Below are 227,362 nucleotides of genomic sequence, written 5' to 3' on the forward strand. Positions count from 1 at the left end.
CCGAAGTTTTCCGGATTGGCCCAGAACCGTGAGTTGAGCCAGTCGGGGACTTGTTTGTATTCAAGCAGATCATAGGTGAACAGGGTCAGCACTTGATCGTCGCGTTGAAAACATTCACTGGCTTGCAGCGCCAGTGAATAGAAGTCGGTTTCCTGCCAGCCGCTGGCCGCCAGATCCGCCAGCACGGCGATGCGGCTGGCGTTGAGATTGCGAATCCCGCCCAACAGGTTCAGGCCATCGCGTTTGGGCAAATGTTCCAGGCAATCGACCACCAGCGCCAGATCGAAACGCTGTGCCGCCAGTTCGGCGGGCAATGCGCCCGGCGCCGCATGGGCGACGACGGTGTCTGGATGTGCCTCTTTAAAGGCGCTCAGGGCTGGAAATTCGCTGGCGCCGATCAGCAACAGCCGCGCCGGGGCGTAGCGATCCAGCAAAGCGGCTAACGCCTGTTGCGGCGTGCGGGAAGAAATGGCGACGTTCATCGAAGCTCCTCAATCAGACCGCCAAGACTAGCCTGCCTGACGGTGGCGGCAAAGCGCCCTGTTCCGCCCGTTTCGGGTAAATGTGCCGAAGTCCTGTGAACAGGCTCGCAAACAGCGGTGGCCTATTGCTGGCGGAGATTAAAACTCCGGTCTTTACTCCCTGAATCGGTTCTAAGCCGATCCCTCAGGAGAAAACCAGATGAGCATAGTTCGGACAGCATTACCTTTGATTCTGCTAACCAGTGTGTTGACTGGTTGCGCAGGTTTGCAGAAAACCGACTGGCCGACCTGTGCGGCGGTCGGTGGTGTCGTCGGTGCCGGTCTCGGCGCAACCGAAAGTTCGGCATGGGCCGGCTACGGTGCGTTGCTGGTCGGTGGCACGGCAGCGGCCTATTGCTGGGTTCACGGCGATGGCGACGAAGACGGCGATGGCGTGCCGGACAGTCGCGACAAGTGCCCGGGCACGCCTAAAGGCGTACAGGTCGATGCTGACGGTTGCCCTCCACCAGCGCCTGCACCCGTGGTCGAAGAAGCTGTAGTGGTCAAGGAAGAAACCATTGTTATCCGTGATGTGCACTTCCAGTTCGACAAAGCCACGCTGACCGGCCCTGACAAGCAAGTGCTCGACAAGGTCGCCACCCGCCTGAAACAGGAATCCTCGACGGCGCAACTGACTGTGACCGGTCACACCGACAGTGTGGGCAGCGATGCCTACAACAAGAAACTGTCGGATCGTCGTGCGCACTCGGTGGTGGAGTACCTGATCCAGCAGGGTGTGCCACGCGCCAGCTTCGTTTCGGTGTCCGGCATGGGTGAAAGCCAGCCAGTGGCCGATAACAAAACCGCTGACGGTCGCGCACAAAACCGTCGTACCGAAATCAAAATCCAGCGTTAAGCCCCTCTCGCATCCGCGGCTTGTGCAGTCGCGGATGCGGGTCTTTACTCCTGTGTAACCGGTATGGGCCGGTGACACAGGAGCTTTCACAATGACTGTTTTCTCAAGGTCCGTCTTGCCGGTGCTGCTGCTAGGCAGCTTGCTCACCGGTTGCGCCACCCACAGCGATGGCACTGCACCCCTCAATCAACGTACGTGGCCGATCTGCAGCCTTATCGGCGGGCTGGTCGGTGGCGGTCTCGGCGCCATTGAAAGTGGCGGCTGGGCCGGCGGCGGCGCAGCGCTGGGGATTCTTACCGGCGGACTGATCTGTTACGCCCAGGACGGCGATGAAGACGGCGACGGTGTATTCGACCGCCGCGACCGTTGCCCGGACACCCCGGAAAATACCCCGGTCGATCACCGTGGTTGCCCGTTGCCGCAATACCCGGTCACGGAAAAAGTGCCGGAGCCTGCACCGCAAACTGAAGTCATCACCCTCAGCGATGCCGGCAACGTGCTGTTCGATTTCGACAAATCCGACCTGACCCCGGCGGCGAAATCCCAGCTCGATACGCTGATGGACAAACTGCGCAATGCCGACGTGGTGAGCATCAAGGTCATTGGTCACACCGACAGCAAAGGTTCGGATGCGTACAACCAGGCCTTGTCGGAAAGGCGTGCAAGCAGTGTCGCCACGTATCTGCTGAGCCAAGGGCTGGCGCCCAACAAACTCACCAGTGAGGGGCGCGGTGAAAGCGAGCCGGTTGCCGATAACGCCACCGATGAAGGTCGTGCGCAGAATCGGCGTGTGGAGTTGCACATCAATCGTTAGGACGCGTCTGTAGGGCGCAGGCTAGAGCTGCCGGGCGACGATCAGCGTCGTTTCGGCAGCCATTTGGCAGACGATCGAAGTTTTTTCATTTTCCCCTCTGGCTTATCCCCCGCAGAAGCCGTTACTGTGCGCCCAAAGAATAATTCGCAACACGGGGGAGCGTATGAAAGTGTTCTGGGGGCTGGGGCGATTGTTGACCCTGCTGTTCTGCTGCGTGGTACTGGCCAATCAGTTGGTGCCGTTCGTACATCCGTTGCATCTGCTGGTCAATCTGGCCGGCGGTCTGTTGTTGCTGATTCATCTATTCGAAGTGCTGCTGTGCAATCGCAGCCTCCAAGGTCGCCCGCACCCTTGGCGTGACCGTGGCCGCATCCTGCTGTTCGGCGTATTCCACCTGCAAACCATCCCGGCCCCGGCCGCTCCGGAGGCTTCTTCCCATGCGTAAACTCTGCTTGCTCGCTGCATTCATCAGCCCATTGGCCTGTGCCCAGGTGGTCAGCGTTGAAACCAATTCGCTGATGCGTTTGCCCAATACCGCCAGCACCTTGCAGCTGGAAAAACTCGAAGTGGCCGATTACGGCACGCTGTTGATTCCGGCGAACGTGACCGAGTTGAGTGTCGGTGAACTACGTCTTGGCCATGAAGCACGCATCGCGATCGTTCCGGGCGAGAACGCTTTGGACATGAAGGTCGTTCGCGCAGAGCTGAGCGATGGCAGCCAGATCACCGCGCGCGGGGCGCCGGGGACGTATGAAAAAGCTGCCCGTGCCGGACGTAATCTGAATCTGCAATTCAAGGCGTTGAGCGCGCCGCAGCTGTTGGTCGATGCCCGTGGCGGCACCGGTGCGCCGGGCTTTGTCGGCCTTGACGGCGGTAACGGCGAAGACCCGGGCTGCACTTATGGTTCGGCCGGGCATGGTTTTGATGGCAGCAACGGCAGTGATGGCCAACCGGGCGCTCCGGGTGCGCTGGTGCGGCTGGAAGTGCCGCGCGAGTTTCCGGCTGAGCTGATCAAGGTCAATGTCGCGGGCGGTGCGGGCGGACCAGCCGGTGTTGGCGGCAAGGCAGGCAAGGGCGGCAAGTCCAAGGGCTGCCTTGTGTATCGCGCCGATGGTGGCAAGAACGGCAAGGCCGGGGCGGATGGCCAGCCTGGGCCGGTGGGGGCGGCGGGTGCTGTGACCGTGCAGCGCCTGTAAAGGCAGACCCTCACCCCAGCCCTCCCGAAACGTCGGACCGCCCGTAGGGAGAGGGGGCCGACCGAGGTGACTCAGGCTATCCATCGACCTGAAAAACCGTGTCGATTATGGATTCAAAGCTAATCCTTCAGGTCGGCGTAACTCTTCAATATCCCCCATTCAGTCCCCTCTCCCTACGGGCGGTCCGACGTTTCGGGAGGGTTAGGGTGAGGGGCTTTTGATCTCAGTCCCCAATTTCAGAATATCGGCCGAGCCGCGGCAATCGCCACCAGCACCAGCCCGACAATCAGATTAAGCCCCACCACCCGGCGAATTCGCCCCAGCACCGCCGCACCCGCCGGCCAGTCCTTCGCCTCCACCACCGTACGCAGTTCAGGCAACATCAACCCCTGAATGCGGATAAACAGCGCCGTCATCACCACATACAAGCCCATCATCACCTGCACATACTTCGGCGCGGTCTCAAACCCGACCTGCTGCAAATGCAACATGCCCACGCCGCTGATGGGCAAAAGAATCACCGCGACCCAGACCCACCGAAAAAAACCTTGAAACACTTCCACCCACAAGGTGAGGCGGGCTGGGCCGTCGAGGGCCTTCACAGCCGCGGGGCGCAGGACCATCCAGGCGAAAAACATGCCGCCGACCCACACCAGGGCGGACAGCACATGCAGGGGGTAAACGAGGCTAAAAGGTGTCATTGGGGCACTCCGTTCTGCGCGGGATTAATTAGCGGGGTATGATAGCCGCCATCCGAAACCACTGAAAATTTATCCAGCGTTTTTTGCGCCCGACAATCCATGATCAGTACTGAACTCAAAACCACGATCCAGGGCGCCTATTCGCGTTTTCTAGAGGCCAAGAGCCTCAAACCGCGTTACGGCCAGCGCCTGATGATCGCTGAAATCGCCAAAGTCCTCGGGGATATCGACACCGACGACGAAGGCCGGCGCAGTGGCGACCCCGCGATTGTCGCGGTGGAAGCCGGCACCGGTACCGGCAAGACAGTGGCCTACAGCCTGGCCGCGATCCCCACCGCCAAACTGGCCGGCAAACGCTTGGTCATCGCCACTGCGACCGTGGCCCTGCAAGAGCAGATCGTCTACAAGGACTTGCCCGACCTGATGCGCAACAGCGGGCTGAACTTCAGCTTCGCTCTGGCCAAGGGCCGTGGCCGCTACATGTGCCTGTCCAAGCTCGACATGCTCTTGCAGGAAGGCCACGCGCAAACCGCCACCGCGCAGCTGTTCGAAGAAGAAGGCTTCAAGATCGAGGTTGATGAGGCCAGTCAAAAGCTGTTCACCAGCATGATCGAAAAGCTCGCCGGCAATAAGTGGGACGGCGACCGCGATAGCTGGCCGAATGCGCTGGAAGATGCCGATTGGGCGCGCCTGACCACCGATCACAGCCAGTGCACCAACCGCCATTGCCCGAACTTCGGCCAGTGCGCCTTCTACAAGGCCCGCGAAGGCATGGGCAAGGTCGACGTGATCGTCACCAACCACGACATGGTCCTGGCTGACTTGGCTCTGGGCGGCGGCGCGGTGTTGCCGGATCCGCGCGACACCATTTACGTGTTTGATGAAGGCCATCACCTGCCGGACAAGGCAATCGGCCACTTCGCCCATTACACGCGCCTGCGTTCCACCGCCGACTGGCTGGAAACCACCGCGAAGAACCTGACCAAACTGCTGGCCCAGCATCCGCTGCCGGGCGATCTTGGCAAATTGATCGAACAAGTGCCGGAACTGGCGCGTGAGATCAAGGCTCAGCAACAGTTCATGTTCAGCGCCTGTGAGCAGGTCGCCGATTTCAAACCCGGCGAAGACGTCGAGGGTCGCGAGCGGCCACGGCATCGCTTCGTCGCCGGGGTGATTCCCGAGCACATGCGCGAAATGGGCATCGAGCTGAAAAAAGGCTTTGCCCGTCTCAACGATCTGTTCACCCGTCTGACCGACCTGCTTAAGGAAGGCATGGACGGCGAGGTCAACATCGGCATCGCCAGCAATCAGGCTGAGGAATGGTATCCGCTGTTCGGCAGCCTGTTGTCGCGAGCCTCCGGCAACTGGGAGCTGTGGACTGCGTTCACCGCCGAAGACCCGGAAGACAGCCCGCCGATGGCGCGTTGGCTGACCTTGGCCGAAAGCGGTTCGCTGTTCGATATCGAGGTCAATGCCAGCCCGATCCTGGCGGCGGAAACCTTGCGCCGCAGCTTGTGGAACGTGGCTTACGGCTGCCTGGTGACCTCGGCGACCCTCACGGCGCTGGGCACTTTCGACCGCTTCCGCATGCGCGCCGGTCTGCCGAAAAAGGCCGTCACTGCTGTGGTGCCGAGCCCGTTCCATCACGCCGACGCCGGTGTGTTGCGGGTGCCGGATCTGAAGGCCGATCCACGCGATGCCGCCGCACACACGGCAGCGATCATCCGTGAGTTGCCCGATCTGGTCGAAGGCTCGCGCGGCACCCTGGTGTTGTTCTCCTCGCGCAAACAGATGCAGGACGTGTTCGACGGTCTCGACCGCGACTGGCGCAAGCAAGTGTTCATTCAAGGCAACCTGTCGAAACAGGAAACCCTGAACAAGCACAAGGCACGGGTCGATGGCGGTGATTCCAGCGTGCTGTTCGGTCTGGCCAGTTTCGCCGAAGGTGTCGACTTGCCGGGTGCGTACTGTGAACACGTGGTAATCGCCAAGATCCCGTTCTCGGTCCCGGACGATCCGGTCGAAGCGGCGTTGTCGGAATGGATCGAGGCCCGTGGCGGCAATCCGTTCATGGAAATCTCCGTGCCCGACGCTTCGCTGAAGCTGGTTCAGGCTTGCGGGCGTCTGCTGCGCACCGAAGAAGACCGCGGCACCATCACCTTGCTCGATCGGCGCCTGGTCACCCAGCGCTATGGCAAGGCGATCCTCAATGCGTTGCCTCCTTTCCGTCGTGAAATATCCTGAGACAACGGTGGGCAGTTTTGCCCGCCGTGTTGTCTATCTCTCTGCCATCGCTTTTCCATTGGCCATTGTTGGTCGTTAGGGAGAACTCCGTTCTTATGATCCGCCGTTCGTTGCCTGCCGTATTTGCCTTGATCTTCGCTGCCCCGTTGCTGGCAGCGCCCGCCGGTCAGCAGACCCTGTTCAACTTTGTCCGTCCTGCCGACGTGGTGAAAATCGCCACTGAAAACGCTGATCTGCCGCAAGCCAACGCCGAGCAAACGCCTGAGGGCGAAGTGCTGCGCCGGGTGACGTTCAACCCGGTGGCGCGCCCGACCTTGCGGCTCACGCCGCAGACCGGCGCTTGGGACTGGTCGCAGTCGGGCATGATGACCCTGCGATTGCAGAGCGCAATGGACTGGGCGGTGACGGTCTACGTACAGATCCAGAGCAACGACGGCCGCACCCTGGTCAGCCGCGTCGACCTGCCGGCCGGGCCTGCGCAAACCCTGTTGGTGCCGCTGGTCGCGTCGACACCGCTGAGTCAAGGCATGAAAGCCGGGCCGCCGATGCCGATGACGGTCGATGGTCAACGGATACTGCTCGCCAGCAGCAGCGGTGAGATCGACCGCAGCCAAGTGGTCTCGGTGAGCCTGTCGATGGATCAGCCGAAAGTCGCGCAGAGTTTGCTGCTGGAGCGTTTCGGTGTGCAGGACGGCGAATCGGTCACCCAGGCCGTTTACGGCAATCTGGTCGACGCCTACGGGCAATCGACCCGCAGCAAGTGGCCGGAAAAGGTCAGCAACGATGAACAACTGAAATTCGCCGCCGCCAAGGAACAGCAACAACTGAAAACCTGGCTGGCCGAGCGTGAGAAGTCCTCGCTGGACAAATTTGGTGGCTGGAACAAAGGCCCGGCGTTCAAGGCCAGCGGTTTCTTCCGTACTGAAAAGCGTGATGGCCGCTGGTATCTGGTCACGCCTGAAGGTCATCCGTTTTACTCGCTGGGCGTGAACACCGTCAGCCCGCAGGTCAACCAGACCTACGTGGCCGGTCGTGAGTACATGTTTGAATCCCTGCCTAAACCTGATGAACCGTTGGCCAAGCATTTTGGCGAGGGTGACAACCGTGGCGGCAACGGTGTTGATCAGGGCCGGGGATACGGCAACGGGCGCTGGTACGACTTCTATGGCGCCAACCTGCAGCGCGTGTACGGTGAACCGTGCAAAGCCGACAGTGAGAGCAAGTCCGGAGTCGCCGAAGCGGCCAGGTCTGCCGCCGCTGAAACGGCCGCCGAGAAAGCCGCAGAACCTGTGTCTGTGGCTGCCGAGCCGAAGTCCGGCGTCGCTGAGGCAGCCAAAACTGAAACCGTACAAGCGACAGCGGAAAAGGCTGCTGAGCCGTGCAAGGCCACCATCGATGAGCAACAGTGGGCCAGCCACACGCTCGATCGCCTGCAAGCCTGGGGCTTCAACACGGTAGGTAACTGGAGTGCCGATTCGCTAAGTGATGCCGAGCGTGTGCCTTACACCTTGCCGCTGTCGATCGTCGGTGACTACACCAGCATCAGCACCGGCAGCGACTGGTGGGGTGGTATGCCGGATCCGTTTGATCCGCGTTTCGCCATGGCCACCGAGCGCGCCGTCGCCATCGCCGCCCGCGATCACCGCGACGATCCGTGGCTGATCGGCTACTACGCCGACAACGAACTGGCGTGGGCCGGTCCCGGCGATGATCCGAAATCCCGCTATGCGCTGGCTTATGGCACCCTGAAGATGACCACCGACGTACCGGCCAAACGTGCGTTCCTCAAGCAATTGCGCGACAAGTACCGCAATCAGGCGGGGCTGTCGAAGGCGTGGGGCATCGATCTGCCGGCGTGGGAATTGATGGAAGACCCGGGTTTCGTGCCACCGCTGCCGAATCCCGAGCATCCGGAAATCGAGGCGGACTTCAAATATTTCCAGAAAGTCTTCGCCGACACTTACTTCAAAACTATCTCCGACTCGCTGAAATGGCATGCGCCGAACCAGTTGCTGCTTGGCGGTCGCTTCGCCATCAGCACGCCGGAAGCCGTGGCGTCCTGCGCGCAGTATTGCGATGTACTGAGCTTCAACATGTACACGCTGAAACCGCAGGACGGTTATGACTTTGCCGCACTGGGCGCTTTGGACAAACCGGTAATGATCACCGAATTCAACTTTGGCTCAGCGGATCGTGGCCCGTTCTGGGGCGGCGTCACGCAACTGGCCAAGGAAGACGATCGCGGCCCGGCCTACGCCAACTTCCTCAAACAAGCGCTGAGTGAACCGTCGATTGTTGGCGTGCATTGGTTCCAGTATCTGGACCAACCGGTAACCGGCCGTCTGCTTGATGGTGAGAACGGCCACTTCGGTCTGGTGGGAGTGACTGATCTGCCGTATCAGGGTTTTGTCGAGTCAGTGCGCAAGAGCAATTTGCAGGCGATTGATCAGTTGGGCAAAGAGGCTGAGAAAGCGGCCGCCGCAGCGGGGCATGAGGCTGAGGGTGGCCGCAAAGGCGAGGCCGGTAAAGGGCCGGGAGCAGGGCATGCTGGTGGACATTCCGGCAATGGTCACTGAGTCCTGAGCCACCGCGTCATCGTTCTTCGTCGGAACGCCGCCCGGAGCAGGCTCGCTCCCACAGGAGATCTTCCGTGATACACAGATCCAGTGTGGGAGCGAGCCTGCTCGCGAAGGCGTCAGCCGCCTCAACAAAAATTCCGAAATAACCGTCTGGCCCGCAGCTGTTCCCAAATCCCTCGAGGGCTGGAACAATGCGGGCCACTTTGTAGAGCGTTTTCGCGGGGAGTTGCGGGTGCAGATTCAGGGACATTACGAGCTTCAATTCGAAGCGGTGCGCGAAGCTTTCGCCGCACTGTTCGACGATCCCCAGGAACGCGGCGCAGCCCTGTGCATCAAGGTCGGTGGAGAAACCGTTCTCGACCTCTGGTCCGGCACTGCCGACAAGGATGGCACTGAGGCCTGGCACAGCGACACCATCGCCAACCTGTTCTCCTGCACCAAAACCTTCACTGCCGTCACCGCGCTGCAACTGGTCGGCGAAGGCAAGTTGCAATTGGATGTTCCGGTCGCCCGCTACTGGCCGGAATTCGCCGCTGCCGGCAAAGAATCCATCACCCTGCGCCAATTGCTCTGCCACCAGGCCGGTCTGCCGGCCCTGCGCGAGCTGCTGGCGCCGGAAGCGCTCTACGACTGGCAAACCATGGTCGACGCCCTTGCGGCAGAAGCGCCATGGTGGACGCCGGGCACCGGTCACGGTTATGCCGCGATCACTTATGGCTGGCTGATCGGTGAATTGCTGCGCCGTGCTGACGGTCGTGGGCCGGGGGAATCGATCGTCGCTCGTGTCGCCAAACCGTTGGGTCTGGATTTTCACGTCGGTCTGGCTGACGAAGAATTCCACCGGGTGGCGCATATCGCTCGCGGCAAGGGCAATGCTGGTGATGCTGCCGCGCAACGTCTGCTGCAAGTGACCATGCGCGAACCGACTGCCATGACCACCCGTGCTTTTACCAATCCGCCGTCGGTGCTGACCAGCACCAACAAACCTGAGTGGCGACGCATGCAGCAACCGGCGGCCAATGGCCACGGGAATGCGCGCAGTCTGGCCGGTTTCTACGCTGGGTTGCTCGACGGCAGCCTGCTCGAAAGCGACATGCTCGAAGAGCTGACCCGCGAACACAGCCTCGGCGAAGACAAGACTTTGTTGACCCAGACCCGTTTCGGTCTGGGCTGCATGCTTGATCAACCGGATCTGCCCAACGCCACTTACGGCCTCGGCCCACGGGCGTTCGGCCATCCGGGCGCGGGCGGTTCCATCGGTTTTGCTGACCCCGAGCATGATGTCGCGTTTGGTTTTGTGACAAATACCCTTGGGCCGTACGTCTTGATGGATCCGCGCGCGCAAAAGCTCGCGCGGGTGCTTGCCACTTGTCTGTAAAGTTCCATTCGGGATTCCAGGGCCGGAACCTCGAACGTTTTTTCGTTTCAAAGCGACTGTTTATCCGGGCGAAAGTGCTCTGATTTTTCATTACTTCATTTTGTGGATTTTCAATGTCATCTAAAAAGACCCTCGCCCTGGCCCTGTGTGTAGCGATCACCGGTTGTGCACAGACCCCGAAAAACGATGCGGACGGCGGCAGTTGGTGGCCGTTCGGTTCTTCCGACAAGGTGGCGGCCAAAGAACCCGCGCCGGCGCCTTTGAAACCGGCTGCTACCGCACCGGTTGCCAAATCTGAAAGCAGCAGCCCATGGTACTGGCCGTTCGGTTCCGATGACGAAGCGGCCAAGGCCGACATGAAGGCTGAAGTCGCCCCCGAAGCAAAAAAACCGGTCACCGTGGCCAAAGCTGAAGCCGATGCAGGTGGCAAATGGTGGTGGCCGTTCGGCGGCAAGGATCAACCCACCACCAAAGCCGTGCCGATGCCGGATCCGAAAGTGACCCAAGCCTGGCTCGACGACTACGAGCCGCGCCTGCGTGAAGCGGTCAAGGACAGCAATCTGCAACTCGAACGCCGTGAAAACGTGCTGGTCGTGACCGCGCCGGTGGAAGGCTCGTTCAACCCGGATCGTCCAGCCATGTTGCTGCCGGTCACCCTCGGCCCGTTCACCCGCGTGGCGAAAATCCTCGAAGCCGACCCGAAAACCGCCGTGCTGGTCCTTGGACACAGCGATACCACTGGCGCAGCGCCAGCCAACATCAAGCTGAGCCAGGAACGTGCCCAGGCCGTTGCCGCGATCTTCCGCCTCAGCGGCCTGCAGCGTGATCGCCTGATGCTGCGTGGCATGGGTTCCGAAGCACCGCGTGCGGCCAACGACAGTGTTGAAGGTCGTGCGTTGAATCGTCGTGTTGAACTGCTGGTGACCCCGCAGAACACCATGGTTGCCTTGCTGAGCAAGTACAACATGCCGGCACCGAAGCCAGTGACCCTGGTCGCGGCACAGGACGTCAAGCCAGTCGCCAAACCGGTCACTCCGGCTCCTGCCGCGAAAAAAGCCGCTGTACCGGCAACCAAAAAGGCTCCGGTAAAAAAAGCGGCTGCCAAGGCACCGGCCAAAAAAGCCCCGGCCAAGGCCCCAGCGAAAAAGACTGCTCCAGCCAAAGCCGCCGCGACCGACAAGAAAGTCGCCGCGACCGATACCACCAAGAAGTGATCCGCTAACGAAAAGGAATGCGCCATGACCCAGGCTCTGGCAGATATGCGTCGTGATTACACCCGGGATGGGCTGACCGAGGCGCAAGCCCCGGCTGAGCCATTTGCGTTGTTTCACCAGTGGTTTGCCGACGCGGTGAAAACCGAACAGCCACCGGTGGAAGCCAACGCTATGACCCTGGCCACGGTCGACAAGGATGGGCGACCGCATTGCCGCATTCTGCTGCTCAAGGGCCTGGACGAGCAGGGCTTCACCTTCTTCACCAACTACGACAGTGCCAAGGGTCAGCATCTGGCGGCCAACCCGTTCGCCGCCATGACTTTCTTCTGGCCAACCCTCGAACGCCAGGTGCGCATCGAAGGGCGGGTGGTGAAGGTCACGCCTGCGGAGTCGGATGCGTATTATCAGGTGCGTCCGCTGGGCAGCCGTCTCGGTGCCTGGGCATCACCACAGAGCCGGGTGATCAACGGGCGCGGTGAACTGGAAGATTTGCTCAAGGCCACCGAGCAGCGTTTCTCCGACACGCAACCCGACTGCCCGGAACATTGGGGTGGTTACCGTTTGTTGCCTGAGCGCATCGAATTCTGGCAGGGCCGTCCGAGCCGTCTGCACGATCGCCTCAACTACCGTGTGCAGGGCGCCGACTGGATTCTTGAACGTCTGGCACCCTGAGCAGTCTACCGAGCGGGATAGCCTGCCGCAGCGGCCTCCAGCCACTTCGGCAGATCCCGGCGCTTGATCTTCTGCATCTGAGCATTCGCTAACTGTTCGAGCATGAAGGCGTGTTTGCCTTCATCCTTGCCCGCCAGTGACAGCGCCAGGTCGCGATCCATCCAGCGTTTGATCCGCACGTACAACCACCAATGGAAGTACAAACCGGCGGCAGTGGTGACGACGATGATGAAGTAATCCATGAAAATCCTTGGTGTCGGTGGCGCAGAATCGGTAATTTGGCGCTACTGTAGGCCTCATCAGGGGGAGCGTGCAGGTGTCTGTACCGCGCCTGAATGAAAGCCAATTTATCCGGGCGGTGTCGTGACAGGCGTCAAGCCACGGAGTTTAATGAATATATGTTTCTTTGGAGTTGATGCTATGCGTAAGTCTGTTCTGCTGGTTGCTTCCTTTTCCACGATGGCGATGTTGCTTACCGGCTGCCAATCGAGCCTGACCGGTGACTCCTACTCCCGTGACGAAGCGCGTCGGGTGCAGACGATTCGCATGGGCACCATCGAATCCCTGCGTCCGGTGAAAATCGAAGGCACCAAAACCCCAATCGGCGGCCTCGCTGGTGCAGCGGTCGGCGGCGTCGGCGGCAGCGCCATCGGCGGCGGCAAGGGCAGCATCGTTGCTGCGGTCATCGGTGCGGTGGCGGGCGGTCTGATCGGTTCGGCAACCGAAGAAGGTCTGACCCGTACCCAGGGTGTGGAAATCACCGTGCGTGAAGACGACGGCAGCATGCGTGCCTATGTGCAGCAGGTTCAGGAGAACGAAGTGTTCCGCGTTGGCGAGCGGGTACGGATTTCGACTGTTGGCGGGACCAGCCGCGTTTCGCACTAAGCGGGATGTAGGGTAAAGAAAACCCCGATCAGGTGATTGGTCGGGGTTTTTTAATGCGTTTCAACGTCCATTGCACGTCAGTTGGAAGGTGAACTTCGGATCGAAGACATTCCTTCCCAGCAGTTTCTCCAGCGCGGCTAGCTGATCATTTGAGAGATCGTAACCCTCCCAGCCTTCCTGCTTACAAGACCAATTCATGATGGCAGCCAAGTTCTCGTCGCATCCGCTAGGCAGGTCTTCTTCAAAAACGAGAAACTCTGTTTTCCTATCGAATGCTTCAATCCTATAAATCATAAGATACCGTCACCAGACATCGCTGTAGTCAAAAGAGATCTGATAATCGTAAGTTTTGAAGACGATGCCATGTTGAAAATACGGCTGAATGATTGGAACCCATTCTTCGAAAACATTGAAACCGCCATTGTTTATGTTGTTTTCCACCGGTATTCCCAAGGCATTCAAAACGCTCTCATCATCGCCTAAATCCTTGGAATACTCTTCGCCTTCGCACAGATCAGTTTGCTTGTCGTACCACTCTAGCCTCAGTTTTAATCCCATCATCAACCTCACAAATATTTTTTTCTGATGCTTCTTTCATCTTTCGCATCTTCGCGTCGCTCCCCTGTAAAAGGGTCAAACGCGCCTAGGTGAGTTCCGTCACTTGCTCGGTAAACCTCCAACTCTCCGTGCATCGTGTTTCGCGTTGGTGAGCACGTACGCTTTCCCGCCGTTGGCGGAACCAGCCGAATTTCGCACTAAGCGGGAACGAGCGATAAAAAATAACCCCGATCAAGTTACTGGTCGGGGTTGTCTTTTTTACTTCAAGTCAGTAATCAGCACATGTGCCCATAAAAAATTCTAAACCCTTCGGGAAGTTAACGTTTAGAAGGGTTTCCAGCGCAGCTACTTGATCTTTGCTCAATAACAACTCCCCAGGTTCCAGTTCGCTGAGGGGCTTGGACTCGATGAGCTGAGCGACTTTTTCATTTAACTCGCTTCCGGTGATATCCAGCTCGAACTGCAGAGAGTTATCTTGAGCGTCATCAGGGTAAAAACCGGTTATCGAAAGGTAGCGCATGTATCAATCCTTAATTTCTGGAGGTTTTTCTGTCCGGTACTGCAGGCCCGGTTTGTTCACCCGTCAGGTGATTGAATTCGCCCAAATGAGTTGTTCCCAATTTGTCGTATTTTTCCACAGCGTTACTTTTGTAATCCCATTCATAGATTCGACCTTTGCGATCTACCCACCGTGCTCGCTGCTTTCCACCACCTTTGACCGATGATTTCGACTTTACTCTAACCGCGTCAGGGAAGGCCGGTAGTGTCTTTGGGTGGCCGTAGTAAACATGATCGCGAGCCCGGCTTAAAACGATGTAAACTGGCCGAACCCCGGAGTTCGGGGGAAACACCAGTATGAAATCTTTGTACTCCGGCGGATAAACCGGATTCACCAGCATCCCATCCGCCGCTTTCGTCGGCGGATAAACCCAGATGTGCGGTGCCTGCGGTGCAGCCTCCAGCGCAGGAATGCCGAGGATGTCCGAGCCATCCACAGCAGGCGTCCAGATCAGCTCTACGCCTTCACCCAAGTCAGCAATGAACTGGCTGCCACGCAACTTGAACTGCACGACATCAACCATTTCCCAATCGCGATTCTTGCCGGTGTAGAAGCCATAGCCCTTCAGGCTGCCGTCGGCCTGCTGTTCGACCCTCAGCCGAACACGCGTTCGCGCCTGTTCAAGTCCACGCAGTTGCTCGTCGGTATAGAGTGCGCTGTCACCAAGGTTCGAGGGCATGAGCAGCGCTACCAGGGTCACCAATGGCGTGACCACTGCGGTGGATATAACTGTGGGCAGTGCTTTGAAAGCCGAACCCGTCAACGCAAAACTGCCGAAGCCTGCCGGGATGGCCGTTGCGCCGATTTTCTTGAGAGGCACTGCGCCGCTTTCATCGGCTTCACGCGCGCCCAGCAGAATCAGATCGCCGTAATCCTTCAGGCTGTCGGTCGGCACCATCCCCGAAGGACTGGAGTAATCGATAATCGCATCCGGCAATTTGCAGGACTTGGCAAATACGCAACCGGCACGCACGGGCTCGGCTTTCTTGACCGCCACCTCACGGCTGCGCTCGAAAGCCTCCTGCCGTGCCAGCATGGTGTCGTAAGCGTTTTGTCTGGCGTCGCGCTCGGCCAATTCCGTGGCCGTCATGTAGCGGTAGGTAACGTGATGCCCGTCGCCTTGCGGTGGGTTTTGAACCCGGGGGATGTCCTTGTTGCCAGCCACTGATCGTCCTTTCGTTCATCCGTCGACAGCCCTTCGCAAAGGGTTGCGCAACGTTAACGAAGCAGGAAAATGATGGCTGTAGGACGCGTCTCTAAAGACGTGGGATTGTTCCCTGTGTAACGGGAACGCAGGAAACTTGTGGCGAGGGAGCTTGCTCCCTCGCCAAAGAGGTTATATCGCTTGGGAGTTCTTGCGACTCGCCGCCGCCGTCACCGCATAACCAATCAACGCCGCCAGAATCGACCCGGTCAAAATTCCCATCCGGTCCATCCCGGCGTAATCACTCACACCCGGCTCAAACGCCAGTGAACCGACAAACAGGCTCATGGTGAAGCCGATGCCGCACAGGATCGCCACGCCCAGCACCTGACCCCAGTTGGCGCCTTGGGGCAGGGTGGCGATGCCAATCTTCACGGCCAGCCATGTCAGGCCGAATACACCGACGGTCTTGCCCAGCAGCAGGCCTACCGCAATGCCCATTGGCACGTGGTGAGTGAAGCTTTCGACGGTTACACCGCTCAGTGAAAGGCCGGCGTTGGCGAAGGCGAACAGCGGCAGGATGCCGTAGGCCACCCATGGGTGCAGCGCATGTTCGAGGGTCAGCAACGGCGACGGTTCGGCGTTTTTCGTGCGCAGCGGGATGCAGAAGGCCAGGGTTACGCCAGCCAGCGTTGCGTGGACACCACTCTTCAGTACGCAGACCCAGAGGATCAAACCGATGATCATGTACGGCCCAAGCTTGACCACCCCGAGCCGGTTCATCGCCACCAGCGCCGCGATGCACGCTGCTGCAAGACCCAGCGACAGGGTCGACAGTTCGCCTGAGTAGAAGATCGCGATGATCACGATGGCGCCGAGGTCATCGATGATCGCCAGGGTCATCAGGAACAGTTTCAGCGATACCGGCACACGCTTGCCGAGCAGCGCCAGTACGCCGAGGGCGAACGCAATGTCGGTGGCAGTGGGGATCGCCCAGCCGTCGAGGGCTGCCGGGTTGTCGCGATTGAGGAACCAGTAGATCAGCGCTGGCACCAGCATGCCACCGATCGCTGCGGCGCCGGGCAGGACGATCTGCGACGGTTTCGACAGCTGACCGTCGAGGACTTCGCGCTTCACTTCCAGGCCGATGAGCAGGAAGAACATCGCCATCAGACCGTCATTGATCCACAGCAGCAGGGGTTTAGCGATTTTCAACGCACCGATCTGCGCCACCACCGGGGTGTCGAGCAGGCCGGTGTACAGCCACGACAGCGGCGAGTTGTTGATAATCAGGGCCAGGATGGCCGCGGCGATCAATAACAGACCGCTGGCAGCTTCCAACTGAAAGAAACGCGTGAAAGTGCTACGCAGAGGCAAGGTCGCTCTCCATCGATAAAGTCAAAAGGTGGGACACCCTAACCCGTACTGTTAGTTGTTAAAACAAAAGTTATATTCTTTTTTGTTATATGTCGTTACAAGGTGTCTGGCTCAAGCCATGCTGAGCCTAGCAGTTGCCTGACATATTGAGACTCAGCTGTATCTGTGCGCGCTATAGGATTTTTCCTAAGCTGATGAGTGAGCCTTTCTAACAGCTTCATCTCCTGCCGATTCAACGAGAACCATCACCATGAGCGACAACCGACAGTGGGCCCGCGAAGCCATCCGCATCATCGAGGCGGATTTTCAGCGCAGCGCCGACACCCACCTGATCCCTTTGCCGCTGCCGGGTTTTGCAGGCATCGAGTTGTACTTCAAGGATGAGTCGAGCCATCCAACCGGCAGCCTCAAGCATCGGCTGGCTCGTTCGCTGTTTCTCTATGCATTGTGTAACGGCTGGCTGAAACCCGGCGCGCCGGTGATCGAGGCGTCCAGCGGTTCGACGGCGATTTCCGAAGCGTATTTCGCGCGGATGCTCGGATTGCCATTCATCGCAGTGATGCCGGCGACCACTTCCAAAGAGAAGATTGCGCAGATCGCTTTCTACGGTGGCCAGAGCCATCTGGTGAAAGATCCGACGCAGATCTACGCCGAATCCGAGCGCCTGGCCCGCGAACATGGCGGCCACTTCATCGACCAGTTCACCTACGCCGAACGTGCCACTGACTGGCGCGCGAACAACAACATTGCCGAATCGATCTTCCAGCAGATGCGCTATGAGAAGCACCCGGAACCGAGCTGGCTGATTTCCAGCCCCGGCACCGGCGGCACCACCGCGACCCTGGGGCGTTACGTGCGCTATCGCCAGCATTGCACTCGCGTGTTGTGCGCCGATGCCGAGCGTTCGGTGTTCTTCGATTACTACCAAACGGGCGATGCGAGTTTGCGCCTGGATTGCGGTTCGCGCATTGAAGGCATTGGCCGGCCGCGCGTTGAGGCGTCGTTCCTGCCGAAGGTGATCGATGCAATGGTCAAAGTGCCGGATGCCTTGTCGCTGGCGGCCATGCACTATCTGGCGCAGCGTCTGGGACGGCATGTTGGCGGTTCGAGCGGGACCAATCTGATCGGTGCGTTGATGGCGGCGCAGCAGATGAAAGCGGCGGGGGAGTCGGGTTCTATCGTGGCGATTCTGTGCGATGGCGGCGAGCGGTATGCCGACACCTATTACGATCAGGATTGGTTGAAGGCGCAGGGGTATGAACTGGCTGGGTTGATCGACGCAGTGGCGGCGAGTGCCGAGCGGGGTGAGGCGCTGCCGACTTCAGTACAGCGCGCCAATATCTAAAGAAACACAGAAACCAAATGTGGGAGCGAGCCTGCTCGCGAAGGCGTCATCTCATTCAACATCATCATTGACTGAAATAGCGTTTTCGCGAGCAGGCTCGCTCCCACAGGGTTTTGTGTTGAGTCAGCTAATGCTGATCAGGCTTCAAGGCCGAGGATGTCCCGCGCCACGGCTTCAGCAATGCGAATCCCGTCAACACCTGCCGACAGAATCCCGCCCGCATAACCCGCGCCTTCGCCCGCCGGGAACAAGCCCTTCACGTTCATGCTTTGCAGCGTTTCGTTACGGGTAATTCGCAGCGGCGAAGAGGTGCGCGTCTCGATCCCGGTCAACACCGCATCGTGCAGCGAGTAACCGCGAATCTGCTTCTCGAACGCCGGCAACGCTTCGCGGATCGCCTCAATGGCAAAATCCGGCAATGCCAAGGCCAGGTCACCCAGCGCCACGCCCGGTTTGTACGACGGCTCGACTTCGCCCAGTTCGGTCGAAGGAATGTCGTTGATGAAGTCGCCAACCAGTTGCGCCGGGGCTTTGTAATCGCTGCCGCCGAGAATAAAGGCGTGTGATTCCAGACGTTCCTGCAACTCGATCCCGGCCAGCGGGCCACCCGGGTAATCGACTTCCGGGGTGATGCCGACAACGATGCCGGAGTTGGCGTTGCGCTCGTTACGCGAATACTGGCTCATGCCGTTGGTGACCACGCGGTTCGGCTCGGAAGTCGCCGCGACCACGGTGCCGCCCGGGCACATGCAGAAGCTGTAGACCGAACGACCGTTCTTGGCGTGGTGCACCAGTTTGTAGTCGGCGGCCCCCAGTTTCGGGTGGCCGGCGTATTTGCCCAGACGTGCACGGTCGATCAGCGATTGCGGATGTTCGATACGGAAACCCACCGAAAACGGCTTGGCTTCCATGAACACACCACGGCTGTGGAGCATGCGGAAGGTGTCGCGGGCGCTATGGCCGAGGGCCAGAACCACGTGTTTCGAATGCAGGGTTTCGCCGCTGGCCAGTTGCACGCCGACCAGTTGGCCGTCTTCGATCAGGACGTCGCTGACGCGCTCCTGGAAACGCACTTCGCCGCCCAGTTCGCGGATCTGTTCGCGCATGTTTTCAACCATGCCGGTCAGACGGAACGTACCGATGTGCGGTTTGCTGACGTAGAGGATTTCCTCCGGCGCGCCGGCCTTGACGAATTCGTGCAGGACTTTGCGGCCAAGGAATTTCGGGTCCTTGATCTGGCTGTACAGCTTGCCGTCGGAGAATGTGCCCGCGCCGCCTTCGCCGAACTGCACGTTGGACTCGGGGTTGAGCACGCTTTTACGCCACAGGCCCCAAGTGTCCTTGGTACGCTGACGGACTTCGGTGCCGCGTTCGAGAATGATCGGCTTGAAGCCCATCTGTGCCAGCAGCAGGCCGGCGAAGATCCCGCACGGACCGAAACCGACGACGATCGGGCGCTGGCTCAGGTCTCTTGGCGCTTCGCCGACGAATTTGTAGCTGACATCCGGCGCCACGTTGACGTTACGGTCGTCGGCGAACTTGCCCAACACTTTGGCCTCGTCGCGCACTTCGAGATCGATGGTGTAGATGAAGCACAGTTCGGAGGACTTTTTGCGCGCATCGTAGCTGCGCTTGAACAAGGTGAAATCGAGCAGATCATCGCTGGCGATGCCCAGACGTTGCACGATGGCAACGCGCAGGTCTTCTTCGGGATGGTCGATTGGCAGCTTGAGTTCAGTGATTCGTAACATGGCGAGGATCCGGGTTCGCGGGGCGCACAACTGCGCCAGGGCGTTTGAAGGCCGCGATTATAAGCCGCAAAGGCCGGATCCGGTGAGGCTAAAACGCTCAGTCGTTGCGCGATCCGCCGAAATACCCGCAACCGCGCTGCACCTGGCCGTCGATGCGCAGTTCGGCGCTCATGTGCTGCACGCTGCCGGTGCTGCTGTCGACGCATCGCTGCGGCGCGACCCACAACTCGATGCGCTGGTTATTGGCTTCGCTGCTCAGATTGAAGCGGCCGTCGCCCAGTTGTTCTTCAACATAGGGCACCGCGAGTGGCGGCTGGCCTGCGCGGTCGATGACCATGCCTTTGCCGCTGACTTTGACGTTCCATTCCGGGCCATGGCCGGCCGCGCGCAGGATCAGTTGTTTGAAGTTGGGATCATCGCAAGCCGTGCCCGAGCGCTCGACGCGGTACAGCTGAGTCAGGTCGAGTCGATCGCCGGCAAATTTGCCGCGAACATCGGCAAACAGTTTGCCTTGCTCATCAGCCAGCGTTGCCGCTTCTTGCAGAATGCTGGTGCCACCAATGTCATTGACCACCAGTTGACGCTGCTCCTGGCACGGCTGGAACACCAGTTTGCCGTCGGCAGCGGTCAGTTGCCCCTGCATCCGCGTCTGCCCGACGTGCGAGGTACTTTCTCGCTGGCCATCGAGCAACTGGCAAGCGGCAAACAATGGCAGCAGGGCAATAACGACTAACGAACGGGCAACACGCATCTTCGGCTCTCCAGACAAGTGCCGCCACGTTACTGAGGCTGACTGCCGATCACAAGGTTTGTCTGGCCACTATTGAGTTGGGCATGGGGTCGCCGCATAGTCTGCGCTTGTCTGGTTTGATGGATCGAGGTGCGCTCAATGCAATGGAAGGTCGCGATACTGCTATTGGTAACGTCATGCGCTGGCACCAGCCAGGCTGCCGATCTTAATTTTTCCTCAGCGGCTGATTTCGCAAGGATGGAAATTCTGCTCAAGGATGATCAGGGCGCCCATCCGGACTTTGCTCAGCTTTCCGTTACCCTGACTCCCGAAGCGACCGCCCGGGCCAAGGCAATCAGTCGTGAGGCGCTGGGCCAGCCATTGAACCTGTCGATCAATGGCCAGCACATTTCAACAACTACAGTGCATTCGGAGCTTGGTGGGCTGCTCAGGATAGTGATGCCGCGGCCTGTTGCCAAAAGCCTGTTACCGACTTTGATCGAGTAAATGAAGCTCAGCCCACGTGAAATGTCTGACCTGTCTGCAGGCCTTCCACACTCTTCGCGTAGGCCAGCGCCACATCCGCCGCAGGAACCGGCTTGTAACCACGGAAATACGGGGCGTAGCTACCCATGGCTTCCAGCAGTACGGTCGGGCTGATCGAGTTCACTCGCAGGCCGCGTGGCAGTTCGATGGCGGCGGCGCGGACGAAGCTGTCCAGTGCACCGTTAACCAGCGCTGCCGAGGCGCCGCTGCGGATCGGATCATGGCTGAGCACGCCGGTGGTAAAGGTGAAAGAGCCGCCGTCATTGGCGAATTCGCGGCCGATCAGCAGCAGATTGACCTGGCCCATCAGTTTGTCTTTAAGCCCGAGGGCGAAGCTGTCTTCAGTCATCTCGTCCAATGGGGCGAAGGTCACGTTGCCGGCGGCGCACACCAGGGCATCGAACCTGCCAGTTTTTTCGAACAATTTGCGGATCGATGCGCTGTCGCTGATATCCACCTGCAAGTCACCGCTGGTGCGGCCAATGCGGATGACTTCGTGGCGTTGCGACAGTTCTTTGTCCACCGCCGAACCAATGGTGCCGCCAGCGCCTATCAACAGAATCTTCATCGTGCCGTACCTCAAGTGATTGAACGAGGTTTCAGTCTAGATTGGTTTTTTCTGTGGATAAGCGCGCTAATAGGCAACCTTTGGTTTTCAAATGGAAACAATCCATGAGCGAAATGGATGATCTGGCGGCGTTCGCAGTGTTGATCGAAGCGGGCAGTTTTACCCTGGCGGCGCAGCAGTTGGGCTGCAGCAAGGGTCAGTTGTCCAAACGCATCAGTCAGCTCGAAGCACAGTTTTCCGTGGTGCTGCTGCAACGCACCACCCGGCGCTTGAGCCTGACCGCCGCCGGCGCAGCATTGTTGCCGCAGGCCCAGGCGTTGGTCGTACAGGTGGAAAGGGCGCGTCAGGCCTTGGCGCGGTTGAAGGACGATATGGCCGGACCGGTGCGCATGACGGTGCCGGTGTCGCTGGGCGAAACCTTCTTCGATGGTCTGTTGTTGGAGTTCTCGCACACATACCCCGAGGTGCAGATCGAGCTGGAGTTGAATAACAGTTACCGCGATTTGTCTCGGGACGGCTTTGATCTGGCAATCCGCAGCGAAGTGGCCAACGACGAGCGACTCGTCGCCAAACCGTTACTGGCATGGCAGGAAATGACCTGCGCGAGCCCGGCTTACCTCGAGCGCTTCGGTGAACCGTTGACGCCGCAGGCACTGGCTGAGCATCGGTGCTTACTCAACAGCCACTACAGCGGGCGTGAGGAATGGCTTTATCACCAGCAGCATGAATTGCTGCGGGTGCGGGTGTCGGGGCCGTTCGCCAGCAACCATTACAGCTTGCTGAAGAAAGCCGCGCTTAGCGGCGCCGGTATCGCGCGACTGCCTTCCTACTTGCTGCAAGCGGAATTGGCTGACGGTCGATTGCGCTGGCTCCTGCGCGATTTTCAGACCCGGCGCATGCCGATGTACCTGGTGCATCCGTATCAGGGCGGACTGCCGAAGCGCACGCAAGTACTCGCTGACTATCTGATCGGCTGGTTCAAACGCAGCGGTGAGGCGCTGGATCGCCTTCAGCGCTGACTTCATTCTCCTGTGGGAGCGAGCCTGCTCGCGAAAGCGGTTCCACAGACACTTCATGTGTTGACTGAACTAACGCATTCGCGAGCAGGCTCGCTCTCACAAGGATTTTGTTTATTTTGCGAAATGGCGGGCGATCAGATGATCAATCGACAACTTGCCTGGCCCCGTCGCCATCAGGTACAGCAACACCGCCGCCCAGGTGCCGTGGGTCGGATAGGCATCGGGATACACAAACAGTTGAATGGTCAGGGTCATCCCCAACAGGGCCAACGCCGAAAAACGCGTAGCGAAGCCGATCAGAATCAGCAGCGGAAAAAAGTGCTCGGCGAACGCGGCCATGTGTGCGGCAATCTCTGGCGACAATAACGGCACGTGGTATTCGCTCTTGAACAACGGAATCGTCGAGTCGGCCAGACGTGGCCAGCCGAGTTGAAAAGTGCCGTCAATCAAATCAATGGCCAAACCTTCAACCTTGGTCTGTCCTGATTTCCAGAACACCGCGGCAATCGAGAAACGCGCAATGAACGCGATCAGGCTGTGGGGGATTTTTTCCAGCAGCGCAATGGCGCGGGTGATGAGCGTTTTCATGGCAGTTCCTTGTTATTCAAGTGGGTAATGGCGTTGTGCGCGATCAGCAAGCCGAGGGTTTGCGCGAGGTCGAACTCAGGGCTGTTTTCCGCCGCTTTCAGCAGTGGCTGGCCATCGATCAGGCTGCGGATAAACGTACTGGCGCCGGGGTCGAGGGCAAACACTTCGACGTCCAGGCCATTGCGCAATACCAGCGCGTGTTGCCTTTGGTTGATGTCGACGGCCTCCAGTGTCGCGTCGTGTTGATGTGCACCCCAGATCGCCACCACGGCATAGGTTGAGTCGAGCAGGTGCAGGGAGGGATGAAGGTCGAGGCGCAGCTCACTCAGCGTTTGCGCATCAGTCAGGGCTGCCGTGATTTCTTCTGGCCGGACGGGCAGGGCGTCGGCGGCGTGATAGGCGAGGGTGCGCAGGTGCTCAAGGCGCGCCACGTCGGCCAGATAAGGCACGCTGCCGGCCGGTTCAAACGCTGCAATGAAGTCCGCAAATTGTTCGCCGTAGCAGCTCATCAACCGACTTTGCGGCGGTTGCTGTTGTACGAAAACGGCCGCCATGGCGCGGAAGAATTCTTCGCCCACCAATTGCGCAACCACCGGATAGCTGTCGCCCAACGCATTGCTCAGCGAGCCCTGCACGTTGTTGCGATACACCGCGAAACGGCTCGCCGGATCAGCGCCGTTGGCACTGCACAGACCTTTGGGGCAGGGCAGCCGCGTGTCGATGAGCGCAGCCGCGAAAGCGCGTTGAGTGCTCATGTGCGGCCTCCGGCCTCGCGCAAAAGCGCATCAGCCTGTTGCACCTCGACCAGAAGCACTGCGAACGCCGGCACTTGATTGTCGCGTTCGATCAATGTCGCCACCGGGCCGGTGCGCTGCAGTACTTGCCGGTACAAATTCCAGACGGCTTGATCGATCGGCGCGCCGTGATCATCGATCAGCAAACGATCGCCGAGGCTGTCGCTATCTTCGGCAAACCCGGCCAGATGAATCTCGCCAACCCTGTGCAGGGGCAGGGCATCGAGATAGGCCAGCGGATCACGCTGATGGTTCACACAGGAAACGTAGACATTGTTGACGTCGAGCAACAGGCCACAGCCACTGCGGCGGATGACCTCTGCGATGAAGTCTGCCTCATCGATCGTCGAGCGCTCGAACGCCAGATAGGTTGCCGGATTCTCCAGCAGCATGGGTCGTTGCAGGGTGTTCTGCACCTGATCGATATGTTCGCAGACGCGGTTCAGCGTCGGCGTGTCATAGGCCAGTGGCAGCAGGTCATTGAGAAACACCGGGCCGTGGCTCGACCAGGCCAGATGTTCGGAAAAGGATTGCGGTTGATAGCGCCGAATCAGTTCGGCGAGGCGCTTGAGGTGCTGTTCATCCAGCGGCCCTTCAGCACCGATGGACAAGCCGACACCGTGTAGCGACAGCGGATACTGCTCGCGGATCAAACCGAGAAAATGATGAAACGGACCGCCGGCCACCATGTAGTTTTCAGCGTGGACTTCGAAGAAGCCGATGTCCGGTGATGAGCCGAGCACTTCACGAAAGTGCCCGGTCTTGAGTCCCAGCCCGGCACGGGGCGGGAGCCCGGTGAGGGCTGCCTGAGTGCGGGGTTGGGCATGGTCATTGAGGGTGAGCATGATCGTCACTCAGGCAGTTCGCGGATCAGGACTTGGCTTTGAACGCTTCCATCTGACCGAAACCGGTCGGCGAGGTCTTGCTCTCGGTGGTGGCGCAGGTGCCTTTCGGAACCAGTTTCCAGGCGTTGGCCTGGTAGTCCATTTTCGACGTGCCGGCACAAGTGGTGCCTGCGCCTGCGGCGCAATCGTTGTGACCTTTCATGGCCACGCCGAAGCATTTTTCCATGTCGGCGTCAGCGGCGTGGACGGTCGATACAGCAGCCATGCTCAGGGCAGAACCGAGGGCCAGAACCAGGGCAGTGGCGGACAGGGTGCGAGTGGTAGCAGTCATGATGTTTCTCCAGTCTTGTTCAGGGTTTTTACAAGCGGTTTGTGCTTGCTTACCCCACTAGAGAACGCTCACTGCGATGCGTTACAGCAACGCTCAAATCTTTTTCAAAAGAACACACGCACATCGCCGGTGGAAGCAGAGGTAACCCAAGGAATTGAATAATGGTTATCGTAAATGGTTATTAAAAACTGTCATTTCTGACAGTTGGCAGGGTTTTCCGACTGAGTATATTGGGCTTGTGGCGGTACACATCAGGGAGAAAGACCATGAATTTGTCCGAATTGAAAAAGCTCGTGCAAGCCAGGATCGACGAGAAGGCCAATATCATCCTGGATGAAAAGGTTGTTAATGACGGCGCTGCATTTGGTGAACTGCAGATCTATTTTTGCCTGCGTCGCATTCTGAATAAAAAAGCCACTCTTGAAGATTTTGGTGTCTTGCACGCGGTGAGTGATTTGCTGCAGGCGACGGGCGTTATTTCTGCGAATCAGACGCTGGGCTCAAGAGTTGCCCCCTGATTCGGGACATTTCCTCGCGGCAGGAACAGTCAATGAAAAGTGAGGTGTTGGAAATGAACGATTTAGAGCGTTTGAAAAAGATAGTCATACAGTTTGGAATCGATGAAAAAGAGATCAAAAACGAAAGCAGCTTTATCGGCGATCTCGGGATTGACGACCTGAAGAAGGTTGAGTTGGTGATGGCGATTGAGGAGGAGTTTGATATGGATATCCCGGACAATGCATCCGAGACCTTAATAACGGTGCAGGACGTGATCAATTATGTGAGTGATCACAATCATGTGTGATCATTCCCACACAGGCAACCTACTCTGCCCCGAAGCTGCCGAGGGCCGCTCCCAACAGGGGAATCCCAAGTACAAAAAAAACGACCCGAAGGCCGTTTTTTGTTGGCTGAAACACATCAACCGCCGAGGTACGCCTCGCGTACTTTCGGGTCGGTCAGCAGCGCTTCACCGGTGCCTTGCATGACCACACGGCCGTTCTCCAGAACGTAGGCGCGGTCAGCGATTTTCAGCGCCTGGTTGGCGTTCTGCTCGACCAGGAACACCGTCACACCATCCTTGCGCAGCATTTCGATGATGTCGAAAATCTGCTGGATGATGATCGGTGCCAGGCCCAGCGACGGCTCGTCAAGCAGCAGCAGTTTTGGCTTGCTCATCAGCGCACGGCCGATGGCGAGCATTTGCTGTTCGCCGCCGGACATGGTGCCGCCGCGCTGGTTGAAGCGTTCTTTCAGGCGCGGGAACAGGCCGAGGACCTTGTCCATTTGTTCCTGATAGTCGCCCTTGTCGGTGAAGAAGCCGCCCATGGAGAGGTTTTCTTCAACGGTCAGACGGGCGAATACCCGACGACCTTCCGGCACCACCGCGATGCTCTTGCGCATGATCTGCGACGAGTCCTGGCCGACCAGTTCCTCACCCATGTAGCGGATGCTGCCGCTATGCGCTTGCGGCGAACCGCAGAGCGTCATCAGCAGCGTGGACTTGCCGGCACCGTTGGCGCCGATCAGGGTCACGATCTCGCCCTGACGGATTTCGACGTTGACGCTGTGCAGGGCCTGGATCTTGCCGTAGAAGGTGGAAACGTTTTCGAACTGCAGCATTTACGCTTCCCCCAGGTAGGCTTTGATCACTTCAGGATTGTCGCGGATCTGTTCCGGTGTGCCGTCGGCCAGAGGCGTGCCTTGGTTGATCACGACGATGTGGTCGGAAATGCTCATGACCAGTTTCATGTCGTGTTCGATCAACAGCACGGTGACGTTGTGCTCTTCACGCAGCACGCCGATCAGCGCCTTGAGGTCTTCGGTTTCCTTCGGGTTCAGACCGGCCGCCGGTTCGTCGAGCATGAGGATCCGTGGACGGGTCATCATGCAGCGAGCGATTTCCAGACGCCGTTGCTGACCGTAGGCCAGGGTGCCGGCGGTACGGTTGGCGAACTCTTTGAGGTTGACCTTTTCCAGCCAGTACTCGGCAAATTCCATGGCCTCGCGCTCGCTTTTGCGAAACGCCGGGGTCTTGAACAGACCGGCCAGGAAGTTGGTGTTCAGGTGACGATGCTGAGCGATCAACAAGTTTTCGACCGCCGTCATGTCCTTGAACAAGCGCACGTTCTGGAAGGTGCGCACCACGCCTTTGAGGGCGATCTTGTGGCCCGGCAGGCCTTGGATCGGCTCGCCGTCCAGCAGGATGCTGCCGCCGGTGGGCTGATAGAAACCGGTCAGGCAGTTGAACACAGTGGTCTTGCCCGCGCCGTTCGGCCCGATCAATGCCACCACCTGTTTCTCTTTGACGGTCAGGGCCACACCGTTGACCGCCAGCAAGCCGCCGAAGCGCATGCTCAGGTTTTCGACTTTAAGAATCTCGCGGCTCATTTTCGCAACTCCATGTGTGGGCGTTGCATCGGCAGCAGACCTTGTGGACGCCAGATCATCATCAACACCATCAGGGCGCCGAACATCAACATCCGGTACTCGCTGAACTCACGCATCATTTCCGGCAACAGGATCATCACCACGGCCGCGAGAATCACGCCCAGTTGCGAGCCCATGCCACCCAGCACGACGATGGCGAGGATGATCGCCGACTCGATGAAGGTGAACGACTCCGGCGTCACCAGACCCTGACGTGCAGCGAAGAAGCTACCGGCGAAACCGGCGAACGCAGCGCCGAGGGTGAAGGCGGACAGCTTGATGATCGTCGGATTCAGCCCCAGCGCACGGCAAGCGATTTCGTCTTCACGCAGCGCTTCCCATGCACGGCCGATCGGCATGCGCAGCAGGCGGTTGATGACGAACAGCGCCGCCAGCGCCAGCAACAGGGCAACGAGGTAGAGGAAGATCACCTTGTTGATCGAGTTGTATTGCAGGCCGAAATACTCGTGGAAGGTTTGCATGCCTTCCGCAGCTTTGCGTTCGAAGGTCAGACCGAAGAACGTCGGTTTCTCGATGTTGCTGATGCCGTTCGGACCGCCAGTGATGTCGGTCAGGTTACGCAGGAACAGACGGATGATCTCGCCGAAGCCGAGGGTTACGATCGCCAGATAGTCACCGCGCAAACGCAACACCGGGAAGCCCAGCAGGAAACCGAACGTCGCCGCCATCAGGCCGGCAATCGGCAGGCAGATCCAGAAGCTCAGGCCGTAGTAGTGCGACAACAGCGCATAGCTGTAGGCGCCGACGGCGTAGAAGCCGACGTAACCGAGGTCAAGCAGACCGGCCAGACCGACGACGATGTTCAGGCCGAGGCCGAGCATCACGTAGATCAGGATCAGCGTCGCGATGTCCACCGCGCCACGCGAGCTGAAGAACGGCCACACCAGCGCCACCAGAATCAGCGCAATGATGAAATAGCGCTGGGTGGTCGGCAGAGTCAGGAAGTTGCTGGCCTTGGCCGGAATCAGCGGCAAGCCCGGCGAGGATCGCCAGGCCTTGCTGATCTGCTGATTGAACAGCACGCGCAGGAACATCAGTACCGAGCAGATGGCGATGGTCGCCAGCACGGCCGGGCTGGTGTTGTGCACTTCCAGGTTGATGCCGACGATGGTCAGTTTCAGACCGAGTACCGGGTAGGCCACGGCCCACACCAGCAAAGCGCTGAACAGCGCCTGTTTAAGATTCCTAGTCATACTTTCTCAACCTCCGGACGGCCCAGAATGCCGGTCGGACGGAACAACAGCACCAGAACCAACAAGCCGAAAGCCACGACGTCCTTGTACTGGTCGCCGAAGATATCGGCACCAAAGGCTTCCGCCACCCCAAGCACCAGCCCGCCGAGCATGGCGCCGGGGATGCTGCCGATACCGCCCAGTACCGCTGCGGTGAAGGCTTTGAGGCCGACGAGGAAACCGGCGTTCGGGTTGATTACGCCGTACTGCATGCTCAGCAGCACAGCCGCAACGGCCGCCAGCGCGGCACCGATGACGAAGGTCAGGGCAATGATGTTGTTGGTGTTGATGCCGAGCAGGTTGGCCATCTTGATGTCTTCGGCGCAGGCGCGGCAGGCGCGACCCAGGCGAGAGCGGGAGATGAACAGGGTCAGGCCGAGCATGGCGATCAGGGTCACCACGAACACCACGATCTGCATGTAGGAAATCAGCACTTCTTGTGCGCCACCTGGGCCGAAGGCAATGTTGCCCGGAATCAGGTTGGGGATAGCTTTGTCCTTGGAGTCTTGCGCCAGCAGAACGGTGTTCTGCAGGAAGATCGACATACCGATCGCGGAAATCAGCGGGATCAGACGGTTGCTGCCGCGCAACGGGCGGTAGGCAATGCGTTCGATGCTGTAACCGTAGGAACTGGTGACGACGATGCTGGCGATAAACGCTGCGGTCATCAACAGCGGGACACTGTCGAGTCCCATCATGGTCAGCCCGGCGATGGCGATGAACGCCACGTAGGAACCGATCATGTACACCTCGCCGTGGGCGAAGTTGATCATTCCAATGATGCCGTAAACCATCGTGTAGCCGATGGCGATCAGGGCATACATGCTGCCAACGTTCAGGCCGTTAACCAGCTGTTGGAAGAAGTGATAGATGTCAGGCATTACAGCGCTCCTAAAAACCTGATACGCATTTCACTGGTGGAGTCATTTTCCCGCCCGGCCCCGTGGATCTTTATCCACTTCGAATCCGGGTTTTGCCAGCGAACCGCTGATGACGGTTTTGAGATTTTCAGGTGGGGAGACTGGCGGATCACGCCAGCGCGGCCCAATACATTCGTAAAACAAAGCCCACGGCACGCCGTGGGCTTTATTGGCAGTCAGTCAGGCAGCGCCTTACTGAGGCGACACTTCGGTTTTCGGCTTGCCGTTGTGCCACTCGTAGACCACGAATTTGAAGTCTTTCAAGTCGCCCTTGGCGTCGAAGCTCAGCTCGCCAGTAGGCGTCTTGAAGGTGCCGGCGTGAATGGCTTCAGCCACTTTCGCCGCGTCTTCGGACTTGGCTGCCTTGATGCCTTCGGCAATCACTTCAACCGCCGAGTAGGAAGGGAACACGAACGGGCCGCTCGGGTCTTCTTTCTTCGCCTTGAAAGCATCGGCCAGGGCAATGTTGGCTGGATCCTGGTCGAAGGATTTCGGCAGGGTCACCAGCAGGCCTTCGGCCGCGTCTTTGGCGATCTGGGTGATCGAGTCGTTACCCACGCCTTCCGGACCCATGAACTTGGCTTTCAGGCCTTTTTCCTGGGCTTGACGCAGAATCAGACCCAGCTCCGGGTGGTAGCCGCCGTAGTAAACGAAGTCGACGTTGGCTTGTTTGAGTTTGGCGATGATCGCCGAGAAGTCTTTGTCGCCGGCGTTGACGCCTTCGAACACGGCAACCTTGGTGCCTTTCTTCTCGAGGGTCGATTTCACAGCGGTGGCGATGCCTTCACCGTACTGCTGTTTGTCGTGCAGCACGCCAACGATTTTCGGTTTGACGTGATCGGCAATGTAGTTACCGGCGGCAGGGCCCTGGGCGCTGTCGAGACCGATGGTGCGGAAGATCATTTTGTAACCACGGGCGGTGATGTCCGGGCTGGTGGCAGCCGGGGTGATCATGATCACGCCTTCGTCTTCGTAGATGTCCGAAGCCGGTTGAGTGGAGCTGGAGCACAGGTGACCAACCACGAACTTGACGCCGTCGTTGACGACCTTGTTCGCGACCGCTACCGCTTGTTTCGGATCGCAGGCATCGTCGTATTCAACGGCTTCGAGCTTCTTGCCGTCGACGCCGCCCTTGGCGTTGATTTGCTCGATGGCCATTTTCGCGCCACTGAACTGCATGTCGCCGTACTGGGCTACAGGACCGGTTTTAGGACCGGCGATACCGATTTTGATGGTGTCAGCTGCGAACGAATGGCTGGCAACCCCGGCCAGAACCATAGCGGCAAACAGTTTGGAAATCTGCTTAGTAGCCTTAGTCATAGTGCTCCACTCTTACTGTTGTAATTTTTTTGAGTTCTGGCGCCGTAGCAGCAGAACCGGGTCAGATATCTTTGCGATACCCTCCGGAAATGCCCCCGGCAACTGTACCGGTACAGTGTAGAGCGCCGGTTGTCAGCCTGGGAAGCGGGCGCCGAGGGGCAAAACTTCGGGGTGTCGCATTTTTGAATGAAAAAGACAGAATTGCGGCGGGGCGTTCGTGGGCATATATCCCAATCAGCAGCATTCCCTGGCGTTCCTGCTCTTTTCGTTCGGTGCAGCCATTTGCAACCGGGTTTTGCTGGCGGACCACCGACGTTATTATTCGCGTCGATTTCTTTTCCGGACAGCACCCATGAATCAAGAACCTAGCACCCTCTATGCCAAGCTGCTTGGTGAAACCGCATCTATTACCTGGAAAGAGTTGGAGCCGTTCTTCGCGAAGGGTGCCCTATTGTGGGTCGACCCTGCGCTGGATTTGATCGCCGCTGCCGAGGCCGTGGCGTCGGATGATGGCGAGAAAGTGGCTGCCTGGCTGGCCGAAGACAGACTCGCCAAGCTGTCTGAAACGCGGGCGCTGGATCTTTTCGAGCGCGATCCGTCGTTGTGGGCGGTGGTGGTTTCGCCGTGGATTATGATCCAGGAAAGGGCAGTCGCTGCTGACGTCGCACCGTGATAGTGCGACCAGCCATCAGCGAAAAGTGTGTAGCGGAGTAGCGTGATGGCACGTTGCCGTAGAGAAACACCACAAGCGCAGGCGGGCTCACGGTGACGTAAACGTAACGGGAACAGTTTAGTAAGCAGCCTAACGGCTGCTTAATTGTTTCTGGATATTGGAAAGGCCGAAATCTTCAGGGAATCGGCTGACCCCTTCGCGAGCAAGCTCGCTCCCACAGGGGAACGCATTCCAAATGTGGGAGCGAGCTTGCTCGCGAAGGGGGCGACTCGGTCGTGGATCAGACCGTGAATGATTTGCCGGTATGGTTATTGAGGGAAATAACCTTGGTCTTGCCAATCCGGTGACGGTAAATCTCGCGCAGGTACTTGATCGACTTCTTCACGCAATCACGCGACAAACGAATGTCGTTGATCGAGACAAACTTCTCTTTGTCGTTGATCAACTCGCGGTACTTCTTCTCGTACATCGGTTTTATTGCATACCAGTTAGTGTCGAGGATCTTCGCCGGGTTCTCGAATTCGTTGAGCAGGTCGTCGATGCGGTCTTCGTCGAACTCTTCGTTGATGATGAAATCGAGGATCGAGTTGTCCAGGGTCTCGTCGAAACGGTACGGGTTCTTCGCGAAGCAGCGCTTGATGAACGCCACGATCAAGGTCAGGAAGTCATCCGACAGGCACGGGCTCTTCGCGATCAGGGTGGTCAGCGAGAGGTTGGCCGAGGCGCCGATCACCAGCGCGTAACGCTTGAGCGTGGTATTCGGGAACAGGCTGTTGAGGTGAGTCTTCAACCGGTTCAGGTCCATGTACGACAGCTTGTAGTCTTTCGGCAACGAGACAATCGAGACCACCGACGAGCAGTTCTTGAAGAAGTGCAGGTCGTGCAGTGCGGCGGCGTCGTAGCCGGAATTCTTGTACTGCTCCAGCGAAGCGCGATAACGCTTGGATTCGATCGGCAACAGGCTGATGCCTTCAATCGCCTGCGTGACCTTGTTGAAGTGCGGCAGGTCGATCGAGCGGAAGAACAGGTCGTCGATGTTCAGACGCTGCGGCTCTTTGTCGAATACCTTGAATTTGTCGCTGCTCGGCGGCGGGGTTTCCGGCACCACCGATTCGGCGTAGGCAATTGCCACCGGGCCAGCCAGACTCATGAACAGGTCGTTGGCGTCGAGGCGAATGGTTTCGCCGATGTCGATGCCGGCGCGGCGGAAGTAGTTCTGGTCGTAGTCCGTGGTGACGGCCTGCGCTGTCAGAATGTTGAAGATCTGCTGCGAGATGTATTGATTGGCGTGCTTCTCCATCGCATTGACATCAATGTTCTGGATGTTGCCGTCATCGCTTTCTTCGGCGTAACGCATGATGTCGTTGGAGATCAGCATCATCGCGTTCCAAGGGCGGATACGTCCCATGACGCTGGCTTCGCTGCTGTCTTCATTGGCGAAGTTGTAGGAGAAATCCCATTCTTCCGAAAGGTATTTGCACAGCAGGCGCCCGGCGTTGATGTGCAGCGCCTCGGACATTTCGCTGCGGTGATCGGAAATGTTCGGCAGCACGCAGATGCCGCTGGTGAAGATCGGTTCGAACACGAACGAATGCCCGCTCTTGCCGTCATGCTCATCCATCGGCTTGGTGTCGAACGTCTTGTTCATGTACGAGTGCTGCTGCGCCAGGCCGAATTCCGAGGCCATGCCGGAACCGGTACCGCCGCCGGCACTGAAGATCGAGAAATACAGGCGCGACTGGTTGGCCTTGATGCCGCAGCTGTCGATCAGGTAAGAATGGATCATTTTCCAGTCAGGGCTGGAGAAACGCTGGGTGTCCTTGTTGAGGATGATCTTCGCCAGATACTGGCCGAGGATCGGCGCGTTACCGGCGCCACCGGCGTGGACTTCGGACAAGTCCATGATCTTCATTTTGCTGTAGTCGCGCAGGAAGCCGCTTTTCTCGCCCTTGCGCGAGAAACGGATGCGCCCGGCGATGTCCTTGTCGAGGTCGCCGAGCATCACCAGCGGTTCGACCAGGAACACCGGTTTGGTCGATTTGTTCGGGCCGATGCGCAGGTTGTTCTTGATCCACTGGGCCGGGCTGTAGCCCTTGTCGGCCAGACGCCGATCTGCCGCGCGGTCTTCGTTGTTGAATTCGTTGAGGTAGAACTTGCGCGCGTTGTACACCAGCTCCGCGACATCGAGCGCGATGTTGGAGCCGCAGCGACCGAGGCCGATCAGACACACCGACGGGAATTCCTGATCGTTGTGCTGTTCGTTATCGCCTTCCAGGTGCGGCGGGCGCGGGAACACCAGATCACGCAAACCGTCGAGATTGTCGAGGATGCGGTCGGTATTGGTTTCGGTGAAGTACAGGTATTGCTGAGTCGACAGCGGGCGCGACGGCAGCAATGGCTTCGACGGTGACGGGCTGTTGGCGGCGGGGCTCAAAGTCAGATCGGATACCGCAGTGGCGGGATTGTTTTTAGAAGTCATTGTGCGCCATATACCTGGACTGGGTTGGCTCGCGGGCTTTTGCCTGCGAACCTCACGGAATAAGATCTCGCGTCTTTGTGCGCGAATTGAGCCCGAGCATCAGGTTTTTGGCCTGACTGTCGCTGGGGGGAATCCTTTCCTGATCGTTGATGAATCGGCCATTATTCGGCGATCTTTAATCGAAAAGAGGCAAAATGATGTCAACGCTACCTTCGTTGGGGTTCGCCGGAATCGGTCTGATGGGCCTGCCCATGTGCCGGCGTCTGTTGGCGGCGGGTTATCCGCTGACCGTGTGGAACCGCAACCCGGCCAAGTGCGGGCCATTGGTCGAGGCCGGCGCGCGACAGGTAGCGAGCCCCGCTGAACTGTGCGAACACGCCGACGTGGTGATGCTGTGTCTGGCCGACACGGCGGTGGTTCGCCAGGTGGTTTTTGGTGCTGAAGGTATCGCCGAAGGCGCGAAAAACGGCCAGTTGCTGGTGGACTTTTCCAGCCTTGAGCCGACCGCCACGCGCGAGATGGCCACAGAACTGGCGGAGAAAACCGGCATGGCCTGGCTGGATTCACCGGTGTCCGGCGGCGTGGTCGGTGCCGAGGCGGGCAGTCTGGCAATCATGGTCGGTGGTGACGCTGCGGATCTTGAGCGGGTGCGCCCGGTGTTGCTCAATCTCGGTCAGCGCGTCACGCACATGGGCAGAATCGGCGCAGGGCAGGTGACCAAGGCCTGCAATCAGATGATCGTCGCCTGCAATGCTTTGGTCATCGCTGAAGTGGTGGCACTTGCCGAACAGGCTGGAGTCGACGCGAGCCTGATCGCTGAAGCGTTGGCCGGCGGTTTTGCCGATTCGAAACCGCTGCAGATCCTCGCCCCGCAAATGGCTGACAGCCGTTTCGAACCGATCAAATGGCACGTGCGCACATTGCTCAAGGATCTCGACACCGCCGTCAAATTCTCCCGCGAACAGGGTTCGGCGACGCCGATCAGCGGATTGGCCGCACAACTGATGCGCCTGCATGGGGCGCAAGGCTATTTGGCGCAGGATCCAGCGACACTGGTGCAAATGTACCGCGCGCCAGAATCAGCGGATTGACCGTGTGTGAATGCTTGCGCTGATTGATTTCTTCCAGCACCGGGCGCAACTCGTCCAGCGGCACGGGGCGACTGAGCAGGTAACCCTGGATGAAATCGCAGCCCGAGCGTTCAAGGAATTCGTACTGCTCCAGACTTTCGACGCCTTCGGTCACCACCTGCAAATGCAGGGTGTGCGCCATGACGATGATCGCCTGGACGATCTCCATGTCGGCGGTTGCCGTGGGAATGTCGAGGATAAACGAGCGGTCGATTTTCAGGGTGTTGAGCGGCAGGCGTTTGAGGTAGGCCAGCGAGGAATAACCGGTGCCGAAGTCGTCGATCGACAGTGAGACGCCAAGCGCGCGGATCTGTCTCAGCAATACCAGGGTGTTGGCAATGTTGCCCATCAACGCGTTTTCGGTGACTTCCAGTTCCAGCCGTCCCGGCGCCACCCCGGCGGTGCGTAATGCGCTTTCGATTTCCGTGGCCAGTTCTTCCCGGGCGAGGTTGAGTGGTGAGCAGTTCCAGGCAATTTTCAGTTCTTCGCAACCATGCCGCGAGAGTTCGCCCAGATCCTTGCAGGCCCGGCGCAGCACCCAATTATCCAGCTCGGCAATCAGACCGTTATTTTCAGCGATGGAGATAAAGCGATCCGGGGTCAGCAACCCGTGCAGTGGATGCTGCCAGCGGATCAGTGCTTCAAGCTTGGTGACGCGGCCGGTCTTCAGTTCGAAGATTGGTTGGTAATACAGCGTCAGGCCGTTTTCTTCGCGCAAGGCGTGGCGCAATTCTTCTTCCAGTTGCAGCTCGAAGCTGGCGCGGGTCTTGAGGTTGGAACTGAAAAAATGCAGGCCGTTGCGCCCTGCGCCTTTGGATTGATACAGCGCCAGATCCGCGTGTTTGAGCAATTCTTCGCAGGTGCTGCCATCCTCCGGAAACAGACTGATGCCGATGCTGGTGGTCATCACCATGCGGCGTCCGGCGAGTTCGATCGGCTCCTTCATCTTGAGCATGATGCGCTGGGCCATGTTGCGGGCTTCTTCGCGGTCACGCAGATTGATGAGGATGCAGAACTCGTCGCCGCCGAAACGCGCGACCACGTCTTCATGGCTGCGCACCGAGCCTTTGATGTGCTGGGCGATGACTTTGAGCAGTTCGTCACCGGCGTCATGGCCGAGGCTGTCGTTGATCCGCTTGAAGTGGTCGATGTCGAGAAACATCACCGCGAGCATGCCGCCTTCGCTGGTTTTCTGGCTGAGTTTCTCGGCGAAGATCTGGTTGAAACCGCGCCGGTTGATCAGGTTGGTCAGTGCGTCGTAGTTGGCCGCTTGTTGCAGCGACATGCGCGCCTGATCGAGCTGGCTGAGCAGGGCGTTGACGCGGCGCAGGTCCTCTTCTTTGTTCTGCAGTTTCTTGTCGGCCAGCGCCGCACTGATCGCACTGCCAAGGATCAGCAGGATGATCAGCGCCACGGTCAGGCCCAGTTGCAGATGCCCGTTATCGCCGCCGCTCGCTATCAGGCCTCCCTCGGGAAGAACCAGATCCAGCGCAGCCATGCCGGTGAAATGCATGCTGATGATGCCGGCGCCGAGAATCAGCGCAGCGCCGTACTTGAGCAAATGATGCGCCACGCCGCTGCCTTCGCTCAGATAGCGGGCCACCCACAGCGCGGCAAAACTGGCGCCGATGGCGATCGCCACAGACAGCGCGAACAGTCCTGGCTGATAGTAGGCGGTGGCGCTCGACTTCATCGCCGCCATGCCAACGTAATGCATGCCGGCGATGCCCAGGCCGATGACAAACGCGGTTTTCAAGCAATGCAACGCACTCGGCTGCGCTTCGCTCAAAGTTTGCATGGCCAGCCAAGAGGCGAGCAGGGCGATCAGCAACGAGAAAAGGGTGATACCAAGGTCGTACTGAATGTCGATCGGTGTCTGGAAAGCCAGCATGCCGATAAAATGCATGGCCCAGATGCCGCCAGCCAGGCAGGTCGCACCGATCCAGCGCCAGCTCCGCCGCGATCCCGGATCTTCGGCATTTACAACGCGCTCAGCCATATCCAGGGTGGCGAAACTGGCTGCGCAGGCGACCAGATACGCAACCATCACCAGGAGAGGGTTGTGACTGCAATCGAGGATGACCTGCCCGCTCTCCGGCAGCTCGGCAACAAACTGCAAACCAAGCCACTCCATAGCATGCCCCGTCTCTGAAGTCGTCCCGAGTGCGCGTTGAACGCAGTTGAATGTCAGGAGTATAGAGGCCGATTTCGGCGTGCAAGCGGTAGTGGCACATTGGCGCTAATGATTTTGGCATTAGCGTCATAGCGATTGGCGCTAAAAGCTTAAGCGATCTGTTCGAAAGGGATTTGCGCCCAATCGGGTTGCAGGGGCGGCAAGCCGAAACGCGCGCGGGCCTTATCGCAATCGACATTCTGCTCGCCGTTTTCCCATGACGACTCGAATTCGCGGCAGGGGCTGGAGCGCAGTTCATAAATCGAGCACTTCACCTCGCTGCCGACTTCACCGACCAACGCCGTGCAACGCGGCGATTTGCAGTCGGTGCCGTTCATCGCCACCCGGCTGGGGCTGATCTGTGTGACCAGTTCATCAGGCACCGTGCCGCCGGAAGATGCGCACTCACCCCAAAAGAAAGACACGCGAAAATGGGAACAGCAGGCACCGCAATTCAGACACGGACTGACTTCAGACATGGGCGAGGGTATCAAAGGGATTGATCGGGAGATCCGGACGGATCCGGCGGCCATTCTAGGCTTTGCCGCAGACTTGGGAAGGGGGGCAGGAAACTATTTTTTTGTGGCAAGGTTTTGCCGCAAAAGCCCCGGTTTTCGGGGGATTTCAGGCTTATCAAGGGCTTACGTTTCGTTACAGTGCCATGGGCCGATATCAGGCAGGCGAATGATCACAGACAGCCATTGCGCGGCTGACTAGATTGCAGGTTCCGGGCTCGGATGCGGTGGCAGTGAAGCCCTATAACAATAAAGAGACGGACCCATGCAGAACTCGACCCAAGCGGCGAATGCCTGGCGCATTCTGTTCCTGCTGTTCCTCGCCAACCTGTTCAACTTTTTCGACCGCACCATTCCGGCGATCATCATCGAGCCGATCCGCATGGAATGGCACCTCAGTGACTTTCAACTGGGCATCGTCGGAACCGCATTCACCATTGTTTACGCGATTGCCGGTCTGCCGCTGGGGCGGATGGCCGATACCGGTTCGCGCAGCAAGCTGATGGGCTGGGGCCTTGCGACGTGGAGTGCGCTGACGGCAGTCAATGGCCTGGTCGGCAGTTTCTGGAGCTTCCTGATCGTGCGCATGGGCATCGGCATCGGTGAAGCCAGTTATGCGCCGGCGGCCAATTCGCTGATCGGTGATTTGTTTCCGGCTCATCGTCGGGCGCGGGCGATGGGCATTTTCATGCTCGGTTTGCCGTTAGGGCTGTTGCTGGCGTTTTTCACCATCGGGGCGATGGTCAAGGCGTTCGACAGCTGGCGTGCGCCGTTCTTTATTGCCGCAGTACCAGGGCTGATCCTGGCGATTTTCATGTTCTTCATCAAAGAGCCGAAGCGCGGGGCGGCGGAAACCGTGCAGGTTTCGCAAGAAAAGGTCGACAAGCCGATCCGGCGGATTCTCGCAGTGCCGACCTTTCTCTGGCTGGTGATGGCCGGGTTGTGCTTCAACTTTGCGACGTATGCCTGTAACTCGTTTCTGGTGCCGATGCTGCAACGCTATTTCCTCATGCCGTTGCAGGAAGCGGCGGTGGCCACCGGAGTTATCGTTGGCGTGACCGGGCTGGTCGGCTTGACCCTGGGCGGCTGGATTGCCGACAAGATTCACCAGCGTGTGGCCAACGGGCGGCTGCTGTTTGCGGCGTTCAGTCTGATTATCTCGACCTTGTGCACGGCGTGGGCGCTGCATTCCGGGCGGATCGAGATTGGCGTGTTTGTCGCGGTGTTCAGTGTCGGCTGGCTGTTCGCCTACAACTTCTACACCTGCGTTTATACGGCGATTCAGGACGTGGTCGAACCGCGCCTGCGAGCGACGGCGATGGCGTTGTTCTTCGCCGGGTTGTATCTGCTGGGCGGCGGTCTTGGACCGGTGGTGGTAGGGGGCTTGTCGGATCATTTCGCGCATACCGCGATGCTGGCGGCTGGGGCGGAGCAGATGACCGAAGCGTTCAAGGCAGTCGGGCTGCATGATGCGATGTACCTGATTCCGGTGGCGCTGTTTTTGACCATGGTGTTTCTGTTTCTGGCGGCGCGGTGTTTTGTGCGCGATGCGCAGCGGATGAAGGAGGGGTTGGTTGCGGTGGTTGAGCCGCAAGTGGCTGCGGCGACTGCATAACCGCTATCGCGAGCAGGCTCACTCCTACAGGGGAACGCATTCCAACTGTAGGAGTGAGCCTGCTCGCGATAGAGCCATCAGCATCAACTAACAAATAACAGACAAACAATAAGGCCCGCATCACTGCGGGCCTTGTTGTTTTCAGCGCTGGAGCAGGGCGGTTTAGCCCGCCACCAACACCCGAATCGCTTCCAGGCGCAACGCCGCTTTATCCAGCATCGCCAGACCCTGCTCACGTTGCGTGCGCAACGCATCCAGTTCGCTGTCACGTACGGTCGGGTTGACCGCTTGCAACGCGGTCAGGCGCGCCAGTTCTTCGTCGGTGTCGGCGGCCAGACGGCGGCGGGCCTCGGCCACGCGCTCGGCGTGACGCGGCGCGATCTTGTCTTCACCGGCGTTGATCCGTGGCGTCAGTTGATCGCGCTGGGCCTGGATGAACTTGTTGGCGCTGGCACGCGGCACGCTTTCCAGCTGATCGTTCAGTGTTTCGAACGATACCCGTGGCGACAGGTCGTTGCCGTTGGCGTCGAGCAGGCAGCGCAGGGCGGCTGGCGGCAGGTAACGACCCAGTTGCAGCGAACGCGGCGCGACCACTTCGCTGACGTAGAGCAGTTCCAGCAGCACGGTGCCCGGTTTCAACGCCTTGTTCTTGATCAACGCGACAGCGGTGTTGCCCATCGAACCGGACAGCACCAGATCCATGCCGCCCTGCACCATCGGGTGTTCCCAGGTGATGAACTGCATGTCTTCGCGCGACAGCGCCTGGTTGCGGTCGTAGGTGATGGTCACGCCTTCGTCGTCGCCCAGCGGGAAACTGGCGTCGAGCATTTTTTCGCTCGGCTTGAGGATCAGGGCGTTTTCCGAATGGTCTTCGCTGTCGATGCCGAACGCGTCGAACAGGGTTTCCATGTAGATCGGCAGGGCGAACTGATCGTCTTGCTCAAGGATCGCCTCGACCAGCGCTTCACCTTCGCCGGCACCGCCGGAGTTCAGCTCCAGCAGACGGTCGCGACCGGTGTGCAGTTCGGCTTCGAGACGCTCGCGCTCGGTGCGTGCTTCGTCGATCAGGGCTTGCCACTCGCTGTCGTCGGCTTCTTCGAGCAGCGGCAGCAGGCGCGGGCCGAACTGGTGCTGCAAGGCGTTGCCAGTCGGGCAGGTGTTGAGGAACGCGTTGAGCGCTTCGTGGTACCACTGGAACAGGCGCTCTTGCGGGCTGGTTTCCAGGTACGGCACGTGCAGTTCGATGATGTGTTTCTGGCCGATCCGGTCGAGACGACCGATACGCTGCTCGAGCAGGTCCGGGTGCGACGGCAGATCGAACAGCACCAGGTGGTGCGCGAACTGAAAGTTACGACCTTCACTGCCGATTTCCGAGCAGATCAGCACTTGTGCGCCGAATTCTTCGTCGGCGAAGTAGGCGGCGGCGCGGTCACGCTCAAGGATGTTCATGCCTTCGTGGAACACCGTGGCCGGGATGCCGGAACGCACGCGCAAGGCGTCTTCCAGATCCATCGCGGTTTCGGCGTGGGCGCAGATCACCAGCACCTTGGTGCGCTTGAGCATTTTCAACTGATCGATCAGCCACTCGACACGCGGGTCGAATTTCCACCAGCGCTCTTCTTCGCTGGCGTCCGGCTGGGCCTGGAAGCTGACCTCCGGGTACAGCTCGGCGTGTTCGCCCAGCGGCAGTTCGAGGTATTCGTCCGGGCATGGCAGCGGGTACGGGTGCAGTTTGCGCTCCGGGAAACCCTGCACGGCGGCGCGGGTATTACGGAACAGCACGCGGCCGGTGCCGTGGCGATCGAGCAGTTCACGCACGAGGCGCGCGCTGGCTTCGCTGTCGCCATCGTTGACCGCAGTGAGCAAGGCTTCGCCTTCGTTGCCGAGGAAACCCTGAATGGTTTTGTGCGCTTTGGCCGAGAGACGGCCCTTGTCGAGCAGTTCCTGCACGGCTTCGGCCACCGGGCGATAGTTCTCGCTCTCGGCGCGGAAGGCCGCCAGGTCATGGAAACGGTTCGGGTCGAGCAGGCGCAGACGGGCGAAGTGGCTGTCCTGGCCGAGTTGTTCCGGGGTGGCGGTGAGCAGCAGCACGCCCGGAATGACTTCGGCGAGTTGCTCGACCAGCGAATATTCCGCGCTGGCTTTCTCTTCGTGCCAGACCAGGTGGTGGGCTTCGTCGACCACCAGCAAATCCCAACCGGCCGCGAACAGTGCGTCCTGGGCCTTCTCGTCGTCGACCAGCCACTCCAGCGCAACCAGCGCCAGTTGCGTGTCTTCGAACGGGTTGGCGGCATCGCTTTCGATGAAACGCTCTTCGTCGAACAGCGCAACTTGCAGGTTGAAGCGGCGGCGCATTTCAACCAGCCACTGGTGCTGGAGGTTTTCCGGGACGAGGATCAGCACGCGGTTGGCGCGGCCCGAGAGCAGTTGGCGATGGATCACCAGACCGGCTTCGATGGTTTTACCCAGACCCACTTCGTCCGCCAGCAATACGCGCGGCGCGATACGGTCGGCGACTTCGCGAGCAATGTGCAATTGGTGCGCGATTGGCTGAGCGCGAACGCCACCCAGGCCCCAAAGCGACGATTGCAGTTGGCGGCTGGTGTGTTCGAGGGTGTTGTAACGCAGCGAGAACCACGCCAGCGGATCGATCTGGCCGGCGAACAGACGGTCGCTGGCCAGACGGAACTGAATGAAGTTCGACAGCTGGGTTTCCGGCAGGGTGACGGCTTCGTTCTGCCCGTTGAGACCGTGATAGACCATCAGCCCGTCGACATCGTCGACTTGCTGCACGGTCATTTTCCAGCCTTCGAAGTGGGTGATGCTGTCACCCGGCGAGAACCGCACGCGGGTCAGGGGCGCATTCCGTAGCGCGTACTGGCGGGTTTCGCCAGTGGCCGGGTAAAGCACGGTCAACAAGCGGCCGTCCTGTGCCAGAACGGTGCCTAAACCAAGCTCTGCTTCGCTGTCACTGATCCAGCGTTGCCCCGGTTGATACTGCTGCGCCATGCTGCCTGACTCCCACCTTGAAAAAGCGGGCTATCTTAACGGAATGCAGGCTTCAGGGCCAAAGATTACTGGCGTAGGCGCTGGCGTAGGCTGCGATCTTTTGATCTTTGAGAACCCTTGAGGTTTGAGCTGTCTGATGAAGATCGCAGCCTTCGGCAGCTCCTGCACGTGCCAAGTGCGTCACAGATTTTCGACCAGTGGCTCAAGGCGCCTTTGCCGCAGCCGATAGCCTGCAGACAGGAGACCCTTTATATGTTGCCACCGATGCTCCCTCTGAGCGCTGTGCCGATCACTTCCCAGCAGGATCCGATCCGCCAGCGGCCGGACATTCCTCCGGTGGTGCCGGTGCAGGAAAGCTCCAACGAAAGCACGATCGATCTGCAAAAGCGCGATCCGGAAGAGGATCGCCTGCTGGCGCGTGAAGAACAACGCCGTCAGCAGGAGCGTGATCGTCGGCGCCGCGAGGCCGATGAGGACCCGGAAGAACACCTCGCCGTGCCCGGCACCGAGCTCAACGCCGACAACACCGTGCCGGTGGTGCCACTGATGGAAGATCAGCCGCGTCAGGGCTTGTGGGTCGATATCGAGATTTGAGTCGCTGTACCGCGTGGGGCGCGCCGGCTGGTCAGCGCGCGTCTGAGGCTGCATTATTGGCGCAGTCCTGCCGGTGATGTGGCAGTTGTGATTCTTTCAAGTGATGTACTGACGCCATGAGCCAAGACGACAAACTGATTGACCTCAGCACTGAGCGCGCCAAGCGTGTGCATGACATTAAAGAGAAGCGCCTGAACGAGGTGCGCCAAGCGTTCGAACAGGCTATGCCGCTGGGAAAAGCCAAGAAAAAGTCGAAAAACAAGCCGAAAAAGCGTTGATCTCCCCCTGCATCCGTTGATGCAGGTCAGTTATTTTCCCTCCTTTATCCCCCTTCGTTGCTGGTATTGATCCCGGTCAATTTGTGCGCCTGTGTGTTTGGTAACTTAGTCCCATCGCAGCAGAGCAGGGGCCAGGAGGCCAGTCATGTTTTTCGATAACGTGGTGTTTGCCGGGGTCCTGACTGTAGGGCTGATGGTTCTGTTTTTTGCAGGGTTTGGATTTTTTATCTGGAAGGATGCGAATAAGCGCAAGAAGTGATTCTTCTGGATTGATGAGCACGCAAGGCATTTTGGGGCGACTTCGGTTGCCCCTTTTTTTTGTGTCTTGGCGGCCTTTGGGCCGACCATGTTCTTGGGGTTTTGGGTGAATATCCGTTTTTGCGGGTGTTGCTGATTACGGTTCCGCCCTTACGGCGGGTCACCTTTTTCAAACGCCAAAAAGGTAACCCAAAAGGCTTGCTCCTGCGTTCGGCCCTCGCAGGCTCGGGTTCCTTCGCTCCGGGATCGATCCGGGCGCAGCGGCTCCGGTTTGCTTCGCTGCACCTCCTTCCGCTGTGTTTGGCTTCGCCAAACGGTCGCTGCGCTCCCACGCCCGGATCAATCCCTCCACTCAGCCTTCCGACGTCGCCTTACAGATCAAGATCAAGAGCAGCAGCCGAGCTAACGCTCATCCTGTTGAGTGGTGAAGAGCGGGTGTTCGGCTTTGGTTTTGTGTTGGATTCGCTCCTCACCCCCAGCTCTCTCCCGGTGGGAGAGGGGGCCGATTTGTGTGCTTTTCAAAGCCTGAGTTCGACGCGGTACCGCACGTCGGCGTACCTCCCCAAACACCTCGATCAGTCCCCTCTCCCTACGGGCGGTCCGACGTTTCGGGAGGGCCAGGGTGAGGGGCTTGTGATCTGGCTTGTGATCTAGCTTCGGCTCTTGATCTTTTGCCCCATCGGCAGGCCGAGCGTAGGTGTTCATCCGGGGGTAGGCGCGTAGCGCCGTGCGGCGTAGCCGCATACATCGAGAGGAGGTGCAGCGAAGCAAACCGTAGGCGATGCCCCCGGATGGACACCGTAGCGAGGGAACACTGAGCCTCAGCGAAGTGCCGTACGCCGGGGCAAAGCCTTTTGCTTACTTTTCGGCGTCTGGAAAAGTGAGTCGCTGTAAGAGCGAAACCGCCAGCGGCAGCATCCGCAGCAACGGATATGCCCCCAATCCCAAAACCCCAAACACAAAAAAAGGCGCGATCCTCTCGAATCGCGCCTTTCTCAAGTACCGCTATCTATCAACTACCCAGCGCCTTCGACGCCAGCCAGAACAACCCGGCCGACAGCGCAACCGTCGCCGGCAAGGTCAACACCCAAGCCAACAGAATGGTGCGAACCGTGCCACCCTGCAGGCCGCTCTTGTTGGCGACCATGGTGCCCGCCACGCCCGAAGACAGAACGTGAGTGGTCGACACCGGCAGGCTGAAAATATTGGCCATACCGATCAAGCTGGCAGTAGTGATCTGCGCCGACATGCCCTGGGAATAGGTCATGCCCTGCTTGCCGATCTTCTCACCGATGGTCAGCACCACGCGTTTCCAGCCAACCATGGTGCCCAGGCCCAGAGCCAGTGCGACCGCCAGAATCACCCAGAACGGGGCGTATTCGGTGGTGGTGGTCAGGTCTTTGCGCAGCTTGTCGAGGTCAGCCTTTTCACGGGCTTCCAGGCCTGGCAGCTTGCCAACCTTCTTCGCGGTGTCGTCCAGGCAGAGCAGGTAACGACGCACTTCGATGCGGCTGTCGGACGACAGTGAATGGTAGTCCGCTACGCCTTTAAGCGTGTGCAGCAGGGCGCTGATGGTCGGTTCGGTCTGCTGCGGGTTGCAGCGGAATTTCTCCGGCAGGTCGCCTTCCACGCTCTTGCCCAAGGCCAGGAATTCACCCAGCGAATCGGCGTTGCGCTGGTAGAACTGGCTCAGGTGCAGGGTCGCGTCGCGAGTGCGTTCGATCTGATAGGTGGTGCTGTTCAGGTCGAGAACGAACTGCGCAGGCACGATACCGATCAGCACCAGCATGATCAGGCCGATGCCTTTCTGGCCATCGTTGGAGCCGTGCACGAAGCTCACGGCCATCGCCGAGATCACCAGAACCAGACGGTTCCAGAACGGTGGATGCTTCTTGTCGTCGATCTTGCGGCGTTGTTCCGGTGTCTTGTGCATCTTCGACAGCGGACGCCACCACTTCAGGCCGATCAGGATCAGCGCGGCGATCAGGAAGCCGGCCATTGGCGAGAACACCAGCGAGGCGCCGATGTCGATCGCTTTTTGCCAGTTCACGCCGTCGGCCAACGGAATGTCGTTGATCAGGGCGTTGGCCAGGCCGACACCGAGGATCGAGCCGATCAGGGTGTGCGAGCTGGAAGCCGGGATACCGAAGTACCAGGTGCCCAGGTTCCAGGCGATTGCCGCGGCGAGCAACGAGAACACCATCGCCAGGCCATGGCCGGTGTTCACATTGATCAGCAGCTCAACCGGCAGCAAATGGACAATGGCATACGCCACGCCAACGCCGCCCAGCAGCACGCCGAGGAAATTGAACACACCGGAGAAGAAGACCGCCAGGTGGGGCGGCATGGCTTTGGTGTAGATAACAGTGGCTACCGCGTTAGCGGTGTCATGAAATCCATTGATGAACTCGAAGGCGAGGACAAACGTCAGGGCGAGCAAGAGGCTCACAAGCACCCAAGCATCCAGTCCGCTGAATAAATCGATCATGAAGGTTTTCTGACCCGGTCGTAAGGGGGCGCGATTATGCCAGAAAAGACTGGGAATCGATCCCCTCCCTGCTCATCGGTTACACACTTCTTCGATTTAATTTGTTGCAACGCATGAAAACCAAGCGTGCTGCAGGGTTTTTCAAGTGCTTGATTTACTTGATAAAAAGCTTGTTTTGCAAGCGAATTTACCGATGCGCAGACGTCTCAAACGCTTGTCTGAAATATCTCTGAAACCTGTAGGACGCCCGTTCTCAGTCAGTCAGACCGGATGATGGCCGCTGCCCGCGGGTAGCGGGCGCGCAAGGCATCGTCGTTCCACCGCGCTTGTAACCGGTGTGGACGCAAACCTTCAGACGATCCGAAAAACGTCGCTCAAGGCTCTTCGGCTTTGAGTTCCTTTTCGATCTTTTCGATTTCTTGCTTGAAGACCTGATCCTGAACGGTAGGGCGTTTACGCCATGCTTTGCGTTCCGGTTCGGGCTGAGCGGCGTAGGTTGTGACTTCCCCGCCGTAAACTTCCTTGTAACGTTGTTCCTGGCGCTCAAGTTCCGCGCGCAGTTCGTCTTTCGTCACAGTGCTACCTGTATGAGTTGAGTTAAGTGTCTGGTGAAACGCACTGCAACGAATCGGTTGAACGGAGCCACCGCGAGTTCAACGCCCGGACAGGCATTGGTGTAAACGGTGGGGCGATCAAGACTTCCGTGTTACAGGCGGCTACGGCACCAGATAAAAACTGACGCAGCATCAGTTTCCTGTTTCAGCGAGCGCAGGCGTTGCATGAGTGATTCGCGTCAGGCGCTGGCCGGGCTGTTGGCGATGGACATCGCCGCAGCGGGTGACGACCTCCGCGATTAAAAACGAGGTGCCACTGAGCTGCATTATAGCGGTCGATTCAGGAATGACTATCTTTGCCAAGTTAAAAACGGTTCCGGATGTGTGATTGTTTTGTGACTCGCAACTTTTGTTACTAGTTGAAGTGCGTGTTGGCCCTTATTGGGTGGGTGATCTGTTTTTGGCGCCATTTAGTCGGACAACTAAAGCTGTGATTCTGATAATCGCAAAGTTTGGCTTGCCCTATAAATAGCTAGACGCCATCCCAACAGCTGATTGCGATTATCGGTCGACGGTTCGATAATCGCCCAATCTTGCAGCCCGACGCTTGTGCATTTGTCGGCGAGCCGCTTGTATAGCCCATTGATCCGTGCCGGATAAAAGGACAAGAAATGAACGATCAAATGCGCAACTCCTTCACCTCTGTGGCGCCGCCGATCGTCGCCTCGCCGGCCAAACGTATCCAGGCGCTGACCGGTGATCCGGACTTCATGACTTCGCTGGCTCGTGGTCTGGCGGTGGTGCAGGCGTTTCAGGAGCGCAAGCGCCATCTGACTATCGCCCAGATCAGCCACCGCACGGAAATTCCCCGCGCCGCCGTGCGCCGTTGCCTGCATACGCTGATCAAACTCGGCTACGCCACCACGGACGGTCGCACCTATTCATTGCTGCCCAAAGTGCTGACCCTCGGCCACGCCTATCTGTCGTCGACGCCGTTGGCAGTGTCCGCTCAGCCGTACCTCGACCGCATGAGCGAACAACTGCACGAAGCCTGCAACATGGCCACGCTGGAGGGCGACGACATTCTCTACATCGCCCGCTCGGCGACCACTCAGCGGCTGATTTCGGTGGACCTGTCGGTGGGCGGTCGCCTGCCAGCGTATTGCACGTCGATGGGGCGGATTCTGCTGGCAGCACTTGATGACACCTCGCTGCGTGAATACCTCGATCACGCCGAATTGGTCGCCAAGACCAGCCGCACGATTCACACCCCCGACGCGTTGCTCGAATGCCTGCAGGAAGTGCGGCAGCAAGGCTGGTGCATCGTCGATCAGGAACTGGAACAAGGCCTGCGCTCGATTGCCGTGCCGGTCTACGACGCGTCTGGCCAAGTGGTGGCGGCCCTCAACGTCAGCACCCACGCCGGTCGCGTCAGTCGTACCGAGCTGGAGCAGCGCTTCCTGCCGGGCCTGCTCAGCGCCAGTCGCGACCTCAGTGCGCAGTTGTTTGCCTGATGAAGTGTTCGATAAACGCACAGTGTTGCGTTTATCGAATTGACGCTAAAACCCTCGGATCATTAATGTCGCGGCAGCGTCATCCGGCGCTGATGTGAATGAGCCCGCCGGACTGCCGACTCCCATAATAATGACAAGAGGCAACTCACCATGCGCATGCTCTCCGACTGTCTCCGCCCCATCCGCTGTTGCCGGGTTCACCGCAACGCCTGATCCAGACCTTCTATTCTTGTGACCGTGCCGCTCTCTGGCCGGCCGCCGTTCGACTGCGTTTTTTGCGTGGAATAAAAATAATGAACCAGCCTCAGTCCGCTGTGGGTAACTGCCTCGACGTGCAGACCTTCATCAATGCCCAACCGATCTCGCGCTATCAGTGGCGCGTGGTGATTCTGTGTTTCCTGATTGTCTTTCTCGATGGCCTCGACACCGCCGCGATGGGGTTTATTGCCCCGGCGCTGTCGCAGGATTGGGGCATCGACCGGGCCAGCCTTGGCCCGGTGATGAGTGCCGCGCTGATTGGCATGGTCTTCGGTGCACTCGGCTCTGGCCCTTTGGCTGACCGCTTCGGGCGCAAAGTCGTGCTCGTCGGCGCTGTGGTGCTGTTTGGCGCCTTCAGCCTGGCGTCGGCGTATAGCAGCAACGTTGAACAGCTGCTGGTGCTGCGCTTCCTGACCGGTCTGGGACTGGGGGCGGGGATGCCGAATGCCACCACGCTACTTTCCGAATACACCCCGGAGCGCAAGAAGTCGCTGCTGGTAACCAGCATGTTCTGCGGTTTCAACCTCGGTATGGCCGGTGGCGGGTTTATTTCCGCCAAGCTGATTCCGGCGTTCGGCTGGCACAGTCTGCTGCTGATCGGCGGGATCTTGCCGCTGATCCTCGCCGTGGTGCTGCTGTTCTGGTTGCCGGAGTCGGCGCGTTATCTGGTGGTGCGCAATCGTGGCACGGACAAAGTGCGCAAGACCCTGGCGCCGATCGACCCGGTCACCGTCGCTCAGGCCTCGAGCTTCAGCGTACCGGAACAGAAAACCGTCAAGGCGCGCAACGTGTTCGCGGTGATCTTCTCCGGCACTTACAGCACCGGCACCTTGCTGCTGTGGCTAACCTACTTCATGGGTCTGGTGATTGTTTATCTGCTGACCAGTTGGTTGCCGACGCTGATGCGTGACAGCGGTGCGAGCATGGAGCAAGCCGCATTTATTGGCGCGTTGTTCCAGTTCGGCGGGGTGTTGAGCGCGGTCGCTGTGGGATGGGCGATGGACCGCTTCAATCCGCACAAGGTCATCGGCATTTTCTACCTGTTGGCCGGGGTGTTTGCCTACGCGGTCGGGCAGAGCCTGGGCAACATTACCTTGCTGGCGACCTTGGTGCTGGTGGCGGGGATGTGCGTGAACGGCGCGCAATCGGCGATGCCGTCGCTGGCGGCGCGGTTTTATCCGACCCAAGGGCGGGCGACCGGGGTCTCGTGGATGCTGGGCATCGGCCGCTTTGGCGCGATTCTCGGGGCGTGGATGGGCGCAACGTTGCTGGGCTTGGGCTGGAATTTCGAGCAGGTGTTGACGGCGTTGGTGATTCCGGCGGCGTTGGCCACCACGGCGGTGGTGATCAAAGGCATGGTCAGTCATGCGGATGCGACCTGAGTTTCATGCGTAGGAATGTTCGTCGAATGTTCCGGCCCCTTCGCGAGCAGGCTCGCTCCCACATTTTGAAATGCATTCCAATGTGGGAGCGAGCCTGCTCGCGAATGAGGTGATAGTTAGGGGAGTAACAATCTGTTCGATAAACGAACACTCAGTCGATTATCGGATTGTTTGGCCATTTCCCCAGGCTTAATCTGCAGTGACTCCGGCGCTGAACCTCGCGCCTTTTTATCACTGGCGATTCATTACAAAAACAGGAGCCCGCTCCATGGCTGAGATCCTTTCGCTGCACGACGCGGTGAAGCAATTCGTCAACGACGGTGACACCGTCGCACTCGAAGGCTTCACTCACCTGATCCCTACGGCAGCGGGTCATGAAATCATTCGTCAGGGCAAGAAAGATCTGACGCTGGTGCGGATGACACCTGACCTGATCTACGACCAACTGATCGGCGCCGGTTGCGCACGCAAACTGATTTTCTCCTGGGGCGGCAACCCGGGCGTCGGTTCGCTGCACCGCCTGCGTGACGCGGTCGAGAAGCAATGGCCGCATGCTCTCGAAATCGAAGAGCACAGCCATGCCGACCTGGCCAATGCCTACGTCGCTGGCGCATCCGGCCTGCCGTTCGCGGTGCTGCGTGCCTATGCCGGTTCCGACCTGCCGAAGGTCAACCCGCTGATCAAAACCGTGACCTGCCCGTTCACCGGTGAAGTGCTGGCGGCGGTGCCGTCGGTGCGCCCGGACGTGACCGTGATCCACGCCCAGAAAGCCGACCGCCAGGGCAACGTGCTGCTGTGGGGCATCCTCGGTGTGCAGAAAGAAGCGGCACTGGCGGCTAAACGCTGCATCGTCACCGTGGAAGAGATTGTCGACAACCTCAACGCGCCAATGAATGCCTGCGTGCTGCCGACCTGGGCCTTGAGCGCAGTCTGCCACGTACCCGGCGGCGCACATCCGTCCTACGCCCACGGTTACACCGAGCGTGACAATCGTTTCTACCAGGCGTGGGATCCGATCGCCCGTGACCGTGAGACGTTTACCGCGTGGATCAACGAATACATCCATGGCTGCGCTGACTTCAGCGCGTTCCAGGCCAAGTTGGCCGCTGCTTCGGAGGCCAAGTAATGACTTACACCACCAATGAAATGATGACCGTCGCGGCGGCCCGTCGCCTGAAGAACGGCTCGGTGTGCTTCGTCGGTATCGGCCTGCCGTCGAAAGCCGCCAACCTCGCGCGCCTGACTTCTTCGCCGGACGTGGTGCTGATCTATGAATCGGGTCCGATTGGCGCCAAGCCGAGCGTGTTGCCGCTGTCCATTGGTGACGGCGAACTCGCTGAAACCGCTGACACCGTCGTACCGACCGGTGAGATTTTTCGCTATTGGTTGCAGGGCGGACGCATTGACGTTGGTTTCCTCGGTGCTGCGCAGGTCGACCGTTTCGGCAACATCAACACCACCGTGGTTGGCGATTACTTCTCGCCGAAAGTGCGTCTGCCGGGTGCCGGTGGCGCGCCGGAAATTGCCGGTTCGGCGAAAAGCGTATTGATCATCCTTAAACAGTCGGCGCGCTCGTTTGTCGACAAGCTCGACTTCATCACCTCGGTTGGTCACGGCGAAGGCGGCGACTCGCGCAAACGTCTGGGCCTGCCGGGCGCCGGGCCTGTCGGGATCATCACCGACCTGTGCATCATGGAGCCGGAAGAAGGCACCCACGAATTCGTGGTCACCGCGCTGCACCCGGGCGTGACCCGCGAGCAAGTGGTCGCGGCCACCGGTTGGGCGATTCGTTTTGCCGAGCATGTTGAAAACACTGCTGAACCGACTGAAGTCGAACTGACCGCGCTGCGCGATCTCGAAGCGCGTACTGCCGCCGCCCACGGCCAGGCACCGGGAGAAGCATGATGCGTGACGTTTATATCTGCGACGCGATTCGCACCCCGATCGGCCGTTTCGGCGGCGGTTTGTCCGCCGTCCGCGCCGATGACCTGGCCGCTGTGCCGATCAAGGCCCTGATGGAACGCAATCCATCGGTGGACTGGAATGCCATCGACGAAGTCTTCCTCGGTTGCGCCAACCAGGCCGGCGAAGACAACCGCAACGTTGCGCGTATGGCCCTGCTGCTGGCGGGCCTGCCGGAAAGCGTACCGGGCGTGACGCTCAATCGTCTTTGCGCTTCGGGCATGGACGCGATCGGCACCGCATTCCGCGCAATCGCCAGCGGCGAGATGGAGTTGGCAATTGCCGGCGGTGTCGAGTCGATGTCCCGCGCGCCGTTCGTGATGGGCAAGGCTGACGCAGGGTTTTCGCGCAACATGAAACTGGAAGACACCACCATCGGCTGGCGTTTCATCAATCCGTTGATGAAGGCGCAGTATGGCGTCGATGCGATGCCACAGACGGCTGACAACGTCGCCGACGACTATAAAGTGTCGCGCGCCGATCAGGACGCGTTTGCTCTACGCAGTCAGCAACGCACTGCTGCCGCGCAGGCTGCGGGCTACTTCGCCGAAGAAATCGTCGAAGTGCGGATCGCCCACAAGAAGGGCGAAACCGTGGTCAGCCAGGACGAACATCCGCGCGCTGACACCACGATTGAAGCGTTGACCAAATTGAAACCGGTCAACGGCCCAGACAAAACCGTCACCGCCGGCAATGCTTCTGGCGTCAACGACGGTGCTGCCGCACTGATTCTGGCTTCCGCCGACGCGGTAAAAAAACATGGCCTGACCGCCCGCGCCAAAGTGCTCGGCATGGCCAGCGCCGGTGTCGCACCTCGGGTGATGGGCATCGGCCCGGTGCCGGCGGTGCGCAAATTGATCGAGCGTCTCGGCGTCGCGGTCAGCGATTTCGACGTGATCGAACTCAACGAAGCATTTGCCAGCCAAGGCTTGGCGGTGCTGCGTGAACTGGGTCTGGCGGATGACGCCGCGCAGGTCAACCCGAACGGCGGGGCGATTGCCCTTGGTCACCCGTTGGGCATGAGCGGTGCGCGTCTGGTGCTGACCGCACTGCATCAGTTGGAAAAGACCGGTGGCAAGAAAGGTCTGGCGACCATGTGTGTCGGTGTCGGCCAAGGTCTGGCCCTGGCCATCGAACGCGTCTGACGCAAGCCGTGACGAAATAGAACAGAGGAAAGCGACATGTCTGACAAGCCTGGTTACCGTCGTCCGCAGGAAGGCACTCAGCCTGAGTACCTGCACCCGACGTATCAATCCACCAACCTGCGCTCGCCGTCCAAGCCATTGGTGTTTCTGCCGCACTCGCTGTCGGAAATCACCGGGCCGACCATCGGCGCCGAGCGCGTGGGCGACACCGATAACGACCTGACCGCCCAGCATGAAGGCGAGCCGCAGGGCGAACGCATCATCATTCACGGCCGCGTGCTCGACGAAAACGGTCTGCCGGTGCCGGGGATTCTGGTGGAGATCTGGCAGGCCAACGCCGCCGGCCGCTATAACCACAAGCGCGACCTGCACGACGCGCCGCTGGACCCGAACTTCACCGGTACTGGCCGCACCGTCACCGACGCCGATGGCTGGTATCAGTTCCAGACCATCAAGCCCGGCGCCTACCCTTGGGGTAACCATCACAACGCCTGGCGCCCGGCGCATATCCACTTCTCGCTGTTCGGGCCGAGCATCCTCACGCGTCTGGTCACGCAAATGTATTTCCCGGGCGATCCGCTGCTGGCCTACGACCCGATCTACAACTGCGTGCCGGACACCTCGGCCAAGGAACGCCTGATCGCCAGTTTCGATCTGGAAAAAACCATTCCGTCCTACGCCCTCGGTTATCGCTGGGACATCGTGCTGCGCGGGCGTGAAGCCACGCCGATGGAGAAATAAGATGACGCTGACTGCGACCACGTCCCACACCGTCGGGCCGTACTACCACATCGGCCTGACCTGGCTGAACCGTGAAGACCTCACCGTTGAGCAAACCCTCGGCGAGCGCGTGGCAATCACCGGGCAAGTGGTGGATGGCAACGGCGATGTCGTTAACGACGCCATGCTCGAAGTCTGGCAGGCCAACGCTGCCGGCAAATACGACCACCCGGAAGACGAGCAGGACAAACCGCTTGATCCGCACTTTGAAGGTTTTGGCCGGGTGCCGGTGGATGCTGAAGGGCGCTTCCGTTTCACCACCATCAAACCGGGCACGGTTGAGGGGCTGAAGGGCTCGACCCAGGCGCCGCATCTGGTGGTGCTGGTGTTTGCCCGTGGCTTGGTGAAGCACTTGCTGACGCGGATCTACTTTGAGGGCGAGCCGGCCAACGTTGATGATCCATTGCTGGAATGTGTGCCGGCTGAACGTCGTAGTACGTTGCTGGCCAAGCAGGACGCCTCGGGTGTTTACCAGTGGAATGTGATTCTGCAGGGCACTGATGCCGAGACGGTGTTCTTCGATTATTAAAAGAACACCACCAATTCCCTGTGGGAGCGAGCCTGCTCGCGAAAGCGGTGGGTCAGCCAACATAAATGTCGACTGACACTCCCTCTTCGCGAGCAGGCTCGCTCCCACAGGGGAGAACTGTGTTGCTGATGGAACTGTGGAACGGGACTGTTGCAAAGTATGTCTAGACTCTCACTGTCCCTATCGAGTGAAAAACAATGACAACGACCACCTCCCATTACACCGGTGAAGAGCGCAGCAAGCGCATCTTTGCCATTGTCGGCGCCTCGTCTGGCAACCTCGTCGAATGGTTCGACTTCTACGTCTACGCTTTCTGCGCGATCTATTTCGCCCCGGCGTTCTTCCCCTCCGACAACCCGACGGTGCAACTGGTCAATACCGCTGGCGTGTTCGCCGCCGGCTTCCTGATGCGTCCGATTGGTGGCTGGATTTTCGGCCGGGTCGCCGACAAGCACGGGCGCAAGAATTCGATGCTCATCTCGATTCTGATGATGTGCTTCGGCTCGTTGCTGATTGCCTGCCTGCCGACCTATAAGGACATCGGCGTCTGGGCACCGGTCCTGCTGTTGTTCGCACGCTTGCTGCAAGGCTTGTCGGTCGGCGGCGAGTACGGCACCACCGCGACCTATATGAGCGAAGTTGCCCTCAAGGGCCAGCGTGGATTTTTCGCCTCGTTCCAGTACGTGACCCTGATCGGCGGACAACTGCTGGCGGTGTCGCTGGTGGTGGTCCTGCAGCAATTCCTCACCGAAGAAGACCTGCGTGCCTACGGCTGGCGGATTCCGTTTGTGGTCGGTGCGGTGGCGGCGCTGATTTCGCTGTTCCTGCGTCGCAGCTTGAAAGAAACCACCAACAAGGAAACCCGCGCGCACAAAGACGCTGGCAGCATCAGCGCACTGTTCCGCGATCACAAAGCCGCGTTCATCACCGTGCTCGGTTACACCGCCGGTGGTTCGCTAATTTTCTACACCTTCACTACCTACATGCAGAAGTACCTGGTCAACACCGCCGGCATGCACGCCAAGACCGCGAGCTACATCATGACCGGTGCGCTGTTCCTGTATATGTGCATGCAGCCGCTGTTCGGCATGCTTGCCGACAAGATCGGCCGACGTAACTCGATGCTCTGGTTCGGCGCGCTCGGTACGCTGTTCACCGTGCCGATTCTGTTGAGCCTGAAAAGCGTCAGCAGTCCGTTCCTCGCGTTTGTATTGATCACCGTGGCGCTGGCGATTGTCAGTTTCTACACCTCGATCAGCGGCCTGGTAAAAGCCGAAATGTTCCCGCCGGAAGTCCGCGCCCTCGGCGTCGGTCTCGCCTATGCGGTGGCGAACGCGATCTTCGGCGGTTCGGCGGAATTCGTCGCCCTGAGCCTGAAGAACATCGGTATGGAAAACTCCTTCTACTGGTACGTTACGGCCATGATGGCGATCGCCTTCCTGTTCAGTCTGCGCTTGCCGAAACAGGCGGCGTATTTGCACCACGATCTCTAACCCGAAGCGCGCGGGCCGTGATGGCCCGCGCCGGCAAGGACTTTTATGACTCAGCGACCGGGCAATCAATTGTTCGATGCCTATTTCACTGCCCGCGATATGCGTGAGGTGTTCTGCGATCAGGGCCGCGTGCAGGCCATGCTCGACTTCGAAGCCGCGTTGGCCCGGGCCGAGGCGCGGGTCGGGTTGATTCCAGCTTCCGCTGTGGCACCGATTGCGGCGGCATGCAGCGCTGGTCTGTATGACTTCGCGGCGCTGGGCGAGGCGATCGCCACGGCCGGCAATTCGGCGATTCCGCTGGTCAAGGCATTGGGCAAGCAGATTGCTGCCCGCGACGCTGAAGCCGAACGTTATGTGCATTTGGGCGCGACCAGTCAGGACGTGATGGATTCCGGGCTGGTGTTGCAATTGCGTCAGGCGCTTGAGTTGATCGAGAACGATCTCGCGCAACTCGCTGATTCCCTCGCGATCCAGGCGCAACGTCATGCGGCGACGCCGTTGGCCGGGCGCACGTGGCTGCAACATGCGACACCGGTAACCCTCGGCATGAAAATCGCCGGATGGCTGGGCGCTGTGACTCGCAGCCGTCAGCGCTTGCGTGAACTCAAGCCGCGTTTGCTGGTGCTGCAATTCGGTGGCGCTTCCGGAACCCTCGCCGCGTTGGGCGAACAGGCCTTGCCGATTGCCGAAGCGCTGGCTGAAGAACTGCAACTGACCTTGCCGGAACAGCCGTGGCACACCCAGCGTGATCGCGTGGTCGAGTTCGGCGCGGTGCTGGGTTTGATCGCCGGCAGCCTGGGCAAATTCGGCCGCGACATCAGCCTGTTGATGCAGACTGAAGCGGCTGAGGTGTTCGAGCCATCGGCGCCGGGCAAGGGTGGTTCGTCAACCATGCCGCACAAGCGCAATCCGGTCGGCGCAGCGGTGTTGATCGGCGCAGCGACGCGGGTGCCGGGTCTGGTCTCGACGCTGTTCAGCGCCATGCCGCAGGAGCACGAACGCAGCCTCGGTCTGTGGCATGCCGAATGGGAAACGTTGCCGGAAATCTGCTGCCTCGTTTCCGGTTCGCTGCAACAGGCGCGATTGCTTGCCGACGGTCTGGAAGTCGACGCCGCACGCATGGCCCGCAACCTCGAATTGACTCAGGGGCTGGTGTTGGCCGAAGCCGTCAGCATCGTCCTTGCCCAGCGTGTCGGCCGCGACGACGCGCATCACCTGCTCGAACAATGCTGCAAACGCGCGGTGGCCGAGCAGCGCCATTTACGCGCCGTGCTCGGTGACGAACCGCAAGTCACCGCCGAGTTGAGCAGCGCTGAACTCGATCAACTTTCGAACCCCGCCCATTACCTCGGCCAGGCGAAAACCTGGGTCGAGCGCGCGGTGGCCGAACACAACGCATTGTCTGACTGAAAGGAGAGGGCTGTGGCTTTCGTTCAACTCGCCGATGGCGAACTGCATTATCAAATCGAGGGCCCGGTCGATGCGCCGGTGCTGGTGCTCTCCAACTCGCTAGGCACTGATCTGCACATGTGGGACGCGCAGATGCCGGCCTTCACCGAGCATTTTCGCGTGCTGCGTTTCGATACCCGTGGCCATGGCCAATCGCTGGTGACACCGGGGCCTTACAGCATTGAGCAACTCGGTCACGACGTGCTCGGCTTGCTGGATGCGCTGCACATCGAGCGTGCGCATTTCTGCGGGCTGTCGATGGGAGGCCTGATCGGCCAGTGGCTGGGGATCAATGCCGGGCATCGTCTGCACAAGCTGATCGTCTGCAACACCGCGGCAAAAATCGGTGATCCGTCGGTGTGGAATCCACGCATCGAAACCGTACTGCGTGACGGTGCGGCAGCGATGGTGGCCCTGCGTGATGCTTCGATTGCCCGCTGGTTTACCCCGGACTTTTCGGCGGCGCATCCGGCAGCGGCCAAGCAGATTACCGACATGCTCGCGGCGACGTCGCCGCAAGGTTATGCGGCTAACTGCGCAGCGGTGCGTGATGCCGATTTCCGTGAGCAACTGGCGTCGATCAACGTGCCGTTGCTGGTGATCGCCGGCACTGAAGATGCGGTGACGCCGCCGGCCGGTGGGCATTTCATTGAGGAGCATGTACGCGGCGCCGAATACGCCGAGTTCTATGCGGCGCATCTGTCAAACGTGCAGGCTGGCGCGGACTTCAGTGATCGTGTGTTAGCGTTTTTGCGGGCTAAGTGAGGAAGTTTTTGTGGACGAGAAACAACGTTACGACGACGGCATGCAAGTGCGTCGCGCGGTGCTGGGCGATGCTCATGTCGATCGCAGCCTGACCACGCTGACCGAGTTCAACTCGGAGTTTCAGGAAATGATCACCCGGCATGCGTGGGGCGATATCTGGACGCGTCCAGGCTTGCCACGGCACACGCGCAGCCTGATCACCATCGCCATGCTGATCGGCATGAACCGTGAAGGCGAGCTCAAACTGCACCTGCGCGCGGCGGCCAATAACGGCGTGAGCCGGGGCGAGATCAAGGAAGTGATCATGCAGAGTGCGATTTACTGCGGGATTCCGGCGGCGAATGCCACTTTCCATCTGGCGGAGTCGGTGTGGGACGAGCTGGGTGTTGAATCCAGGGATTGATGGTGCCAGAAATTACGCCTTCGCGAGCAAGCTCGGTCCCACATTTGGAATGCGTTCCCCTGTAGGAGTGAGCCTGCTCGCGATAGCGATAGTGGCCTCGACAAATCAGACGGTGGCAACAATAAATATCCGCTTGAACGCAAACAACGTATGCCCATCCCCCTCCTGCGGATAATGCTTATGCACCCGCATCAGGTAGTGATAGATAAACCGCGCCTGTTCCGCTGAATCCAGCGCCTGCATCACCGGCCGCAGCGCCGACACTTTTACCCAGTCATAAATTGGCGATTTGCCGTCAACCACCTGCAACTGCTCGGTCTCCCAGATATCCAGCGACGTGGTCATGGGCGCGAGCAAACGGTAGTAATCCTCCAGCGCCAACAACGGCCGCGCGGCCATGCGCTGGCGCAGTTCAGGTGTGCCCATTGGCGTGCCATCGGGGCCGCCATTTTCGAGAGTGTCGAGCATCAGCCGATACCACAGCGCATCGCGCCAGTCGGGCATGTGCGCCGCCAGACAGCCGCCCGGGTTGAGATAACCCAGCAGGTGCGGCAACAGCGTTTCATGGCCCTCGATAAAGTGCAGCACGGCGGCGGCGAGCAGTAGATCTGCCGGTTGCTCCGGTTGCCAATCGAGCAGATCGCAGTGTTTCCACGATGCCCTGAGCGGCAGACAGCGCGCTTCTGCGAGCATCTGTGCCGAGCTGTCGATCCCCTGCAACTGCGCGCGCGGCCAGCGTTTGGCCAACAACTGCGTGGCAATGCCGGTGCCGCAGCCCAGGTCGTAAATGCGTTGAGGATTTGGCAGGTCAACACGGTCGAGCAATTCATTGACCGGGCGTTGCCTGAGACGGGAAAACTGCTGGTACGCCTTGGCGTCCCAGTCGGGTGTTGCAAGACGAGAGATCATTGAGGTGGTCCTCCAGTGATCGATGGTGTCTTCCGATGACAACCTGGCTCCCAGCTTGAGGACCGACTACGACGACGGAAGCGGAAAGGTGAAGCACCTGACTCCTTCAGGTTTTGTCACTTTATCTGTCGGCCGGCAAAGTGCCACTTCTCCCGACAAGTGGCGCAGATTCAAATGTAGGAGTGAGCCTGCTCGCGATAGCAGTGTGTCAGTCACCTTAAATGTCACTGACACACCGCTATCGCGAGCAGGCTCACTCCTACAGTTTGAAAGCGGTGTTTAGAGGAGGCTGATCGGGTAGCTAACGATGAGGCGGTTCTCGTCGAACTCGTTATTGCTGAAGTCCCGGCGCATGGTCGAGTTGCGCCATCTGACGTTCAGATCCTTCAGCGCGCCGCTCTGCACGGTGTAGCCCAGTTCCGATTCGCGGCCCCATTCCTTGCCGTCGGTGATCGTCCCGGTGTGCACGTTGTCGCCGCTGATATAGCGGTTCATCAGGGTCAGGCCGGGGATGCCCAGCGCGACGAAGTTGTAGTCATGGCGTACTTGCCAGGAACGTTCCTGCGCGTTGTCGTAGCTGGCGTTGTAGCTGTCGTTGGCCAACGTGCCGCCGCTGGTGCCGTTGACGCGCATCCACGCGCTGTCGCCGGTGAGTTTCTGCAGGCCGACGTAGAAGGTGTTGCCGCCGTACTTCGCCGAGAACATCCCCGACCAGGTTTTGTTGTCGAGGTCGCCGGCGCGGGCGCTGCCATCGTCCTTGCCGTAGAAGAAGCCGAGGTTGGCGCCCAGCGTCCAGTCGCCCAGCGGCTGGCTGTGGATCAGATTGACGTATTGCTGGCTGTAGATGTCCTTGAGTTCGGCGTTCCACAGGCCGATCTGTGTGCGTTTTTCGTTGAAAACGTATTCACCGCCCTGAAAGTTGAAGCGATCAGAGGTGAACGCCGCTTTGCCGGTCATCGACATGTCGCTCATGCTGCTGTCATCGCGCGGGCTGTTGGCGCGGAACTGGCCGCCGTAGAGGGTCAGGCCGTCGATTTCTTTGGACGTGATCTGCCCGCCACGGAAGGTCTGTGGCAATGAGCGGCCATCGTCCGAACGCAGGATCGGCAGCACCGGCATCCACTCGCCGACCTTCACTTCGGTCTGCGAAAGCTTGGCTTTGAAAGCGACGTTGGTGCGGCCGAAGTTGTCCGCCGGACGACCGTCATGGTCCAGCGGCAGCAACTGGGTGCCGCCGGTGCCTTTACCGCCATCAAGCTTTACCGAATACAGGCCCAGCACGTCCATGCCGAAGCCGACGGTGCCTTGGGTGAAGCCGGACTTGGCGTCGAGGATGAAGCTCTGCGTCCACTCTTCAGCCTTGCCCTGAGCCTTGGTCGGGTTGGTGAAGTTACGGTTGATGTAGAAGTTGCGCAGGTTGAGGTTGACCTTGGCGCCCTCGATGAAACCGGCTTCTTCAGCCGCTGCGGGCAGCGCCGCGCCGGCCAGGGCCAGGGCGATCAGGCCGGGAATTGCGTAAGGCGCAGGGGAGGTTGTCATGGGCTCGGGTCTCTCTTGTTTTTTTAAGGCGAACAGGTGCGCTGACACCGGTTTTCGGGGTGCAGACATGAAAAGTGTTCAGAGGTGAAACGACGGCAATCAGCCGGACGGGGCAGGGCGCGGGAGCATGTTGTCGAACCTGTTGTTATTGGTTTTGTGGAGCGAATGGTGCGGGGCGCGGATGTTTTGATTCAATTGGTAAAAGCGGGTTTTGGGCGATTATCGAACGCAAGATTCAGTTGGGTTTTATGGTGTCTGTGAGGGCCTCTTCGCGAGCAAGCTCGCTCCCACATTTGGAATGCGTTCCCCTGTGGGAGCGAGCTTGCTCGCGAATGGGCCAGCCCAGACAACACACCTTTCTGCCAGGCAACAAAAAGCCCACCAATCGGTGGGCTCCTTGTATTCAGCCGATGATCAGAACAACTTCATCTTCGGTGCTTCTTCTTTCAGCGGTTCGTTCTGCGCGGTTTGCGCATTCCAGCCACCGCCCAAGGCCTTGTACAGGTTGACCGCACTGGTCAGCTGCGCGAGGCGGTCGGTGATCAGCGCTTGTTGCGCGCTGAACAGCTGACGCTGGGCATCGAGGAAGGTCAGGTTGCTGTCGACGCCGATGCGGTAGCGACGTTCGGCCAGGCGGTAGTAATCCTGGTTGGCCGCGACGAAGTCACGCTGCGCTTGCAGCTGCTCGGTGTAGGTCTGGCGGGCGGCGAGGCCGTCGGCGACTTCCTGGAAGGCCGTTTGAATGGACTTCTCGTAGTTCGCCACGCCAATGTCCTTCTGGATCTTGGCGTAGTCGAGGCTGGCGCGCAGGCTGCCGGCGTTGAAGATCGGCAGGTTGATCTGCGGCTGGAACAACCACGTCCCCGAACCACCCTTGAACAGGCCGGACAGGTCCGGGCTCAGGCTGCCCGCGTTGGCGGTCAGGCTGATGCTCGGGAAGAACGCGGCACGGGCTGCGCCAATGTTGGCGTTGGCCGCTTTCAGGTTGTACTCGGCTTGCAGAATGTCCGGACGACGTTGCAGCAGATCCGAAGGCAGACCGGCCGGGACGTCGCTGAGCAGGTCATCGGACAGCGGTTTGGCCGTTTGCAGATTGGCCGGGATACCAGTGCCGAGCAGCAGGGTCAGACTGTTTTCGTCCTGCGCGACCTGGCGGGTGTAACGCGCCAGTTGTGCCCGGGCGTTTTCGACCGAGGTGCGCGACTGCGCCAGGTCCAGTGCCGAAGCCACACCGACTTCGTTGCTGCGGCTGGTCAGCTTGTAGCTTTCTTCGAAGGCACCGAGGGTGTCCTGGGTCAGCTTGAGCAGTTCCTTGTCCGCTTGCCAGGTCAGGTAAGCATTGGCGACGCTGGCGACCAGACTGATCTGGGTGCTGCGGCGTGCTTCTTCGGTGGCGAAGTATTGTTGCAGCGCTTGTTCGCTCAGGCTGCGAACGCGACCGAACAGGTCGAGTTCGTAGGCGCTGATGCCGACAGTGGCGGAGTAGGAGCTGGTGATGCTCGACTCGCCGGTTTGCGAGGCACGGGCCGGAACACGCTGACGGCTGCCGCTGGCATTGGCCGATACCGCCGGGAACAGGTCGGCGCGCTGTATGCGGTATTGAGCCGCATAGGCGTCGATGTTCAGCGCCGCGACACGCAGGTCGCGGTTGTTTTCCAGGGAAACCTGGATCAGCTGTTGCAGCGCAGGGTCATGGAAAAACTGCTTCCAGCCCTGCTCGGCAGCGGCCTGCGCCGGTGCCTGGGCCGGCGAGTACGCCGGCCCCTGCGGGAACTGACCTGCGACCGGAGCCTCAGGCTGCTGATAGTCAGGTATCAGCGAGCAACCGCTCAGCACGAAGGCGGCGACTGCGATGGAGAGTAGCGACTTGCTCATTGGCCAGCCTCTTTAGGAGTTTCAGTCGTTTCATCCTCGTCAGCGATCTTACGCTGGCCGATGGACGAAACCGTAACGAAGAACAGTGGGACCCAGAAGATCGCCAGGATCGTGGCCGTGAGCATACCGCCAATCACGCCGGTACCGATCGCATGTTGACTGCCTGAACCTGCGCCAGTGGAAATCGCCAACGGTACAACACCGAGGACGAAGGCCAGCGAGGTCATGATGATCGGTCGCAGACGCATGCGGCAGGCCTCGATTGCCGCATCACGCAGGCTGCGTCCCTGTTCATGCAGTTCCTTGGCGAACTCGACGATCAGAATGGCGTTTTTAGCCGCCAGACCGATGGTCGTCAACAGCCCCACCTGGAAGTACACGTCGTTGGACAGCCCACGCAGGCTGGTGGCCAGCAGCGCACCGATGATCCCCAGCGGTACTACGAGCATAACCGCGATCGGAATCGACCAGCTCTCGTACAGCGCCGCCAGACACAGGAACACCATCAGCAGCGACAGGGCGTACAGCGCCGGTGCTTGCGAACCCGACAGACGTTCCTCATAGGACAGACCGGTCCAGGAGATACCGACACCGGCCGGCAGCTTCTTGGCAATCGCTTCGACTTCGGCCATCGCTTCACCGGTGGAATAACCCGGCGCCGGAGAGCCGAGCACTTCCATCGCTTCTACGCCGTTGTAACGGGCCAGCTTCGGCGAACCGTAGATCCACTCGCCTTTGGCGAAGGCGGAGAACGGCACCATGGTCCCGGCGTTGTTGCGCACGTACCATTTCTTCAGGTCTTCAGGGCTCATGCGAGCACCGGCCTGACCTTGTACGTAAACCTTCTTCACACGACCACGATCGATGAAGTCGTTGACGTAGCTACTACCGAAGGAGATCGACAGCGTGCTGTTGATGTCGGTGAGGCTCAAGCCAAGGGCCTGGGCTTTCTCGTCGTCGATTTCCAGATGGTATTGCGGTTCATCGTTGAGGCCGTTCGGACGCACCTGATAGAGCACCTTGCTCTGAGCGGCGAGGCCGAGGAACTGGTTACGCGCTTCCATCAGCTTGTCGTGACCGATACCGGCGCGGTCTTGCAGGAACACGTCGAAACCGGTGGCGTTACCCAACTCCAGTACCGCAGGCGGGGCGAAAGCGAACACCATGGCATCGCGGAAAGTGAAGAAGTGTTGCTGGGCACGTTGGGCCAGGGCAAACACGCTGTTGTCCGCGTTACGCTCATCCCACGGCTTGAGCATGATGAACGCCAGGCCAGAGCTCTGACCGCGACCGGCGAAGTTGAAGCCGTTTACGGTGAACACCGAGGACACTGCGCCTGCTTCTTTATCCAGCAGGTAGCTGCGCATTTCGTCGATCACCACCTGAGTACGCTCGGCACTCGAACCGGCCGGGGTCTGGACTTGGGCGAACAGTACGCCCTGGTCTTCTTCCGGCAGGAACGCGGTTGGAATGCGGGTGAACAGCCAGATCATGCCGACCACGATCAGCAGATAGGCCAGCAGGTACGGTGCTTTGCGCGACAGCATGTTGCCGACACCGCGCTCGTAGCTCTGCACACCGCGATCGAAATTGCGGTTGAACCAGCCAAAGAAACCTTTCTTCGGCGTGCCGTGCTCACCTTTCGGAATCGCCTTGAGCATGGTCGCGCAAAGGGCCGGGGTGAAGATCAGCGCCACCATCACCGACAGGGCCATGGCCGAGACGATGGTGATCGAGAACTGCTTGTAGATCACACCGGTGGAGCCGCTGAAGAACGCCATCGGCAGCAGTACCGCCGACAGCACCAGCGCAATACCGACCAGTGCGCCCTGGATCTGGCCCATGGATTTTTTGGTCGCTTCCTTCGGTGACAAGCCTTCTTCGCTCATCACCCGCTCGACGTTTTCCACCACGACGATGGCGTCGTCCACCAGCAAACCGATGGCCAGCACCATACCGAACATGGTCAGGGTGTTGATGCTGAAACCGAAGGCCGCGAGGATGCCGAACGTACCGAGCAATACCACCGGCACCGTCATCGTGGTGATGACCGTGGCGCGGAAGTTCTGCAGGAACAGGAACATCACCAGGAACACCAGCACGATCGCTTCGACCAGGGTTTCAACCACACCTTTGATCGACTCGGTCACCACCGGAGTGGTGTCGTACGGGAATACCACTTCCATGCCTTGCGGGAAGAACGGCTTGAGGTCGTCAATCGTCTTGCGCAGCGCCTTGGCGGTGTCGAGGGCGTTGGCACCGTTGGCCAGTTTTACCGCCAGACCAGAAGCCGGGCTGCCGTTGAACTGCGCAGAAATGCTGGAGTTTTCACCGCCCAGACCGACGTCAGCGACGTCGCCGACACGCACTTGCGAGCCGTCCTGGTTGACCTTCAGCAGAATCGCCTTGAACTGCTCGGCCGTCTGCAGACGCGTTTTGCCGATGATCGTGGCGTTCAGTTGCTGGCCTGGCAGCGCCGGCAAACCGCCGAGCTGACCGGAGGACACCTGGACGTTCTGCGCCGAGATCGCGGTGCTGACATCGCCCGGGGTCAGGTTGTACTTGTTCAACTTGGCCGGGTCGAGCCAGATGCGCATCGCGTACTGGGCACCGAAGACCTGGAAGTCACCGACACCGGCAGTCCGCGAGATCGGGTCCTGCATGTTCGACACGATGTAGTTGGACAAGTCGTCCTTGGTCATGCTGCCGTCACGCGAGACCACGCCGATGACCAAGAGGAAGTTTTTCACTGCCTTGGTCACGCGGATACCTTGTTGCTGCACTTCCTGCGGCAACAGCGGGGTGGCGAGGTTCAGCTTGTTCTGAACCTGTACCTGCGCGGTGTCGGAGTTGGTGCCTTGCTCGAAGGTCGCGGTGATGGTCATGCTGCCGTCGGAGTTACTTTCCGAGGACACATAACGCAGGTTGTCGATACCGTTGAGCTGCTGCTCGATCACCTGGACCACGGTGTCCTGCACGGTTTGCGCCGAAGCGCCCGGGTAGGTCACGGAGATCGCAATGGCCGGTGGCGCAATGCTCGGGTACTGGTTGATCGGCAATTTCAGGATCGAAAGTGCCCCGACCAACATGATCACCAGGGCAATTACCCAGGCGAAAATCGGACGGTCGATGAAGAATTTTGACATGGATTACTCCCCTTTGCCGCCGGCGGCTTTGTCAGCTGCCTGAGCGGGGGCCGGGTTCTTGTTGCCGACATTGGTGGCTTCGGTCGGGTTCACCTGAACACCCGGGCGCACGTATTGCAGGCCTTCGGTGATCAGACGGTCGCCCGCCTTCAAGCCGTCTTCAATCAGCCACTGGCTGCCGACGGTGCGGCTGGCCTTGAGCTGACGCAGCTCGACCTTGTTGTCGGCGCCGACGACCAGTGCGGTCGGGGTGCCTTTGAGGTCACGGGTCACGCCTTGTTGCGGCGCCAGAATGGCCGCAGCGTTGACACCGGCCTGCAACTGGGCGCGGACGAACATGCCCGGCAGCAGGGTGTGATCCGGGTTCGGGAACACCGCACGCAGAGTCACCGAACCGGTAGTCGGGTCGACCGTGACTTCGGAGAATTCCAGCTTACCGTCGAGCTTGTACTGGCTGCCGTCTTCCAGGGTCAGTTTGACCGCTGCCGAGTTTTCGCCGGACTTCTGCAGACGACCGCTTTCCAGCTCGCGGCGCAATTCCAGCAGTTCAACCGAGGACTGGGTGACGTCGACGTAGATCGGGTCCAGTTGCTGAATCGTCGCCATTGCGTCGGTCTGGCCATTGCTGACCAGTGCACCTTCGGTCACCGAAGAACGGCCGATACGACCGGAGATCGGCGCGTACACCTTGGTGTAACGCACGTTGATCTGCGCGCTCTGCAACGACGCTTCCGATTCCATGCGGTTGGACACGGCGGTGTCGTATTCCTGGCGGCTGACAGCCTGCTCATCGACCAGTTGCTTGTAACGGTCAGAGATCGACTTGGTCGAACGCAGGTTGGCTTCGGCGCTTTTCAGGGTCGCTTCATAGACCGATGGATCGATCTGATACAGCTGCTGGCCGGCTTTGACATCGCCGCCTTCCTTGAACAGACGCTTGAGAATGATGCCGTTGACCTGCGGTCGAACTTCCGCGATGCGGTACGCACTGGTGCGGCCCGGCAGTTCGGAGGTGAGGGTAAATGCTTGTGGTTGCAGGGTGACGACGCCGACCTGAGGCGGTGGAGCGGCCGGTGCCGCTTCTTCCTTTTTACATCCGCTGAGCAGCGATGCCAGGGCGACGGCAGTGACCAGAGCGGTAACAGCTGGCTTGAATTGCATGAAGATCCTCGGGTCAGGCGCGCGAAAAGCGCACAAGAAGTGTGGAAGGGTAAAAATTGGGTACCGGGTGGATAAGTAGCTTGCTAAGGAATATACTTACGTTCATGGTTGTTTGTAAACACCTTTGCCACGTACCCACCCTGTTACAAAACTCGTCGCAAGGTTTGAAATTGTAGGCCGGGGAGCAGATCCGTGAGAGATCGCCCCCTCTTTATTCAGCGGATATTCAGCCATCCCTGAAACATCCTGTTTGAGGTTTTACTGTCATGGTCCGTCGTACCAAAGAGGAAGCTCAAGAAACCCGTAGCCAGATCCTGGAAGCGGCGGAGAAAGCCTTTTATGAAAGGGGCGTCGCTCGTACGACGCTGGCCGATATCGCGACAATGGCCGGGGTCACACGTGGTGCTATTTACTGGCATTTCAGTAACAAGGCCGATCTGGTCCAGGCCATGCTGGATTCGCTGCGTGAGCCGCTGGATGAATTGGCCAGGGCCAGCGAAAGTGAAGATGAACTTGATCCGTTGGGCTGCATGCGCCAACTGCTGATTCATTTGTTTCATCAAGTTGCGCTGGACCCGAAAACCCGGCGGATCAACGAAATTCTGTTTCATAAGTGCGAGTTCACCGATGAAATGTGCGATTTGCGCCAGCAGCGCCGGGACGTCAGTCTCGATTGCAACGAGCGCATCGCTCTGACGTTGCGTAATGCGGTCAATCGCGGCCAGTTGCCGGAAGATCTCGACACCGCCCGCGCGGCCATCAGTATTCACAGCTATATCGATGGCCTTCTGTATGGATGGCTTCTGGCGCCGGACAGCTTTGAGTTGCATGCCGAGGCCGAGCGTTGGGTCGATACAGGGTTGGACATGCTGCGCCTGAGCCCCAGCCTGCGCAAATGAAACAAAATGCGTAATTGACACCGCTTATGTCAATTGGCCTGCCTTTATATAGCTTCGCAGCGGGGGGAGTTTAAACGTAGCGAGCTACGCATTTTGTAGGGAATTTGTGTCTTCTGTGTGAATGAGTGTGAGCCGCTTGCCCTCACCCTAACCCTCTCCCAGAGGTAGAGGGGACTGACTGAGGTGTTCTTTCGAGATACACCGACGTGCAAAATCCAGCCAAACTCCGAATTTGAAAACTACACAAATCGGCTCCCTCTCCCTCGGCAGAGGGCTGGGCGGGCGGCGTTCCGATGAGGGGCTACGTACTCAGCCGCGCAATCAATCTCCAGGCGAGCACAAAAAAGCCCCCGACTCTCACAAGTCGGGGGCTTTTGCGTTTCTGCGTGTTGCCTGTTACAGCGCTGGATAGTCGATATAACCGACCGGCCCTTTACCGTAGAACAACTCCGGACGCGCATCATTCAACGGCGCATCCGCCTTCAAACGAGCCGGCAGATCCGGATTGGCAATGAACGGCACACCAAATGCCACGGCATCAGCCTTGCCGCTGGCCAGCCACTCATTAGCGCTGTCCTTGGTGAAGCGTTCGTTGGCGATGTAAGGGCCGCCGAACGCTTCTTTCAATTGCGGGCCGAGGCTGTCGGCGCCTTCTTTCTCACGGGAGCAGATGAACGCGATGCCGCGCTTGCCCAGTTCACGTGCGACGTAGGTGAAGGTTTCCGCCAGGTTGTCATCGCCCATGTCATGGGAGTCAGCGCGCGGTGCCAAGTGCACACCAACGCGACCAGCGCCCCAGACTTCGATCGCCGCATCTGTCACTTCCAGCAGCAGACGTGCACGGTTTTCCAGTGAGCCACCGTAGTTGTCGGTGCGCTGGTTGGTGCTGCTTTGCAGGAACTGGTCGAGCAGGTAACCGTTGGCGCCGTGGATTTCCACGCCGTCGAAACCGGCGGCTTTGGCGTTCTCGGCACCGGTGCGGTAAGCGTCGACGATGTCGGCGATTTCAGCGGTTTCCAGTGCACGCGGGGTTGGGTAGTCGGCCAGTGGGCGCACCAGGCTGACGTGACCTTTAGGCTGGATCGCGCTCGGTGCCACCGGGGCTTCACCGTTGAGGTACGACTCGTGGGAGATACGGCCCACGTGCCACAGCTGCAGGAATATCTTGCCGCCAGCAGCGTGAATCGCTTTGGTCACGTTGGCCCAGCCACGCACTTGATCGTTGGACCAGATGCCCGGGGTGTCCGGGTAGCCGACGCCCATTGGCGTTACCGAAGTGGCTTCGCTGAGGATCAGGCCAGCGGACGCGCGCTGTACGTAGTATTCAGCCATCAGCGCGTTCGGTACGCGGCCTTCGTCGGCGCGGCAGCGGGTCAGTGGGGCCATGATGATGCGGTTGGCCAGCTCGACGTCGCCGAGTTTGATCGGATCAAAAATAGTTGCCATGTCTACAACCCTCGTAGTGAAAGTTAATCAGTTGGTAGCAGGGGCCAGATCGGCATTGCCGTTCTGGCGGAAAGTAATCAGGGTCACCAGCAAGGCGAGCACTGCCAGTGCGGCGGCTGCGAGCGGCACACTGGTCAGGCCGTAGCCGTGGGCGATGACGCTGCCGCCGACCCAGGCGCCGAGGGCGTTGCCGACGTTGAAGGCACCGATGTTCAGGGTCGAAACCAGGTTCGGTGCGGCTTTGCCGAAGGTCACCACGTTGACTTGCAGCGCCGGCACGGCGGCGAAACACGCGGTGGCCCAGAGGAACAGAGTGATTTCAGTCGGGATCAGCGCAACGCTGGTCCAGGTCAGCACGGTGGAAACCACGGCCATGGCGATGAACACGCCGATCAGCGTGGCGGCCATGCCCTTGTCGGCGAGTTTGCCGCCGATGATGTTGCCGACGGTCAGGCCCAGGCCGATCAGCATCAGCGTCCAGGTCACGCCACGTGGCGACACGCCGGTGACTTCGCCGAGCAGCGGGGCGACGTAAGTGAACAGGGTGAATACGGAGGCGGCGAACAGCGCGGTCATGCTCAGCGACAGCCAGATACCCGCACCTTTGAGGGCGGCGAGTTCAGCGCGCATGTCGAGTTTTTCTTCGTCACGCTTGGCCGGCAGGAAGCGGATCAGGCCGATCAGTGCGATCACGCCGATGACGGTCACCGCCCAGAAGGTCGAGCGCCAGCCGTATTGCTGACCCAGCGCAGTGCCCAGCGGCACACCGAGGACGTTGGCCAGGGTCAGACCGGTGAACATCAACGCCACCGCCGACGCTCGCTTGTTGGCCGGCACCAGATTGGCCGCCACCACCGAACCGATGCCGAAGAACGCACCGTGGCACAGCGCGGTGATCACACGGGCAAACATCAGCACGTTGTAATCACTGGCAATCGCACACAGCAGGTTGCCGACAATAAAAATGCCCATCAACGCCACCAGCGCCGCTTTACGCGGCAGTTTGGCGGTGGCCATGGCCATGAACGGCGCACCGATGGCCACGCCGAGTGCGTAACCGGTCACCAGCCAACCGGCGCCGGGGATCGACACACCGAGGTCGGCCGCCACATTGGGCAGCAGGCCCATGATGACGAACTCGGTGGTGCCGATGGCGAAGGCGCTCAAGGCGAGGATGAGTAGCGAGAGGGGCATGCAGGTTTCCTTTTCAGCTGGCTGACGTTAAGGGTCAGAGCTCTTTACTGAGGGTGCTGAGGAACGCCTGGATCACGTCCTCGTTACGTTTGAAAAAGTGCCATTGACCGGCCTTCTGGCTGCTGATCAGGCCGGCGCGTTGCAACGTTGCGAGGTGTGCCGAAACAGTCGACTGCGACAGGCCGCAGCGCTGATCGATCTGCCCGGCGCAAATGCCGTACTCGTGGTTGTGCAACTGTTCCGGAAATTCGTTCTTCGGGTCTTTCAGCCAGTTGAGGATGTCTCGCCGTACTGGGTGCGCCAGGGCTTTTATTATTTCGTCGAGGTCGAGGTTCATGGCAGGGTGCTCACAATGTGTACAACGCTATATCGCGATGTGGCGAAATATAAATCGTTAGATCGCGATACACCAATATGATTTTGATCTGACGTCAGCATAAATTGGTATATCGCGTTATAACGATACGATGGTGTATGGATTGCGGGTCGCAGTGCTAAGCTGCGCCCATGAACTATCTCGCACATTTACACCTCGGTGGCCAGCGCCCCGGGCAACTGCTCGGCAGTCTGTATGGCGATTTCGTCAAAGGTCGGCTGCAAGGGCAGTTTGCGCCGGAGGTCGAGGCGGCCATTCAACTGCATCGGCGGATTGACGTGTTTACCGATCGTCATCCGTTGGTGGACGTTGCGTTGGGGCGGTTTTCCGATACGAGGCGGCGTTATGCCGGGATCGTCCTCGACGTGTTTTTCGATCATTGCCTGGCCCGGGACTGGCGGTTGTATGCCGATCAGCCGCTGGAGGTTTTCACCGCTGATGTGTATCGGGTGCTGACCCGCGAACGGCAACTGCCCGAGCGATTGGCGAAGATCGCCCCGCACATGGTCGCCAATGACTGGTTGGGTTCGTATCAGGAATTTGAAGTGCTGGAGCAGGTGTTGCGCGGGATCTCGCGGCGGCTGAGCCGGCCGGAAGAGCTGGCGGGGGCGATGGAGGAATTGCGGCGGTTGTATGAGCCGCTCAGTGAAGACTTCCGCTTGTTCTACCCACAACTCCAGGACTTCGCCCAAAACCCGTCAATGACATAAAACCAATGTGGGAGCGAGCTTGCTCGCGAAGGCGTCGTGTCAGCCAACATCAACTTTGAATGACATACCGCTTTCGCGAGCAAGCTCGCTCCCACAGGGGTGTGTATTTCAGGCAGCGATCAATTCGCCTGCGCGACGCGGTTCGGCCGGTTTCGCCACCTCACCAAACAACGCCTTCTGCACCGCCTGCTGTGCCTCGAATGCCAACGCCGCACGCTCACGCCCCTGACAGGCAATCGGCTTGAGCAGATGCACTTCGACATCGCCGCAATCATTGCTGAACAGGCGCATCAGGTGCGATAGCAGATCATCGTCACCAATAAACGGCGCCAGCGCATCGATCTCGCCATCACGCAGATAACGGATCGCCACCGGTTGCAGCATCACCTCGGAATCAATCGCCGCCGCCAGCAAGCGACCATGAAAGGTACGCAGCGAGCGCCCATCGGTGGTGGTGCCTTCCGGGAACATCAGCAAGGCATGATCGGTTTGCAGGTGACGGGTCATCTGCTTGCGGATCAACTGGCTGTCGCCCGAACCGCGACGGATGAACAGGCTGCCAGCCTTCGCCGCCAGCCAACCGGCCACCGGCCAGGTGCGCACTTCGGCCTTGGACAGAAACGACAGCGGCGTGAGCATGCCGAGCAGCGGAATGTCGGTCCACGACACATGATTGCTGACCCACAGCATCGGCTGTTTCGGCAGCTCACCGTGAACCGTCACGCGAAAGGGCAGGGCATTGCTCAGGCGCGCCATGAAGAAGCGCGACCAGCGCTGACGCCGTTCCATCGAATGCGCCAGGCCAATCCGTTCAAACACGCCAAAGACAGTGGCCATGGTCAAGCCCAGCGCCACCACCAGCAGCACCCGCGCGATCCGCGCGTACACGCGCAGCCGGCTCATCACACGGCCGCCTTGAAGTGCTTGGCGTAGCGCGGGCAGAGTTCGTCGCGCTTGAGCAGGATGAACACGTCGGCGACCTGGAAGTCTTCGTCCCAGCACGGCTCGCCGCAGATCTTCGCGCCCAGGCGCATGTAGGCCTTGAGCAGCGGCGGCATTTCGGCGATCACGTTGGAAGGAATATCCAGCGTCGGCAGCGGATTTTTCGGTTCGGCGCGCAGGTGTTCGGTGCACAGATAGCGTTCACGCAAACGCTGCATGATCGCGTGGGCCTGGATGCCGCCGTCTTGCATCGGAATGCTCGCGCAACCCATCAAGTAGCTGTAACCGCCCTGATTCAACACTTCGGCCAATTCGCCCCACAACACCGCAATGGTGCCGCCGTTGCGATAGGCCGGGTCGACGCAGGTGCGACCGATTTCGAGGATCGGGCCTTGCAGATGCGTGAGGCCGTGCAGGCTGAATTCTTCTTCGCTGTAAAACTTGCCGAGGCTGCTGGCAGCGGTGTGATCGAGCAGACGCGTGGTCGCGACCAAACGGCCGGTGTTCAAGTCACGCACGCCGATGTGGCTGCAGTGAACATCATAATCATCCATGTCCAGACCCAGTTCCGCGCCTTTCAGTTTGGCGTTGAACTCGCCGCTGAAGACGTTGAAGCGCAAGGCCTGGGCTTGCTGCAAGGCCTCGGCGCCGATCAGGCGTTCGGCTTGCAGGCGGCGTTCATTGCCGGTGTCGCTGATGCGGGCGATCTGAGTCATGTGAATCTCCGTACGGGCCTTTAACCCGTCGTGGGTTGCAGCCGATCGACTTTCTTTATGCAGCCGTGTTGTGCAAAGTCAGGCTATGTAGCCCCGGTGTCATCGCCATGAACGTTCGGTGATGCTTATATGACAGCCCACAAGGAGCCTCTTATGCCCTGGCCAGATCTGCTGCACCGCCGTGAACGATTGCCCGCCGTTGCTGACCTGGCCGAGGGTTTTGCGACGTTGTTGCAGCAACTGGGCAACGTCACCCCATTCGAATTGGCGGTCGCGGGCGGGCGGCGGATGGCGACGCCGGGGCTGGCGTTTCTGGTCGGTTATCAGGCGGCATTGCGCATGTTGTGGCCGAGTGCACCGCTGAGCCTCGGTGCGTTGTGTGCGACCGAACAGCGCAGTTTGCGTCCGGCGGACATGCAGACACGGTTGACGGATTTACGTCTGAGCGGACGCAAGGATTTTGTCACCGCCGGCGATGCGGCGGACTGGTTGCTGATCGCCGCGCGCAGTGAAGAATCCGGTGAATCACCGCGCCTGAGTCTGGCGGTGGTGTATCCCGGCGAACCCGGCGTGACCGTGGAGAAGCTGCCGGCGCTGCCGTTGATGCCTGACATCAGCCATGGTCGGCTGCAGCTTGATAACGCGTTGTGCGAGTTGTTGGCCGGCGATGGTTGGGACGCTTACGTCAAACCGTTTCGTACGTTGGAAGATGTTTATGTACTCAGCGCGATGACCGCGTGGCTGTTTGGCGTCGGCCAGGACAGTGACTGGCCGCAGGCGCTGCAATTGCGCTTGCTGGCGCTGTTGGCCGGGTGTGCGGAGGCGAGTCGGCAACCGCCGAACAATCCGGCCGGGCATGTGTTGTTGGCTGGGTTGTTTGCGCAGTTTGAGGCGCTGGAGGGGGAAGTGAGTCAAGCGTTGGCTGACGGTCCGGCAGAGTGGGCGCAGATGTGGCAACGCGATCAAGGCGTGATGCAGTTGGCGGCGGGTGCTCGGGCCAAGCGTCTGGCCAAGGCTTTGGCGCAGGCTTGACTGGCCTCTTCGCGAGCAAGCTCGCTCCCACAGTTTGATGGCATTCCAACTGAAGGAACTCGGTCAACTGTGGGAGCGAGCTTGCTCGCGAAGGCGGCCTCAGCATCCCCACACATCTGTCATAAACCCCGGCTAGTCTCAGCAGGTTCATTCCCAGAGCCCTCCCCATGCGCAAAGGCCTGTCGCTGTTTCTGCTGCTGATCAGCTTCACCGTTCACGCCGAACAATGGCCGGGTGAAGCATGGCCAATCGGCACGACGATCACCGATACCGGAGCGCTGGAGAATTACGCCTTCCCACCCCGCGATGACAACACCCGCCAAGGCATCCGCACCGACGCACTGCTGATCATCCGCGACGGCCAGATCATCTACGAACGCTACGCCGGCCCGACCGCCGAACAAACCCCGCACCTGACCTGGTCGATCAGCAAAAGCCTGATGGCCACCGTCCTCGGTGTGGCGTACGGCGAAGGCCTGTTCAAACTCGAAGCCCCGGCCGTGCAGTTTTACCCGCCGCTGGAACAACACCCGGCCATCAAAATCGCCGACCTGCTGCACTGGGCCTCCGGTATCGACTGGCAGGAAGATTACGAATACGCGCCACTGAAATCCTCGGTGGTGGCGATGCTCTACACCCGCGGCCATCGCGACATGGCCGCGTTCACCGCCGATCACGATGCTTACGCCGAACCGGGGCAGGCCTTCCGTTATTCCAGCGGCGACAGCAACCTGCTCGCGGCGGCGTTGAAAAATATCGTCGGCCCGCAGCGTTATCCGGATTATCCGTGGACGGCGTTGTTCGAACCGTTGGGCATCCGCCACGCCGTGTGGGAGACCGATGCCAACGGCACGTTTGTCGCTTCCTCTTATGCCTACCTGACCGCGCGGGATCTGGCGCGGGTCGGTTTGCTGATGGCTCGTGACGGGCGCTGGCATGATCGGCAGTTATTGCCCAAGGAGTGGGTGGCGTTCAGCCGCACTCCCTTCGCCAGTTACAAAGCCCATCAGGACGAAGCCGTGCCCGGCGGCCAATGGTGGCTCAATCGTCCAGCCGATGGTGCTGAATCGCCATGGCCCGCTGCACCGCCCGACACGTTTGCCGCCCTCGGGCATTGGGGCCAGGCACTCTACGTGATCCCCAGTGAAAAACTGCTGATCGTGCGTTACGCCGATGACCGCGACGGCAGCTACAGCCATAACGAACTGCTCAAACACGTGCTGAAGGCGGTGCGGCCATGAAGCGCTTCTTGCTGTTAATGCTGGTCCTGCTGCTCGGCTGGATCGTCTACGAGCGCGAAAATCTGTGGGCCTTCCCCGACATCATCAGCGCCTATACCGCCAAGGAATATTGTTCCTGTCATTACGTGATGAACAACGACGCCGAGTATTGTCGTGGCTATGTAAAACAATGGCTGCCGACCAGCCAATTCACCGATGACAGCGCGAACAAAACCATCACGGTCAGCGGCATGGGCCGCAGCAATCGCGCCCAGTGGTTGAGCGAACGGCAAGGCTGTCGCCTGAATCCCTGAAAACACCCGATGGTTTTTTGTGGGAGCGAGCCTGCTCGCGAATGCAATAGCAGGCGCACCTTCTCTGTTGAGACAGATGACGTCTTCGAGAGCAGGCTCGCTCCCACCGGGTGTGATCTTCAGTTTGCAATAACGGTCTGGGCGGTTAAGGTTCGTGCAGGTTTATCGGCCCTACGAGTGTTCAATGTTCAACCGCTCTCTCTGTGCAACCCTGTCCAGTCTGCTGCTCGCCAGCGTCGCATTGCCGGCGCAGGCCAATTGGTATCTGGACGGCGAGTCGTCGCGGCTGTCGTTTGTCAGCACGAAAAACACCCATATTTCCGAAGTGCAACGCTTTCTGGTGCTGCACGGCAAGGTCGACCCCAACGGTCGCGCCGAAGTCGAAGTCGAGATGGATTCGATCAACAGCGGCATCCCGCTGCGCGATGAGCGCATGCGCAAGGAGCTGTTCCAGATCGAGCAATTCCCCGAAGCGACCATCACCACCCAGATCGACCTGCGCCCAATCAACGATCTGGCCCCCGGTGCGCAGCTGGAATTGCGTCTGCCGCTGACCGTCAACCTGCACGGCAAGCAACACGAATACCCGGCTGAGCTGCTGGCGACGCGCCTCGATGACCGGCGTTTTCAAGTGGTCACCCTGGAGCCGCTGGTGATCAACGCCGAGGATTTCGATCTGGTGCCGGGGCTGGAAAGCCTGCGCAAACTCGCCGACCTGTCGGCCATCAGTCTGTCGGTACCGGTGGGTGCGGTGCTGATCTTCACGGCGCGCTGACATGCGCGGCGCGGTGTTTCCGTGGCGCGATGGCAACCGCTTCGAGCTGTTGATCGACGGCCCGCAATTCTTTCCGCGCATGCTTGAGCAGATTGCTGGCGCGCAGGAGCAGATCGAACTGGAGTTGTATCTGGTCGAGGCCGGCGCCTGTGCCGAAACCATCGTGCAAGCGCTGGTGCTGGCCGCCGAGCGTGGCGTGCGCGTGCGTTGCCTATTCGATGATTACGGCAGCCTCGCCTTTACGCTCAACCTGCGCCAGCGCCTGACGCACGCCGGGGTCGAACTGCGTTTCTACAATCGGCTGAACTGGCGGCGCTGGGTCGGCAATTTCTATCGTGATCATCGCAAGTTGCTGCTGGTCGATCAGCGTCTGGCGGTGGTTGGCGGCACCGGTGTCACCGATGAGTTCTGGACACCGGGGCACGACACCAGCGAGTGGCACGAAGTGATGGTCGAGATCAGCGGCCCGCTGGTGATCGACTGGCAATTGCTGTTTGATCGTCAGTGGATCGCCAATCGCTATCGCCGCGCCTGGCGCCCGGCCGCGCATTTTGGTTTACCACGGTTACCACGCGTGCCGGACAAGGGCGAGGGCATGGGCCGCGTGGCGTATGCCGACGCCCGCCAGCACCGCGATATTCTGCAGTCGCTGTTCCGCGCTTTGAACAGTGGGCAAAAACGCATCTGGATGGCCACACCGTATTTCCTGCCGACCTGGAAAATCCGCCGCTCCCTGCGTAAGGCAGCGGCGCGCGGAGTCGATGTGCGGCTACTGCTGACCGGGCCGCGCACCGATCACCCGTCGGTGCGTTACGCCGGGCATCGCTACTACCCGCGACTGCTCAAGGCCGGGGTGCAGATCTTCGAATATCAGCCGTGTTTCCTGCACTTGAAAATGGTGCTGGTGGATGATTGGGTGAGCATCGGTTCGTGCAACTTCGATCACTGGAACCTGCGCTTCAATCTGGAGGCGAATCTGGAGGCGCTGGACCCGTCGTTGACGGCAGCGGTGCAGGCGAGTTTTCTGAAGGACTTCGGGCTGAGTCAGCAGGTGAGTCTGGAGGAGTGGCAGCGCCGGCCGTTGTGGCGGCGGGTGAAGCAGCGGGTGTGGGGCTGGGTGGATCGGGTGGTGGTCAACATCCTCGACCGCCGCGGATAACCGCTCACCTGATGATCGTTCCCACGCGGAGCGTGGGAACGATCAGCCGAGCAAAAACCGGTTACAGCAATTCAAAGCTCTGCTGCGTCACGTCCTGGGAATCCAGGCCGATCTGCACGTTGAACTTGCCAGGCTCCGCCGCGTACTTGAGCTGGGCGTTGTAGAACTTCAGGTCATCCTCGCTGATGGTGAAGTGCACGACTTTCTGTTCGCCGGCCGTGAGCATGATTTTCTGGAAGTTCTTCAGTTCCTTCACCGGGCGGATCATCGAGCCGGTGACGTCCTGAATGTACAACTGCACCACGGTTTCGCCGTCACGCTTGCCGGTGTTCTTGACCATGACGCTGGCGTCGAGTTTGCCGGTGGCGTTCAGGGTGGTCGACGACAGCGCCATGTCGCTGAGGGCGAATTGGGTGTAGCTCAGGCCATAACCGAACGGGAACAGCGGCCCGGTCGTGTCATCGAAATACTGCGAGGTGTAGTTGCCCGGTTTGCCCGGCGTGAACGGCCGGCCAATGCTCAGGTGGTTGTAGTAGGTCGGGATCTGGCCCACGGAGCGCGGGAAGGTCACCGGCAGTTTGCCCGACGGGTTGTAGTCGCCGAACAGCACGTCAGCGATGGCGTTGCCGCCCTCGGTGCCGCTGAACCAGGTTTCCAGAATGGCGTCAGCCGACTGGTTCTCTTCGAGAAGGGTCAGTGGGCGGCCGTTCATCAGCACCAGCACCAGCGGTTTGCCGGTAGCTTTCAGCGCGCGGATCAGCTCACGCTGGTTTTCCGGAATGTTCAGGTCGGTGCGGCTGGAGGATTCGTGAGACATGCCACGGGATTCACCGACTGCCGCGACGATCACGTCAGCGTCCTTGGCGGCTTTCACCGCTTCGTCGATCAGCACGTTGGCCGGACGCGGATCGTCGACCACTTCCGGCGCATCGAAGTTGAGGAAGTTCAGGTAGTCGAGGACCTTCTTGTCGCTGGTGATGTTGGCGCCACGGGCGTAGATCAGGTTCGCCTTGTCACCGATCACCGAGCTCATGCCATCGAACAGGGTCACCGATTGCGCAGGCTTACCCGCTGCGGCCCAGCTGCCCATCATGTCGATCGGTGCTTTGGCCAACGGACCGACCAGTGCGACTTTCGCGTCTTTCTTCAGCGGCAGGGTTTCGTTCTGGTTCTTCAACAAAACCAAGCTGCGACGCGCCACTTCACGGGCCTCGGCACGGTGCAGACGGCTTTCGGCGTAGGTGTCGGCCGGATCGTCCTCAGCCTTGCCGATGCGCAGGTACGGGTCCTTGAACAGGCCCATGTCGTACTTGGCCGCGAGCACTTCGCGTACGGCGTTGTCGATGTCTTTCTGTTCGATCTCGCCGGACTTGAGCAGTCCCGGCAGCTCTTTGCCGTACAGGGTGTCGTTCATGCTCATGTCGATACCGGCCTTGATCGCCAGCTTCGCCGCTTCACGACCGTCGCGGGCCACGCCGTGCTTGATCAGTTCGAAAATCGCGCCGTGGTCGCTGACCGCCAGGCCCTTGAAGCCCCAGTCTTTGCGCAGCAGATCATTCATCAGCCAAGTGTTGGCGGTGGCCGGAATGCCGTTGATCGAGTTGAGCGCAACCATCACACCGCCGGCACCGGCATCAATCGCGGCGCGGTACGGCGGCAGGTAATCCTGGTACATCTTCACCGGGCTCATGTCGACGGTGTTGTAGTCGCGACCGCCCTCGACCGCGCCGTACAGGGCGAAGTGCTTGACGCTGGCCATGATGCTGTCGGCCGCGCTCGGGGTGGCGCCCTGATAGGCGCGCACCATGACGCCGGCAATGCGTGAAGTCAGGTAAGTGTCTTCACCGAAGCCTTCGGAGCTGCGGCCCCAGCGCGGGTCGCGAGAGATGTCGACCATCGGCGCGAAGGTGATGTCGAGACTGTCGGCGGCGGCTTCTTTAGCAGCAACGCGCCCGGACTGACCGATGGCGTCCATGTCCCAGCTCGAGGCGAGGGCCAGTGGAATCGGGAAAATCGTACGGTGACCGTGGATCACGTCGTACGCGAAAAACATCGGAATCTTCAGGCGACTGCGCATGGCAGCATCCTGCATCGGCCGGTTTTCCGGACGGGTGATCGAGTTGAACGTGCCGCCGATGTTGCCGGCGGCGATTTCTTTACGGATCAGCTCTCGGGGCATTTCCGGGCCGATGCTGATCAGGCGCAACTGGCCGATCTTCTCGTCGAGGGTCATTTGCTTCATCAGGTTGCTGATGAACGCGTCCTTGTTTTCCAGGGGTACCGGGGTCGTGGCGGCCAATACTTGATGACTGGCCAGGCTGACGAACAGACCCAGCAAACACAGCTTCTTCATGAATAGTTTTCTCAAGGGCCCAAGCGGCAATGCAACGCCGGCCAGCCAAAATTTAGGGAGCGACTATTGTTGTTCGGGTACAGGCTCAAAGAAACAGAGCCAAAAAACGGCAGCCGACACTTGGCCGCATGATCACGCAGGGCACTTTTTAGCCCATTGCCCCGTCGTAATCCAGCGACGCGGCCGATTATGCCCCAACAGCCCGCTGAGAATGTTTCGCGCTCGGTTTTTATAATGATATGTGCCAAGGAGCATCACTGCGATGAATGTAAGCCCAACCAATCGCTCGCGTTTGCAGGTCGCCACACTGCTGGTGCTGGCCACGCTGTTGACCGCGTGCGGCATCAACAATATCCCGACCCTCGACGAACAGGCCAAAGCTGCGTGGGGCCAAGTGCAGAACCAGTACCAGCGCCGCGCCGACCTGATCCCCAACCTGGTGGAAACGGTGAAGGGTTATGCCAAGCATGAAGAGGAAACCCTCACGGCAGTGATTGAAGCGCGGGCGAAAGCGACCTCGATTCAGGTCGACGCCAGCACCCTCGACAATCCCGAGAAACTTAAGCAATTCCAGCAGGCGCAGGATCAACTGACCGGTGCATTGAGCCGCTTGATGGTGGTCTCAGAGCGCTATCCGGACCTGAAGGCCAACCAGAACTTCCTCGCCCTGCAATCGCAGCTGGAAGGCACGGAAAACCGCATTGCCGTGGCTCGCCGCGATTTCATTCTGGCGGTGCAGAAATACAACACCGAGATTCGCACCTTCCCCGGTCGCCTCTGGCACAGCGTGATGTACAGCGATCTGCCGATCCGCGAAACCTTCGAAGCCACCACGCCCGGCGCGGAAAAGGCCCCGGAAGTGAAATTCTGATTCGAGGTTGTCCATGCGTGTGTTGAAAATGGGCCTGGTGCTGATGCTGTGGCTGTTCGCCGTCAGCGCCCGGGCCGAGTTGATGTTCCCGGCGCTGAGCGGGCGGGTGGTGGACGAAGCGCAGATGCTCGAGCCGTCGGTGCGCACGCAACTGAGCCAGCAGTTGCAGGCCCACGAACAGGCGACCGGCGAGCAGTTGGTCGTGGTCACGCTGCCGGATCTGCAAGGCACGACCATCGAGGACTTTGGCGTTCAACTCGGGCGTCATTGGGCGATTGGTCAAAAGGACAAGAACAACGGCGCGCTGCTGATCGTTGCCCGTGACGAGCGCAAACTGCGCATCGAAGTCGGTTATGGCCTGGAGGATCGGCTGACCGATGCGCAGACTTCAGTGATCATCCATCAAGTCATCACGCCCGCGTTCAAGAGCGGCAATTTCAGCAAAGGCATCAGCGACGGCGTGGCGGCGATGTTGGTGGTGCTGGGCGGCAATCCGCTCGATGAACCGTCGACGGTGTATGAATCCACCGGTGATCCGTCCGATGATTTCATCTCGCGGCATCCGGCATTGTTTGTGTTTTTGGTGATGTTGTTCATCCTGACGGTGTTTGTCTGCCAGATGCTCGGTATCCTGCCTGCCGGCCGGGGCGGCTCTGGAGGAGGGGGCGGCTTCGGCAGTGGTGGCGGATTTGGCGGCGGCGGTGGAGGTGGAGGCTTCAGCGGCGGCGGGGGCAGTTTCGGCGGCGGTGGTTCGTCCGGCGGCTGGTGATATCAGAAGAATAATGAGCAGGCACTTTTCAACATGGCACTACTGACCGAACACGAACAACGCAAAGTCGCCGAGGCGATTGCCCGGGTCGAGCGCGACACCGACGCCGAACTGGTGACGGTGCTGGCCGCGCGCGCTGATGACTACGCGTACATCCCGCTGCTGTGGGCGAGCCTGTTGGCACTGGTGGTGCCGGGCGTCGTGCACTACCTGACCGGCTGGCTGACCCTGCGCAGTCTGCTGTTGGTGCAGTGGGGCGCGTTTATCGTGCTGTGTCTGCTGTTTCGTTTGCCGAAAATCACCACTCATTTGATCCCGCGTCGCGTGCGCCACTGGCGCGCCTCGAATCTGGCGCGGCGGCAGTTTCTAGAGCAGAACCTGCACCACACCGTGGGCAGTACCGGCATGCTGATTTTTGTCTGCGAGGCGGAGCGGTATGTGGAGATTCTGGTGGATGAGGGGATTTCCAAGCGGCTGGATAACAAGAGTTGGGATGCGATTGTCGCGGCGTTTACCGAGCAGGTCAGGCAGGGGCGCACGCTGGAGGGATTTGTGACGTGTATCGAGGCGTGTGGGGAATTGCTGAAGGTGCATGTGCCGGTGACGCAGGTGAGGAATGAGTTGCCGAATCGGTTGGTGGTGTTGGCCTGATAGCCTAAAAGCCAAAGCCCCTCACCCCAGCCCTCTCCCGGAGGGAGAGGGGGCCGACCGAGGTGTCTTGCGCTCGACATCGACCTGAAAGACCGAGGCGATTATGGATTCAAAACAAATCTTTCAAACTTGAGTTCGACTCGGTATTTCAGGTCGGCGTAGCTCGAGAAAACACCTCGGTCAGTCCCCTCTACCTCTGGGAGAGGGCTAGGGTGAGGGCCGCTTTAACCAACCGTTCGGTAAATAAGAGCGTGTCCCCAACCCCCATCCCCCCTAAAATACCCGCCATTCCCGATTCCGCCCGTCCGAGGCCGCTTTTTCATGTCCGTTACTGCCCCGTCCATCAAGCCTGCGCCCGATCACCACGCCCAGTTCATCGAGCTGCTGCAAGCCAGCCTCGAACAGAACGGCTTCATCAAACTGGTGCTGGCCAAATACGTCGGCGAAGAAGTGGATCTGCAGCGAGTCATCATCAAACCGGTGACGGTCAAGGCGCAGCCGAATCTGTCGTTCGTCTATCGCTACAAAACCCGCGACATCACCAAAAACCTGCCCTTGGCTGACGGCGTGGCGGCGATTGCCGAGCTGTTGCCGGTCTCTTTCAAAAATGCGCATTTACTCGCAGTCACTGATGAAGCCCAGCTCGAATACAGCAAAAAGGGCAAGAGCTCGCTGTTCAAGAGCAAACCTCAGCAATTGCGCGAAGCACCGTCCGCTGAGCACAACCGCGAGAAAAATCGCTTCCTCGAGTTGAGCCGACCGTTCCTCAAGGATCTGGGCGTAACCAATGCGCAACATGAGCTGATCCCGGCGATGTCACGCAAGTGGAAGCAGATCAACAAGTTCATCGAAGTGTTCAGCCATGCCCTGACCTCGTCGCCGCTGGCGCTGGACAAACCGGTGCGGGTGGCAGATTTCGGTTCGGGCAAGGGCTATCTGACGTTCGCCATTCACGATTACCTGCGCAATACGCTCAAGGCTGAAGGCGAGGTCACCGGCGTCGAGTTGCGTGAGGAAATGGTCAACCTGTGCAACGCAGCGGCGGCAAAACTCGATCACCCGGGGCTGGTGTTCAAGTGCGGTGACGTGCGCAGCGTGGCGCCGAGCGAGCTGGACGTGATGATCGCCCTGCATGCCTGCGACATCGCTACCGATTACGCGATCCACACCGGCATCCGTTCCGGCGCGTCGATCATCATGTGCTCGCCGTGCTGTCACAAACAGATCCGCCTGCAGATCCAGAGCCCAGCGTTGCTCAAGCCGATGCTGCAATATGGTTTGCACCTGGGGCAGCAGGCGGAAATGGTCACCGACAGCTTGCGCGCGCTGTTCCTTGAAGCCTGCGGTTACGAGACCAAGGTGTTCGAGTTCATCTCGCTGGAACACACCAACAAGAACAAAATGATTCTGGCGGTGAAGCGCGCCGAGCCGGTGGACCCGGCGCAGTTGTTGGTGAAGATCGAAGAGTTGAAGGCCTTCTACCACATCAGCGAGCACTGCCTGGAAACCCTGCTGCGCGCTGACGGCTACCTCGCCTGACACAAAACCCTGTGGGAGCGAGCTTGCTCGCGAAGGGGCCATAACAGCCAACATCATCGTTGACTGTCAATCCGCCTTCGCGAGCAGGCTCGCTCCCACATTTGATTTCACCGCGGTTTTGCGGCCGAGCATGACGGTCGCAATCACGCCACACGCAAACACCCAGGTAATCGGCTCGACATGTTCACCAAAGAACAGCGCCGAAAACGCGATGGTGAAGAAAATCTGCAATAACTGGATCTGACTGACCCGGGCGATGCCACCCATGGCCAGCCCGGCATACCAAGCGAAAAACCCAAGAAACTGCGAAAACAGCGCCACATACCCGAACGCCCACCAGGCCTTGGCCGACACCGCGCCCTGATGTTGCAGCGCCAGATACAGCACCGGCCCGATCAACAACGGCGTCGACAACACCAGCGCCCAGCAGATCACCTGCCAGCCGCCCATCTCCTTGGCCAATCGACCGCCTTCGGCATAGCCCAGCCCACCGACGGCAATCGCACCGAGCATCAGCAGATCACCCGCTTGAATACTGCCGGCTCCGGTGTACAACGCATAACCGAGGACCAACGCACTGCCCAACGCCGCGCAGGCCCAGAAGGCTTTTGACGGCCGCTCATGGGACAACCACGCGGCATACAGCGCCACGCACAGCGGTTGCAGTCCGTTGACCAAGGCACCGTGGGACGCCGGCAATGTCTGCATGGCCCACGCCGACAACACCGGAAAACCCAGAATCACCCCGGCGATCACCAGGCTCAGGCCTTTGACTTGCTGCCACGTCGGCCATTTCTCGCGCCGCCACAAAAGCAGCAGCGCCGCCGGAATTGCCGCGAACAACGCGCGGCCCAAACCGTTGAGCAATGGATGCAGTTCCTGCACCACGATGCGGGTGAAGGGCAGGGTAAGGCTGAAGATCACCACGCCGAGCAGGCCGAGGGCCATGCCGGTGTTTTCGCGCGAGGACATGATGAGGGACCAGAATCGTAGGGCATTGGAAGGTGTCCTCATCTAGCCATAATCTGCGAATTTCGGGGTGTTACAGCTAGGCACGGACTTAGGCGTACAGTTTCAGGGCCCCTTCGCGAGCAAGCTCGCTCCCACAGGAGAATGCATTCCAAATGTGGGAGCGAGCTTGCTCGCGAAGAACGATGACACGGTCTGAGGTAGTAGCCGGTTGTTACCCGAGCCTCCGGATAAGGTCTACCTTGAATACTCCCAAGCATGTCCTCCAGAGGAGTCCTCCCCATGGCCGCGAAAAAGATCCTGATGCTGGTCGGCGATTACGTCGAAGACTACGAAGTGATGGTGCCGTTCCAGGCCCTGCAAATGGTCGGTCACACCGTTCACGCCGTGTGCCCGGACAAGGCTGCCGGTAAAACCGTGCGCACTGCGATCCATGACTTTGAAGGCGATCAGACCTACAGCGAAAAGCCCGGTCACCTGTTCGCGCTCAACTTCGATTTCGCCAAGGTCAGCGAGGCCGATTACGACGCGCTGCTGATCCCCGGTGGTCGTGCCCCGGAATACTTGCGCCTCAACGAAAAAGTCCTCGATCTGGTGCGCGCCTTCGACAAGGCCGGCAAACCGATTGCCGCCGTCTGTCACGGCGCGCAATTGCTTGCGGCGGCGGGTGTACTTGAAGGCCGCGAATGCAGCGCCTATCCGGCCTGCGCGCCGGAAGTGCGACTGGCGGGCGGTACGTACATCGATATCCCGGTGACGGACGGCCACGTTCAAGGCAATCTGGCCACAGCCCCGGCATGGCCGGCGCATCCGAACTGGCTGGCCGGTTTCCTCGGTTTGCTCGGCACCAAAATCACCCTGTAACGAGGATCCGCCGATGTGCGAGCTCTACGTCAAGGCTGACCCGATTCTCTACGAATCACGCTCGCGTTCGCTGCGCATCTGCGGTGTGGTGACGACGTTGCGCCTGGAGAATCAGTTCTGGGACATCCTTAGCGAAATCGCCGAGGTCGACGGCATGACCACCAACCAGCTGATCGCCAAGCTGTATGAAGAGGTGATGGATTATCGCGGGGAAGTTGTGAATTTTGCCTCGTTCCTGCGGGTGAGTTGTACGCGCTATCTGAGTCAGCGGCGGGTGAATACGCCGGAGTTGTCGGTGGTGCGGGCGTTGGTGAAATAACCAGCACCGAGTTGCCTCATTCGCGAGCAGGCTCGCTCCCACTTTCGACCGCGTTCTGCAACTGGAATGCGCTCCAATGTGGGAGCGAGCTTGCTCGCGAAAGGGCCGGTCCAAGCGACAGATATTCAGGACTGGTCTTTACTCTGAAGCGCCAAACCTCTCAATCGCCAAGGAGAAACGCGCATGTCCGGATGGTACGAAATCAGTAAAAGCAGCAACGGCCAGTTCAGGTTCGTGCTGAAAGCGGCGAATGCCGAAACGATTCTGACCAGCGAGCTGTACACCACTCGCGCTGCGGCCGACGGCGGCATCGCTTCGGTGCAAACCAACAGCCCGCTGGATGAGCGCTATGAGAAGAAGTCGACGAAGGACGGCCATCCGTACTTCAACCTGAAAGCGGCCAATCATCAGATTATCGGCAGCAGTGAATCGTATTCGTCGGAGGCGGCGTGCGATAAAGGCATTGCCAGTGTGAAGGCGAACGGACCGAGCAAAGTGATCAAGGACAAGACCTTGCCGGTGCTCTGACCTCACTTTCAAATCCACCAAAACCCCTGTGGGAGCGAGCTTGCTCGCGAAAGCGGTCGTTTACTCAACATCAATGTTGACTGAACTGACGCCTTCGCGAGCAAGCTCGCTCCCACAGGTATTTGTATATTGCAGTGAGATCAGCGCAGGGTTTTCAGGATTGCTTGCAACTGAGTCTGGCCCGCTTCACTCAGCGGAAACACCGGCAAGCGCGGATCGCCCACCTCCAGCCCGGTCTGCCGCAACCCTGCCTTGATCGTCGCCGGCAAGCCACCCTTGAGGATGAAATCCAGCAGCGGCAACTGGCGGTAAAACAAATCCCGCGCGCGATCCAGATCACCGGCCATGGCGGCCTCGTACAAGTCCAGATTCAACTGCGGGATCAAGTTCGGCGCCGCCGTGCACCAGCCTTTCGCCCCGGCCGCAAACGCTTCCAGTGCCAGCGGATTGCAGCCGTTGTAGAACGGCACCTGACCTTCGCCGAGCAATTGCAGTTTGTGCATGCGCTGAATATCGCCGGTGCTCTCCTTGACCATGGTCACGTTTTCCACGCCTTTGACGATGCGCAAAATCAGCTCCACCGACATGTCAGTGCCGCTGGTGGCCGGGTTGTTGTAGAGCATGATCGGCACGCCGATGCGCTCGCCAATAGCGCGGTAGTGAGCGAAGATTTCCGCCTCGGTGAGCTTCCAGTACGAAGCCGGCAGCACCATCACCACATCGGCACCGTGGCCTTCGGCGAAACGTGCGCGGCGCACGGCTTTGGCGGTGGTCAGGTCAGAGACGCTGACGATGGTTGGCACCCGTTTGGCGACGTGCTTGATGCTGAACTCGGCAACCTGATCCCACTCCGCATCGCTCAGGTAAGCGCCTTCGCCAGTGCTGCCCAACGGCGCGATGGCGTGGACGCCGCTGTCGATCAGGCGATCGATCGATTGACCGAGCGCTGGCAGGTCCAGCCCTTCGCCGTTGGCGCCGAACGGGGTGATGGTGTAGCCGATGATGCCGTGAATAGTGGACATGGGAATCTCTCCGTAACAGATTTCAGTTCAGGCAATCGGCGTGTTGGCGCAGGTTCTGCCGGGCGTAATAGTTGAAGGCGGCGGCGTGGCGTTTCGGCTTGGCGATCCAGTCATGGGCTTCGCGACCCAGTTCGGGAATGATCGGCTTGATCGTACCGGCCGCCATCGCCAGCAGTTGCAGTTTTGCCGCGCGCTCGATCAGTTGGGCGATGACACAGGCCTCTTCAATCGTTGTGCCGGTCGACAGTTGACCGTGGTGCGAAAGCACAATCGCGCGTTTGTCGCCCAGCGCGCCGGCAATCAGCTCACCTTCTTCGTTGCCCACCGGCACACCCGGCCAGCCTTCGAGAAACGCGCAGTCGTCGTACAGCGGGCACAGGTCCATGTGGGAAATCTGCAGCGGCACCTCCAGCATCGACAACGCGGCAACGTGGGTCGGGTGGGTGTGGATGATGCAGTTCACATCGGGGCGGGCGCGGTACACCCAGCTGTGGAAACGGTTGGCCGGGTTGGCCATGCCGTGACCTTCGAGGACTTCCAGATCCTCGTTGACCAGCAGCAGATTACTCGCGGTGATTTCGTCGAAACCCAGCCCCAGTTGCTGCGTGTAATAGGTGCCGGGCTGAGGCCCACGGGCGGTAATTTGTCCGGCCAGACCGGAGTCGTGACCGTTCTCGAAGAGGATCCGGCAGGTCAGGGCCAGCTTTTGCCGGTCCGTCCACGTATTATCCGCCAGGCTTTTTTGCATCTGGGTCAGCGCTTGCTTGACCAGTTGGTCTTTGGGTAGTGCTAATGTCTTGGCCATGTCTGTGTCCTTTGGGTGATTGCAAATGACACGAAAGAGGCTATATGACACAAAGTGTCATTGGCAAGCACGAATCGTCGCTTCCTCCATGGAATAACTGTTTCGCATGTCTATCCGTTTGAAATTATTGAGAAAAAAACTTGGTGTAACCCTTGAGGCACTGGCCGAAAAATCCGGCATGACCAAGAGTTATCTGTCCAAAGTCGAGCGCGGGCTGAACACGCCGTCGATTGCTGCTGCGTTGAAACTGGCGAAAGCGCTGAATGTGAAAGTCGAGGAATTGTTCTCCGAAGACAACGTCAGCCTCGACAGCTACAGCCTGGTGCGCAGCCATGAGCGCCAGTCACTGGCGGCGAATGACCAGAGTCCCGGGTACGCCGTGTTGGCCCATCAGGTCAGCGAGCGCAGTCTGCTGCCGTTCATCATCTACCCGCCGAGCGAGTTCACTGACAAAACGTTCAAGGAGCATTTGGGCGAAGAGTTTCTGTTCGTCCATGAAGGGCAGGTCGAAGTGGATTTCATGAACGAAAAGGTGCTGCTGGAACGCGGTGATGCGCTGCACTTCAATGCACAGAAACCGCACCGGATCCGCTCGGTGGGGGAGGTGCAGGCGCAGTTGCTGGTGGTGGTGCACAGCACCGAGGAATGAGTTGATTGGGCTAAAGCTATCGCGAGCAGGCTCACTCCTACAGTTGAAATGCGATCCCCTGTAGGAGTGAGCCTGCTCGCGATGGCGTCGGTAGCCTCGCCACTAAATCTCGACCGGCACCGACAACTTCGGATTGCCGAGCGCATGGCTCTTGGCATCAAAAAACCGCAACTCCACACCCGTGCCCTCAAACACCTGCGCGTAATGCCGCTTCTGATGCTGAACAAACGCCGCACTGCGCGGATAAATCGAGATCGCCACCACCTTCGGTTTCGCCAGGCGCAACGCCCGCACGATGTGCGCATCCTGCTCGCCTAACGCATGACCAAAAATGCACAAGCCGTCGCCATGCCCCAACAACTGCTGATAACAGAACGACAGATAATCCGAGCTGCGAATGGTCTTGAGTTTGTCCGCACTCGGCCCTTCGGTGACGAACAGCGGCACGTCATCCAGCGTCTTGAGCGTGTTGTTGATTGCGAAGCTGCCGAGCAGCGTGCCCTCGGTTGAGGTCAGCTTGCGCGCGGTGCCATCCTGATTGCGCACCAGATGCAGACCACCGTGCAGGTACAACAGACGCGGTTTGTCGGTAGCCGTTTCGCTCAGATCAAAACTCGCATTGGCGCCGTTGAACAGATCGTCGATGGCGTCGCTTTGGTGTTGCAGCGCCCAGTAGTTGAGCAGGTCGTAATTGGTAGTGAACACCGTGCGATAGCGTGCCAGTTCTTCATTCAGCGTCGCCAGCGTCGAGGCTTTCACCAGTCGCCACGGAATGTGTACGGCGTGCACGGTGTTGATCAGCGCTTCCTTGATCGCGTAGTAGCGATTGCGCGGTGCCGCCGAGCTGACGGCCAAGGCCTTGTTGACCCGGCTGGTGGTTTTCAGTGCGCCGAGTACCTGCTCGAAACTGCGCGTTTGCATGGCGTCGAACACCGCCAGTTCCGACGGGCTGAGTGGTTTCTCCTCGACGGTCCGGGCGTTTTCGAACAGCGAGTCATAGCCGAAATCGTCCCACACCGCACGACTGGCGCCATTGCCCACCAGCAAACCGTTGAACTCGGTCGCGGCGCGCAGGGTGTTCCAGTCTTCAAGGCTGGCGTCGACATCCAGAAAATCGGTCATTGCGTAGGCGGTCTCAAAACAAAGGGGCTGATGGGCGGCGACTTTATCACGAGCGGGCATTGAGCCAGATCAACATCGCTCGTGACCGATCGGTCGATCCTGTGTGCATCCGCCGGATCGGCGCAGTCGATTCGGCCTCAGTCAGGAGATGCACGATGAGCAGCACGTTTTTCATTCCGGCGGTCAACATCATGGGCAGCGGCTGCCTCGACGAGGCCATGGTCGCGATCCGCAACTACGGTTTTCGCAAGGCGCTGATCGTCACTGACACAGGTCTGGCCAAGGCCGGCGTGGCGACCATGATCGCTGAAAAGCTGGCGATGCAGGACATCGACTCGGTGATTTTCGACGGCGCCAAACCGAACCCGAGCATCGCCAATGTCGAGTCGGGTCTGGGCTTGCTCAAGGAAAGTCGCTGCGATTTCGTCGTGTCGCTGGGCGGCGGTTCGCCGCACGACTGCGCCAAAGGCATTGCCCTGTGCGCGACCAATGGCGGGCAGATCCGCGATTACGAAGGCGTCGACCAATCGAGCAAGCCGCAACTGCCGCTGATCGCGATCAATACCACCGCCGGCACCGCCAGCGAAATGACCCGCTTCTGCATCATTACCGACGAATCGCGCCACGTGAAAATGGCCATCGTCGACCGTAACGTCACGCCGCTGCTGTCGGTCAACGACCCTGCGTTGATGCTCGCCATGCCCAAAGGCCTGACCGCCGCCACTGGCATGGACGCGCTGACTCACGCCATCGAGGCTTATGTCTCGACCGCCGCCAACCCGATCACCGACGCCTGCGCGCTGAAAGCCATGACCCTGATCAGCAACAACCTGCGCCTGGCCGTGCGCGACGGCGGTGATCTCGCCGCGCGGGAAAACATGGCTTACGCGCAGTTCCTCGCCGGCATGGCCTTCAACAATGCCTCGCTCGGTTACGTGCATGCGATGGCGCATCAGTTGGGCGGTTTCTACGACTTGCCTCATGGCGTGTGTAACGCCGTGCTGCTGCCCCACGTGCAGACCTTCAATGCGCTGGTGTGTGCCGAGCGGCTGACCGATGTGGCCCACGCCATGGGTGCGGATATTCGCGGTTTCAGTGCCGAAGAGGGCGCGCAGGCGGCGATCAATGCGATCCGCTGCCTGGCCAGGGATGTCGAAATTCCCGGTGGCTTGCGTGAACTCGGCGCCAAGCTCAGTGATATTCCGCTGCTCGCCACCAATGCCCTGAAAGACGCCTGCGGTTTGACCAATCCTCGGGCGGCGGATCAGCGCCAGATCGAGGAGATTTTTCGCAACGCGTTTTGATGGGCGCGGCAGGGTTAATTCTTGAAGGTCAGGTTTTGCCCTTGCCCTTGCCTTTAGCGATCACCGTAAACGTACGAACACGGACCCAGTCGGACAAATTCCCGTTGATGTTGTGAATGGCAGATATCCGGTGCGGTCCGGGAGGTAAGGGTTTTGTAATCTGTTTACTCCATTGCTTGAGGGAGTCGACGTCGGCTTTGGCAATCATCTCGCCGGTGTCCAGATCGATAATGCTAACGAAGCCTTCAGCTTTTGTGACATTTCCGGAAAAGACCGGAACAGCGCTTACCTGTGCTCCCTCTTTTGGTTCGACAATTACCGGGACGTCGATTGCTGGCTGCAGTAGCACGGTATACCTGCGTTCGTCACTCCAGTCTGACTTGATGGCTTCCCATGTCTGGTGGGCGCGAACCCCGTGCTGACCCGTCGACTGGGCACCGCTGATGCTGAACGCCCATCGTCCATTTGCGCTGACCTGTCCTGCACCGAGTGAATGCGTATTTTCAATGTTCCAGACCTGCACCAGAGCACCCGGTATACCGCTGCCGAGAAACAGTGTTGCAACTCCCGTTTTCTGGCCCTCTTCGGGGTACGTGATGGTTGGGGGCGGGACAGGTTGCGTATTGGGCTTGTCGGGAGTGCTCATTGTTCTTCTCGTTTCAGGCTGAACTTGAATCGAGAGGCTGGCATGACCGGTTGCGTTTTGAACCTGTAAGAACTACCAGTTTTTTAGCCTTTTTTACTTGATCAGTAATTTCGTTTTCTTCTAAAAAACTGTCATTTCTGTCAGTTGTCTGGTGTGGCTGCTTCGGATCGAATGCTCTGACAGCGGGGTCGACTCCGATCGCCTTGAGGAGCACACGAACATGCCGAAAGCCAATGCACATAAAGCACGATCAGCCGGTGAGCTGGATCACACCTTTGCCCATTCGGGCCTGCAAACACTGCGGTTTCCAGCCGCGCGCAAAACCATCGGGAAAAGTGTCGCAGTGCTGCCTTCGGGACACATCATGGTCAGTACGACCGTCATCGATGCATCGGGAGCCTCGCATTACGGCCTGACGCGATTGCTCGCGGATGGTCATCTCGATACCAGCTTCGGCGAGGGCGGGTACCTTCGCGGTCAGTTTGTCAGGGGTCGATTGTCACAAGGCGGGAATCTGCTCGTCGGTGAGAGCGGCGTATTCTGGTTGTGCGCAGTGCTTGCAGATGCAGCAGGCAAGCTTGAGCAAATCATCGCTCGATTCAAACCGGACGGTACGCTCGATCCCGAATTTGGTGATGGACAGACAGGCTACCGAGTCGTGCCGATGCGTATTCCCGTGCTGAACAATGCCAAGGGCGGCCGCTTGATATTGGCGCACTCCACTCCAGCGAAAGCGCTGCCGGACAGATTGCTTTTCGTCACCTCTCAAGGGGGCAGCGGGTTATTGACGCGTTTTTTTCTGGATGGCAAGGATGACCCGGAGTTTGCAGGCAAAGGCTGGATTCACCTGACGCTTACCGGTGTGGCGATCACGTTGCACGGGGTTACGCAGTTGGACGATGGGCAGATTCTGGTCCATGGCAAGACTGAAGTGACCAACCAGGGTTTGGTCATGGCTTACGAGCGTTCCGGGCAGGTTGCCACGTCGTTCGGCAAGGATGGCACGCTGCTGCTGAATCTGCACAATGCCGGCGCACCGCTCGAAAGCTCGGTGAATCGCATCGTTGGGCAATCGGCGCAGCGCTTGTTGTTGATGGGATCGGCCGTCGAGTCGTCCGCCGGGGAAAAGCGTCAGCATGGCTTCATCAGCGGGATCACCCGCGACGGTGGGCCTGATTCAACGTTCAATCGCGGGGCGCCAGTCCTTACCGTTGCCGCGCAGCCACTGGATCTGAAAAGCTGGAGCGCAGGATTCGCGCTGAATGACTCCCCCGGCTCGCCAATCGTCACGGTCGGGCAGACCTCGGACGGCGAACGACGCTTACTCACCGGAGGCTTTTTGGTCGATGGTGCCGTGGATCCTGCATTTGATGTCGAAGGCGCCGCCGGTATCGAGTGGATTGCGCAGGACGCCTGTCTGCAGGAGTCGTCAGTGTTGGTACTGGGGCAGAGAAATGAAGCCGCTCATCTGGTGCGATTGTTGACGGTAGCGGACTGACGGGGAGGGCTGACAAGCCTTCGCTGAAGGGGCTGGCCTCTTCGCGAGCAAGCTCGCTCCCACAGTTGATCGCATTTCCCAGTTGAAATGCATTCCCCTGTGGGAGCGAGCCTGCTCGCGAAGACTGACTTCCAGACGCAGAAAAATCATGGATTCATGACATCAGTTAACAGCCAGTCCGTTCCTCTCAAGCATCCGAATCAACACCACCCCCGCGATCACCAACATCGCCCCGCCACCCGCGCCGCCGTCAACTGCTTCTCGCTACCAAACGGGACATGCGCTTTGGTCTACTGATGATTCGGTTGAAAGGGCCGATACAGCAGGGGATAGTGCGCGGCTGAAAAAGTAATCAAGGAGCGGGAAGTGACAATGAAGTCTGGCTGGATCGGATGTGCGGCATTGTGCGGGTGGTTGCTGGCGGGGCAGGCATTGGCCGATTGCACGCCGGCGCCAAAGGCGCATGAGATGGATTTTTCCGTCTGTAAGGACTGGCCGGCGTATCCCGGACTGACGCTTACCGCCGCCGCCAATTTCTCGCCCGATCCGGTGTATGGCGAGTCAAAGACTATAGGGCTTTACGATCTGCGTTTGGCCTTGGTGGCGAGCGCAGACTCGCAGCCGTTAGCGAGCTTTTATCAGCCATCCGCATTCTCTGTTGATGCCATCGCGCTGGAGGAACTGAAATTCGATACCGCCCGCTATAAGCTCGCACCGCAATTGCAGGCCTTTGGCGTGCGAGTACGGTTCAAAGGCTCTTCGCGCGTGAATCCTGTGGATGAAGCCTGGTTGTCGCTCTATGTGAAAGACGGCAACGCATTGCGTCCTGTCATGGATCGGCTGGTGGTTTATGAATATGGCGGGGAGTGGGATGGCAATTGTGCGGGAGAGCGCTACGAGACGATGCGAACCGTGGCTCTGGCCAAGACCAGCAGCCATGGCTATGCCGACCTGATGATCAAAACGATCCGTAGCTCGACTGTTGGCGAGGGTGAGGGTGAGGCGTGTGTATCCAATACCGTCACGCAAAAACCGGTCTTGACGACACTTCGCTATGACGGCAAAAACTACGTAGTGCCTGAAGATTTCAAAGGCCTCTAAGACCGATGACTTTTACTCAAGGAAGAACAATGATTTCGCTTAACACACTGCTTGGCGTTTTCATCGCAACAGGTCTTTTGACCATCACCGCTGAAGTCCAGGCTGCCTGCGAAGTGAAAAAATTCGATGGCCATTCCCTTTCACGCTGCAAAGCGTGGCCGGCGTTCAACGATCAGTCGATTGCGGCGAAATCTTCATTTCTCTCGGATTCGGGCGACGATGAAATGGGGGTGTTCGATCTGGAATTGGCGCTCGTCAGTTCGACAAGCGGCAAGAGTCTCGCCACCTATGCCAAACCCGGTGCCTACAATTCCGATGCCATCAGTTTCGACGATCTGACCATCGATACGGCCCGTTACCGATTGGCTGCTGATGTCCGTGCGTTCGGTTTGCGTTCGAGATTCGCCAGCCACGGCTCCAGAGCCAATCCTTACGCAAAAACTGATCTGGCGTTGTATGTGCGCGAAGGCAACAAATTGCGCCCGGTGCTGGAAGGCTTGGTGATTCGCAAGGAATTCGGCGAAGGAACGGATGAGTGTGGAACCGAGGACACGCAAATCCGCAGAACTATCGATCTCGGCCCGACGAGCCACCATGGTTTCGCCGATCTAATCGTCAGCTCGAGTGGTTCAGTTTACAAATCCTTCCTGTCGGATAAGAAGTGCATCTCGAAAACGATCGAGATGAAGAAAACTCGCGTCACCCTGACCTACGACGGCCAGCAATACATCGTTCCCGAAGACCTCAGAGGTTACTGACCCGATGCTCACCGGCCTCAACCACCTGACCCTCGCGGTCAGCGATTTGCAGCGTAGCCTGGCGTTCTACCGTGATCTGTTGCAGTTGCGCGTCGAAGCCACGTGGGATGCCGGTGCCTACCTGTCGCTGCCGGGACTGTGGTTGTGCCTGTCGCTTGATCCGCTGCGTTCGAGTCAACCGTGCGCCGATTACACCCATTACGCATTCAGCCTCGATGCAGCCGATTTCTCAACGTTCGTGCAGAAGCTAAAAGCGGCAAACGTGCAAGAGTGGCGCGATAACCGCAGCGAAGGTGCGTCGTTCTACTTTCTCGATCCCGACGGCCACAAGCTCGAAGTCCATGTCGGCGATCTCGCTTCACGGCTGGCAGCCTGCCGGCAAAAACCGTACGCCGGCATGCGTTTTTACGACGAGTCATGATCAGACACATTTGTCTGTTATAGACTGGCGGCCACGTGTTCTGGCGCTGCAGGTTTTCCATGACTCCATCGTTGCTAATGGCCGTGCTGGCCTCGGGTTTCATTTACGGCATTACGCCAGGGCCGGGTGTGCTAGCGGTGTTCGGCATCGGTGCAGCCCACGGGCGGCGGGCCGGGGCGGGGTTTCTTTGCGGGCATCTGCTCGGCGATGTGGTCTGGTGCAGCACCGCGCTGATCGCGATTGTCGGCGCCCGCGAGATCGGCAGCACCGCGTTTGATGTGCTCGGTGTGCTCAGCGGTGTGTACCTGTTCTGGCTCGGCTGGCGCGCGGTGCGCGCCCAGCGTCGCAGCGGTGACGCGCCGCAGGGCGCGGCGCGCAATCCGTTCTGGCACGGCATTCTGTTTGGTTTGACCAATCCCAAGGCCTATCCGGTGGCGGTCGCAACGTTCACCGCGCTGCTGTCGAGCCGTGCCGAACTGCTCAACTGGTCGATGCTACCGGCGCTGATTGCGCTGAGTTTCCTCGGTGGCTTGCTGGCCTACGCTATTCTCATCGGCGTGGTCGGCGCGCAGCGGGTACGCACGCTGTATCAGCGCCACGAACTGTTGATCACCCGGCTGTGCGGCGTGATGTTTATCGGTTTCGCCATCAACGCGCTGATGCATGCGCTGCCGGGGCTGATGCCGAACAAGGCTTGAAAGTGAGTGCAGGGAGGCGCAATCACGAGGTCAGGGATGGTTGATCAGTGCTGCATTACCCGGACACCCACGCTGAACCATGGAAAGCCGAAATTCCGCGCCGTTGGCGAGTTTTATCGATCTGTTGCTGGACGCCGTTTGCGCGGTCGACAAGCAGGGGCGCTTTGTTTTCGTCAGTGCCGCCTGCGAGCGTGTTTTCGGCTATTCGCCTGAAGAGTTGATCGGCCGGCAAATGATTGAGCTGGTGCACCCGGCGGATCGTCAGCGCACTCTCGCGGCTGCCAGCGAGATCATGGGCGGCGAACCCAAGCTCAACTTCGAAAACCGTTACTTGCGCAAGGATGGCAGCGTCGTGCATATCCTCTGGTCAGCGCGCTGGTCGGAAGTCGATCAACTGCGCATCGCCGTGGCGCGCGACATCACCGAGCGCAAGCAGGCCGAATCGCGCCAGGCTGCGCTCTATGCGATATCCGAAGCGGCCCATGCGGCTGAGGATCTGCTGGCGCTGTTCAAGCGTATTCATCTGATCATCGGCGAATGGCTGCCGGCGATGAATTTTTCCGTGGCGCTGTACGACGAGCACTGCGCACAACTGAATTTCCCCTATCACGTCGACGATGACGAATTGCAGCCCGAGCAACCGGGTACCGTCACCGGGCGGCTGTGCACGGAAGTTATCCGTAGCGGCCAGCCGATTCTTCTGACCCCGGACAGCCCGGATTCCCCAGCCGATTTCGCCGAACTGGTGGCCGGGCAGCACGCGCCGTGCTGGCTCGGCGTGCCGTTGAATTCGAAAAACGGCACCATCGGCGCCTTGATCGTCAAAAGCCTGCCCGGCGGCGAGCGCTACACCGAGCAAGACAAGGAACTGTTGCAATACGTCTGCGCCCAAGTCGCCACCGCCATCGAGCGCCAGCAACTGCACGCTCGCCTGCGACGCATGGCCCAATACGATCAACTGACGCAACTGCCCAACCGTGAATTGCTGCGTGATCGCCTGAAAGCCGCGTTGGCCGGCGCTCGCGAGCAATCCGGGCATATGGCCTTGTTATATGTCGACCTGGATCGCTTCAAACAGGTCAACGACACCTTCGGTCATGCGGTCGGCGACATGCTCCTGCAAACCGTGGCCAACCGCCTAAAAGGCTGCGTGCGGGAAACCGACACCGTGGCCAGAATTGGCGGCGATGAATTTGTCGTGCTGCTGCACAGCGTGCAGGTTTCGGAAGATGCTGACGGCGTGGCGGAAAAAATCCGACAGGTACTGGTACAACCAATGCGCCTCGATGGCCACAACCTGCACATCGAACCCAGCATCGGGGTCGCCCGCTATCCAGAGCACGGCAGTGAGGAACAGCAACTGTTTCGCCATGCCGATCAGGCGATGTACGCCGCTAAACGCTTGAACCATCACGCGCTCAATGGCTGAAAAAGCGGCGCCGTTCGTCGCAGCGACTGCAATTTTTCTAAACCTTTGCCGGTCAGAAAATTCTCAATCTAGGCGGGCACCTGCTCGCCACGATCATTACCAAGAGGTAGAGAATCATGCCTAATTCAAGAAACTCGAACTCGGGAAACTTCGCCAACGATCGAACGAAGGCCTCTGAAGCAGGTCGCAAAGGTGGGAAAACCACCACAACGACTGTCGACAAAGAGCCAAAACCAGACATGGGCCGCAAGCCCGCTCAGAAATCGAAGTAGTCGGTGAAGGTAGTTTTGATTGAGAGGCGGGGGCGTAAGCTCCCGCTTGAATTTCGCTAGGAAGGAGGGCGCGACCATGAGCCGGATGGCCACCCGTGTACGCATTATGAGTTTTGCATCGCTGTTGGGTCTGTTTGCCAGCAGTGCTTTTGCCCAGTCGCCCGCCGATTTCATCAACGATGCCTCGGCCAAAGGCATGGCCGACATCGAGGCCAGTCGTCTGGCCCACAGCAAGGCCGAATCGAAAGAGGTCAAGGACTACACCATCGTCGTCATCAACGACCGCACAACGGCCAACCAGCATCTGGCGAAAATCGCCAAGAAGCTCGATCTGCCTGTCGCGCCTCGTGAAGAACTGGCCGACAAGGCTAAAGAATTGATGCCGCAAGTGACCGACGGCGCCTCCTTCGATCAGGCCTACGCCGCCAGTCAGGTCAAAGCCACTGAAGAAGCAATCGAGCAGATTCAACAGGAAGCGCAGACCACCGACGTGCCGGAGATCAAGGCGTTTGCCGACGAGACCTTGCCGAAGCTGCAAAGCCATCTGGAGATGGCCCGCCAGTTACAGGCCAGCCGCTAACTGCAAAAGATCGCAGCCTTCGGTAGTTCCTGCACCCGTTTCTGTAGGAGCTGCCGAAGGCTGCGATCTTTTGATTTTAAACCCTCAGCACTCATTCAAATCCTGCTTCGACTTACTCTTCTCACCCAGCCCCTCAAGGTTAAACACCTCACCCTCGCCCAACGAGCGGTAGTGCCTGCGCAACGCCTCCAACTGTTTCAGATCCAGCGCCTCCAGCCCAAGCATCGCGTTCTGCGCCTCTTTGGTCACCAACAACAACTCATCGATCTTCAAATGCAGAATGTCGGTATCGCGGTTCTGCGTGTTCTGGATCAGGAACACCATCAGGAAGGTGATGATGGTGGTTGAGGTGTTGATGATCAGTTGCCAGGTGTCGTTGTAGTCAAAGATCGGCCCGCTCAGTCCCCACAGCCCGATCAGGATCAATGCGCCCATAAAGGTCTTTGGACTGCCCGCCCACAAAGCGAGCTTCTGGGAAATCTTTGCGAATTTCATGGCCGTTTTCCTTATTGGGAAGAGTCTTGAAATTCAGACATCTGCGGCTGGTGGAAAATTCTAATTACAAATCCGCCCACGTCACTGGACGTTGGTAGGGCAGGCAGACGCGCCAGATAGCGGTATCGTGACCAACCGCTGGAATGCCCCCGACAGGAGAACGCAATGAGTTGGTCCGCCAAACAATACGTCGCTTTCGAAGATGAACGCACCCGCCCGGCCCGCGATTTGCTGGCGGCGATTCCCACGCCTGAAGCGAGGACAGTGGTCGATATCGGTTGTGGCCCCGGTAACTCGACGGAGCTGCTGGTGCAGCGTTTTCCCGGGGCGAAAGTCAGCGGGCTGGACAGTTCGGCGGACATGATCGATGCAGCACGCAAGCGCTTGCCGCAGTTGCAGTTCGATGTGGCGGAGATTGATCAATGGGCGGATGAAGGCCCCTTCGATGTGATCTTCGCCAATGCCGTGTTGCAGTGGGTGCCGGATCACGCGACATTGCTGCCAGCACTGGCAGGCAAATTGTCGACTGGTGGCAGTCTGGCGATCCAGATGCCGGACAACCTCAATGAACCCTCCCACCGCTTGATGCGTGAAGTCGCCGCGAATGGTCCTTGGGCCAGCAAACTCGCGGGTGCAGCGGGCCAGCGTACCGACATGGCGAGCGCCGGCGATTATTTCTCGATGCTGCGGCCGCATTGTGCGCGGGTCGATGTGTGGCGCACCACCTACCACCATCAGCTGACTGGCGGGGCGGCGGGGGTGGTGGAGTGGTTCAAGGGCAGCGGGTTGATTCCGTTCTTGAGTCCGCTGACCGAGGCGGAAAAGGCGCAGTACCTGGAGCAGTATCTGGCGGAGGTTGAGAAGGCTTATCCGGCATTGGCGGATGGCTCGGTGTTGTTGCCATTTCCACGGTTATTCATTGTCGCGACTCGCTGAAATGAGCTGGACGTGTTGTTCGGCTGGAGATTTCGGGTGCGTTTTCGGACGGGCCCCTCACCCCAGCCCTCTCCCGAGGGAGAGGGAGCCGACCGGTGTTGTATTCGAAACCGGAGTTCGGCTCGATATTTCAGGTCGGCGTAACCCTAGAGAACAACTCGGTCAGTCCCCTCTCCCTTTGGGAGAGGGTTAGGGTGAGGGCTTCTGCACCGCCACCAACATCATCATCGGCCGCTCCCGCTCTTCCGCCAGCGCCGGTTGCGCCGCCACTTCAGCTTCGCTCGGCCCCCATTCATTGACATGACGAATCGAAAACCCTGCGTCGATCAACGAATTGAGCAACGTCCCGACCGTACGATGCTGCTTGATCACACCCTCGGCCAACCAGTTCGTAACCCGCTCACCCTCCAACTGATAGCTGTCCAGCGGCCAACGCTTGTTGCCTTCACTATCCACCAGCCAACCCGGATTACGCGGCGCCATAAAGATTGGATGCTCGATGGAAAACACAAAGTGCGAACCCGGTTTCAGCGCTGTGTACAGGCGCGCAAACAGCCCCGGCAGATCTTTGATGTAATGCAGCGCCAGCGAGCTGTAAGCCAGATCGAAACTGCAAGCGGGCAGGTCGAGCTGTTCCAGGTCGGCGCGCTCATAGCGAATATTCGCCGCCGTCGGGGTCGCACGTGCGCGCTCCAGCATCTTCTCCGAGACATCAAGTCCCAAGACACTGGCTGCGCCATTCTCAAGCGCCCAGCGACTGAACCAGCCATAACCGCAGCCCAGATCCACCACGTTCAGGCCGTGCATGGAGGGCAACAGCGCCTTGAGCGCTGGCCACTCCGGCGCCGCGTCGAGGCCGCCGATGGAACGGTTCATCTGGCTGTAGCCTTGAAAGAATTCGGGATCGTCGTAAATGTTTTGCGTCATGGTGAAGTGCTCTTTTGAGTTCGATCGTCAGCGGCAAAGTGGCCGCGATTGGAATCCCTCGAAAGTGATGGCGCGTATTCGTCGATGGCCGCGCAGGGGGAGGGTGATGGGTGATGGGGAAATGCTAGTCGGTCGAGACGAAGGTGAGAATCGGTGGAGTGTTGTGGATCTGTAATGACGGAAAGTCCTGCAAGATTTTTGGCTGCTTAAACGCATTCGGTGGCCAGTGTTTATAAGCGTTCGGTGTTACGTCCTGAAGCCTACAAATCCTTGCGCCGTTGCCTACCGCTACGCCAGAATCCGCCGGCTTGTGCGCCTTTGGGGCAGTCGGTAACTTGGTTCGCGTCACTGATTTCCAGTGATCGGGTTTAGCAGCCACGCGTTTCCACCAAATCGTACAAACGTCATTTAGCCAGGTTCTCCTGTGCTTAATGGTGGCTGTGCGCATGGCACCCTCGGGTGCGCCGGGATTTTGGTGGATTCGCCCGGTCTGCTAACTTGCGTACAGCCGCCACCCTTTCGTGTAGCAGCGGAATGGTCGTAGCCCTATTTTGGAATACACCAAATGTTCAAAGTAACGCCCAATCCGCCGGAAACCGATCCGGCATCCCCCTACGAATCACCCAACTCAAAGAAATTCCACGAAGCCGCCGAACGCGCCCTCGACCACTATCTAAGCCCCACGGCCAGAATCATGGGTTCCACCCACGAACCCGAACCGATGTACCTCGCCAATCCTGCCTACGACACCGAATCCTTGCTGGCCAACGCCAGCGAAACCCTCGGCTCGGCCACCACCATGCTCAACAACTTCGCCGCGCTGCTGGATACCTCACACCGCAAGACAGCGTTCGGCATTGCACAGGTTGTCATGTTGGGCGAATTGGCGGTGAATCAGGCACTGGATAAGGTTGTGCCGGCGGGTTAACCCTTTCGCTTCAAGAAGCCAAAGAAACCGGCCAATGAGTGCCGGTTTCTCGAGACGGCTACCTGGCAGCACGACTTCCGGCAAGTAGCCCGATGTTTTGGTCGATGCGTTGTTGAATGGTGTGCAAGGTTTCCTGGGTGATCACGCCTGGATACAAACTTTCAGCCATAGATGAGAATCGGCTAGCTACCTCGCAAAATCGGTCAATGATGTCGGCGGCCGTAGCGGCGTTTACTTCAGCCTCCACTGCAAGGTTGAGCAGGTTTTTTCTGCCAATTTCCAAGGCTTCACCCATCACGTCCATCTGGTGATAGCCTCCCGGCCCCTCGCAGAACGTGACGTCATAGGCCGGCGCTAATTTCCAGTCTCCGCCAGGCGACATGATGTAAGCAAAGTTCTTCGGATGGTCGTCTCGGTTATTGAATGCGACATTGAAGACGACCCGCTCAAACGCTACGGCTTTCTCTCGTACGTCATTGCTGCACTTATGAGTCGCACGCAAGAAGTTGACGTAGTCCAGCGCCCCTGGGGATCTGAAATCCGCACCGGTAAAGGCTGCAAGACTCTGCATGGGCACCCGCAAGTCGTTTTGTCGGTCAAAGCGTTTGGTGGCAAAAGCGGCCATTCCCTCGGACAGGCTGAAATAACGAGTGTCAGGAGTCTGGATACCGCACAAGCGTAAACATTCGGCATAGACCATTTCGATGGCGCACACCTCGGGATGTTCTTGCTGAGCCGGAAACTTCACCAACCAGGCTTCGAAACCGGGAGTGGCAGCCGTAGTAAAGGCGTCAGTGTGCGGATCGCGATACACCAGCGCTTTGGGTCGGGCGCCCTGTGGAGAGCCTCCGACCAGTAGCAGCTTCTGGAGAAGCTCTCCACCTTTACCTTTGAGTACCTCCTGCACTTCGGATGCGAGCAAGTCGATGGGAACATGCATTTGCGTTTCCAGCGCCTCGGGTGCAACAGGTTCAAACGACATGGCCCCCATGGCATTGTTGCCAATGTAGGCTAGCCGCTCCAAGGGGCCTATGCGCGCGGGGTTGAGGCCTCGACGTTTGAACAATCGGTCCATCAGCAACATGCCCCAGCCATCTGGCAGCGAGTCATAAACCGGCCCAGGCAGTCCCAGCTGATGTGACGGGAAATCCCGGTTTAACCTGGCTCCCTGTAATGGAAGCCTCAAGGAGGAGAGTTCCAGCCCTCTGTTTTTTGCCTCATCGCTGTACTCAAACATGACCTGCGGGCGACCGGTCAGGGCTTTCGTCGAAGCAAGTGTGCCCCACCGCCAACGTTCACCCCAGCCCTCGTAGTAGACGTCAACTTGTTCAAGCATTGTCGGCTTTCCTTTTGATGCGATGACGCTTGGCCGTTTTTTCGTAGCGAATGATATCGTCCAGAGTTTCGAGCCTTGGCAGAAACAACCCTTCGAGTTCCTTTTCGCGCCCGAGAACCATCGCCACTCGCACCATGTTGTCGAAACTCACATTACGACCGGCTTCAAGGTTTGACACCGTATTCGTCGCAATGCCCGCGCGAGCGGCCACGTCTGCCTGTGTCATCTCCAAAGCCAATCGTTCTGTGCGCAGGCGGTGGCAAATCCGTTTGACGATCTCGCTTGCGGTGGTGAGGCTTAAATCCAGCATGTCGTGGGTACCGTCGGCGTTCAGTTTTGATTGTCAGTACACAATATACTGTGGATTAAACCTGAAAATATAATTTAACTCACAAGAAAATGTAATTAGGTTTAATGGTTAGGATAGGCCAGCACGGGTTGACGCGCCAAGGTTCAACCCTGCTGCAAAACTTTCAGAGCCGCCGACGCCAGAAAGCCCGAGCGGCTTTTCTCTTCCGGGTGATGCAACACATACTCATCAATGCGGTTGAGCAAGTGCCCCGGCAAAGTGATGTTGAGTTTCTGGGCTTTACCCAAGTACTTCACGACATCTATATCGACCACGGCCCATGCACATCCTGCGTACTTCGGATTAGCGACGTTCACGCCAAGTTTGCTCGCAGCCGGGATCGGCGCACCGTCCTCAGCCAAAATTTCGAAATGCCCCTCGATGGCTTCGCGAGCCATGGCGACGGCATCATCCAGATCATCGCCAGCCGAAAAGCAGCCCGGAATGTCCGGCACCTCCACGCCCCAGGCGTGTTCCTCATCACCTATTGAAATCGCAATCGGGTAGAGCATATTCGTTTCCTCCATCGCGCCGATGACCTGAAAAAGTCAGAGCAGCGCTTGTTGCAAAATACTGATGGCCGTTTTCTTCAACAGATTTTTCTTCGGATGCGGCACAGTGACCTGTCCAGGCTTGACTGGTTGTTTGAAGTGATGGTGGCTGCCTCTGACCCGCACTAAAGACCAACCGTCTGCGACGAGCTGGCCTATACCTACTTGGCTTTTGTGATCAACACTATAACCACCAAGTGGTCATTGTCCGTCATTCGGCTCAGAGGTTTGAATCCCCAAGGATTCAGAGTGTGTTGCAGGTTTTTGCATTGTTTCGAAATGCAGCATCGGATTTTTTCAGGCACAAAAAAACCGGCCATCAAGGCCGGTTTTTTCTGTTCCTGCATCTCCCGTCAAAAAACATAACGTGAGACCAATATTTGAGTGGAGCGGGTAGAGGGAATCGAACCCTCGTCGGAAGCTTGGGAAGCTACTGTTCTACCATTAAACTATACCCGCTCAGAGCGGCTGACTTTGTACCAGACTCGGCCACGGATTTGAAGTTTTTCTTTTGCTCATGAACGCTTTAAATCACTGAAATCGGTCAATCGCGGGCGAGCACTGCGGTGAGAAAAGCACAATCCCAGCCCGGCAGCCTCGCTCGCGACGACACCCTTTCAAATAGCCAATGCATGTTGATCCTGAACAAACGAGTAACGCGTTCGGCTAGCCTGCTGCGCCGGTTTCAGAAAGCCAAGCAAGGCGTTCTGGCTATCGCGACACGCGGCCTTGTGTTCCATGTCGAGAAAATGCCCGGTGGCCTGCAGCGTGGTGAACGTGCTCTGCGCCACGTGGTTGCCAAACAGGCGTGCATCTTCGGCAGCGGTGTATTCGTCCCATTCGCCGTTTAGAAACAGCACCGGCACGTTGATCTTTTTCGCTGCATTCAGATAGCACTGCCGATCGCTGTGCAGCACGTCGCTGATGTGGAAGTGCATCTGCCCGTATTCGTGCTCGGCGAGGCTGCTGACGTGGCGATAGTTGAAGCGTTTGAACAACGACGGCAGGTGTTTGCCGATGGTGTTGTTGACCAGATGGCCGACGCGGTCGCCGTCGCGCTGGCCGAGGTAGTCGACACCGCGTTCGAGGTAATCGAGCATGTGCGCGTTGATCACTGGCGAGAACGAGCTGATCACCGCCCGTTCGATGCGCCGTGGCTGGTGGGCGAGGGCGACCAGGGTCGCGGCGCCGCCCCAGGAGAACGACAGCACGTGTTCGGCGGCGAAGTGGTCGATCAGCTCGAGCAGAATCTGCCCTTCGACGTCCTTCGTCAGATGTTTCTCGTGGCGATTGTGGGCTTTTGACCTGCCCGCGTAGGGCTGGTCGTAGCAGACCACGTTGAATTGCGGGTGCAGGTTTTTCACAGTCTGTGCAAACGACGCAGTCGTGGCCATCGAGCCGTTGACCAGGATGATGGTCTTTTCTGCGGCGTCTGCGCGATAGAACTCCGTGTAAACCCGATACTGACCCTGTATATCCAGCACAGCGATTTCTGGCCTCATGTCATAAGACTCCTGGCAAGCAAGCGGGTATGCGCGCAAATAGAGATTGCACGAGCTTTGTGACAGGTAGGCATACGCCTGGAATTTGCTTGGCCCATGTCGATCCATGACTGCGGTCGACGGGTATTGTTATTGGCGGGCAGTCTGCCGGCTGAGGCGGAGCCTTGAAGGCTCTCTACCGGCAAAAAGTTTCTTGGATGTCTGTTGTGACTCATCGGTCACAATCTGGCCGACGTCCTGATTCAAGCAGGGGAGTAGGGATCGCGCAAGTGCCGTTGGTAAATTGTTCGACAACTTCTGCTGAGCGGTCGCGGGCTTAGAACAAATGGATCTCTTCGGTGCGCAAAGCGCGGTACTCGCCCGGTTTTAGCGCGTTATCGAGGTGCAGAAGCCCCATGGATTCGCGGTGCAGGCGCAGGACTTTGTTGTTGAAGAAACCAAACATGCGCTTCACCTGATGGTAGCGGCCCTCGACGATGCTCAGCCGCGCCGAGCGTGGGCCGAGCAGCTCCAGGTGCGCCGGCTGCGTGGTCAGGTCTTCGAAGGCGAAGTAGATCCCCTCGGCAAAAGTACTCGCATAGTGCGCGCCAATCTCCTGCTCGGTCTCGACGTAGTAGACCTTTGGCAGTTTGGTCTGCGGCTGGGTCAAGCGGCGCGACCACGCGCCGTCGTTGGTGATCAGCATCAGGCCGGTGGTGTTGAAATCCAGGCGTCCGGCGATGTGCAGGTCGTCCTTGTCGGGCTCATCGATCAGGTCGAGCACGGTGGGATGTTGCGGATCGCGGGTGGCGCTGACGCAGCCCGGTGGCTTGTGCAGCATGAAGTAGCGCGCCGCTTTGCCGCTTTGCAGGACTTCGTCATCGACTTCGACACGGCTGAATTCCAGCACTTCGCTGTGCGGATCGCTGACGACTTTTCCGTCAATCCGCACACGCTTTTCCACCAGCAACAGACGAACCTGCTGACGGTTGTAGCGGGGCAGGTTGCTGAGGAAACGGTCGACGCGCATGTTCAGAGTTCAGTAAATGAAGGGGCGCGCATCTTACGGGATCGGCCGCTTGGCCGCTTGCAGTTGCGCCTCGACTTGCGCGCAACGCGGGCACAGGCAGGATTGGTTGCGCAGTTCTGGCGGCAGCGCTTCAAGCACGGCCGGATCGATGCTCACGCCATAGCACCAGCATTCGCGGTCGGCGGTGCGCGGGTCGGCCAGACTGCAGTCGTTGCGGGCGCCGCAGGCCGGGCAATGGTCGGGTTTAACGTCGGAATCAGGCATAAGTCGAGTGAGGCATTTCCACGCAGGTGCGGTTGCGGCCGGTTTGTTTGGCCCGGTACATCGCATGATCGGCCCGCGACAGCAGGCTGTGCAAGGTGTCATCGCGTTGCAGGGTGGTGGCGCCGATGCTCACCGTCAGATTGAGGCTGTGGCCGTCGTATGCATATTCGTGTTGTTCGACGTGTTGGCGGATCTTTTCGGCAATTTTCTGACCGGTATCGCCGTCGGTGTCCTTCAGTAAAACGATAAATTCCTCACCACCCCAGCGGCAGACAATGTCGGCATGGCGCAGGCAACTTTGCAGATCGCGGGCGAAACCGATCAACACCTGATCGCCGGCCATGTGCCCGTAAGTGTCGTTCAACACCTTGAAATGGTCGAGGTCGAGCAGCAGCGCGGTCAGTGGTTTGGTTTCGCGTTGTGCTTCGTGCAGGGCCTGTGCGGCGAGAATGTCGAAGCCTCGGCGGTTGGGCAGTTCGGTGAGACTGTCGAGAATGGCCTGCGCCTGGATTTTGCTTTGGTAGCGCTTGATCACGCGGTTGAGCAGCGCCAGCACAATCAGCGTCACCAGCAGGCAGATCAGTAGATTCAGATACAGCGACTGGCGGATCTCACTCAGCGCGCCGTCTTCGCGTTTATCGACAAACAGATACCAGTTCAACTCAGGAATAAACCGCACGTTGAGAAAGTGCCCCTGGCCGTGGGCGGAGTATTCGTAGCTGCCGCTGTGCGGTTTCGGCAACTGGCTGACCAGGCTTTTCATGCTCTCCAGTTCACTCAGGCTCTGACCGATGTGCGCGCTTTCAGGCCCGCCTTCGGCGCCGGTCAGGACCAACCGGCCAAAGGTGTCGACGAAGTAAACGCTGCGTTGATAGCGCTGTTGATACTTGTCGATCAGCTTGATCACCGCGTCCACGGTCAGACCGACCCCGGCCGCGCCGATGAAGCGGTTGTGGTAGTCGTAAACCTTGTAGTTGATGAAGAAGGTCAGGTTGTCCTTGTTGGCCAGATCCGGGTCGACGTTGATCTCGTACGGATCCTTCATGTCGCGCACGCGGAAGTACCAGGCGTCGCGCGGTTCATCGACCTTGACCTGCTTGAGCACGCCTTTGGCGTGGTAGTAGGTGTGGGTGCTGTTGGAGACGAAGAAGGCCGTGTAGGCGCCGTAATGGGTCATGACCTCGTCGAGGTAGCGGGTCATCTGCTCGGGGTTTTGTTCGCCGTTGACCACCCAGTCGCGCATGAAGGTGTCGCGGGACATCATCGAGGAAATCAGGATCGGCCGGACCAGATCTTTCTGGATTTCCGAGTACACCGTATCGGACGTCAGCGGCAGCTCGGTGTTGACGATGTTGTCGCGAATCGACGTGCGGGAGGCGTAGTAGCTGAGCAACGACGTGGCGAGGAAACCGGCGCCGAGCAGGGCGATCAGCGTCAGGACCAGTGAGCGTTGCGAGTACAGGGGAGAACGAAGCGGCATGGCGGTTCCGTTGGCAGTGGCCCGATGGCATGCATTCTAGTGGGATGGCCGGGAAAAGCCTGCGGGATTTATGCCTGAAATGGCGGGGGATATGACGTAGAGGGTGTGTCAGAAGGATAGCTCCCTCACCCCAGCCCTCTCCCGGAGGGAGAGGGGGCTAGATTGTGGTGATTTCAAAAAGTGTGTTCGGCTCGGTATCACCGAATGGCAACCACCTGACAAACACCCCGGTCAGTCCCCTCTCCCGGAGGGAGAGGGAGCTAGATTGTGGTGATTTCAAAAATTGTATTCGGCTCGGTATCACCGAATGACAACCACCTGACAAACACCCCGGTCAGTCCCCTCTCCCTCCGGGAGAGGGCTAGGGTGAGGGCTGGTTTCTGGACCAGCTCCGAGTTTCAAGATGCGCCCGCCATCCCACTCCCGGAGGGAGAGGGAGCTAGATTGTGGTGATTTCAAAAAGTGTGTTCGGCTCGGTATCACCGAATGACAACCACCTGACAAACACCTCGGTCAGTCCCCTCTCCCTCCGGGAGAGGGCTAGGGTGAGGGCTGGTTTCTGGATCAGTTCCGAGTCTCAAGATACGCCCGCCATCCCCCCAAATGGCTGATCTCCAGCGCACCCTCCAGACCATACGGCTCGCAGATAAACCCGCTCTCCCAACGTCCGTCCGCCAGTTGCACTTTGCCCAGTCCCAGCGGCGCCGGAATCCCGGTGAGGAACGAACCCAACTCACTGCTCGGCAATTCCCACACCTCCACCGCAATCGCCACACCGCCATCCTTGACCCGCACCATCCCCGGCCGCAATGGCGGGCCGCCGGCCAACGCATACAGTTGATAGTCCGGCGAACTCAATGTCGTTTCCAACAAGCGCCCACCTCGCTGAGTCAGTTGCCAATTCAACGCCAACCCTTGCAGATGCGCGCCACACACCACAATGCGTGCGCGATCATGACGTGCAACGTTCGCCGGTGTCGGCAGGTCGGAATCCAGCTGACGCTGCAGCGCATCGGCCACGCTCAGCAGGTATTGATCGGTGAACGCCCGGCCAAACAGCGTCACGCCCCACGGCAAACCGTTGGCCATGAACGCGCTCGGCACGGCGACGGCGGCGTAGTCGAGCAGGTTCATGAAGTTGGTGTAGTAACCCAGTTCGGAGTTGCGCAGCACCGGTTCGGCGTGCAGTTCGGCCAGCGTCACCGCACGGCCGATGGTCGGGCTCAGCACGCAGTCGAGGCCTTCGAGGGCCTGATCGCATAGTGCTTTCAGGGCTTGCAGCCGATACTGCGCACGGAAGGTCTGCACGCCGCTCACCGCCGGGGCTTTCGCCAGCACGGCTCGAATCACCGGTAACACCGCTTCGGGATTCTGCTCCATCAACTCACCCGCCACGCTATAGCGCTCGGCAACCCACGGCCCTTCGTAAAGCAGGCGCGCGGCTTCAAGGAATGGCGAAAGGTCCAGTTCGACCGCTTCGCCACCCAAGGCTTTGAGCCGGTCGATGGCATCGCCGAACAACAACGGGCCTTCGACGCAGCCGAAAAACTCAAGGTCTTGCGCGCGCGGCACACCGAAACGAAACGCCCGTGGCGCACCAAACGCCGAGCCGTCATTCCACGATGGATTGCGACGGCTGTACTCATCACGCGGATCTAGTTTGGCGGTCAGCGCCAGCAACTGACTGGCCTCACGCGCTGTGGCGGTGAACGTGGTCACGCAATCCAGCGTGCGGCAAGCCGGCAGCACGCCGGCCGTGGAGATCAGCCCTTTGCTCGCCTTCAACCCGACCAGATTGTTCAGCGCCGCCGGCACCCGACCGGAGCCTGCGGTGTCGGTGCCCAAGGCAAAACTCGCCACGCCCAATGCCACCGCCAGCGACGAACCGGCGCTGGAACCGCCGGACGGATATTCCGTCAGCACACTGTTCGGGCATGCGCCATAAGGGGAGCGGCTGCCATTGAGGCCCGTGGCAAATTGATCGAGATTGGTCTTGCCCAGTGGAATCGCGCCCAAGGCGATCAACTGCTCGACGATGGTCGCCGAGCGTTCCGGCACATAAGCAAAGTCCGGACACGCGGCGGTGGTCGCAATCCCCGCCAGATCAATGTTGTCTTTGATCGCAAACGGCACGCCGTACAGCGGCAGGTTGTCGAGGTCACGACCGTCGAGGGCGGCAAGATACGGCTCCAGTTCGGCGACGCTGAGCAGGTGGATGAACAGGTGATAATCCGGGTTCAGCGCGGCGGCTTTTTCCCGTAGTTTCAGCAGCAGTTGACGCGGTGTGGTGTCGCCATTGCGATAGGCCTGGCGCAGAACATCGAGTTGCAGATTCATGAGTAGATCCTTATCCAATTGGCTTCAGTCGAGTGCCAGCACCACGACGCGTTGTCCGGCGCGCACCGCCGAACCGGGTTGCACGCGGATCTCGCGCACCACCCCGGCCAGCGGCGCGAGTACTGGGATCTCCATCTTCATCGACTCGAGAATCACCAGCACATCGCCCGCCGCGACACGGCTGCCGGCCTCGACCTGCACCTGCCAGAGATTGCCGGCAATGTGGCTGTCGACGCTGTGTTCACCGTCGGCCAGTGGCGCATCCTCGGTCGATTCCGGCACGGCTTCTTCGCTGTCGAAATGCGCCTGACCGCTGGCGATCCAGCGTTCGCGCTCGGCATTGAAGGCACCCTGTTGTTGGGCACGAAAGGCGCTGATGCCTTCGGCTTCACGATTGAGAAAAGCCTGATAATCGGCAAGGTTGAGCTGGCTGTGTTCGATGTTCAGCTCGAAACGCCCCAGCGGAAAATCGCGGCGGATGCGCAGCAGTTCTTCGGCGCTGACCGGGTAGAAACGAATCTGATCGAAGAAGCGCAGCAGCCACGGTTTGCCATCGAACGCAGCGACTTCGCGGTAGCGATTCCACATCTGCAGAGTGCGCCCGACAAACTGATAACCGCCGGGGCCTTCCATGCCATACACGCACATGTAGGCGCCGCCGATGCCCACCGAGTTTTCAGCGGTCCAGGTGCGTGCCGGGTTGTATTTGGTCGTCACCAAACGATGACGCGGATCCAGCGGCGTGGCTACCGGAGCACCGAGGTAAACATCGCCAAGACCCATTACCAGATAGCTGGCATCGAACACCGTGCGCTGTACTTCGTCGAGATTCGGCAGGTCGTTGATGCGCCGGATGAACTCCAGATTGCTCGGGCACCACGGCGCGTCCTTACGCACGGTGGTCATGTATTTCTCGATGGCCAACTGGCAAGCCGGGTCGTCCCACGACAGCGGCAAATGCACGATGCGCGACGGCACTTGCAGGTCGTTGGCGGCGCACACCGCGTCCCACTCGCCAGCGATGATGCCGAGCAGATCGGCCAGCGGCAGTTGCTCGGGCTGGTAGTGGATTTGCAGCGAGCGAATGCCGGGGGTGAGGTCGATCACGCCGTGCAGGGTTTTGTTTTCCAGTGCCTGCATCAGGGCGTGGGCGCGGAAGCGCAGAACCAGATTGAGTTCCGGCTCGCCGATTTCCAGCAACAGATGAGTATCCCCGGAGACCCGTGCAACAAGCCGGCGATCCCCCTGACCCAAATCCAGCACTACAGGTGACATCAAACCCTGTGGGAGCGAGCTTGCTCGCGAATGCGGTGTGTCAGACACATCAATGTTGACTGACACGGCCTTTTCGCGAGCAAGCTCGCTCCCACAGGGGAGATCCCATTTCAAGGCGAGATCGCGGGCGTCAGTGAGGCCGACAGGAATGAACTGGATTTTATCGCCCGCCTTGAGCTGCCCAAGCTGCCAAAGATCCGCTTCGATCACCGTCACCGGGCACACGAATCCGCCAAGGCTCGGGCCATCCGGGCCGAGGATCACCGGCATATCCCCGGTGAAATCCACCGCGCCAATGGCATACGGATTGTCGTGAATGTTCGACGGATGCAACCCCGCCTCGCCACCGTCGGCCCGCACCCATTCCGGCTTCGGCCCGATCAGCCGGACACCGGTGCGGCTGGAGTTGAAATGCACTTCCCACTGAGTTTGAAAAAAAGTGCTGATGTAGTTTTCAGTGAAGTATTCCGGTGCCGCGTGCGGGCCGTAAATCACCCGAATCTGCCGCACCGCCGGCAACGCGGTGATGTGCTGTTCGGCCAGTTGCTGACCCGCACTGCGGTCCTTCAGCGCAGCGATATGCAACACATCCCCGGCACGCAACGCCCGACCACCGTGCCCACCAAACTGACCCAGAGTGAAAGTACTTTTGCTGCCCAGGTAATCCGGCACCTGCAAGCCACCGCGCAGACACAGATAACTGCGTGCCCCGGCGCCGCTGATGCTGCCCAGATGCAACGTCGCGCCAGCGGGGATCAGCAACGTGGTGTTCATCGGCACGCTTTCCCCCTCAAGCGTCAGGCCAATCGGCGCCCCCGTCACCGCGACCACCGCCGCACAATTGAAGCGCAACAAAGGTCCGCTCATGGTGATTTCCAGCGCCGCCGCGCCTTCAGCATTGCCGAGCAAGCGATTGCCCAGACGCAATGCACGGCTGTCCATCGGCCCCGATGGCGGCACGCCGACCGCCCAGTAACCGAGGCGGCCGGGATAGTCCTGCACGCTGGTTTGCGTGCCGGCGCTGAGCACTTCGAAGGTGTTGGCGCGATAGACCAGATTCTCCAGACAACGGGTCCACGGCTCGCCGCTGGCGAACGGCGTGTCGAGCAAAATCTGCCGCAGGTAATCGCGGTTGGTTTCCACACCGTACAACAGACTTTCGCCCAGCGTTTTATGCAGCTCGGCGCGCGCCTGTTCGCGGGTCGGCGCCCAAGTGATGACTTTGGCGATCATCGGATCGAAATACGGCGGGATCTCGCAGCCGGCCTCGACCCAGGTATCGATGCGCAGTTGAATGCCGTTGGCCGGGGGAAACGCCACCGCCGTCAGCAAGCCCGGGCTCGGCTGGAAATCGCGCCCCGGATCTTCCGCGTACAACCGCGCCTGAATCGCATGGCCCTCGGGTTGCAAACCACATATGAGTTCGCTCAGCGGCGGCAGCTCACCCGCCGCCAGCTCAACCATCCAGCGCACCAGATCGACGCCCCAGACTTGTTCAGTGACGCCGTGCTCGACCTGCAAACGCGTGTTCACTTCGAGAAAGTAAAAGCGCTGCGCCTCGCTGTCGAAGACGAATTCCACGGTTCCGGCGCTGCGGTAGTTCACCGCTTTCGCCAGCTTGATCGCCGCCGTGCACAGCTCTTCGGCCATGCCGTCTGGCAGGTTCGGCGCCGGGGTTTCTTCGAGGACTTTCTGATTGCGCCGCTGCACCGAGCAGTCGCGCACGCCGAGGGCGATGACTTCACCGCGACCGTCACCGAACACCTGAACCTCCAGATGGCGGGCGCGCTGGATGTACTTCTCGATGAACACGCCAGCGTCGCTAAAGTTGTTCTGGCCGAGACGTTTTACCGCTTCGAAGGATTCGCTCAATTCGCTGGCGCTGCGGCACACGCGCATGCCGATGCCGCCACCGCCGGCGGTGCTTTTCAGCATCACCGGGTAGCCGACCTGTTCGCCGGCAATCAGCGCGGCGTCGAGGCTGTCGAGCAGTTCGGTGCCTTCGAGCATGGGCACGCCGTGCTGTTTGGCCAGCGCACGGGCGGTGTGCTTGAGGCCGAATACGCGCAGTTGTTCCGGCGTCGGGCCGATGAAAGCGATGTCGTGCGCTGCGCAGGCTTCGGCGAACGCGGCGTTCTCCGAGAGAAACCCGTAACCGGGATGGATTGCCGTGGCGCCGCTTTGCTTGGCGATGGCGAGAATTTTGTCGACCGCCAGATACGTGCCGGCAGCGGCGCCTTCACCGAGGCTGTGCGCTTCATCGGCGTGCAGAATGTGCAGGCTGGCGGCGTCGGCTTCGGAATACACGGCCACGCCTTTGACCTGCAGTGAAGCGAGGGTGCGCAGGATGCGGCAGGCGATGGCGCCACGGTTGGCGATGAGGACTTTTTCGAACATGGCATAACCCCTGAAGGGGAAGCGGGCCGTCCCGCCGTTTTTCGACAGACATCCGGGCCGTCCCGGATGAAAAAACACTTCAGATCACCACCGATCCCTTGTAGGAGTGAGCCTGCTCGCGATAGCGTCGGATCAGTCAAAACTGATGTGTCTGACACACCGCTATCGCGAGCAGGCTCACTCCTACAATTGGGTCTGTGGTGGTTTCACTTTTTCAGGCACTGCCCGGAACGCGCCTGGCACAGTGCGAAAAGCCAACGGCGTAAACGGCGGATAGTCAGTTCCATACCAGCAGCTCCGCAGGTGTCGGGTTATAGGCGTTGCAGGGGTTGTTCAACTGCGGGCAGTTGGAAATCAGCACGATCACATCCATCTCCGCGCGTAAATCGACGTACTTGCCCGGCGCCGAAATCCCGTCCTCGAAGGTCAGCCCGCCATCCGCCGTCACCGGCACATTCATGAAGAAATTGATGTTCGGCCCGATGTCGCTTTTGCCCAGTCGCCCGTCGTGGGCGCAGGCGCGCAGGTAGTTGTCGCGGCAGCTGTGCATGTAGCGTTTTTCCAGGGCGTAGCGCACGGTGTTGCTCTCTTGTGCACAGGCACCGCCGAGGGTGTCGTGGCGTCCGCAAGTGTCGGCGACGATGGTCAGCATCGCGTGGCCGAGGTTGGAATACAGCACGCTGCCGGTGCTCAGGTAGACGCTGTTCTGCCGACGCAAGGTGCGCTGCACGTCGTAGCGTTCCTTGGGATTGGCGAGGCTGTAGAACAACGTATCGACGGCCTGATTGCCTTCCAGATCGAGGATGCGCAGGGTCTGGCCGGCCTTGACCTCCATCAGCCAGGGTTCACCGGCCGGGATCGTAGCGCGGTACACCGCTGTGTCGGGTTGGTTTTGCGAAGTGGCGATAGCAACTGACATGGCAGCGATCCTCAGGCGAACAAACGGTCGGTGTTGATAAAGCCGCGCTCATTTTCCGGGCGCGAAGTGCGGCAGTGTTCGGCGACGCTGGCGTCGGCGTTCATCCAGCTCAGCTTTAGCGGTTTCGGTGCGTATTCCGGCGCCGGATCCATCGGGTGCTGCAGCGCAGTGAGCACCACCAGCGTGTCCATCGGCGCGTACAGTTCGATGTAATCGCCGGCCTTGGAATTGCCTTCGACGAAGTGGAAACGCCCGGCCTCGTCGACGTTGACGCGACTGAACAGATTGAGCGTCATCAGCAGGTCGGAGAGGCCCAGGCCCCACTTGCCGAGTTCCACCAGCAGGTTGTCGGTGCCGTTGCGGAAGAAGCCGTTGCGCAGTTCCTGATAGCGGCCCTGGCCGTACTTCTGCGCGACTTCTTCGGCGCAGAGCACGCCACCGAGGCTGTCACTCCAGCCGCAGGTGTCGGCGGTGATCGCGGCGAGGACGCGGCCCATGTCCGAGTACAGGCAATGGCCGCTGGTGAGCTTGGCGGTGTGTTGGCATTTGAGGCTGTCGGGCAGGTTCAGCCGCTCGGTTTTTTCATTGGCGTTGAGCAGGGTCAGGCTGACGTTGGCGCCGCCGCGCAGGTCGGTCAGGCGCAGCAATTGACCGCGCTTCAACACGAAAGAGCGATGGCCGCCGCCGGGAAGCATTTCTTCGGCGAAAGGTGGGAACAGTTGGGTCGAATCAGTCATCGGCTTATTCATCGGAGCAGTCCTCTCAAGCGGTGCGAAGGGCACCTGCCAGTGGCAACGGCAGGGCGTCGACGGCGGCGCGTTGGGCGCGGCGGTCGCTGTTCAAAGGGATGTCGTAGGTGATGCGCGCGCCATAGGCGCCGGGGGCGTGCGGGTCGAGGCGCACCTTGTCGAACACCAGCAGACGCGTGCCGAGGCTGAAGCCTTCGGACAGGTCATGGGTGACCATGAACACCGTCAGTTTGGTTTCGCGCCACAGCTCCAGCAGCAAGGCGTGCATGTCTTTGCGGATGCCCGGATCGAGCGCGCCGAACGGTTCGTCGAGCAGCAGCACGCGCGGTTTCATGATCAGTGCCTGGGCAATCGCCAGCCGTTGCTGCATGCCGCCGGACAGCTGCGCCGGGTACTTGTCCAGCGCATGGCCGAGGCCAACTTTATTCAGCAATGCTGCCGCTTGTTCGCGAGCTTCACGTTTGGCGCTGCCGAACAGCCGGCCGAGCAATGGCGCACGCGGCAGTTCGAGGCCGAGGGCGACGTTGTCGAGCACGCTCAAATGCGGGAACACCGAGTAGCGCTGGAACACCACGCCACGGCTGGCATCCGGCTCGCTGGCGAGCGCTTGGCCGTCGAGCAGAATCTCGCCGCGACTCGCCGTTTCCTGGCCGAGCAGCAGACGCAGGAAGGTCGATTTGCCGCAACCGGACGCGCCGACCAAGGTACAGAACTCGCCCTCGTTGACGCTCAGGTTCAGGCCTTCCAGCACCACCTGGTCGGCGTATTGCTGCCAGACGTTTTTCACGGTGATGAAGCTCATTTGGCCGCCCCCTCATACCAAGGGAATGCGCGACGGGTCAGGTATTTCAGGCCCCAATCCATCAGCCAGGCGAGGAGGGTGATCCACACCACATACGGCAGGATCACGTCCATCGCCAGATAACGCCGGACCAGAAAAATCCGGTAGCCGAGGCCGTCGGTGGAGGCGATCGCTTCGGCGGCAATCAGGAACAGCCATGCCGAACCGAGCATCAGCCGCAACGAGATCAACAAACGCGGCAACAGCTGCGGCAGCACTACGCGCAGCATCAACGTCCAGGTCGAGGCGCCGAGGGTCTGCGCCTTGATCAGCAGTTCGACGGGGATTTCCCGGGCACGCTGTTCAAGGTCGCGAGCGAGCGCCGGGGTGATGCCGATCACGATCAGCATGACCTTCGACAACTCGCCCAGACCGAACACGATGAACAGAATTGGCAGGATCGCCAGCGGTGGCACCATCGACAGCACTGTCAGCAGCGGCGACAACGGCGCACCGAACAGCGGCAACGTGCCGGCAGCGATGCCCAGGCACAGCCCGGTCAGCGCGGCGATGCCAAGGCCGATAGCCAGACGCCGCAGGCTGGAAGCCGTGTCCTGCCATAACAGGTAGTCACCGGTGCGACTGTCGGCATTGAAGGCCAGGCGTTTGACCGCGTCGGTCATCTGTACGGCGCTCGGCAGCAGTTTGTCGTTGGGGTTGTCCGCCAGGCGCTCGGCCGAGCCCATGAAGTAGGCGAACAGCAGCAGAGCGAACGGCAGGATCACCAACAACAGGCGACTCGGGCGATCCGGGTGGCGATTGATCAGGCGCATGGCCAAATCCTCCGTGGCTTACAGCTTGGCGTCGGCGGCCATCTGCACGTAGGTCGGATCGAAACGCAGCTTGAGGTTGCCGGTATCGCCACTGGTCACGCCGTTGGCGAAGGCCATGCCGACCGCGCTGGTGTCTTTCGCGCCTTCGCCGAGCAAGCCGTGCTGGAAGGAGAACTCGGCGACCTTGCGCATGGTTTCCGGCAGTTGTTTGCTGTTGGCGAAACTCAGCGCTTCGCTCGGGGTGGCGAACAGTTTGGTGGTGTCGAGTTGCGCCTGGAATCCGGCCAGATCGGTGCCCGAGGCCTTGGCCATGTGCTCCAGCGCAGTCTTGCTCGCGGCGTTCTTGGCGTTCATCAGTTCGACCACTTCGAACCACGCGCCGGTCAGTGCTTTGCCCAGCGCCGGGTTGTCTTTGAGCGTGGCGCTGTTGACCACCATCATGTCCATGATCTCGCCGGGAATCTGGCTGGAGTTGAACACTTCGGTCACCCCCGGTTTGGCCTTGATGTCCGAGAGCATCGGGTTCCAGGTAGTGACGGCGTTGACCTGTTCGGTGTTGAAAGCGGCGGAGATATCGGCGTCGGAAGTGTTGACCACTTTCAGGTCTTTTTCGGTCAGATCGACCGAGTCCAGCGCGCGAGCCAGCAGGTAGTGCGAGACCGACAGTTCGACCAGATTGACGTCCATGCCCTTGAGGTCGGCGACTTTTTTGCCGTCGCCCTTGAGGACGATGCCGTCGTTGCCGTTTGAGAAATCGCTGACGATCAGCGCGGTGCTGTCGACACCGCCGGCGGCCGGAATGGTCAGCGCATCCATGTTAGTCATGGTGCAACCGTCGAACTGGCCGGCGGTGTACTGGTTGATCGATTCGACGTAGTCGTTGAGCTGCACGACGTCGATCTTGATCCCGTATTTCTTCGCCCATTTGTCGACGATGCCCTGGCTGCCGGCGTATTCCCATGGCATCCAGCCAGCGTAAATCGTCCAGCAGACGCTGAAATGGTCTTTCTGTGCGGCGAAGGATTGGCTGCTGATGAGCGCGGCGAACGCAGCGGCGAGCAGGGCGGGCAAACGTAGTCGGGTCATGGTGGATTCTCCAGTTGATCAAGGGCGGACAGGAAGGCAACGCGGCACCGCGAACGGTGGCTTGTCTCCCGGGCTTTTGTCCCGCCGTGTAACCTCAACTGGAGGTCGCCAACTCTCGGACCAGCCACTCGCGATTGCGAGCCGGAACCCTAGTCAGCCATTGCAAATTGTGGTGCCGCGAACCTGTGATGACTCCTGCACGGGTTTGCTAAAGCGAGACGCGTGCCAAGTCGCGTCAGGCGCTCTGGCACGGGCGCGCGGGTTGCCTAGGGTTGGTGGCGAGGCTGCTGAGGCGCTTTGAGTTGGTGCGCGGCTGCACCGTGATGCAGCGTTTTTGCCGCTGATCCGATGGTTTTGGCGTGTTGGCACTCGGCATGGGTTTGCCAGTCAAAACAGATGTCAGCCGGTCTGTGCCGACTGCTGTCGCGGGTCTTTCAGGAGGCCGCCATGCTTATTCAAAAAACATTGCGAAGGGTGCTGCTGGGAGCGGTGCTCGGTTTGGGTCTGTCCGGTTGTTACTACTACGCCGGACCCTACGATGCTTATCCGTCTACCTACTACTATCCCGGCTATTACTCACCTTATTCCTACGGTGGTTATTACGCTCCGCGCTACTACGGCGGCGCGCGTTATTACCACGGTGGCTACGGCTATCGAGGCGGTTACGGACGGGGTTATCACGGCGGCGGATATCACGGTGGCCACCATTGATCAGCGGCTGAATGACAGCGTTTTCCAAATGAACAGGATTTCATCAATCACTTGTTTCAACTTGTTGCAGGAACGCACCAGATGCCGAAAACGCTGTCTGATTTTTCGACAGTCACCGATTAAATGACTGTCGCCTGCCAGCGTCGCTGGTGTGGCCAACCCGCGGTCCAGGAGGCCGCCATGTATAGACGAATTCTTCTACTTGCTGCGATGATGTTTTCCGTTGCCGGTTGCGTCCCGTACTCCTACGCGGACTCGTATTACAGCTCAGAGGTCTACACATCACCCGCACCGGCCTACTACAACTCTGGCGGCACGTATTACAACGGTGGCAGCAGGTATTACGCGCAGCCTCGCTACTACCAGCCAGCCCCGCGGTATTACCAGCAACCGCGCTATTACCAATCGGCGCCGCGTTACTACCAGCCGGCTCCACGTTATTACGAAAGCCGTCGCTGGCACGACAACGATCGCGGGCGTTGGGATGGCCATCGTCGCGGCGGTTGGGATAACGATCACCGCGGTCGCGGTAACTACGACCGACACAGTGGACGCGGCGACCATAACGGACGTGGCAACCGCTGGTAGATCCACGCAAATGAAAGCGGCGCAATTAGCGCCGCTTTTTTGTGCCCGGGAATATCGTCAGGATTAAGGCGCCACCGTACAGCGCACCCAAGGATCAATGGCCGTCGTCGCTTTGACGCCTCAACGGGCAGTCAGCGACCAGGGTCCTGTTTGACCGCTATATCAGGCACGGGCTGATAGAGCAGGCCGTAATCCATCAGTAATTCATCACCCTTGCTGATGTCTTCTAGCGCCACGTAGAACGTCAGGTTTTTTCCCGCGGCAATGGAAATGACGTTGTTCGACTTCCATGCCGGCTCATTGCCCAGTTGTGAGGTATTGATCAGGCTCAGGGTATTGCCCGTGTGCAGCCCACTCACCGAGCGATTGCCCGAGCGTGTGCCGAACAAGTAAGTCAGTACAGCCCGTGAACCTTGTTTGCGTATCTCCTGAAACAACGACGCATCTGATTCATGAAACTTGCCTGCGTACGGTCCTAGCACTTCAAATTTGGCAATATCGCGTCGTGCCCACACTGATGCGCCGCGATTGGGTCCACCGTCATCCAGTGCCGTGAACACTTCCAGAGTTTGATCAAACCGCGATTGATGCTGTCCTTCGGTACGCAACCAGTCTTTGATCGATTCCTTGATCTGGCTTGAAACGTTTTTTTTGCTTGCGTTATCGAGACCGTCAAGCAGGCCATTCCAGTGGGCGATACGGATGTCATCTATCGGCCCCTCTAATGCATGGGTCAAACTGAGCCTGGAGTTCTTTGGGTCCTGCAGGATTGGCAATGTGTTGTCGACCTGATGAGGCAATGACGAGGACTTTCCGGTTTCAACCTTGATTGCGACTGGCAGGATGTCCGAGGAGGGGCCTGGAGCCTGTTCTGAGTTTTGTGGTGTGTCGGCAGACTTCTTCGGCTGGGTCGGGTCGACAGATTCCTGTGCAGGCCGCTTTTGTCCCGAACTTGTCTCGATTTGTTGAGGCGCGGGAGACAATGTGGTGTTTCTCCCTGCATGTTCGAGACGCCGCACAGCGGTATCTTTTAAGAGCCCATTAGCTCTGACAAGTCGTCGCCAAGAGTTGGGGCTTAATCCGTGCTGGCGTACGAATTCTTCAACTGTGACTGTGTTGTCCGACTTCTCGAAGAGCATTTTCCACTGGCTTAGATGCTCATCTCTAATCGGGTTGTAAACTACGCCTGCCGCCCTGTTCAACATCGCTTCACCGGCAGGTGCCAGGCTTCCATTTTGCCGGACAACTCTTTTAAACAAACCCGGATGAAGGTGATGAAGACCGGCAAATCCCTCCATGGTCATTGCATCACGCGACGGTTGTGTCATGGCTTGCCAATCACGAATATGCGCACCGGTCACCTGATTGACGGGTGTGCCGGCGGGGCGTTCTCGCACGATCATGCCCGCGGCGCTCAACTGTCCGTCAGGCTCCACATAGTACGCAAAGGTTTTGCCGGATAGCCCTTTCTGGCGGGTAAAACCCTCGCGGGTAAGCGACAGCTGTACTGCTCGCGGTAATGCTTCCCAAGCCAATAAGTGCTCAGCAGTAATTAACTCAATCCGCCGGCCTGGCACATGAGCCGGCAGGCTCGCACTTGCATCAGGTTTTTGGGGCGCGGAGGGGAGTAGTGCAACGTCGCCCTCTGTTGGATAGAGACGCTGCGCAGTCGCATCTCGTAAAGATCCATTAGCTCTTACTTGCGCATACCAAGAGGTTGGGCTAAATCCGTGTTGACTGACGAACTCCGCTGCCGTGACCAAATTATCCGGTTGCCCGAATTTCCGGCTCCACTCACGTAGATGATCATCGGTAATCGCGTTATAGGCCGTGCCGGTTGCCCTGTTCAATAGCGCTTTACCGGCAGGCCCCAAGCTGCCATTGCGCCGCACAAAGCTTTTGAACGTCACCGGATGAAGGTGATGATGACCGGCAAATCCCTCCATGGTCATTGCATCACGCGCTCGTTGCGTCATGTTTTGCCAATGATCGATATGCGTTTGGGTCACTTTATTGAAGGGGGTATTGGCGGGGCGGTTGCGCACAATCGCGCCCGTAGCACTCAGTTGGCCGTCAGGTTGCACGTAGTACTCAAACGTTGGCCGGGACAGGTTATGTTGCCGGGCAAAGTCTGCACGACTCGTGTTCCCCTGTCCGTTACGCGACACCGCCTCCCAATTCAGTAGATGCTCGGCAGTGATCTTCTCCACCGGTCCCCCCGGAACCCGCGCCGGTAAAAGGGCTGGCGTGGCAGCGACCGGCACGGCGGACGTCTGCCGAGCTTGATCAAGACGCTGCACAGTCTCATCTTTCAGGGCGCCATCAACTTTAACGTGATGTCTCCAAGAGTTCGGGTTGAGCCCGTGTTCACGTATGAATTCTTGCGGTGTGACCGAGTTGTCCGGTTTCTCGAACAACCCTTTCCACGTGCGTAAATGGTCATCGGTAAGCGCGTTGTAAGAGCTGCCGGCCGCCCTGTTCAGCAGCGTTTCACCCGGGGGGCCGAGCCCGTCGGCTCGCACATAAGTTTTGAACGAGATCGGATTAAGGTGGTGGTGGCCGGCAAATCCTTCCATGGTCATTGCGTCACGCGCCGGCTGTGTCATGGTTTGCCAATCACGGACATGTACATGAGTCACCTTGTTGAAAGGGGTGTTGGCGGGTCGGTTACGCATGAGCAAGCCGGCAGCGCTCAATTGCCCCTCGGGTTCTACGTAGTACGCAAAGGTTTTGGCCGACACTCCGTTCTGTCGCGCAAAGCCCCGAATGGTCAGCCTCTTCTGTTCCGCTTGCGGCAACGCCTCCCAGGCCCGCAAGTGATCCGCCGTGATCTGCCCCCCACCAAACAATCCCAGTCGTTGCCACTGATCACCCTGGAGATGCTGGACCAGCAGACTGGTTTGCCGGTTGTCGTGATACACCCGCGCACGCACGACGCCGTCTTCCGTGCGAGTGACTTGCCTGACCTCGTACACCGCCGTGGTACCGCTGCCATCGGTATGGCGTATGTGGGAGAGGTGTCCGTCGGCGGCAACATACACCCCTTGGCTGTTGCGAGAGAGCCCGGCGATTCTGGAATCGGGCACACTGTAGCGGCTGAACAAGGTATGGCTCAGTTCGTCCCAATCATCGATGTGTGCAGCGAGCACTTCTCCGGCGACCGCCTGGGTGGCGACAGCGAATTCCTCGAGCGGGCTGCCGTAAGGTCGCATCGTGTCGGCATCAAATGAATACCATTGACCGCTCTTCAGCACGGCCGCACCTTCCACAGTCTGGCCGGTTACTTTTACGGTGCCCGTTGCCGCCGCGTCGTACTGTTTGCTGAGCGCTTTCAAGACATCGTAACTGTCGGCGGTCCCCCTGAGCCGGTTGACGGCTTTGGCGCCTCTGGACAGCAGATAAAGGCCACCGGTGCCCACGAGTCTGGCCAGATCACTCAAGCCACCCACCGGGTTGAGCACATCAATGGTGGCGACACCGATGACATGGGCGGTCTTCAATGCCTTGGCGCCGTTGGACAGAGCAGTCCTGCCGATTCTGATCAGTTTCCCTGCCGTGGCGACGCCCGCCGTGAGAAAACCGAATACATCCACGGTGAGATCAAACACCGCCTCGCCGTAGTTGCCCTTCTGGAAATTGACAATGGCGGATCTGAAGGGGATCAAGTTCAACAAAAAATCACCCAGCGGTTTGGGCCGGTAATATTCGTCCATGGGGGTTTGCCCGCGTGCCAGCTCTTTGATTGCGGGGTCATCCAGATCCAGATGTTGCACAAAGGCGTCGGCAATCGCACGGGACCGCGCGCTGCTGAAACTGCTCACCAGTGATTCGCTTAAAGCGAGCTCGCGACCCAGTTCATTTGCCGCTTCACGGGGGACAAGCTCTTTGGTCGTGAAGTATTTGTTGGCCTCCCTTGATTCCTGTTGCTTTGCCTTGTGCAGCGCCGTCCGTTCAATCGTGTCTTTATTGATGTTGATTTCATACGCCTGGAACGTGCCGCTCAGCTCCGTCCTGATGAGCAGCCCGGGCTCGTTGGGGCAAGGGGTATGATTGAAAAATCCATCCGAGACAAATGAACCTTGTTGGAAAAAGCTGACTTTTCCAAACTCGAAATTCTTTTTGTCTTCTAGTGGGAGCAGGGAGATCATGTGCCTGATCGTTGTATTGACGGCGGCCTTTTTATCCAGAATTGAGCGGGCGAACTGCCGGTCGAAGGCTTCCTGCACACCGAACGTCGGGTTGTTATTCAATGCCTCGAGTGGGAGGCGGGTATCACTTGATGCAAGTGGACGCGGATTCGGCAAGTCCATCATTGCGTAATCCAGAAGCGAATGGATGCCACTGAAACCCGTCTGTCCACTCTCGCCACGATACGTATCCGTGTGGAGAGCCTTGACTTCGAAAAGCGTGCCCAAATCGCTAAACCGCTCTATCAGCAGGGCCAGGGCAATGTCTTTTCGTGTCGGTAATGCTTTGTCCAGAATCCTGGCGGCAGCAAGCCGCTCTTCAAGCTCTTGGTTAAATGTCGCTCTTATCGTTTCAAGTTGTCCGTCGGTGTAGGCGTCATCGTTTCTTTTCAGGATGATTTCGTTGGTGACAGCCCAATCGCGTAATACGGCTGTCTGAATGCGTTGAGTCGATGCCGGGTCAGCCCGGCGAGCACTTTCAGCCTTGCTCATGACTTGGGCAAACGTCAGTCCGGGGACTTTGCCAGGTGTTTGTGCCTCGATGGCCATTGCCGCCATGGTCAGGTTGGCCCAGGCCAGACTGCCAACTTTCACATTTCGGGGAATGTCTGCAATCAGAAACTGCGGTGCCGACCTGCCTAGCAAAAGGTATGCGCCGGTTTTCGCCAAGGCAGCGCTGGTTCTGCCTTCACGGCTTAAGTGTTCGGCGAGGTCATCGATGACTGCAGATGCATGCCGGCCGCAATGTCGATTGCTGGCCAGATCGAAGCCAGCTGTCTTGTTGCGAAGGGGGGCGGTGATCGACTCAGGATCCATCTGCAGTGCGATCCCCGCCAGCAGGTAATCCATAACGCTGCTATCGCTGTCGATGCCTTGCATTCTCTGTTGCAGCGTTTTGCCCATCAGTTGCCCTTGCGGGGAGCGGAGCAGCGCGTCGAGCATCTTTGCAGGGTCGTCTGTCACGTTCTCGGGAACAGGGTGGTCATACCGCAAGAACTCCAGCACACCGCCCTTGATCTGCATCACCAGCGGCTGGTCGCCCAAATGGTGTGCATGGCTCATGGTGATCAGACGCAAGCGGCGTTGTTCGTCCGCATTCAGGGGAATGGGCCAGGACAACGCCCCACCCAAGTTAGCCAGGGGAGTAGCCGGGGAGTCGATGTCATCAGGTCCTGGCGTGGATTGATCGTCAGGGGAGAGCCGTTGAGTCTGCGAAGGTGTGAGTACGAGGGTGTTGCCCGTCATGAGACTGTCCATAGTCAAAGAGTCATCCTTGGAAGCGCGCAGGTTGGCGCTTCCAGCGTTCGCGAGTGTAAAAACACTCCGTGAATAAACGCCATAAACCAAGTATGAGTCTTTGCGTACAGGTCAGATGAACCCTGCGCCACTTTTTATGCCCGTCGAAAAAGTCGCCCCGTTAGCCATCTCCTAGGGCATTCCCAGACGCTTCCTACAGTTTCATTTCCTTGCATTTGTTAGCGTCTGTTCGTGCCGATCAAGGTGAGCAAAACTCAGTTCAACAGCGGCGAATAAAAGGACGATGCCGCTATGAAGCTTCTTGTGATTCACCAAAACTTTCCGGGCCAGTTCCGTCATGTGGTGCTGGCGGCGATTGACAGGCGTTATGAGGTTTTGGCGATAGGTCGGGATACGGCGCCGGGTATCGCTGGGGTGAAAATATATCGATACCGCGCTGCCAGCCGAGCACCGGGCGGTATTCACCCCTACCTGACCCGTTACGAACAAGCGGTGACTGATGGACAGAAGGTTTCTGAAATTCTGAGCCGGCTGAAACATTCGGGTTATCGGCCGGACGTGATTCTCGCTCATCCCGGATGGGGGGAAACGCTGTTCGTCAAGGATGTCTATCCTGACGCGCCGCTTATTCACTATTGCGAATATTACTATCGGGCGCAGGGCGCAGATTCCGGGTTCGACCCTGAATTCCCGCGAGCCACAAGAGAGTCATCAAGGCTGCGAGTGCTCAATTCGCTGCATCTTTTGAATCTTGAGCAATGTGACATTGCCATTGCGCCCACGCGGTGGCAGCGCAGTCTGTTTCCTGCAGCTTATCAGTCGGCCATTCGGGTTATTCACGAGGGCGTCATTCAAAGTTCCAGTTTGGCGAAAACTGGGGCCGTCAGGTTGCCCAATGGCGTCGAACTGAGAGCCGGGCAGCCGATCGTTACTTATGTCGCGAGGAATCTTGAGCCTTATCGCGGGTTTCACAGTTTTATGCGAGCGATCCCGCATATTCAGGCTGAGTGTCCCGATGCGCAGATAATCATAGTAGGCGGTGATGACGTCAGTTATGGGGGTAAGCCGGTTGGCTATGCAAATTGGCGCAGCCGGATGGAGGCAGAGGTAAGTTTCGATCATTCCACCGTTCATTTCACAGGGAAGCTTCCTTACCAGACTTACCGGGCAGTTCTGGACTGTTCAAAGGTTCATGTTTATTTGACGTATCCGTTTGTTATGTCGTGGTCGTTACTGGAGGCAATGGCGGCTGGGTGTGTGGTAGTAGCGTCGGATACGGCTCCGGTAAGGGAGGTGATCATCGATGGTCACAATGGAATGCTGGTGGATTTCTTCGATCATCACGGTATCGCCAAACGTATTGCCAAGGTTCTTGATTCCGTTGATGAGTACGACTGCCTTCGTAGCGCTGCGAAGTTGACGGCGAGCAGATTTGATGTGGCGTACGGCACGAAACACTACTTTGACGTATTTGAAAGCGCGATGTTCGGGCATCTCAAGAAACAGCCTGCTCGTCAGTTTGACAGGGAGATTTGAAATGCTCCGGATGTCGCGTAAGCCATGGGTTAAATGGTTTAAGAAGTTGTTGAAATGCGGCTTGTTTGTTTATGCCTGTTATTGCGTGGTGGATTTTTATATCCGTGAAGAACAAGTCGCCGAGGCGATGGCAATCTATTACGCGGATCAGGAGGCCTGTCAAAAGAAGCTGGCGAGCATGAAGCAGGTGCCCATACTGGGCGGCAGCTATGTGGATAAGACTCTGGTGCCGGAGTTTTATGTAGGTATGCCTGAACTGGCGAATAAGAAAGCGTGCCTTGCCAATACGCTCAAGGGGCATTTCTGGTGGACCGGGACGGAGATACGGTCGTACCACGATCAGAGTGTAAAGCCGACTCCTGAAAGTTGGCGTCTTTATAAATTGACCGCCGGGCTTTATACAAAAAAAGAAAACACTGAACCCCATGAGCGGGGCTATCGGCACGTCAACTGGCCGGATGAGTTGATTGTAAAGCTAAAAAATTATCCGGGACTGGAGCTTTGGCTTAATGCACCTCCGCCGCATTTCAAGAATGAGGGGGTCGTTAGAACGTTTGTCATTACTGGCTGGTCGCGGCGTGATGGAACCCCTCGATTAATAAATTGTGACGGCTTGATACGTCCGTCTTCCGAGGAAGAACTGACTGGCAAGAAACTGGCAAAGTTCAGCAGAACTGAATTGGAAAACCTGGATTTTGGAAAGTTGAGTTTTTTTGCACAGTGGAGCTGCACAGCTTTGATTTTTCCGGGGGGCACGGTCGCGTAAGTCTCCGACTTTCCTCATTACGCGAAGCACCTGGGATGCTCAAGTTTCTCAGTGATTATCTTTCACACGCTGTTATTACAAGGAAGTAACGATGAGTTATGTATTTAGCGATATGGAAAAAACAGAAATCTTTAATTCGGCCAATATTTGCGAAGGGATGAGGCTGCGCTCAGAAGAGCTTCAGTACGAAGCGCTGGAGTTGGCTGGGGCTGGCTGCGCTCCGCTGTATCAAAAGCTGTTTGATATTATCGATGGAAGAGTTTCTGAAATTTTAGCTGTTGATGAAGAGACTGCAAAAGTTCTGAAAAGCGCCAGGCTCTGGCTTGCCGTGGCCATTGATGCCAACGGGGGAAACGGTGCCTACTCCGCCCTGATTCGCGGCTACACCTCGCGTCAAGGCGAATTGAGACTGAATAAAATCTTCAGTGAAGACCTGATGCAACTGTCATCCAATCAGGTCGCCGTCAATTTCATCAATACCCTGATCGACGGATCCCTCGCTGATCGATTGGCACCCTGGACGGTTCCATCCATCAGCCAGATCGCAGAAATCGATGCCAGCGCGATTGGCGAGGCTCTGTTTAGTAAGGTTTGCGGGGAGGACGATACAGCCGTGAAACGCAATGCCGGTTGGTCGGGGACTGTCGGGTTCAGCCTGTTGGGTGGAGCGCCGCCCTATGAAACCTGGAGATTGATCTCTGCGGGTGATGCGCAAGGGGAAGATGGCGGCCCGCCGACTCAAACAAAAGCCAACAGGCTCGATGACTATAAAAATATTCTGTTCGCCATCGATTCCTACAGTGTCGGCCTGCGAGCGGCGATCAGCAATTTCGGCGTCAATCCATTGCAAAGTCTGCTTTCCGTCGTGCCAGAGCAAATCAATATCGCGCTCGCCAGTGGCAGCCTCAATCCGCTGATTCAGCATGTAGTGAAAGGCACGCCGGTTTCCGTCGTGGTCGACCTGATATTGCGCTATGGCCAGAACGAATTCCTCGACATGTTCAAGCGCACCTACGACGGCGATTCAGCAGCGCCAGCTACCACCGATGAAACCTTCGCCACCAACGCTTACGCATTCTTCTCGGCATTTTCACCGGAGCAGTCCCAAAGCATCGTCACCCGAGCAATAGGTGAATACGGAAACGCCAATTCATGGGCAAAACTGGCTGGCGAGTCGACATCCATCGGCCTGGCGCTGCGCAATTCCTTGAAGCAACTCAGTGAAATCGTCATCGAACGCGATGACGGTTACCCCGCACGCGGACTGGAACTCTACGATCCGCTGACCGGCGAAGGTTTCATCACCGCGCAATGGCTTGCCGATCGTGCGCAGATGTTGGCCCGGTTGATTGCCCGAACCCAGGGCTCGTTTGGAGAACACTCGCTGCAGAAGTTTTCCTACTCCGATCTCGCCTCAGCCAAACAGGCGCCGATGACCACCGGTGTGTTGAATCCGCTGGTCATGTTCGGCGATGACGGTGCGCGGTCTTTCGCGGGCGGTGCGAACACTGATCATCTGTATGGCGGCGCGGGCAATGACACGATCAACGGACTGGCAGGTCACGATGTCATCGAGGGTGGACGCGGCAACGACTTGCTTGGCGGAGGCGACGGCAATGATGCGTTGCACGGAATGGCCGGTGATGATGTTCTGGTCGGAGGAAAGGGTAACGACTCTTTGAGCGGTGGCGAAGGCAGCGACCGCTATGAGTTTTCCAGCGGTGATGGCATTGATGAGATCTTCGACGCCAACGCCAATGGGCAGCTGTGGATCAACGGTTCGCCGATTCCTTCACTCAAACGCCGAGCCCCTTTGAGCAATATCTGGTCGACCGAGGATCAGGCCATCACCCTGACCCTCATCGAAGAACTCACTGAACCCACCCTCAACATCAAATATGGCCTGAACGACCTCGTCGTTATCAAGAACTTCCGCCCCGGGATGCTTGGCATCCGACTTCCTGAACACCAAGACCATACGATCTCTGCTCCCGATCTGGTTCTCCAGGGCGACTGGAAAGCGAAAGATATCGACCCCAATGTTCCCGGTGATCAGTTCTCATACGATGAGTTGGGCAACGCCTTGCTATTGCCCAACGTAAAACAGAGAAACAAGGCCGATGTGCTCTACGGCTCTGCAAAAGACGACATCATTCTCGGACTTGGTGGATCAGACCGATTGTTCGGCAAGGACGGAAACGATCAGTTGTTTGGGGATAAACAGACGACGCTCGAAAAAGCCATGGCCGCTGGCGACTCTAAAGGGAAAGCCGCTCGAGGCGATTGGCTTGATGGCGGGGCAGGTCACGATTTGCTCATCGGTACGGCATCCCAGGACGTGCTTCTGGGCGGTAACGATCGGGATACGCTGATTGGAGGTGCGGGAGATGACGTTTTATCAGGGGATGAAACGACGGGCGCGCTGGAGCAGAAATGGGGATTCAAACGCGTCGACGTTCTTATAGACGGTGGTGTCACCAGTCACCGAACTGTCTTTTCAAAGGCCTCCTTTAATAGTTCGACGCAGGGAGATAACGATGTTCTCTACGGCCAGGGCGGTCGCGATGTTCTCAATGGCGGATGGGGCGAGGATCTGCTTGATGGCGGAACTGAAGATGATCTTCTTGGAGGGGATGGCGGGGATGACACGCTGGCCGGAGGAAGCGGTAACGACACGATAATGGGAGACAACCTCGATTGGGGCGGGGGACTGCAAAGCAAACACCATGGCAACGATGTATTGGACGGTGGCAGTGGCGATGATTGGCTCGCTGGTAACGGTGGAGCCGATGCGATTTATGGTGGCTCTGGCAATGACACTCTCCACGGGGATGACGATGTACTGAACGGCGTTGCCGGTGACGCCGCCCACTTTTTTGGAAATGACCTGCTCGACGGTGGTGCGGGAGACGACACACTTTTGGGGGGCGGGGCGGATGATCTGCTGTTCGGAGGTGAAGGTAACGACGCGCTGGCCGGGGACAATGCTGAGCATCCGGTTCGTTATCACGGCAATGATTTACTTGATGGTGGAGCGGGCGATGACACACTTCAGGGAATGGGTGGTTCCGATACCCTGATCGGTGGGGCAGGAGCTGACGCGCTGGATGGCGATGTGTCCAACCTGCAGTCAGGTGGAATCAACAATGATTACCTTCAAGGCGATGAAGGAAACGATACCCTTTTGGGCGGCTTGGGCGCCGACACGCTTTATGGCGGCGCTGATGATGACATTTTATCCGGCGACTACGCGCAGACAGCCGAAGCCGAACATGGCGCAGATTATCTGGACGGTGGTTCAGGCAACGATACCTTGCTGGGCGGTGGTGGCAACGACACGTTGTTGGGCAGGGAGGGTGTAGACCACCTTCGTGGCGATTCCGGCAATAACGTTTTTGATGGCGGGGCCGGTAACGACGTGCTGGAAGGCCATGACGGTGCTGATGTTTACTATTTCGGGGTGGGTGATGGTCTTGACGTTATCACCGATTCAGGTGGCAGCAATGTCATCAAGTTCGGTGCCGGGTTCTCTGCGAAAAGTTTGAAAGCCGACATTATTGATGTTTCCGTAGGCCGGGTATTGCGGCTGTTCAATGGCGCGGGCGACGCGATACTCATCAAGAGTCACGAGCAGTGGAAGGATTCCACATTCAGTTTCAGCGATGGCGTTGTACTTGGTTATGAGGATGTCCTGCGCAAAACATTGCCGCCGATAAAGGTGCCCGAGTCACCTGTACCGGAAGTTGTAACCGCCACAGGAATCCAGCAAAGCAAAGTTGATGACCCGGTTCTGCCAGACGATGTAACCATCGCGGCGCAACGCCCTGTGGCATCTGATCACTCCGTTGACTGGACTGAAAAATTCCTCGCGCAAATCAAATCCAGACGCTCCGCCCGCAAACACGCCACAGGTTTCACCTTGAGTGATCAAGGCGTCTGGGTTCGCAGTCATATCACGACTAGCGACACCGGTTACATCACTCACACCGAGCTGAGCGATGACAGCGTAGAAGCGGGAACACTGTCTGAAACGCCGTCATGGATGAAGGTTGATGCAGGGCATGCCGTGGTCAGTGAAAGGCAGTCGAAAACCACAACTCGTGTCGAACATAAACAGGTGAAAGCCGATGGGACGATAGCCTCTTCACGTCAAGCGCCTCGCTATTATCGATCCGGCTCGGCCACCGGCTTTTCATTCAATACGGGAGATGTATTGGTTGAAGACCGTAAGGAATCCGGCGCGCTTGAGGGCTGGTACATCTATCCGGCAGCAAGCTTCGGTTCGGGGGAAACGGTGCCCAAGGCGTTTCGCTGGGATGTCACAATTGAAACGATCAAACGCAAAATCGTCCCAGGCGACGATGCCGGCGGGCGAGTCAACGTCGAAGTGGAAAACGTTTTCCACGGCGGCGCGGGAGACGATCTGATTGTCGCCTATGCAGGCTCCCCACTTGACTACGGCACTGTCGGCGACAGAAAACCGGGCGCGTTTTTATCCGCAGGTGCAGGTGACGATACCTTGCTGGGCTCCGAGGGCGCCGACTATCTGGTCAGTGGGGCAGGGGATAATTGGCTTTACGGTGAAGACGGTGCCGATACCTACATCGTGCAAGCGCACGCCGGAGCAACTACCACGATTGCGGATGTGCCGAACCCTGTTTTCCACCGAGCAGAAGTTGGCGCAGCGGGGTGGAAAGACGAGTACGGATTGATCGATCAGGACACTGTCGTCCTTCCAGCAGATGCGCAGTGCGATGCACTGCAATTGAGCTGGGGTGCTGCGCTGATAGAAACCACACATGTCGAACTGGAACCCAACCCAGGTCGCGGGGCACACCGCAATCCGCCAAGAGCGAAAATGCTCCATCCGACACTCGATATCAATTGGGGTGGGATACAGAAAGTTCGCATCGTCTTGCCCCTCAATGGTGAACTCGAGGGGGCCGGGATTGAGCTCTTGAATTTCGCCGATGGGTCGGTCGTGAGTTTGAAACAACTCTTGGAGTCAAGTCAGCTAGGCCCTGCGCCCGAGACTTTTCATACGGGTGTAACCGTTAACAATTCAACGCGTTTTACGTCTCTGCGAGACGGACGGGCGCTGCCGTTAGTCGGTGGTCGAGGCAACGACACGATAAGCGGCGCGGGGGAAATCCGAGGCATGGAAGGGGATGACGTGCTCACGGGCAGCCCCGGTGATGATCTGCTGTTGGGTGGGCCGGGCAATGACACGCTAACCGGCGGCGCCGGAAATGATATCTACCGATACGATGGCCTCGGCAGGGACGTGATCATCAATCGCGGAGACGGCCTTGACGGGATCGACTTTTCCGAACGCAGGCTGACGATCGACAACTTGAAGTTTCACCGTGAGCGCGATGATCTGGTGATCGTGGTGGATTACGGCATGGCACCGAAAATCCGGGTTTCCAATCATTTTGCCGCAGGCGAAAGCGCTATCGGCTTCATAAGAGTCAGCGAAGGAACAGCGACTCAAGACTACAGCGCGATGCAGATTGCTGAACGTCTGCATCCTCTTCCGCCATTGAGGGATGTCGAAGACATTTTGATAAAGGGCGACGAAGAAGCGCAGCGGGCGATGACGGAGATCATTCAGTTTTACGAGCTGAATGTCTGAGTCTTATGGCGACCGATTGAGGCAGCTCGCGATGGGGATCCAGTCGTCATCGCGAGCATCGCGTCAGTTCAATACTGCGTCAGATCCGCCAACGGATGTCGGCCCTCCCAAACCTTGTGAAAGTGCGCCTCGACCACTGCATCCGGCACGTGATTGACGTCCGGCCAATGCCAGTGCGGCTTCTGATCCTTGTCGATCAACCGCGCGCGAACCCCTTCGCTGAATTCCGGATGCCGGCAGCAATTGAGACTCAGGGTGTATTCCATCTGAAAGACTTCGGCCAGCGACATATGGCGGGCGCGGATGATCTGTTCCCAGACCAGATGCGCGGTCAGTGGCGAGCCTTCGCTCATGGTTTTCGCTGCCCGCGCGATCAACGGATCGATGCTGTCGCGTTGCAGGCTGATGGCTTTCCAGGCGCAGGTCACGTCGCTGACGTCGAGCAGTTCGTCGATCTGCTGACGACGTGGCAACCACTGTGCCTCGGGCATCTGCGCCACGGCTTCCTGCTGCAGGGCCTTGAGCAGACTGTTGAGTTGCATGTCGGTCTGTTCCTGCCAATTCAGTTGCAGCAGGCCTTCGATCAGTTGCGGCTGTTGTTCGTCAAGCAGGAAGCGATCAGCCAGATCCAGATCGATCGCATCACGACTGTTCATGTGCGCACCGGTCAGGCCCAGAAACAAACCGAGTTTGCCCGGCAGCCGCGCGAGAAACCAACTGGCGCCGACGTCCGGATACAGACCAATGGTGATTTCCGGCATGGCCAAACGGCTGCTCGGTGTGACGATCCGCGTACTCGCGCCTTGCAACAGGCCCATGCCGCCGCCGAGCACATAGCCATGGCCCCAACAGATCAACGGTTTCGGATAGGTGTGCAGGCTGTAATCCAGGCGATATTCCGCGCTGAAAAACTGCGCAGCCAGCGGCGGGACTTCGCCGGGATGGGCGCGACAGGCCTCGACCAGGCTGCGCACCTCGCCGCCGGCGCAGAAGGCCTTGGCGCCGTTACCGCGCAGCAGCACACAGACGATTTGTGGATCCTTGGCCCAGGCGTTCAACTTGTCGCTGAGGGCGTTGATCATCGGCAGGGACAGCGCGTTCAGCGATTTTTCAGCATCCAGGCTGGCGATACCGATGCGGGCGCCGTCGGTGCCGGTGAGTTCTTCGAAGTGCAGATTCATCGTGACCTCGATCGGGAATTTGAACGATCAGTATGATCGTTGTGTGGGAAAGTGCCGGATCTGCATCAGATCAATTGACAAGCGTGATCGGCTTTCCTAGGGTTTGCCCCATTGTTTTTGCCGGGTATGACCATGACTGCTGACGACCGTATCAAACTCGAACCGAGCTGGAAGGAGGCACTGCGTGCTGAGTTCGACCAGCCTTACATGGCAGAGTTGCGCCAGTTTCTGCAGCAGGAGCGGGCGGCCGGCAAGGAAATCTATCCGCCGGGACCGATGATTTTCAACGCGCTGAACTCGACGCCGCTGGATAAAGTGAAGGTGGTGATCCTCGGCCAGGACCCGTATCACGGCCCGGGCCAGGCCCACGGCTTGTGCTTTTCGGTGCAACCGGGCGTGCCGGCGCCGCCGTCGCTGGTCAACATCTATAAAGAGTTGAAGCGCGACCTGAACATCGATATTCCCAATCACGGCTACCTGCAGAGCTGGGCCGATCAGGGCGTGTTGATGATCAACACCACCATGACCGTCGAACGTGCCAACGCCAATGCGCATAAAGACAAGGGCTGGCAGTTCTTCACTGATCGGATCATCGAGCTGGTCAGCGACCGCCAGCCGCATCTGGTGTTCATGCTTTGGGGCGCGCACGCGCAGAGCAAGCAGAAGCTGATCGACGCGACCAAGCATCTGGTGCTGACGTCGGTGCATCCGTCACCATTGTCGGCATATCGCGGGTTCTTGGGTTGTGGACACTTCAGCCGGACCAACAAGTTTCTCGAGCAGAATGGCGAGACGCCGATCGAGTGGCGTTTGCCGCCGATTTGATCGGTTGGCTGAGCGGGCCCCTTCGCGAGCTTGCTCGCGAAGAAGGCAACTCGGTCTTGCAGACTTACTCGGGATTACGATTCCAGTACTTGAACAACGGCTCCGCCAGAAACAGCACAAACAGCAACCGCATCACCTGCATCGCCGTCACCAACGGCACCGACAATTGCAGCGTCTCTGCCGTCAGACTCATCTCGGCAATCCCGCCGGGCATCATGCCCAGCGTCAGCGAACGCAGATCCAGATGGGTCAAAGCACTCAACCCCAACGCCGCCAGTGTCGCAATCAACATGGTCAACGCTGTGCCGATCAACGTCCGCCCCATGAATGAAGGTGCACGGCGGAAAAACTGCCGATTGAAGTGACAACCCAGACCGCTGCCAATCAGCCATTGGCCAATCTGACTGCCGCCATTGGGCAAACCAATGTGCAAATCCCAGCCAATGCTCACCGCCGCACTCACCAGCAACGGCCCGAACAGCCACGGATTGGGTTGGCGCAGACGCTGCCAGAGCCACGCAAGCAAACCGCCCGCCGGAAACAGAATCGCCAGCCAGCGCCAATCGACGCTGCCAGCGTGGGAAATCGGTGTGCCGTCGCCGAGCAAATATTTGAACGCCGCCGGCACACACAGCACCACCACCAGCACCCGCAAACTTTGCCCCGCCGCGACGTGGCTGAGCATCGCGCCGTTGCGGGCGCCGAGGTTGACCATCTCCCCGGAACCGCCCGGCATGCTCGAGAAAAACGCCGTGGCGCGGTCCTCGCCGGTGCGGCGCATCAGCCACACGCCGACTACCGCCGAGACACTGGTGACCAGTGCGCCGAAGAAGATCAAACCGAAATGACTGAGCACCTGCTCCATCACCACCGGGGTGAAGTGCAGGCCAATCCCGATGCCGACGATCCACTGACCGCACTTGCGGCCGCCAGGGATTTCCGTCAGTTGCCACGGGGTCAGGCAGCGCACGAGGATGATCGCCAGCAACGAGCCGACCATCCACGGCAGTGGCCAGCCGATCTGGCTGGCGAGGTAACCGCCAAGCAGACCGACCAGCGGGGTTCCCCACCAGGATTTCAGTGAAGCACGATCAAACATCGGCAATGGCGCGACGCGCGACCGAACGTTTGCGCCAGATGCGGATGATCGGCATCAGCAGCATGATCGCCGTCAGCACCCAGACACCGAGGGTGATCGGGCTCGACCAGAGGATTTCCAGCGCACCGTTGGAAATCGACAGGGCGCGACGCAGGTTCTGCTCCATCAACTCGCCGAGGATGAAGCCCAACAGCAGCGGCGACAGCGGGAAGTCCAGCTTGCGCAGGATGTAACCGAAGATGCCGATACCGATCATCAGGAACAGGTCGAACGTAGTGGCGTGCACCGCGTAGACGCCGATCCCGGTGATGATCGCGATCACTGGCACCAGTGCCCAGTTCGGCACGGCAAGGATGCGGGTGAAGATGCGGATCATCGGGATGTTGAGGATTACCAGCATGATGTTGGCGATGAACAACGAGGCGATCAGGCCCCAGACGATGTCCGGTTGTTGCTGGAACAGCAGCGGGCCCGGGGTGATGTTGTACAGCGACAGAGCGCCGATCATCACCGCGGTGGTGCCCGAGCCGGGAACGCCGAGGGTCAGCATCGGCACCAGCGCACCGCAGGCTGCGCCGCCGATCGCGGTTTCCGGCGCGGCGAGGCCACGGGGGTCACCTTCACCGAACTTGCCGCTGGCGCCGGCCAGACGTTTTTCGGTCATATAGGCCACGGCACTGGCGAGGGTCGCGCCGGCACCCGGCAACACGCCCATGATGAAACCCAGCACGCCGCAACGGACGTTGACCACGAATACCGAGGCCGCTTCCTTGAAGTTGAACATCATCCGGCCGGTGGCTTTCACCGCTTCCTGGCCATGGTGGGTTTTTTCCAGCAGCAGGAGAATTTCGCTGATCGAGAACAGACCCAGCACCAACACGACGAACTGAATGCCGTCGGTCAGGTGAATGTTGTCGCCGGTGAAGCGGTACACACCGCTGTTGGCATCGATGCCGACCGTTGACAGGAACAGACCGATCAACGCGGCAATGAATGTTTTCAGCGGACGGTCACCGGCCATGCCGCCGAGACAGACGATCGCAAACACCATCAGCACAAAATATTCCGCGGGGCCAAAAGCAATCGCCCATTTCGCCAGCAACGGTGCGAAGAGGACCATGCCGCAGGTGGCAATGAACGCGCCTATGAACGAACTCCACGCCGACAGCGACAGCGCCACACCGGCAAGGCCTTTGCGGGCCATCGGGTAACCGTCGAGGGTGGTCATCACGGTGGAGGCTTCGCCTGGAATGTTCAGCAGGATCGAACTGATCCGGCCGCCGTATTCGCAGCCCAGGTACACCGCTGCCAGCAGGATCAGCGCCGACTCCGGTGGCAGGCCGAGGGCAAATGCGATCGGGATCAGCAATGCTACGCCGTTGATCGGGCCCAGGCCCGGCAACAGGCCGACGACGGTGCCGATCAGTGTGCCGCACAGCGCGGTCACCAGGTTGTACGGGCTCAGCGCGACGCCGAAACCCTGACCCAAATAGCCAAGAGTATCCATATCAGTTCTCCAGAACGCTGAGCAGGCCGAGAGGCAGCGGAACGTCCATCACACGGTCGAACAGCAGGTAAAGACCGATCGCCATCAGGCTGATGATCACCACACTCGGTAGCCAGCGGCCGCCGTACAGGCGAGCCATCGGAACGCCGGTGATGATGCTGGCGATGATGAAACCCAGTGGTTCGAACGTGCCGGCGAATACCAGCAGCAGGACGACGCAAGCGGCGATCTTGATCAGGGTTTCGCGATCCAGTGGCGGCTCGTCATCGCTGTGTTTGATCGGTGCCGGGCGGAACACCATGTACAGCAGCGCCGCGCCCATCAGGCCGAGCATCAGCAGAGGGAAGGCGCGCGGGCCCACCGGTTCGTAGGAAAAAGCCGCTTGGTACGGCCACGCCATCAGTGCCAGGCCGGCACAGACCAGCAACAGCACTGAGGCGAAAATGCGTTGAATAAGCATGGGAGCTCCTGTGCCGCGTCCCCGTCACCGGGAACGCAGCCGCTAGACAGAGGCGATCACTGGATCAGGCCGAACTCTTTGGCCAGCACTTTGTAGTCCGCCACCTGCTTCTTCACGTAGGTGTCCAGTTCCGGGCCGGTCATGGCGAACGGGAACAATTCACGCTGATCGCGCAGCTTGGCGAAATCCTCGGAGGCCAGCAGTTTGTCGAACGCGTCTTTCCACCAGGCGTAGTCTTCATCGCTGACTTTTGGCCCGAGGTAGAAGCCGCGCACCACTGGCCAGACAATGTCATAGCCTTGCTCGCGAGCGGTCGGGATGTCTTTCATTTCCGGCTCGTCGAGACGTTTGTCGGCGAACACCGCGAGCAGGCGCATGTCACCGCTCTGAATGTGCGGCATGGAGTCGGAGATGTCGGTACTGCCGACCTGAATGTGACCACCGAGCAGGGCGGTAGCGATTTCGCCGCCACCTTCAAGCGCAACATAACGCAGGTCACGCGGGTTGATCCCGGCAGCCTTGGCGATCAGTGCAGTTTGCATCCAGTCCTGGCTGCCGACGGTGCCGCCGGAGCCGATCACCACGGAGCTTGGATCTTTCTTCAACGCCTGAACGAGATCGTCGAGGGTCTTGTACGGCGAATCGCTCTTCACCGCGATGGCGCCGTAGCTGGTGCCAACCGCTGCCAGCCAGCGCACGTTGGTCTCATCGAAGCGACCGAACTTGCCCTGAGCCAGGTTCAACAGCGAACCGCTCGACCACGCCACCAGCGTGCCGGCATCGGCCGGACGTTGCGCGACCACGGCGTTGTACGCCACCGCGCCGACACCGCCGGGCATGTAGGTCACGCGCATCGGTTTGGTCAGCAGTTTCTGGTTGACCAAGGCGCTCTGCGCCAGTTTGCAGGTCAGGTCGAAACCACCGCCGGGGGAGGCCGGGGCGATACATTCCGGACGTTTCGGTTCGGCCATCAGTTGGCCGGCAAACAGGATGCAACTGGCGGCCAGTGCAACTTTACGCAGTGACAGGTTCATTCGATTCTCCACGGGCATTGTTGTTATTCGACGTGTTTTTCACTTACGGGCATTTACCAAAGTGCAACGCTATAGCTCACCAGCAAACGCACTTCGTCTGCATCGCGAGCCGAGTAGTTGGAGCGGTAAGTGGCATTACGCAAACGCACGGCGACATCCTTCAAGGCGCCGCTTTGTACTACATATTTGATCTCGGTGTTGCGTTCCCACTCTTTGCCTTCTTCACCGTTCTTGAGCTTGATGTTGTCACCGCTCAAGTAGCGGCTCATGAAGCTCAGGCCTGGAATGCCGAGTTTGGCGAAGTCGAAGTCGTAGCGAGCCTGCCAGGAACGTTCTTCAGCACCGGCGAAGTCGTTGATCTGCACGAAGTTGACCAGGTACGGGTCGCTGCCATCGACATAGGGGAAGGCGCTGTCGCCAGACATGTTCTGATAACCGGCGCTGAACTTGTGGCCGCTCAGCGCATAGCTGACCAGACCGTTGAGCGAGCGGTTGTCGATCTCGCCGCCGCGGGCTGCGCCCTGATCATCACTGACGGCGAAACGCAGATCAGTGGCAAACGTGCCGGGACCCATAGGTCGCGAGGCAACGAGGCCGAAGAAGTGCTGGTTGTAGACTTCGTCGAGTTGGGCGAAGTGGTAACTGCCGGTGATCTTGTCGGTGAATTTGTAGTCGACGCCGCCAAAATCGAAGTGCTTGCCAGCGGCGGTGCCGGCAAAACGGCTGTTCTTGTTGTTGAGGGCGATGTCCTCGAAATCGGTGCTGTCGCGATCCTTGGCTTTCTCCAGGCGGCCGCCGGTGAAGGTCAGGTTCTTGATCTCTTTGGAGGTCAGCAAGCCGCCTTCAAAGGTCTGCGGCAGGATGCGCCCGTCGTTCGGTTTGAGGATCGGCAGTTCAGGAATCAGGCTGCCGATTTTCAGCTCGGTGGCGGAAATTTTCACTTTGCCGGTCAGGCCGACTTTGGAGTATTCATCCGCCGCGCGTCCGTCATCATGGGTCGGCAGCAGGCCGGTACCGGTGCGGTCCGGGCTTGAATCAAGTTTTACCCCGAGCATGCCCAGCGCATCGACACCGAACCCGACGGTGCCGTCGGTGTAACCCGATTGCAGATTGAGCATGAATCCCTGAGCCCATTCGTCACGCTTGGACTGTTGAGCACTGGTGCCATCGCGAAAGTCGCGATTGAAATACATGTTGCGGGTTTCGAACGTGGCGCTGCTGTCGTCAATGAAGTCGGCAAAACTCAACGGCGAAAAACCGGCAAGGGCGGCGGCACTGGCGAGGGCGGTGTGACTGAAACGGGAAGGGCGAACAGGCGTGGAGGCCTGAGGCTGCATGGACGGCATGCGGGTATACTCCGTTTATTGTTCTTATTGGTCGAAAACGCTTCAAGGCGTTTTTCTTTACGCTGTGTGGCATCAGCGACGGCAGTTCGGACTGTCCGTTGGCCGACTCTAACCGGCTAACCTTTCACTAACCTTTCAGCTGACTTTCAAGGTTTTCGGGCTTCACAGCGGCGGCTGCGGCTGTAAACTCCGCGGCAAAGCGTGGCGTTGGCCATTCCTGAACGAGGTAAAAATCCATGCGTGTTCTGCTCGTCGAAGACCATCTGCAACTGGCCGAAAGCGTTGCACAGGCGCTCAAGAGCACCGGTCTGACCGTGGATGTGTTGCACGATGGCGTGGCTGCCGATCTGGCATTGGGCAGCGAGGAATACGCCGTGGCGATCCTCGATGTCGGCCTGCCGCGCATGGACGGTTTCGAGGTGCTCGCGCGTTTGCGCGCACGCGGCAAAAATCTGCCGGTGTTGATGCTAACGGCGCGCAGCGATGTGAAGGATCGCGTCCATGGCCTCAATCTGGGTGCCGACGATTACCTCGCCAAACCGTTCGAGCTGACTGAACTGGAAGCACGGGTCAAAGCTTTGCTGCGCCGCAGTGTCCTCGGTGGTGAACGCCAGCAGCGCTGCGGTGTGCTGGCCTACGACCTCGACACCCGGCGCTTCACTCTCGGCGAAGAGTTGCTGACGCTGACGTCCCGCGAACAAGCGGTGCTGGAAGCGCTGATCGCCCGGCCGGGACGGGTGATGAGCAAGGAGCAACTGGCGTCCCAGGTGTTCGGCCTCGACGAAGAGGCCAGCCCCGATGCCATCGAAATCTACGTACACCGCTTGCGCAAGAAACTCGACGGCCAACCGGTGGCGATCGTGACGTTCCGTGGTCTGGGTTATCTGCTGGAAAGCCGCGATGCATAAGCCCAGCAGCCTGCGCTGGCGTTTGCTGTGGAACCTCGCATTGCTGCTGGTGGTGCTGATGCTCGCCAGCGGTTTGAGCGCGTACTGGAATGGTCGCGAAGCCGCCGACACCGCGTATGACCGCACGTTGCTGGCCTCGGCGCGGACCATCGCTGCGGGCCTGTCGCAGCGTGACGGCACACTGAGCGCCGATGTGCCCTACGTCGCACTCGATACCTTCGCTTACGACAGCGCCGGGCGGATTTACTATCAGGTCAACGATATCCATCAGAAGCTGATTTCCGGCTACGAAAACCTCCCCGGCCCTCCACCGGGGACGCCGCGAACGGACAGTTATCCCGCGTTGGCGCGCTTCTACAACGCCACCTACAACGGTCAGAACGTACGCGTGGTCAGTCTGCTCAAGGCGGTGACGGAGCCGAACATGAATGGCATGGCGGAAATCCGCGTGGCCGAAACCGACGAAGCGCGGGTGAGCATGGCGCGCAGTCTGGCCGCCGATACCTTGCTGCGTTTGGGCATGCTGGCGATTGGCGCGTTGTTGCTGGTCTGGTTCGCGGTCAGTGCGGCACTGCGCCCATTGGAGCGCTTGCGCACGGCGGTGGAAGAGCGTCAGCCCGACGACTTGCGCCCGTTGCCATTGGTTGAAGTGCAACATGAACTGTGGCCGCTGGTGCGCGGGCTTAACCACTTCACCGAGCGCTTGCGTGGCCAGTTTGAGCGACAGGCGCAGTTCATTGCCGATGCCGCCCATGAGTTGCGTACGCCTTTGGCAGCGCTGAAGGCGCGGCTTGAGCTGGGCCTGCGTTCCAATGATGCCGAGGTCTGGCGTTCGACGCTGGAGTCCTCCGCACAAAGCACTGATCGCCTGACGCATCTGGCCAATCAGTTGCTGTCGCTGGCGCGGGTCGAAAACGGCGCCCGGGCGATTGCCGAGGGCGGCGCGCAGTTGCTCGATCTGAGTCAGTTGGCCCGAGAACTGGGCATGGCCATGGCGCCACTGGCGCACAAGCGCGGGGTGGCCCTGGCGCTCGAGGCGGACGAACCGGTGTGGCTGCGCGGTGAACCGACGTTGTTGAATGAGTTGCTGAGCAATCTGGTGGACAACGCTTTGGCGCACACGCCATCGGGCGGCAACGTGATTTTGCGGGTGACGGCGCCGGCGGTGCTGGAGGTTGAAGATGACGGCCCGGGGATTCCGCTGGAAGAGCGTGATCGGGTGTTCGAGCGTTTCTATCGGCGTAATCAGCAGGTGGCGGGTTCAGGCTTGGGCCTGGCGATTGTTGGCGAGATCTGCCGGGCGCATCTGGCGCAGATCACCTTGCATGATGGCGAGCAGGCGGGGTTGAAGGTGCGGGTCAGTTTTATCGCCGGCTGATTGTGGTGGTTTGCTGGCCCCTTCGCGAGCAAGCTCGCTCCCACTCTGGAATGCATTCCAATGTGGGAGCGAGCTTGCTCGCGAAGGTCGCGCCTCGGTTCCGGATCAATAAAACATCGTCCGCGACTCTTCCAGATCTTCACACAGCGCTTTGTTTTCCGGATCAATCCCAAGCTTTCTGAACGCCGGCACGCTCAGTGGATCAATCCGCGCAAACGGGTGGTCAGTGCCCTTGTGGCAATACAGGCTCGCCACCTGCACCAGATCGACATAGTCAATAGCAGTCGAGTCGCGCTTGAAGTCCTGATAGCGCCCCGGCAACTCCACCAATCGTTCCGGAAACTCCCACACGCGCAGCAACTTGTCGCCGAGCAACGGGTGAATATGGTCGATCACATGGTTGAGGCTGACCGGATCCGACAGCAGCTCATAATGATCTTCGGCGTAAGTCAGAATCGGCAGTACCCCGATCTGATGCACCAGCCCGCCAAGGGCTGCCTGATCGGGCTTGAGTTGCGTGTAGCGGCGGCACAACGCGTAACTGACCCCGGCAATTTCCAGGCTCTTGCGCCAGACTTCGCGCATTTTCTGTTCGACCACTTCCGAACGGGCGTGAAAGATCTGCTCCATCACCAGGCCGATGGCCAGGTTGCTGCTGTAATTGATGCCCAGCCGGGTGATGGCTGTGTGCAGGTCGGTGACTTCCTGCGCGGCGCGCAGCAGCGGGCTGTTGACCACTTTGATCAGGCGCGCCGACAGTGCCGTGTCACGGCCGATCACTTTGCTCAGGTCGCTGACGCTGATTTCCGGGTCTTCAGCGGCCTTGCGAATCTGCAGGGCCACTTCCGGCAACGTGGGCAGAACCAGGTCATCGTTATCGATGGCCGCAACCAAATCCTGTTGGACTTTTTCCGCCAGTTCGCTCATTTAAACTCTCTAGGGTGTTGCAACAAATGCTGCGATCAGCGCTGGATTTCGCGGTCGCGATCCAGTTCGTAAGGCAGGTCGAGCAGATGCAGCGCGGGACCTTCGAGGGTGCCCAGATGCAAATCACCGGCTTCGGCAGCTTCGGCCTGCAGCACCGCCAGGAGTTCAATGTTTTGTCCGGCCTTGGCGGCCAGCACCACTTCGCCGATGGCGCTGTTGTGGCTCGGCGCAAACAGTTGTGTGCCAGGTTCCGGCAAATCAGCAGCGTCCAGGCTCAAGCGGTACAGACGACGCTTGAGTTTGCCCAGGTACTGCATGCGCGCGACGATTTCCTGGCCGGTGTAGCAGCCTTTCTTGAAACTCACGCCGCCGACGGCCTGCAGGTTGAGCATCTGCGGGATGAACAGCTCGCGAGTGCTTGGCATGACCTGACCGATACCGGCGCGGATCTGGCCCAGAAGCCATTGATTCAGCTCGGCTTCAGGCAGGGCTTCGGACAATTTGGCTTTGATCGCGTCAGCCTGATCGGCCGGTGCCCAGAGTTCGGCGCGGTCGGGCGAGACGCGGATCGCGATCAGGTCATCGTGACGCACAACGCTGTCGGTTTCCGCCGGCAGGTCCAGACCAAGACCGATCAAGGCACTGTCGCCGTGCTCCAGGCCGAAGCGTACCCAGGCGGCGCTTTCGTCGGTCAGTTTCGATTTGGAGAACACCGCGTACTTTTTCAGGTCCGCCAGTTGCGGCTCCAGCAGCTCGCTGGCCATCGCCAGGACCACGCCGTCACCTTCGAGCAGAATGCGGAAGCTCGACTGCATCCGGCCTTTCTGTGTGCAACGAGCACCGAGGCTGGCGCGGCTGTCGCTCAGGTAATTGAGATTGCAGGTCAACTGGCCTTGCAGGAATTTTCCGGCATCCGCGCCGCGAACCGCGAGAACGCCTTCATGAGACAGGGTGCAGAAAAAAGCAGAATCGGCCATGGGTCTTCGCAGGGTAAATAGACTGGGGCACATCATAAGGGCGCGTTGGTGAAATGGGTAGTTGATAAAGGATCGGTGGTGCCCGACCAAAGCCGACTGTGCGACCCGCCTCGGCGCTGTATACTTGCCGCCAAATTTGAGGAGGGCTCCATGGTCGAACAAGTTGAACTGAATCGCCTCTTTTGGCACAGCCGTCGCGGCATGCTTGAGCTTGACGTGTTGCTGGTGCCGTTCGTGAAGGAGGTCTATGCAGACCTGAATCAGGTGGATCGCGATCTGTATGTCCGTCTGTTGACGTGTGAGGATCAGGACATGTTCGGTTGGTTCATGGAGCGCAGCGAGTCTGAAGATCCGGAGCTGCAGCGCATGGTTCGCATGATCCTGGACCGTGTCCAGCCCAAGTAACACGTTCGAATGCCGCTGGCATGCCTCACGGCAGTTGCTGGCGGCGTATCTGTTGGCCCAGGCGTTCGCACTGGGTTCGTTGTTCCTGCTTTCTATTCCACTCTGGGCAAGTTTGCTCGGGGCTTTTGGCTGTCTGCTTCATGGATATTGGGTGTTGCCTCGGCAGATTCTGCTAAATCACCCTCAGGCGTTTCGCGGATTGCGCCGGGACGCCGATGGCTGGCAGTTATGGAATCAGGCGGATGGCTGGCAAGCCGTGCAGTTGAGGCCGGACAGCCTGGCGCTGCCGTTGATCGTGGTGTTGCGTTTTCGTCTGCGTGGGGAATGGCGGGTCAGATCAATCTGTGTGCCACGGGACTCGCAGGCGGCGGATCTGCACCGGCGCCTGCGAGTGCGGCTCAAGTTCAGCCGGCGTAGGTGGGCGGCACCAGAATAGTGTCGAGTGCCTCAGGCAACAGGTCGGGATAGTCGAGGGTGTAATGCAGGCCGCGACTTTCCTTGCGCTCCATGGCTGAGCAAATCATCAGTTCGGCGACTTGTGCCAGGTTGCGCAGTTCGATCAGATCGCGACTGACCTTATAGTTGCTGTAGAACTCGTCGATTTCGTCCAGCAGCAGGCGCACACGGTGCTGCGCCCGTTGCAGGCGCTTGTTGGTGCGCACGATGCCGACGTAGTCCCACATGAACCGCCGCAGTTCATCCCAGTTGTGCGCGATGATCACGTCCTCGTCGGAGTCGGTGACCTGGCTGGCGTCCCAGACGGGCAGGGCGCTTGGCGCGGCGACATCGTCCAGTTGCGCGAGAATGTCCGCCGCCGCCGAACGGGCATAGACGAAACATTCCAGCAGCGAATTACTGGCCATGCGGTTGGCGCCATGCAGGCCGGTGAAGCTGGTTTCGCCGATGGCATACAGGCCCGGCACATCGGTGCGACCGTTCTGATCGACCATCACGCCGCCACAGGTGTAATGCGCGGCCGGCACGACCGGGATCGGCTGTTTGGTGATGTCGATGCCGAATCCCAGGCAGCGCTCATAAACAGTCGGGAAGTGACTTTTAATGAACGCTTCGGGTTTGTGGCTGATGTCGAGATACACGCAGTCAACGCCCAAACGCTTCATTTCATGGTCGATGGCCCGGGCGACGATGTCACGCGGTGCCAGCTCGGCGCGCTTGTCGAAGCGGGACATGAAGCGTTCGCCATTGGGCAGCTTCAAATGGGCGCCTTCGCCGCGCAGGGCTTCGGTGATCAGAAAACTCTTGGCCTGCGGGTGATACAGGCAGGTCGGGTGGAACTGGTTGAACTCCAGGTTCGCCACCCGGCAACCCGAACGCCAGGCCATGGCGATGCCGTCACCGCAGGCGCCGTCGGGGTTACTGGTATAGAGATAGACCTTGGCAGCACCGCCCGAGGCCAGAATCACGAAGCGTGCACCGTAGGTGTCGACTTCGCCAGTCTTGCGGTTGAGTACGTAGGCGCCGAGGCAGCGTTCGCCTTCCATGCCCAGGCGTCGTTCGGTGATCAGGTCGACGGCGACCCGCTGCTCCAGCAGTTCGATATTCGAACGCTCTTTGGCCTGGGCCAGGAGGGTTTTGAAGATGGCAGCGCCGGTGGCATCGGCCGCATGGATGATGCGGCGGTGACTGTGGCCACCTTCGCGGGTCAGGTGAAATTCGAATCCGCCGTCTTCAGTGCCGGACTGATCGTCGCGGGTGAAGGGCACGCCTTGGTCGATCAGCCACTGGATGGCCTCTCGGCTGTGCTCGACGGTGAAACGCACTGCGTCTTCGTGGCACAGACCGCCGCCGGCGTTCAGGGTGTCGTCGACGTGGGATTCGACAGTGTCGGTGTCATCCAGCACAGCTGCGACGCCGCCCTGGGCCCAATAGGTGGATCCGTTGGCGAGATCGCCTTTGCTCAATACGGCAATGCGCAAATGACCCGGCAGGGTCAGCGCGAGACTCAAACCGGCAGCACCGCTGCCAATGACCAGAACATCATGTTGGAATTGTTGGCTCATTACAGGATTCCGCTCAAAGCGACCCGGGTCGGGGGTGGTGCAGGACTGCCGGATCGGCGAGTCAAGACAGCCACACAGCCCACTAGTATATAGAGGGGGGGAGCGGCACAATAGCCGGGCCGATATGGCATTGTGAAACTACTGTGACCGAAAAAACCGTGTGCTTCGTCGGAAGTTTTTCTCACCCGTTTGGGGAAAAGACGACTGTATCGGTGCTGAAACAGCCTTTTTCTGCACAGGGTCGCCCAATGTCAGGTGGTGAAGGCTATAAATAATTGGAACTTTTGCCAAAGGCCCAAGATCAATAGTCGGTGCCAGAGATAAGGGACAGTGTCGGCTTCAGTGCGGAATCTGCGGTTGGATTCCTGCCGGCGAAACCGATGACAAGATTATTCGCGCAGCCGGTTTATCCCGAGCTGCGCTTTTCGTGCGTGCCAAATCAGAGCCCGCAGGAAACTTGCCTGGAGGGGGAGAACTTTTGCGAAAAGCCCGAGTCTATGTTTGCAAGTCTGGTCGTTTAGTTATGCAAGTCTCCTTCGGGCTTATCGAGGAGTGTTCATGCTAACCCAGGAAGAGGATCAGCAGCTGGTCGAGCGCGTTCAACGCGGCGACAAGCGAGCTTTCGATCTGTTGGTGCTGAAGTATCAGCACAAGATTCTCGGGTTGATCGTGCGTTTTGTGCACGACACCCATGAAGCCCAGGACGTGGCTCAGGAAGCCTTTATCAAGGCGTATCGAGCACTTGGAAACTTTCGCGGCGACAGTGCGTTTTATACGTGGCTGTACCGTATTGCCATTAACACGGCAAAGAATTACCTGGTTTCACGCGGCCGCCGGCCGCCGGATAGCGATGTAAGTTCCGAAGATGCAGAGTTCTACGATGGCGATCATGGCCTCAAGGATCTCGAGTCACCAGAACGTGCACTGCTGCGGGATGAGATCGAAGGCACTGTCCATCGAACCATTCAGCAACTGCCAGAGGATTTGCGTACTGCGTTAACTTTACGTGAATTCGATGGTCTGAGTTACGAGGACATTGCGAGCGTCATGCAATGTCCGGTGGGTACCGTGCGCTCCCGGATTTTCCGCGCCCGGGAGGCCATCGATAAAGCCCTGCAGCCGTTGTTGCAGGAAAACTGAGACAGCGGCGACAGCCAAGAGAGGAACGCCATGAGTCGTGAAGCCCTGCAGGAATCGCTGTCCGCAGTGATGGATAACGAAGCGGACGAACTGGAATTGCGTCGAGTGCTCAATGCACTGGATGATGTGGATACCCGTGAGACCTGGGCTCGTTACCAGATCGCTCGGGCAGCCATGCACAAGGATCTGCTGCTTCCACGTCTGGATATCGCTGCGGCAGTGTCTGCTGCACTGGAAGACGAAACGGCTCCGGCCAAAGTATCTCGCAGCCCATGGCGCAATCTTGGCCGTCTGGCTGTTGCAGCCTCGGTGACTGTTGCCGTTCTGGCCGGTGTTCGTCTGTACAACCAGGACGAAATCGCTGGTGTCGAACTGGCTCAGCAATCCAATCAGCCAACCCTGGCCACCCCACAGGTCAAAGGTCCGGCTGTTCTGGCAGGCTATAGTGAAAGTTCGGAAGCCACTGGCCCTATGGCCAACGGCGTACTGCAAGGTCAGCCAGGCTGGCATGATCAGCGTCTGCCAGGGTACTTGCGCCAGCACGCCCAACAGGCCGCACTGAAAGGCACTGAAAGCGCGTTGCCATACGCACGTGCAGCAAGTCTGGAAAACCGTTAAGGAGGATCATGCGCGCCATACCTCTACTTTCGCTTCTGCTCAGTGGCTGGTTCATAGTTCCAGCCCACGCTGATGAGGCCCAGGACTGGTTGACCCGTCTGGGCCAGGCCGAGCAGCAGCAAAGCTTTCACGGCACTTTCGTATACGAGCGTAACGGTAGCTTTTCTACCCATAACATCTGGCATCGCGTCCAGAATGGCCAGGTTCGCGAGCGTTTACTCCAGCTCGACGGTTCGGCGCAGGAAGTCGTGCGCATTGATGGACACACTCAATGCGTCAGCGGCACCCTGATTGCCGGTCTGGGGGATTCCCCCAACTCAGCCGCTCGTCCTCTCGATCCGCAAAAGCTGAAAAACTGGTATGACCTTGCCGTCATCGGCAATTCGCGCGTGGCTGGGCGAGACGCAGTGATTGTATCGCTGTCGCCTCGCGATCAGCATCGTTACGGTTTTGAATTGCATCTGGACAAGAAAACGGGTTTACCGCTGAAGTCGTTGCTGCTGAACGACAAGGGGCAGTTGCTCGAACGCTTCCAGTTCACCAGTCTCGATACTGACGAAGTCCCGTCGGACAAAGATTTGCAGGCTGATGCCGACTGTAAAGCGATAACGCTCGACAGCGACAAGGCTTCGGCGGTCAAGACCGCTCAGGTCTGGCATTCGGACTGGCTGCCGCCGGGTTTTGAACTGACCAGCAGCACCTCGCACAAGGACCCGGAAACCAAGACTCAGGTCAACAGTTTGCTGTACGACGACGGCTTGGCACGTTTTTCGGTTTTCCTTGAGCCTTTGAACGGCGCAACCGTCACTGACACCCGCACGCAACTGGGTCCAACCGTTGCCGTTTCACGTCGCCTGACAACGCCTGAAGGCGAGATGATGGTCACTGTGGTTGGTGAAATTCCAATTGGCACTGCCGAACGAATTGCTCTGTCGATGCGAAATACCGATGGCACTGCAACCAGTAAGCAGTGAGCTGATTTCAGTCATTACCACGTCTTCATCGAGACGTAGATGAAATGTTTGCTGAGCATTTTCATTTGCAAATACCCCGAAAATTTTTTATAGGTCAGAGCCTCACGGCTCTGGCCTTGTTTGTTGTTGCCGGAACAAAAATGCCGGTCGGTGGTTTCCGGCGTTCCTTGCTCCATATCGCTTAACCCTGCTCGTCGTAACGGGAGCTGTATGTCGATACCAAGTTTGAAATCCTATCTCTCCATTTTCGCCACTGTGCTGTTGCTCGGTCAGGTGGTGCCTGCGGCGCAAGCGGCCGATCTACCTGACTTCACCCAATTGGTCGAACAAGCTTCGCCAGCCGTGGTGAACATCAGTACCACGCAGAAACTGCCGGATCGCAAAGTGAACCAGCAGATGCCTGATCTGGAAGGCCTGCCGCCGATGCTGCGCGAGTTCTTCGAGCGCGGCATGCCGCCTCAGCAGCGTTCGCCGGGCGGTGGTGGTCGTCAGCGTGAAGCGCAGTCGCTGGGTTCGGGCTTCATTATCTCCCCGGATGGCTACATCCTGACCAATAACCACGTAATCGCCGATGCCGACGAGATCCTCGTCCGCCTCGCCGACCGCAGTGAAATGAAAGCCAAGCTGATCGGCACCGATCCACGCTCCGACGTGGCCTTGCTGAAAATCGAAGGCAAGGATCTGCCGGTGCTCAAACTCGGCAAATCCCAGGACTTGAAAGCCGGTCAGTGGGTCGTGGCAATCGGTTCGCCGTTTGGCTTCGACCATACCGTGACTCAAGGCATCGTCAGCGCCGTTGGCCGCAGCCTGCCGAACGAAAACTACGTGCCGTTCATTCAGACCGACGTGCCGATCAACCCGGGCAACTCCGGTGGTCCGCTGTTCAACCTGAACGGTGAAGTGGTCGGCATCAACTCGCAGATCTACACCCGTTCGGGTGGTTTCATGGGCGTGTCGTTCGCGATCCCGATCGACGTGGCAATGGATGTGTCCAACCAACTGAAGAGCGGCGGCAAGGTCAGCCGTGGCTGGCTCGGCGTGGTCATTCAGGAAGTGAACAAGGATCTGGCCGAGTCGTTCGGTCTGGATAAACCGGCCGGCGCGCTGGTTGCCCAGATTCAGGATGACGGCCCGGCAGCCAAGGGCGGCCTGCAAGTCGGCGACGTGATCCTGAGCATGAACGGTCAGCCGATCGTCATGTCTGCTGATCTGCCGCATCTGGTCGGCGCACTGAAAGCTGGCGCCAAAGCCAATCTGGAAGTGATTCGTGAAGGCAAGCGCAAGAATGTCGAGCTGACCGTTGGCGCGATCCCTGACGAAGACAAAGAGCTGGATGCACTGCCGAAGTCCGGCACTGAAAGCACCAGCAACCGCCTCGGTGTGTCGGTGGGCGAGCTGACCGCCGAGCAGAAGAAAACCTACGACCTCAAAGGTGGTGTGGTGATCAAGGAAGTGCAGGACGGTCCTGCGGCGCTGATTGGTCTGCAGCCAGGTGACGTGATCACGCACCTGAACAACCAAGCCATCGGCTCCACCAAGGAGTTCGGCGAGATCGCCAAGGCACTGCCGAAGAACCGTTCGGTGTCGATGCGCGTTCTGCGTCAAGGTCGTGCCAGCTTCATCACCTTCAAACTGGCTGAATAATCCAGCGCTAAGGTAAAAAAGAAACCGCCTCGAAAGAGGCGGTTTTTTTATGCCTGAAGCTTTTGTCTGGACGGCAGGAGGCTTAGCCCATCATGTCCTTGACCATCCGCTCCTGTTCCATCAGCTCACGCTGGCGGGCATCGATGCGTGAAGACAGCGGGAAGTTGCTGCCCGCCTTGCGCTTGGCAAAATCGAGTTGCTGGATCGCCTGGCGATAATCGCCAACCAGCGCGAAATACTCGGCCCGCGCCTGGTGCAGGCCAATGATGTTCCCCGACAAGCCACGGGTTTCGGCGACCTGATACCAGACATCCGGATCATCCGGGCGGGATTTGAGTAATGCTTCCAGCGCCTTCTCGGCATCCGGCGCGCGATTCTGTTTCAGCAGCAGATCCACTCGAACCTGATTCAGCGGATAGTTGCCCGGATATTGTGTAAGCATCCGGTCCACACGGGACTGTGCATCCGGCAAACGATTATTGGTGATGTCCAGATCGACTTGGGCAAGGTTGTAGATGATTTCGTTCGGCGATGTCGCCAGCAATTGCTTGAGATTCTCGCGCGCTTCATTCAACTGGCCACCCTTGATCTGCGCAATCGCCAGACCGTAGCGCGCCACATCGTTCTTCGGGTTTTCATCCAGCTGCGCACGGAAACGCTTGGCGCCCAGACCCGGGGTTTCTTCGTAGATCAACTGCACGCGCGCGCGGATCAATTGATAGCGCTTGGAGTCTTCAATGCCGCCCGGTTTGGCTTGTTCGGCGCGGTTGCGGGTGTCGGCAATACGCGATTCGGTCACCGGGTGAGTCAGCAGGAATTCCGGTGGCTTGGCGTCGAAACGGTATTGACGCATCAGGCGTTCGAACATGGTCGGCATCGAGCGCGGGTCATACCCGGCCTTTTCCAGATTGAGGATGCCGATGCGGTCGGCTTCCTGTTCGTTCTGCCGGGAGAACGTGCGCTGCGACTGAATCGCCGCTGCCTGCGTACCGGCGATGGTCGCAATACCAGCGTCACCGCCACCGGCTGCGGCGATGACGATCCCGGCCAGCAGCGCGGCCATCATCGGCACCTGCATTCGTTGCGATGCCTCGACGCCACGCGCAAAGTGGCGTTGCGACAAGTGCGCCAGTTCGTGCGCCAGTACCGAAGCGTATTCACCTTCGGTCTGCGCATTGAGGAACAAACCGCCGTTGACCCCGACCACGCCGCCCGGCGCCGCAAAGGCGTTGAGCTGCGGGCTGTTGATCAGAATGAATTCAAGACGTCGGTCAGTGACTTGACTGGTCTCCACCAGCTTATAGACGCTGGACTCGACGTAGTCCTTGAGCTGCGGATCGTTGAGCTGTGAAACCTGGCTGCGCAACATCGCCAGCCAAGCGCGGCCAAGCTGGTATTCCTGTTGCGGCGAGACAATGGCAGAACTGGCGTCGCCGAGTGACGGCAGATCGTCGGCAAAGCCTGGTGAGGCGAGCAGGCAAGCGAGCGTCAGCAGGGTAGGGCGCAGAAAAGTCATGCACAAAGCCTTAGAAGACAAAGACCTTACTGTAGCCGGACACCGAAGCTGCGACCAGATATTCTAGGCAGCTCGAAGACCTGAACCGGAGTGACGCAATGACTGACGCTGTAGCCCATGACGTGGAACTGGACGCCAGTGGCCTGAATTGTCCGTTGCCGTTGCTCAAGGCGAAAATGGAGCTGAACAAGCTTCAGAGTGGCGCCGTCCTCAAGGTGATCGCCACCGATGCGGGCTCGCAACGCGACTTTCGCACCTTTGCCAAATTGGCCGGTCATACGCTGCTGCGCGAAGAAGACGAAGCAGGTGTTTACCGTTACTGGTTGAAAAAGGCCTGAAATCGACAGCGTTACAATCTAAGGATTATTGATGTTCAAAGTGTTACGCGACTGGATTCAGCGCTATTTCTCCGATGAGGAAGCGGTGGTGCTGGCGGTGCTGCTGTTTCTCGCCTTCACGGCCGTGCTCACCCTCGGCGGCATGCTCGCGCCGGTGTTGGCGGGGATGGTGCTGGCGTATCTCATGCAGGGCCTGGTGGTCACGATCGAGCGTCTGCGCGTGCCGGGTGGTGTGGCGGTAGGATTGGTGTTTGCGCTGTTCATGGGCGTGCTGATGCTGTTTATCCTTGTGGTGTTGCCGTTGCTCTGGCATCAGTTGATCACCCTGTTCAATGAGTTGCCGGGCATGCTCGCCAAATGGCAGTCGCTGCTGTTGCTGCTGCCGGAACGCTATCCGCACCTGGTGTCCGATGAGCAAGTGTTGCAGGCGATCGAGGCGGCGCGTGGCGAGATCGGCAAGTTCGGCCAGTGGGCGCTGACGTTCTCGCTGTCGAGTCTGCCGCTGCTGGTGAACATCATGATCTACCTGGTGCTGGTGCCGATTCTGGTGTTCTTCTTCCTCAAGGACCGGGCCATGATCGGCGAGTGGGTGCGTGGCTACTTGCCGCGTGAGCGCGCGCTGATCACTCGGGTTGCGCAGGAGATGAACCGGCAGATCGCCAACTATATTCGCGGCAAGGTCATCGAAATCGTGATTTGCGGCGGCGTGACCTACATCGCGTTTGTCGCCCTCGGACTCAACTATGCGGCGCTGCTGGCGTTGCTGGTCGGTGTGTCGGTGGTGGTGCCGTATGTGGGCGCGGTGGTGGTGACCGTGCCGGTGCTGCTGATTGCGCTGTTCCAGTGGGGCTGGAGCGATCAGTTCATTTATCTGATGGCGGTCTACGGGATCATTCAGACACTGGATGGCAATGTGCTGGTGCCGCTGTTGTTCTCGGAGGCGGTCAATTTGCACCCGGTGGCAATCATCTGTGCGGTGCTGTTGTTTGGCGGGTTGTGGGGCTTTTGGGGCGTGTTCTTTGCGATCCCGCTGGCGACCCTGTTCAAGGCAGTGCTGGATGCGTGGCCGCGCAAGGAACCGGTGGTGGCGCCACTGCTCTAGTGGTTGATCCCGATTATTCGGTGAAGTCAGGGCCCATTCGCGAGCAAGCTCGCTCCCACACTGGATCTGTGGCGTTCACAAGTCCAATGTGGGAGCGAGCTTGCTCGCGAAAGCGTCAATGAGGGCGACGCAAAGCCATCAGGCTTTATTCAAGTCCTGCGCAGCTGCCAAAACAGCATCCACATGCCCCGGCACTTTCACGCCACGCCATTCCTGACGCAGCACACCGTCCTTATCAATCAGAAACGTGCTGCGATCTACGCCCAGGTATTCCTTGCCGTACAGCTTCTTCAGCTTGATCACGTCGAACAATTGGCAGACGGCTTCGTCCTTGTCGCTGATCAGCTCGAACGGAAACTCCTGCTTGCACTTGAAGTTCTCGTGGGACTTCAGGCTGTCGCGGGAGATACCGAAAATCTCGGTATTGGCGGCCTTGAATGCGGCGTATTGATCACGAAAGCCCTGGCCTTCTGTGGTGCAACCCGGGGTGCTGTCCTTCGGATAGAAATAGATCACCACTTGCTTGCCCTTGAGGGCAGACAGGCTGACAGTCTGCCCGCTGGTGGCAGGTGCTGCGAAATCGGCAACCGGTTGGTCGATGACAACGGCCATGAAAGTTTCCTTACATTGGGTTCTGTGGGCGCCAAGGCTCGATCAGTGCGTCCAGGTTCATCGCGTCGGAGAAGTCGAGGAACTGGTCGCGCAGCCAGCTGATCTGGGTGCCGGCGGGCAGGGTCACGGTAAATGTGGCGTTGAGCATGGTGCCGCCGGTCTGCGGCGCCTGGTACGTGTCGCAGGTCAGGTTTTCCAGTTCGACGTTGTGATCCATGAAGAACTGGCACAGCTCATTGATGATGTCCGGGCGATACGCCGAGCTGACATACGCCACGTACGGCAGGGCCTGCGGACGATTTTCCAGCGGCGCGCTGCGCACCACGTTGGCGGTGAAAGCGTGTTTCTTGGCCAGGCCCGGCAAGCTGCCTTCCAGGCGGGCGAGGGCATCCCAACTGCCGGAGACCTCGAGGACCAAAGCGCTGCACTCGCCGTGGCGAGTCAGGCGAGAAGTAACCACGGCGCAGCGATTTTCATGGCTGGCGCGGCACAGGACGTTAGTCAGCTCCATGGGGTTGGCGCCGAGGGCACTGATGACAAGGAATTGTTCGCGAACTGTGGGGGTGGACATGCAGCATTCCTAAAGCGATGAGCGGTCGGTAGGTTTAAGGGCGTTGGCCACCGGGGAGTGCCTGTTCTGGCTGTCCGTACAAAGAGGCCCGGCAAGCGCTCGCGGCTCGCTCCACTATAGCGGGAGCGCGTCGATGCGACGCAGGAACGGGGTCTGGGAGGCCGTAAAGGGAGGCTGGAACCCGGCGTACAAGCTGATCAGTACCGATCAAAGTCTGAAGGGTAGCGAAAAGCGGCGCCAAGGGGAATGGCGGCAGCGCAGTACTTCGCTTGTGCAAGCATCTTGGCGCCAGTACCATTACCGCTCTCTTTTTCCGGCAGGAGCGGTTTCATGATTGCGGGCAGTATGGTGGCACTGGTCACTCCCATGGATGCACAAGGGCGTCTTGACTGGGACAGCCTCAGCAAACTCGTGGACTTCCATCTCAAGAACGGCACCCATGCCATTGTCGCGGTCGGTACTACCGGCGAGTCGGCAACCCTTGATGTAGAAGAACACATCGCCGTCATCAAAGCCGTAGTCAAACAGGTTGCCGGGCGCATTCCGGTCATCGCCGGCACTGGCGCCAACTCGACCCGCGAAGCTGTCGAGCTGACCCGCAACGCCAAGGAAGCCGGTGCCGACGCCTGCCTGCTGGTGGTTCCGTACTACAACAAGCCGACTCAGGAAGGTCTGTACCAGCACTTCAAGCACATCGCTGAAGCGGTCGACATTCCGCAGATTCTCTACAACGTTCCTGGCCGCACGTCTTGCGACATGCAAGCCGAGACCGTGATCCGCCTGTCCACCGTGCCGAACATCATCGGTATCAAGGAAGCCACCGGCGACCTGAAGCGTGCCAAAGCAATCATCGATGGTGTGAGCAAGGATTTCATCGTGCTGTCCGGCGATGATCCGACCGCCGTTGAGCTGATCCTGCTGGGCGGCAAAGGCAACATCTCGGTGACGGCGAACGTCGCGCCGCGCGAAATGGCCGATCTGTGCGAGGCTGCGCTCAAAGGCGACGCCGACACCGCACGGGCGATCAACGAAAAACTGATGCCACTGCACAAAGACCTGTTCATCGAAGCCAACCCGATTCCGGTGAAGTGGGCTTTGGTGGAAATGGGCCTGATGCACGAAGGCATCCGCTTGCCACTGACCTGGCTGAGCACACCTTGTCACGAAACGCTCCGCTCGGCCCTGCGCCAGTGCAGCGTCCTGGTTTAATTGAGGAAGTACAACGCATGAAGCGAATGGCCGGACTTTCCGCACTTGCCTTGATTATCTCCAGCACCAGCGGCTGCGGATGGGTCTGGGGGCCGGAAGGTTATTTCCGCGACCGTGGTAGCGATTACCTGCAAGCGCAACAGACTGCACCAATGCAACTTCCACCGGAAGTCAGCACTTCCAAGCGTCTGGATCCGCTGTTGCCGATCCCGCGTAACGTTGCTGATGACACCGAGAAGGGCGAATACATTGTGCCGCGTCCTCAGCCGCTGTCGGCCGTTGCCGATGCCAGCGATTACTCGCTGCAGAAGAGCGGTGACTCTCGCTGGGTTGTGGCTCAGCACCCACCAGCCGAAGTCTGGCCAGTGGCGGTGCAATTCTTCCAGGACAACGGTTTCCGTCTGGATGAACAGCGCCCGCAGACCGGCGAGTTCACAACCACCTGGCAGCATTCCGACGAACTGTCCGCGGCCATGGCCAAGCGCCTGAGTGCAGCCGGCATCGCCAGCGACAGCGAAACCCGCGTGCGTGTGCGGATCGAGCCTGGCGTGCAGCGCAACACCAGTGAAATCTACGTGGTCAGCGCCGAGCGTCCTGCCGGCAGCACGGCCGACGTGGCCTTCACCAACCGTACGGTCAACACTGGCCTGGACGCAGCGCTGGTCGACGACATGCTCGCGAGCATGAGCCGGATCTCCGAGAAGGGCGGTTCGGTGTCGATGCTGGCCTCGCGTGATTTCGATACGCCAAGCCGTGTCAGCCTCAGCGAAGACGGCAGCGGCAACCCGGTGTTGAACGTCGGTAACGATCTGGATCGTGCCTGGTCGAGCGTTGGCCGTGCACTGGAACAAGGCGAATGGCGCGTTGAAGACATCAACCGTAGCCTGGGCCTGTACTACATCAACCTGGCCGAAAAAGCCGAGAAGAAAGACGACAAGCCTGGTTTCTTCAGCAGCCTGTTTGGCAGTGCGCCGAGCAAGGAAGAAGTTGAAGCCCGTGCCGAGCGTTATCAGGTTCGCCTGAGCAAGGTTGGCGAGAACATTCAGGTGACCGTCGAGAAAAACATCAACACCGTCGCGCCGGCTGAAGTGGCACGCAAAGTGTTGAGCGTGATTCAGGACAACCTGGGCTGATCAACCATGCGTTTTGCCGTTCTCGGCAGCGGTAGCCAAGGGAACGGCACGCTGATCGCCAGTGCTGATACGTATGTGCTGGTGGATTGTGGTTTTTCCCTGCGGGAAACCGAAAAACGCCTGTTGCGCCTGGGTGTGAACCCGGCGCAACTGAGCGCGATACTCGTAACCCACGAACATGCCGACCACGTGCATGGCGTGGGTTTACTGTCTCGGCGCTACAATCTACCGGTCTACCTCAGTCGCGGCACACTGCGCGGGATGCGCAAACCGATTGAACCCGCAGGCTTTCTGGCCGGCGGCGAGCAACTGCAGATCGGTGCACTGAGCATCGGGGTCATTGCCGTGGCCCATGATGCGCAGGAACCGACCCAGTACGTCTTCAGTGATCACCAGCAGCGGCGCTTCGGCCTGCTGACCGACCTGGGTTCCTACTGCGAGCGGGTGCTGGATGGTTATCGGGACCTCGATGCGTTGATGATCGAGTCCAACCATTGTCGCGACATGCTGGCCCGTGGTCATTACCCGTACTTTCTCAAGCAGCGGGTGGGCGGCGAGCTGGGACATTTGAACAACCATCAGGCGGCATTCCTGGTGTCCGAGTTGGGCTGGCAGGGCTTGCAACACCTGGTCCTGGCCCATCTGAGCAGCAAGAACAACCTGCCGCAGCTGGCCCGGCAATGTTTTGTCGACACCCTCGGGTGCGACCCGGACTGGCTGCAACTGGCCGATCAAGATTCAGGGCTCGACTGGCGCCACATCGCCTAGCCCACCTACTTAGCAAGCGGAGCCCATCATGGAAAAACGTGAAGAACTCTACCGCGGCAAAGCCAAATCGGTTTACAAGACCGACGACGCTGACCGCTTGATCCTGCTGTTTCGCAACGACACCTCGGCGTTCGACGGCAAGCGCATCGAGCAGCTCGACCGCAAAGGCATGGTCAACAACAAGTTCAACGCCTTCATCATGCAGAAACTCGAAGCGGCCGGCGTACCGACCCAATTCGACAAACTGCTGGCCGACAACGAAGTGCTGGTCAAGAAGCTGGACATGATCCCGGTCGAGTGCGTCGTGCGTAATTACGCCGCTGGCAGCCTGGTCAAGCGTCTGGGCGTTGAAGAAGGCCTGAAGCTCAACCCGTACACCTTCGAACTGTTCCTGAAGGACGACGCCAAAGGCGACCCGTTCATCAACGAATCCCACGTCGTGGCCTTCGGTTGGGGCACCGCCGAGCAACTGGCGCGCATGAAAGAACTGTCGCTCAAGGTCAACGAAGTCCTGACCAAGCTGTTCGATGACGCCGGCCTGCTGCTGGTCGACTTCAAGCTTGAATTCGGCGTGTTCAGCGACGGCTCCATCGTCCTCGGTGACGAGTTCAGCCCGGACGGCTGCCGTCTGTGGGACAAGGACACCAAGAAGAAGATGGACAAAGACCGCTTCCGTCAGGGCCTCGGTGACGTTATCGAAGCCTACGAAGAAGTCGCCAATCGTCTGGGTGTACCGCTTTAATCGACGCAAGCATCTGATAGCACGAAGAAAATTTCGAAAGAGGGTTTGCTTTCGGTAAAAGTGTTGTTATGATGCGCGCCGTTGGAGAGATGCCAGAGTGGCCGAATGGGACGGATTCGAAATCCGTTGTACCTTCACCGGTACCTAGGGTTCGAATCCCTATCTCTCCGCCATTACATAGAAAAAGCCCCGTAGATGAAAATCTACGGGGCTTTTTCGTTTCTGCGAATCCAGTATTCGTGGCGATAGCGCTGAAGCGCGTCGTGCATGGTGAGGTCCTACGCAGAGAGGCAATTTAAGTAAACACAGCCTCTGCCGACATTAGAGACACAACGTTCACAGGACTCACCGACCCATTTAAAGCCGCGCTCGCAGAGTAGGGGCTGTCATTTTTGGCCAGCGATCGGCTGCCAAATCACACCTGTCGTCGTTTATCCTCTGTCCAGTCATGAGGCCAGCGCTCTCACTAAAGTGGATACTTGCTCACCTCGGCCGTGAAAGGCGCATCCAGCGAGTTCCAGCCTCGCTCCCTATTTGAATTGGTTTGAATATGAAAATTCCACCATCAGCCCAAGGTGCTCACCGCGTTTCTGAACGTCAGTCCGTCAAGTCAGGCAGCAGCGCCGCACCCCACGTCGAAGACTGCGAAGTGCTGGTTGCGCAGCCGCCAGCGTTCGAGGATGGCGAGCCGCCAGTCGGCGTGGTTATCCATGCGTATTACCCCGAAGTGCTGAAAGATATTCTGCGTCGTTTGATTAAACAGACTGAACGCCTGCACCTCTACGTAACCTGCGTAGCCGGTCGTGAAGATGAGATCTGTGCTCAACTGACGGCCAGCACACTGAGTTTTTCGCTATACCGGGTGCCGAATCACGGCAGGGATGTTTTGCCGTTTCTGCGGGTGCTGCCGTTCTTGCGTGCCGATAACATCCGCATGCTGGTCAAGCTGCACACCAAGCGTTCGCTGCACTTGGGCGGGGAGATCGATTGGGGCGTTGAACTATTCGATGATCTGCTGGACCCGGTACGATTCAGTCGAGCGCTGGAACACCTGGCCGACCCGGTGCATGTGCCGATGCTGGGTCCTCAGCGATACCTGGTGCCAGTCACCCGATTCCTCAGCGAAAGCAACCGCGCGTTGCTTGTCACCCTGGCCGAGCGTGGCGGTATTGAGCCGCAGGGCATCAACGAAGCGGATTATTTTGCCGGCACCATGTTCTTTGCGCGCATTGAAGTGTTTGCGCCTTTGGAGCGGATTCAACTGACGGGCAGCGATTTCGAAGTTGAAAGTGGCCAGCTCGACGGCACCCTGGCACACACGTTAGAGCGTTTTTTCGGCGTTCTGGCGAATGTTGGCCGGCAGCAGCGCAATATTGACCTTTATCAGCGCTGGCTGGCGAGTCGGCAACTGGCCGCCGTCGAGGTCGAAGGTTTGCCCGCGCGACTGGCGAGCTGGCCGCGGCAACCGGACGTGTTGTTGGTGTTGACCGACACTACGGGTGATATCGGACTGTTGCGTTCGAGCCTGGAAAGCATTGACCGCCAGCTTTATCGGGCGGCGGCCATCGTGGTGCTCTCCAATGCCGAACCTGTAGGCGTGACGCCGGCCGATAATCTGGTCTGGCTGCCGTTGGCCGAATCGTGGCCGAGCCAGCTCAATGAACTGTTACAGGAGATCGACGTTGACTGGTGGTACCTGTTGCGTGGCGGAGACGAACTGGATCCCCACGCGCTGCTTTTGCTCGCCGAAGGCATCGCGCTCAATCCCGGTGTCAGCGCATGCTACAGCGATGAAGACTCACTGACCGCTGAAGGCTGCCAGAGTCCGGTATTCAAGCCGGATTTGAATCTGGATATGTTGCGCAGTTATCCCTATGTCGGCCGCGCACTGGCTTTCAGTCGCGAGGCCGCGCTGTCTGCCGACGGCTTTGATCCAGCCTTCAGCGAACTGGCGCCCCATGATTTGCTTTTTCGGCTGATTGAAACTCACGGTCTGGGCACTGTCGGGCACCTCGCGGATGTGCTGGTGCATCAGGCCATCAATTTCCCTCAGTGGCTCGGTGAACCGCAAGTCATCGCGAACTCGGCAGCCATCGTCGGGGCGCACTTGCAGCGTCTGGGCGTGGCGCATGAGCTGCTGGCCGGACCTTTGCCAATGGCGAATCGTGTGGTCTACCAACATGCGGAACAGCCGCTGGTGTCGATCCTCATTCCCACCAAGGACTGCCTGCCGATGCTGCTGCGCTGCATCGAAAGCATCATGGAGAAAACCAGCTACACGAATTACGAACTGATCATCGTCGACAACAACAGCGAAACAGCCGAGGCCCGGGACTGGTTCAATGGTATGGAGCTGTTGAACAATCCCAAGGTGCGCATCCTGCGTTATCCGCACCCGTTCAACTATTCGGCGATCAATAATTTTGCGGCCAGCCATGCCCGCGGCGATTACCTGGTGCTGCTCAACAATGACACGGCGATCATTGATGGCGACTGGCTTGGTGCACTGCTCCATCACGCCCAGCGGCCGGAAGTGGGGATAGTGGGCGCCAAACTGTTATTCCTCGACGGGACTATTCAGCATGCAGGTGTGGTACTCGGGTTGCGTGGCGTTGCAGACCACCCGTTTATCGGCGATTCAATGCAGTCCAACGGCTACCTTCACCGCTTGCATCTTGATCAGAATTACAGCGCGGTCACCGCCGCCTGCCTGATGATCAGCACCGAGCTGTACCAGCAAGTGGGGGGGATGGACGAGGTCGGCCTGGCCGTTTCCTTTAACGATGTGGATCTGTGCCTGAAAGTCGGCCAGGCTGGACGGCTGATTGTCTGGACACCCTATGCGCTGCTCGTTCACGAAGCCAGTGTGAGCCAGAACAACGTTGACACGACCAAGGAGGAAGCCAAGCGCAAACGGTTCAAGGGCGAACAGTCGGTGATGTACCAGCGTTGGCTTGCGCAAATCGCCAACGATCCGGCCTACAACCGCAACCTGACCCTGGAGGGCAGTGGCTTTTCCTCCAAATACCGTACCGACACTGATTGGCACCCGTTTGCCAGTCGTGAGTTGCCTCATGTGCTGTGCCACCCTCTCGACTCTTTCGGCAGCGGACACTACCGCGTGCGTCAGCCTTTCGCTGCCCTGAAAGCTGCGCAACTGATCGGCGGAACGGTAAGCGACGAGGGACTGCAACCGACAGAACTGGAGCGCATTGCGCCGGACACGATCATTTTCCAGGGACAGCACACAACGCCTCATCTGGAGTACATGCAGGACACCAAGGCATTCTCCAGGGCGTTCAAGATTTACGAGCTGGATGACTATATTCTTGACGTGCCCGCTGGCAACTTGAACCACGAATTGCTGCCCAAAGACATCACCAAACGCTTGAAGAAAGCCGTAGGGCTGTGCGATCGGTTGGTGGTGTCTACCGAGCCGCTGGCCAATGCGCTGAAGGGCTTCAATGCCGACATCCGGGTGATGGAAAACCGTCTGCCGAGCCATTGGTGGAGCGACCTGACCAGCCAGCGCCAACAAGGCCGCAAGCCTCGGGTTGGCTGGGCCGGCGGCTCGAGTCACAGCGCCGACCTGCAAGTCCTTGCCGAAGTGGTTCGTGCGCTGGAAGGAGAAGTTGAATGGGTATTCATGGGGATGTGCCCACCAGTACTGCGTCCCTATGTCCATGAGTTCCATAGGGGGGTGAGTATCGAAAAATACCCGCAAAGACTGGCTGAGCTGAACCTCGACCTGGCTTTGGCACCTCTGAAAGACAACTTTTTCAACGCCTGCAAAAGCAATTTGCGCTTGTTGGAATATGGCGCCTGTGGTTTCCCCGTGATCTGTTCGGACATCCCTTGTTATCGGGGTGATTTCCCGGTGACGAGGGTCAGGAACCGTTCGCAAGACTGGATTGCCGCTATTCGCGAACATCTGGCTGAGCCCGATGCCAGCGCCAAGGCTGGAGACGCCCTGCGCAGCGTTGTACTCAATCAGTGGATGCTCAAGGACGAACATCTGTTGGCATGGCGAAACGCCTGGCTGGCGGACTGAACAAGAGGCCAGCGTTGCGCGCTGCTTCTTCAATGTCTTTCGATACAAGCCCGAAAAAAAGCCTCACAGCCTTAAAGCTGTGGGGCTTTTTCATATCTGCAGGATCGTGCAGAGCGGCTAGATCTCCTTGACCGGCGTCTCCCCCCGCACAGCCTTGATCAGCCCGATCACATGCATGCAATCCGCCTTGTTCACATACGACTCGCCACTGGCGATGGTCTCGTGGTTACCCGCTCTCAGTCTCCAGCGCCATTGTCCTTTGCCGGTGCTCGGGGTGCCTCTGGATTGCCTGTAAATCTCGAAATACATTCAGTTCGCTCCATGCGATTCATTGTGCGACAGCCGCTGTGGCGCATGGTCGCAAGCCTAGCGCAGACGGCTTTTTTGGCTATCGGACATTTGTTTCCAATCGTTCGCGGATGTTTCTGAAGGACGCGGGCTAGAGCGCAGCAATAGGCCTGTGGATTGGCCAAAATGACGCCGTCTGATCCTTGCAACACCGTCGACGCTGCTGCTTAATACGGGACGGCTCATGGCGTCGAATATCGTTCGGCGACCGACAAACACTATAAGAAGAGCACTCCTTTGACTGAGCACGGAACGCAACAGGCCGGGCGGGTGACGTTATCGCTGGTGGTCCCCGTTTTTAACGAAGAGGACAGCCTCGACACGTTTCTGCGGCGCATCAATGAAGTCTTTCAGACGCAGGCGTTGATCGACCTTGAACTGGTATTCGTCAACGACGGCAGTACCGATGCCACGCTTGAGCGCCTGCTCGAACATCAGCGGGACGATGCGCGTCTGCGTATCGTCGATTTGAGTCGCAACTTCGGTAAAGAAGCAGCGTTGTCCGCCGGTTTGCAGATCGCGACCGGGCAAATCGTGGTGCCGATCGACGCTGATCTGCAGGACCCGCCCGAGGTCATTGTGCAGATGATCGAGTGTTGGCGAGAAGGTTTTGAAGTGGTGCTCGGTCACCGCATCAGCCGTCGCAGCGACACCTGGGCCAAGCAGACATCAGCGCACTGGTTTTACCGCCTGCACAACAAGATCGCTGAACAGCCTTTGCCCGAGAATGTCGGCGATTTTCGTCTGATGGATCGCTGCGTGGTTGATGCCTTGCTGACCCTGCCGGAGTCCCGGCGCTTCATGAAAGGCCTGTTCGCCTGGGTCGGCTTTCGCACCACTCACGTCGATTACGAGCGCCCGGAGCGCGTGGCGGGGCAGAGCAAGTTCAATGGCTGGCGCCTGTGGAACTTCGCGCTGGAAGGCATCACCAGTTTCAGCACTGAACCGTTGCGGATCTGGACGTATGTCGGCGCACTGGTGTCGCTGGTGTCATTTGCCTTCGCCATATTCATTGTCCTACGCACGCTGATTCACGGTATCGACATGCCCGGTTATGCCTCGCTGATGGTGGCCGTGACCTTTCTCGGTGGACTGCAATTGATCGGCATCGGTGTGCTCGGTGAGTACCTGGGCCGCACGTATATCGAATCCAAACGCCGGCCGGTTTTTCTGGTGCGTCGCGTCTATGACCCCAAGGACTGACACATGGATCTCAAGGAAACCGACATCCTCGGCGACGCCATCAACGAGCACTGGTATTACTGCTCCAAAGCCGCCGCCACCCGGCGTTTGCTGGGAAATGCACCCATCAGCCGAATCCTCGATGTCGGTGCCGGCTCGGGATTTTTCTCCCACCATTTGCTGACGCACACCGATGCACGCGAAGCATGGTGCGTGGATATCAGCTACCCCGCCGACTCCAGCGCGACCACCGCCGGCAAACCGGTGCACTACCGTCGCGGGATCGAAACCATCGAGGCCGATCTGGTGTTGCTGATGGACGTGCTGGAGCATGTCGATGATGACCTCGGTCTGCTCAAGATGTACGTCGACAAAGTGCCATCGGGCAGCCGGTTTCTGATGACGGTACCGGCATTCCAGTTCTTGTGGAGTGGCCACGATGACTTTCTTGAGCACAAGCGCCGTTACACCCTGGCGCAGTTCGAAACCCTGGCGCGTGATGCCGGTTTGACGGTGCAGCGCGGTGCCTATTATTTCGGCGCGGTGTTTCCGATTGCGGCGGCGTTGCGCTTGCTGCCGCAAGGCGCGCAAGCCCAGCCGCCGCGTTCGCAACTCAAGCGTCATCATCCGCTAGTGAACGGTGTTCTCAAGACGCTATGCAGTCTTGAACTGCCGTTGATGGGCATCAACCGTCTGGCCGGGTTGAGTGTGTTCGTGTTGGCGCAAAAACCGTGACCTCAACCGAAAAGTCAGCGCTGCTCCAGCGCGGTTTGCGCTTTGCTGTGACCGGTTTGTTTGTCACGGCTCTGCATGCGCTGGTGGCGGTGCTGTTCATCAACTTCATTACTGCGCAACCGCCGCTGGCCAACGGCGTGGCGTTCATCGTGGCGACGGTGATGTCCTACGTGATCAATACCACCTGGAGTTTCTCGGCACGTTTGCATGGCAGAACGTTACTGCGTTTTCTGCTGGTGTCGGCGTGCGGGTTTCTATTGGCGATGCTGGTCGCCTGGGTGGCGCAGATGGCCGGGCTGCACTATCTGCTGGGCATCGTTGCGGTGGCACTGACGATTCCAGCGTTCACCTTTGTCTTGCACAATTTCTGGACTTATCGATGAAGGCTTCACCAAACCATCCTGCGCTGGGCGTGTTGCCTTTACTGCTCGGCGTTCTGGCATTTTTCTGTGTGATCGGGCCGCAAGCGCTGGATCCGCAAAACATTGCCTGGCTGGAGCAGGGCGATCCGGCGACGCATTATCTGGGCTGGGAATATTTTCGCCATTCACCCTGGACCTTTCCGCTCGGACTCAACCCTTCCTATGGTCTGGAGCTGGGCAGTTCAATCATCTTTTCCGACTCCAATCCGCTGCTGGCGTTGCTGTTCAAACCGTTCAATGCGTGGTTGCCGGCGACTTTCCAGTATTTCGGTCTGTGGCTGCTGGCGTGTTTCGTGCTGCAAGCCTGGTTCGCCTGGAAACTGCTGGGGCTGATGACCGGCAATCCGCTGATTCGTTTGCTGGGTACCGGTTTGCTGGTGGTTTCACCGCCGATGTTTCTACGCATGGGCGGACACCTTTCCCTGTCCGGGCATTTTCTGATTCTGGCGGCGCTGTACCTCGCGTTGTTGCCGAACCTGTCTCGACGACGCCTGGCCTGGGGCGCGTTACTCGCGGTGACGGCGATGGTGCATGCGTACCTGCTGGCGATGGTGGCGCTGATCTGGGTAGCAGATCTGCTCGGCAAAACTTTCAGCCAACAACTGACTCGGCGTCAGGGGCTGCTTGAAGGCGTTTCGCTGTTTGCCGTGGTGAGTGTGTGTTGCTGGCAGGCCGGTTACTTCGCCATTGCCGACGGCGGGCAATCCGGCGGTTTCGGGTTGTACCGGATGAACCTGTTGTCGCCACTCGACCCAGCGGGCTGGTCGTTCATCTTGCCGGATCTGCCAAAAGCCAGCGGCGATTACGAAGGCTTTAATTATCCGGGGCTGGGTGTGCTGTTGCTGGTGCCGTTGGCGCTGATTGCCTTGCTGAGAAATCGCCAGCCGCTGAAGGATGAGCTTCGCGTTCGCCCTTGGCTGTTGCTGGCGTTGATCGGTTTATCGTTGTTTGCGCTATCGAACCAGATCGGTGTCGGCGCGCACACGTTCAGCTATCCGCTGCCGAAAATCGCCCTCAAACTGGCCAATATTTTTCGCGCGTCGGGGCGGATGTTCTGGCCCGTCTTGTACGCGCTCATCCTGATGGTGATGTTCCTGCTGGTACGCGGTTACCGGCCACGTATCGTCGTCGCGTTGTTGGCACTGGCATTGACGATACAGATTGTCGACACGCGCAACGGCTGGATGGGCTTGCGCAACAGCAAAATGATGACGCCCGCCGCAGAATGGCCAACGCCGATGCGTGATCCATTCTGGGTGAGTGCGGCGGCGCATTACCCGAACGTGCGCAGTCTGATGCCACAGAATCAGTCCGAACGCTGGCAAGTGATTGCCGATTTCGCTGCGACCCATGGTCTGAAAACCGACGCGGTCTATCTGGGACGCATGAGTTCAACAGCGCTGGATCAGGCTCGGCAGAAAACGCAGCACATGCTCGAATCAGGGCAATACGATGCCGACTCGTTGTACATCCTCGACGACTCCGTGCTGGCCGATGCCGCCAGATACGTCAACAGTGAAACGGATCTGCTGACCCGAGTGGATGGCCTGGTGGTGCTGGCGCCGGGCTGGAAGCGTTGTTCGCAGTGCCTGAGCGTGCCTGATGAAGGACGCCGAATGTCATCGCTGGCACTGATGCGTCCCGGTCAGGCGCTGATCTTCAACTACTCCGCCCGGCAGTTGACCAGCGGTTGGTCGACCCCGGAAAACTGGGGTACATGGTCGGCGGGGCAGCAGGCGCAGGTCGACTTGCGGGTGTCACCCGAGGCGCGTTCGATTGCGCTGGAGGTCATGGCATTCGTTTTGCCGCAACACCCGGCGCAGCGAGTGATTGTCAGTTTGAATGGCGAGCAGGTACTGAGCACGCGGCTGGTGCAACATCAGGATAATCATCTGGAGATCCCTATCAGTCCTGCGATCCGTCAGCATCTGGCAGACAATGATCGCCTGACGATCGAGCTGCAATTGCCCGACGCCATCAGCCCTGAACAACTGGGCATCAATGACGATTCACGGGTCATGGCGCTGGGCTTGAAACGCCTGACGGTGAACTGACGCAGCGTGGTGATGGACGCCGGGGCCCCGGCCTTTCTACACTGCCGGTATTCCGGGGGGCAGGGGGCAATGGATGAACCGCAATGAACTACGCAAGGCTGACATCAACCTGATGGTGGTGTTCGAGACCTTGATGCTCGAACGCAACGTGACCCGGGCGGCCGAGAAGCTGTTTCTCGGCCAGCCGACCATCAGCTCGGCGCTCAATCGCTTGCGCACCATGCTCAATGATCCGCTGTTCATCCGCGTCGGTCACCGCATGGAACCGACCGCCCGCGCCGAAGATATTTTCCGCCATCTCAAACCTGCGCTGGATTCGCTGTCGGTGGCGCTGAGCCTGACCCGCGATTTCGATCCGGCCGTGAGCACCATGACGTTTCGCATCGGTCTGTCCGATGACGTCGAATTCGGCCTGTTGCCGCCGCTGTTGCGTGCGCTGCGCCAGGAAGCGCCGAACGTGGTGTTTGTGGTGCAACACGTCGATTACTGGCGCATCCCCGATCTGCTCGCGGCGGGCGACATCACGGTCGGCATCAGCCAGACCCGAGGCTTGCCGGCCAATGCCAAGCGCAAATTGCTGCGGCACATCCAGCCGAGCATCCTGCGCGCCGACGCCAGCGATACACCGCTGACGCTGGATGAATATTGCGCGCGCCCCCATGTACTGGTTTCGCACACGGCCAACGTCAGTGGTTTTGCTGATGAGTGGCTGGCCGAACTCGGTCGTACTCGCCAAGTGGTGCTGTCGGTGCCGCAATACAGCGCGTTGCCGGCGCTGCTGGCGGGCACTGACTTGATTGCCAGTCTGCCGGATTACGCGGCGGCAGCCATGGCCACTTCCGGATTGCTGTTTAAGGAGCCGTTTCCGTTTAAAACACCGACGCTGGATTTGTCGATGGTCTGGCTCAGCCACGTCGACAGCGATCCGGCGGAGCGCTGGTTGCGCTCCAGGCTGGAGCAGTTCATGAGCGAGCGGCCACTGACGCCATCCTGAGCCATAACACACACTTTGTGGGAGCGAGCTTGCTCGCGAAAGCGGTGTATCAGGCACCTTAAGTGCCGCTGAACGATCGCATTCGTGAGCAAGCTCGCTCCCACATTGATATGTGAAAGTCCCCGGGAAGGTAGGGCAGAGCTGTGCTATATGTACGACCTTTCTGCCAACTGACTGGGGACCTGCAATGCCACACCTGCACATGGAATACACCGCCAACCTGCCGCAGTTGAACGCCGATGTCGCGTTGATGCGGCTCAACAACACCCTGGTGGGCTCTGGTCAGTTCGCGGCGGAGTTCGATATCAAAAGTCGTGCGGTGAAAGTCGAGACCTTCAAGGTCGGAACCGCCATGGCCGAGCGCGCCTTCGTCTATGTGAAGCTGGCGCTGCTCAGCGGGCGTTCGCCGCAGATCAAGAAGCAGTTGTCAGAGAGCCTGTTGGCAGTCTTGCAGGACCTGTGCGAATGGCCGGCCGGTGTCGAGGTGCAGTTGTGTGTCGAACTGGTCGACATGGATCGCGAGTCCTACAGCAAAACCGCGATTGGTGTGTAGGACTCAGGCCGCTTCGAGTTCGCTGCACACCTTGACCACCTGCTCGCGCAACCACAGGTTTGCGCTGTCCTGATCAACGCTCTGGCTCCATTGCATGTCGAGGGTAAAGCCCGGCAAGCCATTTGGCGCCTCGCAGTGATTGAACACCGCCTCGTTGGTCAGTAAACGCTGGATACGGCGCGGCAGGGTGAGGATGAAGTCGGTCCCCGTGATCATTTTCAATGCCGCGCTGTAGCTGTTCGAGCGCGCGACGATCTGACGCTTCTGCGCCTGCCGCGCCAGCCAGCCATCGACCATGTTGGTGGTCGACGTCCATGGCGTCGGGAACACGTGCCGGCGTTCGGTAAAAGCCTGCAGGCTCAGGCGTGGCTCCAGTGGCGTGGCGCGTTTGTCGAAGACGCAGACCAGATCGTCCTCCAACAGCATTTGTGATTTCAGGTCAGCGTGATGACGGTGGAAGTTGGGGCCGAAGCTGATCACCAGATCGAGGCTGCCGTCGCGCAGCTCATCCGCCGGGACATCGGTCTCGAACTTGTGCATGTTGACCATCACCGGCAAATCATCGAAATCGAAACGCTTCAGCAGGCGCGGCAGGATCAGTTGCTCGAAGTATTCCGGGGCGCAGATGTTGAAGGTGACGGCTTGTCGGGTCGGGTCGAACGTGGGGGCACCGGCGTGGCACAGGTTGATGCTTTCGAGGATCTTCTGCACATGCCCGTACATGGTGCTGGCCTTGTAGGTCGGACGCATGCCGGTGCGGGTGTTGATAAACAGTTCGTCTTCGAAACTGGTGCGCAGTTTTTTCAAACAGTAGCTGACCGTGGACTGGCTGACGAACAGGGTTTCTGACACATCGGTGACGCTGCTCTGCTCATAAACAGCGACAAACACCATGAGATCCTGCATGTCGAGCTTTCTAAGCAAGTTACTGTTCAGCATCCGTTCCGTCTCGCTGTGCTCCTTGCGCTGAATCCGCGCAAACGTGTGCGAATGATCCTAACGGAACGATGGTGCCAGGACAAAGCCCTGTAGGACGTTTCACAGTCAGTTGTGGGACAGAAAGTTTTAGTAACACGACGTCTCGGGGCAAACCGCAGAAAGATGGCCAGAGGCCTTTAGCCCGATCAGGAAAAGTGCCTCGCGTAATGCCGGGGATCGAAGCGCCATACCATCAACAGCATCACCACCATTACCGCGGTCAATGACCACCACGCCCACTCGAAGCTGCCCAGTTGATCGCGGATCATTCCAGCCAGCAGCGGCGAGAGACCAGCAATCAGATAGCCAATGCCTTGCACAAATGCAGTCAGGCCACCGGCACGTTGCGGGTTGTCGAGATGATCAAGCGAGACAATCAGGCTCATCGGGAACAACCCGCCAATGCCCAGCCCCAACAGGCATGGCCACAGCAGGCTGAATTGTTGCGGGCTGAGGATCAGGCCGCAAAATCCGCCGATGATCAGAGCCAGTAGCGTCATCAGAATCACACGCCGATCCCGGCTGCGATTGGCGATAGCCGGAACCACCAGACCGGAAATCACCTCCATGGCCGTCAGCAAACCCAACAGCAGCCCGGCGTTCTGTTCGCTCCAGCCGTTTTCCACGTAGTACGGCGCGAGCCAAGCCAGCACGCAGGTATAGGACGCTGTCCCCAGACCAAAGAAGAGGGCCAGCAACCAGGCACGGGAATACTTGAAGAACGAATCCTTGCCGGCTGTCGCCGTCACCGTGGAGGACAGCTGGTTGCGTTGCGACCACCAGAACAGCAGAGCGATGAATGCCAGGATCGCCCAGATCGCCAAACCGCCGCGCCAGCTCCCGGTTTGCAGCATCACCAGCGGTGCGAACGAGGCCGCAATGGCCGCTCCACCCATGATCGACGTGACATATAAACCCATGCACAGCGCGACATTGTCGGCGAAGCGCGATTTGATCAGCTTCGGCATCAATGCCTGAATCAACGCAATGCCGACGCCAGCCAGCACCGCGCTGACGATCATTTCGGCTGCCGATTCGATAAACAGCCGCGACAGCGTCGCCAGGCCAATGATCAGCAAGGACAGCAACACCGTCCGTTGTTCGCCCAGCCGCTGACTGATGCCAATGCCGAAAAACATCGCCAGACCCATCGCCATCACTGGCAGCATGGTCAGCAGTGACGCGACGCTGAAACTCAGCGGGATGTCAGTGCGAATGGCCGACAGTAACGGACCGAGCGCCGCCATCGATGGACGCAGATTGAGGGCGACGAGCATGATCGCGAGCATCAACCAGACAGCGGGGCAAGCGGTAGCGCGGACGTTTTCCATCATCAGACCTTTGGGTGGGGCAGATGATTAAGCGCGGAGCGGTCTGGTCCGGGCAAACCAGAAAACCCACAGCCGTATTTAAAAAGTCGATATTCCCACTCTCTGTGGGAGCGAGCCTGCTCGCGAAAGCGGATTGTCTGTCGGCAAAAGTGTTGAATGTGCCGGCCTCTTCGCGAGCAGACTCGCTCCCACAATGGACCGCCGTGCTGTTTTTCTGAATAAAACCCGAACCATTCTCAAATACGTCACCCGTTTCATCGCTTTGCCGAAAGCCAACTAATCGTTGGCGTCTTTTTCACAAAAAATTGATGGTTGCCTGATTAAAGTTTCTCGTGCCTTAGTTAATGAAATTTTCACAATCGAAATTTCTGTCATTGACCGAGGCTCTTCTTTTCAGGAATCGCCCATTTCTATGTTGAAGTTAAAAGCCGTGCGCCCGGAATGGGTGACGTTGATTGCCAGCGCCTTTCTTTTAATTGGCTGCAATTTTGTCCTTTGGCAGCACCTGTTCGAGATCACCGCCGCCGATGGCAAGGGCATCGCCATGCGCGTGGCGTTCGGGGTGATGATCCTTGCGGCATTCAACATCGTGCTGACGCTTCTGGCATTCCGTCCGTTGCTCAAGCCGCTGTTGTCCCTGATATTTCTGATCAGCGCCGGCGTGGCTTATTTCATGAGTCAATATGGCGTCATGATCGATGCCGGCATGTTTCGCAACTTTGCCGAAACCAATGCAACGGAAGTGCGTGATCTGCTCTCGTTGAAGTTGTTTGCTTATATTCTGTTGCTCGGTGTATTACCGTCCTGGTTGTTGTGGAAAGTGCCAGTCAACTATCGTCGATGGCACCGTGAGTTAATCAGCAAAGTTATTGTCGGTGTTGCTTCTGTGGCGGTGATTGGTGGGGTGGCGCTGGCCAACTATCAGGGCTTGTCATCGCTGTTTCGCAATCACCACGAAATTCGCTTGATGCTGGTGCCCAGTAATTACATCGGTGCTTCGGCGGGTTATCTACGTGAGCAAGTGGTCTCGGCGCGGCAGCCATTCATCAAGATCGGCGAGGACGCCGAGCGCAATCCGGATGTGAAGCTTCAACCGCGTAAATCGCTGACCGTGCTGGTGGTGGGTGAAAGTGCCCGGGCGGAGAACTTCGGCATCCTCGGTTACCACCGTGACACCACGCCGACACTCGATAAGGAAGCCGGCCTGATCGCTTTCACTGACGTGCATTCCTGCGGGACGGAAACGGCGGTATCGGTGCCGTGCATGTTCTCCAACATGGGCCGCAAGGATTATGACGCCAGCAAGGCGAAGAATGAGGAAGGCCTGCTCGATGTGCTCAAACGTGCCGGTATCGATGTGATCTGGCGTGACAACCAGTCCGGCTGCAAAGGCACTTGCGACCGGGTCACCCTGCAAGATGTCAGCAACCTGAAAGACCCGGCGCTGTGTGCCAACAGCGAGTGCCGCGACGAAATCCTCCTGCAAGGTCTGCAAAGTTTTATCGACCATCTGGACAAGGACACCGTGCTGGTTTTGCACCAGATGGGCAGTCACGGCCCGGAATACTTCAAGCGTTATCCCAAGGAATACGAGCACTTCACCCCGGTGTGTGAAAGTAACGCGCTGAACAATTGCAGCCGCGAAAGTATCGTCAACGGTTACGACAACACGCTGGTGTATACCGATCACGTGCTGTCGAGCCTGATCGATGTATTGCGCAGCAATCAGGACAAAGTTGATACCGCGATGTTGTACCTGTCGGACCACGGTGAGTCGCTTGGCGAGTACAACTTGTTCCTGCACGGTACGCCTTACATGTTGGCGCCAGAGCAACAAAAGCATGTAGCGATGCTGGCGTGGTTCTCCGATAACTATCAGAAGGCTTATTCGGTCGACACGCATTGCCTGCAAATGAGCCGCGACAAACCACTGAGCCAGGACAACCTGTTCCACTCGATGCTTGGCCTGCTCGAGGTCAGGAGCAAGGTCTATCAGCCGGGTCTGGACATGTTTGCCGGTTGCCGTGGTGCGGTGATCGACGGCGTACTCGCCAAGGACTGAGGCCAATCGGCTCCGTCGTTCTGATACGACGGGGCTTTCTGCTTCTTTTGTCAGACTATTCTTGCTCTCTGGCAGGACATTTCGTTACAGCTCTTGCCCTTCACAGGCGCGTAAATCGCCAGTGGCGATATATACTGCGCGCCATTCTTCAAGGGAGAGCCGTGTGGCCATCGATATTCACTGGATTCGCGACAACGAAAGCCTCGCGCAGTTTTGCGCCGAGTGGCAGCAGCTGCCGTTCGTTGCCCTCGACACCGAATTCATGCGGGTCGACACCTTCTACCCGATTGCCGGCCTGTTGCAGGTGGGCGACGGCAAACGCGCCTACCTGATCGATCCGCTGACCATCAATGCCTGGCAACCGCTGGCTGCGTTGCTGGAGAACCCAGCGGTACTCAAAGTCCTGCACGCCTGCAGCGAAGACCTCGAAGTGCTGTTGCGCCTGACCGGCAGCCTGCCGGCCCCGATGTTCGACACGCAACTGGCCGCCGCTTACCTGAACCTCGGTTTCTCGATGGGTTATTCGCGACTGGTGCAGGAAGTGCTCGGCATTGAACTGCCGAAGGGCGAGACCCGTTCCGACTGGTTGCAGCGTCCGTTGTCCGAGACGCAAATCAGCTACGCCGCCGAAGATGCGGTGCATCTGGCGGAGGTTTTCGTACAGCTGCGACCGAAACTGTCTGACGACAAATTCGCCTGGGTGCTGGAGGACGGCGCTGAGCTGGTCGCCAACCTGCGCCGTGAAACCGACCCGTACGAGGTCTATCGCGAGGCCAAACTGGCGTGGAAACTCTCGCGTGCGCAACTGGCGGTTCTGCGTGAACTGTGCGCCTGGCGGGAAAAGGAAGCCCGCGCCCGCGATCTGCCGCGCAACCGCATCGTCCGCGAGCATTCGCTGTGGCCACTGGCCCGCACGCAACCGGACAACCTCGCGGCGCTGGGCAAAATCGAAGACATGCACCCGCGTACCGTGCGTCAGGACGGCCAATTTCTGCTTGATCTGATCAAGCGCTCTGGCAGTGTGGGGCCTGATCAATGGCCGCCCGCCGTAGCGGGGCCATTGCCGATCGAAGCCGCCGCGTTGATCAAACAATTGCGCGCATTGGGCCAGGCTGAGGCCGAGCGCCTGGGCATTGCCCCGGAACTGATGCTGCGCAAGAAAACCCTCGAAGCCCTGGTCAAAAGCGGCTATCCCGAGGGTCCTTACCAATTGCCTGAGTCGTTGCGTGGCTGGCGCCGCGAACTCATGGGCCAGAAGCTGCTCGACAGCCTGGCCACCGCCGGAGAACAGCCTTGAAACGTATTTGCTCTATTTACCAAAGCTCGAAGCGCAAGGGTATGTATCTCTATGTGCTCAAGAGCGATGAGCTGGAACGCGTGCCCGAGGCCCTGATGGCGGCTTTCGGCAAAGCCATATTTGCCTTCAGTCTGGTGTTGACGCCTGAGCGCAAACTGGCCAGCGAGGACATCGTCGTGGTCCTGGAAAACCTCGACAAGCAGGGCTACCACCTGCAAATGCCGCCGGCCGAGGACGAGTACATCGAGCACTTGCCCGAAGAGTTGCTGCGACGCAACGACCCGGTCTGATCTGCGCGGCTCTGTTCTGAGTCTCGGTTTACCCTGGAACTGTTTTTACCGCGATGGCCGGCTTAATCCGGCGGCCGTCTGCACGGTTTGCGAAAGGTTTGAAGATGCGCGTTCTGATTGCCGAACACGACCACGCGATATACGCCCGGCTGCTGCGTCAGGCAGCACCCGAGCTTGAAGTACTGACCAGCGGTGATTCCGCCGAGCTGGCCCGTCAAGCCGCCGATTGTCCGGTGTGGCTGGGGCAGCCGGATTTGCTTGCGACTCTGTTGCGCCAGGGGCACCAGCCACAATGGCTGCAATCGACCTGGGCCGGTATCACACCCTTGCTCGCTGACGGCTTGCGCCGCGATTACCGTTTGACCCGTGCAGTGGGGATTTTCGGTCAGGTGATGGCCGAGTATGTGCTGACCTACATTCTTGGCCATGAGCGCGAAGTGCTGGCGCGACTGGTCAGCCAGGTCGAGCGTAAATGGGACAACCGCAGCGGCCAGAGCCTGGTCGGGCGCAAAGTGCTGATCGTCGGCACCGGCGATATCGGCCAGAGCGTCGCGCAGTTTCTGCTGCCGTTCGGCATTGAGCTGTACGGGATTGCCAGCAGCGCCCGTGAGCAGGCGCCGTTTGTCGAGGTCGGTTCGATGGCTGATCTGCCGCGACTGGTGGGTGAAGTGGATTACGTGGTCAATCTGCTGCCGAACACCGAACACACCCATGATATCTACGACGCGGCGCTGTTCAAGCAATTCAAGCCAACCGGGTTGTTCATCAACGCCGGGCGCGGTGTCGCGGTGGTCGATGCCGATCTGGTGGATGCGTTGAAGGAAGGCCATCTGGCGGGGGCGGTGATCGACGTTTGCCGTCAGGAACCACTGCCGCAACGCCATCCATTCTGGACCGCTTGGGGCTTGCTGCTGACCGGGCACAGTTCGGCGCCGACGTCACCTGCGTTGATGGTGCAGCTGTTTGTCGAGAACCTGAAGGCGTATCAAGCGGGTGAAGCGTTGCGCGGGGAAGTGGATTTCAACCGCGGCTACTGACACACCACAATCAATGTAGGAGTGAGCCTGCTCGCGATGGCGGTGTGTCAGACAGCATTAATGTCGACTGACACGGCCTCATCGCGAGCAGGCTCACTCCTACACTTGGTTTTGCGCTGTGGCTTAGAGGGTGAAGTCGCCTTCCGCCGCCAGTTCATTCAGCGGGCGGCGCGGGCTCGGCTCTTCACGGGCCTGCAGGTATTCAGCCAGCGTTGCCTTGTCACCGAGCTTGCCGACGGCAACGGCCGCATGCAGCGCATAACCTTCAGGAATGTTCAGCTCCTTGCGCGTCAGTTCCTGATCGAACCCGGCCATGCCGTGGGTGTGCCAGCCACTGAGGCTTGCTTGCAGCGCCAGATGGCCCCACGCCGAGCCGGTGTCGAAGGTATGCCACAGCGCCGGGGTTTCTTCAGTGGCGCCTGGTGCAGTGAAGGTGGTTTTCGAAATCACGATTACCAAGGCCGAGGCATGCTGCGCCCAGCTACGGTTGAATTCGTTGAGCAGACCCAGATAACGCTCCCAGTTTGGCGTATCGCGACGCGCATAGAGGAAACGCCAAGGCTGCGAGTTGTACGCCGAGGGCGCCCAGCGTGCGGCTTCGAAGAAGCTCAGCAGGGTTTCTTCCGGGATCGCTTCGCCAGTGAAGGCGCGCGGCGACCAGCGGTCGGTGAATTGCGGGTGAATGGCGTAATCGGCAACGCGTGGGTTGGCACTCATCAAGAGATTCCTTGCTACGTTTGAGTCAGGGATTTGAATGAAAACCCGGCGGGATCAGTTGCGCTGAGCGATGGGGTTTTCCGAGCCTGAGGGTTCACCACAATGCAACGCGGTCGAGCGTTAATGGCTTGCGGGCAAGGCTCCTTGCGACTGGCAAAGCTACGCGCCGCCACAAAAACTGACAAGCCCCGCGCAACCGGCAGTCGCCGGCGCTTGGCCCGCAAGGCCTTGGGCACTAGACTGGCGGCCTTTTCACCACCTGATGTTGATGCTTGAGCCATGGCCGCCAAAGTCGAACCGTTCTGGAAACGCAAAACCCTCGATCAACTCGATCACCAGGAATGGGAATCGCTGTGCGACGGCTGTGGTCTGTGCTGCCTGCAAAAGCTTGAGGATGAGGAGGACAACAGCGTTTATTACACGCGCATTGCCTGCAAACTGCTGGACCTGAAAACCTGCCAGTGCAGCGATTATCCGAACCGCATCAAGTTTGTCCCGGACTGCATCCAGCTCACCCCGGGGCAGGCCGAAGAGTTCAAATGGCTGCCGCCGACCTGCGGTTATCGACTGGTCAGCGAGGGCAAGGATCTACCGTTGTGGCACCATCTGGTCTGCGGCGATCGCGACGCGGTGCACCACGAGCGGATTTCCCAGTCCGGGCGCATGCTCGCCGAAGGCAGCGTGCCGGAGGATGACTGGGAAGATCACCTGATTTTCCGCGCGGGCTGAATACCTGCTGATTCAAGCTTTACCAAGGAGTGCGTATGGCTGTCGGATTGCAGCGAGCGTTGATGATGGCGCTGCTGGCGCTGAGCGCCCCGGTGTGGGCGGCGAAGAAAGTCGATCTGGATTATCACGTGCGCCTGTTGCCGCAAAGCGATCAGGCCGAGGTGCGCCTGACCCTGGGCAAAGGCGAGGCGGTGCGCAGTCTCGATTTCGACCTTGGCGACGGCAGCCATTACAGCGACTTCAAGGCAGACGGCCAATGGCTGCTGACCCCGGGCAAAAACGCCCGGGGCGTCTGGCGCCCGACCAGTGACAAGGCCAGCCTGACTTACCGCGTGCGCATCAGCCACGGACGCAAGAACGGCAGTTTCGACACCCGCATGACCCCCAGCTGGGCATTGATGCGTGGCGATGAACTGGTGCCGCCAGCCAAACTCGATCAGCAGGACGGCACCGAACTGGTCGCGCGCCTGCAATTCGAATTGCCCGATGGCTGGAAAAGTATCGAAACCGCCTGGCCGCGTATCGGCAAGAACAAATTCCGCATCGACAACCCGTCACGCCTGTTTGATCGTCCGACGGGCTGGATGCTCGCCGGCCATCTCGGCAGCCGCCGTACGCGCCTGGGCGAAACCGAAGTCACCGTGGCTTCGCCGCAAGGGCAGGGCATGCGCCGGATGGACGTGCTGACCCTGCTTACGTTCGTCTGGCCGCAGGTGCAGGCGGTTTATCCACGCCATCCGGCTAAACTGTTGATCGTCGGTGCCAATGACCCGATGTGGCGCGGCAGCCTCGGCGCACATGAATCCATCTACGTGAACACGCGATTGCCGCTGGTCAGCGAAAGCGGCAGCAGTGCGCTGGTGCGCGAGCTGGCGCAGGTGTTCGGGCGGATTAACGACGAGCAGCGCAGCGACTGGATCAGCGAGGGTTTTGCCGAGTATTACGCCATTGAACTGGTGCGCCGTGCCGGCGGCATGAGCGATGAACGTTATCAGGCGCTACAGACGAAGCTGGCCAGGGACGGCCAGAAAGTCACGACGTTGCGCGGCGAGCAGATCAGCCCGGCGCAGGTGGCGAAAGCAGTGGTGGTGTTGCAGGAGCTGGATGGCGAGATTCGCCTGAAGACGCGCAACAAGCGTTCGCTGGATGATGTGTTGCGTGGAGCAATGCATTTGGGGACGGTGAGTACCAAGGAATTTCTACAACTGGCCGAGAGCGTGCTCGGCGAGTCCTCCAAAGTCCTTGATACCGCGTTGCTTCAGTGACACCGCTATCGCGAGCAGGCTCACTCCTACAAGGGACCGTATTCCAAATGTAGGAGTGAGCCTGCTCGCGATGGGGCCTCTAACCCCACCGCAAATCTCGGATCAAACCCCGGCTTTCGGCGACTTCACCGAATCATTGCCGGTCACGGTGGCGGTGCTGGTCGCCGCCTCGGCATTGGCTTTCAGCTTGCTCAACTCTTCCCCGGCCCGTTCGATCTTCGCCCGCACATTGTTCATGTCCTGACGACTCTTCTCGATCAGGCTTTTCATCGAACTGTGCCCGGTAATCCCGCGCGCCATCGCTACGCCGCCAATCGCCACCTGAATCAAACCGAACACACCGCCACGGCGCAGGCCCTTGCCGACCATGATCACGCCGCCCGCCAGCGAGCCGATGCGCTCCCAGCCTTCGACGTTCTGCTCGGAACGGCTCTGGAACGGGGTGGATTCGATACGTTCGACACGTTTGAGCTCGGTCATGATCTTTCTCCAGGCAATGAGTAATGGATAAACAAGCTGACTGCCGGAGCGGTCAGCTCGTTCCATCGGATCTGCGATGTTTCAGCGGAATTTGGGCCCGGAGCGGGTGTTCAAGCCCTTGGCCATGCGGTCGTAAAGCACGACGTTGACCGTGGCGGCGAGGTTCATGCAGCCGGTGGTCGGGATGTACACGACGTCTTCGCACCAGTCGCGGATCTCTTTGTCCAGCGAACCGTCTTCGGGGCCGAAGATGTACAGGGCGCGATCCGGGTGGGTGTATTCCGGCAGCGGGCGGGCGCCTTCGACCAGTTCCACGGCGACGGGCACGCAGTTGAGCGGGAGGATCTTTTTCAGATCGTCGATACCGATCAGCGGGATGTCGTAGTGCACGCGTTTGGTGTCGGTGACGAAGTCGGCGGCGCGTTCATAACGCTTGCCGGTGTAGAACACCGACGCCACGCCGTAGCAGCCTGCGGCGCGCATCACCGAACCGACGTTTTCCGGTGATTTGGGGTTATACAAACCAATGCAGCTGTACCGTTTGTCTGCCACGAGCGGGGTGCCTTCGGGAAAAAGAGCGCGATTATACGGGGATTGAACGGTTGTGGTCAGATCATGGAATGGCGGTGCCTGAGCGGCCGCCTTCGCGAGCAAGCTCGCTCCCACACTGGATCGGTGTCATACACAAAACCACTGTGGGAGCGAGCTTGCTCGCGAAGGGGCCAGTCAGACCGATGAAGGACTTTAGTCTTCTTTCTTCATCAACCCGGCCAGCGCAGCAAACGGGTTATGCGTCGCCTTGGCGATCTTCGGCGTGCTCAGCGAGCCTTCGCTGAAATACTGCTGGTCGGTATAGCGCGAGTGTTCGTTGTCGTGGCAATACAGGCACAACAGCTCCCAGTTCGAGCCGTCCTGCGGGTTGTTGTCGTGGTTGTGGTCGCGGTGGTGCACAGTCAGTTCGCTCAGGCGCTTGCCGGAAAACTCACGGGTACAGCGGCCACAGACGTGCGGGTACATCTTCAGGGCTTTGTCGCGGTAGCCCATTTCCTTGTCGCGCTGGTTGTCGGCGAGGATGCGATCCAGCTTCGACGTGTTGGTTGGGGTGGACGAACTCATGGGTTCACCTTTGTAAAAGACTGATGACGGTTATACGCAGAGTTTAGCTCAGCCCTTGAGCTTCTCGGCAATCCAGATCGTGTGGCGCGTGCCCTTGTTGCCGTGGGCGAAGACCTGGACTTCTTCGGCCTTGAAACCGGCCTTCTTCAATTTGTCGGAAAACAGCCGGTCGGCGCTGGCCGACCACACTGCGAGCATGCCTTTCGGGCGCAGGGCTTTGGCGCAGGCATTCAGACCAGCGGCGGAGTACAGCCAGCTGTTGGCTTTCTGGGTCAGGCCTTCGGGGCCGTTGTCGACGTCGAGCATGATTGCGTCGAAACCGTTCGGCTCACTTTGCAGCACCTTGGCCACGTCTTCCTGACGGATCACCGTGCGCGGATCCAGCAGCGGACGGCCGGACTTTTCGCCGAGCGGGCCACGGTTCCACTCGACCACGCCGGGGACCAGTTCCGCGACCACCACTTCGGCAGTCTTGCCCAGATGCTTGAGCGCGGAGGCGAGGGTGAAACCCATGCCCAGACCGCCGATCAGCACCCGCGAATTCGGCCGGCCAGCGACCTTGCGGCACGGAATTTCGGCCAGCGCATCTTCGGAACCGTGCATGCGCGTGTTCATCAATTGTCCGCCGTCGCCGCCCTGGATCTTGATGACAAAATCCTCGCCATACTCGAACAGGCACAGGGCACCGCCGCTTTCAGGGATCGGGGTGGTGTCGAGCAGAACGAAACGTTTCATGGAAATCTCTACAAGGGGGAAGGCAAGCAGGCCCGTTGGGAGTAGCCTGAGCGCAGACTAAGGCCAAACGGAGCCCTTGATGAAGCGCACCATTCTAACGGTCATTGCCCTGGCCGCGCTCTCGATTACTGCAGTGCAGGCGCAGCAGGTCGTTCCAGTCAGCCCGGCGCCGCAACCCGGCTCGCCTGGCACCGCTACACCGACACCGTATCCGCAGATCACGCCGATCAACATTCCCAAGTCGGGTGCCGGCAGTGGCAGCCCGCCGCTGGTGCCGATTGAAATGCCCAGTCCGCCGAGCAAGGATCAACCGCTGCCGGGCATCGAGCCGAGTGGCACCAAGGCGAAGCCCCCCGGCGGTTAAACCTGTTGCGCCGCCAGTTGGCCGTCGGCCATGCGCAGGCGTTTCGACAGAGAGACGGCGAGGGCGCGGATGATTTTCGCGGCGATCTTCGGCGCGTCGTTGAGCATTTTTTCCAGCGAGTCTTTGCCGAGGTTCAATAGCTGACAGTTTGTCGCCGCCACGCACGTTGCCGAGCGTCGTTCGCCATCGAGCACGGCCATTTCGCCGAAGGCCCGACCGCTGCGCAGGGTGGCCATGGTGATTACCTGGCCATCGGGGCCGGTTTTCTGCACGGCCACTTGGCCGGTGTGGAGGATGCACATGAAACTGCCGGCATCGCCCTCGCGGAAAATCGCCTCGCCTTCAGCCACGGTGCTGATGCTGAAGTAGCCGGAAGCGGCCGCAAAGTCGGCCAGCTGCAATTGATCGAACAGGCCACAGTCCATCAGCCAGTCGCGGATTTCGTTGTTCAGGAAGGTCGGTTCTGACATGTCGTCACGGTCTTTTTGTTTTCACTGTTTCAGGCTTCACACGATCCCTTGTAGGAGTGAGCCTGCTCGCGATAGCGGTCGGTCATTCAAATCATCTTTAACTGACATACCGTTATCGCGAGCAGGCTCACTCCTACTGGGGATCTGTGGGGTATCGGCCTCTTGGGTCTGCAATTAAGACCCAAGTGACCGACGGAGTTCCTCAGGCCAGACCCAGAACCTTGAAAACAAATGCGTATTCGAGTGCTACGTCACGTAATCCCTGATAACGCCCGCTCATCCCGCCATGCCCGGCGCCCAGTTCAGTCTTGAGCAGCAGCACGTTGTCGTCGGTTTTGGATGCACGCAGTTTCGCCACCCACTTGGCCGCTTCCCAGTACTGCACGCGGCTGTCGTTGTAACCGGCGATCACCAGCGTCGCTGGATAATCCTGCGCACTGACGTTTTCGTACGGCGCATAAGCCTTGATCCGCTCGTAAACCTCCGGCTCTTCGGGATTGCCCCACTCGTCGTACTCGGTAACGGTCAGCGGCAGTTCCGGGTCGAGCATGGTATTGAGCACATCGACGAACGGCACTTCAGCAATTGCCACGCCGAACAGATCCGGACGCTGGTTGAGCACCGCGCCAATCAGCAAACCACCCGCGCTGCCGCCGCTGATCGCCAGTTTATCGGCCGTGGTAATGCCGTTGAGGATCAGAAACTCGGCACAGGCAATGAAGTCGCTGAAGGTGTTGTGCTTGTGTTCCTGCTTGCCGGCGCGATACCAGGCCTCGCCCAATTCACCGCCGCCGCGCACATGCGCAATCGCGAAGGCCATGCCACGATCCAGAAGGCTCAGGCGGGCGTGGGAAAACCACGGATCAAGGCTCGAACCGTAAGCGCCGTAACCGTAGAGATACAGCGGCACGGCTTTGCCAACCATGTCGCGCTTCATCACCAGGCTGATCGGCACTTGCGTACCGTCCGGCGCAGTCGCCCACAGGCGTTGGCTGACGTAGGCGTCGGCGTCGAACGGGCCGAGCACCGGGGTTTCTTTCAACACTGCTTGTTCGCCGCTGGCGAGGATCAGTTGGCGAACTTGCGCCGGACGGTTCAACGCCTCGTAGCGCAGGCGAATGCGGTCGCTCTCGAACTCCAGGCTGTTTTGCACATAGAGACTGTAGGCCGCGTCCGGCAATTGCACGCGATACGGCGCCAGACCGTGTGGGTGAACTTCTATGATCGGCAGGCCGCCCTCGCGCAGGCTCAGGGTCATGGCCTCGGTGTTGAGGCTGACGCCATCGAGCATCACCGTATCGCTGTGGGGGATCAGGTTCTGCCAGTTGGCTTCGGTCGGCGCGGTGCCGCTGTCCGGTGCCTGATACAAGGCATAGTTGATGCCGTCACGGTTGGTGCGGATAAACCACGTCCACACGCCATCGAGCAGGCCGTGATCGACATCATATTCATGATCCTCGACCCGTGGCGCCAGGCAGGTGAACGGCAGGTGCGGCTGGTTGGCGTCCAGCGCCCAGACTTCGCTGGTGGTCTTGCTGCCCAGCGACAGGAGCAACTGCTGTTCGGAGCTGGAGCGGTAGCAATGCAGGAAGAAGCGCCCGTCCGGCTCGTGGAACACCTCTTCGGCGGCGGTGCCGTCGAGGCGGTAGCGGAAGAGTTTGTGCGGGCGGTGCGTGTCGTCGAGTACGCCGAAGAACAGGGTCAGGCTGTCGTTGGCCCAGGTCATGCTGCCGTCGCAGTCTTCGAATTCCAGTTCGCTGACTTTGTCGTTGGCCAGTTCCTTGACAAACAACGTGTAAATCTCATCGCCCGAGGCATCAACGCTGTAGGCCAGACGCTGGTGATCCGGGCTGATACTGAATGCACCCAGCGAGAAGAAACCGCCGTTGGCCAGTACATTCGGGTCGAGCAGCAGTTGTTCGCGACTTTCATCGAGGCTCAGGCTGTCGTCCGCCGGACGCGGGCAGCGGTAATGCCGGGCGTATTCATCGCCCGCTGTGGTGCGCGTGTAATACAGGTACGGACCCCAAGGCGAGGGCAGGGACAGGTCGGTTTCCAGAATCCTGCCCTTGATCTCTTCGAACAGGCTTTCACGCAGCTCGGCCTGATCGGCGGTTTGCGCTTCCTGGTAGGCGTTTTCGGCCTTGAGGTAATCGAGTACCGCGTCGGTGTCGCGCTCCTGCAGCCAGGCATACGGGTCGGCACCGGGCGCCTTGTGGGCAATCGGGGCACTGAGGACGTTGGCGGATTCGGGCATGAAAGGTTCTCGGACAATTTACGGAATAAGGGTTTTCGCGGATCTTGAAACCGCCGCAGACCCCTGTGGGAGCGAGCTTGCTCGCGAAGGCGTCGTGTCAGATGACATTTGTTTCACTGACCCACCGCTTTCGCGAGCAAGCTCGCTCCCACAGGGTTTGCTGCTGGCCGTCTGGTATTGGGACAAGCCGCACGGGCGAAAAGTCGTTACTATAAGCGCCTCTTTGCCTGCCTTGCCATGGACACCATGACCGAGAACGACTATCTGATCGCCTGGGGCCTCTACGCCTTTGCTGCTGTGGGCTGCCTGTTGGTATGGATGCGCCTGACCACCTGGATGTGGCGCTGGTTGCGCGAACCGCTGCGCGTCTTGATGGCCGTGTTGCTGTTCAGCCCGACCATCATTGATCCGGTGAAAGCCAAAGTTGCGCCGTCCATCGCCATTACTGCGCTGGATCTGGCCTTCAAGGTCGGCAACAACGCCTGGCGAGCGATCTCCGATCTGTTCATGTACAGCATGATCGCTTTCGGCATCTACCTGATCTTTGTGCTGATCCGCTTTCCGATCGAACGGGCTTCCCGTGCGCGTCGTGAACAGGCAGAGGCCGCCAAAGCAGCTGCCCGCGCTGATGACCGCGACGACGATCAGCCGTTTGGCGGCGCCGGCGATGACCGCTATGGCCGTCCACCTCTGCCAAACAATCCGCAGCGTATGCGGGTCGAGCCGCGCCTGTAACCCGAGAGTCCGCACATGTGTGAATTACTGGGCATGAGTGCCAACGTGCCGACCGATATCGTGTTCAGCTTCACCGGCCTGATGCAGCGCGGCGGCCGCACCGGCCCGCACCGCGACGGCTGGGGCATCGCCTTTTATGAAGGCCGTGGCTTGCGTCTGTTTCAGGACCCGGCCGCGAGTTGCGAGTCGGAAGTCGCCAATCTGGTGCAGCGCTATCCGATCAAGAGTGAAGTGGTCATCGGCCACATCCGCCAGGCCAATGTCGGCAAGGTCTGCCTGTCCAACACCCACCCGTTCGTCCGTGAACTGTGGGGACGCAACTGGTGCTTTGCGCACAACGGCCAGCTCGCCGATTTCACCCCGATCAAAAGCTTCTACCGGCCGGTCGGCGATACCGACAGCGAAGCGGCTTTCTGCGATTTGCTTAACCGCGTGCGTGCAGCATTCCCGGAGCCGGTCGATATAGAAGCGCTGTTGCCGGATCTGGTCGCTGCGTGCGCCGAATATCGCAGCAAAGGCGTGTTCAACTGCCTGCTCAGCGATGGCGACTGGCTGTTCTGCTTTTGCTCGACCAAACTCGCCCAGATCACCCGCCGCGCCCCGTTCGGCCCGGCGCGCCTGAAAGATGTCGACGTGATCGTCGATTTCCAGGCGGAAACCACGCCCAACGACGTGGTCACCGTGATCGCCACCGAGCCTTTGACCGAAAACGAAACCTGGACCCGCTACGAACCGGGCCAATGGAGCCTGTGGCGACGCGGCGAATGCGTCAGTCAGGGCAAGACCGAATAAGGATTGCACCCCATGTTGCTCAGTTATGTACGGCTGGTGTTGTTTGCGGCGGGCCTGTTGATCGGTGTCCAGGTGCCAGGCTTCATCAACGATTACGCGAAACGCGTGGAGGCGCACCTGATCGAGGCGCAGACCGGCCTGCGCGGTTTTCAGGGCACTGCCGAGCAGTTTTTCAAGGGCGATATGCAGGCGCTGGTCGCGCATTATCGCGCCAGTGAAGACCCGGTATTTCGCCGCGATGCCGACAGCCTGAGCACCTTGCTCAGCCGCCAGATTGCGCTGGACAAGCAGTTCCAGGCGATGCAAGGCCCGTGGTACATCCGCTTCCTGCAAGTGGTGCTGGCCGCTGATCCGGATATCCGCAAGGAAACCTGGAATGGCTACAGCTACCAGATCCTGCTGACGCCGGAAGCGATGATCTGGGGCATGAGCGGCGCGTTGCTGCTGTCGTTCGGCATTGAATGCCTGTTCCGCTTGATCGACTGGGTCGTACTCGGTGGCCGGCGTCTGCGCCAGAGCCGGCCGATCGAAGACCGCGACGTGCGCGGGTTGTAAAAACCAAGAGCAAAGATCGTCCGATCGCGGCCCGAACCTTCGGCAGCTCCTTGATCTCTGTAGGAACTGCCGAAGGTTCGGGCCGCGATCGGACGATCTTTTGCTTTTCAGGGATTTAAAACCACATACCCTTCACCCATTTTCTGGGCATACCCCTCCAGCACCTGCTGACACAACGTCACAATCTCCTCGACCCATTCCACGCCTACCCGCCACGACACCACCACTTGCAGATTCGGCGGTCGCTGATCGATGTCGAGCAAGGTCAACTCGCCCCGCGCCAGTTCCTCGGCCACCAACACGGGCGGCAGCACACCAATCCCGAATCCATCGCGCAACAACCGCGTGATCGCCGACACCGAATTCACGCAATTCAAGCGCGGCGCCGGCACGCCATTGGTCTGCATCAGCGCCAGAAGATCCTGATGCGGCCGGGAGTTTTTCGAGTAGGTAATGATCCGTTCCTGGGCCAGTTCGGCGAGGTCGGCGTAGTCGCGGTTGTAGATCGAATTACTGGCGACAATCCAGCCCAGCGGATGGCTGGCCAGCTCCAGGCTGCGCACGCTTTCATGACGGATCAGATCGGTTTGCAGAACGATGTCGAGAAAGCCTTTTTGCAGTTGATCGCAGAGGTTCAGCGAGGTATCCGCCACCAGCTCGATTTCCACCCGCGGATACAGATCGGTCATCTGCGCCACCAACGGGCTGAGCCAAGTGTGAATTACCGTGTCCATCACGCCGATGCGCACCCGGCCGACTTTGCTCGAGCGGGTTTCGATCGATTGCTTGAGCGCCGACATCGTGTCGAGCATTTGCTCGGCATATTCCAGCACTTTCAAGCCTTCGGGCGTCAGGCTGACACCGCGCGAATCGCGCAGAAACAGCTTCACCCCCAGCTCGCCTTCCAGCACCGCAATGCGGCTGGAGATCGACGCCTGAGTGGTGAACAGCTTGTCGGCGGTCAGGCGAAAACTCTTCAGTCGGGCGACCCAGACAAAGGTCTCGAGAAACTTCAGGTTCATGGGCAAGGCTCGGGTGACAAATTTTTCTTATGGCTAGGGCGGGTTTTTATTCGTTGGACGCAGCAGGGCCGCGCGACGAAAAATCGACGCATCCGGCCCCCACGATAGGCGTCGTCGGGGCTACGAACAAGACCAATAAAAAAACCTGCGGAGATAAGCCATGCGTGCTCCCGGCACCCTAGAAGTCCCCAAGGCAACGGCGCGTCCGGGGCCGTTCGACTGGTATCGCAACATCAATCAGCAGGAGCGTCGCACGTTCTGGAGCTGCAAGATCGGCTACGGTCTGGACGGCATGGACACGCAGATGCTCAGCTTCGTCGTGCCGACACTGATCGCGATGTGGGGCATCACCACCGGCGAAGCAGGACTGATTCACACCAGCACATTGATCGCTTCGGCCATCGGCGGCTGGGTTGCGGGGATTCTCTCTGACCGCATCGGCCGTGTACGCACCTTGCAACTCACCGTGCTGTGGTTCGCCTTCTTCACCTTTCTCTGCGGCTTCGCGCAAAACTACGAACAACTGTTGATCGCACGTACCTTGATGGGCTTCGGTTTCGGCGGCGAGTGGACGGCCGGTGCAGTGCTGATCGGCGAGGTGATCCGCGCCAAGGACCGAGGCAAAGCGGTGGGCATGGTGCAATCCGGTTGGGCGCTGGGTTGGGGGCTGACGGCGATTTTGTATGCGCTGCTGTTCTCGGTGTTGCCGCCGGAAGACGCCTGGCGTGCCTTGTTCATCCTCGGCATCGTGCCGGCGATTTTTGTGATTTTCGTCCGTCGTCTGGTCAAGGATCCGGAGATATATCGCGAGGCCAAGGCCCAACAAACGCCGGAGACTCAGTCGAAGTTCTACGAGATCTTCGCCCCCGGCATGCTCTTCACCACGTTTCGCGCTTCACTGCTGACCACCGGCGCGCTGGGCGGCTATTACGCGATCACTTCCTGGCTGCCGACCTTCCTGAAAAACGAACGCGGCTTGAGCGTACTCGGCACCGGCGGCTATCTGGCCATGGTGATTGTCGGTTCCTACGTCGGCTATGTGATCAGCGCCTATCTGACTGATCTGTTGGGGCGGAAAAAGAACTTCATCCTCTTCGCAGTCGGTTCGTTCACCATCGTTCTGCTCTATACGCAACTGCCGGTGAGCAACGGCGTGATGCTATGGCTGGGCTTCCCGCTGGGCTTCTTTGCCTCGGGGATTTTCAGCGGCATGGGCGCATTTCTGACCGAGCTGTTCCCTACGCGAATTCGCGGTTCGGGGCAGGGCTTCTGCTACAACATCGGTCGGGCGCTGGCGGCCCTGTTTCCGCTGCTGATCGGCCTGCTCAGCCAGAAGGTGCCGTTGAGCGTCGGCATTGGCGCCTTCGCGGCGGTGTCCTACGGCGTGGTGATTATCGCGGCACTGAGTCTGCCGGAAACCCGTGGCAAGCAACTCGATGCGCAGTAACTGATAACCTGCAAAGCAAAGTCCTACAGATAAAAAGACAAGCACCTACAGGAGTGTTCACCGTGAGCCGCCTGCTATTGAATTGCGACATAGGCGAGAGCTTCGGCAGCTGGACCATGGGTCTGGACGCCGAAATCATGCCCTTCATCGATTGCGCCAACGTGGCCTGTGGTTTCCACGCCGGCGATCCGAGCATCATGCGCAAGACCGTCAGTCTGGCCCTGAGCCACGGTGTGCAAATCGGTGCACACCCGGCCTATCAGGATCTGGTCGGTTTCGGCCGTCGCTCCATGGCGTACTCCGCGCAAGAGCTGCAGGACATCCTGCATTACCAGATCGGCGCTCTTGACGGCATTTGCAAAGCCCAGGGTGGCCGTGTCAGTTACGTCAAACCTCATGGCGCGATGTACAACGACATGATGGCCAACCCGGCACAATTGCGTGCGGTGATTCAGGCGGTGGCCGCTTACGACCGCGGCCTGCCGCTGATGCTGATGGCCACCCGCGACAACGCTGCCGCGCAGCAGATCGGCGATGAGTATGGCGTGAACCTGTGGTTCGAAGCCTTCGCCGATCGCGCTTACGACAACGCCGGCAAACTGGTTTCACGACAATTGCCGGGCGCGGTGCATCACGACCCCGAGGTAATCATCGAACAAGCCCTGACCATTGCCCGTGGTGACAACCTCGCCGCCAGCGATGGCAGCGCCTTGCGCCTGCACGCCAATACCCTCTGCGTGCACGGTGATAACGCCAGTTCGGTGGCCGCCGTGCAGCGCATTCGCGAGGCCTTGAATCAGCAGCGTGCGTCATGAACCCAAGGATTGAAGTGGTGGCACTGGATTGCCTGATGCTGCGTCTGTTCGATGAAATTGCCGAAGCCAACATGCCGTGGATGCTCGCTGCCAGTGAGCGTTTGCGCGGGGCATTCGGCGCGCAACTGATCGATCTGGTGCCGTCCTATACGACGTTGATGGTGCATTACGATCTGACTGCACTGAGCCCGAGTCAGGCGCGGAAATTGATTGCCGAGGCGTTGATCGACCTGTCGCCGAATGCGCGAACTGGCGGTCAATGTCATGTGTTGCCGGTCTGGTATGACCTCAGCGTCGGGCCAGAATTGAGCCTGCTCGCCGAGCGTAGTGGGCTGGCAGTGGAGGAGGTGATCCGTCGTCACAGCGGACGTGAATATCAGGTATTCGCCCTGGGTTTCGCACCGGGGTTCGCCTTTATGGGGCTGGTCGAAGAGGTTCTGGCGGCGCCACGTCTTAACACGCCGCGCAAGAAAGTCGCTGCGGGCAGTGTCGGCATTGCCGAGCGCCAAACCGCTGCGTATCCCGTGGTCTCGCCCGGTGGCTGGAATCTGATCGGCCGCACCCCGGCGAAACTGTTCGACCGCAACCGCGAGGGCTACAGCCTGATGCAACCGGGCGACACGGTGCGATTCGAGGCGGTCGGTCATGCCGAGTTCATCAATCTGGGCGGCGATGACACACCACTGGAGGCGCTGGCATGAGCCGACTGACGATTGAAGCGAGTACACCGCTGTGCCTGTTGCAGGACGCGGGCCGTTTCGGCGTACGGCATCTGGGCGTGACCCAGGGCGGCGCGGCAGACTGGTGTTCGATGAGTTGGGCCAACTGGCTGCTCGGCAATGAGCTGGACGCAACGGTGATCGAAATCACCCTCGGCGGCCTGGCCGTGGTGGCCGAAGAGGAGTGTTGGCTGGCCTTGGCCGGTGCGGATCTTGCCGCACGGATCGACGGGCAGCCGCTGGCGCCGTGGCGCAGTTTCAAGTTGGGCAAAGGGCAGACGTTGCAACTCACTCAACCGTTGCTTGGTGCCCGGGCTTATCTGGCCGCGCCCGGCGGTTTTCAAGCACCGCAGGTCTTGGGCAGTAGCGCCACGGTTGTCCGCGAAGAACTCGGTGGACTTGATGGCATGGGCTTACCGTTGGCGAAAGGGGCGGTGCTGAGTTATTGCGGTGAATCGCGGCTGCTGCGGGAAGTGCCTTTGCCGTTGCAGCCGGATCTGAAATCGAATGCACCGCTGGATCTGGTACTCGGCGCGCAGATCGGCCAGTTCAGCGGACAGAGCCTGTTTGATGTGTTTAACACGACCTGGGCTGTGGACAGTCGCGCTGATCGCATGGGCATTCGCTTGTTGGGCAGCGCCTTGCACTATCAGGGACAACCGATGATTTCCGAAGGCATTCCGCTCGGTGCGGTGCAAGTGCCGCCGGACGGGCAGCCGATCGTCTTGCTCAATGATCGCCAGACCATTGGTGGATATCCACGCTTGGGGGCGTTGACGCCGTTGGCGCTGGCGCGGCTGGCGCAGCGTCTGCCGGGTGACAAGGTTAGGTTCACCCCGGTCATGCAGGAACGTGCATGGCACGACCATATCAACTACCTGAAGTCCTACTTGTAATTGTCCGTATTTCGGACTGAAGACCGAGACGTTTCCTGACACTTTGGTAAGTCGCCCTACATCACGCGTCGAGAGGGTGTGGAACTATCGGTCTTCATCTTTTACAAGGAAGTTACAGATGCGTTTTATGAAAGTGATGGCCCCGTCAGAGGGCGAGTGTGCGAACCGTGTCGATGGGCACATTGTCGGTTTTTATGAGGATGTGGGCAGCGTGCCGGTTTATCGGGCGAGCATCGATCGTTTCTACAATGTGCAACGACTGGACGCCGAACATGCCGGTAATCAGGACATCGTTGCGCGTATCGAGACATTCATGTCCACCGCAACGGTCGACATGATGCGAATGTTTCACTGGAATCACCGCACAGAGGCACGCGGTCAATCCATGGAACTGATTGCCGAGGGGAAAAGCTGCGAAACGGAGGCGACCCGGGTCAGGTTTCGTTTTCTGTCGCCAGAGGGCGAGATGAAGAGTGAAATGACCCTGAGTTCTGAAACGGATATTGAAAAAACTCGCAGGGTAGAGTTGGAAAGCGGTGGGGTGAAAGTGGTCGCCAAAGGGAAGAAAAAACGTCGCGGGCAAAAAACTGCCTCAGTCGGGCCGGCGATTCAGGACACCGTTTTTATGGACAGGCTCTGCAAGACCTATCTCGCATCAGGTTGGTAAAACGGCCACCGATTCCGTACGGAATTGAGGGTTCCCACGCTCACGTGGGAACCCCTCTGGCCGTTATTTCGACAAAAACCGCATCCCTTCCTCAAGCCCGCGCAACGTCAACGGATACATCTGATCCTCGATCAGATCCCGCACGATATTGGTCGACGAGGTATAGCCCCAGGTGTCTTTCGGGTACGGATTGATCCAGATGAGCTTTTTGTACTTCTCCATGAAGCGCTGCATCCACACGTAACCCGGCTCTTCGTTCCAGTGCTCGACACTGCCGCCGGCCTGGGTAATTTCATATGGCGCCATGGCGGCGTCACCGATGAAGATCACTTTGTAGTCGGCGCCGTACTTGTGCAGCAGGTCCTGGGTCGAAGTGCGCTCCGAGGTGCGGCGCATATTGTTCTTCCACACCGATTCATAAATGAAGTTGTGGAAGTAGAAATACTCCAGATGCTTGAACTCGGTCTTGCAGGCCGAGAACAGTTCCTCGCAGATCTTCACGTGCGCGTCCATCGAGCCGCCGATGTCGAACAGCAACAACAACTTCACTGTGTTGCGCCGTTCCGGGCGCATCTGAATATTCAGCAGACCGGCGTCCTTGGCGGTGTGGTCGATGGTGCCGTCGATATCCAGCTCTTCTGCCGCGCCTTGGCGGGCGAATTTGCGCAGTCGGCGCAGGGCGACTTTGATGTTGCGCGTGCCCAATTCCACCGAATCATCGAGGTTCTTGTACTCGCGCTGATCCCAGACTTTCACGGCTTTGCCCTGGCGCTTGCCAGCATCGCCGACCCGAATGCCTTCCGGGTTGAAGCCACCGGAGCCGAACGGGCTAGTGCCGCCAGTGCCAATCCATTTGTTGCCGCCGGCGTGGCGCTCCTTCTGTTCCTCCAGACGCTTTTTGAACTCTTCGATGAGCTTGTCCAGGCCACCAAGGGACTGGATCTGAGCACGTTCCTCATCCGTCAGCGAACGCTCGAACTCCTTGCGCAGCCAGTCTTCGGGAATCAATGCCTGCAAGTGATCGTCGAGCTTTTCCAGGCCATTGAAGTAGGCGCCGAACGCGCGGTCGAACTTGTCGAAATGGCGTTCGTCCTTCACCAGAATCGCCCGCGACAAGTAATAGAACTCGTCCATGTCGGCGAAGGTCACGCGCTGTTTCAGCGCGTTGATCAGGTCGAGCAGCTCACGCACCGACACCGGCACCTTGGCTGCACGCATTTCATTGAAGAGGTTGAGCAGCATAACGATGGCCCCTGCTTACAAGTGCTTAGCGAGAGCCGCGACGGCTCATGAACGCCAGGCGCTCAAGCAATTGCACGTCCTGTTCGTTCTTCACCAAAGCACCGGCCAGTGGCGGAATCGCCTTGGTTGGATCGCGCTCACGCAGCACCGCTTCGCCGATATTGTCGGCCATCAGCAGCTTCAGCCAGTCCACCAGCTCCGAGGTCGACGGCTTCTTCTTCAGGCCCGGCACCTTGCGCACGTCGAAGAACACGTCCAGCGCTTCGCTGACCAGATCCTTCTTGATGTCCGGGTAGTGCACGTCGACGATTTTTTGCAGGGTAGTGCGGTCGGGGAAAGCAATGTAATGGAAGAAGCAGCGGCGCAGGAAGGCGTCCGGCAGCTCTTTCTCATTGTTGGAGGTAATGATGATGATCGGGCGTTTTTTCGCCTTGATGGTCTCGTCGATTTCGTAAACGTAGAACTCCATCTTATCGAGTTCTTGCAGCAGGTCGTTGGGGAACTCGATGTCGGCCTTGTCGATTTCGTCGATCAGCAAAATGACCCGCTCCTCGGACTCGAAAGCCTCCCAGAGCTTGCCCTTCTTCAGGTAATTGCGCACGTCGTGGACTTTTTCGTTGCCCAATTGCGAGTCGCGCAGACGGCTGACCGCATCGTATCCGTAGAGACCCTGATGGGCCTTGGTGGTGGACTTGATGTGCCAGGTGATCAACTTGGCGCCGAACGATTCGGCCAGTTGCTCGGCGAGCATGGTCTTGCCGGTGCCCGGCTCGCCCTTGACCAGCAGTGGCCGTTCCAGGGTGATGGCGGCGTTGACTGCCAGCTTCAGGTCATCGGTGGCGACGTAGGCCTGGGTGCCTTCGAACTTCATCTGCTAATCCTCGAACGGTAACGCCGACCTGACGGGCAGGGCGGGGGCGAAATAATCGGATGCCCGACTATAACGCGCAGCCCGGTCGACTGTGAACGCAGACGGCTTATTCAGTCTCTGAATGGGGCGTCACATGTTGACTCAGTCTCGGCCGATGGCCAGTATTCAGGTATCGCCGATTTGGCGATAGCCTTCAGGATGTCCACTGAATCTGTGGCGAGGGAGCTTGTTCCCGCCGGGCTGCGAAGCAGTCCCCATGTGCCTGGAGGCGCTGAATTGATGCTATCCATGAAACGACCACGCTTGGCGGCAGTTACTGCAGTCTCTGATTGCCGGCTTGCACTGGACTTTGTTGATGGTCGAGCGCTGACACTCGATTTAAGTCGAGATATTCAAACGTGTAAGCAGTTGCAGCCCTTGCTTGATCCCCAAGTCTTTGCGACTGCCATCTTGGGCGATAAAGGTTGGACCGTTGAATGGCCGGCCCCGGATATTCAGATTGGCGCCGATACTCTATATCTGGATGCTTTTCCAGAAATGAACTCTAACCCGCATCCGGCTTCGGCCGCTCATACCGGGCGTTGAACGCCTGTATGAATCCATTGCGCAAAATCTGCAAAAACGCTTCGAACGCGCTGATGTTTTGCTGATGCACGTTACCGCTGAGTTCGACCTTGGTGGCGAACTGGTTTTTCGCCTGATTCTTCAGCACGGTTTCCGAGCCACCGACGATGGCTTCCCAGACCGAGCGGAAGATGCTTTTGTTCTTGTTTTCCACGTCCTGCTGCCAGTTGAACACTTCGACATCGCGCAGCAGCGGTTTGATGTAGCCGTTGACCTGGGCTTTTTTGGCTTGGGCTTCGATCACCACGTCACCGTGGCCTGCGTTGAAGTCGAACTTGCCGTAGGCCGAGGCGAAGTCGTTCATGCTCTTGAGTTCGATGTCTTTGGCGCGCAGGCGGAACTGGAAGTCTTCAAAATTGCTCAGCGGGTCGAAGGTGGCAGTGGTTTCCAGTGGCGCATGCCCGAGCAAAAGCGCTTTGCCTTCGAAACGCGCGTCACGTTTGCCCTGATTGTCGACCACGTTGGTCAGGTTGTAGATGCTGGCCTCGACGTTGGTGGCGTTCATATTGACCGGTGGCTTGGAGTTGAAATTGCGGAAAGTGATTTTGCCTTCGTGAATCTGGACCTCGTCGAGGGTAATCGGCAGCAATTTGCCCAGTTGTGCGCGCCAGTCGGTGCCTTGACCGGTTTGAGAGTTCTGCTTGTTGGCACCGCCGTCGACGAAGTTAATCTCAGGTTTGACGAATTTCACCTGGGCTACGACGGCATGGTCATACCACAGCGAATGCCAGCTGACCGCCAGATCGATCAGCGGAGCATTGACGAACGGCACCGGTACCTTGCCGTCGACCTTGACGATCTTCAGTCCATTGATCTTGTAGGCGCCGCGCCATAGGGCGAGGTCGACATCAGTGATCTGGCCCCGATAGTCACCCATGTCCGCCAGTTTGCCGTTCAGGTAGTCGCGCACCATGTAAGGCAGGGCGATGTGCAGTGCGATCAGCAGCACAACGACGACGGCGAAAATCCCTAGTGGCCAACTGTAGCGACGCTTCATGACGGCAATTCCCTGACGATGTAAGCGATTGACTGTTACGTCGAGCAGACGTTCGACCCGACTGGACTGTGATGGGCAACAGGCATACCTTGGAAGGCTGAATTCAACGCTGCATAAGGACCCAGCCATGAGCCGTATTTTTGCTGACAACGCCCATTCCATCGGTAATACGCCGCTGGTGCAGATCAACCGCATCGCACCGCGTGGCGTGACCATTCTGGCCAAGATCGAGGGGCGCAACCCCGGTTATTCGGTCAAGTGCCGGATCGGCGCCAACATGATCTGGGACGCCGAAAGCAGCGGCAAACTGAAGCCGGGCATGACCATTGTCGAACCGACGTCGGGCAACACGGGGATCGGTCTGGCCTTTGTTGCCGCGGCCCGTGGGTACAAGTTGATGCTGACCATGCCGGCCTCGATGAGCATCGAACGCCGTAAAGTCCTCAAGGCTCTGGGCGCCGAACTGGTGTTGACCGAGCCGGCAAAGGGCATGAAAGGCGCAATCGAGAAGGCGGCCGAAATCGTTGCCAGCGATGCCGACAAATATTTCATGCCGGCGCAGTTCGATAACCCGGCCAACCCCGCCATTCACGAAAAGACCACCGGTCCGGAAATCTGGAACGACACTGACGGTGCCGTCGATGTACTGGTAGCGGGCGTCGGCACCGGCGGAACCATCACCGGCGTTTCGCGGTATATCAAGAATATCCAAGGCAAACCGATTCTTTCGGTGGCCGTGGAGCCGATGTCGTCGCCGGTGATCACCCAGGCGCTGGCGGGTGAAGAAATCAAACCGAGCCCGCACAAGATTCAGGGGATCGGTGCCGGCTTTGTGCCGAAGAACCTGGATCTGTCGATGGTCGACCGGGTCGAGCAGGTCACCGACGAAGAGTCCAAGGCAATGGCCCTGCGCTTGATGCAGGAAGAGGGGATTCTATGCGGCATCTCCTGCGGTGCAGCGATGGCAGTCGCGGTGCGTTTGGCGGAGACGCCGGAGATGCAGGGCAAGACTATCGTGGTGATTCTGCCCGACTCCGGCGAGCGTTATCTGTCGAGCATGCTGTTCAGCGATCTGTTCACTGAGCAGGAGACTCAGCAGTAATCCAGTTGATTCAGATCAGCCGGGGTTCAGGATCGTTATGCTAATAAATGCTTTGTTGCGCAATTCTTAACACTGAATCTTGTGTAAGGCGGGTTTTGCCCGGCGCCGGTAGTGTTTATCATGGCCGGCTGCCATGCCGGGTAAAGGGCATTGCGCAGCGTTGTCTTTATTCAAGGAGTCGTTGATGACCTTTTCGTTAGCCGCCAAGGTATTGGTGCTGCTGCTGTTCGTGGGCAGCATCCTCTATGTGCATTTGCGCGGCAAGGCGCGTTTGCCGGTTCTGCGCCAGTTCGTCAACCACTCGGCGCTGTTCGCTCCGTACAACGCCCTGATGTACCTGTTCTCCGGCGTGCCGTCCAAGCCGTACCTGGATCGCAGCAAATTTCCGGAACTGGACGTGCTGCGCGACAATTGGGAAACCATTCGCGACGAGGCCATGCACCTGTTCGACGAGGGCTATATTCGCGCGGCAGAAAAGAACAACGACGCCGGTTTCGGCTCGTTCTTCAAGAAGGGCTGGAAGCGTTTCTACCTCAAATGGTACGACAAACCGCTGCCATCGGCCGAAACCCTGTGCCCGAAAACCGTGGCGCTGGTCAGTGCGATTCCCAACGTCAAAGGCGCGATGTTTGCGCTGTTGCCGGGTGGCAGCCACTTGAACCCGCACCGCGATCCGTTCGCCGGCTCGCTGCGTTATCACCTCGGCTTGTCGACGCCGAACTCCGACGATTGCCGGATCTTTGTTGATGGTCAGGTTTATGCCTGGCGTGACGGTGAAGACGTAATGTTCGACGAGACCTACGTGCATTGGGTCAAGAATGAAACCGACCAGACCCGCGTGATCCTGTTCTGCGACGTCGAGCGTCCGCTGAGCAACCGCCTCATGACCCGCATCAACCGCTCGATCAGCGCCTGGCTCGGCCGTGCCACCGCACCGCAGAACCTTGATGATGAACGCGTCGGCGGGATCAACCAGGCCTACGCCTGGAGCAAGAACTTCAGCGACAAGTTCAGTGGCGTGGTCAAGCAGTGGAAACGCCGTCATCCGAAAGCCTACCGCGTGATGCGTCCGGTGCTGGCGGTGGTGGTATTGACGTTGTTGGGGTATTGGCTGTTTGGCTGAGGCTGGACAGGCAATGAAAAACCGCTCCTTGTGAGCGGTTTTTTATTATCTGCGAGTCAGCGCCGCCCAGCGAGAACGTTGGGTTCGTCTTCGATGCCTGTAATCAATAGCTGAAGAAAGCGCTGCTGATTGGCTGATAGTTCGGAGGAGATAAACTTTTCGTCCGTTGTGATTGATCTTTTCTTAGTAGGGGATTTTTTCACGGATTTACGCATGTTCCCGCCCTCGTTGATCATTACTTGAACAGTTTTCACGATACTTTACTCTCCACTGCGAGGACAAGGCGGCCTTCCAAATCAAATTTGAAGCCGAGTTTTGTATAAACAGGAATTGCTCCAGGTATCGGTTCCTGAACTTCAATGCACTTGCTACCGATTATTTGCGCAAACTCATCGATGGCCACCATCGACAAAAGCGCAATACGCTTTTTAAGCGGGTGAGGCACTCCGGACCGCCCCTCCAATCGTACGATCCGAATTCGCTGGCGGCTTTTGTTCGGATTGACGAAACACAGCCCGCACAGCTGTTCTTCAAACCAGATCGCGATATCCAGGGACAAGGGTTCTCGTGACTTCCATTTGGCAATCTCTCGCCAGCAAAAATGCGGATTCTCCCAAAGCTCGAACGCACCTAGTGCTTCGGCATCGATAGGTTCAAAGCGTACTGTCGACAAGTCTTGTCCCGCCGGTAGCTGCAACAGAGCAGTGGCGATGCTTGCCTGCTTCCTGGCCAGCGACCGATACAACTGATAGCGCAAATACGTCCGTTCTCTTGGCATATGATTTCGAGCATTCCATGTCTCCCCATCGATAGGTGTTGCGGTTGCTCAAAAGCCTATTCAGCTCTCATGCATCCGTCGCTACTGGCCCTTTGTCCAAATCATTGCAATCCATGTCGCCTGGTGGTTATAGTCGGCGCTCGTGAGCCCCCATGGCTCACCTTCCAACCCTTCAAAAAAGATCTGCGCCAATGCCTGCATCCCTCAGCAACGCGGTAGTCGATTCAGCGGTCAACGCTGGCGTCGTGCCGTGCGGGAATCAGCAGCCCAAGCAGATCAGTCATTACCCCCCACCTGTCAGTAGCACGCCGGTGTGCGCAGTCGTATCACCGCCGGGCGTTGGTGTTTCGGGCTGATCGGCAGTTTTTGCTGACCCCTGCGCCCGCCAGAAAAACCTACTGAATTTCAGCTTCGGCTGAGTTGGCTTCTTGCCTGACTACAGGTGGTAATCATGTTTGTCCTGTCGAAAAAATCCGCGCTCGCGGCCGCGTCCACGAGCCTGTTCGTTCTGCTGTGGAGCAGCGGCGCGATCTTCTCCAAATGGGGGCTGGCCCACGCGTCACCATTTGCCTTTCTGCTGATTCGCTTCGCGATTGCCTTTTGCGGGCTCGTGCTGCTGGCGCCGTTGCTCAAGCTGAAGCTGCCCAAGGGCGGCAAACCGATGATGTTTGCGATTGCCACGGGTGTGGTGTTGTTGGGGGCCTATCAGATCTTTTATCTACTGGCCTTGAACAGCAAAGTCACTCCGGGCGTGATGGCGACCATCATGGGCGTGCAGCCGATTCTCACCGTGGTGTTGATGGAGCGGCAGCGCTCGGCGAGCCGGATGTTTGGTCTGGCCTTGGGGTTGGCGGGGCTGATCATGGTGGTTTACCAAGGCATCGGTCTGGCCGGGATGTCCTTGGCGGGGATGCTGTTTGGTCTGCTGGCGCTGGCGAGCATGACGCTGGGCTCGATCATGCAGAAACGCATCACCGACAATCCTCTCGGTACGCTGCCGGTGCAGTACTTGGCCGGGCTGTTGTTGTGCGGGATTTTCGTGCCGTTCCAGCCGTTCCACTTTGAGCACAGCACAGGTTTTATCGTGCCGGTGTTGTGGATGGGGCTGGTGGTGTCGGTGCTGGCGACGCTGTTGCTGTATCGGTTGATCGCGCGGGGCAATCTGGTCAATGTCACCAGTTTGTTCTACCTGGTGCCGGCGGTGACGGCAGTGATGGACTATCTGATTTTCGGCAATCGCCTGGCGGCGTTGAGTGTGCTGGGGATGCTGTTGATCATTGTCGGTCTGGCGTTTGTGTTCCGTAAAACCAGCTAACAGATCGTCAGGTGGCGGCTTTTAGGCCGCCGATCGCAAGCAGGCTCACTCCTACAGGGGAACGCATTCCAATTGTAGGAGTGAGCCTGCTCGCGATGGCCTTTTCGGCCACAGCACAAATTTATCGGGCGGGCGCCTCAGCCGGTTTCACCACCGCCGGCTTCAACACCAGCCACAACGCCAACGCAATCAACACCCCGCCATAAATGTGCGCCATCGACAACGGCTCATCCAGCAGCAACGCCCCCCACAGCACGCCGAATGGCGGAATCATGAAGGTCACGGTCATCGACTTCACCGGCCCGATCGAACTGAGCAGGCGGAAGTAAATGATGTAGGCAAACGCCGTGCAGCCAAGACCCAGGCCCAACAGCGACAGCCAGACATTCCAGCCGCCCCAACTGGCCGGCGGTGCGGTGATCACGCTATATCCAAACAGCGGCAACAGAAACAACGTCGCACCGAGCATGCTGCCCAGCGCCGACAGGCGACTGTCCAGACCACCAGCCTGATCCAGCCAGCGCCGTGCGAGGAAACCGGCAAAACCATAACAAGTGGTCGCCAGCAAACAGGCGAGGGCGCCCATCAACAATTGCAGATCGAACGCCACGGGACCGGCGCGGGTCAGCACGCCAACGCCGAACAGGCCGAGGAACACCCCGCCCAGTTTGGCTGCGGTGAGTTTTTCACTGAAGAACAACCCGCCAATCAGCACGCCCATCAACGGCGTGGTGGCATTGAAGATCGCCGAATAACCGGCCGGTAACACCTGGGCCGCGACCGAATACAGCGTCGCTGGAATCCCCGAGTTGATCACACCCAGCAGCATCACGGTTTTCAGTTTGCCTTTGAAATCCCAGCGTACGCGCATCAGCCCGAGGATCACCAGCAGGCCAAGGGCCGCAATCGACACGCGAAAGAATCCGGTCGGGATCGTGCCGATCACCGGCGCAATAATGCGCATGAACAGAAAACTCGCGCCCCAGATGGCCGCCAGCGACAACATACGGAAAATATCGACAGGGCTCACGGCGGGTCTCCTTCCTTGATCGGGACGAGAGTGTTGCCGAGCGCCCTGCCGAAGGCAACCGCTAATCGGGCATGCAACTGTTCGTTCAGATCACAAAGCGTGTGACCAGGCCGTTCAAGTCGACGGCCAGACGCGACAGTTCCTGGCTTGCGGCCGAGGTCTGGGTGGCGCCAGCGGCGGTCTGGGTCGAGAGGTCGCGGATGGTCACCAGATTCTGATCGACCTCGCGAGCGACCAAGGCCTGTTGCTCGGCTGCACTGGCGATCACCAGGTTGCGTTGGTTGATCTGCGAGATCGACGCGGTGATTTTCTCCAGCGCCTGACCTGCGCTGTTGGCCCGACGCAACGTCTGGCCAGCCTGTTCGGCACTGCTCTGCAGCGCGCCCACGGTCGACCCCGTACCTTGCTGGATGCTGCTGATCATCAGCTCGATTTCTTCCGTGGAATTTTGCGTGCGTTGTGCCAGCGAGCGCACTTCATCGGCCACCACCGCGAAACCGCGCCCGGCTTCACCGGCGCGGGCCGCTTCGATCGCCGCATTGAGCGCCAGCAGGTTGGTCTGTCCGGCAATCCCGCGAATCACTTCCAGCACTTTGCTGATGTCCTGTGCCTGCGTGGCCAGGCCTTCAGCTTGTGCTGAGGCGCCCAGTACGGCGTCGACCAGTTCTTGAATCGAGCTGATGGTTTCGCTGACCTGCACATGACCGTGCTTGCTGTCCTCGTTCGACGCGGCAGACGCCTCGGCGCTGGACACCGCGTTGGCCGCGACTTCGTCCACCGCGGTGCTCATCTCGGTCACTGCGGTGGCGGCTTGTTCGATCTGATCGTTCTGCTGTTGCAGGCCGCGAGTGCTTTGCTCCATCACCGAACTCATTTCCTCGGCCGCGGAAGCCAACTGCTGCGCCGATTCGCTGATGCCGCGAATGGTCGAGCGCAGATTGCCCTGCATCTCGGCCAAGGCGTTGAGCAAATGCGCAGCCTCATCTTTACCGGTGCTGACGATCTCGCCGCTGAGGTCGCCGGCAGCAATGCGCCGCGCCACATTCAGGGCCTGATTGATCGGGGTGGTGATGCTGCGTGTCAGTTGCCAGGCCAGCAGCAGCGTGGCAATCAGGGCAACCACGATGATGGTCGCGACGATCCACAATGCCCGTTGGTACATCGCTGCGGCGGCATCGGCGGCGGCGTCGGCACCTTGCTGATTGAACGCGATCATCTGCTCGAGGGTTTTGTCGAGCAGCGTTCCCTGTGGTGCCAGTTCATTGTTAAGCCGCGTGTAGGCCTGTTCACTTTGCCCGGCGTCGATCTGGCCGATGATCTGTTCGAGAATGCTCATGTACTTGGCGGTGTTGGCATTCAAACCGTCGAGCATCAGCCGTTCTTCTTCGCTGGTGAGCAGGGCTTTGTGATCGGCGAGGCGCTTGAGCAGTTCTTCGCGCTGCGCCTTGATGAGGCCTTTGCTTCTGTCGCGCACAGCAGACTGGGTGCTGGTGATCAGGCGCAAGGATTCAAGACGGATGCTGGCGATGTTCGCCGCCGCGTCATGGATGCTCTCGATGCTCGGCATCCACGATTCTTCAATCACTGTTGCACTCTCGCGCAGGGTTTTCATCTGGCCCAGACCGAACAGGCCGACCACCACCAGCAGACCGGCCAAAACGGCAAAGCTCAAACTGGCGCGCAAACCTATGCGCAGATTCCGGATAGACATCAGTGTGCTCCTTGATCTTTGAGGGGGGGGAGGTCGTCCTCGTCAGCGAGGATCTTGTTATGAAGGGGGGAATGGTGGGCTATATATCAAAGTGCCACTATTTTGGTAAGACCAATCTGGAAGCGTTGCCGTCGGTAAGCGCATTTGCAGTAAAGCCACGAGCTAGACGCGTTTGATCAGTATTGGATCCGAAGCCCAGAGAATTCGCGGCCTGGCGCAGGGCGGCCAGAAGGACCATCAAGGTGATTAACTGACCGAACGGTCGATTAAAAAAACTTTGCTAAAAACTGTGTCGCTGTACAACCCTGACGCGGATTTGGCAGAAATTGCACTTCACGCGCACACGCTTGCGTGGCTAAGCTCAGGCACAGATTTCCCCACGCACGCCGAGGTCTTATCTATGCCGCAGCAATGGCCAGCCACCGATATCGCCCGCATGATCCTCGATGGCTTTGACGATTACCGCGAGCATTTCCGGCGAATCACCGACGGCGCCCGGGAGCGCTTCGAGCAGGCGCGCTGGCAGGAGACGCAAACGGCGTCGGCGGCACGGATCAATCTCTACGAAGAAAAGGTCAGCGAAACTATCGCTCGCCTGCGCGAATACTTCGATGATGAAACGCTGATGAACGTCAACTGCTGGCCGTTGGTGAAAAGTGCCTACATCAGCGTCATCGACCTGCGCTTCGATGATGAGTTGTCCGAGACCTGGTACAACTCGATTTTCTGCGGGCTGTTCAGCCACGACCTAATCAGCGACGGCTGCATGTTCATCCACACCACCCGCCCGAGCCTGCGCCGAGCCCGCGCCGCGCAAACCCGCACCTACAAACCGCAGGGGCAGTTGTCGGGGATGCTCGCGAGCATTTTTGCCGACTATCGCTTCAGCGAGGATTACGCCGATCTGCCGGGTGACCTGCGTCGCCTCGAAGCGCAACTGCGTGAGAACCTGCCGGACTGGGTGTGCAAGGACCCGGAGCTGAGCGTCGAGCTGTTTTCCTCGGTGTTGTACCGCAACAAGGGCGCCTATCTGGTTGGACGCATCTACACCCGCGACGAGCAATGGCCGCTGGTGATCCCGCTGTTGCATCGAGAGGGGCGCGGGATTCAGATCGACGCGTTGATCACCGACGAAGCCGATGTATCGATTATCTTCTCGTTCACCCGTTCGTATTTCATGGTCGATGTACCGGTGCCGGCGGAGTTCATCGGCTTCCTGCGGCGCATTCTGCCGGGCAAGCACATTGCCGAGCTGTACACCTCAATCGGCTTCTACAAGCACGGCAAGTCCGAGTTTTACCGCGCGCTGATCAATCACCTGGCCAACACCGATGATCAGTTCATCATGGCCCCGGGTGTGCGCGGCATGGTCATGAGCGTGTTCACCCTGCCTGGCTTCAACACCGTGTTCAAGATCATCAAGGACCGTTTTTCACCTTCGAAAAACGTCGACCGCGCCACGGTGATCGAGAAGTATCGGCTGGTGAAAAGCGTCGACCGGGTAGGGCGCATGGCCGATACCCAGGAGTTCGCCGATTTCCGTTTTCCGCTGAGCAAGTTTGATCCGGCGTGCCTGGAGGAGCTGCTGGAGGTGGCGCCGTCGACGGTGTCGGTCGAGGGCGACACGGTGTTGATCCGTCACTGCTGGACCGAGCGGCGGATGACCCCGCTCAACCTCTATCTGGAAAACGCCAACGATGCGCAGGTGCGTGAGGCGCTGGAGGATTACGGCCTGGCGATCAAGCAACTGGCGGCGGCGAACATCTTTCCCGGTGACATGCTGCTGAAGAACTTTGGCGTCACTCGCCACGGGCGCGTGGTGTTTTATGACTACGACGAAATCTGCTTCCTGACCGAAGCCAACTTCCGCCACATCCCCGCACCGCGCACGCCGGAGGACGAAATGGCCTCGGAGCCGTGGTATTCGATCGGGCCGCTGGATGTCTTCCCCGAGGAGTTTCCGCCGTTTCTGTTTGCCGATTCGGGGCAGCGCAAGTTGTTCGATCAGTTGCATGGCGAGTTGTATAACGCCGATTACTGGAAGGGCTTGCAGGAGGCGATTCGGGCCGGGAAAGTCATTGATGTTTTCCCGTATCGGCGTAAAGGTCTCGATAACGAGTAGCTCTTTTAAAAAAACACCCTCACCCCAGCCCTCCCGAAACGTCGGACCGCCCGTAGGGAGAGGGGGCCGACCGAGGTGTCTTGCGCCAAACACCGACCTGAAAGAGCTTGGCGATTGTGGATTCGGTGATGCGCGTTCAGGTCGGCGAAGCTGGCAAAGTTGACTCGGTCGGTCCCCTCTCCCTTTGGGAGAGGGCTAGGGTGAGGGCAGCAATCCCCCTGACACGCCACAAATCCGCCAAATCTGCGACAATCCGCCCCCTGCATAAATAGACGACCGAATTGCCTACCCGATGACCGACGAATCGCCCTCCATCGACAAACTGCTGAAGAACCTCGATCACGCCATGCTCGCCGACCGTCACCGGCTGCGGCGACAGTTGCTTGAGCTGCGCAAGAAACCCGACGAGGCCAAACTGGCCCAGTGGGTGACGCGCATGCAGGCGTCCTGTGATCAGGTGCTGGCCCGCCGTGCCAGCCTGCCGGTGATTCGTTACGACGACAGTCTGCCGATTGCGGCCAAGCGCGACGAGATCAAGAAGGCGCTGGAAAAGCATCAAGTGCTGATCATCGCCGGCGAAACCGGCTCGGGCAAAACCACCCAGTTGCCAAAAATCTGTCTGGAAATCGGTCGCGGTCAGCACGGTCTGATCGGCCACACCCAACCACGTCGAATCGCTGCGCGCAGCGTCGCCAGCCGGGTCGCCGAAGAACTCGCTACGCCGCTCGGTGCGCTGGTCGGCTATCAGGTGCGTTTCGAGGATCAAAGCGATTCCAACACTCTGATCAAGCTGATGACCGACGGTATTCTGCTGGCGGAAACCCAGAACGATCGCTACCTCGAACGCTACGACACGATCATCGTCGACGAAGCCCACGAACGCAGCCTCAACATCGACTTCCTGCTCGGCTACCTGAAAACCCTGCTGCCGCGTCGCCCGGACCTGAAAGTCATCATCACTTCGGCGACCATCGATCTGGAGCGCTTCTCCAAGCACTTCGACGATGCGCCAATCGTCGAAGTCTCCGGCCGCACCTTCCCGGTGGATACCTGGTATCGCCCGCTGACCCTGGAGCAGGACGAAGAGGGCAACCGCGTCGAGGATGACCTGACGGTGGATCAAGCGATCCTCGCGACCCTTGACGAAATCGCCGCTTACGAGCGCAGCGAACGCCGCAGTCCGGGAGACGTGCTGGTATTCCTGCCCGGCGAGCGCGAGATTCGCGACGCCGCCGACATGCTGCGCAAGGCGCAACTCAAACACACGGAAATCCTGCCGCTGTACGCGCGCTTGTCGCCGGCCGAGCAGCAGCGGATTTTCCAGTCGCACCCGGGCCGTCGCGTGGTGCTGGCGACCAACGTTGCCGAGACCTCGTTGACCGTGCCGGGCATCCGTTACGTGATCGACAGCGGCACCGCGCGCATCAGCCGTTACAGCTACCGTGCCAAGGTCCAGCGTCTGCCGATCGAGGCGATTTCCCAAGCCAGCGCCAACCAGCGTAAAGGTCGTTGCGGACGGGTTGAGCCGGGCATTTGTATTCGGCTGTACAGCGAAGAAGATTTTAACGGGCGCCCGGAATTCACCGATCCAGAGATTCTGCGCACCAACCTCGCTGCCGTGATTCTGCAGATGCTGCATCTGCGTCTCGGCGAGATCACCGCATTCCCGTTCATCGAGCCGCCGGATGGCAAGGCGATCAGCGACGGTTTCAACCTGCTGCAAGAACTCTCGGCGGTTGACCGCAACAGTCAGCTGACCCCGCTCGGTCGCCAACTGGCGCGCCTGCCGGTCGACCCGCGCATGGGCCGTATGCTGCTTGAAGCAGCCAAGCTCGGCAGTTTGCAGGAAGTGCTGATCGTCGCCAGTGCGATGTCGATTCAAGACCCGCGCGAGCGGCCGCCGGAGCGTCAGCAAGCCGCCGATCAGGCCCACGCGCAATGGAAGGACACCGATTCGGACTTCGCCGGACTGGTCAATCTGTGGCGCGGTTTTGAAGAGCAGCGCCAGGCGCTGACCGCCAGCCCGTTGCGTAACTGGTGCCGGAAGAATTTCCTCAACTATCTGCGTTTGCGCGAGTGGCGCGACTCGCATCGGCAGTTGAGCCTGATCTGCCGCGACATGCAGTTGAGTCTGAATAAAGAGCCGGCGGATTACCCGAAACTGCACAAAGCGGTGCTGGTCGGCTTGCTCAGCCAGATCGGTCAGAAAACCGAGGACGGCGATTACCTCGGCGCGCGTCAGCGACGTTTCTGGATTCACCCGTCGTCGGGCATCGGCAAGAAGCGCCCGCAATGGCTGATGACCGCTGAGCTGGTGGAAACCACCAAGCTTTATGCACGCATGGTCGCCAAGATCGACGCCGACTGGATCGAGCCGCTGGCCGGGCACCTGATCAAGAAAAACCACTTCGAACCGCATTGGGAAAAGAAGCGCGGCCAGGTCGTGGCCTACGAGCAGATCACTCTGTTCGGGCTGATCGTGGTCGGCCGCCGGCCGGTGCATTACGGTCCGGTGGATCCCGTGGTTTCTCGCGAGTTGTTCATTCGCGAAGGCTTGGTGCGTGGCGAGATTCAATCGAAAGCCAAGTGCCTGACCGCCAACCAACAGTTGCTCGAACAGCTCGACGAACTGGAAGCCAAGGCCCGTCGTCGCGACATTCTCGCCGATGAAGAAACCCTGTACGCGTTCTACGACGCGCGGTTGCCGGCGGAGATTCACCAGACCGCGACCTTCGACAGTTGGTACCGCATCAATAGCCAGAAGAATCCGCAGTTGTTGATCATGCGCGAAGAAGACGTGCTGGCTCGCGAGGCCAGTGAAGTCACCGCGCGGGATTACCCGGACACGCTGCACATCGGCGATCTGGAACTGGCGCTGACTTATCACTTCGAGCCCAATCATCCGCGCGACGGCGTGACCCTGCGCGTGCCGGCCCCGCTGTTGCCGATGCTGCCACCGGAACGCCTGGAATGGCTGGTGCCGGGGATGATCGAGGCCAAGTGCATCGCCCTTGTGCGCAACCTGCCGAAGGCCTTGCGCAAGAACTTTGTGCCGGTGCCGGACTTCATCAAAGCCGCGCTGCAACGCATGACCTTTGCCGAGGGTTCGTTGCCGCAAGCGCTCGGTCGCGAACTGCTGCGCATGACTGGCGCGCGGGTCAGTGACGAGGCGTGGGCCGAAGCCGAGCAAGGCGTCGAGGGGCATCTGCGGATGAACCTGGAAATTGTCGACGGCCAAGGCAAATTCCTCGGCGAAGGTCGCGATCTGGCCGAGCTGACCGCACGGTTTGCCGAAGCCAGTCAGGCCGCGCTGGCGGTGCCGCAGAGTGCGAAAAGTCAGCAACCGGTGGAGGCCAAGGTCTTCGCGCCGGTCGCGGAGAAGACTCAGCAGAAGATCGCCGGGCTGTCGATGACGGTATATCCGGCGCTGGTTGAAGAGGGCGGCACGGTCAAGGAAGGGCGCTTCTCGACCCCGGCCGAGGCCGAATTCCAGCATCGTCGCGCCTTGCAGCGGTTATTGATGCAGCAACTGGCGGAGCCGGCCAAGTTCCTGCGTGGCAAGTTGCCGGGGCAGACTGAGCTGGGCTTGCTCTATCGCGAGTTGGGCCGGGTTGATGCGCTGGTTGAAGATATTCTGCTGGCGAGCCTCGACAGCTGCATTCTCGAAGGCGAAGACCCGTTGCCCCGCGACGGCGCCGGTTTGGCAGCACTGGCCGAGCGCAAACGCGGCAACTGGACTGAACACGCCGAACGCGTGGCGCGCCTGACGCTGGAAGTTCTCAAGCTGTGGCACAGCCTGCAAAAGCGCTTCAAGGGGAAGATCGATCTGGCCCAGGCCGTGGCGCTCAATGACATCAAGCAGCAAATCAACAACCTGGTGTATCCGGGGTTTGTCCGCGAAACGCCGATGCAGTGGCTTAAGGAGTTGCCGCGTTACCTGAAAGCGGTCGAGCAGCGCTTCGAAAAGCTCGGCGCGCAGGTGCAGAAGGATCGCGTCTGGAGCGGCGAACTCGCCGGCCTCTGGGGGCAATACCAGACTCGCGCGGCGAAACATGCTCAGGAAGGCAAACGCGATCCGCAGCTTGAGCTGTATCGCTGGTGGCTGGAGGAATACCGGGTGTCGCTGTTCGCCCAGCAGTTGGGGACGAAAGTACCGATTTCCGACAAACGCCTTAACAAGCAGTGGACCCAGGTCGAGCCCTGACCTAGAGGCATATGCAGTCCCTTGTAGGAGTGAGCCTGCTCGCGATTGCGGTGTGTCAGTCACCTTGCCACTGGCAGACAGACCGCAATCGCGAGCAGGCTCGCTCCCACATTGGGATTTGGGTTGTGCTTGAGAAAGGCGCCAAAACCCCGCGTTTATGGCAAACTTCGCGACCATAAACGCCGGTTTCGCGACCCAGAGCCTTCGCCCGGTTCGCGCGACGGAATAAAGCGATGCCAGGTTTGCGTCCCCCGGATGGGAATAGACCCTTTGTGTGTTGGTACGACGGTTCCAGCACTTTCTGCCTGAACAGATTAGAGAAACGACCATGCATAACGTCGTCATCAGCGGCACCGGCCTGTACACCCCGGCCAACAGCATCTCCAATGAAGAGCTGGTGCAGTCTTTCAACGCCTACGTCGCCCAGTTCAACGCCGACAACGCCGAGGCCATTGCCCGCGGCGAAGTCCAGGCCCTGACCGAATCCAGCGCCGCGTTCATCGAAAAAGCTTCAGGCATCAAGAGCCGCTTTGTCATGGACAAGGACGGCATCCTCGATCCGCAACGCATGGCCCCGCGTCTGCCGGAGCGTTCCAACGACGAATGGTCGGTGCTTTGCCAGATGGCTATCGGCGCTGCCGAACAGGCCCTGCAACGTGCCGGCAAAACTGCTGCCGACATCGACGGCGTGATCGTTGCCTGTTCCAACCTGCAGCGCGCCTACCCGGCCATCGCCATCGAAGTCCAGGAAGCCCTGGGCATTCAGGGTTTCGGTTTCGACATGAACGTGGCCTGCTCCTCGGCGACTTTCGGCATCCAGGCCGCCGCCAACAGCGTGCAAATGGGCCAGGCCCGGGCGATCCTGATGGTCAACCCGGAAGTCTGCACCGGTCACCTGAACTTCCGTGACCGCGACAGCCACTTCATCTTCGGCGATGCGGCGACTGCAGTGATCATCGAGCGCGCTGAGACCGCGACGTCCAAACACCAGTTCGATGTGGTCAGCACCAAGCTGCTGACCAAGTTCTCCAACAACATCCGCAACAATTTCGGGTTCCTCAACCGCGCGGCGGAAGAGGGCATTGGTGCCCGCGACAAACTGTTCGTGCAGGAAGGCCGCAAGGTGTTCAAGGATGTCTGCCCGATGGTTGCCGAGCTGATCGGCGAACATCTGCAAGAGAACCAGCTCAACGTCGGCGACGTGAAGCGCTTCTGGCTGCACCAGGCCAACCTGAGCATGAATCACCTGATCGTGCGCAAGTTGCTGGGTCGCGAAGCCACTGAAGAAGAAGCCCCGGTGATTCTCGACACCTACGCCAATACCAGCTCGGCGGGTTCGGTGATTGCTTTCCACAAGTATCAGGATGATCTGGCTGCCGGTTCGCTGGCGGTGTTGAGTTCGTTCGGTGCAGGCTATTCGATCGGTAGCGTGATTCTGCGCAAGCGTTGAAAATCGGTTTAATTTCCACCTGATCGCGCCGACCTTTCCTACATCCGAATCGGCTCAAACGCTGTAATTTTTCGGAAATGGCGGCAGGTGAAGACCTGCCGCTATCATTTTCGGAATCGGCACAAGGAGATTTTTGGATGGCGGCTGACGACACCCAACTGCTTGCGCGCCTGCTGGCGGGTGAGCAAAAGGCTTTCAAGGAACTGGTGACGACGTATCAGAGCGCTATGCGCGCCGTGGCGTATGCGATTGTCGGCCAGCGTCATGTCGAAGAAGTGGTGCAGGACGCCTGGTTGTCGGTGGTGCGCCACATCGCCAGCTTCGAAGGCCGCTCCAGTCTCAAGACCTGGCTGTTGACCATCACGGCCAACTCGGCCAAAAGCCGTTATAAACAAAATCGCCGGGAAGTGTTGATGGATGATCTGCCGTCACCCCATGGCACGATCGACGATGACCGCTTTTCTCCCGGTGACGGCCATTGGCTGGTTGCCCCGTTCGCCTGGCATCAGGACACCCCGGAAGCCTTGCTGACCGAAGGTGAATTGCGTGACTGTCTGGAGCACACTCTGCTGAACCTGTCGGAACTGCAAAGCAGCGTTTTGTTGTTGCGCGAACGCCAAGGGCTGGAGCTGGAGGAGATCTGTAATCTTCTGGAGATCTCGCTCTCCAATGTCCGTGTGCTGCTGCATCGTGCGCGGCTGAAAGTCTTCGCGACCGTGGAGCATTTTGAGGAGACAGGGGAATGCTGACCTGTAAGGAACAAGTGGCGCGCTCCAGCGATTATCTCGATGGCCAATTGAGCTTTCGTGAAAAACTGATGGTGCGCCATCACCTGATGTTTTGCCCGAACTGTCGGCGTTTCATTCGTCAGATGCGTTTGATGCAAGCGACCTTGAAGGCGATGCCGGAGAAACCGGAAGAGGGTGTGGACGCGCTGGCTGAGCGTCTGGCTACGCAGAGGCGGGACGATAGCCCGTAAAAACACAGCCCGGTGCAGCGCCAGCGAACGGATGATGGGGATCGCTGTAACTGCACCGGGCTGCAGGAAAATCAGCTTCGATCGGCAAATCGCAAGGGGAGCCGTGACTTGCGGCTTGTCGCTCGAAGCTTGTAGCTGTTTTCTTAGAACTTGGCTTCCGCGTCCAGCTGCAAGGTGTTGGCGTCAGCGTCACGCTGGGTACGGCTGGCGAAATCGGCCTTGGTCAGGAAGTAGGTAGCGCCAATGGCGAAGTTCTTGTCGATGTCGTAACCGACCTTGAACTTGTGGCCACGGGAACCGGTGGTGCCGTTGGCGAAGTCGGAGTCGGTGAAAGCGCCGACTACGGCGTTGCGCTGCACGTCACGATAGTTGTAATCGAGGTTCAGGCCGAAGACTTTCGACTTGGCACCCAACAGCCACGCGGTGTCCTGATCGGTCACGGCATCGTTGTTCTTCACGTACTGACCGTAGAACGACAGTGGCATTGGCAGACCGCCGATGTCGACCTGGCTGAAGCCTTCATACAGACGGAATTCGTTGTTGGCCGAGTTGCCGTTGACCGCCAGTGCGCACGGTGTGGAAGTGCCGGTGCAGCGGCTGTCTTCGTCGTTCTGGTAGGCATAGACACTACCGCCCAGAGTCACTTTCAAGTTGTCGGTGATGTTGAAGCGGCTACCCAACTGGCCGGCGGTCAGACGCAGGTCGTGACGGAATTGCACGCCATCGCCATCGACGTTGTCCTTGAGGTTGTAGTTACCCAGGCTGCCGAACAGTTCGGCGCTGCTGCCCAACGGGTATTTGTAGGTAACGGCCAGACCTTCCGGGTTGATGTCGCTATCCCAGATCACGTCGCCCATGCTGACCCACGGCTGGAGCATCTTGCCGCCGATAATGTGCAGGTTCTTGATCTGGTCAGGGTGGTAGTCGATGTAGCCCAGATCCAGCCAGATCTGCTTCTTGTCGAAGTAGTTGTCCTGGTCCTGGTTGGTCGAACGGGCATCATCGCCGCCGCCGGTGGCGATACGGATACCGGTGTCGACTTGCGGGTTGATTTCGGTGTAGGCACCCAGACGGGCGCGGATGCGCTGACGGTCCTTGTCGCGGCCACCGTTGTTCGGTTCGCCGTCGATCTTGATGGTCTCCTGACGGATACGCACATCGCCCTTGAATTGGGTCTTGGCTGCCCAGGCGAGTTTCTGGTCGAAGACGCTTTGTTCGTTGGTTTTCTTCGCAACAGCGGCGACTTGTTCGTTGGTCTCTTGCTGCGCCTGCTGCGCGATTTGCTGAGCCTTCTGATCCTTGGCCAGTTCAGTTTGCAGTTCGATGTACTGCGCCTGGGAAATGGAACCGTTAGCCTTGAGCATGTCGAGCAGTTTGGCGTCGACTGCAGCACTGGCCGGAACACTCATGGCCAGCAACAAGCCACCGCACAGGGCCGCCGCAGTTTTCGTGGAAGCAAGACGCATAGCAATCTCCGAAGATGAGAGGGGATGGCACAACCATCCGGGGCACAACCGACGATTCGAGCGTCGGAAAACAGTGTCCGGGTAGAACCCGGCGCTCTAAAAACAGGCGCCAGTATCGCGATGGTTTATGACAGAGCAGTGGCACAGTGATGGCAGGTTGATGACGATATCGATTTGTCCTGAACTATTGATCTAGAGCGCTGTCGGCCGATTGCGGGTGTGCAATGCCACGCAATCGGCGATACTCGCCGGGCGCTGAAGTCTTGTTGTGGAGAGCTGTCGATGCCGTTGCAATGCCTGCAAAACCTGTCGCAAATCGCTCCGGCAACCTGGGATGCGCTGGTGCCTGAAAGCCAGCCATTTCTGCGCCACGCTTTTCTCAGTGCACTGGAAGACAGTGGCAGCGTTGGCCCTCACACCGGCTGGCAACCTGAGCATTTGCTGCATATTGAAGATGATCGACTGATCGCCGCACTGCCCAGTTATCGCAAGTGGCATTCCTACGGCGAGTACGTGTTCGATCATGGCTGGGCCGACGCCTGCGCCCGCGCCGGCATCGATTACTACCCCAAGCTGTTGAGCGCCGTGCCGTTCAGCCCGGTCAGCGGCCCGCGCTTGTTGGCGGCCAATGTCGAAGACGGTTTCGAGCTGCTCAAGAGCCTGCCCGGTTACCTGGAAATCGAAGGGCTTTCCAGCGCGCACATCAACTTCACGGATCCTTTCACCGACGCTGCAATGGCCGAGCAACCAGGCTGGCTGCAACGTATTGGCTGTCAATATCACTGGCAGAATCGCGGGTATCGCGACTTTCAGGATTTCCTCGACGTACTCAGTTCGCGCAAGCGCAAACAGATGCGCAAGGAACGCGAGCAAGTGGCGGGGCAGGGCTTTGCGTTTGAATGGCTGGAGGGGCGCGAGCTGGACGAGGCGCAGTGGGATTTTGTCTACGCTTGTTACGCCAACACCTATGCGGTGCGGCGCCAGACGCCGTATCTGACGCGGGAGTTTTTCAGTCTGCTGGCCGAGCGTATGCCCGAGGCGATCCGCGTGGTACTGGCCAAACAAGGCTCACGGCCGGTGGCGATGGCCTTCAGTCTGGTCGGTGGCGACAGTTTCTACGGGCGCTATTGGGGCTGTCTGGCGGAGTTTGATCGGCTGCACTTTGAGACGTGTTTTTACCAGGGCATGGATTACGCGATCGCGCAGGGTTATCAGCGTTTCGATGCTGGCGCTCAGGGCGAGCACAAGTTGATTCGTGGCTTCGAGCCGGTGATCACCCATTCATGGCATTACTTGCGTCATCCGGGGTTGAAAGCGGCGGTTAAGGATTTCCTGAAACAGGAACGCGCCGGCGTCCTCGCTTATGCCGAAGAAGCGAAAACCGCGTTGCCTTATCGCCAAACCTAGATCCCTTGTGGGAGCGAGCTTGCTCGCGAAAGCGGTGTTGCAGTGACATGGATATCAGCTGACACACCGCCTTCGCGAGCAAGCTCGCTCCCACATTTGTTTTGTGTATGCCTTGGCTACTCTTCTTTGCCCAACCAGCGATAGATCCCGCCACCGACCACCGCGCCAATCAACGGTGCGACCCAGAACATCCATAACTGCGCAATTGCCCAGCCGCCGACCATCAGTGCCGGTCCCGTGCTACGGGCCGGGTTCACCGAGGTGTTGGTGACGGGAATCGAGATCAGGTGAATCAGCGTCAGGCCCAGGCCGATGGCGATCGGTGCCAGCCCCGGTGGTGCGCGTCTATCGGTCGCGCCCAGAATGATGATCACGAACATCGCCGTCATCACCAGCTCGGTCACAAACCCTGCCGCCATGGAATACTTCCCCGGCGAATGCTCACCATAACCATTGGAAGCGAGGCCTGCAGCGATATCGAAACCCTCCTTGCCGCTGGCGATATGCGCGATCAGCGCCGCCGCGAGAATCGCGCCAAGCACCTGCGCGATAATGTAGGCGGGCAACTCTTTGGCCGGAAACCGACCGCCGACGAACAGACCGACCGACACGGCCGGGTTTAGGTGACATCCGCTGATGTGACCGATGGCGAATGCCATGGTCAGCACCGTCAGACCAAACGCCAGGGCCACCCCCAGCACCCCGATTCCCAACGGTGAAGACGCGGCGATCACCGCGCTGCCGCAACCACCCAATACTAACCAGAACGTACCCAACAACTCAGTGACTGAACGTTTGAACAGAGACATGAGAGGCGTCCTTGATAGCCCTGCTATCGAGACTGCATCGAGTTGTGCATCCCTGCAGATTTACGACAGGTTTCGTGCCGAAACCTTGGCTGAGTACAGCAGGCTTTCTGCGGATTTCCAGCAGCCACAAAAAAACCGCCAGCGCCCTTGGTTTGCGGGCTGTGGCGGCCTTGTGAGCTGTTGCATGTCCATTGTGGGAGCGAGCTTGCTCGCGAAAGCGGTGGATCAGCAACGCAAGTGGCGACTGATACGACGCTTTCGCGAGCAAGCTCGCTCCCACAGGGAAGTCCAGTGCATCAATCTATGCCGACAAACCCTCCGGTCTGGTGCGCCCAAAGTCGTGCATACAGACCGCGATGGGCCAACAGCTCGGCATGGGTGCCGCTCTCGGCAATCTTGCCGTTCTCCAGCACCACCAGCCGATCCATACGGGCAATGGTCGAGAGTCGGTGCGCAATCGCGATGACAGTTTTGCCCTGCATCAGGGTTTCCAGGCTTTCCTGGATCGCCGCCTCGACTTCCGAATCCAGTGCCGAGGTCGCTTCGTCCATGATCAGGATCGGCGCGTCCTTGAGCAGCACTCGCGCAATCGCAATGCGCTGACGCTGACCACCGGACAGTTTCACCCCGCGTTCACCCACATGCGCATCGAAGCCTGTGCGCCCTTCGGCGTCCGACAGCAGCGGAATAAACTCATCGGCGCGCGCCTTGTGCACCGCGTCCCATAACTCGGCATCGGTCGCATCCGGTTTGCCGTACAGCAAGTTGTCGCGGATCGAACGGTGCAGCAGCGAGGTGTCCTGGGTGATCATGCCGATCCGTGCACGCAGGCTTTCCTGACCGACTTCTGCGATGTTCTGGCCATCAATCAGAATCCGCCCACCCTCGACGTCGTACAGGCGCAGCAATAGATTGACCAGCGTCGATTTGCCGGCGCCGGACGGCCCGATCAAACCGATTTTCTCACCCGGTTTGATGTTCAGATTGAGATCGCCGATGATCCCGCGCTTCTTGCCGTAGTGAAAATCCACGTGCTCGAAACGCACTTCGCCACGGGCCACTTCCAGCGGTTTGGCCTGCTCGTGATCGGTGACGCTGACCGGTTGCGAAATGGTCTGTAAGCCGTCCTGGACCATGCCGATGTTTTCGAAAATGCCGGTGACCACCCACATGATCCAGCCGGACATGTTGACGATGCGAATCACCAGACCGGTGGCCAGGGCAATCGCACCGACAGTGATCAGCGATTGCGTCCACAGCCACAAGGCCAGGCCTGTGGTGCCGACGATCAACAGGCCGTTCATGGTGGTAATGGCGATGTCCATGCTGGTCACAACGCGGCCCGCCAGTTGGGCTTTTTCGGTTTGTTCTTCGATTGCTTCGCGGGCGTATTGCTGCTCGTAATTGGTATGGGCGAACAGCTTCAGGGTGGCGATATTGGTGTAACCATCGACGATCCGCCCCATCAGTTTGGAGCGTGCATCGGAGGACACCACCGAGCGCTCCTTGACCCGCGGCACGAAGTAACAGAGCGCGCCAATGTAAGCGGCGATCCACGTCAGCAACGGAATCATCAGGCGCCAGTCCGCCTCGGCGAACAGCACCAGCGAGCTGATCGCGTAGATCAGCACATGCCACAACGCATCCACTGCTTGCACCGCAGAGTCACGTAGCGAGTTGCCCGTCTGCATGATGCGTTGGGCGATACGACCAGCGAAGTCATTCTGGAAAAAGTTAAGGCTCTGCTTGAGCACGTAGCTGTGGTTCTGCCAGCGGATCATGCTGGTCATGCTCGGGCTCAGGGTCTGGTGCACCAGCAGGTCGTGCAGGCCGACAAAGACCGGGCGCAAGATCAGCGCGACCACGGCCATCCAGGCCAATTCCAGGCCATGCTCCTGAAAGAAATTCGGATTCGGTGCACCTTGGGCGAGGTCAATGATGCGACTGAGGTAGCTGAACAACGCCACTTCGATCAAGGCGCCGAACAGTCCGACGGTGAGCAGGGCGGCAAAACTCGGCCAGACCTGCTTCAGGTAATAGGTGTAGAAGGGCAGCACGCGATCCGGCGGGGATGCCGTGGGGGCGTCGCGGAACACGTCGATCAGTTGTTCGAAACGGCGATAGAGCATCAGATAACCGCCCGGGGAACGGGCTCTCCTTTTATCGGTGTGAGCGGCGCGCGGGATCAGGCCAGCGCCGCTCGATACGCCCAGTACAGCTTAGTCGATGACTTTGGCCGACTTGATGAAGACAGGGTCGGAAGGCACATTTTGCATGCCTTGTTTGGTGGTGGTCGGCGAGTTGACGATGATGTCGACGACGTCCATACCTTTGACCACTTTGCCGAATACTGCGTAGCCATCGCCCTGGTCGAGGAAGTCGTTGTCCTTGACGTTGATGAAGAACTGGCTGGTCGCCGAATCAGGTACGGAAGTGCGAGCCATGGACAAGGTGCCACGAACGTTAGCCAGACCGTTTTTGTGTTCGTTCTTGATTGGAGCCTTGGTTTCTTTCTGCTGCATCTGTTGAGTGAAACCACCGCCCTGGACCATAAAGCCCGGGATCACGCGGTGGAAAATCGTGTTGTTGTAGAAGCCGCTGTTGACGTAATCGAGAAAGTTCTTGGTGCTGATCGGTGCCTTGACCGGATCCAGTTCGATTTCGATCTGGCCGTTGGTGGTGTCCAGCAGCACATGCGGTGCCTTGGTTGGCGTGGCAGCCATCAGGTTGGCGGCAAACAGCACAGTACCAGCGGCGAGGGCGAGTTTTTTCAACATGGGTCAGTGATCCTGAGATTGAATATCGGCTGCGGCAAGGAACTCCAGCAGCGTTTGATTGAAACGTTCGGGTTGATCGAGCGGGGTGGCGTGGCGCGAATCGGCGATCACCACCAGCCGCGCATTCGGCAGCAGTTTTACATAGGTTTCTTTCAGTGCCACCGGTGTGTAGTCACGGTCGGCGCTGATGACGAGCGTTGGACAGGACACTCGGGAAAGTCGTTCCTGAACGCCCCAGCCAACAATCGCATCGAAGCTGGCGAGATAAGCACGTTTGTCGTTTTTTGCCCAGCGTTCGACCATTTTCTGTCGCAGATCCGCCTGTTCCGGTTTCGGAAAAAGTTTACCGCCGAGGGCTTTGCCGATGGTCGCGAGGCTGAGTACGCGCATCAGGCTCCAGCGTTTGAACCACTGCCAGTAGTCGTCGCGGCTGCGGATTTTGACCTCGGGCGCACTGTTGACGATGGTCAGGCTCTTGAGCATTTGCGGATGATCGACGCCGAACTGGAAGCCGATCATGCCGCCCATCGACAGCCCGACGTAATGCACCGGGCCGAGGTTCAAGTGCTCGATCAACGCCAGCAGGTCGTTGCTGAAACCGGCGATGCTGTAGCGCTCGCGCGGTTTGTCCGAACGCCCGTGGCCCCGAACATCCGGGACGATCACCCGATAGTGCGCGGCCAGCGCCGGGATCTGCATTTCCCAATCCAGCGTGCTCGAACCGAGCCCGTGAACCAGCAGCAACGGCGTACCGTGGCCATATTCCTCGTAGTGCAGGTTGCAACCTTCGTGCTCGAAATACGCCATCGGTGAACTCCGTGTCAGGCTTGTTCAGGGGCGGCGAACGGGGCGTCCAGCGGCAAAGTGTCGAAGGTGCGCAGCAGTTCGATGAGGATTTGCGTGGCCGGGCCCAAGGGTTTGTCCTTGTTCGAATACAGATAGAAGCTGGAGTTGCGGTTGCCGCCCCTGTCCAACGGTAGCAGCTTGAGCGAGCCATCCTTCAGCTCTCGTTCAATCATGTGGCGAGGCAGCCAGGCAAAACCGAGGCCGCTGCTGACGAACGTCGCCGCTGTGGCGAGGCTGCCAACGGTCCAGCGCTGTTCGGCGCCGAGCCAGCCGACATCCCGTGGTTGCTGGCGGCCGGAGTCGCGGATCACCACTTGCATCTGGGTTTCCAGATCCTGAAAGCTCAGTTCACGGTTGAGCCGGTGCAGCGGGTGATCGGGGTGGGCGACGGCGACAAACTCGACGTCACTCAATTCCGCGCCGAGGTAACCGGGAATGCTCAGGCCGGTGATGGCCAAATCGGCCACGCCTTCGAGCAGCACTTCTTCAACACCCGACAACACTTCCTCACGCAGGCGCACGCGGCAGCCGCGACTCTGCGGCATGAACGCGGTCAGTGCGCGAACGATGCGTGCGCTCGGGTAGGCCGCATCGACTACCAGCCGCACCTCGGCTTCCCAACCTTGCTCCATGTGATGGGCGAGGTCTTCCAGTTGACTGGCCTGTTTCACCAGTTGCCGCGAGCGGCGCAGCAACACACCGCCGGCTTCGGTGAGCACGGCTTTACGCCCGTCGATGCGCAGCAACGGCACGCCGAGCTGGTCCTGCATGCGGGCGACGGTGTAACTCACCGACGATTGCGAACGGTGCAAGGCCTCGGCGGCCTGGGCGAATCCGCCGTGGTCGACCACGGCCTGCAATGTTCGCCATTGATCAAGGGTCACGCGGGGCGCTTTCATCAATAGCTCCTCTTGTCCTAAGCTGGCCGTCCCTCATGGAGACTGCCGAATGAAAAAATTCTGTTGTGTGCTGCTGGCGCTGCTGCCGCTGACCGCTTTTGCTTATCCGATCGATGTGCAGAAGGATCTCAACGGCATGAAGATCGATTACGAGACCTTCGATACCGATAACGACATCGGCTCGATTCGGGTGGCCAACTACGGTGATGTCGACGCAGTGTGCAAGGCCGTCTTCACCAATGGACCCGAGGCGCCGCGCACCCGCAACATCGAAGTGGCAGCCGGCAAACATAAAAACGCCACGGCCAAGTTCACCCGCGAGATCATCAAGCTGCGCATCAAACTGACCTGCACCCCGAAATAACGGTCGATCCCTTGTAGGAGTGAGCCTGCTCGCGATAGCGGTGTGTCAGATACATCTGTGTTAACTGACACACCGCTATCGCGAGCAGGCTCACTCCTACAAGGTGTGTGTCAGCATCTAAACGAATTATTCGATGCTTTGCAGCAATTATTTGCGCTTTTTCATCGATTCGACTCTGTTTAACCTTCACTCCATCGACCTACAACATTCTCGGATGGAGGCTACACACCATGTCCCGCGTTCTGATCATCGAAAGCAGCGCCCGCCAGCAAGACTCGGTTTCCCGTCAACTGACCCAGACTTTCATCAGTCAGTGGAAAGCAGCGCATCCCAACGATCAGATCACTGTGCGTGACCTCGCCGTGAACCCGGTGCCACACCTGGACAGCAATCTGTTGGGTGGCTGGATGAAGCCTGCCGATCAGCGCAACGCCAACGAGCAATCGTCGCTGGATCGTTCCAACGAATTGACCGATGAGTTGCTCGCCGCCGACGTACTGGTGATGGCCGCGCCGATGTACAACTTCGCCATCCCGAGCACCCTCAAGGCCTGGCTCGACCACGTGCTGCGTGCCGGCGTGACCTTCAAGTACACCGAAACCGGCCCCCAAGGCCTGCTCAGCGGCAAACGTGCCTACGTGCTCACCGCTCGCGGCGGCATCTACGCCGGCGGCCCGGCCGACCATCAGGAACCGTACCTGCGTCAGGTCATGGGCTTCATCGGCATCAACGACGTGACGTTCATTCACGCCGAGGGCATGAACCTCGGTGGCGACTTTCAGGAGAAGGGCCTGAATCAGGCCAATGCCAAGCTGTCCCAGGTCGCTTGATAGGTTAATCCCCAGATAATCGCCGATTGTTTAAGTGACCTGGCGCAACCCCTTCAAGGCTCTACGCGCATCGAACCTCCCTTTGCACTTGTTGCTCCTGAGTGCTGTAGCCCGATTGAACGCATTAGCGAGATCGGGCTTTTTTTTGTCTGCGATTTGATGAACAACGCAATTTCCCTTGTAGGAGTGAGCCTGCTCGCGATAGCGGTGTGTCAGTCAATGCTGATGTGTCTGAACAACCGCCATCGCGATCAGGCTCACTCCTACAGGGGATTTGTGTTGTTCGAGGGTTCGCGGTCTGGCGCAAAAACCGCTATCGTCGCCGCCATTCAAATTAGGGGCGAGCATGGGCTATCTACTTTTTGTCACGCTGATCCAGGCGTTTTCCTTCAGTCTGATCGGCGAATACCTGGCCGGTCACGTCGACAGTTATTTCGCGGTGCTGGTGCGCGTCGTGCTGGCGGGGCTGGTGTTCATTCCGTTGACCCGCTGGCGCTCGGTCGAACCTTCGTTCATGCGCGGCATGCTGATGATCGGCGCCTTGCAGTTTGGCGTAACTTACGTCTGCCTCTACCTGAGCTTCCGCGTGCTGACGGTGCCGGAAGTGTTGCTGTTCACCATCCTCACGCCGCTGCACGTGACGTTGATCGAAGACGCCCTGAACCGGCGCTTCAATCCGTGGGCGCTGATTGCCGCGCTGGTCGCGGTGGGCGGGGCGGCGGTGATTCGTTTCGACAGCATCAGCCCGGACTTCTTCATGGGCTTCCTGCTGCTGCAACTGGCCAACTTCACCTACGCCGCCGGGCAGGTGATGTACAAGCATCTGGTGGCGAAACACCCGAGCGATCTACCGCACTATCGGCGTTTCGGCTTCTTCTACCTCGGCGCGTTGGCGGTGGTGTTGCCGGCATTCCTGATGTTCGGCAAAGCCAATTTCCTCCCGGAAGCGCCGTTGCAGTGGGGCGTGTTGCTGTTCCTCGGCCTGGTCTCGACCGCGTTGGGCATGTACTGGTGGAACAAGGGCGCGTGCATGGTCAACGGCGGCACGTTGGCGGTGATGAACAATCTGCATGTGCCGGTGGGGTTGCTGCTGAATTTGCTGATCTGGAATCAGCATGAGGAACTTGGAAGATTGTTCCTCGGTGGCAGCGTCATCCTTGCCGCCGTATGGATCAGCCGACTGGGCATCCGAAAAAAAACGGTCGCTGCATAACCCCTGTGGGAGCGAGCCTGCTCGCGAAGGCGCTGGGTCAGATAAGTATGGGTCGACTGACACATTGCATTCGCGAGCAGGCTCGCTCCCACATTTGATCTTTGGGTTACATGAGGTGTTTCTGTGGTTCGGGAATGCTCGCCGCGCCAAGTACCGCCGGCAGCAACCCGGAACGCAAATCCCCACCACTCGGCTGCTGATACAGACTCAGCCCGAACTCCGGCAACACCGCCAGCAGATAATCGAAAATATCCCCCTGAATCCGCTCGTAATCGGCCCACACCGTGGTGCGGGTGAAGCAGTAGATCTCCAGCGGAATGCCCTGCGCCGTGGTCTGCATCTGCCGGACCATGCAGGTCATGTTCGGCTGAATCTCCGGATGACTCTTCAGATACGCCAGCGCATAGGCGCGGAACGTGCCGATGTTGGTCATGCGCCGACGGTTAGCCGACATCGCCGCGACATTGCCCTGCGCCTCGTTCCACGCCTTGAGTTCGGCTTTCTTGCGGCTCATGTAGTCGGTGAGCAGGTGCACCTGGGAGAGCTTTTCCTCTTCGTCATCGCGGATGAAACGCACACCGCTGGCGTCGATGAACAGGCTGCGCTTGATCCGCCGCCCGCCGGACTGCTGCATGCCGCGCCAGTTCTTGAACGACTCGGACATCAGCCGCCAGGTCGGGATCGAAACGATGGTCTTGTCGAAGTTCTGCACCTTGACCGTGTGCAGGGTGATGTCGACCACATCGCCGTCGGCGCCGACTTGTGGCATCTCGATCCAGTCACCCACGCGCAACATGTCGTTGCTGGTCAACTGCACACTGGCGACAAATGACAGCAGGGTGTCCTTGTAGACCAACAGAATCACCGCTGACATTGCACCCAGACCGGAGAGCAGCAACAGCGGCGAACGGTCGATCAATGTGGCGACGATGATGATCGCGCCGAACACGTACAAAACCATTTTTGCCAGCTGCACGTAGCCTTTGATCGAGCGCGTACGCGCATGTTCGGTACGCGCATAGATGTCGAGCAGGGCATTGAGCAGAGCGCTGACCGAGAGCAGCAGGAACAGAATGGTGAACGACAACGCGACGTTGCCGAGAAAGGTCATCGCGGTTTTGTTCAGTTCCGGCACCAGATGCAGGCCGAACTGGATGACCAGCGATGGCGTCATCTGCGCCACACGCTGAAACACCTTGTTATGGCGAAAGTCATTGATCCAGTGCAACGCCGGCTGGCGTCCGAGCATGCGGCTGGCGTGCAGGATCAGGTAACGCGCCACTCGTCCGAGCACCAGTGCGATGACCAATAGCACGGTCAGTGCGAGGCCAGCCTGCAAGAACGGATGCTGTTCGAGGGTGCCCCAGAGGTCTTGGGCGTTGTGCCAGAGCTGTTTGAAATCCATATGAGCAACGATTCTTCTGTAAGACGCGATGGGCGATTAGAGCATTTAAGACGCCGTGTATTACCGTTGAAGACAAATCGAGCAACAAAAAAGCCACTGATTACGTCCGTTTGTATAAAGAAACTCGGCCTGAGCGCTCGAAACCGGTAACCTATGCAGCTGTTTTTTTGCATATCTTCGAGGTAGCACCCGTGTTTTCCCAATTCGCCCTGCACGAACGCCTGCTTAAAGCTGTGGCCGAGCTGAAATTTGTCGAGCCAACGCCTGTGCAAGCCGCGGCCATCCCGCTGGCGCTCCAAGGGCGTGATCTGCGGGTGACGGCGCAAACCGGTAGCGGCAAAACCGCCGCTTTCGTACTGCCGATTCTCAATCGCCTGATCGGCCCGGCCAAGGTCCGCGTCAGCATCAAGACGCTGATCCTGCTGCCGACCCGCGAGCTGGCCCAGCAGACGCTGAAGGAAGTTGAGCGCTTTTCGCAGTTCACTTTCATCAAGTCCGGCCTGATCACCGGCGGTGAAGACTTCAAGGTCCAGGCCGCGATGCTGCGCAAAGTGCCGGACATCCTCATCGGTACCCCGGGCCGGATGATCGAGCAACTCAACGCCGGCAACCTCGACCTCAAAGAAGTCGAAGTGCTGGTGCTCGACGAAGCTGACCGCATGCTCGACATGGGCTTCGCCGAAGACGTACAGCGTCTGGTTGACGAATGCCCGAACCGTCAGCAGACCATGCTGTTCTCCGCCACCACCGGTGGTTCCGGCCTGCGCGAGATGATCGGCAAGGTACTGAACAACCCTGAGCACTTGCAGCTCAACGCGGTCAGCCAGCTGAACTCGACCACCCGTCAGCAGATCATCACCGCCGACCACAATCAGCACAAAGAGCAGATTGTGAACTGGCTGCTGGCCAACGAGACCTACCAGAAGGCCATCGTCTTCACCAACACCCGCGCCATGGCCGACCGCATCTACGGCCGCCTCGTGGCTCAGGAATACAAAGCGTTCGTGTTGCACGGCGAGAAAGACCAGAAGGATCGCAAACTGGCGATCGACCGTCTGAAGCAGGGCGGCGTGAAGATTCTGGTCGCCACCGACGTCGCGGCCCGTGGTCTGGACGTTGATGGCCTGGATCTGGTGATCAACTTCGACATGCCACGCAGCGGCGACGAATACGTGCACCGCATCGGCCGTACCGGTCGTGCCGGCAACGACGGTCTGGCGATCTCGCTGATCTGCCACGGCGACTGGAACCTGATGTCGAGCATCGAGCGCTACCTGAAGCAGAGCTTCGAACGCCGCACCATCAAGGAAGTCAAAGGCACCTACGGCGGACCGAAAAAGGTCAAGGCCTCGGGCAAAGCCGTTGGTGTGAAGAAGAAAAAGACCGACGCCAAGGGTGACAAGAAGAAAACTGCCGCCAAGACGCCGACCAAGCGCAAGAGCGTCAATCGTCCGAAGCCTGACTCGTTGGTGAGCAGCGACGGCATGGCACCGCTCAAGCGTCGCAAGCCAGCAGAGCCTGCGGCTGAGTAAGGCGTTTCTAGCGAGCATAAAAAACCCGGACAGTGTCCGGGTTTTTTTTCGTCCATCAGTTGCCGAGCTGACCACTGGTGTCGGCATCAAAGCGCCGTTTGGCTTGATCGGCCGCCGGCTTCAATGCTGCGAGCAAGGCTGCCTCGCTGTACAACCGCGTGACCGCCAGCTCCTTCGGCGTCGGCTCGATCGGGATCAGCACGTCCTCACCGTCGGCGTGCAGCCAGATTGCGACAACGTGCAGTGCCGAGACAAACAGCACGCGCAGCTCAACGGTCTTGCCCTGAAGCTGCGGTGCTTGTTCTGCCAGTTTCAGCGCAGCCACCGTCGCGGCGGCGTGATCGCCGTGATTCAGCGAGGCGAACTCGACATGCCCGCGCACCTCGGCCAGTTGCGCATCGGCAATCGTCACGCCATCGGCAAACACCAGGTAATGCCAGTCGCCGATTCGTGCGTCTTTCAGACCTTTGCCGTGGCTCAGGTCCTCCAGATTCAGTGAGTAGCCGCGATAGGCCTCACTGAGGCTGATCTTCGCAGGTGCTGCGTTGGCGAACTGGCGATTGGCGCCAAAGCCTTGGGTTTGCAGCGCCGCTTGCAGCGCCGGGCGCAAGGTCTGTACGCCGTTGGAAGGCGCCTTTGGATAAGTCAGTTGCATGATCTCGCCCTCCTAGTTTTTCACGGTGAAGTAAGTGTGAGTCCAATTGCCGCCGCCGTTGT

General features: G+C 59.1%; 214 protein-coding genes, 2 tRNA genes, 1 pseudogene and 1 riboswitch (2 of these 218 cut by a window edge). Of the genes and pseudogenes, 115 read left to right on the forward strand and 102 right to left on the reverse strand.

Annotated elements, in window-relative coordinates:
- Positions 1-482 carry the 5' portion of a DUF6231 family protein gene (locus AB4N74_RS00840; protein WP_099758176.1) on the reverse strand. The gene continues 16 nt to the left of window position 1, outside the view, so 482 of the gene's 498 nt are visible here — the first part of the coding sequence; it begins with the start codon at positions 480-482; the stop codon falls past the left edge of the window.
- A 199-nt stretch (positions 483-681) separates the two neighbouring features.
- On the opposite strand from AB4N74_RS00840, the gene AB4N74_RS00845 reads away from it, so the two are divergent.
- From AB4N74_RS00845 to AB4N74_RS00860, 4 genes are all read left to right on the forward strand, one after another.
- Positions 682-1,377 (forward strand): OmpA family protein, encoded by a 696-nt coding sequence (locus AB4N74_RS00845; protein ID WP_093438801.1) that lies wholly within the window; start codon positions 682-684, stop codon positions 1,375-1,377.
- A 91-nt stretch (positions 1,378-1,468) separates the two neighbouring features.
- Positions 1,469-2,191, forward strand: a complete 723-nt coding sequence (locus AB4N74_RS00850; RefSeq protein ID WP_099758177.1) for an OmpA family protein — start codon at positions 1,469-1,471, stop codon at positions 2,189-2,191.
- A 163-nt stretch (positions 2,192-2,354) separates the two neighbouring features.
- Positions 2,355-2,636, forward strand: coding sequence for a DUF1145 domain-containing protein (locus tag AB4N74_RS00855; RefSeq protein WP_093438792.1), 282 nt, complete (start codon positions 2,355-2,357; stop codon positions 2,634-2,636).
- A complete protein-coding gene (locus AB4N74_RS00860) occupies positions 2,629-3,387 on the forward strand; it encodes a hypothetical protein (RefSeq protein ID WP_099758178.1) in 759 nt (252 codons plus the stop codon). The genes AB4N74_RS00855 and AB4N74_RS00860 overlap by 8 nt, the downstream gene beginning before the upstream one ends.
- Before the next feature lie 236 nt (positions 3,388-3,623).
- Here the strand turns inward: AB4N74_RS00860 and AB4N74_RS00865 are convergent, their stop codons facing one another.
- Complete coding sequence (locus AB4N74_RS00865) at positions 3,624-4,088, reverse strand: CopD family protein (protein ID WP_093438783.1); 465 nt, start codon at positions 4,086-4,088, stop codon at positions 3,624-3,626.
- A 99-nt stretch (positions 4,089-4,187) separates the two neighbouring features.
- Here AB4N74_RS00865 and dinG point away from each other — a divergent pair, with 99 nt between their 5' ends.
- The 5 genes from dinG to pdxH all read left to right on the forward strand — a co-directional run bounded on the left by dinG (position 4,188) and on the right by pdxH (position 12,175).
- The gene (gene dinG, locus AB4N74_RS00870; RefSeq protein WP_007918588.1) at positions 4,188-6,332 is read left to right on the forward strand and encodes an ATP-dependent DNA helicase DinG; all 2,145 of its coding nucleotides are present in this window, start codon (positions 4,188-4,190) and stop codon (positions 6,330-6,332) included.
- 95 nt (positions 6,333-6,427) lie between these two features.
- Positions 6,428-8,908: a beta-galactosidase gene (locus tag AB4N74_RS00875; protein ID WP_460097985.1), complete on the forward strand. Its 2,481-nt coding sequence runs from the start codon at positions 6,428-6,430 to the stop codon at positions 8,906-8,908.
- 235 nt (positions 8,909-9,143) lie between these two features.
- Positions 9,144-10,289 carry a serine hydrolase domain-containing protein gene (locus tag AB4N74_RS00880; protein WP_460097986.1) on the forward strand — a complete coding sequence of 382 codons (1,146 nt, stop codon included), beginning with the start codon at positions 9,144-9,146 and terminating at the stop codon, positions 10,287-10,289.
- A 113-nt stretch (positions 10,290-10,402) separates the two neighbouring features.
- Positions 10,403-11,503, forward strand: a complete 1,101-nt coding sequence (locus tag AB4N74_RS00885) for an OmpA family protein (protein ID WP_093438763.1) — start codon at positions 10,403-10,405, stop codon at positions 11,501-11,503.
- A 24-nt stretch (positions 11,504-11,527) separates the two neighbouring features.
- Positions 11,528-12,175, forward strand: coding sequence for a pyridoxamine 5'-phosphate oxidase (pdxH, locus tag AB4N74_RS00890; protein WP_093438758.1), 648 nt, complete (start codon positions 11,528-11,530; stop codon positions 12,173-12,175).
- 5 nt (positions 12,176-12,180) lie between these two features.
- On the opposite strand, the gene AB4N74_RS00895 is transcribed toward pdxH, so the two are convergent.
- Positions 12,181-12,417: a hypothetical protein gene (locus AB4N74_RS00895; protein ID WP_460097987.1), complete on the reverse strand. Its 237-nt coding sequence runs from the start codon at positions 12,415-12,417 to the stop codon at positions 12,181-12,183.
- Between the two features lie 178 nt (positions 12,418-12,595).
- Here AB4N74_RS00895 and AB4N74_RS00900 point away from each other — a divergent pair, with 178 nt between their 5' ends.
- Positions 12,596-13,060: an outer membrane lipoprotein gene (locus AB4N74_RS00900; protein WP_007918566.1), complete on the forward strand. Its 465-nt coding sequence runs from the start codon at positions 12,596-12,598 to the stop codon at positions 13,058-13,060.
- 60 nt (positions 13,061-13,120) lie between these two features.
- Here the strand turns inward: AB4N74_RS00900 and AB4N74_RS00905 are convergent, their stop codons facing one another.
- The 6 genes and pseudogenes from AB4N74_RS00905 to nhaA form a co-directional block, all read right to left on the reverse strand.
- A complete protein-coding gene (locus AB4N74_RS00905; protein WP_093438749.1) occupies positions 13,121-13,354 on the reverse strand; it encodes a DUF7683 domain-containing protein in 234 nt (77 codons plus the stop codon).
- A gap of 9 nt (positions 13,355-13,363) precedes the next feature.
- Positions 13,364-13,618, reverse strand: a complete 255-nt coding sequence (locus AB4N74_RS00910) for a colicin E3-like toxin immunity protein (RefSeq protein WP_460097988.1) — start codon at positions 13,616-13,618, stop codon at positions 13,364-13,366.
- A gap of 8 nt (positions 13,619-13,626) precedes the next feature.
- Positions 13,627-13,758, reverse strand: a pseudogene (locus AB4N74_RS00915) (colicin E3/pyocin S6 family cytotoxin); the annotation flags it as partial.
- Between the two features lie 128 nt (positions 13,759-13,886).
- The gene (locus tag AB4N74_RS00920) at positions 13,887-14,138 is read right to left on the reverse strand and encodes a pyocin S6 family toxin immunity protein (RefSeq protein ID WP_242204741.1); all 252 of its coding nucleotides are present in this window, start codon (positions 14,136-14,138) and stop codon (positions 13,887-13,889) included.
- Between the two features lie 10 nt (positions 14,139-14,148).
- Entirely contained in the window at positions 14,149-15,342 is a 1,194-nt protein-coding gene (locus tag AB4N74_RS00925; protein ID WP_257357218.1) for an S-type pyocin domain-containing protein, read from the reverse strand.
- 171 nt (positions 15,343-15,513) lie between these two features.
- Positions 15,514-16,698, reverse strand: a complete 1,185-nt coding sequence (nhaA, locus tag AB4N74_RS00930; RefSeq protein ID WP_116254522.1) for a Na+/H+ antiporter NhaA — start codon at positions 16,696-16,698, stop codon at positions 15,514-15,516.
- 250 nt (positions 16,699-16,948) lie between these two features.
- Here nhaA and AB4N74_RS00935 point away from each other — a divergent pair, with 250 nt between their 5' ends.
- Complete coding sequence (locus tag AB4N74_RS00935) at positions 16,949-18,043, forward strand: PLP-dependent cysteine synthase family protein (RefSeq protein ID WP_095049135.1); 1,095 nt, start codon at positions 16,949-16,951, stop codon at positions 18,041-18,043.
- Positions 18,044-18,180: 137 nt separating this feature from the next.
- On the opposite strand, the gene AB4N74_RS00940 is transcribed toward AB4N74_RS00935, so the two are convergent.
- On the reverse strand, positions 18,181-19,794 hold the full coding sequence (locus tag AB4N74_RS00940; RefSeq protein ID WP_460097990.1) for an NAD(P)/FAD-dependent oxidoreductase: 1,614 nt from the start codon (positions 19,792-19,794) through the stop codon (positions 18,181-18,183).
- A 97-nt stretch (positions 19,795-19,891) separates the two neighbouring features.
- Positions 19,892-20,545 (reverse strand): COG3650 family protein, encoded by a 654-nt coding sequence (locus AB4N74_RS00945; RefSeq protein WP_460097991.1) that lies wholly within the window; start codon positions 20,543-20,545, stop codon positions 19,892-19,894.
- A gap of 138 nt (positions 20,546-20,683) precedes the next feature.
- Here AB4N74_RS00945 and AB4N74_RS00950 point away from each other — a divergent pair, with 138 nt between their 5' ends.
- Entirely contained in the window at positions 20,684-21,031 is a 348-nt protein-coding gene (locus tag AB4N74_RS00950) for a hypothetical protein (protein ID WP_194933827.1), read from the forward strand.
- A 7-nt stretch (positions 21,032-21,038) separates the two neighbouring features.
- Here AB4N74_RS00950 and AB4N74_RS00955 read toward each other — a convergent pair whose 3' ends face one another.
- Positions 21,039-21,638 (reverse strand): short chain dehydrogenase, encoded by a 600-nt coding sequence (locus AB4N74_RS00955; RefSeq protein WP_460097992.1) that lies wholly within the window; start codon positions 21,636-21,638, stop codon positions 21,039-21,041.
- Positions 21,639-21,742: 104 nt separating this feature from the next.
- Between AB4N74_RS00955 and AB4N74_RS00960 the strand changes: the two genes are divergently transcribed.
- Complete coding sequence (locus AB4N74_RS00960; protein WP_427118821.1) at positions 21,743-22,657, forward strand: LysR family transcriptional regulator; 915 nt, start codon at positions 21,743-21,745, stop codon at positions 22,655-22,657.
- A gap of 111 nt (positions 22,658-22,768) precedes the next feature.
- Here the strand turns inward: AB4N74_RS00960 and AB4N74_RS00965 are convergent, their stop codons facing one another.
- Genes AB4N74_RS00965 through AB4N74_RS00980 form a run of 4 tightly spaced genes read right to left on the reverse strand, consistent with a single transcriptional unit; the run spans position 22,769 to position 25,215 of the window.
- Positions 22,769-23,245 carry a DoxX family protein gene (locus AB4N74_RS00965; protein WP_099758192.1) on the reverse strand — a complete coding sequence of 159 codons (477 nt, stop codon included), beginning with the start codon at positions 23,243-23,245 and terminating at the stop codon, positions 22,769-22,771.
- Positions 23,242-24,000 carry an HvfC/BufC N-terminal domain-containing protein gene (locus AB4N74_RS00970; RefSeq protein WP_460097993.1) on the reverse strand — a complete coding sequence of 253 codons (759 nt, stop codon included), beginning with the start codon at positions 23,998-24,000 and terminating at the stop codon, positions 23,242-23,244. The genes AB4N74_RS00965 and AB4N74_RS00970 overlap by 4 nt, the downstream gene beginning before the upstream one ends.
- Positions 23,997-24,884, reverse strand: coding sequence for an MNIO family bufferin maturase (bufB, locus tag AB4N74_RS00975; RefSeq protein ID WP_460097994.1), 888 nt, complete (start codon positions 24,882-24,884; stop codon positions 23,997-23,999). Before bufB ends, AB4N74_RS00970 begins: the two co-directional genes overlap by 4 nt.
- Positions 24,885-24,909: 25 nt before the next feature.
- Positions 24,910-25,215: a BufA1 family periplasmic bufferin-type metallophore gene (locus AB4N74_RS00980; RefSeq protein WP_007918537.1), complete on the reverse strand. Its 306-nt coding sequence runs from the start codon at positions 25,213-25,215 to the stop codon at positions 24,910-24,912.
- Between the two features lie 266 nt (positions 25,216-25,481).
- Here AB4N74_RS00980 and AB4N74_RS00985 point away from each other — a divergent pair, with 266 nt between their 5' ends.
- Positions 25,482-25,733: a hypothetical protein gene (locus tag AB4N74_RS00985; RefSeq protein WP_093438705.1), complete on the forward strand. Its 252-nt coding sequence runs from the start codon at positions 25,482-25,484 to the stop codon at positions 25,731-25,733.
- A 32-nt stretch (positions 25,734-25,765) separates the two neighbouring features.
- Positions 25,766-26,020 carry an acyl carrier protein gene (gene acpP / locus AB4N74_RS00990; RefSeq protein ID WP_460097995.1) on the forward strand — a complete coding sequence of 85 codons (255 nt, stop codon included), beginning with the start codon at positions 25,766-25,768 and terminating at the stop codon, positions 26,018-26,020.
- Between the two features lie 116 nt (positions 26,021-26,136).
- Here acpP and AB4N74_RS00995 read toward each other — a convergent pair whose 3' ends face one another.
- From AB4N74_RS00995 to AB4N74_RS01015, 5 genes are all read right to left on the reverse strand, one after another.
- Positions 26,137-26,838 (reverse strand): ABC transporter ATP-binding protein, encoded by a 702-nt coding sequence (locus AB4N74_RS00995; RefSeq protein WP_460097996.1) that lies wholly within the window; start codon positions 26,836-26,838, stop codon positions 26,137-26,139.
- Positions 26,839-27,606 carry a high-affinity branched-chain amino acid ABC transporter ATP-binding protein LivG gene (gene livG, locus AB4N74_RS01000; RefSeq protein WP_041478028.1) on the reverse strand — a complete coding sequence of 256 codons (768 nt, stop codon included), beginning with the start codon at positions 27,604-27,606 and terminating at the stop codon, positions 26,839-26,841.
- Positions 27,603-28,859 (reverse strand): high-affinity branched-chain amino acid ABC transporter permease LivM, encoded by a 1,257-nt coding sequence (locus AB4N74_RS01005; protein ID WP_460097997.1) that lies wholly within the window; start codon positions 28,857-28,859, stop codon positions 27,603-27,605. The genes livG and AB4N74_RS01005 overlap by 4 nt, the downstream gene beginning before the upstream one ends.
- A complete protein-coding gene (livH, locus tag AB4N74_RS01010; RefSeq protein ID WP_007918526.1) occupies positions 28,856-29,779 on the reverse strand; it encodes a high-affinity branched-chain amino acid ABC transporter permease LivH in 924 nt (307 codons plus the stop codon). The genes AB4N74_RS01005 and livH overlap by 4 nt, the downstream gene beginning before the upstream one ends.
- A gap of 231 nt (positions 29,780-30,010) precedes the next feature.
- Complete coding sequence (locus AB4N74_RS01015) at positions 30,011-31,138, reverse strand: branched-chain amino acid ABC transporter substrate-binding protein (protein ID WP_460090061.1); 1,128 nt, start codon at positions 31,136-31,138, stop codon at positions 30,011-30,013.
- A gap of 352 nt (positions 31,139-31,490) precedes the next feature.
- On the opposite strand from AB4N74_RS01015, the gene AB4N74_RS01020 reads away from it, so the two are divergent.
- On the forward strand, positions 31,491-31,811 hold the full coding sequence (locus tag AB4N74_RS01020; RefSeq protein ID WP_095125615.1) for a DUF2288 domain-containing protein: 321 nt from the start codon (positions 31,491-31,493) through the stop codon (positions 31,809-31,811).
- Between the two features lie 280 nt (positions 31,812-32,091).
- Here AB4N74_RS01020 and AB4N74_RS01025 read toward each other — a convergent pair whose 3' ends face one another.
- Positions 32,092-34,290 carry a hypothetical protein gene (locus AB4N74_RS01025; protein WP_093438686.1) on the reverse strand — a complete coding sequence of 733 codons (2,199 nt, stop codon included), beginning with the start codon at positions 34,288-34,290 and terminating at the stop codon, positions 32,092-32,094.
- A gap of 194 nt (positions 34,291-34,484) precedes the next feature.
- On the opposite strand from AB4N74_RS01025, the gene AB4N74_RS01030 reads away from it, so the two are divergent.
- On the forward strand, positions 34,485-35,381 hold the full coding sequence (locus AB4N74_RS01030) for an NAD(P)-dependent oxidoreductase (protein ID WP_460097998.1): 897 nt from the start codon (positions 34,485-34,487) through the stop codon (positions 35,379-35,381).
- Here the strand turns inward: AB4N74_RS01030 and AB4N74_RS01035 are convergent.
- Both AB4N74_RS01035 and AB4N74_RS01040 read right to left on the reverse strand, forming a co-directional pair.
- The gene (locus AB4N74_RS01035) at positions 35,272-37,554 is read right to left on the reverse strand and encodes a putative bifunctional diguanylate cyclase/phosphodiesterase (protein ID WP_093438682.1); all 2,283 of its coding nucleotides are present in this window, start codon (positions 37,552-37,554) and stop codon (positions 35,272-35,274) included. The genes AB4N74_RS01030 and AB4N74_RS01035 overlap by 110 nt on opposite strands.
- Positions 37,555-37,703: 149 nt before the next feature.
- Positions 37,704-38,072, reverse strand: a complete 369-nt coding sequence (locus tag AB4N74_RS01040; RefSeq protein ID WP_034155003.1) for a YkgJ family cysteine cluster protein — start codon at positions 38,070-38,072, stop codon at positions 37,704-37,706.
- Between the two features lie 301 nt (positions 38,073-38,373).
- Between AB4N74_RS01040 and AB4N74_RS01045 the strand changes: the two genes are divergently transcribed.
- Complete coding sequence (locus AB4N74_RS01045) at positions 38,374-39,723, forward strand: spinster family MFS transporter (RefSeq protein ID WP_093438678.1); 1,350 nt, start codon at positions 38,374-38,376, stop codon at positions 39,721-39,723.
- Between the two features lie 162 nt (positions 39,724-39,885).
- On the opposite strand, the gene rapA is transcribed toward AB4N74_RS01045, so the two are convergent.
- On the reverse strand, positions 39,886-42,732 hold the full coding sequence (rapA, locus tag AB4N74_RS01050; RefSeq protein ID WP_414926570.1) for an RNA polymerase-associated protein RapA: 2,847 nt from the start codon (positions 42,730-42,732) through the stop codon (positions 39,886-39,888).
- 252 nt (positions 42,733-42,984) lie between these two features.
- On the opposite strand from rapA, the gene AB4N74_RS01055 reads away from it, so the two are divergent.
- From AB4N74_RS01055 to ccoM, 3 genes are all read left to right on the forward strand, one after another.
- Entirely contained in the window at positions 42,985-43,326 is a 342-nt protein-coding gene (locus AB4N74_RS01055; RefSeq protein ID WP_003222394.1) for a hypothetical protein, read from the forward strand.
- Positions 43,327-43,442: 116 nt separating this feature from the next.
- On the forward strand, positions 43,443-43,604 hold the full coding sequence (locus AB4N74_RS01060; RefSeq protein ID WP_007918490.1) for a hypothetical protein: 162 nt from the start codon (positions 43,443-43,445) through the stop codon (positions 43,602-43,604).
- A 145-nt stretch (positions 43,605-43,749) separates the two neighbouring features.
- On the forward strand, positions 43,750-43,863 hold the full coding sequence (ccoM, locus tag AB4N74_RS01065; RefSeq protein WP_003222396.1) for a cytochrome c oxidase subunit CcoM: 114 nt from the start codon (positions 43,750-43,752) through the stop codon (positions 43,861-43,863).
- A 1,011-nt stretch (positions 43,864-44,874) separates the two neighbouring features.
- Here the strand turns inward: ccoM and AB4N74_RS01070 are convergent.
- Both AB4N74_RS01070 and AB4N74_RS01075 read right to left on the reverse strand, forming a co-directional pair.
- A complete protein-coding gene (locus tag AB4N74_RS01070; protein WP_064119763.1) occupies positions 44,875-46,350 on the reverse strand; it encodes an inorganic phosphate transporter in 1,476 nt (491 codons plus the stop codon).
- Between the two features lie 374 nt (positions 46,351-46,724).
- Positions 46,725-46,925, reverse strand: a complete 201-nt coding sequence (locus tag AB4N74_RS01075) for a hypothetical protein (RefSeq protein ID WP_008080067.1) — start codon at positions 46,923-46,925, stop codon at positions 46,725-46,727.
- 650 nt (positions 46,926-47,575) lie between these two features.
- On the opposite strand from AB4N74_RS01075, the gene pcaR reads away from it, so the two are divergent.
- The 11 genes from pcaR to pcaC all read left to right on the forward strand — a co-directional run bounded on the left by pcaR (position 47,576) and on the right by pcaC (position 58,584).
- Complete coding sequence (pcaR, locus tag AB4N74_RS01080) at positions 47,576-48,418, forward strand: pca regulon transcriptional regulator PcaR (protein ID WP_007917109.1); 843 nt, start codon at positions 47,576-47,578, stop codon at positions 48,416-48,418.
- Between the two features lie 293 nt (positions 48,419-48,711).
- Positions 48,712-50,058: a 4-hydroxybenzoate transporter PcaK gene (locus AB4N74_RS01085; RefSeq protein ID WP_093438668.1), complete on the forward strand. Its 1,347-nt coding sequence runs from the start codon at positions 48,712-48,714 to the stop codon at positions 50,056-50,058.
- 268 nt (positions 50,059-50,326) lie between these two features.
- Entirely contained in the window at positions 50,327-51,184 is an 858-nt protein-coding gene (locus tag AB4N74_RS01090; protein WP_077571457.1) for a CoA transferase subunit A, read from the forward strand.
- Positions 51,184-51,963, forward strand: a complete 780-nt coding sequence (locus tag AB4N74_RS01095) for a CoA-transferase subunit beta (protein ID WP_064393051.1) — start codon at positions 51,184-51,186, stop codon at positions 51,961-51,963. Before AB4N74_RS01090 ends, AB4N74_RS01095 begins: the two co-directional genes overlap by 1 nt.
- Positions 51,960-53,165, forward strand: a complete 1,206-nt coding sequence (gene pcaF, locus AB4N74_RS01100; protein WP_460097999.1) for a 3-oxoadipyl-CoA thiolase — start codon at positions 51,960-51,962, stop codon at positions 53,163-53,165. The genes AB4N74_RS01095 and pcaF overlap by 4 nt, the downstream gene beginning before the upstream one ends.
- Before the next feature lie 36 nt (positions 53,166-53,201).
- The gene (gene pcaH, locus AB4N74_RS01105) at positions 53,202-53,906 is read left to right on the forward strand and encodes a protocatechuate 3,4-dioxygenase subunit beta (protein WP_008080089.1); all 705 of its coding nucleotides are present in this window, start codon (positions 53,202-53,204) and stop codon (positions 53,904-53,906) included.
- 1 nt (position 53,907) lies between these two features.
- On the forward strand, positions 53,908-54,474 hold the full coding sequence (gene pcaG / locus AB4N74_RS01110; protein ID WP_150792567.1) for a protocatechuate 3,4-dioxygenase subunit alpha: 567 nt from the start codon (positions 53,908-53,910) through the stop codon (positions 54,472-54,474).
- Positions 54,475-54,671: 197 nt separating this feature from the next.
- On the forward strand, positions 54,672-55,967 hold the full coding sequence (locus AB4N74_RS01115; RefSeq protein ID WP_095049154.1) for an MFS family transporter: 1,296 nt from the start codon (positions 54,672-54,674) through the stop codon (positions 55,965-55,967).
- A 45-nt stretch (positions 55,968-56,012) separates the two neighbouring features.
- Positions 56,013-57,377: a 3-carboxy-cis,cis-muconate cycloisomerase gene (locus tag AB4N74_RS01120; protein ID WP_460098000.1), complete on the forward strand. Its 1,365-nt coding sequence runs from the start codon at positions 56,013-56,015 to the stop codon at positions 57,375-57,377.
- A gap of 12 nt (positions 57,378-57,389) precedes the next feature.
- Positions 57,390-58,181, forward strand: a complete 792-nt coding sequence (pcaD, locus tag AB4N74_RS01125; protein WP_460098001.1) for a 3-oxoadipate enol-lactonase — start codon at positions 57,390-57,392, stop codon at positions 58,179-58,181.
- A gap of 10 nt (positions 58,182-58,191) precedes the next feature.
- A complete protein-coding gene (pcaC, locus tag AB4N74_RS01130; protein WP_007957838.1) occupies positions 58,192-58,584 on the forward strand; it encodes a 4-carboxymuconolactone decarboxylase in 393 nt (130 codons plus the stop codon).
- A 105-nt stretch (positions 58,585-58,689) separates the two neighbouring features.
- Here the strand turns inward: pcaC and AB4N74_RS01135 are convergent, their stop codons facing one another.
- The 5 genes from AB4N74_RS01135 to AB4N74_RS01155 all read right to left on the reverse strand — a co-directional run bounded on the left by AB4N74_RS01135 (position 58,690) and on the right by AB4N74_RS01155 (position 67,214).
- A complete protein-coding gene (locus tag AB4N74_RS01135; protein WP_460098003.1) occupies positions 58,690-59,493 on the reverse strand; it encodes a methyltransferase domain-containing protein in 804 nt (267 codons plus the stop codon).
- 279 nt (positions 59,494-59,772) lie between these two features.
- Positions 59,773-61,032: an OprD family porin gene (locus AB4N74_RS01140; RefSeq protein ID WP_099758209.1), complete on the reverse strand. Its 1,260-nt coding sequence runs from the start codon at positions 61,030-61,032 to the stop codon at positions 59,773-59,775.
- Between the two features lie 414 nt (positions 61,033-61,446).
- Entirely contained in the window at positions 61,447-62,907 is a 1,461-nt protein-coding gene (emhC, locus tag AB4N74_RS01145; protein ID WP_257357283.1) for an efflux RND transporter outer membrane subunit EmhC, read from the reverse strand.
- Positions 62,904-66,053: an efflux RND transporter permease subunit EmhB gene (gene emhB, locus AB4N74_RS01150; RefSeq protein ID WP_257357284.1), complete on the reverse strand. Its 3,150-nt coding sequence runs from the start codon at positions 66,051-66,053 to the stop codon at positions 62,904-62,906. Before emhB ends, emhC begins: the two co-directional genes overlap by 4 nt.
- Before the next feature lie 3 nt (positions 66,054-66,056).
- Positions 66,057-67,214: an efflux RND transporter periplasmic adaptor subunit gene (locus AB4N74_RS01155; protein WP_257357286.1), complete on the reverse strand. Its 1,158-nt coding sequence runs from the start codon at positions 67,212-67,214 to the stop codon at positions 66,057-66,059.
- 266 nt (positions 67,215-67,480) lie between these two features.
- On the opposite strand from AB4N74_RS01155, the gene emhR reads away from it, so the two are divergent.
- Entirely contained in the window at positions 67,481-68,113 is a 633-nt protein-coding gene (emhR, locus tag AB4N74_RS01160) for an efflux system transcriptional repressor EmhR (protein WP_016982806.1), read from the forward strand.
- Between the two features lie 396 nt (positions 68,114-68,509).
- Here emhR and AB4N74_RS01165 read toward each other — a convergent pair whose 3' ends face one another.
- From AB4N74_RS01165 to AB4N74_RS01175, 3 genes are read right to left on the reverse strand one after another with little or no spacing between them, the layout of a single operon-like run.
- On the reverse strand, positions 68,510-69,559 hold the full coding sequence (locus AB4N74_RS01165; RefSeq protein WP_460098004.1) for an alkene reductase: 1,050 nt from the start codon (positions 69,557-69,559) through the stop codon (positions 68,510-68,512).
- 27 nt (positions 69,560-69,586) lie between these two features.
- On the reverse strand, positions 69,587-70,753 hold the full coding sequence (locus AB4N74_RS01170; protein WP_007917078.1) for an MFS transporter: 1,167 nt from the start codon (positions 70,751-70,753) through the stop codon (positions 69,587-69,589).
- 34 nt (positions 70,754-70,787) lie between these two features.
- The gene (locus AB4N74_RS01175) at positions 70,788-71,090 is read right to left on the reverse strand and encodes an ArsR/SmtB family transcription factor (RefSeq protein ID WP_007917068.1); all 303 of its coding nucleotides are present in this window, start codon (positions 71,088-71,090) and stop codon (positions 70,788-70,790) included.
- 170 nt (positions 71,091-71,260) lie between these two features.
- Between AB4N74_RS01175 and AB4N74_RS01180 the strand changes: the two genes are divergently transcribed.
- Positions 71,261-71,839 (forward strand): ACP phosphodiesterase, encoded by a 579-nt coding sequence (locus tag AB4N74_RS01180; protein ID WP_116254501.1) that lies wholly within the window; start codon positions 71,261-71,263, stop codon positions 71,837-71,839.
- A 108-nt stretch (positions 71,840-71,947) separates the two neighbouring features.
- On the opposite strand, the gene AB4N74_RS01185 is transcribed toward AB4N74_RS01180, so the two are convergent.
- Together AB4N74_RS01185 and olsB are read right to left on the reverse strand one after the other, a co-directional pair.
- Positions 71,948-72,742 (reverse strand): lysophospholipid acyltransferase family protein, encoded by a 795-nt coding sequence (locus tag AB4N74_RS01185; protein WP_093438604.1) that lies wholly within the window; start codon positions 72,740-72,742, stop codon positions 71,948-71,950.
- The gene (gene olsB / locus AB4N74_RS01190; RefSeq protein ID WP_093438600.1) at positions 72,742-73,497 is read right to left on the reverse strand and encodes an L-ornithine N(alpha)-acyltransferase; all 756 of its coding nucleotides are present in this window, start codon (positions 73,495-73,497) and stop codon (positions 72,742-72,744) included. Before olsB ends, AB4N74_RS01185 begins: the two co-directional genes overlap by 1 nt.
- A gap of 153 nt (positions 73,498-73,650) precedes the next feature.
- On the opposite strand from olsB, the gene AB4N74_RS01195 reads away from it, so the two are divergent.
- The 5 genes from AB4N74_RS01195 (at position 73,651) to AB4N74_RS01215 (ending at position 77,997) form a co-directional block, all read left to right on the forward strand.
- A complete protein-coding gene (locus AB4N74_RS01195) occupies positions 73,651-74,529 on the forward strand; it encodes an acyl-CoA dehydrogenase middle domain-containing protein (protein ID WP_093438595.1) in 879 nt (292 codons plus the stop codon).
- Between the two features lie 167 nt (positions 74,530-74,696).
- Positions 74,697-75,770, forward strand: a complete 1,074-nt coding sequence (locus AB4N74_RS01200) for a serine hydrolase domain-containing protein (protein WP_460098005.1) — start codon at positions 74,697-74,699, stop codon at positions 75,768-75,770.
- Positions 75,767-76,063, forward strand: a complete 297-nt coding sequence (locus AB4N74_RS01205; protein ID WP_460098006.1) for an amidase — start codon at positions 75,767-75,769, stop codon at positions 76,061-76,063. The genes AB4N74_RS01200 and AB4N74_RS01205 overlap by 4 nt, the downstream gene beginning before the upstream one ends.
- Positions 76,064-76,247: 184 nt before the next feature.
- Positions 76,248-76,838 (forward strand): YceI family protein, encoded by a 591-nt coding sequence (locus AB4N74_RS01210; RefSeq protein WP_093438581.1) that lies wholly within the window; start codon positions 76,248-76,250, stop codon positions 76,836-76,838.
- A gap of 1 nt (position 76,839) precedes the next feature.
- Complete coding sequence (locus tag AB4N74_RS01215; RefSeq protein ID WP_093438576.1) at positions 76,840-77,997, forward strand: phospholipase D-like domain-containing protein; 1,158 nt, start codon at positions 76,840-76,842, stop codon at positions 77,995-77,997.
- Positions 77,998-78,058: 61 nt separating this feature from the next.
- Here AB4N74_RS01215 and bglX read toward each other — a convergent pair whose 3' ends face one another.
- Entirely contained in the window at positions 78,059-80,350 is a 2,292-nt protein-coding gene (gene bglX, locus AB4N74_RS01220; RefSeq protein WP_460098007.1) for a beta-glucosidase BglX, read from the reverse strand.
- Between the two features lie 262 nt (positions 80,351-80,612).
- Here bglX and AB4N74_RS01225 point away from each other — a divergent pair, with 262 nt between their 5' ends.
- From AB4N74_RS01225 to AB4N74_RS01240, 4 genes are all read left to right on the forward strand, one after another.
- Positions 80,613-81,221 (forward strand): LemA family protein, encoded by a 609-nt coding sequence (locus tag AB4N74_RS01225; protein ID WP_093438567.1) that lies wholly within the window; start codon positions 80,613-80,615, stop codon positions 81,219-81,221.
- A 13-nt stretch (positions 81,222-81,234) separates the two neighbouring features.
- Complete coding sequence (locus AB4N74_RS01230) at positions 81,235-81,990, forward strand: TPM domain-containing protein (protein ID WP_460098008.1); 756 nt, start codon at positions 81,235-81,237, stop codon at positions 81,988-81,990.
- A gap of 33 nt (positions 81,991-82,023) precedes the next feature.
- Positions 82,024-82,641: a TPM domain-containing protein gene (locus AB4N74_RS01235; RefSeq protein WP_116254496.1), complete on the forward strand. Its 618-nt coding sequence runs from the start codon at positions 82,024-82,026 to the stop codon at positions 82,639-82,641.
- Between the two features lie 321 nt (positions 82,642-82,962).
- Entirely contained in the window at positions 82,963-84,180 is a 1,218-nt protein-coding gene (locus AB4N74_RS01240) for a class I SAM-dependent methyltransferase (RefSeq protein ID WP_460098009.1), read from the forward strand.
- A gap of 66 nt (positions 84,181-84,246) precedes the next feature.
- On the opposite strand, the gene AB4N74_RS01245 is transcribed toward AB4N74_RS01240, so the two are convergent.
- The gene (locus AB4N74_RS01245; RefSeq protein ID WP_116254494.1) at positions 84,247-85,152 is read right to left on the reverse strand and encodes a DMT family transporter; all 906 of its coding nucleotides are present in this window, start codon (positions 85,150-85,152) and stop codon (positions 84,247-84,249) included.
- 279 nt (positions 85,153-85,431) lie between these two features.
- Here AB4N74_RS01245 and AB4N74_RS01250 point away from each other — a divergent pair, with 279 nt between their 5' ends.
- From AB4N74_RS01250 to AB4N74_RS01260, 3 genes are all read left to right on the forward strand, one after another.
- Positions 85,432-86,013 (forward strand): DJ-1/PfpI family protein, encoded by a 582-nt coding sequence (locus AB4N74_RS01250; RefSeq protein WP_095049176.1) that lies wholly within the window; start codon positions 85,432-85,434, stop codon positions 86,011-86,013.
- A 13-nt stretch (positions 86,014-86,026) separates the two neighbouring features.
- Entirely contained in the window at positions 86,027-86,332 is a 306-nt protein-coding gene (locus AB4N74_RS01255) for a ribbon-helix-helix domain-containing protein (RefSeq protein ID WP_460098010.1), read from the forward strand.
- A 183-nt stretch (positions 86,333-86,515) separates the two neighbouring features.
- Complete coding sequence (locus tag AB4N74_RS01260; RefSeq protein ID WP_093438535.1) at positions 86,516-86,860, forward strand: YegP family protein; 345 nt, start codon at positions 86,516-86,518, stop codon at positions 86,858-86,860.
- Positions 86,861-87,000: 140 nt separating this feature from the next.
- Here the strand turns inward: AB4N74_RS01260 and AB4N74_RS01265 are convergent, their stop codons facing one another.
- Both AB4N74_RS01265 and AB4N74_RS01270 read right to left on the reverse strand, forming a co-directional pair.
- Positions 87,001-87,882: a dihydrodipicolinate synthase family protein gene (locus tag AB4N74_RS01265; RefSeq protein WP_116254493.1), complete on the reverse strand. Its 882-nt coding sequence runs from the start codon at positions 87,880-87,882 to the stop codon at positions 87,001-87,003.
- Positions 87,883-87,904: 22 nt separating this feature from the next.
- The gene (locus tag AB4N74_RS01270; protein ID WP_077571483.1) at positions 87,905-88,687 is read right to left on the reverse strand and encodes an aldolase; all 783 of its coding nucleotides are present in this window, start codon (positions 88,685-88,687) and stop codon (positions 87,905-87,907) included.
- A gap of 106 nt (positions 88,688-88,793) precedes the next feature.
- Between AB4N74_RS01270 and AB4N74_RS01275 the strand changes: the two genes are divergently transcribed.
- Complete coding sequence (locus AB4N74_RS01275; RefSeq protein WP_093438526.1) at positions 88,794-89,336, forward strand: helix-turn-helix domain-containing protein; 543 nt, start codon at positions 88,794-88,796, stop codon at positions 89,334-89,336.
- 102 nt (positions 89,337-89,438) lie between these two features.
- On the opposite strand, the gene AB4N74_RS01280 is transcribed toward AB4N74_RS01275, so the two are convergent.
- Positions 89,439-90,458, reverse strand: coding sequence for a DUF4917 family protein (locus AB4N74_RS01280; protein ID WP_460098011.1), 1,020 nt, complete (start codon positions 90,456-90,458; stop codon positions 89,439-89,441).
- Positions 90,459-90,613: 155 nt separating this feature from the next.
- Here AB4N74_RS01280 and yiaY point away from each other — a divergent pair, with 155 nt between their 5' ends.
- Entirely contained in the window at positions 90,614-91,762 is a 1,149-nt protein-coding gene (gene yiaY, locus AB4N74_RS01285; protein ID WP_093438516.1) for an L-threonine dehydrogenase, read from the forward strand.
- 28 nt (positions 91,763-91,790) lie between these two features.
- Here the strand turns inward: yiaY and AB4N74_RS01290 are convergent, their stop codons facing one another.
- On the reverse strand, positions 91,791-92,408 hold the full coding sequence (locus AB4N74_RS01290; protein ID WP_460098012.1) for a hypothetical protein: 618 nt from the start codon (positions 92,406-92,408) through the stop codon (positions 91,791-91,793).
- 220 nt (positions 92,409-92,628) lie between these two features.
- Between AB4N74_RS01290 and AB4N74_RS01295 the strand changes: the two genes are divergently transcribed.
- The 8 genes from AB4N74_RS01295 to AB4N74_RS01330 all read left to right on the forward strand — a co-directional run bounded on the left by AB4N74_RS01295 (position 92,629) and on the right by AB4N74_RS01330 (position 99,165).
- Positions 92,629-93,906 carry an NHL repeat-containing protein gene (locus tag AB4N74_RS01295; protein WP_460098013.1) on the forward strand — a complete coding sequence of 426 codons (1,278 nt, stop codon included), beginning with the start codon at positions 92,629-92,631 and terminating at the stop codon, positions 93,904-93,906.
- A 366-nt stretch (positions 93,907-94,272) separates the two neighbouring features.
- Positions 94,273-95,007 (forward strand): PA3715 family protein, encoded by a 735-nt coding sequence (locus AB4N74_RS01300; protein ID WP_460098014.1) that lies wholly within the window; start codon positions 94,273-94,275, stop codon positions 95,005-95,007.
- 29 nt (positions 95,008-95,036) lie between these two features.
- Complete coding sequence (locus AB4N74_RS01305) at positions 95,037-95,765, forward strand: PA3715 family protein (RefSeq protein WP_460098015.1); 729 nt, start codon at positions 95,037-95,039, stop codon at positions 95,763-95,765.
- A gap of 4 nt (positions 95,766-95,769) precedes the next feature.
- On the forward strand, positions 95,770-96,186 hold the full coding sequence (fos, locus tag AB4N74_RS01310; RefSeq protein WP_460098016.1) for a fosfomycin resistance glutathione transferase: 417 nt from the start codon (positions 95,770-95,772) through the stop codon (positions 96,184-96,186).
- A gap of 59 nt (positions 96,187-96,245) precedes the next feature.
- Positions 96,246-96,884 carry a LysE family translocator gene (locus AB4N74_RS01315; RefSeq protein ID WP_093438488.1) on the forward strand — a complete coding sequence of 213 codons (639 nt, stop codon included), beginning with the start codon at positions 96,246-96,248 and terminating at the stop codon, positions 96,882-96,884.
- A 79-nt stretch (positions 96,885-96,963) separates the two neighbouring features.
- A complete protein-coding gene (locus AB4N74_RS01320) occupies positions 96,964-98,313 on the forward strand; it encodes a sensor domain-containing protein (RefSeq protein ID WP_460098017.1) in 1,350 nt (449 codons plus the stop codon).
- A gap of 116 nt (positions 98,314-98,429) precedes the next feature.
- Complete coding sequence (locus AB4N74_RS01325; protein WP_007911485.1) at positions 98,430-98,585, forward strand: KGG domain-containing protein; 156 nt, start codon at positions 98,430-98,432, stop codon at positions 98,583-98,585.
- Between the two features lie 76 nt (positions 98,586-98,661).
- On the forward strand, positions 98,662-99,165 hold the full coding sequence (locus AB4N74_RS01330) for a DUF4142 domain-containing protein (protein ID WP_093438478.1): 504 nt from the start codon (positions 98,662-98,664) through the stop codon (positions 99,163-99,165).
- Between the two features lie 84 nt (positions 99,166-99,249).
- Here AB4N74_RS01330 and AB4N74_RS01335 read toward each other — a convergent pair whose 3' ends face one another.
- Complete coding sequence (locus tag AB4N74_RS01335; protein ID WP_038358294.1) at positions 99,250-99,660, reverse strand: low affinity iron permease family protein; 411 nt, start codon at positions 99,658-99,660, stop codon at positions 99,250-99,252.
- Positions 99,661-99,825: 165 nt separating this feature from the next.
- Here AB4N74_RS01335 and tam point away from each other — a divergent pair, with 165 nt between their 5' ends.
- The gene (tam, locus tag AB4N74_RS01340) at positions 99,826-100,596 is read left to right on the forward strand and encodes a trans-aconitate 2-methyltransferase (RefSeq protein ID WP_460098018.1); all 771 of its coding nucleotides are present in this window, start codon (positions 99,826-99,828) and stop codon (positions 100,594-100,596) included.
- 189 nt (positions 100,597-100,785) lie between these two features.
- On the opposite strand, the gene AB4N74_RS01345 is transcribed toward tam, so the two are convergent.
- On the reverse strand, positions 100,786-101,523 hold the full coding sequence (locus tag AB4N74_RS01345; protein WP_093438468.1) for a class I SAM-dependent methyltransferase: 738 nt from the start codon (positions 101,521-101,523) through the stop codon (positions 100,786-100,788).
- Positions 101,524-102,088: 565 nt separating this feature from the next.
- Between AB4N74_RS01345 and AB4N74_RS01350 the strand changes: the two genes are divergently transcribed.
- Positions 102,089-102,451 carry a DUF6124 family protein gene (locus AB4N74_RS01350; protein ID WP_460098019.1) on the forward strand — a complete coding sequence of 121 codons (363 nt, stop codon included), beginning with the start codon at positions 102,089-102,091 and terminating at the stop codon, positions 102,449-102,451.
- 58 nt (positions 102,452-102,509) lie between these two features.
- Here the strand turns inward: AB4N74_RS01350 and AB4N74_RS01355 are convergent, their stop codons facing one another.
- The 16 genes from AB4N74_RS01355 to AB4N74_RS01430 form a co-directional block, all read right to left on the reverse strand.
- On the reverse strand, positions 102,510-103,787 hold the full coding sequence (locus tag AB4N74_RS01355) for a type II toxin-antitoxin system HipA family toxin (protein ID WP_460098020.1): 1,278 nt from the start codon (positions 103,785-103,787) through the stop codon (positions 102,510-102,512).
- Positions 103,780-104,097 carry a helix-turn-helix domain-containing protein gene (locus AB4N74_RS01360; protein ID WP_007911474.1) on the reverse strand — a complete coding sequence of 106 codons (318 nt, stop codon included), beginning with the start codon at positions 104,095-104,097 and terminating at the stop codon, positions 103,780-103,782. The genes AB4N74_RS01355 and AB4N74_RS01360 overlap by 8 nt, the downstream gene beginning before the upstream one ends.
- Positions 104,098-104,240: 143 nt before the next feature.
- The gene (locus tag AB4N74_RS01365; protein WP_137218087.1) at positions 104,241-104,648 is read right to left on the reverse strand and encodes a type II toxin-antitoxin system HicB family antitoxin; all 408 of its coding nucleotides are present in this window, start codon (positions 104,646-104,648) and stop codon (positions 104,241-104,243) included.
- Positions 104,649-104,684: 36 nt separating this feature from the next.
- Positions 104,685-104,846, reverse strand: coding sequence for a type II toxin-antitoxin system HicA family toxin (locus tag AB4N74_RS01370; protein ID WP_320337446.1), 162 nt, complete (start codon positions 104,844-104,846; stop codon positions 104,685-104,687).
- 226 nt (positions 104,847-105,072) lie between these two features.
- A tRNA-Gly gene (locus AB4N74_RS01375) sits at positions 105,073-105,146 on the reverse strand.
- Between the two features lie 158 nt (positions 105,147-105,304).
- Positions 105,305-106,189, reverse strand: a complete 885-nt coding sequence (locus AB4N74_RS01380) for an alpha/beta fold hydrolase (protein ID WP_093438451.1) — start codon at positions 106,187-106,189, stop codon at positions 105,305-105,307.
- A gap of 316 nt (positions 106,190-106,505) precedes the next feature.
- A complete protein-coding gene (locus AB4N74_RS01385) occupies positions 106,506-107,198 on the reverse strand; it encodes a pseudouridine synthase (RefSeq protein ID WP_116254479.1) in 693 nt (230 codons plus the stop codon).
- Positions 107,199-107,231: 33 nt separating this feature from the next.
- A complete protein-coding gene (locus AB4N74_RS01390) occupies positions 107,232-107,462 on the reverse strand; it encodes a cysteine-rich CWC family protein (RefSeq protein WP_064119704.1) in 231 nt (76 codons plus the stop codon).
- Positions 107,455-108,942 carry a sensor domain-containing diguanylate cyclase gene (locus AB4N74_RS01395; protein WP_460098021.1) on the reverse strand — a complete coding sequence of 496 codons (1,488 nt, stop codon included), beginning with the start codon at positions 108,940-108,942 and terminating at the stop codon, positions 107,455-107,457. The genes AB4N74_RS01390 and AB4N74_RS01395 overlap by 8 nt, the downstream gene beginning before the upstream one ends.
- 564 nt (positions 108,943-109,506) lie before the next feature.
- The gene (gene atzF / locus AB4N74_RS01400) at positions 109,507-111,279 is read right to left on the reverse strand and encodes an allophanate hydrolase (protein ID WP_460098022.1); all 1,773 of its coding nucleotides are present in this window, start codon (positions 111,277-111,279) and stop codon (positions 109,507-109,509) included.
- 24 nt (positions 111,280-111,303) lie between these two features.
- Complete coding sequence (uca, locus tag AB4N74_RS01405; protein WP_460098023.1) at positions 111,304-114,951, reverse strand: urea carboxylase; 3,648 nt, start codon at positions 114,949-114,951, stop codon at positions 111,304-111,306.
- Positions 114,952-115,228: 277 nt separating this feature from the next.
- Positions 115,229-115,870 carry an urea amidolyase associated protein UAAP2 gene (locus AB4N74_RS01410; protein ID WP_460098024.1) on the reverse strand — a complete coding sequence of 214 codons (642 nt, stop codon included), beginning with the start codon at positions 115,868-115,870 and terminating at the stop codon, positions 115,229-115,231.
- Between the two features lie 11 nt (positions 115,871-115,881).
- On the reverse strand, positions 115,882-116,607 hold the full coding sequence (locus tag AB4N74_RS01415; RefSeq protein WP_095049202.1) for an urea amidolyase associated protein UAAP1: 726 nt from the start codon (positions 116,605-116,607) through the stop codon (positions 115,882-115,884).
- Positions 116,608-116,632: 25 nt separating this feature from the next.
- The gene (locus AB4N74_RS01420) at positions 116,633-117,421 is read right to left on the reverse strand and encodes an ABC transporter ATP-binding protein (RefSeq protein WP_077571512.1); all 789 of its coding nucleotides are present in this window, start codon (positions 117,419-117,421) and stop codon (positions 116,633-116,635) included.
- Entirely contained in the window at positions 117,418-118,233 is an 816-nt protein-coding gene (locus AB4N74_RS01425) for an ABC transporter permease (RefSeq protein ID WP_460098025.1), read from the reverse strand. Before AB4N74_RS01425 ends, AB4N74_RS01420 begins: the two co-directional genes overlap by 4 nt.
- 18 nt (positions 118,234-118,251) lie before the next feature.
- Entirely contained in the window at positions 118,252-119,319 is a 1,068-nt protein-coding gene (locus AB4N74_RS01430; protein ID WP_093438419.1) for a putative urea ABC transporter substrate-binding protein, read from the reverse strand.
- A 63-nt stretch (positions 119,320-119,382) separates the two neighbouring features.
- Positions 119,383-119,483: riboswitch (guanidine-I (ykkC/yxkD leader) on the reverse strand.
- 283 nt (positions 119,484-119,766) lie between these two features.
- On the opposite strand from AB4N74_RS01430, the gene AB4N74_RS01435 reads away from it, so the two are divergent.
- Both AB4N74_RS01435 and AB4N74_RS01440 read left to right on the forward strand, forming a co-directional pair.
- Positions 119,767-120,030, forward strand: coding sequence for a hypothetical protein (locus tag AB4N74_RS01435; protein WP_093438415.1), 264 nt, complete (start codon positions 119,767-119,769; stop codon positions 120,028-120,030).
- Positions 120,031-120,210: 180 nt separating this feature from the next.
- Positions 120,211-120,618, forward strand: a complete 408-nt coding sequence (locus tag AB4N74_RS01440; protein WP_460098026.1) for a hypothetical protein — start codon at positions 120,211-120,213, stop codon at positions 120,616-120,618.
- A 131-nt stretch (positions 120,619-120,749) separates the two neighbouring features.
- On the opposite strand, the gene AB4N74_RS01445 is transcribed toward AB4N74_RS01440, so the two are convergent.
- Complete coding sequence (locus tag AB4N74_RS01445; protein ID WP_460098027.1) at positions 120,750-126,050, reverse strand: SET domain-containing protein-lysine N-methyltransferase; 5,301 nt, start codon at positions 126,048-126,050, stop codon at positions 120,750-120,752.
- 303 nt (positions 126,051-126,353) lie between these two features.
- On the opposite strand from AB4N74_RS01445, the gene AB4N74_RS01450 reads away from it, so the two are divergent.
- The 3 genes from AB4N74_RS01450 to AB4N74_RS01460 all read left to right on the forward strand — a co-directional run bounded on the left by AB4N74_RS01450 (position 126,354) and on the right by AB4N74_RS01460 (position 133,999).
- Positions 126,354-127,598, forward strand: coding sequence for a glycosyltransferase family 4 protein (locus AB4N74_RS01450; RefSeq protein ID WP_460098028.1), 1,245 nt, complete (start codon positions 126,354-126,356; stop codon positions 127,596-127,598).
- A 1-nt stretch (position 127,599) separates the two neighbouring features.
- Positions 127,600-128,364, forward strand: a complete 765-nt coding sequence (locus AB4N74_RS01455; RefSeq protein WP_460098029.1) for a hypothetical protein — start codon at positions 127,600-127,602, stop codon at positions 128,362-128,364.
- A 91-nt stretch (positions 128,365-128,455) separates the two neighbouring features.
- Positions 128,456-133,999 carry a calcium-binding protein gene (locus AB4N74_RS01460; protein WP_460098030.1) on the forward strand — a complete coding sequence of 1,848 codons (5,544 nt, stop codon included), beginning with the start codon at positions 128,456-128,458 and terminating at the stop codon, positions 133,997-133,999.
- Positions 134,000-134,067: 68 nt separating this feature from the next.
- Here AB4N74_RS01460 and AB4N74_RS01465 read toward each other — a convergent pair whose 3' ends face one another.
- Positions 134,068-135,180 carry an enoyl-CoA hydratase/isomerase family protein gene (locus AB4N74_RS01465; protein ID WP_460098031.1) on the reverse strand — a complete coding sequence of 371 codons (1,113 nt, stop codon included), beginning with the start codon at positions 135,178-135,180 and terminating at the stop codon, positions 134,068-134,070.
- Between the two features lie 132 nt (positions 135,181-135,312).
- On the opposite strand from AB4N74_RS01465, the gene ung reads away from it, so the two are divergent.
- A complete protein-coding gene (ung, locus tag AB4N74_RS01470) occupies positions 135,313-136,005 on the forward strand; it encodes a uracil-DNA glycosylase (protein WP_460098032.1) in 693 nt (230 codons plus the stop codon).
- A gap of 64 nt (positions 136,006-136,069) precedes the next feature.
- Here ung and AB4N74_RS01475 read toward each other — a convergent pair whose 3' ends face one another.
- The 5 genes from AB4N74_RS01475 to AB4N74_RS01495 are packed head-to-tail and all read right to left on the reverse strand — an operon-like array spanning position 136,070 to position 141,451.
- A complete protein-coding gene (locus AB4N74_RS01475; RefSeq protein ID WP_038358335.1) occupies positions 136,070-137,104 on the reverse strand; it encodes an AbrB family transcriptional regulator in 1,035 nt (344 codons plus the stop codon).
- A complete protein-coding gene (locus AB4N74_RS01480) occupies positions 137,097-138,611 on the reverse strand; it encodes a tripartite tricarboxylate transporter permease (RefSeq protein ID WP_016984709.1) in 1,515 nt (504 codons plus the stop codon). Before AB4N74_RS01480 ends, AB4N74_RS01475 begins: the two co-directional genes overlap by 8 nt.
- 1 nt (position 138,612) lies before the next feature.
- The gene (locus AB4N74_RS01485; RefSeq protein WP_016984708.1) at positions 138,613-139,071 is read right to left on the reverse strand and encodes a tripartite tricarboxylate transporter TctB family protein; all 459 of its coding nucleotides are present in this window, start codon (positions 139,069-139,071) and stop codon (positions 138,613-138,615) included.
- Positions 139,072-139,127: 56 nt separating this feature from the next.
- Positions 139,128-140,105 carry a Bug family tripartite tricarboxylate transporter substrate binding protein gene (locus AB4N74_RS01490; RefSeq protein ID WP_016984707.1) on the reverse strand — a complete coding sequence of 326 codons (978 nt, stop codon included), beginning with the start codon at positions 140,103-140,105 and terminating at the stop codon, positions 139,128-139,130.
- A 53-nt stretch (positions 140,106-140,158) separates the two neighbouring features.
- Positions 140,159-141,451: an OprD family porin gene (locus AB4N74_RS01495; RefSeq protein ID WP_460098033.1), complete on the reverse strand. Its 1,293-nt coding sequence runs from the start codon at positions 141,449-141,451 to the stop codon at positions 140,159-140,161.
- A gap of 236 nt (positions 141,452-141,687) precedes the next feature.
- On the opposite strand from AB4N74_RS01495, the gene AB4N74_RS01500 reads away from it, so the two are divergent.
- Positions 141,688-142,359, forward strand: coding sequence for a response regulator (locus tag AB4N74_RS01500; RefSeq protein ID WP_007911422.1), 672 nt, complete (start codon positions 141,688-141,690; stop codon positions 142,357-142,359).
- On the forward strand, positions 142,352-143,737 hold the full coding sequence (locus AB4N74_RS01505; RefSeq protein WP_093438385.1) for a sensor histidine kinase: 1,386 nt from the start codon (positions 142,352-142,354) through the stop codon (positions 143,735-143,737). Before AB4N74_RS01500 ends, AB4N74_RS01505 begins: the two co-directional genes overlap by 8 nt.
- 105 nt (positions 143,738-143,842) lie before the next feature.
- Here the strand turns inward: AB4N74_RS01505 and AB4N74_RS01510 are convergent, their stop codons facing one another.
- Both AB4N74_RS01510 and ygfZ read right to left on the reverse strand, forming a co-directional pair.
- Positions 143,843-144,664, reverse strand: a complete 822-nt coding sequence (locus AB4N74_RS01510; protein WP_093438380.1) for an HDOD domain-containing protein — start codon at positions 144,662-144,664, stop codon at positions 143,843-143,845.
- Positions 144,665-144,699: 35 nt separating this feature from the next.
- The gene (ygfZ, locus tag AB4N74_RS01515) at positions 144,700-145,641 is read right to left on the reverse strand and encodes a CAF17-like 4Fe-4S cluster assembly/insertion protein YgfZ (RefSeq protein WP_093438376.1); all 942 of its coding nucleotides are present in this window, start codon (positions 145,639-145,641) and stop codon (positions 144,700-144,702) included.
- Positions 145,642-145,791: 150 nt separating this feature from the next.
- On the opposite strand from ygfZ, the gene AB4N74_RS01520 reads away from it, so the two are divergent.
- Positions 145,792-146,046 (forward strand): FAD assembly factor SdhE, encoded by a 255-nt coding sequence (locus AB4N74_RS01520; RefSeq protein ID WP_093438371.1) that lies wholly within the window; start codon positions 145,792-145,794, stop codon positions 146,044-146,046.
- Positions 146,030-146,482: a protein YgfX gene (locus tag AB4N74_RS01525; RefSeq protein WP_093438367.1), complete on the forward strand. Its 453-nt coding sequence runs from the start codon at positions 146,030-146,032 to the stop codon at positions 146,480-146,482. The genes AB4N74_RS01520 and AB4N74_RS01525 overlap by 17 nt, the downstream gene beginning before the upstream one ends.
- On the opposite strand, the gene nadB is transcribed toward AB4N74_RS01525, so the two are convergent.
- Positions 146,451-148,067: an L-aspartate oxidase gene (gene nadB / locus AB4N74_RS01530; protein ID WP_099758256.1), complete on the reverse strand. Its 1,617-nt coding sequence runs from the start codon at positions 148,065-148,067 to the stop codon at positions 146,451-146,453. The two genes, AB4N74_RS01525 and nadB, sit on opposite strands and share 32 nt — an antisense overlap.
- 558 nt (positions 148,068-148,625) lie before the next feature.
- Here nadB and rpoE point away from each other — a divergent pair.
- From rpoE to AB4N74_RS01545, 3 genes are read left to right on the forward strand one after another with little or no spacing between them, the layout of a single operon-like run.
- Positions 148,626-149,207 (forward strand): RNA polymerase sigma factor RpoE, encoded by a 582-nt coding sequence (gene rpoE, locus AB4N74_RS01535; protein WP_003172477.1) that lies wholly within the window; start codon positions 148,626-148,628, stop codon positions 149,205-149,207.
- Positions 149,208-149,237: 30 nt separating this feature from the next.
- Entirely contained in the window at positions 149,238-149,825 is a 588-nt protein-coding gene (locus AB4N74_RS01540; protein WP_034153146.1) for a sigma-E factor negative regulatory protein, read from the forward strand.
- Between the two features lie 8 nt (positions 149,826-149,833).
- Positions 149,834-150,799 carry a MucB/RseB C-terminal domain-containing protein gene (locus AB4N74_RS01545; protein WP_257357378.1) on the forward strand — a complete coding sequence of 322 codons (966 nt, stop codon included), beginning with the start codon at positions 149,834-149,836 and terminating at the stop codon, positions 150,797-150,799.
- 14 nt (positions 150,800-150,813) lie between these two features.
- On the opposite strand, the gene AB4N74_RS01550 is transcribed toward AB4N74_RS01545, so the two are convergent.
- The gene (locus AB4N74_RS01550; protein ID WP_175559653.1) at positions 150,814-150,975 is read right to left on the reverse strand and encodes a hypothetical protein; all 162 of its coding nucleotides are present in this window, start codon (positions 150,973-150,975) and stop codon (positions 150,814-150,816) included.
- A 34-nt stretch (positions 150,976-151,009) separates the two neighbouring features.
- Here AB4N74_RS01550 and AB4N74_RS01555 point away from each other — a divergent pair, with 34 nt between their 5' ends.
- The gene (locus tag AB4N74_RS01555; protein WP_160056548.1) at positions 151,010-152,443 is read left to right on the forward strand and encodes a DegQ family serine endoprotease; all 1,434 of its coding nucleotides are present in this window, start codon (positions 151,010-151,012) and stop codon (positions 152,441-152,443) included.
- An 82-nt stretch (positions 152,444-152,525) separates the two neighbouring features.
- Here the strand turns inward: AB4N74_RS01555 and AB4N74_RS01560 are convergent, their stop codons facing one another.
- Entirely contained in the window at positions 152,526-153,959 is a 1,434-nt protein-coding gene (locus AB4N74_RS01560; RefSeq protein WP_034153149.1) for a M48 family metalloprotease, read from the reverse strand.
- Positions 153,960-154,057: 98 nt separating this feature from the next.
- Between AB4N74_RS01560 and AB4N74_RS01565 the strand changes: the two genes are divergently transcribed.
- Entirely contained in the window at positions 154,058-154,297 is a 240-nt protein-coding gene (locus AB4N74_RS01565) for a sulfurtransferase TusA family protein (protein WP_007911399.1), read from the forward strand.
- 31 nt (positions 154,298-154,328) lie between these two features.
- Entirely contained in the window at positions 154,329-155,399 is a 1,071-nt protein-coding gene (locus tag AB4N74_RS01570; protein WP_320337387.1) for an AI-2E family transporter, read from the forward strand.
- A 138-nt stretch (positions 155,400-155,537) separates the two neighbouring features.
- Here the strand turns inward: AB4N74_RS01570 and AB4N74_RS01575 are convergent, their stop codons facing one another.
- The gene (locus AB4N74_RS01575) at positions 155,538-156,011 is read right to left on the reverse strand and encodes a peroxiredoxin (protein WP_093438315.1); all 474 of its coding nucleotides are present in this window, start codon (positions 156,009-156,011) and stop codon (positions 155,538-155,540) included.
- Positions 156,012-156,021: 10 nt separating this feature from the next.
- The gene (locus tag AB4N74_RS01580) at positions 156,022-156,582 is read right to left on the reverse strand and encodes a glycine cleavage system transcriptional repressor (protein WP_034153153.1); all 561 of its coding nucleotides are present in this window, start codon (positions 156,580-156,582) and stop codon (positions 156,022-156,024) included.
- 330 nt (positions 156,583-156,912) lie between these two features.
- Between AB4N74_RS01580 and dapA the strand changes: the two genes are divergently transcribed.
- The 6 genes from dapA (at position 156,913) to AB4N74_RS01610 (ending at position 164,485) form a co-directional block, all read left to right on the forward strand.
- The gene (gene dapA, locus AB4N74_RS01585; protein ID WP_093438308.1) at positions 156,913-157,791 is read left to right on the forward strand and encodes a 4-hydroxy-tetrahydrodipicolinate synthase; all 879 of its coding nucleotides are present in this window, start codon (positions 156,913-156,915) and stop codon (positions 157,789-157,791) included.
- Positions 157,792-157,808: 17 nt separating this feature from the next.
- Entirely contained in the window at positions 157,809-158,924 is a 1,116-nt protein-coding gene (gene bamC / locus AB4N74_RS01590) for an outer membrane protein assembly factor BamC (protein ID WP_460098034.1), read from the forward strand.
- Positions 158,925-158,930: 6 nt separating this feature from the next.
- Complete coding sequence (locus AB4N74_RS01595) at positions 158,931-159,692, forward strand: MBL fold metallo-hydrolase (RefSeq protein ID WP_099758257.1); 762 nt, start codon at positions 158,931-158,933, stop codon at positions 159,690-159,692.
- Between the two features lie 28 nt (positions 159,693-159,720).
- Entirely contained in the window at positions 159,721-160,434 is a 714-nt protein-coding gene (purC, locus tag AB4N74_RS01600; RefSeq protein ID WP_093438296.1) for a phosphoribosylaminoimidazolesuccinocarboxamide synthase, read from the forward strand.
- Positions 160,435-160,517: 83 nt separating this feature from the next.
- A tRNA-Ser gene (locus AB4N74_RS01605) sits at positions 160,518-160,607 on the forward strand.
- 377 nt (positions 160,608-160,984) lie between these two features.
- Positions 160,985-164,485: a glycosyltransferase gene (locus tag AB4N74_RS01610; protein WP_460098035.1), complete on the forward strand. Its 3,501-nt coding sequence runs from the start codon at positions 160,985-160,987 to the stop codon at positions 164,483-164,485.
- 117 nt (positions 164,486-164,602) lie between these two features.
- Here the strand turns inward: AB4N74_RS01610 and AB4N74_RS01615 are convergent, their stop codons facing one another.
- The gene (locus AB4N74_RS01615; protein WP_093438287.1) at positions 164,603-164,794 is read right to left on the reverse strand and encodes a YegP family protein; all 192 of its coding nucleotides are present in this window, start codon (positions 164,792-164,794) and stop codon (positions 164,603-164,605) included.
- Positions 164,795-165,070: 276 nt separating this feature from the next.
- On the opposite strand from AB4N74_RS01615, the gene AB4N74_RS01620 reads away from it, so the two are divergent.
- The 6 genes from AB4N74_RS01620 (at position 165,071) to AB4N74_RS01645 (ending at position 170,773) form a co-directional block, all read left to right on the forward strand.
- Complete coding sequence (locus AB4N74_RS01620; RefSeq protein ID WP_257357400.1) at positions 165,071-166,036, forward strand: glycosyltransferase family 2 protein; 966 nt, start codon at positions 165,071-165,073, stop codon at positions 166,034-166,036.
- Between the two features lie 3 nt (positions 166,037-166,039).
- Positions 166,040-166,750 carry a class I SAM-dependent methyltransferase gene (locus AB4N74_RS01625; protein WP_093438280.1) on the forward strand — a complete coding sequence of 237 codons (711 nt, stop codon included), beginning with the start codon at positions 166,040-166,042 and terminating at the stop codon, positions 166,748-166,750.
- Positions 166,747-167,133: a GtrA family protein gene (locus AB4N74_RS01630; RefSeq protein ID WP_093438275.1), complete on the forward strand. Its 387-nt coding sequence runs from the start codon at positions 166,747-166,749 to the stop codon at positions 167,131-167,133. Before AB4N74_RS01625 ends, AB4N74_RS01630 begins: the two co-directional genes overlap by 4 nt.
- Positions 167,130-169,226, forward strand: coding sequence for a DUF6311 domain-containing protein (locus AB4N74_RS01635; RefSeq protein ID WP_093438271.1), 2,097 nt, complete (start codon positions 167,130-167,132; stop codon positions 169,224-169,226). The genes AB4N74_RS01630 and AB4N74_RS01635 overlap by 4 nt, the downstream gene beginning before the upstream one ends.
- Before the next feature lie 73 nt (positions 169,227-169,299).
- Positions 169,300-170,220 (forward strand): LysR substrate-binding domain-containing protein, encoded by a 921-nt coding sequence (locus AB4N74_RS01640; RefSeq protein WP_093438267.1) that lies wholly within the window; start codon positions 169,300-169,302, stop codon positions 170,218-170,220.
- Positions 170,221-170,407: 187 nt separating this feature from the next.
- Positions 170,408-170,773, forward strand: a complete 366-nt coding sequence (locus AB4N74_RS01645) for a 5-carboxymethyl-2-hydroxymuconate Delta-isomerase (RefSeq protein ID WP_093438263.1) — start codon at positions 170,408-170,410, stop codon at positions 170,771-170,773.
- A gap of 3 nt (positions 170,774-170,776) precedes the next feature.
- Here AB4N74_RS01645 and AB4N74_RS01650 read toward each other — a convergent pair whose 3' ends face one another.
- The gene (locus AB4N74_RS01650) at positions 170,777-171,712 is read right to left on the reverse strand and encodes a LysR family transcriptional regulator (RefSeq protein WP_093438259.1); all 936 of its coding nucleotides are present in this window, start codon (positions 171,710-171,712) and stop codon (positions 170,777-170,779) included.
- Between the two features lie 185 nt (positions 171,713-171,897).
- Positions 171,898-173,082 (reverse strand): cyanate transporter, encoded by a 1,185-nt coding sequence (locus AB4N74_RS01655; RefSeq protein ID WP_460098037.1) that lies wholly within the window; start codon positions 173,080-173,082, stop codon positions 171,898-171,900.
- A gap of 412 nt (positions 173,083-173,494) precedes the next feature.
- On the opposite strand from AB4N74_RS01655, the gene AB4N74_RS01660 reads away from it, so the two are divergent.
- The 4 genes from AB4N74_RS01660 to AB4N74_RS01675 all read left to right on the forward strand — a co-directional run bounded on the left by AB4N74_RS01660 (position 173,495) and on the right by AB4N74_RS01675 (position 177,768).
- Positions 173,495-175,144: a phosphoethanolamine transferase gene (locus AB4N74_RS01660; protein ID WP_460098038.1), complete on the forward strand. Its 1,650-nt coding sequence runs from the start codon at positions 173,495-173,497 to the stop codon at positions 175,142-175,144.
- 163 nt (positions 175,145-175,307) lie between these two features.
- Positions 175,308-176,441, forward strand: a complete 1,134-nt coding sequence (gene rnd, locus AB4N74_RS01665; RefSeq protein WP_460098039.1) for a ribonuclease D — start codon at positions 175,308-175,310, stop codon at positions 176,439-176,441.
- The gene (locus AB4N74_RS01670) at positions 176,438-176,731 is read left to right on the forward strand and encodes a YcgL domain-containing protein (RefSeq protein WP_093438239.1); all 294 of its coding nucleotides are present in this window, start codon (positions 176,438-176,440) and stop codon (positions 176,729-176,731) included. The genes rnd and AB4N74_RS01670 overlap by 4 nt, the downstream gene beginning before the upstream one ends.
- Before the next feature lie 104 nt (positions 176,732-176,835).
- On the forward strand, positions 176,836-177,768 hold the full coding sequence (locus AB4N74_RS01675; protein ID WP_460098040.1) for a D-2-hydroxyacid dehydrogenase: 933 nt from the start codon (positions 176,836-176,838) through the stop codon (positions 177,766-177,768).
- Positions 177,769-177,891: 123 nt separating this feature from the next.
- Here AB4N74_RS01675 and AB4N74_RS01680 read toward each other — a convergent pair whose 3' ends face one another.
- Positions 177,892-178,485 carry a nitroreductase family protein gene (locus tag AB4N74_RS01680; RefSeq protein ID WP_186622705.1) on the reverse strand — a complete coding sequence of 198 codons (594 nt, stop codon included), beginning with the start codon at positions 178,483-178,485 and terminating at the stop codon, positions 177,892-177,894.
- 279 nt (positions 178,486-178,764) lie between these two features.
- On the opposite strand from AB4N74_RS01680, the gene AB4N74_RS01685 reads away from it, so the two are divergent.
- Positions 178,765-179,214: a YcgN family cysteine cluster protein gene (locus AB4N74_RS01685; RefSeq protein ID WP_093438229.1), complete on the forward strand. Its 450-nt coding sequence runs from the start codon at positions 178,765-178,767 to the stop codon at positions 179,212-179,214.
- Between the two features lie 35 nt (positions 179,215-179,249).
- Positions 179,250-180,479, forward strand: a complete 1,230-nt coding sequence (locus AB4N74_RS01690; protein ID WP_460098041.1) for a hypothetical protein — start codon at positions 179,250-179,252, stop codon at positions 180,477-180,479.
- A 102-nt stretch (positions 180,480-180,581) separates the two neighbouring features.
- Here AB4N74_RS01690 and AB4N74_RS01695 read toward each other — a convergent pair whose 3' ends face one another.
- From AB4N74_RS01695 to AB4N74_RS01710, 4 genes are all read right to left on the reverse strand, one after another.
- Positions 180,582-180,959 carry a YgaP family membrane protein gene (locus tag AB4N74_RS01695; protein ID WP_093438222.1) on the reverse strand — a complete coding sequence of 126 codons (378 nt, stop codon included), beginning with the start codon at positions 180,957-180,959 and terminating at the stop codon, positions 180,582-180,584.
- A gap of 81 nt (positions 180,960-181,040) precedes the next feature.
- Positions 181,041-181,511 (reverse strand): RNA methyltransferase, encoded by a 471-nt coding sequence (locus AB4N74_RS01700; RefSeq protein ID WP_007911337.1) that lies wholly within the window; start codon positions 181,509-181,511, stop codon positions 181,041-181,043.
- 192 nt (positions 181,512-181,703) lie between these two features.
- Positions 181,704-182,075: a YajD family HNH nuclease gene (locus tag AB4N74_RS01705; RefSeq protein WP_007911336.1), complete on the reverse strand. Its 372-nt coding sequence runs from the start codon at positions 182,073-182,075 to the stop codon at positions 181,704-181,706.
- A 48-nt stretch (positions 182,076-182,123) separates the two neighbouring features.
- Positions 182,124-182,810, reverse strand: a complete 687-nt coding sequence (locus AB4N74_RS01710) for a spermidine synthase (protein WP_460098042.1) — start codon at positions 182,808-182,810, stop codon at positions 182,124-182,126.
- Between the two features lie 79 nt (positions 182,811-182,889).
- Here AB4N74_RS01710 and AB4N74_RS01715 point away from each other — a divergent pair, with 79 nt between their 5' ends.
- The gene (locus tag AB4N74_RS01715) at positions 182,890-183,174 is read left to right on the forward strand and encodes a hypothetical protein (RefSeq protein WP_460098043.1); all 285 of its coding nucleotides are present in this window, start codon (positions 182,890-182,892) and stop codon (positions 183,172-183,174) included.
- Here AB4N74_RS01715 and AB4N74_RS01720 read toward each other — a convergent pair.
- The gene (locus AB4N74_RS01720) at positions 183,171-183,644 is read right to left on the reverse strand and encodes a cyclic nucleotide-binding domain-containing protein (RefSeq protein ID WP_034153174.1); all 474 of its coding nucleotides are present in this window, start codon (positions 183,642-183,644) and stop codon (positions 183,171-183,173) included. The two genes, AB4N74_RS01715 and AB4N74_RS01720, sit on opposite strands and share 4 nt — an antisense overlap.
- A gap of 202 nt (positions 183,645-183,846) precedes the next feature.
- Complete coding sequence (locus AB4N74_RS01725; RefSeq protein ID WP_460098044.1) at positions 183,847-185,901, reverse strand: S9 family peptidase; 2,055 nt, start codon at positions 185,899-185,901, stop codon at positions 183,847-183,849.
- Positions 185,902-186,138: 237 nt separating this feature from the next.
- Between AB4N74_RS01725 and AB4N74_RS01730 the strand changes: the two genes are divergently transcribed.
- The 3 genes from AB4N74_RS01730 to AB4N74_RS01740 are packed head-to-tail and all read left to right on the forward strand — an operon-like array spanning position 186,139 to position 187,983.
- Entirely contained in the window at positions 186,139-186,636 is a 498-nt protein-coding gene (locus tag AB4N74_RS01730) for a hypothetical protein (protein WP_034153176.1), read from the forward strand.
- 15 nt (positions 186,637-186,651) lie between these two features.
- Positions 186,652-187,428, forward strand: coding sequence for a class II glutamine amidotransferase (locus tag AB4N74_RS01735; protein ID WP_257357432.1), 777 nt, complete (start codon positions 186,652-186,654; stop codon positions 187,426-187,428).
- 12 nt (positions 187,429-187,440) lie between these two features.
- Positions 187,441-187,983 carry a DUF2937 family protein gene (locus AB4N74_RS01740; protein ID WP_460098045.1) on the forward strand — a complete coding sequence of 181 codons (543 nt, stop codon included), beginning with the start codon at positions 187,441-187,443 and terminating at the stop codon, positions 187,981-187,983.
- Between the two features lie 107 nt (positions 187,984-188,090).
- On the opposite strand, the gene AB4N74_RS01745 is transcribed toward AB4N74_RS01740, so the two are convergent.
- Positions 188,091-189,005, reverse strand: coding sequence for a LysR family transcriptional regulator (locus AB4N74_RS01745; RefSeq protein WP_099758274.1), 915 nt, complete (start codon positions 189,003-189,005; stop codon positions 188,091-188,093).
- Between the two features lie 160 nt (positions 189,006-189,165).
- Between AB4N74_RS01745 and AB4N74_RS01750 the strand changes: the two genes are divergently transcribed.
- From AB4N74_RS01750 to AB4N74_RS01770, 5 genes are all read left to right on the forward strand, one after another.
- Positions 189,166-190,452, forward strand: a complete 1,287-nt coding sequence (locus AB4N74_RS01750; protein ID WP_460098046.1) for an MFS transporter — start codon at positions 189,166-189,168, stop codon at positions 190,450-190,452.
- Positions 190,453-190,514: 62 nt separating this feature from the next.
- Entirely contained in the window at positions 190,515-191,267 is a 753-nt protein-coding gene (locus tag AB4N74_RS01755; RefSeq protein WP_460098047.1) for a 5-oxoprolinase subunit PxpA, read from the forward strand.
- The gene (gene pxpB, locus AB4N74_RS01760; RefSeq protein WP_460098048.1) at positions 191,264-191,968 is read left to right on the forward strand and encodes a 5-oxoprolinase subunit PxpB; all 705 of its coding nucleotides are present in this window, start codon (positions 191,264-191,266) and stop codon (positions 191,966-191,968) included. Before AB4N74_RS01755 ends, pxpB begins: the two co-directional genes overlap by 4 nt.
- A complete protein-coding gene (locus AB4N74_RS01765) occupies positions 191,965-192,882 on the forward strand; it encodes a 5-oxoprolinase subunit C family protein (RefSeq protein WP_460098049.1) in 918 nt (305 codons plus the stop codon). Before pxpB ends, AB4N74_RS01765 begins: the two co-directional genes overlap by 4 nt.
- Before the next feature lie 118 nt (positions 192,883-193,000).
- On the forward strand, positions 193,001-193,549 hold the full coding sequence (locus tag AB4N74_RS01770; protein ID WP_093438183.1) for a hypothetical protein: 549 nt from the start codon (positions 193,001-193,003) through the stop codon (positions 193,547-193,549).
- A 63-nt stretch (positions 193,550-193,612) separates the two neighbouring features.
- On the opposite strand, the gene AB4N74_RS01775 is transcribed toward AB4N74_RS01770, so the two are convergent.
- Positions 193,613-194,791, reverse strand: a complete 1,179-nt coding sequence (locus AB4N74_RS01775) for a vWA domain-containing protein (protein WP_007956512.1) — start codon at positions 194,789-194,791, stop codon at positions 193,613-193,615.
- 25 nt (positions 194,792-194,816) lie between these two features.
- The gene (locus AB4N74_RS01780; RefSeq protein ID WP_460098050.1) at positions 194,817-195,662 is read right to left on the reverse strand and encodes an AAA family ATPase; all 846 of its coding nucleotides are present in this window, start codon (positions 195,660-195,662) and stop codon (positions 194,817-194,819) included.
- Between the two features lie 288 nt (positions 195,663-195,950).
- Between AB4N74_RS01780 and AB4N74_RS01785 the strand changes: the two genes are divergently transcribed.
- The gene (locus AB4N74_RS01785; protein WP_286079754.1) at positions 195,951-196,247 is read left to right on the forward strand and encodes a DUF2442 domain-containing protein; all 297 of its coding nucleotides are present in this window, start codon (positions 195,951-195,953) and stop codon (positions 196,245-196,247) included.
- On the opposite strand, the gene AB4N74_RS01790 is transcribed toward AB4N74_RS01785, so the two are convergent.
- A complete protein-coding gene (locus AB4N74_RS01790) occupies positions 196,207-197,283 on the reverse strand; it encodes a DUF748 domain-containing protein (RefSeq protein ID WP_093438171.1) in 1,077 nt (358 codons plus the stop codon). The two genes, AB4N74_RS01785 and AB4N74_RS01790, sit on opposite strands and share 41 nt — an antisense overlap.
- A gap of 127 nt (positions 197,284-197,410) precedes the next feature.
- Between AB4N74_RS01790 and cysK the strand changes: the two genes are divergently transcribed.
- On the forward strand, positions 197,411-198,385 hold the full coding sequence (gene cysK, locus AB4N74_RS01795) for a cysteine synthase A (protein ID WP_460098051.1): 975 nt from the start codon (positions 197,411-197,413) through the stop codon (positions 198,383-198,385).
- 184 nt (positions 198,386-198,569) lie between these two features.
- Complete coding sequence (locus tag AB4N74_RS01800; protein ID WP_093438167.1) at positions 198,570-199,508, forward strand: aspartyl/asparaginyl beta-hydroxylase domain-containing protein; 939 nt, start codon at positions 198,570-198,572, stop codon at positions 199,506-199,508.
- Positions 199,509-199,564: 56 nt separating this feature from the next.
- On the opposite strand, the gene AB4N74_RS01805 is transcribed toward AB4N74_RS01800, so the two are convergent.
- Positions 199,565-199,762, reverse strand: coding sequence for a hypothetical protein (locus AB4N74_RS01805; protein WP_257357463.1), 198 nt, complete (start codon positions 199,760-199,762; stop codon positions 199,565-199,567).
- On the reverse strand, positions 199,759-200,265 hold the full coding sequence (locus AB4N74_RS01810) for a hypothetical protein (protein ID WP_306674234.1): 507 nt from the start codon (positions 200,263-200,265) through the stop codon (positions 199,759-199,761). The genes AB4N74_RS01805 and AB4N74_RS01810 overlap by 4 nt, the downstream gene beginning before the upstream one ends.
- A 472-nt stretch (positions 200,266-200,737) precedes the next feature.
- On the opposite strand from AB4N74_RS01810, the gene AB4N74_RS01815 reads away from it, so the two are divergent.
- Complete coding sequence (locus AB4N74_RS01815) at positions 200,738-201,601, forward strand: DMT family transporter (RefSeq protein ID WP_093438153.1); 864 nt, start codon at positions 200,738-200,740, stop codon at positions 201,599-201,601.
- A gap of 121 nt (positions 201,602-201,722) precedes the next feature.
- On the opposite strand, the gene AB4N74_RS01820 is transcribed toward AB4N74_RS01815, so the two are convergent.
- Both AB4N74_RS01820 and AB4N74_RS01825 read right to left on the reverse strand, forming a co-directional pair.
- Entirely contained in the window at positions 201,723-202,631 is a 909-nt protein-coding gene (locus AB4N74_RS01820; protein ID WP_093438149.1) for a DMT family transporter, read from the reverse strand.
- Between the two features lie 85 nt (positions 202,632-202,716).
- Positions 202,717-204,342 (reverse strand): methyl-accepting chemotaxis protein, encoded by a 1,626-nt coding sequence (locus tag AB4N74_RS01825; protein WP_460098052.1) that lies wholly within the window; start codon positions 204,340-204,342, stop codon positions 202,717-202,719.
- Between the two features lie 400 nt (positions 204,343-204,742).
- Between AB4N74_RS01825 and aceK the strand changes: the two genes are divergently transcribed.
- The 5 genes from aceK to AB4N74_RS01850 all read left to right on the forward strand — a co-directional run bounded on the left by aceK (position 204,743) and on the right by AB4N74_RS01850 (position 213,097).
- Positions 204,743-206,464, forward strand: coding sequence for a bifunctional isocitrate dehydrogenase kinase/phosphatase (aceK, locus tag AB4N74_RS01830; protein ID WP_257357470.1), 1,722 nt, complete (start codon positions 204,743-204,745; stop codon positions 206,462-206,464).
- 292 nt (positions 206,465-206,756) lie between these two features.
- Positions 206,757-210,668, forward strand: a complete 3,912-nt coding sequence (gene hrpA / locus AB4N74_RS01835; protein WP_460098053.1) for an ATP-dependent RNA helicase HrpA — start codon at positions 206,757-206,759, stop codon at positions 210,666-210,668.
- Positions 210,669-210,996: 328 nt separating this feature from the next.
- The gene (locus AB4N74_RS01840; RefSeq protein ID WP_257357473.1) at positions 210,997-212,118 is read left to right on the forward strand and encodes a beta-ketoacyl-ACP synthase III; all 1,122 of its coding nucleotides are present in this window, start codon (positions 210,997-210,999) and stop codon (positions 212,116-212,118) included.
- A 137-nt stretch (positions 212,119-212,255) separates the two neighbouring features.
- A complete protein-coding gene (locus tag AB4N74_RS01845; protein ID WP_093438125.1) occupies positions 212,256-212,867 on the forward strand; it encodes an RNA polymerase sigma factor in 612 nt (203 codons plus the stop codon).
- The gene (locus AB4N74_RS01850) at positions 212,861-213,097 is read left to right on the forward strand and encodes an anti-sigma factor family protein (RefSeq protein WP_093438121.1); all 237 of its coding nucleotides are present in this window, start codon (positions 212,861-212,863) and stop codon (positions 213,095-213,097) included. Before AB4N74_RS01845 ends, AB4N74_RS01850 begins: the two co-directional genes overlap by 7 nt.
- A 143-nt stretch (positions 213,098-213,240) precedes the next feature.
- Here AB4N74_RS01850 and AB4N74_RS01855 read toward each other — a convergent pair whose 3' ends face one another.
- Positions 213,241-214,563, reverse strand: a complete 1,323-nt coding sequence (locus tag AB4N74_RS01855) for a putative porin (protein WP_007914428.1) — start codon at positions 214,561-214,563, stop codon at positions 213,241-213,243.
- 282 nt (positions 214,564-214,845) lie between these two features.
- Here AB4N74_RS01855 and AB4N74_RS01860 point away from each other — a divergent pair, with 282 nt between their 5' ends.
- Positions 214,846-215,970: a GNAT family N-acetyltransferase gene (locus AB4N74_RS01860; protein ID WP_257357477.1), complete on the forward strand. Its 1,125-nt coding sequence runs from the start codon at positions 214,846-214,848 to the stop codon at positions 215,968-215,970.
- A 116-nt stretch (positions 215,971-216,086) separates the two neighbouring features.
- On the opposite strand, the gene aqpZ is transcribed toward AB4N74_RS01860, so the two are convergent.
- From aqpZ to AB4N74_RS01885, 5 genes are all read right to left on the reverse strand, one after another.
- Positions 216,087-216,779 (reverse strand): aquaporin Z, encoded by a 693-nt coding sequence (gene aqpZ, locus AB4N74_RS01865; RefSeq protein WP_093438113.1) that lies wholly within the window; start codon positions 216,777-216,779, stop codon positions 216,087-216,089.
- A gap of 296 nt (positions 216,780-217,075) precedes the next feature.
- Positions 217,076-218,908: an ABC transporter ATP-binding protein gene (locus tag AB4N74_RS01870; RefSeq protein ID WP_093438109.1), complete on the reverse strand. Its 1,833-nt coding sequence runs from the start codon at positions 218,906-218,908 to the stop codon at positions 217,076-217,078.
- A 90-nt stretch (positions 218,909-218,998) separates the two neighbouring features.
- Positions 218,999-219,556, reverse strand: coding sequence for a peptidylprolyl isomerase (locus tag AB4N74_RS01875; RefSeq protein WP_093438104.1), 558 nt, complete (start codon positions 219,554-219,556; stop codon positions 218,999-219,001).
- A gap of 3 nt (positions 219,557-219,559) precedes the next feature.
- Positions 219,560-220,363 (reverse strand): alpha/beta fold hydrolase, encoded by an 804-nt coding sequence (locus AB4N74_RS01880; RefSeq protein ID WP_099758290.1) that lies wholly within the window; start codon positions 220,361-220,363, stop codon positions 219,560-219,562.
- A gap of 14 nt (positions 220,364-220,377) precedes the next feature.
- Positions 220,378-221,301: a LysR family transcriptional regulator gene (locus AB4N74_RS01885; RefSeq protein ID WP_007914443.1), complete on the reverse strand. Its 924-nt coding sequence runs from the start codon at positions 221,299-221,301 to the stop codon at positions 220,378-220,380.
- A 49-nt stretch (positions 221,302-221,350) separates the two neighbouring features.
- On the opposite strand from AB4N74_RS01885, the gene AB4N74_RS01890 reads away from it, so the two are divergent.
- From AB4N74_RS01890 to AB4N74_RS01900, 3 genes are all read left to right on the forward strand, one after another.
- A complete protein-coding gene (locus tag AB4N74_RS01890; RefSeq protein ID WP_016985956.1) occupies positions 221,351-221,665 on the forward strand; it encodes a hypothetical protein in 315 nt (104 codons plus the stop codon).
- 230 nt (positions 221,666-221,895) lie between these two features.
- Positions 221,896-222,495 carry an FMN-dependent NADH-azoreductase gene (locus tag AB4N74_RS01895; protein ID WP_099758291.1) on the forward strand — a complete coding sequence of 200 codons (600 nt, stop codon included), beginning with the start codon at positions 221,896-221,898 and terminating at the stop codon, positions 222,493-222,495.
- 346 nt (positions 222,496-222,841) lie between these two features.
- Positions 222,842-223,708: a carboxylate/amino acid/amine transporter gene (locus tag AB4N74_RS01900; protein WP_116254449.1), complete on the forward strand. Its 867-nt coding sequence runs from the start codon at positions 222,842-222,844 to the stop codon at positions 223,706-223,708.
- 106 nt (positions 223,709-223,814) lie between these two features.
- Here AB4N74_RS01900 and AB4N74_RS01905 read toward each other — a convergent pair whose 3' ends face one another.
- Positions 223,815-225,113, reverse strand: coding sequence for a mechanosensitive ion channel family protein (locus AB4N74_RS01905; RefSeq protein WP_093438086.1), 1,299 nt, complete (start codon positions 225,111-225,113; stop codon positions 223,815-223,817).
- 191 nt (positions 225,114-225,304) lie between these two features.
- On the opposite strand from AB4N74_RS01905, the gene AB4N74_RS01910 reads away from it, so the two are divergent.
- The gene (locus tag AB4N74_RS01910; protein WP_038358505.1) at positions 225,305-226,645 is read left to right on the forward strand and encodes a DEAD/DEAH box helicase; all 1,341 of its coding nucleotides are present in this window, start codon (positions 225,305-225,307) and stop codon (positions 226,643-226,645) included.
- A gap of 55 nt (positions 226,646-226,700) precedes the next feature.
- On the opposite strand, the gene AB4N74_RS01915 is transcribed toward AB4N74_RS01910, so the two are convergent.
- Both AB4N74_RS01915 and AB4N74_RS01920 read right to left on the reverse strand, forming a co-directional pair.
- Positions 226,701-227,300 (reverse strand): hypothetical protein, encoded by a 600-nt coding sequence (locus AB4N74_RS01915; protein ID WP_093438082.1) that lies wholly within the window; start codon positions 227,298-227,300, stop codon positions 226,701-226,703.
- 12 nt (positions 227,301-227,312) lie between these two features.
- On the reverse strand, positions 227,313-227,362 hold the 3' end of the coding sequence (locus AB4N74_RS01920; protein WP_414925670.1) for a papain-like cysteine protease family protein. It continues 535 nt past the right edge of the window; the window shows 50 of its 585 coding nt (coding positions 536-585); its start codon lies off the right edge, out of view — the gene reads right to left on this strand; it ends in the stop codon at positions 227,313-227,315.

The organism is Pseudomonas sp. H3_C08 (assembly GCF_054669455.1).

Coding starts and splice junctions, on each gene's coding strand:
- AB4N74_RS00845 (WP_093438801.1), top strand. CDS start 682: ATGAGCATAGTTCGGACAGCATTACCTTTGATTCTGCTAACCAGTGTG.
- AB4N74_RS00850 (WP_099758177.1), top strand. CDS start 1,469: ATGACTGTTTTCTCAAGGTCCGTCTTGCCGGTGCTGCTGCTAGGCAGC.
- AB4N74_RS00855 (WP_093438792.1), top strand. CDS start 2,355: ATGAAAGTGTTCTGGGGGCTGGGGCGATTGTTGACCCTGCTGTTCTGC.
- AB4N74_RS00860 (WP_099758178.1), top strand. CDS start 2,629: ATGCGTAAACTCTGCTTGCTCGCTGCATTCATCAGCCCATTGGCCTGT.
- AB4N74_RS00865 (WP_093438783.1), bottom strand. CDS start 4,088: ATGACACCTTTTAGCCTCGTTTACCCCCTGCATGTGCTGTCCGCCCTG.
- dinG (WP_007918588.1), top strand. CDS start 4,188: ATGATCAGTACTGAACTCAAAACCACGATCCAGGGCGCCTATTCGCGT.
- AB4N74_RS00875 (WP_460097985.1), top strand. CDS start 6,428: ATGATCCGCCGTTCGTTGCCTGCCGTATTTGCCTTGATCTTCGCTGCC.
- AB4N74_RS00885 (WP_093438763.1), top strand. CDS start 10,403: ATGTCATCTAAAAAGACCCTCGCCCTGGCCCTGTGTGTAGCGATCACC.
- pdxH (WP_093438758.1), top strand. CDS start 11,528: ATGACCCAGGCTCTGGCAGATATGCGTCGTGATTACACCCGGGATGGG.
- AB4N74_RS00895 (WP_460097987.1), bottom strand. CDS start 12,417: ATGGATTACTTCATCATCGTCGTCACCACTGCCGCCGGTTTGTACTTC.
- AB4N74_RS00900 (WP_007918566.1), top strand. CDS start 12,596: ATGCGTAAGTCTGTTCTGCTGGTTGCTTCCTTTTCCACGATGGCGATG.
- AB4N74_RS00905 (WP_093438749.1), bottom strand. CDS start 13,354: ATGATTTATAGGATTGAAGCATTCGATAGGAAAACAGAGTTTCTCGTT.
- AB4N74_RS00910 (WP_460097988.1), bottom strand. CDS start 13,618: ATGGGATTAAAACTGAGGCTAGAGTGGTACGACAAGCAAACTGATCTG.
- AB4N74_RS00920 (WP_242204741.1), bottom strand. CDS start 14,138: ATGCGCTACCTTTCGATAACCGGTTTTTACCCTGATGACGCTCAAGAT.
- AB4N74_RS00935 (WP_095049135.1), top strand. CDS start 16,949: ATGAGCGACAACCGACAGTGGGCCCGCGAAGCCATCCGCATCATCGAG.
- AB4N74_RS00940 (WP_460097990.1), bottom strand. CDS start 19,794: ATGTTACGAATCACTGAACTCAAGCTGCCAATCGACCATCCCGAAGAA.
- AB4N74_RS00945 (WP_460097991.1), bottom strand. CDS start 20,545: ATGCGTGTTGCCCGTTCGTTAGTCGTTATTGCCCTGCTGCCATTGTTT.
- AB4N74_RS00950 (WP_194933827.1), top strand. CDS start 20,684: ATGCAATGGAAGGTCGCGATACTGCTATTGGTAACGTCATGCGCTGGC.
- AB4N74_RS00955 (WP_460097992.1), bottom strand. CDS start 21,638: ATGAAGATTCTGTTGATAGGCGCTGGCGGCACCATTGGTTCGGCGGTG.
- AB4N74_RS00960 (WP_427118821.1), top strand. CDS start 21,743: ATGAGCGAAATGGATGATCTGGCGGCGTTCGCAGTGTTGATCGAAGCG.
- AB4N74_RS00965 (WP_099758192.1), bottom strand. CDS start 23,245: ATGAAAACGCTCATCACCCGCGCCATTGCGCTGCTGGAAAAAATCCCC.
- AB4N74_RS00970 (WP_460097993.1), bottom strand. CDS start 24,000: ATGAGCACTCAACGCGCTTTCGCGGCTGCGCTCATCGACACGCGGCTG.
- bufB (WP_460097994.1), bottom strand. CDS start 24,884: ATGCTCACCCTCAATGACCATGCCCAACCCCGCACTCAGGCAGCCCTC.
- AB4N74_RS00980 (WP_007918537.1), bottom strand. CDS start 25,215: ATGACTGCTACCACTCGCACCCTGTCCGCCACTGCCCTGGTTCTGGCC.
- AB4N74_RS00985 (WP_093438705.1), top strand. CDS start 25,482: ATGAATTTGTCCGAATTGAAAAAGCTCGTGCAAGCCAGGATCGACGAG.
- acpP (WP_460097995.1), top strand. CDS start 25,766: ATGAAAAGTGAGGTGTTGGAAATGAACGATTTAGAGCGTTTGAAAAAG.
- AB4N74_RS00995 (WP_460097996.1), bottom strand. CDS start 26,838: ATGCTGCAGTTCGAAAACGTTTCCACCTTCTACGGCAAGATCCAGGCC.
- livG (WP_041478028.1), bottom strand. CDS start 27,606: ATGAGCCGCGAGATTCTTAAAGTCGAAAACCTGAGCATGCGCTTCGGC.
- AB4N74_RS01005 (WP_460097997.1), bottom strand. CDS start 28,859: ATGACTAGGAATCTTAAACAGGCGCTGTTCAGCGCTTTGCTGGTGTGG.
- livH (WP_007918526.1), bottom strand. CDS start 29,779: ATGCCTGACATCTATCACTTCTTCCAACAGCTGGTTAACGGCCTGAAC.
- AB4N74_RS01015 (WP_460090061.1), bottom strand. CDS start 31,138: ATGACTAAGGCTACTAAGCAGATTTCCAAACTGTTTGCCGCTATGGTT.
- AB4N74_RS01020 (WP_095125615.1), top strand. CDS start 31,491: ATGAATCAAGAACCTAGCACCCTCTATGCCAAGCTGCTTGGTGAAACC.
- AB4N74_RS01025 (WP_093438686.1), bottom strand. CDS start 34,290: ATGACTTCTAAAAACAATCCCGCCACTGCGGTATCCGATCTGACTTTG.
- AB4N74_RS01030 (WP_460097998.1), top strand. CDS start 34,485: ATGATGTCAACGCTACCTTCGTTGGGGTTCGCCGGAATCGGTCTGATG.
- AB4N74_RS01035 (WP_093438682.1), bottom strand. CDS start 37,554: ATGGAGTGGCTTGGTTTGCAGTTTGTTGCCGAGCTGCCGGAGAGCGGG.
- AB4N74_RS01040 (WP_034155003.1), bottom strand. CDS start 38,072: ATGTCTGAAGTCAGTCCGTGTCTGAATTGCGGTGCCTGCTGTTCCCAT.
- AB4N74_RS01045 (WP_093438678.1), top strand. CDS start 38,374: ATGCAGAACTCGACCCAAGCGGCGAATGCCTGGCGCATTCTGTTCCTG.
- rapA (WP_414926570.1), bottom strand. CDS start 42,732: ATGGCGCAGCAGTATCAACCGGGGCAACGCTGGATCAGTGACAGCGAA.
- AB4N74_RS01055 (WP_003222394.1), top strand. CDS start 42,985: ATGTTGCCACCGATGCTCCCTCTGAGCGCTGTGCCGATCACTTCCCAG.
- AB4N74_RS01060 (WP_007918490.1), top strand. CDS start 43,443: ATGAGCCAAGACGACAAACTGATTGACCTCAGCACTGAGCGCGCCAAG.
- ccoM (WP_003222396.1), top strand. CDS start 43,750: ATGTTTTTCGATAACGTGGTGTTTGCCGGGGTCCTGACTGTAGGGCTG.
- AB4N74_RS01070 (WP_064119763.1), bottom strand. CDS start 46,350: ATGATCGATTTATTCAGCGGACTGGATGCTTGGGTGCTTGTGAGCCTC.
- pcaR (WP_007917109.1), top strand. CDS start 47,576: ATGAACGATCAAATGCGCAACTCCTTCACCTCTGTGGCGCCGCCGATC.
- AB4N74_RS01085 (WP_093438668.1), top strand. CDS start 48,712: ATGAACCAGCCTCAGTCCGCTGTGGGTAACTGCCTCGACGTGCAGACC.
- AB4N74_RS01090 (WP_077571457.1), top strand. CDS start 50,327: ATGGCTGAGATCCTTTCGCTGCACGACGCGGTGAAGCAATTCGTCAAC.
- AB4N74_RS01095 (WP_064393051.1), top strand. CDS start 51,184: ATGACTTACACCACCAATGAAATGATGACCGTCGCGGCGGCCCGTCGC.
- pcaF (WP_460097999.1), top strand. CDS start 51,960: ATGATGCGTGACGTTTATATCTGCGACGCGATTCGCACCCCGATCGGC.
- pcaH (WP_008080089.1), top strand. CDS start 53,202: ATGTCTGACAAGCCTGGTTACCGTCGTCCGCAGGAAGGCACTCAGCCT.
- pcaG (WP_150792567.1), top strand. CDS start 53,908: ATGACGCTGACTGCGACCACGTCCCACACCGTCGGGCCGTACTACCAC.
- AB4N74_RS01115 (WP_095049154.1), top strand. CDS start 54,672: ATGACAACGACCACCTCCCATTACACCGGTGAAGAGCGCAGCAAGCGC.
- AB4N74_RS01120 (WP_460098000.1), top strand. CDS start 56,013: ATGACTCAGCGACCGGGCAATCAATTGTTCGATGCCTATTTCACTGCC.
- AB4N74_RS01135 (WP_460098003.1), bottom strand. CDS start 59,493: ATGATCTCTCGTCTTGCAACACCCGACTGGGACGCCAAGGCGTACCAG.
- AB4N74_RS01140 (WP_099758209.1), bottom strand. CDS start 61,032: ATGACAACCTCCCCTGCGCCTTACGCAATTCCCGGCCTGATCGCCCTG.
- emhC (WP_257357283.1), bottom strand. CDS start 62,907: ATGAGCAAGTCGCTACTCTCCATCGCAGTCGCCGCCTTCGTGCTGAGC.
- emhB (WP_257357284.1), bottom strand. CDS start 66,053: ATGTCAAAATTCTTCATCGACCGTCCGATTTTCGCCTGGGTAATTGCC.
- AB4N74_RS01155 (WP_257357286.1), bottom strand. CDS start 67,214: ATGCAATTCAAGCCAGCTGTTACCGCTCTGGTCACTGCCGTCGCCCTG.
- emhR (WP_016982806.1), top strand. CDS start 67,481: ATGGTCCGTCGTACCAAAGAGGAAGCTCAAGAAACCCGTAGCCAGATC.
- AB4N74_RS01165 (WP_460098004.1), bottom strand. CDS start 69,559: ATGGCAACTATTTTTGATCCGATCAAACTCGGCGACGTCGAGCTGGCC.
- AB4N74_RS01170 (WP_007917078.1), bottom strand. CDS start 70,753: ATGCCCCTCTCGCTACTCATCCTCGCCTTGAGCGCCTTCGCCATCGGC.
- AB4N74_RS01175 (WP_007917068.1), bottom strand. CDS start 71,090: ATGAACCTCGACCTCGACGAAATAATAAAAGCCCTGGCGCACCCAGTA.
- AB4N74_RS01180 (WP_116254501.1), top strand. CDS start 71,261: ATGAACTATCTCGCACATTTACACCTCGGTGGCCAGCGCCCCGGGCAA.
- AB4N74_RS01185 (WP_093438604.1), bottom strand. CDS start 72,742: ATGAGCCGGCTGCGCGTGTACGCGCGGATCGCGCGGGTGCTGCTGGTG.
- olsB (WP_093438600.1), bottom strand. CDS start 73,497: ATGACTCAGATCGCCCGCATCAGCGACACCGGCAATGAACGCCGCCTG.
- AB4N74_RS01195 (WP_093438595.1), top strand. CDS start 73,651: ATGCCCTGGCCAGATCTGCTGCACCGCCGTGAACGATTGCCCGCCGTT.
- AB4N74_RS01200 (WP_460098005.1), top strand. CDS start 74,697: ATGCGCAAAGGCCTGTCGCTGTTTCTGCTGCTGATCAGCTTCACCGTT.
- AB4N74_RS01205 (WP_460098006.1), top strand. CDS start 75,767: ATGAAGCGCTTCTTGCTGTTAATGCTGGTCCTGCTGCTCGGCTGGATC.
- AB4N74_RS01210 (WP_093438581.1), top strand. CDS start 76,248: ATGTTCAACCGCTCTCTCTGTGCAACCCTGTCCAGTCTGCTGCTCGCC.
- AB4N74_RS01215 (WP_093438576.1), top strand. CDS start 76,840: ATGCGCGGCGCGGTGTTTCCGTGGCGCGATGGCAACCGCTTCGAGCTG.
- bglX (WP_460098007.1), bottom strand. CDS start 80,350: ATGAAGAAGCTGTGTTTGCTGGGTCTGTTCGTCAGCCTGGCCAGTCAT.
- AB4N74_RS01225 (WP_093438567.1), top strand. CDS start 80,613: ATGAATGTAAGCCCAACCAATCGCTCGCGTTTGCAGGTCGCCACACTG.
- AB4N74_RS01230 (WP_460098008.1), top strand. CDS start 81,235: ATGCGTGTGTTGAAAATGGGCCTGGTGCTGATGCTGTGGCTGTTCGCC.
- AB4N74_RS01235 (WP_116254496.1), top strand. CDS start 82,024: ATGGCACTACTGACCGAACACGAACAACGCAAAGTCGCCGAGGCGATT.
- AB4N74_RS01240 (WP_460098009.1), top strand. CDS start 82,963: ATGTCCGTTACTGCCCCGTCCATCAAGCCTGCGCCCGATCACCACGCC.
- AB4N74_RS01245 (WP_116254494.1), bottom strand. CDS start 85,152: ATGTCCTCGCGCGAAAACACCGGCATGGCCCTCGGCCTGCTCGGCGTG.
- AB4N74_RS01250 (WP_095049176.1), top strand. CDS start 85,432: ATGGCCGCGAAAAAGATCCTGATGCTGGTCGGCGATTACGTCGAAGAC.
- AB4N74_RS01255 (WP_460098010.1), top strand. CDS start 86,027: ATGTGCGAGCTCTACGTCAAGGCTGACCCGATTCTCTACGAATCACGC.
- AB4N74_RS01260 (WP_093438535.1), top strand. CDS start 86,516: ATGTCCGGATGGTACGAAATCAGTAAAAGCAGCAACGGCCAGTTCAGG.
- AB4N74_RS01265 (WP_116254493.1), bottom strand. CDS start 87,882: ATGTCCACTATTCACGGCATCATCGGCTACACCATCACCCCGTTCGGC.
- AB4N74_RS01270 (WP_077571483.1), bottom strand. CDS start 88,687: ATGGCCAAGACATTAGCACTACCCAAAGACCAACTGGTCAAGCAAGCG.
- AB4N74_RS01275 (WP_093438526.1), top strand. CDS start 88,794: ATGTCTATCCGTTTGAAATTATTGAGAAAAAAACTTGGTGTAACCCTT.
- AB4N74_RS01280 (WP_460098011.1), bottom strand. CDS start 90,458: ATGACCGATTTTCTGGATGTCGACGCCAGCCTTGAAGACTGGAACACC.
- yiaY (WP_093438516.1), top strand. CDS start 90,614: ATGAGCAGCACGTTTTTCATTCCGGCGGTCAACATCATGGGCAGCGGC.
- AB4N74_RS01290 (WP_460098012.1), bottom strand. CDS start 92,408: ATGAGCACTCCCGACAAGCCCAATACGCAACCTGTCCCGCCCCCAACC.
- AB4N74_RS01295 (WP_460098013.1), top strand. CDS start 92,629: ATGCCGAAAGCCAATGCACATAAAGCACGATCAGCCGGTGAGCTGGAT.
- AB4N74_RS01305 (WP_460098015.1), top strand. CDS start 95,037: ATGATTTCGCTTAACACACTGCTTGGCGTTTTCATCGCAACAGGTCTT.
- fos (WP_460098016.1), top strand. CDS start 95,770: ATGCTCACCGGCCTCAACCACCTGACCCTCGCGGTCAGCGATTTGCAG.
- AB4N74_RS01315 (WP_093438488.1), top strand. CDS start 96,246: ATGACTCCATCGTTGCTAATGGCCGTGCTGGCCTCGGGTTTCATTTAC.
- AB4N74_RS01320 (WP_460098017.1), top strand. CDS start 96,964: ATGGAAAGCCGAAATTCCGCGCCGTTGGCGAGTTTTATCGATCTGTTG.
- AB4N74_RS01325 (WP_007911485.1), top strand. CDS start 98,430: ATGCCTAATTCAAGAAACTCGAACTCGGGAAACTTCGCCAACGATCGA.
- AB4N74_RS01330 (WP_093438478.1), top strand. CDS start 98,662: ATGAGCCGGATGGCCACCCGTGTACGCATTATGAGTTTTGCATCGCTG.
- AB4N74_RS01335 (WP_038358294.1), bottom strand. CDS start 99,660: ATGAAATTCGCAAAGATTTCCCAGAAGCTCGCTTTGTGGGCGGGCAGT.
- tam (WP_460098018.1), top strand. CDS start 99,826: ATGAGTTGGTCCGCCAAACAATACGTCGCTTTCGAAGATGAACGCACC.
- AB4N74_RS01345 (WP_093438468.1), bottom strand. CDS start 101,523: ATGACGCAAAACATTTACGACGATCCCGAATTCTTTCAAGGCTACAGC.
- AB4N74_RS01350 (WP_460098019.1), top strand. CDS start 102,089: ATGTTCAAAGTAACGCCCAATCCGCCGGAAACCGATCCGGCATCCCCC.
- AB4N74_RS01355 (WP_460098020.1), bottom strand. CDS start 103,787: ATGCTTGAACAAGTTGACGTCTACTACGAGGGCTGGGGTGAACGTTGG.
- AB4N74_RS01360 (WP_007911474.1), bottom strand. CDS start 104,097: ATGCTGGATTTAAGCCTCACCACCGCAAGCGAGATCGTCAAACGGATT.
- AB4N74_RS01365 (WP_137218087.1), bottom strand. CDS start 104,648: ATGCTCTACCCGATTGCGATTTCAATAGGTGATGAGGAACACGCCTGG.
- AB4N74_RS01380 (WP_093438451.1), bottom strand. CDS start 106,189: ATGAGGCCAGAAATCGCTGTGCTGGATATACAGGGTCAGTATCGGGTT.
- AB4N74_RS01385 (WP_116254479.1), bottom strand. CDS start 107,198: ATGCGCGTCGACCGTTTCCTCAGCAACCTGCCCCGCTACAACCGTCAG.
- AB4N74_RS01390 (WP_064119704.1), bottom strand. CDS start 107,462: ATGCCTGATTCCGACGTTAAACCCGACCATTGCCCGGCCTGCGGCGCC.
- AB4N74_RS01395 (WP_460098021.1), bottom strand. CDS start 108,942: ATGCCGCTTCGTTCTCCCCTGTACTCGCAACGCTCACTGGTCCTGACG.
- atzF (WP_460098022.1), bottom strand. CDS start 111,279: ATGAATCTGCAACTCGATGTTCTGCGCCAGGCCTATCGCAATGGCGAC.
- uca (WP_460098023.1), bottom strand. CDS start 114,951: ATGTTCGAAAAAGTCCTCATCGCCAACCGTGGCGCCATCGCCTGCCGC.
- AB4N74_RS01410 (WP_460098024.1), bottom strand. CDS start 115,870: ATGTCAGTTGCTATCGCCACTTCGCAAAACCAACCCGACACAGCGGTG.
- AB4N74_RS01415 (WP_095049202.1), bottom strand. CDS start 116,607: ATGACTGATTCGACCCAACTGTTCCCACCTTTCGCCGAAGAAATGCTT.
- AB4N74_RS01420 (WP_077571512.1), bottom strand. CDS start 117,421: ATGAGCTTCATCACCGTGAAAAACGTCTGGCAGCAATACGCCGACCAG.
- AB4N74_RS01425 (WP_460098025.1), bottom strand. CDS start 118,233: ATGCGCCTGATCAATCGCCACCCGGATCGCCCGAGTCGCCTGTTGTTG.
- AB4N74_RS01430 (WP_093438419.1), bottom strand. CDS start 119,319: ATGACCCGACTACGTTTGCCCGCCCTGCTCGCCGCTGCGTTCGCCGCG.
- AB4N74_RS01435 (WP_093438415.1), top strand. CDS start 119,767: ATGCTTATTCAAAAAACATTGCGAAGGGTGCTGCTGGGAGCGGTGCTC.
- AB4N74_RS01440 (WP_460098026.1), top strand. CDS start 120,211: ATGTATAGACGAATTCTTCTACTTGCTGCGATGATGTTTTCCGTTGCC.
- AB4N74_RS01445 (WP_460098027.1), bottom strand. CDS start 126,050: ATGACGGGCAACACCCTCGTACTCACACCTTCGCAGACTCAACGGCTC.
- AB4N74_RS01450 (WP_460098028.1), top strand. CDS start 126,354: ATGAAGCTTCTTGTGATTCACCAAAACTTTCCGGGCCAGTTCCGTCAT.
- AB4N74_RS01455 (WP_460098029.1), top strand. CDS start 127,600: ATGCTCCGGATGTCGCGTAAGCCATGGGTTAAATGGTTTAAGAAGTTG.
- AB4N74_RS01460 (WP_460098030.1), top strand. CDS start 128,456: ATGAGTTATGTATTTAGCGATATGGAAAAAACAGAAATCTTTAATTCG.
- AB4N74_RS01465 (WP_460098031.1), bottom strand. CDS start 135,180: ATGAATCTGCACTTCGAAGAACTCACCGGCACCGACGGCGCCCGCATC.
- ung (WP_460098032.1), top strand. CDS start 135,313: ATGACTGCTGACGACCGTATCAAACTCGAACCGAGCTGGAAGGAGGCA.
- AB4N74_RS01475 (WP_038358335.1), bottom strand. CDS start 137,104: ATGTTTGATCGTGCTTCACTGAAATCCTGGTGGGGAACCCCGCTGGTC.
- AB4N74_RS01480 (WP_016984709.1), bottom strand. CDS start 138,611: ATGGATACTCTTGGCTATTTGGGTCAGGGTTTCGGCGTCGCGCTGAGC.
- AB4N74_RS01485 (WP_016984708.1), bottom strand. CDS start 139,071: ATGCTTATTCAACGCATTTTCGCCTCAGTGCTGTTGCTGGTCTGTGCC.
- AB4N74_RS01490 (WP_016984707.1), bottom strand. CDS start 140,105: ATGAACCTGTCACTGCGTAAAGTTGCACTGGCCGCCAGTTGCATCCTG.
- AB4N74_RS01495 (WP_460098033.1), bottom strand. CDS start 141,451: ATGCCGTCCATGCAGCCTCAGGCCTCCACGCCTGTTCGCCCTTCCCGT.
- AB4N74_RS01500 (WP_007911422.1), top strand. CDS start 141,688: ATGCGTGTTCTGCTCGTCGAAGACCATCTGCAACTGGCCGAAAGCGTT.
- AB4N74_RS01505 (WP_093438385.1), top strand. CDS start 142,352: ATGCATAAGCCCAGCAGCCTGCGCTGGCGTTTGCTGTGGAACCTCGCA.
- AB4N74_RS01510 (WP_093438380.1), bottom strand. CDS start 144,664: ATGAGCGAACTGGCGGAAAAAGTCCAACAGGATTTGGTTGCGGCCATC.
- ygfZ (WP_093438376.1), bottom strand. CDS start 145,641: ATGGCCGATTCTGCTTTTTTCTGCACCCTGTCTCATGAAGGCGTTCTC.
- AB4N74_RS01520 (WP_093438371.1), top strand. CDS start 145,792: ATGGTCGAACAAGTTGAACTGAATCGCCTCTTTTGGCACAGCCGTCGC.
- nadB (WP_099758256.1), bottom strand. CDS start 148,067: ATGAGCCAACAATTCCAACATGATGTTCTGGTCATTGGCAGCGGTGCT.
- rpoE (WP_003172477.1), top strand. CDS start 148,626: ATGCTAACCCAGGAAGAGGATCAGCAGCTGGTCGAGCGCGTTCAACGC.
- AB4N74_RS01540 (WP_034153146.1), top strand. CDS start 149,238: ATGAGTCGTGAAGCCCTGCAGGAATCGCTGTCCGCAGTGATGGATAAC.
- AB4N74_RS01545 (WP_257357378.1), top strand. CDS start 149,834: ATGCGCGCCATACCTCTACTTTCGCTTCTGCTCAGTGGCTGGTTCATA.
- AB4N74_RS01550 (WP_175559653.1), bottom strand. CDS start 150,975: ATGGAGCAAGGAACGCCGGAAACCACCGACCGGCATTTTTGTTCCGGC.
- AB4N74_RS01555 (WP_160056548.1), top strand. CDS start 151,010: ATGTCGATACCAAGTTTGAAATCCTATCTCTCCATTTTCGCCACTGTG.
- AB4N74_RS01560 (WP_034153149.1), bottom strand. CDS start 153,959: ATGACTTTTCTGCGCCCTACCCTGCTGACGCTCGCTTGCCTGCTCGCC.
- AB4N74_RS01565 (WP_007911399.1), top strand. CDS start 154,058: ATGACTGACGCTGTAGCCCATGACGTGGAACTGGACGCCAGTGGCCTG.
- AB4N74_RS01570 (WP_320337387.1), top strand. CDS start 154,329: ATGTTCAAAGTGTTACGCGACTGGATTCAGCGCTATTTCTCCGATGAG.
- AB4N74_RS01575 (WP_093438315.1), bottom strand. CDS start 156,011: ATGGCCGTTGTCATCGACCAACCGGTTGCCGATTTCGCAGCACCTGCC.
- AB4N74_RS01580 (WP_034153153.1), bottom strand. CDS start 156,582: ATGTCCACCCCCACAGTTCGCGAACAATTCCTTGTCATCAGTGCCCTC.
- dapA (WP_093438308.1), top strand. CDS start 156,913: ATGATTGCGGGCAGTATGGTGGCACTGGTCACTCCCATGGATGCACAA.
- bamC (WP_460098034.1), top strand. CDS start 157,809: ATGAAGCGAATGGCCGGACTTTCCGCACTTGCCTTGATTATCTCCAGC.
- AB4N74_RS01595 (WP_099758257.1), top strand. CDS start 158,931: ATGCGTTTTGCCGTTCTCGGCAGCGGTAGCCAAGGGAACGGCACGCTG.
- purC (WP_093438296.1), top strand. CDS start 159,721: ATGGAAAAACGTGAAGAACTCTACCGCGGCAAAGCCAAATCGGTTTAC.
- AB4N74_RS01610 (WP_460098035.1), top strand. CDS start 160,985: ATGAAAATTCCACCATCAGCCCAAGGTGCTCACCGCGTTTCTGAACGT.
- AB4N74_RS01615 (WP_093438287.1), bottom strand. CDS start 164,794: ATGTATTTCGAGATTTACAGGCAATCCAGAGGCACCCCGAGCACCGGC.
- AB4N74_RS01625 (WP_093438280.1), top strand. CDS start 166,040: ATGGATCTCAAGGAAACCGACATCCTCGGCGACGCCATCAACGAGCAC.
- AB4N74_RS01635 (WP_093438271.1), top strand. CDS start 167,130: ATGAAGGCTTCACCAAACCATCCTGCGCTGGGCGTGTTGCCTTTACTG.
- AB4N74_RS01640 (WP_093438267.1), top strand. CDS start 169,300: ATGAACCGCAATGAACTACGCAAGGCTGACATCAACCTGATGGTGGTG.
- AB4N74_RS01645 (WP_093438263.1), top strand. CDS start 170,408: ATGCCACACCTGCACATGGAATACACCGCCAACCTGCCGCAGTTGAAC.
- AB4N74_RS01650 (WP_093438259.1), bottom strand. CDS start 171,712: ATGCTGAACAGTAACTTGCTTAGAAAGCTCGACATGCAGGATCTCATG.
- AB4N74_RS01655 (WP_460098037.1), bottom strand. CDS start 173,082: ATGGAAAACGTCCGCGCTACCGCTTGCCCCGCTGTCTGGTTGATGCTC.
- AB4N74_RS01660 (WP_460098038.1), top strand. CDS start 173,495: ATGTTGAAGTTAAAAGCCGTGCGCCCGGAATGGGTGACGTTGATTGCC.
- AB4N74_RS01675 (WP_460098040.1), top strand. CDS start 176,836: ATGCGCGTTCTGATTGCCGAACACGACCACGCGATATACGCCCGGCTG.
- AB4N74_RS01680 (WP_186622705.1), bottom strand. CDS start 178,485: ATGAGTGCCAACCCACGCGTTGCCGATTACGCCATTCACCCGCAATTC.
- AB4N74_RS01685 (WP_093438229.1), top strand. CDS start 178,765: ATGGCCGCCAAAGTCGAACCGTTCTGGAAACGCAAAACCCTCGATCAA.
- AB4N74_RS01690 (WP_460098041.1), top strand. CDS start 179,250: ATGGCTGTCGGATTGCAGCGAGCGTTGATGATGGCGCTGCTGGCGCTG.
- AB4N74_RS01695 (WP_093438222.1), bottom strand. CDS start 180,959: ATGACCGAGCTCAAACGTGTCGAACGTATCGAATCCACCCCGTTCCAG.
- AB4N74_RS01705 (WP_007911336.1), bottom strand. CDS start 182,075: ATGAGTTCGTCCACCCCAACCAACACGTCGAAGCTGGATCGCATCCTC.
- AB4N74_RS01710 (WP_460098042.1), bottom strand. CDS start 182,810: ATGAAACGTTTCGTTCTGCTCGACACCACCCCGATCCCTGAAAGCGGC.
- AB4N74_RS01715 (WP_460098043.1), top strand. CDS start 182,890: ATGAAGCGCACCATTCTAACGGTCATTGCCCTGGCCGCGCTCTCGATT.
- AB4N74_RS01720 (WP_034153174.1), bottom strand. CDS start 183,644: ATGTCAGAACCGACCTTCCTGAACAACGAAATCCGCGACTGGCTGATG.
- AB4N74_RS01725 (WP_460098044.1), bottom strand. CDS start 185,901: ATGCCCGAATCCGCCAACGTCCTCAGTGCCCCGATTGCCCACAAGGCG.
- AB4N74_RS01730 (WP_034153176.1), top strand. CDS start 186,139: ATGGACACCATGACCGAGAACGACTATCTGATCGCCTGGGGCCTCTAC.
- AB4N74_RS01735 (WP_257357432.1), top strand. CDS start 186,652: ATGTGTGAATTACTGGGCATGAGTGCCAACGTGCCGACCGATATCGTG.
- AB4N74_RS01740 (WP_460098045.1), top strand. CDS start 187,441: ATGTTGCTCAGTTATGTACGGCTGGTGTTGTTTGCGGCGGGCCTGTTG.
- AB4N74_RS01745 (WP_099758274.1), bottom strand. CDS start 189,005: ATGAACCTGAAGTTTCTCGAGACCTTTGTCTGGGTCGCCCGACTGAAG.
- AB4N74_RS01750 (WP_460098046.1), top strand. CDS start 189,166: ATGCGTGCTCCCGGCACCCTAGAAGTCCCCAAGGCAACGGCGCGTCCG.
- pxpB (WP_460098048.1), top strand. CDS start 191,264: ATGAACCCAAGGATTGAAGTGGTGGCACTGGATTGCCTGATGCTGCGT.
- AB4N74_RS01765 (WP_460098049.1), top strand. CDS start 191,965: ATGAGCCGACTGACGATTGAAGCGAGTACACCGCTGTGCCTGTTGCAG.
- AB4N74_RS01770 (WP_093438183.1), top strand. CDS start 193,001: ATGCGTTTTATGAAAGTGATGGCCCCGTCAGAGGGCGAGTGTGCGAAC.
- AB4N74_RS01775 (WP_007956512.1), bottom strand. CDS start 194,791: ATGCTGCTCAACCTCTTCAATGAAATGCGTGCAGCCAAGGTGCCGGTG.
- AB4N74_RS01780 (WP_460098050.1), bottom strand. CDS start 195,662: ATGAAGTTCGAAGGCACCCAGGCCTACGTCGCCACCGATGACCTGAAG.
- AB4N74_RS01785 (WP_286079754.1), top strand. CDS start 195,951: ATGAAACGACCACGCTTGGCGGCAGTTACTGCAGTCTCTGATTGCCGG.
- AB4N74_RS01790 (WP_093438171.1), bottom strand. CDS start 197,283: ATGAAGCGTCGCTACAGTTGGCCACTAGGGATTTTCGCCGTCGTCGTT.
- cysK (WP_460098051.1), top strand. CDS start 197,411: ATGAGCCGTATTTTTGCTGACAACGCCCATTCCATCGGTAATACGCCG.
- AB4N74_RS01800 (WP_093438167.1), top strand. CDS start 198,570: ATGACCTTTTCGTTAGCCGCCAAGGTATTGGTGCTGCTGCTGTTCGTG.
- AB4N74_RS01815 (WP_093438153.1), top strand. CDS start 200,738: ATGTTTGTCCTGTCGAAAAAATCCGCGCTCGCGGCCGCGTCCACGAGC.
- AB4N74_RS01825 (WP_460098052.1), bottom strand. CDS start 204,342: ATGTCTATCCGGAATCTGCGCATAGGTTTGCGCGCCAGTTTGAGCTTT.
- aceK (WP_257357470.1), top strand. CDS start 204,743: ATGCCGCAGCAATGGCCAGCCACCGATATCGCCCGCATGATCCTCGAT.
- hrpA (WP_460098053.1), top strand. CDS start 206,757: ATGACCGACGAATCGCCCTCCATCGACAAACTGCTGAAGAACCTCGAT.
- AB4N74_RS01840 (WP_257357473.1), top strand. CDS start 210,997: ATGCATAACGTCGTCATCAGCGGCACCGGCCTGTACACCCCGGCCAAC.
- AB4N74_RS01845 (WP_093438125.1), top strand. CDS start 212,256: ATGGCGGCTGACGACACCCAACTGCTTGCGCGCCTGCTGGCGGGTGAG.
- AB4N74_RS01850 (WP_093438121.1), top strand. CDS start 212,861: ATGCTGACCTGTAAGGAACAAGTGGCGCGCTCCAGCGATTATCTCGAT.
- AB4N74_RS01855 (WP_007914428.1), bottom strand. CDS start 214,563: ATGCGTCTTGCTTCCACGAAAACTGCGGCGGCCCTGTGCGGTGGCTTG.
- AB4N74_RS01860 (WP_257357477.1), top strand. CDS start 214,846: ATGCCGTTGCAATGCCTGCAAAACCTGTCGCAAATCGCTCCGGCAACC.
- aqpZ (WP_093438113.1), bottom strand. CDS start 216,779: ATGTCTCTGTTCAAACGTTCAGTCACTGAGTTGTTGGGTACGTTCTGG.
- AB4N74_RS01870 (WP_093438109.1), bottom strand. CDS start 218,908: ATGCTCTATCGCCGTTTCGAACAACTGATCGACGTGTTCCGCGACGCC.
- AB4N74_RS01875 (WP_093438104.1), bottom strand. CDS start 219,556: ATGTTGAAAAAACTCGCCCTCGCCGCTGGTACTGTGCTGTTTGCCGCC.
- AB4N74_RS01880 (WP_099758290.1), bottom strand. CDS start 220,363: ATGGCGTATTTCGAGCACGAAGGTTGCAACCTGCACTACGAGGAATAT.
- AB4N74_RS01885 (WP_007914443.1), bottom strand. CDS start 221,301: ATGAAAGCGCCCCGCGTGACCCTTGATCAATGGCGAACATTGCAGGCC.
- AB4N74_RS01890 (WP_016985956.1), top strand. CDS start 221,351: ATGAAAAAATTCTGTTGTGTGCTGCTGGCGCTGCTGCCGCTGACCGCT.
- AB4N74_RS01895 (WP_099758291.1), top strand. CDS start 221,896: ATGTCCCGCGTTCTGATCATCGAAAGCAGCGCCCGCCAGCAAGACTCG.
- AB4N74_RS01900 (WP_116254449.1), top strand. CDS start 222,842: ATGGGCTATCTACTTTTTGTCACGCTGATCCAGGCGTTTTCCTTCAGT.
- AB4N74_RS01905 (WP_093438086.1), bottom strand. CDS start 225,113: ATGGATTTCAAACAGCTCTGGCACAACGCCCAAGACCTCTGGGGCACC.
- AB4N74_RS01915 (WP_093438082.1), bottom strand. CDS start 227,300: ATGCAACTGACTTATCCAAAGGCGCCTTCCAACGGCGTACAGACCTTG.